At 60.1% G+C, this 226,162-nt stretch carries 223 protein-coding genes, 3 tRNA genes, 3 rRNA genes, 2 pseudogenes and 1 riboswitch (1 of these 232 cut by a window edge); of the genes and pseudogenes, 179 read left to right on the top strand and 52 right to left on the bottom strand.

Annotated elements, in window-relative coordinates; genetic code table 11:
• The 5 genes in view from AAGF34_RS02135 to AAGF34_RS02115 are tightly spaced (at most 1 nt apart) and all read left to right on the top strand, a layout consistent with a single transcriptional unit that may run on beyond the window.
• Positions 1–218: the end of a hypothetical protein gene (locus AAGF34_RS02135; protein WP_342618986.1), read on the top strand. 1,333 nt of this gene lie to the left of the window's left edge; only the last 218 of its 1,551 coding nucleotides appear in the window; the start codon falls outside the window, past its left edge; the stop codon is at positions 216–218.
• Between the two features lies 1 nt (position 219).
• Positions 220–855, top strand: coding sequence for a hypothetical protein (locus AAGF34_RS02130; protein ID WP_342618985.1), 636 nt, complete (start codon positions 220–222; stop codon positions 853–855).
• On the top strand, positions 852–1,562 hold the full coding sequence (locus tag AAGF34_RS02125; protein ID WP_342618984.1) for a glycosyltransferase family A protein: 711 nt from the start codon (positions 852–854) through the stop codon (positions 1,560–1,562). The genes AAGF34_RS02130 and AAGF34_RS02125 overlap by 4 nt, the downstream gene beginning before the upstream one ends.
• The gene (locus AAGF34_RS02120) at positions 1,550–2,581 is read left to right on the top strand and encodes a hypothetical protein (protein ID WP_342618983.1); all 1,032 of its coding nucleotides are present in this window, start codon (positions 1,550–1,552) and stop codon (positions 2,579–2,581) included. The genes AAGF34_RS02125 and AAGF34_RS02120 overlap by 13 nt, the downstream gene beginning before the upstream one ends.
• Entirely contained in the window at positions 2,578–4,188 is a 1,611-nt protein-coding gene (locus tag AAGF34_RS02115) for a glycosyltransferase family 10 (RefSeq protein WP_342618982.1), read from the top strand. Before AAGF34_RS02120 ends, AAGF34_RS02115 begins: the two co-directional genes overlap by 4 nt.
• 12 nt (positions 4,189–4,200) lie before the next feature.
• Here AAGF34_RS02115 and AAGF34_RS02110 read toward each other — a convergent pair whose 3' ends face one another.
• Genes AAGF34_RS02110 through fliE form a run of 11 tightly spaced genes read right to left on the bottom strand, consistent with a single transcriptional unit; the run spans position 4,201 to position 14,678 of the window.
• Positions 4,201–4,524: an HAD hydrolase-like protein gene (locus tag AAGF34_RS02110; protein WP_342618981.1), complete on the bottom strand. Its 324-nt coding sequence runs from the start codon at positions 4,522–4,524 to the stop codon at positions 4,201–4,203.
• Positions 4,419–4,865: an HAD hydrolase-like protein gene (locus tag AAGF34_RS02105; RefSeq protein WP_342618980.1), complete on the bottom strand. Its 447-nt coding sequence runs from the start codon at positions 4,863–4,865 to the stop codon at positions 4,419–4,421. The genes AAGF34_RS02110 and AAGF34_RS02105 overlap by 106 nt, the downstream gene beginning before the upstream one ends.
• Positions 4,862–5,848: an NAD(P)-dependent oxidoreductase gene (locus tag AAGF34_RS02100; RefSeq protein ID WP_342618979.1), complete on the bottom strand. Its 987-nt coding sequence runs from the start codon at positions 5,846–5,848 to the stop codon at positions 4,862–4,864. The genes AAGF34_RS02105 and AAGF34_RS02100 overlap by 4 nt, the downstream gene beginning before the upstream one ends.
• A gap of 13 nt (positions 5,849–5,861) precedes the next feature.
• Positions 5,862–7,016 carry a methyltransferase domain-containing protein gene (locus AAGF34_RS02095; protein WP_342618978.1) on the bottom strand — a complete coding sequence of 385 codons (1,155 nt, stop codon included), beginning with the start codon at positions 7,014–7,016 and terminating at the stop codon, positions 5,862–5,864.
• A gap of 21 nt (positions 7,017–7,037) precedes the next feature.
• Entirely contained in the window at positions 7,038–8,159 is a 1,122-nt protein-coding gene (locus tag AAGF34_RS02090; RefSeq protein WP_342618977.1) for an FkbM family methyltransferase, read from the bottom strand.
• A gap of 23 nt (positions 8,160–8,182) precedes the next feature.
• Positions 8,183–9,991 (bottom strand): thiamine pyrophosphate-binding protein, encoded by a 1,809-nt coding sequence (locus AAGF34_RS02085; RefSeq protein ID WP_342618976.1) that lies wholly within the window; start codon positions 9,989–9,991, stop codon positions 8,183–8,185.
• On the bottom strand, positions 9,992–11,101 hold the full coding sequence (locus AAGF34_RS02080) for an N-acetylneuraminate synthase family protein (protein WP_342618975.1): 1,110 nt from the start codon (positions 11,099–11,101) through the stop codon (positions 9,992–9,994). It abuts the gene before it with no gap.
• Between the two features lie 20 nt (positions 11,102–11,121).
• Positions 11,122–12,444 carry a lipopolysaccharide biosynthesis protein RfbH gene (gene rfbH, locus AAGF34_RS02075; RefSeq protein WP_342618974.1) on the bottom strand — a complete coding sequence of 441 codons (1,323 nt, stop codon included), beginning with the start codon at positions 12,442–12,444 and terminating at the stop codon, positions 11,122–11,124.
• Between the two features lie 2 nt (positions 12,445–12,446).
• Positions 12,447–13,565 carry a CDP-glucose 4,6-dehydratase gene (rfbG, locus tag AAGF34_RS02070; RefSeq protein ID WP_342618973.1) on the bottom strand — a complete coding sequence of 373 codons (1,119 nt, stop codon included), beginning with the start codon at positions 13,563–13,565 and terminating at the stop codon, positions 12,447–12,449.
• Entirely contained in the window at positions 13,526–14,299 is a 774-nt protein-coding gene (gene rfbF, locus AAGF34_RS02065; RefSeq protein ID WP_342618972.1) for a glucose-1-phosphate cytidylyltransferase, read from the bottom strand. The genes rfbG and rfbF overlap by 40 nt, the downstream gene beginning before the upstream one ends.
• A 58-nt stretch (positions 14,300–14,357) precedes the next feature.
• A complete protein-coding gene (fliE, locus tag AAGF34_RS02060) occupies positions 14,358–14,678 on the bottom strand; it encodes a flagellar hook-basal body complex protein FliE (protein WP_342618971.1) in 321 nt (106 codons plus the stop codon).
• A gap of 172 nt (positions 14,679–14,850) precedes the next feature.
• Between fliE and fliF the strand changes: the two genes are divergently transcribed.
• From fliF to fliR, 13 genes are all read left to right on the top strand, one after another.
• Positions 14,851–16,530 carry a flagellar basal-body MS-ring/collar protein FliF gene (gene fliF / locus AAGF34_RS02055; protein WP_342618970.1) on the top strand — a complete coding sequence of 560 codons (1,680 nt, stop codon included), beginning with the start codon at positions 14,851–14,853 and terminating at the stop codon, positions 16,528–16,530.
• A gap of 21 nt (positions 16,531–16,551) precedes the next feature.
• Entirely contained in the window at positions 16,552–17,556 is a 1,005-nt protein-coding gene (gene fliG, locus AAGF34_RS02050; RefSeq protein WP_342618969.1) for a flagellar motor switch protein FliG, read from the top strand.
• On the top strand, positions 17,556–18,242 hold the full coding sequence (locus AAGF34_RS02045) for a flagellar assembly protein FliH (RefSeq protein ID WP_342618968.1): 687 nt from the start codon (positions 17,556–17,558) through the stop codon (positions 18,240–18,242). Before fliG ends, AAGF34_RS02045 begins: the two co-directional genes overlap by 1 nt.
• Complete coding sequence (gene fliI / locus AAGF34_RS02040) at positions 18,232–19,668, top strand: flagellar protein export ATPase FliI (RefSeq protein ID WP_342621018.1); 1,437 nt, start codon at positions 18,232–18,234, stop codon at positions 19,666–19,668. Before AAGF34_RS02045 ends, fliI begins: the two co-directional genes overlap by 11 nt.
• A gap of 25 nt (positions 19,669–19,693) precedes the next feature.
• A complete protein-coding gene (gene fliJ / locus AAGF34_RS02035; protein WP_342618967.1) occupies positions 19,694–20,161 on the top strand; it encodes a flagellar export protein FliJ in 468 nt (155 codons plus the stop codon).
• Positions 20,158–21,393: a flagellar hook-length control protein FliK gene (locus tag AAGF34_RS02030; protein WP_342618966.1), complete on the top strand. Its 1,236-nt coding sequence runs from the start codon at positions 20,158–20,160 to the stop codon at positions 21,391–21,393. Before fliJ ends, AAGF34_RS02030 begins: the two co-directional genes overlap by 4 nt.
• 121 nt (positions 21,394–21,514) lie before the next feature.
• Positions 21,515–22,090 carry a flagellar basal body-associated FliL family protein gene (locus AAGF34_RS02025; RefSeq protein WP_342618965.1) on the top strand — a complete coding sequence of 192 codons (576 nt, stop codon included), beginning with the start codon at positions 21,515–21,517 and terminating at the stop codon, positions 22,088–22,090.
• A gap of 21 nt (positions 22,091–22,111) precedes the next feature.
• Entirely contained in the window at positions 22,112–23,116 is a 1,005-nt protein-coding gene (gene fliM, locus AAGF34_RS02020; RefSeq protein ID WP_342618964.1) for a flagellar motor switch protein FliM, read from the top strand.
• Positions 23,106–23,540: a flagellar motor switch protein FliN gene (gene fliN / locus AAGF34_RS02015; RefSeq protein ID WP_342618963.1), complete on the top strand. Its 435-nt coding sequence runs from the start codon at positions 23,106–23,108 to the stop codon at positions 23,538–23,540. The genes fliM and fliN overlap by 11 nt, the downstream gene beginning before the upstream one ends.
• Positions 23,541–23,553: 13 nt before the next feature.
• Positions 23,554–23,880, top strand: coding sequence for a flagellar biosynthetic protein FliO (locus AAGF34_RS02010; RefSeq protein ID WP_342618962.1), 327 nt, complete (start codon positions 23,554–23,556; stop codon positions 23,878–23,880).
• Between the two features lie 11 nt (positions 23,881–23,891).
• Positions 23,892–24,650, top strand: a complete 759-nt coding sequence (fliP, locus tag AAGF34_RS02005) for a flagellar type III secretion system pore protein FliP (RefSeq protein ID WP_342618961.1) — start codon at positions 23,892–23,894, stop codon at positions 24,648–24,650.
• 11 nt (positions 24,651–24,661) lie between these two features.
• A complete protein-coding gene (gene fliQ, locus AAGF34_RS02000; protein ID WP_342618960.1) occupies positions 24,662–24,931 on the top strand; it encodes a flagellar biosynthesis protein FliQ in 270 nt (89 codons plus the stop codon).
• A 14-nt stretch (positions 24,932–24,945) separates the two neighbouring features.
• Positions 24,946–25,707, top strand: a complete 762-nt coding sequence (gene fliR, locus AAGF34_RS01995; RefSeq protein WP_342618959.1) for a flagellar biosynthetic protein FliR — start codon at positions 24,946–24,948, stop codon at positions 25,705–25,707.
• A 7-nt stretch (positions 25,708–25,714) separates the two neighbouring features.
• Here the strand turns inward: fliR and AAGF34_RS01990 are convergent, their stop codons facing one another.
• Together AAGF34_RS01990 and AAGF34_RS01985 are read right to left on the bottom strand one after the other, a co-directional pair.
• Positions 25,715–26,344: a response regulator transcription factor gene (locus AAGF34_RS01990; protein ID WP_342618958.1), complete on the bottom strand. Its 630-nt coding sequence runs from the start codon at positions 26,342–26,344 to the stop codon at positions 25,715–25,717.
• On the bottom strand, positions 26,341–27,462 hold the full coding sequence (locus AAGF34_RS01985) for a histidine kinase (RefSeq protein WP_342618957.1): 1,122 nt from the start codon (positions 27,460–27,462) through the stop codon (positions 26,341–26,343). Before AAGF34_RS01985 ends, AAGF34_RS01990 begins: the two co-directional genes overlap by 4 nt.
• A 180-nt stretch (positions 27,463–27,642) precedes the next feature.
• On the opposite strand from AAGF34_RS01985, the gene AAGF34_RS01980 reads away from it, so the two are divergent.
• The 19 genes from AAGF34_RS01980 to AAGF34_RS01890 all read left to right on the top strand — a co-directional run bounded on the left by AAGF34_RS01980 (position 27,643) and on the right by AAGF34_RS01890 (position 47,614).
• Complete coding sequence (locus AAGF34_RS01980) at positions 27,643–28,086, top strand: hypothetical protein (RefSeq protein WP_342618956.1); 444 nt, start codon at positions 27,643–27,645, stop codon at positions 28,084–28,086.
• A gap of 37 nt (positions 28,087–28,123) precedes the next feature.
• Positions 28,124–28,486, top strand: coding sequence for a response regulator (locus AAGF34_RS01975; RefSeq protein WP_342618955.1), 363 nt, complete (start codon positions 28,124–28,126; stop codon positions 28,484–28,486).
• 45 nt (positions 28,487–28,531) lie between these two features.
• Complete coding sequence (locus AAGF34_RS01970) at positions 28,532–30,694, top strand: chemotaxis protein CheW (RefSeq protein WP_342618954.1); 2,163 nt, start codon at positions 28,532–28,534, stop codon at positions 30,692–30,694.
• A 9-nt stretch (positions 30,695–30,703) separates the two neighbouring features.
• The gene (locus AAGF34_RS01965) at positions 30,704–31,192 is read left to right on the top strand and encodes a chemotaxis protein CheW (protein ID WP_342618953.1); all 489 of its coding nucleotides are present in this window, start codon (positions 30,704–30,706) and stop codon (positions 31,190–31,192) included.
• Positions 31,193–31,241: 49 nt separating this feature from the next.
• Positions 31,242–32,096 carry a CheR family methyltransferase gene (locus AAGF34_RS01960; protein WP_342618952.1) on the top strand — a complete coding sequence of 285 codons (855 nt, stop codon included), beginning with the start codon at positions 31,242–31,244 and terminating at the stop codon, positions 32,094–32,096.
• An 87-nt stretch (positions 32,097–32,183) separates the two neighbouring features.
• A complete protein-coding gene (gene cheD / locus AAGF34_RS01955) occupies positions 32,184–32,834 on the top strand; it encodes a chemoreceptor glutamine deamidase CheD (RefSeq protein ID WP_342621017.1) in 651 nt (216 codons plus the stop codon).
• A 9-nt stretch (positions 32,835–32,843) separates the two neighbouring features.
• Positions 32,844–33,923 (top strand): chemotaxis response regulator protein-glutamate methylesterase, encoded by a 1,080-nt coding sequence (locus AAGF34_RS01950; RefSeq protein WP_342618951.1) that lies wholly within the window; start codon positions 32,844–32,846, stop codon positions 33,921–33,923.
• Positions 33,924–34,342: 419 nt separating this feature from the next.
• Positions 34,343–35,877: ribosomal RNA gene (locus tag AAGF34_RS01945) — 16S ribosomal RNA — on the top strand.
• Positions 35,878–35,976: 99 nt separating this feature from the next.
• Positions 35,977–36,053: transfer RNA gene (locus tag AAGF34_RS01940), tRNA-Ile, on the top strand.
• 32 nt (positions 36,054–36,085) lie between these two features.
• Positions 36,086–36,161: transfer RNA gene (locus AAGF34_RS01935), tRNA-Ala, on the top strand.
• A gap of 351 nt (positions 36,162–36,512) precedes the next feature.
• Positions 36,513–39,389: ribosomal RNA gene (locus tag AAGF34_RS01930) — 23S ribosomal RNA — on the top strand.
• A 146-nt stretch (positions 39,390–39,535) separates the two neighbouring features.
• A 5S ribosomal RNA gene (gene rrf, locus AAGF34_RS01925) occupies positions 39,536–39,648 on the top strand.
• The 16S, 23S and 5S rRNA genes sit together here with 2 tRNA genes alongside, the layout of an rRNA operon.
• Positions 39,649–39,785: 137 nt before the next feature.
• The gene (locus AAGF34_RS01920; RefSeq protein ID WP_342618950.1) at positions 39,786–40,442 is read left to right on the top strand and encodes a GNAT family N-acetyltransferase; all 657 of its coding nucleotides are present in this window, start codon (positions 39,786–39,788) and stop codon (positions 40,440–40,442) included.
• A gap of 116 nt (positions 40,443–40,558) precedes the next feature.
• Positions 40,559–41,428: a transporter associated domain-containing protein gene (locus tag AAGF34_RS01915; RefSeq protein WP_342621203.1), complete on the top strand. Its 870-nt coding sequence runs from the start codon at positions 40,559–40,561 to the stop codon at positions 41,426–41,428.
• A 5-nt stretch (positions 41,429–41,433) separates the two neighbouring features.
• Positions 41,434–43,002 (top strand): apolipoprotein N-acyltransferase, encoded by a 1,569-nt coding sequence (gene lnt, locus AAGF34_RS01910; RefSeq protein ID WP_342621202.1) that lies wholly within the window; start codon positions 41,434–41,436, stop codon positions 43,000–43,002.
• A gap of 45 nt (positions 43,003–43,047) precedes the next feature.
• Positions 43,048–43,953 (top strand): glycine--tRNA ligase subunit alpha, encoded by a 906-nt coding sequence (glyQ, locus tag AAGF34_RS01905; RefSeq protein WP_342618949.1) that lies wholly within the window; start codon positions 43,048–43,050, stop codon positions 43,951–43,953.
• Position 43,954: 1 nt separating this feature from the next.
• Positions 43,955–46,099, top strand: coding sequence for a glycine--tRNA ligase subunit beta (gene glyS, locus AAGF34_RS01900; RefSeq protein WP_342618948.1), 2,145 nt, complete (start codon positions 43,955–43,957; stop codon positions 46,097–46,099).
• A 17-nt stretch (positions 46,100–46,116) separates the two neighbouring features.
• Positions 46,117–46,662 carry a D-glycero-beta-D-manno-heptose 1,7-bisphosphate 7-phosphatase gene (gmhB, locus tag AAGF34_RS01895; protein ID WP_342618947.1) on the top strand — a complete coding sequence of 182 codons (546 nt, stop codon included), beginning with the start codon at positions 46,117–46,119 and terminating at the stop codon, positions 46,660–46,662.
• Between the two features lie 46 nt (positions 46,663–46,708).
• On the top strand, positions 46,709–47,614 hold the full coding sequence (locus AAGF34_RS01890) for a SprT family zinc-dependent metalloprotease (RefSeq protein ID WP_342618946.1): 906 nt from the start codon (positions 46,709–46,711) through the stop codon (positions 47,612–47,614).
• Here the strand turns inward: AAGF34_RS01890 and AAGF34_RS01885 are convergent.
• Positions 47,586–48,656 (bottom strand): MBL fold metallo-hydrolase, encoded by a 1,071-nt coding sequence (locus AAGF34_RS01885; protein ID WP_342618945.1) that lies wholly within the window; start codon positions 48,654–48,656, stop codon positions 47,586–47,588. The two genes, AAGF34_RS01890 and AAGF34_RS01885, sit on opposite strands and share 29 nt — an antisense overlap.
• Before the next feature lie 109 nt (positions 48,657–48,765).
• Here AAGF34_RS01885 and AAGF34_RS01880 point away from each other — a divergent pair, with 109 nt between their 5' ends.
• The 22 genes from AAGF34_RS01880 (at position 48,766) to AAGF34_RS01775 (ending at position 69,854) form a co-directional block, all read left to right on the top strand.
• On the top strand, positions 48,766–49,212 hold the full coding sequence (locus AAGF34_RS01880) for a MerR family DNA-binding transcriptional regulator (RefSeq protein WP_342618944.1): 447 nt from the start codon (positions 48,766–48,768) through the stop codon (positions 49,210–49,212).
• Entirely contained in the window at positions 49,202–49,633 is a 432-nt protein-coding gene (locus tag AAGF34_RS01875; protein WP_342618943.1) for a PaaI family thioesterase, read from the top strand. Before AAGF34_RS01880 ends, AAGF34_RS01875 begins: the two co-directional genes overlap by 11 nt.
• Before the next feature lie 46 nt (positions 49,634–49,679).
• Positions 49,680–50,858: an isovaleryl-CoA dehydrogenase gene (locus AAGF34_RS01870; protein ID WP_342618942.1), complete on the top strand. Its 1,179-nt coding sequence runs from the start codon at positions 49,680–49,682 to the stop codon at positions 50,856–50,858.
• The gene (locus tag AAGF34_RS01865) at positions 50,859–52,859 is read left to right on the top strand and encodes a sulfatase-like hydrolase/transferase (RefSeq protein ID WP_342618941.1); all 2,001 of its coding nucleotides are present in this window, start codon (positions 50,859–50,861) and stop codon (positions 52,857–52,859) included.
• Between the two features lie 6 nt (positions 52,860–52,865).
• On the top strand, positions 52,866–53,528 hold the full coding sequence (gene can / locus AAGF34_RS01860) for a carbonate dehydratase (protein ID WP_342618940.1): 663 nt from the start codon (positions 52,866–52,868) through the stop codon (positions 53,526–53,528).
• Between the two features lie 22 nt (positions 53,529–53,550).
• Positions 53,551–55,389, top strand: coding sequence for a bifunctional isocitrate dehydrogenase kinase/phosphatase (aceK, locus tag AAGF34_RS01855; protein WP_342618939.1), 1,839 nt, complete (start codon positions 53,551–53,553; stop codon positions 55,387–55,389).
• Positions 55,390–55,422: 33 nt separating this feature from the next.
• Positions 55,423–56,604 carry an acetyl-CoA C-acyltransferase gene (locus tag AAGF34_RS01850; protein ID WP_342618938.1) on the top strand — a complete coding sequence of 394 codons (1,182 nt, stop codon included), beginning with the start codon at positions 55,423–55,425 and terminating at the stop codon, positions 56,602–56,604.
• A 283-nt stretch (positions 56,605–56,887) separates the two neighbouring features.
• A complete protein-coding gene (locus AAGF34_RS01845) occupies positions 56,888–57,553 on the top strand; it encodes an SDR family oxidoreductase (protein WP_342618937.1) in 666 nt (221 codons plus the stop codon).
• 23 nt (positions 57,554–57,576) lie between these two features.
• A complete protein-coding gene (locus AAGF34_RS01840) occupies positions 57,577–58,707 on the top strand; it encodes an acyl-CoA dehydrogenase family protein (protein WP_342618936.1) in 1,131 nt (376 codons plus the stop codon).
• A gap of 4 nt (positions 58,708–58,711) precedes the next feature.
• A complete protein-coding gene (locus tag AAGF34_RS01835; RefSeq protein ID WP_342618935.1) occupies positions 58,712–59,644 on the top strand; it encodes an MBL fold metallo-hydrolase in 933 nt (310 codons plus the stop codon).
• 39 nt (positions 59,645–59,683) lie between these two features.
• Complete coding sequence (locus tag AAGF34_RS01830) at positions 59,684–60,106, top strand: rhodanese-like domain-containing protein (protein WP_342618934.1); 423 nt, start codon at positions 59,684–59,686, stop codon at positions 60,104–60,106.
• Positions 60,103–60,528: a YchJ family metal-binding protein gene (locus AAGF34_RS01825; protein ID WP_342618933.1), complete on the top strand. Its 426-nt coding sequence runs from the start codon at positions 60,103–60,105 to the stop codon at positions 60,526–60,528. Before AAGF34_RS01830 ends, AAGF34_RS01825 begins: the two co-directional genes overlap by 4 nt.
• Positions 60,525–61,175, top strand: coding sequence for an HAD family phosphatase (locus AAGF34_RS01820; protein WP_342618932.1), 651 nt, complete (start codon positions 60,525–60,527; stop codon positions 61,173–61,175). The genes AAGF34_RS01825 and AAGF34_RS01820 overlap by 4 nt, the downstream gene beginning before the upstream one ends.
• Positions 61,176–61,350: 175 nt before the next feature.
• Positions 61,351–62,112, top strand: a complete 762-nt coding sequence (locus AAGF34_RS01815; RefSeq protein WP_342618931.1) for a GntR family transcriptional regulator — start codon at positions 61,351–61,353, stop codon at positions 62,110–62,112.
• Positions 62,113–62,257: 145 nt separating this feature from the next.
• Positions 62,258–62,602, top strand: coding sequence for a TIGR04076 family protein (locus tag AAGF34_RS01810; protein ID WP_342618930.1), 345 nt, complete (start codon positions 62,258–62,260; stop codon positions 62,600–62,602).
• Positions 62,599–63,651: an aldo/keto reductase gene (locus AAGF34_RS01805; RefSeq protein ID WP_342618929.1), complete on the top strand. Its 1,053-nt coding sequence runs from the start codon at positions 62,599–62,601 to the stop codon at positions 63,649–63,651. The genes AAGF34_RS01810 and AAGF34_RS01805 overlap by 4 nt, the downstream gene beginning before the upstream one ends.
• Before the next feature lie 26 nt (positions 63,652–63,677).
• Positions 63,678–64,958: an ABC transporter substrate-binding protein gene (locus tag AAGF34_RS01800; protein WP_342618928.1), complete on the top strand. Its 1,281-nt coding sequence runs from the start codon at positions 63,678–63,680 to the stop codon at positions 64,956–64,958.
• Positions 64,955–66,475, top strand: coding sequence for an aldo/keto reductase (locus tag AAGF34_RS01795; RefSeq protein ID WP_342618927.1), 1,521 nt, complete (start codon positions 64,955–64,957; stop codon positions 66,473–66,475). The genes AAGF34_RS01800 and AAGF34_RS01795 overlap by 4 nt, the downstream gene beginning before the upstream one ends.
• Entirely contained in the window at positions 66,468–67,241 is a 774-nt protein-coding gene (locus tag AAGF34_RS01790; protein ID WP_342618926.1) for an ABC transporter ATP-binding protein, read from the top strand. The genes AAGF34_RS01795 and AAGF34_RS01790 overlap by 8 nt, the downstream gene beginning before the upstream one ends.
• Positions 67,238–67,987, top strand: coding sequence for an ABC transporter ATP-binding protein (locus tag AAGF34_RS01785; protein ID WP_342618925.1), 750 nt, complete (start codon positions 67,238–67,240; stop codon positions 67,985–67,987). The genes AAGF34_RS01790 and AAGF34_RS01785 overlap by 4 nt, the downstream gene beginning before the upstream one ends.
• Positions 67,987–68,904, top strand: coding sequence for a branched-chain amino acid ABC transporter permease (locus AAGF34_RS01780; RefSeq protein WP_342618924.1), 918 nt, complete (start codon positions 67,987–67,989; stop codon positions 68,902–68,904). Before AAGF34_RS01785 ends, AAGF34_RS01780 begins: the two co-directional genes overlap by 1 nt.
• On the top strand, positions 68,904–69,854 hold the full coding sequence (locus AAGF34_RS01775; RefSeq protein WP_342618923.1) for a branched-chain amino acid ABC transporter permease: 951 nt from the start codon (positions 68,904–68,906) through the stop codon (positions 69,852–69,854). Before AAGF34_RS01780 ends, AAGF34_RS01775 begins: the two co-directional genes overlap by 1 nt.
• 71 nt (positions 69,855–69,925) lie before the next feature.
• Here the strand turns inward: AAGF34_RS01775 and AAGF34_RS01770 are convergent, their stop codons facing one another.
• From AAGF34_RS01770 to AAGF34_RS01760, 3 genes are read right to left on the bottom strand one after another with little or no spacing between them, the layout of a single operon-like run.
• Positions 69,926–71,473 (bottom strand): acyl-CoA synthetase, encoded by a 1,548-nt coding sequence (locus AAGF34_RS01770; protein WP_342618922.1) that lies wholly within the window; start codon positions 71,471–71,473, stop codon positions 69,926–69,928.
• A gap of 53 nt (positions 71,474–71,526) precedes the next feature.
• Positions 71,527–72,717, bottom strand: coding sequence for a thiolase family protein (locus tag AAGF34_RS01765; RefSeq protein ID WP_342618921.1), 1,191 nt, complete (start codon positions 72,715–72,717; stop codon positions 71,527–71,529).
• A gap of 17 nt (positions 72,718–72,734) precedes the next feature.
• A complete protein-coding gene (locus AAGF34_RS01760) occupies positions 72,735–73,871 on the bottom strand; it encodes an acyl-CoA dehydrogenase family protein (RefSeq protein ID WP_342618920.1) in 1,137 nt (378 codons plus the stop codon).
• Positions 73,872–73,994: 123 nt separating this feature from the next.
• On the opposite strand from AAGF34_RS01760, the gene AAGF34_RS01755 reads away from it, so the two are divergent.
• Positions 73,995–75,104 (top strand): AraC family transcriptional regulator, encoded by a 1,110-nt coding sequence (locus AAGF34_RS01755; protein ID WP_342618919.1) that lies wholly within the window; start codon positions 73,995–73,997, stop codon positions 75,102–75,104.
• A 24-nt stretch (positions 75,105–75,128) separates the two neighbouring features.
• Here the strand turns inward: AAGF34_RS01755 and AAGF34_RS01750 are convergent, their stop codons facing one another.
• Positions 75,129–75,872: an SDR family oxidoreductase gene (locus AAGF34_RS01750; RefSeq protein ID WP_342618918.1), complete on the bottom strand. Its 744-nt coding sequence runs from the start codon at positions 75,870–75,872 to the stop codon at positions 75,129–75,131.
• Between the two features lie 102 nt (positions 75,873–75,974).
• Between AAGF34_RS01750 and AAGF34_RS01745 the strand changes: the two genes are divergently transcribed.
• Complete coding sequence (locus AAGF34_RS01745) at positions 75,975–76,889, top strand: AraC family transcriptional regulator (protein WP_342618917.1); 915 nt, start codon at positions 75,975–75,977, stop codon at positions 76,887–76,889.
• On the opposite strand, the gene AAGF34_RS01740 is transcribed toward AAGF34_RS01745, so the two are convergent.
• A complete protein-coding gene (locus AAGF34_RS01740) occupies positions 76,882–77,472 on the bottom strand; it encodes an ATP-dependent Clp protease proteolytic subunit (protein ID WP_342618916.1) in 591 nt (196 codons plus the stop codon). The genes AAGF34_RS01745 and AAGF34_RS01740 overlap by 8 nt on opposite strands.
• Before the next feature lie 45 nt (positions 77,473–77,517).
• Between AAGF34_RS01740 and AAGF34_RS01735 the strand changes: the two genes are divergently transcribed.
• Positions 77,518–78,357 (top strand): sigma-70 family RNA polymerase sigma factor, encoded by an 840-nt coding sequence (locus tag AAGF34_RS01735; RefSeq protein WP_342618915.1) that lies wholly within the window; start codon positions 77,518–77,520, stop codon positions 78,355–78,357.
• Here AAGF34_RS01735 and AAGF34_RS01730 read toward each other — a convergent pair.
• Positions 78,293–79,405 (bottom strand): AraC family transcriptional regulator, encoded by a 1,113-nt coding sequence (locus tag AAGF34_RS01730; RefSeq protein WP_342618914.1) that lies wholly within the window; start codon positions 79,403–79,405, stop codon positions 78,293–78,295. The genes AAGF34_RS01735 and AAGF34_RS01730 overlap by 65 nt on opposite strands.
• A 91-nt stretch (positions 79,406–79,496) precedes the next feature.
• On the opposite strand from AAGF34_RS01730, the gene AAGF34_RS01725 reads away from it, so the two are divergent.
• The 11 genes from AAGF34_RS01725 (at position 79,497) to AAGF34_RS01675 (ending at position 92,392) form a co-directional block, all read left to right on the top strand.
• Complete coding sequence (locus AAGF34_RS01725) at positions 79,497–81,119, top strand: carboxyl transferase domain-containing protein (protein WP_342618913.1); 1,623 nt, start codon at positions 79,497–79,499, stop codon at positions 81,117–81,119.
• Between the two features lie 132 nt (positions 81,120–81,251).
• Entirely contained in the window at positions 81,252–83,303 is a 2,052-nt protein-coding gene (locus AAGF34_RS01720) for an acetyl/propionyl/methylcrotonyl-CoA carboxylase subunit alpha (protein WP_342618912.1), read from the top strand.
• A gap of 56 nt (positions 83,304–83,359) precedes the next feature.
• Positions 83,360–84,280, top strand: a complete 921-nt coding sequence (locus AAGF34_RS01715) for a glyoxylate/hydroxypyruvate reductase A (protein ID WP_342618911.1) — start codon at positions 83,360–83,362, stop codon at positions 84,278–84,280.
• 42 nt (positions 84,281–84,322) lie between these two features.
• Complete coding sequence (locus tag AAGF34_RS01710) at positions 84,323–85,231, top strand: hydroxymethylglutaryl-CoA lyase (RefSeq protein WP_342618910.1); 909 nt, start codon at positions 84,323–84,325, stop codon at positions 85,229–85,231.
• A gap of 44 nt (positions 85,232–85,275) precedes the next feature.
• On the top strand, positions 85,276–86,013 hold the full coding sequence (locus tag AAGF34_RS01705; RefSeq protein WP_342618909.1) for a YbaK/EbsC family protein: 738 nt from the start codon (positions 85,276–85,278) through the stop codon (positions 86,011–86,013).
• A complete protein-coding gene (locus AAGF34_RS01700; protein ID WP_342618908.1) occupies positions 86,010–86,654 on the top strand; it encodes a 2-hydroxychromene-2-carboxylate isomerase in 645 nt (214 codons plus the stop codon). The genes AAGF34_RS01705 and AAGF34_RS01700 overlap by 4 nt, the downstream gene beginning before the upstream one ends.
• Positions 86,655–86,671: 17 nt before the next feature.
• Positions 86,672–88,498, top strand: a complete 1,827-nt coding sequence (locus AAGF34_RS01695) for a DUF294 nucleotidyltransferase-like domain-containing protein (protein WP_342618907.1) — start codon at positions 86,672–86,674, stop codon at positions 88,496–88,498.
• Entirely contained in the window at positions 88,498–89,151 is a 654-nt protein-coding gene (locus AAGF34_RS01690) for a 3'-5' exonuclease (protein WP_342618906.1), read from the top strand. Before AAGF34_RS01695 ends, AAGF34_RS01690 begins: the two co-directional genes overlap by 1 nt.
• A 209-nt stretch (positions 89,152–89,360) precedes the next feature.
• Positions 89,361–91,268: a methyl-accepting chemotaxis protein gene (locus AAGF34_RS01685; RefSeq protein ID WP_342618905.1), complete on the top strand. Its 1,908-nt coding sequence runs from the start codon at positions 89,361–89,363 to the stop codon at positions 91,266–91,268.
• A 1-nt stretch (position 91,269) separates the two neighbouring features.
• Positions 91,270–91,896: a LysE family translocator gene (locus AAGF34_RS01680; RefSeq protein ID WP_342618904.1), complete on the top strand. Its 627-nt coding sequence runs from the start codon at positions 91,270–91,272 to the stop codon at positions 91,894–91,896.
• 73 nt (positions 91,897–91,969) lie between these two features.
• The gene (locus AAGF34_RS01675; RefSeq protein WP_342618903.1) at positions 91,970–92,392 is read left to right on the top strand and encodes a cupin domain-containing protein; all 423 of its coding nucleotides are present in this window, start codon (positions 91,970–91,972) and stop codon (positions 92,390–92,392) included.
• A gap of 9 nt (positions 92,393–92,401) precedes the next feature.
• Here AAGF34_RS01675 and AAGF34_RS01670 read toward each other — a convergent pair whose 3' ends face one another.
• Entirely contained in the window at positions 92,402–93,058 is a 657-nt protein-coding gene (locus AAGF34_RS01670; protein ID WP_342618902.1) for a glutathione S-transferase, read from the bottom strand.
• Between the two features lie 131 nt (positions 93,059–93,189).
• On the opposite strand from AAGF34_RS01670, the gene phaZ reads away from it, so the two are divergent.
• Positions 93,190–94,410, top strand: a complete 1,221-nt coding sequence (gene phaZ, locus AAGF34_RS01665; protein WP_342618901.1) for a polyhydroxyalkanoate depolymerase — start codon at positions 93,190–93,192, stop codon at positions 94,408–94,410.
• 7 nt (positions 94,411–94,417) lie between these two features.
• On the opposite strand, the gene AAGF34_RS01660 is transcribed toward phaZ, so the two are convergent.
• From AAGF34_RS01660 to AAGF34_RS01640, 5 genes are all read right to left on the bottom strand, one after another.
• On the bottom strand, positions 94,418–94,777 hold the full coding sequence (locus AAGF34_RS01660) for a FlxA-like family protein (RefSeq protein WP_342618900.1): 360 nt from the start codon (positions 94,775–94,777) through the stop codon (positions 94,418–94,420).
• A gap of 69 nt (positions 94,778–94,846) precedes the next feature.
• Positions 94,847–96,271: a trypsin-like peptidase domain-containing protein gene (locus AAGF34_RS01655; protein WP_342618899.1), complete on the bottom strand. Its 1,425-nt coding sequence runs from the start codon at positions 96,269–96,271 to the stop codon at positions 94,847–94,849.
• A 31-nt stretch (positions 96,272–96,302) separates the two neighbouring features.
• A complete protein-coding gene (locus AAGF34_RS01650; RefSeq protein WP_342618898.1) occupies positions 96,303–97,037 on the bottom strand; it encodes a tetratricopeptide repeat protein in 735 nt (244 codons plus the stop codon).
• A 204-nt stretch (positions 97,038–97,241) separates the two neighbouring features.
• On the bottom strand, positions 97,242–99,056 hold the full coding sequence (locus AAGF34_RS01645; RefSeq protein ID WP_342618897.1) for a cation acetate symporter: 1,815 nt from the start codon (positions 99,054–99,056) through the stop codon (positions 97,242–97,244).
• A complete protein-coding gene (locus tag AAGF34_RS01640) occupies positions 99,053–99,361 on the bottom strand; it encodes a DUF485 domain-containing protein (protein ID WP_342618896.1) in 309 nt (102 codons plus the stop codon). The genes AAGF34_RS01645 and AAGF34_RS01640 overlap by 4 nt, the downstream gene beginning before the upstream one ends.
• A 272-nt stretch (positions 99,362–99,633) precedes the next feature.
• Here AAGF34_RS01640 and AAGF34_RS01635 point away from each other — a divergent pair, with 272 nt between their 5' ends.
• The 10 genes from AAGF34_RS01635 to AAGF34_RS01590 all read left to right on the top strand — a co-directional run bounded on the left by AAGF34_RS01635 (position 99,634) and on the right by AAGF34_RS01590 (position 114,885).
• Positions 99,634–101,394 carry an MFS transporter gene (locus AAGF34_RS01635; RefSeq protein WP_342618895.1) on the top strand — a complete coding sequence of 587 codons (1,761 nt, stop codon included), beginning with the start codon at positions 99,634–99,636 and terminating at the stop codon, positions 101,392–101,394.
• A 277-nt stretch (positions 101,395–101,671) separates the two neighbouring features.
• Entirely contained in the window at positions 101,672–103,033 is a 1,362-nt protein-coding gene (locus tag AAGF34_RS01630) for a DUF6402 family protein (RefSeq protein ID WP_342618894.1), read from the top strand.
• 31 nt (positions 103,034–103,064) lie between these two features.
• A complete protein-coding gene (locus tag AAGF34_RS01625) occupies positions 103,065–103,457 on the top strand; it encodes a thioesterase domain-containing protein (protein ID WP_342618893.1) in 393 nt (130 codons plus the stop codon).
• The gene (locus AAGF34_RS01620) at positions 103,454–103,780 is read left to right on the top strand and encodes a hypothetical protein (RefSeq protein ID WP_342618892.1); all 327 of its coding nucleotides are present in this window, start codon (positions 103,454–103,456) and stop codon (positions 103,778–103,780) included. The genes AAGF34_RS01625 and AAGF34_RS01620 overlap by 4 nt, the downstream gene beginning before the upstream one ends.
• A 102-nt stretch (positions 103,781–103,882) precedes the next feature.
• Positions 103,883–110,485 carry an excinuclease ABC subunit A gene (locus AAGF34_RS01615; protein WP_342618891.1) on the top strand — a complete coding sequence of 2,201 codons (6,603 nt, stop codon included), beginning with the start codon at positions 103,883–103,885 and terminating at the stop codon, positions 110,483–110,485.
• 104 nt (positions 110,486–110,589) lie between these two features.
• Complete coding sequence (locus tag AAGF34_RS01610) at positions 110,590–111,072, top strand: Spy/CpxP family protein refolding chaperone (RefSeq protein ID WP_342618890.1); 483 nt, start codon at positions 110,590–110,592, stop codon at positions 111,070–111,072.
• A 51-nt stretch (positions 111,073–111,123) separates the two neighbouring features.
• Positions 111,124–111,819 (top strand): response regulator transcription factor, encoded by a 696-nt coding sequence (locus AAGF34_RS01605; protein ID WP_342618889.1) that lies wholly within the window; start codon positions 111,124–111,126, stop codon positions 111,817–111,819.
• On the top strand, positions 111,816–113,138 hold the full coding sequence (locus AAGF34_RS01600; protein ID WP_342618888.1) for a HAMP domain-containing sensor histidine kinase: 1,323 nt from the start codon (positions 111,816–111,818) through the stop codon (positions 113,136–113,138). The genes AAGF34_RS01605 and AAGF34_RS01600 overlap by 4 nt, the downstream gene beginning before the upstream one ends.
• Entirely contained in the window at positions 113,138–113,854 is a 717-nt protein-coding gene (locus AAGF34_RS01595; RefSeq protein WP_342618887.1) for an alpha/beta fold hydrolase, read from the top strand. Before AAGF34_RS01600 ends, AAGF34_RS01595 begins: the two co-directional genes overlap by 1 nt.
• Entirely contained in the window at positions 113,851–114,885 is a 1,035-nt protein-coding gene (locus AAGF34_RS01590; protein ID WP_342618886.1) for a histone deacetylase family protein, read from the top strand. Before AAGF34_RS01595 ends, AAGF34_RS01590 begins: the two co-directional genes overlap by 4 nt.
• A gap of 12 nt (positions 114,886–114,897) precedes the next feature.
• On the opposite strand, the gene AAGF34_RS01585 is transcribed toward AAGF34_RS01590, so the two are convergent.
• Positions 114,898–115,995 carry a PA0069 family radical SAM protein gene (locus AAGF34_RS01585; RefSeq protein WP_342618885.1) on the bottom strand — a complete coding sequence of 366 codons (1,098 nt, stop codon included), beginning with the start codon at positions 115,993–115,995 and terminating at the stop codon, positions 114,898–114,900.
• A 159-nt stretch (positions 115,996–116,154) separates the two neighbouring features.
• On the opposite strand from AAGF34_RS01585, the gene AAGF34_RS01580 reads away from it, so the two are divergent.
• The 8 genes from AAGF34_RS01580 (at position 116,155) to AAGF34_RS01545 (ending at position 120,862) form a co-directional block, all read left to right on the top strand.
• Complete coding sequence (locus AAGF34_RS01580) at positions 116,155–116,823, top strand: glutathione S-transferase family protein (protein ID WP_342618884.1); 669 nt, start codon at positions 116,155–116,157, stop codon at positions 116,821–116,823.
• A gap of 224 nt (positions 116,824–117,047) precedes the next feature.
• Positions 117,048–117,260, top strand: a complete 213-nt coding sequence (locus AAGF34_RS01575) for a DUF4287 domain-containing protein (RefSeq protein WP_342618883.1) — start codon at positions 117,048–117,050, stop codon at positions 117,258–117,260.
• A gap of 5 nt (positions 117,261–117,265) precedes the next feature.
• On the top strand, positions 117,266–117,799 hold the full coding sequence (locus AAGF34_RS01570) for a DUF1993 domain-containing protein (RefSeq protein WP_342618882.1): 534 nt from the start codon (positions 117,266–117,268) through the stop codon (positions 117,797–117,799).
• Positions 117,800–118,523: 724 nt separating this feature from the next.
• Complete coding sequence (locus tag AAGF34_RS01565; protein ID WP_342618881.1) at positions 118,524–118,865, top strand: zinc ribbon domain-containing protein YjdM; 342 nt, start codon at positions 118,524–118,526, stop codon at positions 118,863–118,865.
• A 123-nt stretch (positions 118,866–118,988) separates the two neighbouring features.
• Complete coding sequence (locus AAGF34_RS01560) at positions 118,989–119,429, top strand: YiiD C-terminal domain-containing protein (protein WP_342618880.1); 441 nt, start codon at positions 118,989–118,991, stop codon at positions 119,427–119,429.
• Between the two features lie 77 nt (positions 119,430–119,506).
• Positions 119,507–119,782, top strand: coding sequence for a cupin domain-containing protein (locus AAGF34_RS01555; protein WP_342618879.1), 276 nt, complete (start codon positions 119,507–119,509; stop codon positions 119,780–119,782).
• Between the two features lie 40 nt (positions 119,783–119,822).
• Complete coding sequence (locus AAGF34_RS01550) at positions 119,823–120,230, top strand: SRPBCC family protein (protein ID WP_342618878.1); 408 nt, start codon at positions 119,823–119,825, stop codon at positions 120,228–120,230.
• 11 nt (positions 120,231–120,241) lie between these two features.
• Complete coding sequence (locus AAGF34_RS01545) at positions 120,242–120,862, top strand: LysE family translocator (protein WP_342618877.1); 621 nt, start codon at positions 120,242–120,244, stop codon at positions 120,860–120,862.
• Positions 120,863–120,895: 33 nt separating this feature from the next.
• Here AAGF34_RS01545 and AAGF34_RS01540 read toward each other — a convergent pair whose 3' ends face one another.
• Together AAGF34_RS01540 and AAGF34_RS01535 are read right to left on the bottom strand one after the other, a co-directional pair.
• Positions 120,896–121,429 (bottom strand): SRPBCC family protein, encoded by a 534-nt coding sequence (locus tag AAGF34_RS01540; protein ID WP_342618876.1) that lies wholly within the window; start codon positions 121,427–121,429, stop codon positions 120,896–120,898.
• Positions 121,426–121,797 (bottom strand): metalloregulator ArsR/SmtB family transcription factor, encoded by a 372-nt coding sequence (locus tag AAGF34_RS01535; protein ID WP_342618875.1) that lies wholly within the window; start codon positions 121,795–121,797, stop codon positions 121,426–121,428. The genes AAGF34_RS01540 and AAGF34_RS01535 overlap by 4 nt, the downstream gene beginning before the upstream one ends.
• Before the next feature lie 130 nt (positions 121,798–121,927).
• Between AAGF34_RS01535 and AAGF34_RS01530 the strand changes: the two genes are divergently transcribed.
• Genes AAGF34_RS01530 through AAGF34_RS01515 form a run of 4 tightly spaced genes read left to right on the top strand, consistent with a single transcriptional unit; the run spans position 121,928 to position 123,416 of the window.
• Positions 121,928–122,281, top strand: a complete 354-nt coding sequence (locus AAGF34_RS01530; protein WP_342618874.1) for a DUF1304 domain-containing protein — start codon at positions 121,928–121,930, stop codon at positions 122,279–122,281.
• Positions 122,281–122,775 (top strand): GNAT family N-acetyltransferase, encoded by a 495-nt coding sequence (locus AAGF34_RS01525; RefSeq protein ID WP_342618873.1) that lies wholly within the window; start codon positions 122,281–122,283, stop codon positions 122,773–122,775. Before AAGF34_RS01530 ends, AAGF34_RS01525 begins: the two co-directional genes overlap by 1 nt.
• Before the next feature lie 35 nt (positions 122,776–122,810).
• On the top strand, positions 122,811–123,194 hold the full coding sequence (locus AAGF34_RS01520) for a VOC family protein (protein WP_342618872.1): 384 nt from the start codon (positions 122,811–122,813) through the stop codon (positions 123,192–123,194).
• Positions 123,195–123,197: 3 nt separating this feature from the next.
• A complete protein-coding gene (locus AAGF34_RS01515) occupies positions 123,198–123,416 on the top strand; it encodes a hypothetical protein (protein WP_342618871.1) in 219 nt (72 codons plus the stop codon).
• Positions 123,417–123,445: 29 nt separating this feature from the next.
• Here the strand turns inward: AAGF34_RS01515 and AAGF34_RS01510 are convergent, their stop codons facing one another.
• From AAGF34_RS01510 to AAGF34_RS01500, 3 genes are read right to left on the bottom strand one after another with little or no spacing between them, the layout of a single operon-like run.
• On the bottom strand, positions 123,446–124,621 hold the full coding sequence (locus AAGF34_RS01510; RefSeq protein ID WP_342618870.1) for an MFS transporter: 1,176 nt from the start codon (positions 124,619–124,621) through the stop codon (positions 123,446–123,448).
• On the bottom strand, positions 124,618–125,442 hold the full coding sequence (locus AAGF34_RS01505) for an HAD family hydrolase (RefSeq protein ID WP_342618869.1): 825 nt from the start codon (positions 125,440–125,442) through the stop codon (positions 124,618–124,620). Before AAGF34_RS01505 ends, AAGF34_RS01510 begins: the two co-directional genes overlap by 4 nt.
• Positions 125,442–127,073: a peptide chain release factor 3 gene (locus AAGF34_RS01500; RefSeq protein WP_342618868.1), complete on the bottom strand. Its 1,632-nt coding sequence runs from the start codon at positions 127,071–127,073 to the stop codon at positions 125,442–125,444. The genes AAGF34_RS01505 and AAGF34_RS01500 overlap by 1 nt, the downstream gene beginning before the upstream one ends.
• 105 nt (positions 127,074–127,178) lie before the next feature.
• Between AAGF34_RS01500 and malQ the strand changes: the two genes are divergently transcribed.
• The 5 genes from malQ to AAGF34_RS01475 all read left to right on the top strand — a co-directional run bounded on the left by malQ (position 127,179) and on the right by AAGF34_RS01475 (position 133,392).
• Positions 127,179–128,699, top strand: a complete 1,521-nt coding sequence (gene malQ, locus AAGF34_RS01495; RefSeq protein WP_342618867.1) for a 4-alpha-glucanotransferase — start codon at positions 127,179–127,181, stop codon at positions 128,697–128,699.
• A gap of 129 nt (positions 128,700–128,828) precedes the next feature.
• The gene (locus AAGF34_RS01490) at positions 128,829–129,830 is read left to right on the top strand and encodes an ABC transporter ATP-binding protein (protein ID WP_342618866.1); all 1,002 of its coding nucleotides are present in this window, start codon (positions 128,829–128,831) and stop codon (positions 129,828–129,830) included.
• Between the two features lie 50 nt (positions 129,831–129,880).
• Positions 129,881–131,185, top strand: a complete 1,305-nt coding sequence (locus tag AAGF34_RS01485; RefSeq protein ID WP_342618865.1) for an ABC transporter substrate-binding protein — start codon at positions 129,881–129,883, stop codon at positions 131,183–131,185.
• Positions 131,186–131,212: 27 nt separating this feature from the next.
• Positions 131,213–132,217: a sugar ABC transporter permease gene (locus tag AAGF34_RS01480; RefSeq protein ID WP_342618864.1), complete on the top strand. Its 1,005-nt coding sequence runs from the start codon at positions 131,213–131,215 to the stop codon at positions 132,215–132,217.
• A complete protein-coding gene (locus tag AAGF34_RS01475; RefSeq protein WP_342618863.1) occupies positions 132,214–133,392 on the top strand; it encodes a carbohydrate ABC transporter permease in 1,179 nt (392 codons plus the stop codon). The genes AAGF34_RS01480 and AAGF34_RS01475 overlap by 4 nt, the downstream gene beginning before the upstream one ends.
• 22 nt (positions 133,393–133,414) lie before the next feature.
• Here the strand turns inward: AAGF34_RS01475 and AAGF34_RS01470 are convergent, their stop codons facing one another.
• Entirely contained in the window at positions 133,415–134,746 is a 1,332-nt protein-coding gene (locus tag AAGF34_RS01470) for a GH1 family beta-glucosidase (RefSeq protein ID WP_342618862.1), read from the bottom strand.
• A gap of 83 nt (positions 134,747–134,829) precedes the next feature.
• Between AAGF34_RS01470 and AAGF34_RS01465 the strand changes: the two genes are divergently transcribed.
• From AAGF34_RS01465 to AAGF34_RS01445, 5 genes are all read left to right on the top strand, one after another.
• Positions 134,830–136,485 carry an alpha-glucosidase family protein gene (locus AAGF34_RS01465; RefSeq protein WP_342618861.1) on the top strand — a complete coding sequence of 552 codons (1,656 nt, stop codon included), beginning with the start codon at positions 134,830–134,832 and terminating at the stop codon, positions 136,483–136,485.
• A 24-nt stretch (positions 136,486–136,509) separates the two neighbouring features.
• Positions 136,510–137,523 (top strand): substrate-binding domain-containing protein, encoded by a 1,014-nt coding sequence (locus tag AAGF34_RS01460; RefSeq protein ID WP_342618860.1) that lies wholly within the window; start codon positions 136,510–136,512, stop codon positions 137,521–137,523.
• A gap of 46 nt (positions 137,524–137,569) precedes the next feature.
• Positions 137,570–137,659, top strand: a riboswitch (S-adenosyl-L-homocysteine riboswitch).
• 75 nt (positions 137,660–137,734) lie between these two features.
• On the top strand, positions 137,735–139,189 hold the full coding sequence (ahcY, locus tag AAGF34_RS01455; protein ID WP_342618859.1) for an adenosylhomocysteinase: 1,455 nt from the start codon (positions 137,735–137,737) through the stop codon (positions 139,187–139,189).
• Positions 139,190–139,213: 24 nt separating this feature from the next.
• Positions 139,214–140,053, top strand: coding sequence for a TlyA family RNA methyltransferase (locus AAGF34_RS01450; RefSeq protein WP_342618858.1), 840 nt, complete (start codon positions 139,214–139,216; stop codon positions 140,051–140,053).
• Positions 140,054–140,093: 40 nt separating this feature from the next.
• A complete protein-coding gene (locus AAGF34_RS01445; RefSeq protein ID WP_342618857.1) occupies positions 140,094–140,975 on the top strand; it encodes a methylenetetrahydrofolate reductase in 882 nt (293 codons plus the stop codon).
• A gap of 11 nt (positions 140,976–140,986) precedes the next feature.
• Here the strand turns inward: AAGF34_RS01445 and rlmJ are convergent, their stop codons facing one another.
• Positions 140,987–141,877, bottom strand: coding sequence for a 23S rRNA (adenine(2030)-N(6))-methyltransferase RlmJ (rlmJ, locus tag AAGF34_RS01440; protein WP_342618856.1), 891 nt, complete (start codon positions 141,875–141,877; stop codon positions 140,987–140,989).
• Positions 141,878–142,118: 241 nt separating this feature from the next.
• Here rlmJ and rplM point away from each other — a divergent pair, with 241 nt between their 5' ends.
• From rplM to erpA, 5 genes are all read left to right on the top strand, one after another.
• Complete coding sequence (gene rplM / locus AAGF34_RS01435) at positions 142,119–142,589, top strand: 50S ribosomal protein L13 (RefSeq protein WP_342618855.1); 471 nt, start codon at positions 142,119–142,121, stop codon at positions 142,587–142,589.
• Entirely contained in the window at positions 142,586–142,978 is a 393-nt protein-coding gene (gene rpsI, locus AAGF34_RS01430; RefSeq protein WP_094477218.1) for a 30S ribosomal protein S9, read from the top strand. Before rplM ends, rpsI begins: the two co-directional genes overlap by 4 nt.
• Positions 142,979–143,066: 88 nt before the next feature.
• Positions 143,067–143,795 (top strand): DUF6776 family protein, encoded by a 729-nt coding sequence (locus AAGF34_RS01425; protein ID WP_342618854.1) that lies wholly within the window; start codon positions 143,067–143,069, stop codon positions 143,793–143,795.
• A 19-nt stretch (positions 143,796–143,814) separates the two neighbouring features.
• Positions 143,815–144,210, top strand: a complete 396-nt coding sequence (locus AAGF34_RS01420; RefSeq protein ID WP_342618853.1) for a polymer-forming cytoskeletal protein — start codon at positions 143,815–143,817, stop codon at positions 144,208–144,210.
• Positions 144,211–144,270: 60 nt separating this feature from the next.
• Complete coding sequence (gene erpA, locus AAGF34_RS01415) at positions 144,271–144,636, top strand: iron-sulfur cluster insertion protein ErpA (protein ID WP_342618852.1); 366 nt, start codon at positions 144,271–144,273, stop codon at positions 144,634–144,636.
• 17 nt (positions 144,637–144,653) lie between these two features.
• Here erpA and AAGF34_RS01410 read toward each other — a convergent pair whose 3' ends face one another.
• Positions 144,654–145,769: an anhydro-N-acetylmuramic acid kinase gene (locus AAGF34_RS01410; RefSeq protein ID WP_342618851.1), complete on the bottom strand. Its 1,116-nt coding sequence runs from the start codon at positions 145,767–145,769 to the stop codon at positions 144,654–144,656.
• A 23-nt stretch (positions 145,770–145,792) separates the two neighbouring features.
• Positions 145,793–147,163, bottom strand: coding sequence for a M23 family metallopeptidase (locus tag AAGF34_RS01405; RefSeq protein ID WP_342618850.1), 1,371 nt, complete (start codon positions 147,161–147,163; stop codon positions 145,793–145,795).
• 122 nt (positions 147,164–147,285) lie between these two features.
• Between AAGF34_RS01405 and tyrS the strand changes: the two genes are divergently transcribed.
• A complete protein-coding gene (gene tyrS, locus AAGF34_RS01400; protein ID WP_342618849.1) occupies positions 147,286–148,530 on the top strand; it encodes a tyrosine--tRNA ligase in 1,245 nt (414 codons plus the stop codon).
• Positions 148,531–148,538: 8 nt separating this feature from the next.
• The gene (gene dtd / locus AAGF34_RS01395; RefSeq protein ID WP_342618848.1) at positions 148,539–149,012 is read left to right on the top strand and encodes a D-aminoacyl-tRNA deacylase; all 474 of its coding nucleotides are present in this window, start codon (positions 148,539–148,541) and stop codon (positions 149,010–149,012) included.
• On the opposite strand, the gene AAGF34_RS01390 is transcribed toward dtd, so the two are convergent.
• The 3 genes from AAGF34_RS01390 to AAGF34_RS01380 are packed head-to-tail and all read right to left on the bottom strand — an operon-like array spanning position 149,006 to position 151,396.
• Entirely contained in the window at positions 149,006–149,929 is a 924-nt protein-coding gene (locus AAGF34_RS01390) for a transglycosylase SLT domain-containing protein (protein WP_342618847.1), read from the bottom strand. The two genes, dtd and AAGF34_RS01390, sit on opposite strands and share 7 nt — an antisense overlap.
• Before the next feature lie 4 nt (positions 149,930–149,933).
• Positions 149,934–150,386: an rRNA maturation RNase YbeY gene (ybeY, locus tag AAGF34_RS01385; RefSeq protein ID WP_342618846.1), complete on the bottom strand. Its 453-nt coding sequence runs from the start codon at positions 150,384–150,386 to the stop codon at positions 149,934–149,936.
• A complete protein-coding gene (locus AAGF34_RS01380) occupies positions 150,383–151,396 on the bottom strand; it encodes a PhoH family protein (RefSeq protein ID WP_342618845.1) in 1,014 nt (337 codons plus the stop codon). The genes ybeY and AAGF34_RS01380 overlap by 4 nt, the downstream gene beginning before the upstream one ends.
• Positions 151,397–151,448: 52 nt before the next feature.
• On the opposite strand from AAGF34_RS01380, the gene ruvA reads away from it, so the two are divergent.
• On the top strand, positions 151,449–152,021 hold the full coding sequence (gene ruvA, locus AAGF34_RS01375) for a Holliday junction branch migration protein RuvA (RefSeq protein ID WP_342618844.1): 573 nt from the start codon (positions 151,449–151,451) through the stop codon (positions 152,019–152,021).
• A gap of 1 nt (position 152,022) precedes the next feature.
• Here ruvA and AAGF34_RS01370 read toward each other — a convergent pair whose 3' ends face one another.
• On the bottom strand, positions 152,023–153,243 hold the full coding sequence (locus AAGF34_RS01370) for a carbonic anhydrase family protein (RefSeq protein ID WP_342618843.1): 1,221 nt from the start codon (positions 153,241–153,243) through the stop codon (positions 152,023–152,025).
• 168 nt (positions 153,244–153,411) lie between these two features.
• Between AAGF34_RS01370 and ruvB the strand changes: the two genes are divergently transcribed.
• Together ruvB and AAGF34_RS01360 are read left to right on the top strand one after the other, a co-directional pair.
• Positions 153,412–154,470: a Holliday junction branch migration DNA helicase RuvB gene (gene ruvB, locus AAGF34_RS01365; protein WP_342618842.1), complete on the top strand. Its 1,059-nt coding sequence runs from the start codon at positions 153,412–153,414 to the stop codon at positions 154,468–154,470.
• A gap of 2 nt (positions 154,471–154,472) precedes the next feature.
• Complete coding sequence (locus tag AAGF34_RS01360; protein WP_342618841.1) at positions 154,473–155,063, top strand: 5-formyltetrahydrofolate cyclo-ligase; 591 nt, start codon at positions 154,473–154,475, stop codon at positions 155,061–155,063.
• Here AAGF34_RS01360 and AAGF34_RS01355 read toward each other — a convergent pair.
• Positions 155,042–155,683, bottom strand: a complete 642-nt coding sequence (locus AAGF34_RS01355) for an MBL fold metallo-hydrolase (RefSeq protein WP_342618840.1) — start codon at positions 155,681–155,683, stop codon at positions 155,042–155,044. The two genes, AAGF34_RS01360 and AAGF34_RS01355, sit on opposite strands and share 22 nt — an antisense overlap.
• Positions 155,684–156,272: 589 nt before the next feature.
• Here AAGF34_RS01355 and AAGF34_RS01350 point away from each other — a divergent pair.
• The gene (locus AAGF34_RS01350) at positions 156,273–157,421 is read left to right on the top strand and encodes an HD domain-containing phosphohydrolase (protein WP_342618839.1); all 1,149 of its coding nucleotides are present in this window, start codon (positions 156,273–156,275) and stop codon (positions 157,419–157,421) included.
• Between the two features lie 13 nt (positions 157,422–157,434).
• Here AAGF34_RS01350 and AAGF34_RS01345 read toward each other — a convergent pair whose 3' ends face one another.
• Complete coding sequence (locus tag AAGF34_RS01345; RefSeq protein WP_342618838.1) at positions 157,435–157,986, bottom strand: PaaI family thioesterase; 552 nt, start codon at positions 157,984–157,986, stop codon at positions 157,435–157,437.
• A gap of 72 nt (positions 157,987–158,058) precedes the next feature.
• Here AAGF34_RS01345 and AAGF34_RS01340 point away from each other — a divergent pair, with 72 nt between their 5' ends.
• The 7 genes and pseudogenes from AAGF34_RS01340 (at position 158,059) to AAGF34_RS01310 (ending at position 168,951) form a co-directional block, all read left to right on the top strand.
• Positions 158,059–158,520 (top strand): MarR family winged helix-turn-helix transcriptional regulator, encoded by a 462-nt coding sequence (locus AAGF34_RS01340; protein WP_342618837.1) that lies wholly within the window; start codon positions 158,059–158,061, stop codon positions 158,518–158,520.
• 520 nt (positions 158,521–159,040) lie between these two features.
• Positions 159,041–161,740: pseudogene (tssH, locus tag AAGF34_RS01335) on the top strand (type VI secretion system ATPase TssH).
• Between the two features lie 132 nt (positions 161,741–161,872).
• On the top strand, positions 161,873–162,385 hold the full coding sequence (gene tssB, locus AAGF34_RS01330; protein ID WP_342618836.1) for a type VI secretion system contractile sheath small subunit: 513 nt from the start codon (positions 161,873–161,875) through the stop codon (positions 162,383–162,385).
• Positions 162,386–162,426: 41 nt separating this feature from the next.
• Positions 162,427–163,098 (top strand): annotated as a pseudogene (locus AAGF34_RS01325) (type VI secretion system contractile sheath large subunit); the annotation flags it as partial.
• Between the two features lie 200 nt (positions 163,099–163,298).
• Complete coding sequence (locus tag AAGF34_RS01320; RefSeq protein ID WP_342618835.1) at positions 163,299–167,018, top strand: DUF748 domain-containing protein; 3,720 nt, start codon at positions 163,299–163,301, stop codon at positions 167,016–167,018.
• Between the two features lie 53 nt (positions 167,019–167,071).
• Entirely contained in the window at positions 167,072–168,253 is a 1,182-nt protein-coding gene (locus AAGF34_RS01315) for a sialidase family protein (protein WP_342618834.1), read from the top strand.
• Positions 168,254–168,261: 8 nt separating this feature from the next.
• Complete coding sequence (locus AAGF34_RS01310) at positions 168,262–168,951, top strand: hypothetical protein (protein WP_342618833.1); 690 nt, start codon at positions 168,262–168,264, stop codon at positions 168,949–168,951.
• Here AAGF34_RS01310 and AAGF34_RS01305 read toward each other — a convergent pair.
• The 4 genes from AAGF34_RS01305 to metK are packed head-to-tail and all read right to left on the bottom strand — an operon-like array spanning position 168,914 to position 173,619.
• Positions 168,914–170,686 carry a phospholipid carrier-dependent glycosyltransferase gene (locus AAGF34_RS01305; RefSeq protein ID WP_342618832.1) on the bottom strand — a complete coding sequence of 591 codons (1,773 nt, stop codon included), beginning with the start codon at positions 170,684–170,686 and terminating at the stop codon, positions 168,914–168,916. The two genes, AAGF34_RS01310 and AAGF34_RS01305, sit on opposite strands and share 38 nt — an antisense overlap.
• Positions 170,687–170,704: 18 nt before the next feature.
• Entirely contained in the window at positions 170,705–171,199 is a 495-nt protein-coding gene (locus AAGF34_RS01300) for a GtrA family protein (RefSeq protein WP_342618831.1), read from the bottom strand.
• Positions 171,196–172,431: a glycosyltransferase family 9 protein gene (locus AAGF34_RS01295; RefSeq protein WP_342618830.1), complete on the bottom strand. Its 1,236-nt coding sequence runs from the start codon at positions 172,429–172,431 to the stop codon at positions 171,196–171,198. The genes AAGF34_RS01300 and AAGF34_RS01295 overlap by 4 nt, the downstream gene beginning before the upstream one ends.
• Positions 172,432–172,437: 6 nt before the next feature.
• Positions 172,438–173,619: a methionine adenosyltransferase gene (gene metK, locus AAGF34_RS01290; protein WP_342618829.1), complete on the bottom strand. Its 1,182-nt coding sequence runs from the start codon at positions 173,617–173,619 to the stop codon at positions 172,438–172,440.
• 215 nt (positions 173,620–173,834) lie between these two features.
• On the opposite strand from metK, the gene AAGF34_RS01285 reads away from it, so the two are divergent.
• Together AAGF34_RS01285 and AAGF34_RS01280 are read left to right on the top strand one after the other, a co-directional pair.
• Positions 173,835–174,632 (top strand): lysophospholipid acyltransferase family protein, encoded by a 798-nt coding sequence (locus tag AAGF34_RS01285; RefSeq protein ID WP_342618828.1) that lies wholly within the window; start codon positions 173,835–173,837, stop codon positions 174,630–174,632.
• On the top strand, positions 174,629–175,492 hold the full coding sequence (locus AAGF34_RS01280; protein ID WP_342618827.1) for a lipid A biosynthesis acyltransferase: 864 nt from the start codon (positions 174,629–174,631) through the stop codon (positions 175,490–175,492). Before AAGF34_RS01285 ends, AAGF34_RS01280 begins: the two co-directional genes overlap by 4 nt.
• Here AAGF34_RS01280 and yihA read toward each other — a convergent pair.
• Positions 175,455–176,099 carry a ribosome biogenesis GTP-binding protein YihA/YsxC gene (gene yihA / locus AAGF34_RS01275; protein ID WP_342621201.1) on the bottom strand — a complete coding sequence of 215 codons (645 nt, stop codon included), beginning with the start codon at positions 176,097–176,099 and terminating at the stop codon, positions 175,455–175,457. The genes AAGF34_RS01280 and yihA overlap by 38 nt on opposite strands.
• A 155-nt stretch (positions 176,100–176,254) precedes the next feature.
• Here yihA and AAGF34_RS01270 point away from each other — a divergent pair, with 155 nt between their 5' ends.
• The 3 genes from AAGF34_RS01270 (at position 176,255) to AAGF34_RS01260 (ending at position 178,735) form a co-directional block, all read left to right on the top strand.
• Positions 176,255–176,884, top strand: coding sequence for a c-type cytochrome (locus AAGF34_RS01270; protein ID WP_342618826.1), 630 nt, complete (start codon positions 176,255–176,257; stop codon positions 176,882–176,884).
• 226 nt (positions 176,885–177,110) lie between these two features.
• The gene (msrP, locus tag AAGF34_RS01265) at positions 177,111–178,115 is read left to right on the top strand and encodes a protein-methionine-sulfoxide reductase catalytic subunit MsrP (protein ID WP_342618825.1); all 1,005 of its coding nucleotides are present in this window, start codon (positions 177,111–177,113) and stop codon (positions 178,113–178,115) included.
• A gap of 8 nt (positions 178,116–178,123) precedes the next feature.
• Positions 178,124–178,735, top strand: coding sequence for a protein-methionine-sulfoxide reductase heme-binding subunit MsrQ (locus AAGF34_RS01260; protein WP_342618824.1), 612 nt, complete (start codon positions 178,124–178,126; stop codon positions 178,733–178,735).
• Positions 178,736–178,742: 7 nt separating this feature from the next.
• Here AAGF34_RS01260 and AAGF34_RS01255 read toward each other — a convergent pair whose 3' ends face one another.
• The gene (locus tag AAGF34_RS01255) at positions 178,743–178,820 is read right to left on the bottom strand and encodes a lipoprotein (protein WP_342621200.1); all 78 of its coding nucleotides are present in this window, start codon (positions 178,818–178,820) and stop codon (positions 178,743–178,745) included.
• Between the two features lie 63 nt (positions 178,821–178,883).
• On the opposite strand from AAGF34_RS01255, the gene cyaY reads away from it, so the two are divergent.
• Positions 178,884–179,213, top strand: a complete 330-nt coding sequence (cyaY, locus tag AAGF34_RS01250; RefSeq protein ID WP_342618823.1) for an iron donor protein CyaY — start codon at positions 178,884–178,886, stop codon at positions 179,211–179,213.
• Here cyaY and AAGF34_RS01245 read toward each other — a convergent pair whose 3' ends face one another.
• Positions 179,214–181,583 carry a penicillin-binding protein 1A gene (locus AAGF34_RS01245; RefSeq protein ID WP_342618822.1) on the bottom strand — a complete coding sequence of 790 codons (2,370 nt, stop codon included), beginning with the start codon at positions 181,581–181,583 and terminating at the stop codon, positions 179,214–179,216. It abuts the gene before it with no gap.
• A 265-nt stretch (positions 181,584–181,848) separates the two neighbouring features.
• Here AAGF34_RS01245 and AAGF34_RS01240 point away from each other — a divergent pair, with 265 nt between their 5' ends.
• The 40 genes from AAGF34_RS01240 to tatC all read left to right on the top strand — a co-directional run bounded on the left by AAGF34_RS01240 (position 181,849) and on the right by tatC (position 216,983).
• Complete coding sequence (locus tag AAGF34_RS01240) at positions 181,849–182,928, top strand: pilus assembly protein PilM (RefSeq protein ID WP_342618821.1); 1,080 nt, start codon at positions 181,849–181,851, stop codon at positions 182,926–182,928.
• On the top strand, positions 182,925–183,563 hold the full coding sequence (locus AAGF34_RS01235) for a PilN domain-containing protein (RefSeq protein ID WP_342618820.1): 639 nt from the start codon (positions 182,925–182,927) through the stop codon (positions 183,561–183,563). The genes AAGF34_RS01240 and AAGF34_RS01235 overlap by 4 nt, the downstream gene beginning before the upstream one ends.
• Positions 183,564–183,572: 9 nt before the next feature.
• Positions 183,573–184,241 carry a type 4a pilus biogenesis protein PilO gene (locus tag AAGF34_RS01230; protein ID WP_342618819.1) on the top strand — a complete coding sequence of 223 codons (669 nt, stop codon included), beginning with the start codon at positions 183,573–183,575 and terminating at the stop codon, positions 184,239–184,241.
• Positions 184,238–184,780: a pilus assembly protein PilP gene (locus AAGF34_RS01225; RefSeq protein WP_342618818.1), complete on the top strand. Its 543-nt coding sequence runs from the start codon at positions 184,238–184,240 to the stop codon at positions 184,778–184,780. The genes AAGF34_RS01230 and AAGF34_RS01225 overlap by 4 nt, the downstream gene beginning before the upstream one ends.
• A gap of 29 nt (positions 184,781–184,809) precedes the next feature.
• On the top strand, positions 184,810–186,882 hold the full coding sequence (locus tag AAGF34_RS01220; protein WP_342621199.1) for a type IV pilus secretin PilQ: 2,073 nt from the start codon (positions 184,810–184,812) through the stop codon (positions 186,880–186,882).
• A 220-nt stretch (positions 186,883–187,102) separates the two neighbouring features.
• Positions 187,103–187,624: a shikimate kinase gene (locus AAGF34_RS01215; protein ID WP_342618817.1), complete on the top strand. Its 522-nt coding sequence runs from the start codon at positions 187,103–187,105 to the stop codon at positions 187,622–187,624.
• Positions 187,625–187,668: 44 nt separating this feature from the next.
• The gene (gene aroB, locus AAGF34_RS01210) at positions 187,669–188,778 is read left to right on the top strand and encodes a 3-dehydroquinate synthase (RefSeq protein ID WP_342618816.1); all 1,110 of its coding nucleotides are present in this window, start codon (positions 187,669–187,671) and stop codon (positions 188,776–188,778) included.
• Complete coding sequence (locus tag AAGF34_RS01205) at positions 188,763–190,004, top strand: deoxyguanosinetriphosphate triphosphohydrolase (protein WP_342618815.1); 1,242 nt, start codon at positions 188,763–188,765, stop codon at positions 190,002–190,004. Before aroB ends, AAGF34_RS01205 begins: the two co-directional genes overlap by 16 nt.
• A gap of 37 nt (positions 190,005–190,041) precedes the next feature.
• Positions 190,042–190,689, top strand: coding sequence for a hypothetical protein (locus tag AAGF34_RS01200; RefSeq protein ID WP_342618814.1), 648 nt, complete (start codon positions 190,042–190,044; stop codon positions 190,687–190,689).
• Positions 190,689–191,270 (top strand): DUF1415 domain-containing protein, encoded by a 582-nt coding sequence (locus AAGF34_RS01195; RefSeq protein WP_342618813.1) that lies wholly within the window; start codon positions 190,689–190,691, stop codon positions 191,268–191,270. Before AAGF34_RS01200 ends, AAGF34_RS01195 begins: the two co-directional genes overlap by 1 nt.
• Positions 191,267–192,199, top strand: coding sequence for an SAM-dependent methyltransferase (locus tag AAGF34_RS01190; RefSeq protein ID WP_342618812.1), 933 nt, complete (start codon positions 191,267–191,269; stop codon positions 192,197–192,199). The genes AAGF34_RS01195 and AAGF34_RS01190 overlap by 4 nt, the downstream gene beginning before the upstream one ends.
• 44 nt (positions 192,200–192,243) lie before the next feature.
• Positions 192,244–192,711, top strand: a complete 468-nt coding sequence (locus tag AAGF34_RS01185) for a hypothetical protein (RefSeq protein WP_342618811.1) — start codon at positions 192,244–192,246, stop codon at positions 192,709–192,711.
• Between the two features lie 48 nt (positions 192,712–192,759).
• Positions 192,760–193,458, top strand: coding sequence for a transposase (locus AAGF34_RS01180; RefSeq protein WP_342618810.1), 699 nt, complete (start codon positions 192,760–192,762; stop codon positions 193,456–193,458).
• A 153-nt stretch (positions 193,459–193,611) separates the two neighbouring features.
• Entirely contained in the window at positions 193,612–198,384 is a 4,773-nt protein-coding gene (locus AAGF34_RS01175; protein ID WP_342618809.1) for a glutamate synthase-related protein, read from the top strand.
• Between the two features lie 69 nt (positions 198,385–198,453).
• The gene (locus tag AAGF34_RS01170) at positions 198,454–199,920 is read left to right on the top strand and encodes a glutamate synthase subunit beta (protein WP_342618808.1); all 1,467 of its coding nucleotides are present in this window, start codon (positions 198,454–198,456) and stop codon (positions 199,918–199,920) included.
• Positions 199,921–199,975: 55 nt separating this feature from the next.
• Entirely contained in the window at positions 199,976–200,815 is an 840-nt protein-coding gene (locus tag AAGF34_RS01165) for an ABC transporter ATP-binding protein (protein ID WP_342618807.1), read from the top strand.
• Positions 200,812–201,594, top strand: a complete 783-nt coding sequence (gene mlaE, locus AAGF34_RS01160) for a lipid asymmetry maintenance ABC transporter permease subunit MlaE (protein WP_342618806.1) — start codon at positions 200,812–200,814, stop codon at positions 201,592–201,594. The genes AAGF34_RS01165 and mlaE overlap by 4 nt, the downstream gene beginning before the upstream one ends.
• A gap of 17 nt (positions 201,595–201,611) precedes the next feature.
• Positions 201,612–202,091 (top strand): outer membrane lipid asymmetry maintenance protein MlaD, encoded by a 480-nt coding sequence (mlaD, locus tag AAGF34_RS01155; RefSeq protein ID WP_342618805.1) that lies wholly within the window; start codon positions 201,612–201,614, stop codon positions 202,089–202,091.
• Positions 202,088–202,804: a VacJ family lipoprotein gene (locus tag AAGF34_RS01150; protein WP_342618804.1), complete on the top strand. Its 717-nt coding sequence runs from the start codon at positions 202,088–202,090 to the stop codon at positions 202,802–202,804. Before mlaD ends, AAGF34_RS01150 begins: the two co-directional genes overlap by 4 nt.
• Before the next feature lie 80 nt (positions 202,805–202,884).
• Positions 202,885–203,529 carry an ABC transporter substrate-binding protein gene (locus tag AAGF34_RS01145; protein WP_342621198.1) on the top strand — a complete coding sequence of 215 codons (645 nt, stop codon included), beginning with the start codon at positions 202,885–202,887 and terminating at the stop codon, positions 203,527–203,529.
• 1 nt (position 203,530) lies between these two features.
• Positions 203,531–203,800 (top strand): STAS domain-containing protein, encoded by a 270-nt coding sequence (locus AAGF34_RS01140; protein ID WP_342618803.1) that lies wholly within the window; start codon positions 203,531–203,533, stop codon positions 203,798–203,800.
• Between the two features lie 28 nt (positions 203,801–203,828).
• Positions 203,829–204,788 (top strand): ABC transporter ATP-binding protein, encoded by a 960-nt coding sequence (locus AAGF34_RS01135; protein ID WP_342618802.1) that lies wholly within the window; start codon positions 203,829–203,831, stop codon positions 204,786–204,788.
• Positions 204,789–204,870: 82 nt separating this feature from the next.
• A complete protein-coding gene (locus AAGF34_RS01130; protein ID WP_342618801.1) occupies positions 204,871–205,626 on the top strand; it encodes an ABC transporter permease in 756 nt (251 codons plus the stop codon).
• A 38-nt stretch (positions 205,627–205,664) separates the two neighbouring features.
• On the top strand, positions 205,665–205,904 hold the full coding sequence (locus tag AAGF34_RS01125; RefSeq protein ID WP_342618800.1) for a BolA family protein: 240 nt from the start codon (positions 205,665–205,667) through the stop codon (positions 205,902–205,904).
• Positions 205,904–207,169, top strand: a complete 1,266-nt coding sequence (murA, locus tag AAGF34_RS01120; protein ID WP_342618799.1) for a UDP-N-acetylglucosamine 1-carboxyvinyltransferase — start codon at positions 205,904–205,906, stop codon at positions 207,167–207,169. Before AAGF34_RS01125 ends, murA begins: the two co-directional genes overlap by 1 nt.
• Positions 207,166–207,804 carry an ATP phosphoribosyltransferase gene (gene hisG / locus AAGF34_RS01115; protein WP_342618798.1) on the top strand — a complete coding sequence of 213 codons (639 nt, stop codon included), beginning with the start codon at positions 207,166–207,168 and terminating at the stop codon, positions 207,802–207,804. Before murA ends, hisG begins: the two co-directional genes overlap by 4 nt.
• A 30-nt stretch (positions 207,805–207,834) precedes the next feature.
• Positions 207,835–209,199: a histidinol dehydrogenase gene (hisD, locus tag AAGF34_RS01110; RefSeq protein WP_342618797.1), complete on the top strand. Its 1,365-nt coding sequence runs from the start codon at positions 207,835–207,837 to the stop codon at positions 209,197–209,199.
• 29 nt (positions 209,200–209,228) lie between these two features.
• Entirely contained in the window at positions 209,229–209,615 is a 387-nt protein-coding gene (locus tag AAGF34_RS01105) for a hypothetical protein (RefSeq protein ID WP_342618796.1), read from the top strand.
• Positions 209,616–209,627: 12 nt separating this feature from the next.
• Positions 209,628–210,770 (top strand): histidinol-phosphate transaminase, encoded by a 1,143-nt coding sequence (hisC, locus tag AAGF34_RS01100; protein ID WP_342618795.1) that lies wholly within the window; start codon positions 209,628–209,630, stop codon positions 210,768–210,770.
• On the top strand, positions 210,767–211,396 hold the full coding sequence (hisB, locus tag AAGF34_RS01095; protein ID WP_342618794.1) for an imidazoleglycerol-phosphate dehydratase HisB: 630 nt from the start codon (positions 210,767–210,769) through the stop codon (positions 211,394–211,396). Before hisC ends, hisB begins: the two co-directional genes overlap by 4 nt.
• Positions 211,397–211,411: 15 nt before the next feature.
• Positions 211,412–212,068 (top strand): imidazole glycerol phosphate synthase subunit HisH, encoded by a 657-nt coding sequence (gene hisH / locus AAGF34_RS01090; protein ID WP_342618793.1) that lies wholly within the window; start codon positions 211,412–211,414, stop codon positions 212,066–212,068.
• Positions 212,069–212,095: 27 nt separating this feature from the next.
• Positions 212,096–212,836 (top strand): 1-(5-phosphoribosyl)-5-[(5-phosphoribosylamino)methylideneamino]imidazole-4-carboxamide isomerase, encoded by a 741-nt coding sequence (gene hisA, locus AAGF34_RS01085; protein WP_342618792.1) that lies wholly within the window; start codon positions 212,096–212,098, stop codon positions 212,834–212,836.
• Positions 212,837–212,922: 86 nt separating this feature from the next.
• Positions 212,923–213,720 carry an imidazole glycerol phosphate synthase subunit HisF gene (gene hisF / locus AAGF34_RS01080; protein WP_342618791.1) on the top strand — a complete coding sequence of 266 codons (798 nt, stop codon included), beginning with the start codon at positions 212,923–212,925 and terminating at the stop codon, positions 213,718–213,720.
• Between the two features lie 142 nt (positions 213,721–213,862).
• Positions 213,863–214,261, top strand: coding sequence for a phosphoribosyl-AMP cyclohydrolase (gene hisI / locus AAGF34_RS01075; protein WP_342621197.1), 399 nt, complete (start codon positions 213,863–213,865; stop codon positions 214,259–214,261).
• Between the two features lie 4 nt (positions 214,262–214,265).
• Positions 214,266–214,643 (top strand): phosphoribosyl-ATP diphosphatase, encoded by a 378-nt coding sequence (locus tag AAGF34_RS01070; RefSeq protein ID WP_342618790.1) that lies wholly within the window; start codon positions 214,266–214,268, stop codon positions 214,641–214,643.
• A complete protein-coding gene (locus AAGF34_RS01065) occupies positions 214,640–215,047 on the top strand; it encodes a hypothetical protein (protein ID WP_342618789.1) in 408 nt (135 codons plus the stop codon). Before AAGF34_RS01070 ends, AAGF34_RS01065 begins: the two co-directional genes overlap by 4 nt.
• Positions 215,044–215,418, top strand: coding sequence for a histidine triad nucleotide-binding protein (locus AAGF34_RS01060; protein ID WP_342618788.1), 375 nt, complete (start codon positions 215,044–215,046; stop codon positions 215,416–215,418). Before AAGF34_RS01065 ends, AAGF34_RS01060 begins: the two co-directional genes overlap by 4 nt.
• A gap of 38 nt (positions 215,419–215,456) precedes the next feature.
• Positions 215,457–215,693: a Sec-independent protein translocase subunit TatA gene (gene tatA / locus AAGF34_RS01055; RefSeq protein WP_342618787.1), complete on the top strand. Its 237-nt coding sequence runs from the start codon at positions 215,457–215,459 to the stop codon at positions 215,691–215,693.
• Positions 215,694–215,736: 43 nt separating this feature from the next.
• Positions 215,737–216,183 carry a Sec-independent protein translocase protein TatB gene (gene tatB / locus AAGF34_RS01050; RefSeq protein WP_342618786.1) on the top strand — a complete coding sequence of 149 codons (447 nt, stop codon included), beginning with the start codon at positions 215,737–215,739 and terminating at the stop codon, positions 216,181–216,183.
• 20 nt (positions 216,184–216,203) lie between these two features.
• Positions 216,204–216,983: a twin-arginine translocase subunit TatC gene (gene tatC, locus AAGF34_RS01045; RefSeq protein WP_342618785.1), complete on the top strand. Its 780-nt coding sequence runs from the start codon at positions 216,204–216,206 to the stop codon at positions 216,981–216,983.
• Between the two features lie 13 nt (positions 216,984–216,996).
• Here tatC and AAGF34_RS01040 read toward each other — a convergent pair whose 3' ends face one another.
• Complete coding sequence (locus AAGF34_RS01040) at positions 216,997–218,142, bottom strand: trypsin-like peptidase domain-containing protein (protein ID WP_342618784.1); 1,146 nt, start codon at positions 218,140–218,142, stop codon at positions 216,997–216,999.
• 94 nt (positions 218,143–218,236) lie between these two features.
• On the opposite strand from AAGF34_RS01040, the gene AAGF34_RS01035 reads away from it, so the two are divergent.
• The 3 genes from AAGF34_RS01035 to pdxA are packed head-to-tail and all read left to right on the top strand — an operon-like array spanning position 218,237 to position 220,432.
• On the top strand, positions 218,237–218,620 hold the full coding sequence (locus AAGF34_RS01035) for a hypothetical protein (protein WP_342618783.1): 384 nt from the start codon (positions 218,237–218,239) through the stop codon (positions 218,618–218,620).
• Positions 218,621–218,624: 4 nt separating this feature from the next.
• On the top strand, positions 218,625–219,380 hold the full coding sequence (locus AAGF34_RS01030; RefSeq protein WP_342618782.1) for a Nif3-like dinuclear metal center hexameric protein: 756 nt from the start codon (positions 218,625–218,627) through the stop codon (positions 219,378–219,380).
• Complete coding sequence (gene pdxA, locus AAGF34_RS01025) at positions 219,377–220,432, top strand: 4-hydroxythreonine-4-phosphate dehydrogenase PdxA (protein ID WP_342618781.1); 1,056 nt, start codon at positions 219,377–219,379, stop codon at positions 220,430–220,432. The genes AAGF34_RS01030 and pdxA overlap by 4 nt, the downstream gene beginning before the upstream one ends.
• Here pdxA and mscL read toward each other — a convergent pair.
• On the bottom strand, positions 220,422–220,850 hold the full coding sequence (gene mscL, locus AAGF34_RS01020; RefSeq protein WP_342618780.1) for a large conductance mechanosensitive channel protein MscL: 429 nt from the start codon (positions 220,848–220,850) through the stop codon (positions 220,422–220,424). The genes pdxA and mscL overlap by 11 nt on opposite strands.
• Positions 220,851–221,001: 151 nt before the next feature.
• Here mscL and petA point away from each other — a divergent pair, with 151 nt between their 5' ends.
• The 6 genes from petA (at position 221,002) to AAGF34_RS00990 (ending at position 225,139) form a co-directional block, all read left to right on the top strand.
• A complete protein-coding gene (gene petA / locus AAGF34_RS01015) occupies positions 221,002–221,616 on the top strand; it encodes a ubiquinol-cytochrome c reductase iron-sulfur subunit (protein ID WP_342618779.1) in 615 nt (204 codons plus the stop codon).
• 11 nt (positions 221,617–221,627) lie between these two features.
• Positions 221,628–223,040 (top strand): cytochrome bc complex cytochrome b subunit, encoded by a 1,413-nt coding sequence (locus tag AAGF34_RS01010; RefSeq protein WP_342618778.1) that lies wholly within the window; start codon positions 221,628–221,630, stop codon positions 223,038–223,040.
• 16 nt (positions 223,041–223,056) lie between these two features.
• Complete coding sequence (locus tag AAGF34_RS01005) at positions 223,057–223,815, top strand: cytochrome c1 (protein WP_342618777.1); 759 nt, start codon at positions 223,057–223,059, stop codon at positions 223,813–223,815.
• A gap of 96 nt (positions 223,816–223,911) precedes the next feature.
• Positions 223,912–224,523, top strand: a complete 612-nt coding sequence (locus AAGF34_RS01000; RefSeq protein ID WP_342618776.1) for a glutathione S-transferase N-terminal domain-containing protein — start codon at positions 223,912–223,914, stop codon at positions 224,521–224,523.
• A 13-nt stretch (positions 224,524–224,536) separates the two neighbouring features.
• Positions 224,537–225,007, top strand: a complete 471-nt coding sequence (locus AAGF34_RS00995) for a ClpXP protease specificity-enhancing factor (RefSeq protein WP_342618775.1) — start codon at positions 224,537–224,539, stop codon at positions 225,005–225,007.
• A gap of 56 nt (positions 225,008–225,063) precedes the next feature.
• Positions 225,064–225,139, top strand: a tRNA-Thr gene (locus AAGF34_RS00990).
• 119 nt (positions 225,140–225,258) lie between these two features.
• On the opposite strand, the gene xdp1 is transcribed toward AAGF34_RS00990, so the two are convergent.
• Entirely contained in the window at positions 225,259–226,086 is an 828-nt protein-coding gene (gene xdp1, locus AAGF34_RS00985) for an exosortase-dependent surface protein XDP1 (RefSeq protein ID WP_342618774.1), read from the bottom strand.
• Positions 226,087–226,162: the final 76 nt, after the last annotated feature.

The raw sequence follows: 226,162 nt of genomic DNA, 5'->3' as shown, positions 1-226,162 counted from the left end.
CCCGCAGACAGTTGGCAGATCTGTTGCAGACGGTGAGCACGCTCTACACCTACGACGATTTCACCATGCTGGCGCATGAAGCGAAACTTTGCGGGTGTAATGTCACGCTTATCGATGCCTCAGGCCAGATGCGGCCATTGCAAACTTCCTATATGCCAACGCTCGACGAATTTCGGGCCCAGTTGCACCACTTCATCCACATCACCCAGCAGTTGTAGCATGCCCGAAATGATTGACTACTCGCAACACTTCAAGAAATTCCACCTGGGTTGTGGAACCATCTTCATCAAGAATTATCTGAACATCGGCTACTGGAGTCAGTTGCAGAGTGACGTGCTCTATGTGAACCCCAATGGCGTGGAGGGCACCTACATGCTCAACCACGATCTGGTCAAGGGCATACCCTGTTCGGACGGCAGCCTGGAAGTCATCTACCACTCGCATCTGCTGGAGCATCTGTCCTACAAGGACGGTATGGTCTTCATCGAGAACTGCTTCAAGGCGCTGCAGCCCGGCGGCATCATGCGCGTGCTGGTGCCGGACCTGGAGCTGTGGATCAACAACTATGTGCAGGGCAACACCTTCTTCTTCGACGAGTACCGCAAGGCATTGGCGCCGGAGGAACATCTGTACCCGACCAAGGGTGCGGTCTTCATGGGCATGCTGCACAACCACGAGCACAAATGCGGCTACGACTTCGACACCCTGAAGTGGGTGCTCGAGCGCGCCGGCTTCGAGCGCATACGCCGCACGCTGGTCCAGAGCAGCGACCTGCCCGACATCGTGGAAGTGGAGCCCTATGTGTCGATCAAGGCCATGGAAAGCCTGTGCGTTGAATGCTACAAACCCGCATGAAGAAGCTCTCGATCATCAGCCACTTCTACAACCATCCGGACATGGTGCTGCGGCAGATCCGCTACTGGGAAACGCTGCCCGAATCATTCCTGAGCCAGGTCGAGTTCATTCTGGTGGACGACTGCTCCGAAGAGCGACCGGAGTTTTTTGCAACCAACATCGACCTCAAGGTATTCCGCATCACTACCGACATCCCCTGGAACCAGGCCGGTGCGCGCAATCTGGGCATCTTCAATGCCAGCGGCGAATGGGCGCTGTATTTCGACATCGATCAGCACTTCTACGCAGAGCCCATGCACATGGTTCTGAACCAGCTGCATATCCTGAACAAGAACACCCTGTACTACTTCAAGATCAAGGAGCTGGTGGATACCACCAACAACACTACACTTACCTCGCACCCCAGCACCTTCCTGGTGGACGTGGCGACCTTCAAGCGCCAAGGCATGTACGACGAGGACTTCGCCGGGCATTACGGCTATGAAGACCTGTACATGCCGCGGGTCTGGGAGCGCAACGGGGGCGTGCGCACGCTCTTCAGCACGCCGGACTTTTTCGAGGACACCAATTTTGGTACGTCCAGCCTCAGCCGTGACTTGAGCCGCAACGCGGCACTGGGTCTGGAGAAGATCCGCAACGGCACGCGCAACTCGGTGGGCATTCTGCGCTTTGAGTGGGAACAGGTTCCAGTTCCATGTCTGGCCTGAGGGAGTCCCTGGAGCGGGTGGATCGCCCCGACGTCATCGTCGTGCTGGGGTATGGTTTTGAGTTGCCCGTCTTCAGCCGCGCACGTGCGTTGTGGGACTTCTATCTGTCGCATTTTCCGAACCTCACCTATTTCGTGTGCCGCGCAACGAATGAACTGGGGCATGGTGAAGTGGTCCACGATGGGCACGATCTGCTGATTGGCAGTGACCCCCGCACCCATCGCAAAGGCAGTGGAGAGGCGGGTTACGCGTCCTCGGGCGTATGGTCCAGTGCCGAGAATCTTTCGCAGGTCTCCTTCCAGTTTGCCATCTACGACTACCTGCTGCGGCGGTACGACAAGCCGTTTTACGTCTGCCACTCCACCATCACCTCGGTGGTGGATTTCCGCCTGCTGTTTGCCCTGGTGGACTCGCTGTCCAGTGCGGGTGTCTTTGCCGGCATGCCTGCGCGCATCACGACCCCGGGTGATTACGAGAACCTGTCGGTGGTATGTGGCACCAACTGTCTGTTCACCCGCGATATGGTGGAGCTGATGCTGGAGCGTTTCGATCCGCACAGCCCCCACAACGGCATTCCGCAGGATGTGAACGTGTCCTACATGTTGCGCGACATCGCGCGCACACCCCTGCCGTTCTTCTCCTTCATCAAGCCGCGCGACCCTGCCACGGGCCTTGGCAATGTGGGCGCCATCACCCGCAGGATGCTGGACACCGGCCACTACCAGTTCCGGGTCAAGACCACCAGCGAACAGGCGCAGCTGGGCCGCAGGGAAGATGTGGACCCGTGGATCATGCTGGAAATCATGCGGGCCATCTTGGGATACGAGCCCAATCCGGCTGCGGCGGTGGACCTGCGGGCGCGCCTGCTCAAGAGCCTGGGCACGCGCAGCGGTGTCAGCATGGCAGCCTATGAGGACCACTTCTTCAGCGGTCCGCGGGACTTCCCGCTCACGGACGAAGAAGCCGAGGCGATCCATCCCGACCTGCGGGCCGGAGCATCCCCACAGGTGCATCCGTGAACGACGTGCAACCCCTCCCCGGGCGCTCCCATGCCAGTGGCGCGCGCACCCTGCGCATTGCGCTGTGGTGCCTGTACGAGGGCATCGTCAAGGACGGCTACCTGTTCAAGCACCGCGATGCGGGCTTGGGCGCCGACCTGCTCAAGGCCTGGTGCGACCTCTACGACTATGGCCGCACGCAAGGCTTCGAATTCCTCACCTTCGACCAGGTGCAGGACTGGGACAGCGTGGATGCCATCCTCTTGTGCGACCGGCCCCTGCCCGGCAACCCGCTGGTGGAGGCTGCCATGCAATCGCGCGCGGCGAAGTACCTCATCACATCCGAGTGCCCCATCATCTACCAGCCCAGCTGGGACCCGCAGTACCACCGCCAGTTCCGCCGCGTCTGGACCTGGGACGACTCTTTGGTGGATGGCAGCTTCTACCTCAAGAGCAACTCGGTCACCGACCCGGTGCTGGCCTGCGACTTTGAGCAGCAGAAGGCCCGTTTCCACGAGCGCAAGCTGGTGACGCTGATTGCCGGCGCCAAGTCTTCGCAGCATCCCAACGAGCTGTACTCGCACCGTGTGCGCGCCATCCGCTGGTTCGAGTCCGAAGCACCGGAACATTTCGACCTGTATGGCATGGGCTGGAACCAGGAGCAGTTCCCCAGCTACCGGGGTGCGGTCGAAGACAAGCTGGCCACACTGGCCAACTACCGCTTCTGCATCTGCTACGAGAACGCCCAGGGCCTGAGCGGCTACATCACCGAAAAGTTGCTGGACTGCCTGCGCGTGGGCACCATCCCCGTGTACGGCGGTGCACCCAATGTGACGCGCTGGATTCCGCAGGACTGCTTCATCTCCATCAACCAGTTCAGCGACTACTTTGCGTTGTTCGACTTTCTGCGCAACATGGACGCGCAGACCTATGCAGGCTATCTGGACCGCATTGCGCAGTTCATCACCGGCCCAGGCTACCGGCCGTTTTCCATAGCCTGCATGATCGAAGGGCTGACGCGTACCCTGGACTGGGACCTGCGCCAACCCCGTTTGCCCGGTGCCATGTTGGAGCAGAACCCGGTCAGCCTGGCCATGGAGGTCAGACCGGTTGATGTGCCTCTCATCGTCTGGTTTCCCTACGACCCGCAGGACCCTGCACAGCAAAAGCTGCGTGGCCTCTGGCAGTTCTTCGCCGGCTACTTTCCCACGGTGCAGTTCTACTTCGTGCGCCACACGGCAGGCCTGGGCCAGGGCGAGATACGGGACAACGGGAGCGACCTGCTGGTGGGCCAAGGCACGGACCTGGAGCGTGCCGTGCATGACATGCTGTTGCGTCGCAATCCCGACCATTTCCTGCTGTTCAGGGCCTCCCTGGAAGATGTGTTCGATCCCGATGCACTGCGGGCCCACTGCATGAGTCTGCCGGCGGATGCCTGGCTGCAATCTGCTGGTTGCAGCCTGATGGGGCGTGGTGCCCTGGAATCATTGCGACATGCCCATCCGTCGCTGCCCCGGCCGCAGCCTCAGGCATGGAGCGCTGGTGTATGGCTGGCGCATGCGCGCAGCGGCGACCCACTGCAGGCGATGGAGCACATGGGGCACATCGTGCGCAAGCTCGCCGCCTGAGCGGCAGTGCTGCTAGCCCAGGCTGCTGTGGTTTACCAGCTGATAGAGCGCACTGGTGTCGGGTAGCCGCGCACAGGCTGGGGGCACCAGTGCGTTGGCTTCGCTGAAACCCCAGGTGGCCAGGGCAAAGGGCAGACCGGCAGTGGAAGCGGCGTCATAGTCCTCGAAGCGGTCGCCCACGTACAGGCTGCGCGTGGCCTGCAGTCCGAATTCCCGCGTGATGTGGGCAATCACCTGGCCTTTGGGTGTCTGGCCGGCCGCGAGGGAGTCCACCCCAAACACGCCTTCGAAGAATCCGCTCCACCCCAGGTGCTCCAGGATGCGCAGGGTGGGCACGATGCGCTTGTTGGTGGCGATGAACAGCCGCAGGCCATCCCGCGCAAGGCCTGCAACACGGCATGGATGCCGTCGTAGGCGGTGCTCATGCGGTAGCCCTCGGTGTCGTAGCAGGTCATGAACGCCTGGCGCAGGCTTTCCAGCAGCACAGGGTCTTGCGACGCACATTGCATGGCAATGGTCTGCAGCAGGGGCGGCCCTATCAGTGCCGGCGTCCAGGGCTGGCGTGGCGTGACTGCGCAACGGGAAAAGGCGAGTTCAAACCCCTGCAGGATGCCGGGTGCGCTGTCGATGAGGGTGCCGTCCAGGTCGAACACGACAGCATCGAATGCTGCCTTCATGAAGTGCCGGTGCGGCGCACATGGGCCTGTGCCGTGAAGCGAATGGCATCTTCCAGACTGATGGTGATGTCCAGTCCCAGCTCCTGCCGAGCCTTGGCAATGCTGGGAATGTAGCGGTTGCGTGCGGCCGCCGGATTGGGCGCGCCCAGCACATGGACCTGCTTGTGGGGAGCCAGCAGATCGCGCACGGTATGCGCCAGCTCCCGGATGCTGACGGCGTGGTCGGATCCTACGTTGTAGGCCTGGCCTGCGCGGCCTCGGGTCAGGAGCGCCAACAGCCACTGCGCCAGGTCGCGCTGGTCCATGTAGGAGCGCAGCGGACTGCCATCGCCCTGTACGGTGATGCTGTCGGCCTGCAGGGCATCGCGGATGAAGTTGCCAATGGCGAAGTGCACGTCCAGCGGCAGGTCCGGGCCCACGAAGGCAAAGCAGCGCGCCACCACGATGGGAAGGCCATGGGCCTGCATGGTCAGCGCGCACAGGTGCTCGGCCATGCGCTTGCCGATGCTGTAGGCCTGGGCCGGGTTGAGCGGGTCGGGCAGGGTGTGGCAATGTTCGGGAATCTGCTCCATGTCCGGCGGCTGTGCGCCGTACACACCGCCCGAGCTGGTCAGCAGGAAGCGGCTGGCGCCGCAGGCCACGGCCAGGTTCAGCATGTGCCGCGTGCCATCCACAATCTGGTCAAAGCGCTGCTGGGGCGTCAGTTGCGGTCCGGTGGTGGAGTCGGTGGCCGCATGCAGCACATGGGTGAAGGCCTGGCCTTGTGGCAGGCTGGCGGCATCGCACACATCGCCGCGGACGAGCTGCAGCCAGTGGTGCTCCACCAGTGCCGGATGCTGGGTCGCAAACCGGTCCGGGTCGCGTGAGAGCAGCGTCACCCGGGTAGGCGCCTGGCCCTTGCGTTCCCTGTCGATCCAGTGGCGCAGCAGGGCCTTGCCGAAAAAACCGGTGCCGCCGGTCAGCAGGATGTGGCTGTGGGTCATGGCGGATGCGCGCTCAGTGGTAGAGCAACACCAGGGGGTTGGGTGCGGTCTTGCGCAGATGCGCGGCTATGGCTTGCTGGGAGCGGAACGAGGACACCAGCACCGCAGTGTCCGGGGTTTCGTGGATGCTGGACGGTGCGCGCACGGTCCAGCGGCCCATGCGCTTGCCTTCCAGGTTGGGGTTGCTGTCGACAATGCCGCGCACCTCGCAACCCGGTATTTTTTCCAGATGGGCCAGCAGGCGCGCCGTGTGCGAGCCCGCGCCGTAGACGATCACTGGCCCGGCGGGAACCCGCTGCAAGGCACGGTCCAACTGGCGCTGTGACTCCTCGATGTAGGCCTGCAGGGCGCCTGTTTCGGAACGTTGGAAGGTGGGCTCTTGGGGAATGCTGCCGCTCCATTCGAACAGCCCCAGCATGGAGCCGGATGCGACCATGGGCAAGTCCAGCAATTCCAGCGCCAGTTGCTTGGCACCCAGGGATTGCATGAGGTTTGCCAAAGAGGCCATGTCAAAAAACTGGATGTGTTCGAGCGAGAACTCGCCAAAGGGCTCGCAGTCGGGATGGAGGAAACACTCGATGGCAGGCACTTCCAGCAGGATCTTGCAGCCAGGACGCAGGCGTGACACCAGCTTGGCCATGTCCTGGCGCAGCTGGGGCAGGTGTTCCAGCACACACATGATGCACACCAGATCGACCGACTGCAGGTCCAGCACCGTGTGGGCCTCGGACATCAGGCCGCGGTGGATATTGCGCACGCCAAACATCTTCAGTGCGCACTGCGCTGCGTTGGGTGCCGGGTCCAGTCCCTCTAGGTGTTGCCAGCCCGCTGCCTGCAGGCCACCAAGCAGCGCACCGTAGCCGCAGCCCAGGTCGGCAATGCGTTCGGACTTGCCGACGCGGCCTTCCAGGAAGCGCACCGTGGCGTCGATGCGGGCCCTGTCCACGGGTGCCACCGAATCCGGCGCGTCGTACTTGGACACCGACTGGTAGTAGGCGCTGAAGGTGTCGGCGTCGGGCAACTCCTGGGCGTAATGGAAGCCGCAGTGGCTGCAACGCACCACCTTGTAGCTCATGTCGAAACCGCCCACCGCGGCCATGGGGTTGTCCAGGCAGGGTTGTGCTTCCGTGCTGGAGCAGATGGGGCAGGGGCGGGTCGTCAGGCTCATGGGCAGGCTCTGGTGTTTGGGCTAGCGGTGCCGCGGCACCGCGTACAGCACGCTGTCAAAGCTGTTGAAGTAATGCTGGCGCACGTGAAAGCGGTAGTCCTCGCACAGGCTGGAGAGCGCCAGCGGCAACTCCCACAGATCTTGCGGGCAGTGATAGAGCGACAAGGCCAGCACCGGGCGTGAACGCTGGATCAGCTTGCGAGCCCCTTGCAGGGCTTGGAGTTCAGCGCCTTCCACATCCAGCTTGATGAAATCTACGGTGCAGCCTGCGAGAACGTCGTCCAGTGCGGCAACCGCAATGTGGGCGGTGCCGTTCTCGGAGATGGCGGCACCCTCGCCGCTACCGGCGTTGAAACTCAAGATGCGGTAGGAATCCGACAGCCCCAGGGGCAGGCATTGCGCCGCGCGTCCGGTCTGGACAACATTCTTTGTCAGTTGGGCGAAGTTGGCTGTGTCGGGCTCGAACAGGTAAGCCGTCTGTACGTCGGCCAGACTGCACAGTTCCAGATAGGTGTCGCCGTTGTAGGCACCACCATCGACAAAGCGCAGTGCCTTGCCCTGCTGGTCATTCAGGGTCAGCGGATTGAAGTACTGGTTTTCGTCATGCTGGAAGCTACCGTACGCAGTCTTGAGGCCCAGGCGGAATGCGGCGATGTCCAACATGCAACGCTGGCTGACCTCGTCGTCCATGCAGTCCAGTGCCGCAGCGATGGCATCGGTCTGGTCCAGGATGCGTTCGGGCTCGCTGAGCCAGAAGCGCCAGTCCAGTTGCTGCTTGAGAGAGTGGTACAGATCCCAGGGAAGATAGACGTCCTGTGCACCCGATTGCCGCGCCAGGGCTTCAAGCTGGTCCAGTGGCATGCCACGGTTGAAGATGCCTACGCACAAGGGTTCAGCGGTATGCGCAGGTGACCATTGCTGCCATCCGAGCACGGGCAGGCCTAGCACTTGCGCGGCCGATGGTTTGGTCTCCACAAAGCCGGCCACCGGGTGGCCGGTCTTTTGCAGTGCGCCACACAGATCGCGCCCAAACTGACCGGTGCCGAAGATCCAGACGGGCTTGCCGGCGGGCAAGTCCCTGGACTGCCGGCTGGCATATCGCTGAGGCAGGGCGTGCAGTTCTTCCAGCACTGATGGGGTCATGTTCGGGCTACTCCAGCGTGATGTCAGGCGACAGCCCGGATGGCACGGGCCGACTCGGCCACCGACTGGAGCTCGGCACGTTCCAGGAACGGGTGCATGTCGTCCAGCTCGGGGGTGACGAACTTGCCGTTCTCATCTACCCGCGACTTGATGCGCGGCACAAACTCCTGGCGCGGGTCCACTATCACGTTGAGCAGCAACGGGCCGTCTTCCTGCAGCAGACTGTCCATGCGGGCCAGGTCGGCTTCGGTGCGGATGGTGGCGGCCTTGATGCCATAGGCGGTGGCTACGGCTTCAAAGTCGGGGAACTCCACGCCCGATGCGGGGGTGGCACCGATCACGCGGCCGAAGAAGTTCTCATGGGTCTGCCAGATGGACAGGTAGCCCGCGTTGTTGAGTACCACGATCACGACGTTGCGGCCGGTGGTCTTGAGGGTTTGCAATTCCTGGATGTTCATCTGCAGGCTGCCGTCGCCGGCAAAGCAGATCACGCGTCGGCGGTTGTCGGGCGTGCCGGCAAAGGAGGCGCCAATGGCCGAAGGCAGGTCAAAGCCCATCGAGGCAGAGCCCGAGTTGCTGAACAGGCGCTGGTTAGAGGTGAGGTGGGCCATCTGGAACGGCAGGATGCAGGCCGAGGCGTTGCCACAGGCGGCCACGTCGTCATCGCGCATCTGGCGGAAGATGCGGTCCACGATCACGTAGGGGTTCAGTGTGGCGCCGGGCTTTTGCGTGTGCTCGCGGCGGGCGTGGTAGCGCTCGCCAATGTCGCGGCACCAGGCGCCCCACTGGGCGTAGCTGGGCAAGGTCTGGCGCGCCAGCACTGAGAGAAGCTTGCTGATGAATGCCTTGGCATCGGCCTGCACGCGCAGGTCGGCCTGTACACCGGGCTTGGCCAGTTCGGCAGGGTCCACATCGACCTGCACGATCCAGGCATTCTTGCCGAAGGAGTCCCAGTTGTAGCTGGTCTGGCGAATGTTCAGGCGCGAACCGATGACGAGGACCAGGTCCGCGTTTTGCAGGCAGAAGTTGCCGGAGCGGGTGCCGATGGTGCCGGGGCGTCCGGCAAACAGCGGATGGTCGGAGGCAATCAGATCATGGGTCCAGGCCGTGGCCAGGGGAATGCCGGTCTGCTCCACCAACTGGCGCAACAGCTCAGTGGCACCTGCCAGACGCACACCGGTGCCGCCCAGAAGCAGCGGACGGTTGGACTGCTTGAGCCGTTCGACAATGGCCATGCAGGCAGCTTCCAGCCCGTTGTCCTGTGGCGGAGCCATCGGGGCGGGGTCTGGAATGGTCAGGGTCTCTTTGGAAGATTGCACGTCCAGCGGAATGTCAATCCACACCGGTCCGGGCCGGCCGGTGATGGCCAGCGAATAGGCTGCGGGCAGCACCGTCTGCACATGGGCGGCGTCGCGTATCAGCGTGGCGCTCTTGCAGATGGGCGCGGCCATGGCCACGGTGGGCCCCTCCTGGTCGCCCAGCTGGCGCAATCCGGGCAGATCGTGGAAGGACAGGCAGGTTTCGCGCTTGACCTGTCCGGAAATCACGATCATGGGGATGGAGTCGGTGAAGGCGCCATACACGCCGTTGAAGGCGTTGATGGAACCGGGGCCGGTGGTGAGCATCACCACCGCCGGTTTGCCGGCAATGCGCGCGTAGCCTTCTGCCGCCATGGCACAGGCTTGCTCGTGGTGCATGAAGGTGCAACGCAGGCCCGGGTGGGCCCCCAGTGCCTGGTTCAAAAACATGGAGCCGCCGCCGGTGACGGTGAAGACCTGTTCGATTCCCCGCCGTACCAGCCAGTCGGCAATCTGTTCTGCAACCGTCTTCATTTACAGGCCGCGATTCAGAATCAGGCTCTTGAGGCCTTCGTTCTGGCTGTAGGGGCCACTGACGTGGTTGATGGTGAGCGGTTCGTCGGCCTTGATGCCGTTGGAAAGCAGTTCACCGTTCATGACTTCGCGGCAGGACAGCTGACCTTTGCGCAGCGGAATGGCGAGGTAAAAGTCGCGTTCGAAGCTTTCCTTGGTGAACACGTAGCCAGGTTCCAGATCTTTCTTGGCATAGGCGCCGCGCACCAGGGCGTCCAGGTATTCGATTTCCTTCTTGGAGATGATGCGCTTGGACTGGCTGCGGCCTCCGCACATTTCGGCGGCCTTGTGGAAGGCCTTGAACCAGGTGTCGCACTGCTCCGGCTTGGAGCAATAGGTGGAAACCGGAACGCCTTCGTAATCGATATCGATGTGGCGCTCCCAGCTGCGCGCACCCTTGCCGTAGGAAATCAGCATGGACGAGTGCCAGTCGTGGTACTCGTGGGTGGACAGGCCGATCACGTGATTGGGGTAGCGGTTCTTCAGGTAATCAATCTGGTCCAGTTCCAGCTCGCCGTCTTCGGAAGGGTACAGGGACACGCAGTGGTTGATGGCCAGAGGGATGTCACGTTTTTCGTAGAAGCGCACCAGGTCGTCCAGGTCCTTTTCCGATGCGCCGCCGGTGGACACGATGGTGGGACGGCGGGTGGAGGCAATCTTCTCGATCAGCACCCAGTCGTTCATGTCCGAGCTGGCGATCTTGATGATGGGCATGTCGAACTCGACGCACAGGTCCACCGATGCCTCGTCAAACGGCGTGGCCATGGGGATGCAGCTGAGGTAGCGGATCTCCTCCACCATGCGGGCAAAGTCCGCGCGGCTGAGCTTGGTGTCTTCCGTCTTCTTGATGTAGCGGTTCTCGGTGTTGCCCTTGAATTCAGGGTGGATGAATTCGTCCACGTCGCGGAACTGCAGCTTGATGGCGGCCTTGACGTTGTTGTAGCGCACGATGGCAGCGTGGTCCCGGATGATCTTGAGGCCGCGGTCCAGCTTGCCCCAGTGGTTGTTGGCAAGCTCCAGAACGAAGAAGTTCTCGAACAGATCGCGGTCTCTTTGCGTTACGTATCCCATGAATGTTCTCCTGAATTCAATTAAAAGTTGACGCCAAGATAGCTCTCTATCTTGCGTGCCGCGAATTCCAGCATTTCCGGTGTGAGCGAGGGCTGTACCCCGATCCAGAAGGTGTTGTTCATCACGTTGTCGGTGTTCTTCAAATCGCCGCTGATGCGGTACTTGGCCCCAACCATATAGGGTTGGCGGGTCAGGTTTCCTGCGAAAAGCAGGCGTGTTCCCACCTTGTTCTCATCCAGGTAGGTCAGCAGCTCCAGCCGGGACACTGGGGCATTGGGCTTTAGCGTCATGGGGAAGCCAAACCAGGACGGGTCCGAGTGCTCGGTGGCCTGGGGCAGGTTGAGGAACTCCTCACAGTCCTTGAGCCGCTCCTTGAGAAAGGCAAAGTTCTTGCGGCGCTCGGCAATGAAGCGCGGCGCCTTCTCCAGCTGGGCCAGACCGCAGGCGGCCTGCATGTCGGTGATCTTGAGGTTGTAGCCCAGGTGGCTGTAGGTGTACTTGTGGTCGTAACCCTCGGGCAGGTCGCCCAGCTTCTGGCAGAAGCGCTTGCCGCAGGTGTTGTCCTTGCCTGGGTTGCAATAGCAGTCCCGGCCCCAGTCGCGAAAGCTCTCGGCAATGGTCTTGAGCTCGTCGCTGTTGGTGAAGACAGCGCCACCTTCACCCATGGTGATGTGGTGCGCCGGATAGAAGCTCAGGGTCGCAATGTCGCCAAATGTGCCCACCATCTGGCCGCGGTAGGTGGAGCCCAGCGCGTCGCAGCAGTCTTCCACCAGCCACAGGCCGTGCTTCTTGCACAGGGCGGTGATGACATCCAGGTTGAAGGGGTTGCCCAGCGAGTGCGCCAGCATGATGGCCTTGGTCTTGGGGCCGATGGCGGCTTCGACCTTGGGCGCGTCGATGTTGTGGGTGAGCGGGTCCACGTCCACAAACACGGGCACGGCACCGAACTGCAGGATGGGGTTCACCGTGGTCGGAAAGCCCGCGGCCACGCCGATGACTTCGTCACCCTGCTGGATGGCACGCTTGCCCAGCTTGGGCGAGGTCAGGGTGCTGAAGGCCACCAGGTTGGCGGAGGAGCCCGAGTTGACGGTGATCAGGTGCTTCACGCCAATGAAGGCGGCCAGCTTCTTTTCGAACTCGGCATTGAACCGGCCGGTAGTGAGCCAGCCGTCCAGCGAGGCTTCCACCATCAGTTGCAGTTCGCGCGCATCCAGTTGCTTGCCGGATGGCGGAACGGCCGACGCGCCCGGCAGGAAAGGCTGCGGTGCCAGGGCAATGGCAGCGTACGCATCTACCAGGTGGGCAATCTGTTCACGGATTGCCAGGGTCTTGTTGTTTTCCATAGTCAGCGGGTGTGGGGCAGGGTATTTTGATAGGACTGGATCTGTTTCAGGGTGAGTTCGCGCACGTCCTGACCGGTAGCGCGGTCTTTGTACCAGCTGACCACTTTTTCCAGGGCCTGGGAAAGGCCCAGCGCAGGTTGCCAGCCCAGCAGGGTCTGGGCTTTGGAGATGTCTAGACGCAGGTGGTTGGCCTCGTGGGGGCGCGGGCCTTTGTCGATGGTCCAAGTGGCGCCTTCGCCCCAGAGTTGCGCCAGGTTCTGCACGATCCATCCGACGGGTTGTTCATCGTGCGGCATGGGGCCGAAATTCCAGCCTTCGGCAAATGCCGGACCCTGCTCGAACAGGCACTCCGCCAGCGTCATGTAGCCGCGCAAAGGCTCCAGCACATGTTGCCAGGGGCGAATGGCGCCCGGGTTGCGGATCTGCACCGGTTTGCCCTGCTCGAAGGCCTGCACCATGTCCGGAATCAGGCGGTCGCGTGCCCAGTCGCCGCCGCCGATGACGTTGCCGGCACGGGCCGTGGCCAGCGCCACGCCATGGCGTGCATAGGCGTCGGGGTGAAAGAAGGAGTTGCGGTACGCCGAGCTGACCAGTTCGGCGCAGCCCTTGCTGTTGCTGTAGGGGTCAAAGCCCCCCATGGGCTCGTTCTCACGGTAGCCCCAGACCCACTCACGGTTTTCGTAGCACTTGTCGGTGGTGACATTGACCACGGCCTTTACGCCAGGCGTTTGGCGGATAGCTTCCAGCAGATGCACCGTGCCCATGACATTGGTGGCATAGGTGGTGACCGGATCCTCGTAGGACAGCCGTACCAGGGGTTGCGCGGCCATGTGGATGACGATCTCGGGCCGGGCGGTTTGCAGCGCCGACTGGACTGCTCCAAGGTCCCTGATATCGCCCAGGACCGACTGCATGCCTTGCTCCAGGCGGGCCTCGGTGAACAGATTGGGCGTAGTGGGCGGTGCCAGGGCAAAGCCGGTGACCTCTGCACCCAGGCTTTGCAGCCAGAGCGACAGCCAGCTTCCCTTGAAGCCGGTATGGCCGGTGAGGAATACGCGCTTGCCAGCCCAGAACGCGGGATTCACGCCCAAACCTTCCAGGGCGCCTTGCCCGATGCCCACAGCTCGTCCAGATAGGTCTTGTCGCGCAAGGTGTCCATGGGTTGCCAAAAGCCGTCGTGCTCGAAGGCAGCAAGCTGGCCTTCTTCTGCCAGACGCTCCAGCGGACCGCGTTCCCAGATGGTGTCGTCGCTGTCAATATAGGAAAGCACCTGGGGCGACAGCACGAAGAAACCCCCGTTGATGCGCCCGCCATCTCCCTTGGGTTTTTCCTTGAAGGATGCAACCCTGTGACCCTGCAGGTCCAGGGCGCCAAAGCGGCCCGGCGGGAAGGTAGCCGATATGGTGGCTTTGAGGCCGTGTTCCTTGTGGAAAGCGATGCTTTGCGCAATGTTGATGTCGGACACGCCATCGCCATAGGTCAGGCAGAAGGCTTCTTCACCGTCCAGGTGTTGCGCTACCCGCTTGAGGCGGCCACCCGTCATGGTCTCGGCGCCGGTGTCTATCAAGGTCACCTTCCAGGGTTCGGCCTTGCGCTGGTGCACCGTCATGCTGTTGTTCTGCATGTCAAAAGTGATATCCGACATGTGCAGGAAGTAGTTCGCAAAGTACTCCTTGATCAGGTAGCCCTTGTAGCCGCAGCAGATGACGAAGTCATTGATGCCGTGGTGGGAGTAGATCTTCAGGATGTGCCACAGGATCGGCATGCCGCCAACCTCGATCATGGGTTTGGGCTTGAGGTGGGTCTCCTCCGAAATCCGGGTGCCCAGCCCGCCAGCAAGAATGACAGCTTTCATAGGGTGAAGTGTACTTATAGTGGGAGGGTAGATTGGGGCGGGCATTTTGCCCGCTCGCTTAAACCTGCATGTTCATGATGTCAGTGTAAGCCTGCACCATGCGGTTTCTGACGTGCAGGGTGGCGGTAAAGCCGATCTGGGCCTTCTGAATGGCCACCATGGTCTCTTCCAGGCTGACCTTGGGGTTTTCCATCTGCACTTCCTGCTGCAAGCGGGTTGCTTCGTTCTGGGCGGAGCTGACCGAATTCAGGGCGCTCTTGAGAGCCCCGGAAAACCCGCCGCCCGTGCCCTGGGTATCGGCCGTAGCGTTGGGCCGCACGCCTGCGCCGGGGCGTACCGTGGTCGGCATCGTGAGTGGCGAGAGTTTGAGGTGGTCCATGGCGGCTTCCGGTGAAACTTGATTGGGGGTAATACTAGGTCGCACGGCCAAGGGGCATTATTTTCAATTGGACGGTAAATCCGGTGCTTTTCCCCCTAATGTTTTGCGGATCGGCTCGAATAATCAGTCCCAATCGAAAGGCAAAGAGCGCCTTGCTTCTATGGAATCCAACATGCCCGCCACCGCCGCCATACCTGTCAACCCCAGCATCGTCCAGCGTTTCAACGGTCTGGACCAAGGGCAGCGTCTGCGTCTGGTGCTGGGTGTGGTGCTGTTTGTGGCGATTGCAGCAGTGGGTCTGGTCATGGGGCGCCAGGCCGAATGGCGTGTGCTGTATTCCAACCTTCCAGACAAGGATGGTGGCGCCGTCATTGCCCAGTTGGGCACCATGAACATTCCCTACAAGTACTCCGACGGCGGCGGCGCCATCCTGGTGCCCGCAGATCGGGTGCACGATGCCCGCCTGAAGCTGGCCTCGCTGGGTTTGCCCAAAGGCGCAGTCGCTGGCTTCGAGATGATGGAATCCAACCGTTTCGGCATGACCCAGTTCCAGGAGCGGCTGACCTTTCAGCGCGGGCTGGAAGGCGAGCTGACCCGCTCCATCCAGTCGATTGCCTCGGTAGCCAATGCGCGCGTGCACCTGGCCCTGCCCAACCAGAATGGTTTTTTCCGGGACCAGCAGAAACCTTCTGCCTCCGTGCTGCTCAGCCTGCACCCCGGCCATTCACTGGACAAGACCCAGCTCGCCGGCATCGTGCATCTGGTGGCGGCCAGTGTTCCCGAGATGGATGCCAGCGCTGTGAGCGTGCTGGACGATACCGGCAAGTTGCTGTCCAAACCCCCGGAATCCGCCAACGGCATGAACGTGGATGCCGAGCAGCTGCAGTACGTGCAACAGCTTGAGCAACTCTACAGCCGCCGCATCCTGGACATCCTGGAGCCGCTGGTGGGGCCGCAGAACGTCAAGGCACAGGTGACGGCCGAGCTGGACTTTTCGCAAACCGAGTCCACCACCGAGTCCCACAAACCCAATCTGACACCGGAAAACAGTGCCGTGCGCAGCCAGCAGACGGTGGAAAGCATCAACGGCGGCAGCAGTTCCGGTCCGACCGGTGTGCCGGGCGCGACCTCGAACCAGCCTCCTGCAGCGTCTGCCGCACCTATCAACGGGCAGACCCAGCCGCTCACCGCAGCGGGCCAGAGCGCAGCTGGCGGCAGCAGCAAGAAGGAATCCATCGTTAACTACGAGGTGGACAAGACAGTGCAGGTGGTGAAGGGGGCGACCGGCGTGCTCAAGCGCATCAACGCCGCCGTGGTGATCAACAACATCGTCAAGACCGATGACAAGGGCAAGGTCACCAGCACCCCGTTGACGGATGCCCAGATCGAGAAAATGACCGCCCTGGTGCGTGAGGCCGTGGGCTTCAAGCAGGATCGCGGTGACTCGGTCAATCTGATGAATGCACCGTTTGTCGTCGAAAAGCCCGAGCAGTTGGACATACCGATCTGGCGTCAGCCCGAGGTGACCAGCCTTGCGCAGAGTCTGGCCTGGCCGCTGGGTACCTTGGCACTTGCCACGCTGGTGCTGCTGGGCTTTGTCAAGCCCGCCATGAAGGCCTTGACCGAGAGCCGTCCGCGTGCGGCCCATGCGCAGGGCCACGAGAACCAGCTTGACGCGCTGGAGTCCGAACAACCCGAGCGCCCCCAACTGGTCGCCCCGAGCGCGCACGCCGATGGCGTCATGACACCGTCCGAGCTGCGCATGGAAGAGGCACGCAAGCTGACCCGTGACAATCCTGCGGCAGTCGCTAATATTGTGAAATCGTGGATCAACGGGGAAGCTCCCGCCTAACACACGGGAGTAACCAAAACCATGGCAAATGACGACGACGGTCTGCAAAATGCGGCGATTCTGATGATGTCCCTCGGTGAGGCCGAGGCGTCTGAAGTTTTCAAGCACCTGTCTCCCAAAGAGGTGCAAAAGCTGGGCGAGGCGATTGCCAAGACCTCCCAGATCACCCGTGACAAGGTGGACGCGGTCATCGACAAGTTCCACGGAGTGGCGGCATCGCAAAGCCTGCTGGTCTCCAATTCGGGTGACTATGTGCGTTCGGTGCTGAAGTTGGCCCTGGGTGACGACAAGGCGGCCCTGCTGATCGACCGCATTCTGCAGGGGGGTGACGTCTCCGGAATCGAGAGTCTGAAGTGGATGGATCCGCTGTCCGTGGCCGAGCTGCTGCGCAACGAACATCCGCAAATCGTGGCCGCCATACTGGTCCACCTGGAATTTGATCAGGCCGCCGATGTGCTCAAGTGCCTGAACGAACGCCAGCGCAACGAAGTCATGCTGCGTGTGGCCACCATGGAAGGTATTCAGCCCACGGCCCTGAAGGACCTCAATGAAGTTCTGTTCAATGTGCTGGCCGGTGGCGACAAGATCCGCAAGGCCTCCATGGGCGGTATCAAGACCGCCGCGGAAATGATCAACCTGATGGGTACCGCCATTGAGGGTACGGTGATCGAGTCCATCCGCAGCCACGATGCGGATCTGGCACAGAAGATCATGGACAAGATGTTTGTGTTCGACGACGTCATCAAGCTCGACGACAAGGCCATCCAGATGGTGCTCAAGGAAGTGTCTACCGATGTGCTCATCGTGGCGCTCAAGGGTGCACAGCCCGAGCTCAAGGACAAGATCCTGGCCAATATGTCGACCCGTGCTGCGGCCACGCTCAAGGAAGACCTGGAGTCGCGCGGGCCCATGCGCCTATCCGAAGTGGAAGCGCAACAGAAGGAAATTCTCAAGACCGTGCGCCGCTTGGCGGACGAAGGGCAGATTGTCATCGGCGGTGGAGGTGGCGACGACGCCATGGTCTGATGTCACGCGCCCACTCAACCTTCATCCCCGCAGAAAAGGTCGCAGAAGCCAGCAATTGGAACTTCGATCCCGTCGATCAGGCCTCGCTGCGGTTCGCCGCCAAGGTCAAGGCACAGGCCGAAGCGCAGGACCGTGCGCGCGATGAGCTGGCGCGCCAGTCCGGTTACGCCGAAGGCTATGCCCAGGGCCATGCACAGGCCACGCTGGAAGGCCAGCGCCTGATCAACGAATACATTGCCAATGAAGGTCAGCAGGCGGCCCAACATTTCGCCAGCCTCTTCCGGTCCGCGCAGGAGCAGATTGAGCAGTCCCAGCAGACCCTGGCCAAGGGTGTGCTGGAACTGGCCTGCGAGCTCGCGCGCCAGGTGCTGCGCCGCGAACTGACAGTCAACCCCAATGCCTTGCAGCCCGTGGTGCGCGAAGCGCTGGGCATGCTGACAGTGGATACCAAGATGGCGGCTGTGCGCATGAATCCGGTGGATCTCGACGTGTTTGCAGAAGATCTGCAGAGTGAATTTTCCAACCTGCAGCTCACGCTGGTGCCCGACGTCAACGTCCTCGCAGGCGGCTGTCTGGTGGAGGCCGCAGGTACCGTGATCGATGGCACGGTGCAGCGCCGGTGGAACAAGGCGGTTGCCAGCCTGGGATTGGATTCAAGCTGGGAGCAAGAAGATGATGCCCCCTGAGGCGCCCGCTGCTCTGCCTGGCAGCCCTGTCCAGTGGGAGGACTTCTTTGCCCGCTCGCAGGGACGCCTGGCACGCAGCTCGCCGCTGGAAGTGCGCGGCACCCTGACCAAGCTGGCCGGGCTGGTGCTGGAAGCCAGCGGGCTGCGTGCTCCGGTCGGCTCCCAGTGCATCGTCACAGCGCGTACGCGTGAAACCATCCTGGCCGAAGTCGTGGGCTTTTCCAACGACCGGGCCTTTCTCATGCCTGCGGGGGACGTGCAGGGCCTCTCGAGCGGCGCCAGCGTCGCGCCCGCGGCGCACTATGTTCCGGTGCCGCAACTGCATAAGCCGTCCGCTGCCGATTTCACATCTGAAACCGGCATGTTGCGTCTGCCTTTGGGCGAGGGGCTGCTGGGTCGGGTAGTGGATTCGCAAGGTATGCCGCTGGATCGCATGGGCCCCATTGCGGACGTGGCCGCCAAGCCATTGGACCGCGCACCCATCAACGCCATGGACCGTGACCCGGTGCGCCAGGTTCTGGACACCGGTATACGCGCCATCAATGCCTTGCTGACCGTGGGACGCGGCCAGCGCATCGGCCTGTTCGCCGGTTCCGGCGTGGGCAAGAGTGTGCTGCTTGGGATGATGGCGCGCTATACCCAGGCCGATGTCATCGTGGTGGGGCTGATCGGCGAGCGGGGCCGGGAAGTCAAGGAATTCATCGAAGACATTCTGGGCGCCGAAGGCCGCGCGCGCTCGGTGGTGGTTGCGGCGCCCGCCGACGCGCCCCCGCTGCTGCGCATGCAGGGCGCGGCCTATGCCACTGCCATTGCCGAGAGTTTTCGGGACCAGGGCAAGCACGTGCTGCTGTTAATGGATTCGCTGACCCGCTATGCCATGGCCCAGCGCGAAATTGCACTCGCCATCGGTGAGCCACCAGCCACCAAGGGCTACCCGCCATCGTGTTTTGCCAAGCTGCCCCAGCTGGTGGAGCGCAGCGGCAACGGCCTGCATGGCGTGGGCTCCATCACCGCTTTCTACACCGTGCTGACCGAGGGCGATGACCAGCAGGACCCGATTGCCGATGCGGCGCGTGCCATTCTGGACGGCCATATCGTGCTGTCACGCTCTCTGGCCGAATTTGGACACTACCCGGCCATTGACGTGGAGCAGTCGGCCTCGCGTGTGATGCACAACGTGGTGAGCAGGGACCATTTCGAGGTGGCGCGACGTTTCCGCTCGCTCTATTCCAAGTACGAGAAGAGCCGCGATCTGATCCAGATTGGGGCCTATGCGCAGGGTTCGGACCCGGCGTTGGACGAGGCCATTTCCCTGCACGATGGCATGGCGCACTTCCTGCAGCAGGACATGTTTGAGGCAGCGCCCATGGAGCAGGTGCTGCCCCAGATGGCACAGGTCTGCAATGTCTCGCTGGATGCTTCCTGAGGACGCCGCATGAAAGCAATGCACCATGCCTAAATTCAGAGCGCTGGAACTTGCCATCGACCAGGCCTCGCGGCAGCGCGATGAGCAGGCGCGTCTGTATGCGCAGGCGCAGCGTGCACTTAGCTATGCGCGCAACCAGCTCGACCAGTTGCAGAACTATTCGGCAGATACCGATGCGCGCTGGGTTGCCGGCCGCGCCGTCAATCTGTCGGTGGAAATGGTCAAACACCATTACCAGTTCATGGACCGATTGCAAAACGCCGTGCATCTGCAGCAGGGTGTCTTGCAGAATCTGGAGCGCCAGCTGGAGGCCGCCCACCAGCGCGTGCTGCAGGCCGAGTTTCGCCTGGCCGGATTCAAGCAAGTGCTCAAGGCCCGGCGCGCAGCCCATAGCCAACTCCTGCACCGGCGCGAACAGCTCGCCACCGACGAATTTGCCGCTCAGCGCCACATCCGTGGCCGTGCCGATCAATCCCTGGAAGACGTTTCATGACCATCGAACTCAGCCCCCCTGCCACAACACCTGCCAAGCCGAGCGAAGCGCAGGCTGCCAAATCCAAATCCAAGTCTGGAACGTCTGACGGCAAACCGGATGCCGGTGCCAATGGATTCATGGCGATACTGGGTTCCATCGACGGCACAGCCGCCGCGACAGATACGGGTGATGCGACGACCCCGGATACCTCCACCCCATCTGCTGGTGCGATGGATCCCAATACCCTGCTGTTGCAGAACCCCCAGATTGCCGCCGCGATGCAAGGCGTCGCCATCGATGCGGCCGGAAAGGGTGTTGATGCAAATGCGTTGGCAGCCAGCCTGGCTTCCAGTGGTTCGCAAAAGGGTGGTGGTTCGCAAAAGGGGCAGGACGCTTCCTTGCCACAAGACGGCAAGGGCGGTGTGCGTCCGGTGCGCCTTGGTGTGGGTGACGTTCAGGAATCCGTCCCCCGGGACGTGACGATCAGCCAGGAGTCGGCAACCGTGGGCCTGCAGCATGCGGGTGCGCACGCCAAGGGCGGCAAGGACAGCCTGCCCACGCTTTCGGATTCCACCAGTTCCACCGCCGCCAATGCCACCGCGGCCACGCCTGCAAGTGACCACAAGGAGGCTGTGGATGCGAAATTCCTGGCCGCGCTGGAACAGGCCAAAGCCGCACCTGCCAGCAAAGTTGCGGAGCCCGCTCTGGTGGCGTTGAACAACCGGCCCGAAAAGTCGCAGTCCGAGCGCGCCATAGGCGGTGCGAAGAATGCCGACCCCACCTACACGGGCACCGCAATTGGCGTCACTGGTCCGGATTTCTCGCAGACCGCAGCGCAGCCCACGGCCATGGCGCCGGACATGCAGGTTGCTGAGCAGGTAACGTACTGGGTATCGCAAAACGTGCAGAACGCCGAGATGAAACTCGACGGTCTGGGCCACTCCCCCGTGGAAGTGAGCATCAGCGTCCAGGGCAATGAGGCGCAGATTGCGTTCCGCAGCGACGAGGCAATGACACGCGGCGTGCTGGAGAGCGCAGGCGCCCACCTGAAAGACATGCTGCAACGTGAGGGCATGGTGTTGACCGGAGTGTCCGTAGGTACTTCGGGCAGCGGCGACTCCGGAGCGGGTGACCGACGGGGACGCCAGTCGGCAAGGCAGGTGGCCATTGCTCCGCTGCAGCCGGTGGTGGCCTCTGGCGCGGCGCGCGCGGGAGCCGCAACAGGACGTTCGGTGGATCTTTTTGTGTAGCGATGTCCAATTGGGCAAAAATAGGGATTGCGTATTGGAAATACAGGCCTTTTTCAGCCTTTAATAGGTACTGACGGCCCAATAATCCGTTCTACATAGACATAGTGAGCGAGGAATAACAGTGGCTACTGCAGCACCCGAAGCGACCGAAGCGGCCGCCCCCAAGAAGAGCAAGAAGTTGCTGATCATTGTTGGCGCGGTGGTGCTCGTCCTGCTTTTGGGCGGAGGTGGTGCGTTCTGGTACATATCCAAGCAGCGTGCCGCTGCCGCCGCAGAAGATGGCGAAGAGCCGGCCAAGGCGGCAGCGCATGACGCGCATCCGGTGCCGCCAGCCTATCTGCCCATGGACAACATGGTGGTCAATTTGGCCGATGTCGGTGGTGATCGGGTCGCCCAGATCGGCGTGACGCTGGTGGTCACGGATGCACATGCATCCGACCAGGTCAAAGCCTTTTTGCCGACCATTCGCAGTGGTGTCCTGCTGCTGATATCGCAAAAGACGGCGGTGGAGTTGCTGACGCCGGAAGGAAAGACCAAGCTGGCCAAGGAAATCCTGCACCAGGCGCTGATTCCCTTTGGTGGCGGTGATGAAGAAGAGGCCGCGCCCGAGGATGGCAAAAAGAAGAAGAAGGCTGCGGCCCCCCACGCAGACCTGCCGGTGACTGGCGTGCTGTTTTCCAGTTTCATTGTTCAATAGACGCGACACGGAAATTGCCCCATGAGCGAATCGTTCCTTTCCCAAGAAGAAGTTGATGCACTTCTGGAGGGTGTAACGGGCGAAAGTCAGAAGTCGGTCGAGGAAGCGGCCGAACATGGCGAGGTTCGCCCCTACAACATCTCCAGCCAGGAGCGCATCGTGCGTGGGCGTATGCCCACGATGGAGATCGTCAATGAGCGCTTTGCCCGCAATTTGCGCCAGGGACTTTTCAACTTCATTCGCCGCAGCCCGGAAGTTTCCGTAGGGCCGGTAAGCGTGCAGCGCTACAGCGCCTTTTTGCGCGAGCTGGCGGTGCCGACCAATTTCAATATCGTGGCCATCCGGCCTTTGCGTGGTAGCGGGATGATTGTGTGCGAACCCAGTCTGGTGTTCGGTGTGATCGACACCCTGTTTGGCGGCATAGGCAAATTCCAGACGCGTATCGAGGGTCGCGATTTCTCCGCCACCGAACAGCGGGTGATCAACCGCCTGGTAGAGGTGATCTCGGAAGAGTACAGGAAGGCGTGGAAGGGCATCTATCCGCTGGAGCTGGACTACCAGCGCTCGGAAATGCAGCCTCAGTTCGTCACCATCGCGACGCCCAGCGAGATCGTGATTTCCACTTCGTTCCAGCTGGAAATCGGTGACATTGCGGGCGCCATCCACTTCTGCTTTCCGTATTCCACGCTGGAGCCCATTCGTGATGTGCTGTATTCGTCCACCCAGGGCGACTCCATGGAAGTGGACAAACGCTGGGTCAATGTGCTCACGCGGGAAATCCAGGCGGCGGAGGTGACCCTGGTAGCCAACCTGGCCAAGGCGGACGCCACGGTGGAGCGCCTGCTTTCCTTGAAGAAGGGGGACTTTATCGAGCTTGAGCGGCAACCCCGCATCCAGGCGACCGTGGATGGTGTCCCGATCTTCGAGTGCAACTACGGAACACACAACGCCAAATATGCAATTCGCATCGAAAAGGCGTTGCGCAACAATGACCACAACTGGTTAGGGGATAGACATGGCCACTGAAGACAAGCCCGACGAAGCAGCCGACGACGGCATGGCCGATTGGGCCGAAGCGCTCATGGAGCAAAAGGCCGCCGACAGCACGGAGGCGCAACCCGGTTCGGTGCTGTCCGGCAACGAGGCGCCGCGTCCGTTTTCCTCGACAGGTCCAGACGGAACCACCCAGGACATCAACATGGTGCTGGACATCCCGGTGCAACTGTCGGTGGAACTGGGCCGCACCAAGGTGCCAATCAAACACATTCTGCAATTGGGCCAGGGCTCGGTTGTGGAGCTGGATGCATTGGCTGGTGAACCCATGGACGTGCTGGTCAATGGCTACCTGATCGCGCAAGGTGAGGTGGTGGTGGTGAACGACAAGTTCGGCATCCGGCTGACCGATGTGGTGACTCCGTCCGAGCGCCTGCGCCGCGTCAGCAAGAACTGACAGCGGCTGAGGAATGACGCAGTCCCTGATTCTGATCGGCCTGTTTCTGTGTGTATTGGTGAGCCTTCCGTTCCTCATTGAGCGCGTCAAGAAGCACTATGGCCTGAGCAATCTGGGGCCGATGGGATCGGCCAGACTGGTGTCGATGCTGGCTTTGGGGCCGCAGCAAAAGGTGGTGACCGTAGAAGTGGGGCCTGCGCATGCCCGTGTCTGGCTGGTGTTGGGTGTGACGCAACAGTCCATACAGTGCCTGCACACCATGCCTGCCGATTCCGCAGGAGCGGCCGATGGCCAAGCTCAAGCGGCTGAGGTTATGCTCAAGGCCACCCCCCAACCTTAGCCCTTGCACGCATGAAATCCCTTGCCCGTTTTGCCAAGATCGCGCTGCCTTTGCTGGCATTGCTGCTGCACGGGTTGGCCCAAGCGCAGACTGCGCCGGGCCAATTGCCCCTGATCATCGGCAGTGGCCAGGGGGGCACGAATTATTCGGTTCCCATCCAGACGTTGCTGTTCTTTACGGCACTGTCCTTTTTGCCAGCCGTGCTGCTGATGATGACGGGGTTCACCCGCATCGTGATTGTGCTGTCACTGCTGCGCCAGGCGCTGGGCACCCAGTCGGCGCCTCCCAATCAGGTCATTGTGGGATTGTCCCTGTTCCTCACCTTTTTCGTCATGGGGCCGACGCTGGACAAGGTCTATGAAGACGCCTACTTGCCCTATTCCACCAGCTCCATTACGTTTGACGTGGCTCTGACTCGGGCTGAGGCGCCCTTGCGCAGTTTCATGTCAAAGCAGACCCGACAGTCCGACTTTGCCTTGTTCGTCAAACTGGCCAAGCTGCCGCCGGATACCAAGGTCGATGTCGCTCCCATGCGCGTGCTGGTACCGGCCTTTGTCATCAGTGAGCTGAAATCGGCATTCCAGATCGGCTTCATGATCTTCATTCCGTTTTTGGTCATCGACATTGTGGTGGCCAGCGTGTTGATGTCGCTGGGCATGATGATGTTGTCGCCGGTGCTGGTTGCCCTGCCATTCAAACTGATGCTTTTTGTATTGGCTGACGGTTGGAACCTCTTGGTAGGCTCGCTGGCAGCGAGCTTCGTGAGTTAGAAGGGGCGCACATGAATTCCCAGATGGTGTTGACCATGGGCCAGGAGGCCCTGCTGATGTTGTTGATGGTATCGTCGCCCGTGTTGGGGGCGGCGTTGGTGGTGGGTCTGCTGGTAAGCCTTTTTCAGGCGGTTACCCAGATTCATGAAGCCACGCTGGCCTTTGTGCCCAAGCTGATTGCCGTGGTGGCTGTGTTCGCCATTGCCGGTCCTTGGATGCTCACGATGCTGGTCGAGTACATACGCCGTACCCTGGAAGCCATTCCCGGCTCCGTGGTCTAGGCGGAGTCCATGCCGTGATCAGTCTTTCCGAGGCGCAGCTTGCTGCCTGGATATCGCCGATCTTTTGGCCGTTCATCCGTGTGCTGGCTGTGTTTACCTCGGCACCCGTACTTTCTTCCAAGGCCTTTACCACCCGAGGCCGGGTGGCCCTTGCTTTTCTGGTGGCCCTGGCATCTCAGGCCAGTTTGCCACCTGCTGCCATCGTCGGCTTCAATGATCCTGGCGCCCTTGGTGTAGTGGTGCAGGAGGTGGGGGTGGGGCTATGCATTGGCTTTGCCGTACGCGTGGTGTTCTCGGCCGTGGAGCTGGCTGGAGAGGTGGTGGGTTTTCAGATGGGGCTGAACTTCGCGTCTTTCTTTGACCCCAGTCTGAACTCCCAGTCCAGTGCTGTGGCACGCTTCTTTACCCAGATGACGTCGCTGCTGTTCATCGTGATGAACGGACACCTGATGGTGCTGATGGCAATCAACCGAAGCTTCGTGGCATTCCCGGTTGGACAGAACTTTCTGAAGACTTTGTCGCAGATGCAGTTGCACAAGCTGGGTTCCGAAATCTTCTCCAGCGCACTGTGGATTGCCATGCCCATGGTAGGACTCTTGATGTTCAGCAATTTGGCCATGGGCATCATTTCGCGGGTTGCGCCGCAAATGAACATTTTTGCCATTGGCTTTCCGGTCACCTTGCTGGTGGGGTTGGTGGGGATTGCCTTTACCCTCCCCATGCTGGACCAGCCCTTCATCAATCTGATGACACGGGTCATCGAGATCTTTGGCTAACCAGCGTTCAGACCAGCTCGTTGCGAATGGCGTAGACAGTCAACTCGGCGTTGTTGTTGAGTTTGAGCTTTTCCAGTAGCCGGGCGCGGTAGACGCTTACGGTCTTGGGACTGAGCATCAGCTCTTCGGCAATTTCCGAGAGTTTCTTGCCGGAGGCAATCTTCAGCAGGGTTTGCAGCTCCCGCTCGGACAAGGTGGAGTGCAATGTCTCGGCGCTGGGTTCGGCCAGGTTGTTGACCAACATGTCGGACACCGCAGCCGTCACGTATTTGCGTCCTTGCGCAATCGTGCGCACTGCAGCGATCAGTTCGGCCGGGTCTCCCGCCTTGTTGAGGTATCCATGGGCGCCGGCGCGCAGGCAGCGAATGGCGTATTGGTCCTCGGCGAACATGGAAACAATCAGCACACGCACGGCGGAGCCCGATTCGCGCAGGGAAGAAAGCACTTCCAGGCCGCCTCGGCCCGGCAGATTCAGGTCAAGAATCAGCACATCACAGGCCGCTGATCGCAGAACTTCGCGCACTTCAGAATAACTGCCCGACTCGCCTACGACCTGGATGTCCACGGCTTCACTGAGCGTGTCGCGAATGCCTCTGCGCACCATGGCGTGGTCATCACACAGTACTACTTTGATCACAGAAAATCCGCCTCGTCGTGGGAACTGGTCTTTTCATCCAGCGGGATATTGAGTATGAGGGTGGTGCCCTGGCCTGGGCGTGTACTGATGTCCAGCCATCCGCCCACAACTTTGGCCCGCTCCTTCAGCCCCCGGATCCCGAAAGCCGCGGGATTGTCCAGGGCCTCTTGCGAGATGCCCTGGCCATTGTCAGAGATCTCAAGCGTCAGCACGCCTTCCGCATCGGACAAGTCTATCTTGACCAGAGTGCACTGCGCGTATTTGGAAATATTCGTAAGGGCTTCCTGCGCCGTGCGGTATGCCGTCAGCTGAAGGTGCTTTTCAGGGTTGATGGCCGGATTGTTGGTCAAGAGCGAGGTCTTGACGCCGCTTCTGCGTTGGAAACTTTCGGCGAGCCATTGGATGGCGGGGTACAGGCCCTGGTCCAGGATGGCAGGACGCAGGTTCATCATGATGCGCTGGCTCGCTCCAATGGCGTGTTGCAGCATGTCATTGGCCGCTGTCACATGGTCTTGTGCCTCCGTGCTTGGCGCGTGGCGCGCCAACCAGGACAGGTCCAGCCGCACTGCAGCGAGCGATCCGCCAATGTCATCATGTATTTCCCGCGCAATCGAGGCGCGTTCATTTTCAATGGCGGTTTGCAGGTGTTGGGCAAAGTGGGCCAGACGCTTTTCGGAGGCTGCGAGCTCCGCCACGGCGCGTGCTTCTGCAGCCTTGGCCTTGTGCACTTCGATGGCGCTGGCAATCACGCGGGTCAGTTTGTCCAAGCCTTCTTTGGGGAGGTAGTCGCTGATGCCCAATTGGATGGCGGCAACCGCCGCCGGCTCCCCGATGGCGCCGGACAGGAGCAAAAAAGGGATCTTGCTCCCGATCTCCTTCAGTACAGTCCATGCGTCCAGGGCAGTGAAACCAGGCAAACGATAGTCTGCCAGAACGATATCGAAATCGCGGTTCCGCAGTTGGTGGTCAAATTCAGCAAGCGAATCGACCCGGGTGACAGTGAAGTCCAGCTTGTCTTTCTTCAGAGCCCTGCAAACCAACTGATGGTCCAGCTCCGAATCTTCCAGGTGAAGAATGCGAAGTGGCTGGGTAGGTGTGGGGGATACAAGGGGAGCCATGCGCATTGGGGCAGATTATCTGTTTACGTTCTGCGCGGGCGCAAGTTTTTTCGCTTCGAAAGAGCGGCGAGCCAAGTCAAAATTTCCACAATCACGGAGTTTCCTGATAACCTCCAAGATAGAAAGTGGGAGGCATGCCAAAATGAATAAATTGCCGAGTGGCTTTGAGGGTTAATAACGATGCCAGCATCACTGACAACACCGAGTGCGCCATCTGTTCAAATGCCGCTGATGCTTGTGGCGGAAGTGCAGGACTCTCTGTTGGTGGTGGTCCATGATCTCAACCGGCTGGATGGCCTGTTGGCGCACACCATGGAAAACCTGATGGAGCGCTTCACCGCGGCAAGCGCCAATCTGGCCAACCCCGATCTGGTCGCCTCCAAGGAGCTCGATGTGGTGCGCAGCACATTGCGTGCGGCAGTAACCGAGCTTCAGTTTCAGGACATGGCCTCCCAGCTGATTACCCACACTTCCAAGATATTGCAAGGCTGCGCCTACCGTCTGGCTTCCGAGTCCATGGGGGTGGAGGACGGGGAGGCAGTACCCTTTGTGGAAGAAGTACCGGAGCGGCCCAACCCTGTCACTCAGGACGAAATGGACGCCGGTTCCATTGAACTTTTCTGATCCACCCCATTTCAAGATTGATTAGCTGGAGCATTTGATGCCTGTAATTCTCGCCGTCGACGACTCACCTTCCATGCGGAAGATGGTCTCTTTTACGCTCACCGGAGCGGGTTATCAGGTTGTGGAGGCCGTGGATGGCCAGGACGCCTACGAAAAGGCGCAGACGCAATCATTCGATCTGGTCCTTACCGATCAAAACATGCCGCGCCTGGACGGCTTGGGGCTTACCCGTAAATTGCGTGACCATCCCCAGTTTAAGACAACGCCCATTTTGATGCTCACGACAGAATCCAGCGATCTGATGAAGCAGGCCGGACGCGCCGCGGGGGCTACCGGCTGGCTGGTGAAGCCGTTTGACCCAGCCAAGTTGCTCGACGTCATTAAAAAAGTCATTCGCTAACAAGTCGGTTGGGGCACCCCAGGACGCCAAACAGGAGAATAAATAATGTCAGAAACGCATCAAGAAAGCGGCGCAGGCGGCGATATTGATTTAAGTCAGTTCTATCAGATCTTCTTTGAGGAAGCAGGCGAAAACCTGGACCTGATGGAGACCATGCTGCTGAATCTGAACCTGGAAACAGCGGATGACGAAGAGCTCAATGGCATCTTCCGTTGCGCCCACTCCGTCAAGGGCGGTGCCGCGACTTTTGGTTTTGCGGACGTTGCCGAGCTGACGCACAAGATGGAGTCTCTTCTGGATCGCCTGCGCCGGCACGAGTTGCAGCCAACTTCTGTGATGGTTGATGTTCTCTTGGAGTCGGCGGACGCATCGCGCAGCCTGTTGGCACGCCACCAGTCTGGTGACACCAGTGAGGCCCCACCGACTGCAGACTTGGTGCGCCGTATTGCGGATCTGGCGGCTGGCAATGTTCCGGCACCGGCCAAAGTGGCGGCGCCCGCGCCGGCACCTGCGCCCAAACCGGCTGCGGTGGCTAAACCAGCGGAGCCCGTTGCTGCTGGAGGCGTTCGGCAATTGGAAATTAAGGTTGGCCCGCTGACCCATCCCGAGCAGGCAGATGCCATTTCTGAGCTGTTCCGGGATATCCCGGGGCTGGGCACCATCAAGGCGTTGAGTTCAGACCGCAAGGACTTTCGTGTGTTTGCCGTTGAAACGGCCTCCACCGATGAAGACCTGCTGGACCTGTTTACCTTCCATGTGGCGCGCGAGCAGATCGAAATTCGGCCTGTGGCCGCCCCTACGCCCGCCGAGGCGGATGCCAGCCATGGTTTCTTCGACGATGCGCCCGGAGCGCCTGCAGCAGCCGGTCCGTCGCCCGCGCAGCCCGAGGCACCTGCTGGCTACGGGTTCTTTGACGGTTCACCGGGCGCGCCTGTGGCGGGTCACGAAGCCAGTGCCGGTGTTACGGACAATCATGTAGCGGAAGTCAAGACCGGGGCCAAGGCTGTGGCAAAGACCGCGGCGGCACCGGCTGCGCAGCAGCCTGAAGCCGCCACCATCCGTGTTGCCATCAGCAAAGTGGATCAACTCATCAATCTGGTGGGCGAGCTGGTGATCACGCAGGCCATGTTGGCGCAAAACAGTCGGGCGCTGGATCCGGCGGTGTACCAGCAACTGTTGACGGGGTTGGCCGACCTGGACCGCAATACCCGCGATTTGCAGGAATCGGTCATGTCGATCCGCATGATCCCCATGTCCATTGTGTTCAGCCGATTCCCTCGCATGTTGCGCGATCTGGCCGGCAAACTGGGCAAGAAGGTGGATTTTGTGACGCAAGGCGAAGCCACTGAGCTTGACAAGGGGCTGGTTGAGAAGATCACAGACCCGTTGACGCATTTGGTTCGCAACAGTTGCGACCATGGCATTGAGTCGCCGGCCGAGCGTTTGGCGGCTGGAAAGCCTGAAACCGGAACGATCACCTTGTCTGCTTCACACCAAGGCGGCTCCATCGTGATTGAAGTCCGGGATGACGGCAAGGGCCTGTCGCGGGAAAAGATTCTCAAGAAAGCGCGAGACCGCGGTATGGACGTATCAGATCAGATGTCCGATGCGGACGTCTGGGGGCTGATCTTTGCCCCCGGCTTCTCGACGGCCGAGGTGGTTACCGATGTTTCAGGCCGCGGCGTTGGCATGGACGTGGTGAAGCGCAATATCGCCGCCTTGAATGGCACCGTGGAGATTGACTCCGCAGAGGGTTTTGGCATGCGGGTGGCGGTGCGCCTGCCGCTGACGCTGGCCATCATGGATGGCATGTCCGTTGGCGTGGGCGAGGAGGTGTACATCTTGCCGTTGTCCTCCGTAGTGGAGTCCTTCCAGGTCAAGGCCGATGCGGTCAGCACAGTCGGACAGGGCTCTCAACTGGTCAAGGTGCGTGACGAGTACATGCCGGTGATCGAGCTTGAAAAAGTATTCCAGGTGCCGCGTTTTGACTTTGAGAAGAACAGCGACATCATGGTCGTGGTGGAAGCTGACGGAAGTCGCGTGGTTCTGTTGGTGGACGAGCTGTTGGGCCAGCAGCAGGTGGTGGTCAAGAACCTGGAATCCAACTATCGCAAGGTGCCCAACGTGTCCGGCGCCACGATATTGGGGGATGGCAAAGTTGCATTGATTCTGGATACGGCCGCGTTGGTGCGTCGATCCAGGCACTAGGAGCAAGTTATGGGAATGATGGAAAAAATGGAAGAGCTCACATCGACGGGCGCACGCGAGTACCTGACGTTCCGGCTGGATACCGAAGAGTACGGCATCGACATTCTCAAGGTGCAGGAAATCCGGGGCTATGAGCCTCCCACGCGGGTTGCCAATGCGCCCAGTTTCATCAAGGGTGTGGTGAACTTGCGGGGCACGATTGTTCCTATCGTGGATATGCGCCTGAAATTCAATTGCGAAAAGGCGGAGTACAACAGCTTTACGGTTGTGATCATCCTGAACCTGCGCAACCGTATCGTGGGGATTGTGGTCGACTCCGTGAGTGACGTGATGGAGCTTCCCCCCGAGGCGTTGAAGGCCGCACCGGACATTGACAGCGTGATTGACAGCAGTGCGGTCATGGGCCTGGGCTCTCTTGGCGAACGCATGCTGATTCTGTTGGACATCGAGCGACTTATGTCTGCACCCGATATGGGGCTGGTCAGTTCCGAAGAGTAACCGCTTCCCGGGAGCGTTCGATTACAACTAGAAGAACGATTGAAATACGATGAATGCACGCGCTTCCATGGACAGTCTGGGTGACGCAGGAATCCAAGGGCGAGAATTTGCATGGACCAGCGCAGATTTTGACCGCGTACAGGACCTGATTTACCGCCGTGCCGGAATCAGCCTGCATGATGGCAAGCATGCCATGGTGTATAGCCGCTTGTCTCGGCGTTTGCGTGAAACCGGGCACCAGAGCTTCAAGGAGTATCTGTCCTGGTTGGAGTCCACCGATGGTGATGAGTGGCAGGAGTTCGTGAACGCACTCACGACCAATCTCACGTCCTTCTTTCGTGAGCATCACCACTTCCAGATTTTTGCTGAGCACCTGAAGTCAAAACCGGCGTCGCACCACTGGAAGGTCTGGTGCAGCGCAGCCTCCACGGGGGAGGAGCCTTACTCGATCGTGATGACCGCGCTGGAGGCTTTGGGTAGCCGCCCCCAGTTTTCCTTGGCTGCCAGCGATATCGACTCCAAAGTGCTGGCTACGGCGGCCAACGGTGTCTACAAGGCGGAGTCGCTCAAGGGGGTCAGCCAGGCGCAGATGCAGGCCTTTTTCATGCGTGGCAAGGGCGCCAATCAGGGAATGGTGCGGGTCAAGCCGGAGTTAAGGCAATACATAGAGTTCCTGATCATCAATCTGATCAAGGACGACTGGCCCTTCAGGGAGCCCTTTGACGTCGTCTTCTGTCGCAACGTGATGATCTACTTTGACGCGGAAACGCAGCGCCGGGTGCTGGAGCGGATTCACCGTGTCATGAAGCCGGGCGGAATTCTATTTGTCGGACATGCAGAAAATTTCAGTGACTCGCGCGATTTGTTTGTATTGAAGGGGAAAACCGCCTATGAGCGCCGCTAGTGCAATGCGTTATTGCGTGGACCTGATGGCAACAACCCTATGAGTTCAAATTTCCCCACCCCGAATGCCTCGCGCTTGGGCGCGGCCATGCCCGCGGCCAAGACGCTGCCTAATGGACGGGTCTCGCGGGTCGACCAGCTCAAGGCGCAGGCACGCAAACCGGGTGAAGCCTCCTTTTTCTATGCAGATCACCACTTTCAGTACGACGCTGTCAAAGTGTTGCCGGGCGAGTACTTCGTCTCCGGCGAGGAAATTGTGATCATGACCGTTCTGGGTTCGTGCATCGCAGCCTGTCTGTGGGATGGAAGGTCACGCGTAGGTGGCATGAACCACTTCATGCTCCCGGACGGTGATACCGGTGACGGGTCCGGTCGCTATGGCTCGTTTGCCATGGAGTTGTTGATCAACGAAATGCTCAAGCTGGGAGCCAGGCGAGAGACCATGCAGGCCAAGATCTTTGGCGGCGGCCAGGTGATGGCCGGATTTACGACCATGAATGTGGGGGAGCGCAATACGCAGTTTGTTCAGGATTACCTGGCTACAGAGCGTATTCCCATCGTCTCACAGGATGTGCTGGATATCCATCCGCGCAAGGTGTGTTTTTTCCCGGTTACGGGCAAGGCGCTGGTCAAACGGCTCGCTCACTCGCACCCTGAAACACTGGCGGTGGAGGAGCGTCGCGGAAATGCGGCCACGGTTGCCAAGTCAAACGCCGGTGGCTCTGTTGATTTGTTTTGAGGATGTGGTTTGAGCAAGAAGATTACCGTAGTTGTTGTGGACGATTCCGCGCTGGTGCGCAGCTTGTTGTCTGAGATCATCAACCGCCAGTCGGACATGGAGTGCATTGGCACAGCCAACGATCCACTGATCGCACGTGAAATGATTCGTGAACTCAATCCGGACGTGATCACGCTGGATATCGAGATGCCCAAGATGGATGGAATCGAGTTTCTGGGAAGGTTGATGCGCCTGCGTCCCATGCCGGTTCTCATGATCTCTACCCTGACGGAACGCGGCGCCGAGATCACCATGCGCGCTCTGGAGCTGGGCGCGGTGGATTTCGTGGCAAAACCACGGATTGGCTTGGTAGATGGCATTAACGAGCTTGCCGGACTGATCGTCGAAAAGGTACGGGTTGCGGCCCAGGCGCACGTTCGACGTACCGTTACACCGGCGGCCGTGCCCGCTTCTACGCCGGCGGCCAAACCCCAAAACGCGTCCATCGGACGTATTTCCACTGAAAAACTGATCTGTATCGGTGCTTCTACGGGAGGTACGGAGGCCATCAAGGAAATCTTGGTACGGATGCCAGCAGATTCGCCTGGAATTGTCATCACGCAGCACATGCCGCCCGGCTTCACCACCAGTTTTGCAGCCCGGCTCAATGGCTTGTGTCAAATTTCCGTGAAAGAGGCGGTAAATGGTGAGCGGATTCTTCCGGGGCACGCCTACATTGCGCCGGGGGGCAAGCAGTTCCGAATTGACAGAAGCGGGGCCAATTACCAATGTGTCGTGGAAGACGGCGAACTGGTGAATCGCCACAAACCATCTGTCGAGGTGTTATTCAAGTCGGCTGCCCGGGTAGTGGGCCGCAACGCCTTTGGAATCATGCTCACAGGCATGGGTAATGACGGTGCCAAGGCCATGAAAGAGATGCGGGATGCCGGAAGCTACAACTTCGTGCAGGATGAAGCCAGCTGCGTCGTCTTTGGAATGCCGCGCGAAGCCATCTTGCACGGCGCTGCGGACGAGGTATTGCCCTTGACCTCCATAGCGCCGGCATTACTTGCCAAGCTCTCTGGAAGTACTGATCGCTACCGGGTGTGACCTCGTACCTTGGGATGTGCGTCAAGGCGTTCAGGGCAACTTTTTTTGAAGTTGTTTTGAAATCCCAAAAAACAGTGCTATAGTCGAGGGCTTCGCTAATGACGGCGAAGACAAATTTCTAAGTAAAGCAAATAAAAAAACTTTAAAAGAAATTTGACCAGCAGCTAAAAACTGTGTCATAATTCAAGGCTTCGCTGATCACAGTGAAGCAAGCAAAGAGAAGTGAAAAGTTCTTTGTGATCTTTAAAAATTTACAGCCGATAAGCGTGGGCGTTTGAAGGCGATTGCCAAGTTCTTCGGAACTAGGTCTTAACTGGCCTACAAACGCTCATGAAGTAAAAAAGATGTGAAAGTCAGAGATGATATTCACGTCGATTCCAATTTATGAGTTGCTCGAAAGAGCGAAAAAATTCAAGATCGAACTATAGAGTTTGATCCTGGCTCAGATTGAACGCTGGCGGCATGCCTTACACATGCAAGTCGAACGGCAGCACGGGAGCAATCCTGGTGGCGAGTGGCGAACGGGTGAGTAATATATCGGAACGTGCCCAGTCGTGGGGGATAACGCAGCGAAAGCTGTGCTAATACCGCATACGATCTATGGATGAAAGCGGGGGATCGCAAGACCTCGCGCGATTGGAGCGGCCGATATCAGATTAGCTAGTTGGTGAGGTAAAGGCTCACCAAGGCGACGATCTGTAGCTGGTCTGAGAGGACGACCAGCCACACTGGAACTGAGACACGGTCCAGACTCCTACGGGAGGCAGCAGTGGGGAATTTTGGACAATGGGCGCAAGCCTGATCCAGCAATGCCGCGTGCAGGATGAAGGCCTTCGGGTTGTAAACTGCTTTTGTACGGAACGAAACGGTCCTTTCTAATACAAGGGGCTAATGACGGTACCGTAAGAATAAGCACCGGCTAACTACGTGCCAGCAGCCGCGGTAATACGTAGGGTGCGAGCGTTAATCGGAATTACTGGGCGTAAAGCGTGCGCAGGCGGTTATATAAGACAGATGTGAAATCCCCGGGCTCAACCTGGGACCTGCATTTGTGACTGTATAGCTAGAGTACGGTAGAGGGGGATGGAATTCCGCGTGTAGCAGTGAAATGCGTAGATATGCGGAGGAACACCGATGGCGAAGGCAATCCCCTGGACCTGTACTGACGCTCATGCACGAAAGCGTGGGGAGCAAACAGGATTAGATACCCTGGTAGTCCACGCCCTAAACGATGTCAACTGGTTGTTGGGTCTTCACTGACTCAGTAACGAAGCTAACGCGTGAAGTTGACCGCCTGGGGAGTACGGCCGCAAGGTTGAAACTCAAAGGAATTGACGGGGACCCGCACAAGCGGTGGATGATGTGGTTTAATTCGATGCAACGCGAAAAACCTTACCCACCTTTGACATGTACGGAATTTGCCAGAGATGGCTTAGTGCTCGAAAGAGAACCGTAACACAGGTGCTGCATGGCTGTCGTCAGCTCGTGTCGTGAGATGTTGGGTTAAGTCCCGCAACGAGCGCAACCCTTGTCATTAGTTGCTACATTTAGTTGGGCACTCTAATGAGACTGCCGGTGACAAACCGGAGGAAGGTGGGGATGACGTCAAGTCCTCATGGCCCTTATAGGTGGGGCTACACACGTCATACAATGGCTGGTACAAAGGGTTGCCAACCCGCGAGGGGGAGCTAATCCCATAAAGCCAGTCGTAGTCCGGATCGCAGTCTGCAACTCGACTGCGTGAAGTCGGAATCGCTAGTAATCGTGGATCAGAATGTCACGGTGAATACGTTCCCGGGTCTTGTACACACCGCCCGTCACACCATGGGAGCGGGTTCTGCCAGAAGTAGTTAGCCTAACCGCAAGGAGGGCGATTACCACGGCAGGGTTCGTGACTGGGGTGAAGTCGTAACAAGGTAGCCGTATCGGAAGGTGCGGCTGGATCACCTCCTTTCTGGAAACTGCAATTTAATTTGAACGCTCACACTTATCGGTTGTTGGAAGGTTGTCGCTGACGACTCTGGCTTATGGCCTGGTCACAAGTGACCGGCTTGGGTCTGTAGCTCAGTTGGTTAGAGCACCGTCTTGATAAGGCGGGGGTCGTTGGTTCGAGACCAACCAGACCCACCATCGTCGTCCAATATACAGATATTCGGGTACACGGGGGATTAGCTCAGCTGGGAGAGCACCTGCTTTGCAAGCAGGGGGTCGTCGGTTCGATCCCGTCATCCTCCACCAACCTTTCAAAACTTATCCTTTGGTAGTTATTCAACACCAAAGTTGCTTTAGATTTATTATGATTTAAGGCTACTTTGTTGTTGATCGAGATTACTTGATCAATCGGCTGTTCTTTAACAATTTATAGAGTTTAATCAGCGTTGCTAGCGGAAACTGCACATTCGTAAAGGTTTAGTGCAGACCGTGCCGCTAGCGACATAATTTTGATTGCGTCAAAATGAATATCAAACTTCACGTTTGAAATTCGAGTTATTCAAGTTAATTGAATACGGCATAACGCGACAGGTGAGAGACCTGTCAAACATTCCTTGAAGATAACTGGTTGATTCGCAAGAATCATCAAAGTTATAGGGTCAAGTGAATAAGAGCATATGGTGGATGCCTTGGCAATGATAGGCGACGAAGGACGTGATAGCCTGCGATAAGCTTCGGGGAGCTGGCAAATTAGCTTTGATCCGGAGATTTCCGAATGGGGAAACCCACCTGCAAAGGTATCGCATGATGAATACATAGTCATGCGAGGCGAACCGGGTGAACTGAAACATCTCAGTAGCTCGAGGAAAAGACATCAACCGAGATTCCGAAAGTAGTGGCGAGCGAAATCGGAGAAGCCTGCAAGTGATAGCACAAGACATAACGGAACGATCTGGAAAGGTCGACTATAGAGGGTGATAGTCCCGTACGTGAAATGACCTGTGTGGTACTGAGCTTGCGACAAGTAGGGCGGGACACGAGAAATCCTGTCTGAATATGGGGGGACCATCCTCCAAGGCTAAATACTCATCATTGACCGATAGTGAACTAGTACCGTGAGGGAAAGGCGAAAAGAACCCCGGGAGGGGAGTGAAATAGATCCTGAAACCGTATGCTTACAAAAAGTAGGAGCCCGCAAGGGTGACTGCGTACCTTTTGTATAATGGGTCAGCGACTTACATTCAGTGGCAAGGTTAACCGAATAGGGAAGCCGTAGAGAAATCGAGTCCGAATAGGGCGTCAAGTCGCTGGGTGTAGACCCGAAACCAAGTGATCTATCCATGGCCAGGATGAAGGTGCCGTAACAGGTACTGGAGGTCCGAACCGACTAGTGTTGCAAAACTAGCGGATGAGCTGTGGATAGGGGTGAAAGGCTAAACAAACTTGGAAATAGCTGGTTCTCTCCGAAAACTATTTAGGTAGTGCCTCAAGTATTACCTGCGGGGGTAGAGCACTGTTTTGGCTAGGGGGTCATGGCGACTTACCAAACCAATGCAAACTCCGAATACCGCAGAGTACAGCTTGGGAGACAGAGCACCGGGTGCTAACGTCCGGACTCAAGAGGGAAACAACCCAGACCGCCAGCTAAGGTCCCTAAAATTGGCTAAGTGGGAAACGAAGTGGGAAGGCTAAAACAGTCAGGATGTTGGCTTAGAAGCAGCCATCATTTAAAGAAAGCGTAATAGCTCACTGATCGAGTCGTCCTGCGCGGAAGATGTAACGGGGCTAAGCCAGTTACCGAAGCTGCGGATTTGCAATTTATTGCAAGTGGTAGGAGAGCGTTCTGTAAGCCTGTGAAGGTGCGTTGTAAAGCGTGCTGGAGGTATCAGAAGTGCGAATGCTGACATGAGTAGCGTTAAAGGGGGTGAAAAGCCCCCTCGCCGTAAGCGCAAGGTTTTCTACGCAACGTTCATCGGCGTAGAGTGAGTCGGCCCCTAAGGCGAGGCAGAGATGCGTAGCTGATGGGAAACAGGTCAATATTCCTGTACCGATGTGTAGTGCGATGTGGGGACGGAGAAGGTTAGCTCAGCCAACTGTTGGATATGTTGGTTCAAGCCTGTAGTCGTGCCTGGTAGGTAAATCCGCCGGGCTTAGATGAGGGGTGATAACGAGGCTGCTTGCAGCCGAAGTGAGTGATACCCTGCTTCCAGGAAAAGCCACTAAGCTTCAGCTACACACGACCGTACCGCAAACCGACACTGGTGCGCGAGATGAGTATTCTAAGGCGCTTGAGAGAACTCGGGAGAAGGAACTCGGCAAATTGACACCGTAACTTCGGAAGAAGGTGTGCCTTTAGTAGGTGAACCATTTACTTTGGGAGCCCAATGAGGTTGCAAAAAATCGGTGGCTGCGACTGTTTATTAAAAACACAGCACTCTGCAAACACGAAAGTGGACGTATAGGGTGTGACGCCTGCCCGGTGCTGGAAGATTAAATGATGGGGTGCAAGCTCTTGATTGAAGTCCCAGTAAACGGCGGCCGTAACTATAACGGTCCTAAGGTAGCGAAATTCCTTGTCGGGTAAGTTCCGACCTGCACGAATGGCGTAACGATGGCCACACTGTCTCCTCCCGAGACTCAGCGAAGTTGAAATGTTTGTGATGATGCAATCTCCCCGCGGAAAGACGGAAAGACCCCATGAACCTTTACTGTAGCTTTGTATTGGACTTTGAACAGATCTGTGTAGGATAGGTGGGAGGCTTTGAAGCAGGGTCGCTAGATCTTGTGGAGCCAACGTTGAAATACCACCCTGGTGTGTTTGAGGTTCTAACCTAGGTCCATTATCTGGATCGGGGACAGTGCATGGTAGGCAGTTTGACTGGGGCGGTCTCCTCCCAAAGCGTAACGGAGGAGTTCGAAGGTACGCTAGGTACGGTCGGACATCGTGCTAATAGTGCAATGGCATAAGCGTGCTTAACTGCGAGACTGACAAGTCGAGCAGATGCGAAAGCAGGACATAGTGATCCGGTGGTTCTGTATGGAAGGGCCATCGCTCAACGGATAAAAGGTACTCTGGGGATAACAGGCTGATACCGCCCAAGAGTTCATATCGACGGCGGTGTTTGGCACCTCGATGTCGGCTCATCTCATCCTGGGGCTGTAGCCGGTCCCAAGGGTATGGCTGTTCGCCATTTAAAGAGGTACGTGAGCTGGGTTTAAAACGTCGTGAGACAGTTTGGTCCCTATCTTCCGTGGGCGCTGCAGATTTGAGGAAGCCTGCTCCTAGTACGAGAGGACCGGAGTGGACACACCTCTGGTGTATCGGTTGTCACGCCAGTGGCATTGCCGAGTAGCTAAGTGTGGAAGAGATAACCGCTGAAAGCATCTAAGCGGGAAACTCGTTTCAAGATGAGATCTGCCGGGGCCTTGAGCCCCCTGAAGAGTCGTTCAAGACCAGGACGTTGATAGGTCGGGTGTGGAAGCGCAGTAATGCGTTAAGCTAACCGATACTAATTGCTCGTGCGGCTTGACCCTATAACTTTGATGTACACCATGTACTCAAGGAAGTTATGCCAAGTTGACGCATTCAAAATCCACCACAAGTGGTGTCGTAACAGACAAGCTGATTAGCTCTATAAATTGGTCCGGTTGACTTCAGTCAATCAGACAAAAAAGTTATGCCTGACGACCATAGCGACTTGGTACCACTCCTTCCCATCCCGAACAGGACAGTGAAACGAGTCAGCGCCGATGATAGTGCGGGTTCCCGTGTGAAAGTAGGTCATCGTCAGGCTATTTACAGCCAAAAACGCCTCAGGTATCCCTGGGGCGTTTTTTTTGCCCAGCGAAATCGGCTCACATGGCTGATACGTAGCAGGGTCTTTCTCCTGTGAAGTGCAGAATCTAGGGTAAACCCTTATAGTTGCATTCATGATTCAACTTGCCTACAAATTCAGCGCGATTGCCAAAGTGGCTTTTTCTTGGCTTCGTCGGTTGATGCCGAGTGGCACTCCCATACGTACGCTGGGAGCACATCACAGGGAGCGTATTGCCGCCCACTTGCTGGCACTGAGCGCACAGGATCGCTATCTGCGCTTTGGGTATCCGGCGCAAGACGCACAGATATTGCGCTACGTACAAGGACTGGATTTTCTGCACGACGAAGTGCTTGGGATCTATGATCGACAGCTGAAACTCGTTGCGGTCGCGCATCTCGCTTACGGAGAAGAGGCTTCAGAACAATGCGTTGAATTTGGCGTGTCCGTTTTGAAGGAAGTTCGCGGCCTGGGATATGGGGCAAGACTGTTCGCTAGGGCCGCCACGCATGCGAGCAATCTAGGCGTGCGGACCATGTTCATACACGCCTTGAGTGAAAACGCCGCTATGCTGAAGATAGCACGGGCTGCAGGCGCCCATGTGCAGAGAGACGGATCCGAATCGCAGGCCTATCTTCAACTGCCATCATCCACTGTGTACAGCCGCTTTGGCGAATTGCTACAAGAGCGAATTGCAAAAGCAGACTTCCGGCTCAAAGTGCGCGCGTATCAGATCCGCTCATTGATTAATTCGCCGAGTGAAGTAAGCTGAATTTCGCAGTAGCTTCGACGGCCTCAATACGGGCCAAGATGCGCGGCGAATTCGCCCGTCTTACAAATCCGCTATCCTTGCGACAACGCAACAACGGCTTTACTGCCCTTTCCGAAGTGTCAGACCCCCATCCCGCGCGGACCAATGAAAAGGAAGATAAACGCACCTTTCTCCAAAAGCTGGCTGAGTTCATTCACCCTGGACCCGATTCCACGGATGAACTGATTGAAACGCTGGCCGAAGCACAGGACAACAACATCATTGGCGCAGACTCGCGTCTGATGCTTGAAGGGGTCATTCGCATGGCGGACATGACAGCAGGTGACGTCATGGTGCCCGCGACGCGGATGGATTTTCTGGACATAGGCTCAACGATGGATGAGCTGCTGCACCAGGTGATAGATACCGGCCACTCACGCTTTCCGGTCTTTGAAAATGAACGCGAAAACATCCTGGGCATACTGATGGCCAAGGATCTACTCAAGCTGCAACGCGCGCCGGAACTCAACATCCGCGCACTTATACGACCCGCGGTCTTTGTACCGGAGTCCAAGGGACTCAACGATCTGTTGCGCGACTTTCGGGGTAATCGGAATCACCTCGCCATCGTCATCGACGAATTCGGACGCGTAGCTGGTCTCATCACTATTGAAGATGTGCTGGAGCAAATCGTGGGCGAAATCGAAGACGAATTCGACATGCCCGATGATGAAGGTGACATCTTTGGCCTGCCGGATAGAAGCTATAGAGTGAGTGGAGATACACCGATTGAACGTGTGAATGATGCTTTCGACGTCACTTTGACCAGCAGCGATCCGGACGACCACTTTGAGACCATCGGCGGTCTGATTGCGCATGAAATGGGCCATGTGCCCAAACGCGGCGAACGGCACTCCATGGGTGGGCTTGACTTTGCAGTGCTGCATACCAAAGGTGGAGCAGTGAAGTGGTTCAAAGTCGCACCCTCCAAGACGCCGCTGTCTTGAGCCGGATGGTAGATTCACCCGGCGTAGCCCAACGTTCGGCATACGCCTTGCAGGCCGCACTGCTGGTATTGGCTGCCGCTGCTGCTTCCCTGGCGGTTTGCTGGCCGTTTGCAAACGTGGGCCAAGTTGGCGAAACCATATGGTGGCTGCAGTTGCTCTCCCTAGCCTGCCTGTCATGGGTTGTGGGGCGTTGCACCACAGCCAAACAAGCGTTTGGATGGAGCTTCCTCTACACCGTCGCCTGGCTTTGTGCCACGTTCTGGTGGCTTTTTGTGGCCATGCACACCTACGGAGGGTTGCCATCGGCGCTGGCGCTTGTCGCGGTACTGGCATTAGCAGGGGCGCTAAGTCTGTACTACGGTGCAGCTATGGCGCTGTGCTGGAAGCTGGGGCAAGGACGCCCCGCCGTGATGGCCCTGCTATTCGCCGCCCTCTGGACCATGGCCGAAATGGCTCGCGGAACGTGGCTGACCGGCTTCGGCTGGGGAGCCATGGCCTATGCCCATACCAGCGGTCCGCTGTCCCGCTGGATACCGGTGGTGGGTGCATACGGTGTCGGTGCGCTGGCCGCCTGGGTGGCAGCTTCACTTGCGCTGCTGAGAGAAGCAGGCTGGTGGCAACGCGTCGCCATGGTGCTATTGCTGGCAGCCGGCTGGCTTCCCATTCAAGCGGATCACACCTCCTCCACAGGACCTATCCGGGTCGCCTTGCTGCAAGGCAATATTCCCCAGGATGAAAAATTCGACGCCGGCACCGGAGTTCCGTTGGCCCTGCGTTGGTATGCAGACCACATGCAACAACGCCAGGCGGACTTGGTACTGGCACCCGAAACTGCCATCCCCTTGCTACCTCAGGAGCTGCCCGAGGGCTACTGGGATGCGTTGCGTAGGCAGGTCGACCAGGGACAAAGTGCGCTGCTGACCGGCATACCGCTGGGTGACTACCAGCGCGGCTACACCAACTCGGTCATTGCGCTGCAACCGGGAGCGCCAAAGGCCTGGCGCTACGACAAACACCATCTGGTTCCATTCGGAGAATTCATCCCGCCGCTGTTCAAGTGGTTCACCCGCATGATGAACATACCGCTGGGCGACTTCCAGCGCGGAGGCATAGGACAACCTTCCTTTGCCTGGAAAGGGCAGCGCATCGCGCCCAACATCTGTTACGAAGATTTATTTGGTGAGGAGCTGGGCGCGCGCTTTATCGATCCGGCGCTGGCACCCACCGTATTCGCCAATGTCAGCAACCTGGGCTGGTTTGGCGACACCGTCGCGATAGACCAGCATTTGCAGATATCCCGCATGCGGGCACTGGAATTTCAGCGGCCCTTCTTGCGAGCTACCAACACAGGCGCGACTGTCATCATGGACTATCGCGGCCATGTCATCAACAGCCTGACACGCCTCACTTCGGGTGTGCTTGAAGGTACCGTGGAAGGCCGCACCGGAACCACACCGTTTGCCTGGTGGGTATCGCGCTGGGGCCTGTGGCCGCTGTGGATCGTGGCGATGGTCGTGCTGTTGCTGGCGTGGCGCACGGCACCTCCTGCCAGATTGCTAAGCCCCGCCCCGTAGAATTGGGGGTTTACACGAGGGCCGTCCGGTTTGGCCCCCACACCTATGCTTACCTTTCAGCAAATCATCCTTAGACTGCAGGACTATTGGGACCGCCAGGGTTGCGCACTGCTGCAACCCTATGACATGGAAGTCGGCGCGGGCACCTCACACACCGCTACGTTCTTGAGAGCCATTGGTCCCGAGCCTTGGAAGGCGGCCTACGTGCAGCCCAGCCGCCGCCCCAAAGATGGCCGCTACGGCGAAAACCCCAACCGTTTGCAGCACTACTACCAGTATCAGGTGGTGCTCAAGCCTGCGCCTGCCAACATCCTGGAGCTGTATCTGGGTTCACTCGAAGCCCTGGGCTTTGATCTGAAGAAAAACGACATTCGCTTTGTGGAAGACGATTGGGAAAACCCCACGCTGGGTGCCTGGGGCCTGGGCTGGGAAGTTTGGCTCAACGGCATGGAAGTCACCCAGTTCACCTACTTCCAGCAAGTGGGCGGCATTGATTGCAAACCGGCAACCGGTGAGATCACCTATGGGCTGGAGCGCCTGGCCATGTACCTGCAGGGCGTGGACAACGTTTACAACCTGAAGTGGACTGAAGGCATGTCGTACGGCGATGTCTACAAGCAAAACGAAGTGGAGCAATCCACCTACAACTTCGAGCACAGCGACGCCGACTTCCTGTTCACCGCATTCACTGCGCATGAGAAGCAGGCCAAGCATCTGATCGAAGTCCAGCTCGCCCTGCCGGCCTATGAACAGGTTCTCAAGGCGGCGCACAGCTTCAACCTGCTGGATGCGCGCGGTGCGATCAGCGTGACCGAGCGCGCCGCCTATATCGGCCGCATCCGCAACCTGGCACGTGCCGTTGCCCAGAGTTACTACGAGAGCCGTGAGCGCCTGGGATTCCCCATGGCCCCACGCGAATGGATTGAGCAAATTGCCAAGAAGGCTGCATGAGATGACGACAAAAAACCTTCTGGTTGAACTGTTTGTGGAAGAGCTGCCGCCCAAGGCGCTCAAGAAACTGGGCGAAGCGTTTGCTTCCGTACTGGCGGATTCCCTCAAGTCCCAAGGATTGGCCGCAACAGATGCTGTGGTGACACACTTTGCCTCGCCGCGCCGCCTGGGCGTGCACGTGACAACGGTTGCGGCACAGGCGGCAGACAAGGCGGTCTCTGCCAAGCTCATGCCCGTAACCGTGGGCCTGAATGCGCAAGGCGAGGCAACCCCCGCCTTGCTGAAGAAGCTGGCGTCCCTGGGGGCCGATGCCTCTGCGGTCGCAGGCCTGAAGCGCGCCATGGATGGCAAGGCCGAAGCGTTGTTCTTCGAGAGCATGGTGACCGGCATCACACTGCGTGACGGCTTGCAGAAAGCGCTGGAAGAGTCGCTGGCCAAGCTGCCCATCCCTAAGGTCATGACCTACCAGCTGGACGCATCCAGCGGTTGCGAGTTGCCCGGATGGAGCAGCGTGAGCTTTGTGCGCCCCGCCCATGGGCTGGTCGCCCTGCACGGTGCGGATGTGGTTCCCATCCAGATACTGGGCCTCAAGGCCGGCAACGCCACAACAGGCCACCGCTTTGAATCCAAGGTCTCGCCGGTCGTGATTGCCGATGCCGACAGCTACGCCAACACCTTGCGCGAACAAGGTGCCGTGATTGCCAGCTTTGCCGAGCGCCGTGCCGACATCGTGCGACAGCTCGCCGCGGCAGCTGCCAAGGTGGGCAATGGCGCGCATGCCATTGAAGATGAAGCCTTGCTGGACGAAGTCACCGCTCTGGTCGAGCGCCCCAATGTGCTGGTGTGCAGCTTTGAGTACCAGTTCCTGGAAGTGCCCCAGGAGTGCCTGATCCTCACCATGAAGGCGAATCAGAAGTACTTCCCGCTGCTGGACGCCGCAGGCAGGCTCACCAACCAGTTTCTGGTGGTGAGCAACATCAGCCCGGAGGACACCAGTGCCGTCATCGGCGGCAACGAACGCGTAGTTCGTCCGCGACTGGCGGATGCCAAGTTCTTCTTTGACCAGGACCGCAAGAAAACGCTTGAGTCGCGTGTCGAAGGTCTGGGCAAGGTCGTGTACCACAACAAGCTCGGGACTCAGGGTGAGCGCAGCGAGCGGGTGCGCGCCATTGCCACCGCCATTGCCGCACTGCTGGGGCAAGGCGGGTATGCCAACACGGGTGCACTCTCTGCACAGGCTGATACCGCAGCGCGTCTGGCCAAGACCGATCTGGTCACCGACATGGTGGGTGAATTCCCCGAGCTGCAAGGCATCATGGGCGGCTACTACGCACGCCACGATGGATTGGGCGATGACATCGCATTTGCCATCGAAGACCACTACAAGCCCCGCTTTGCCGGCGACGATTTGCCCCGCAATGACGCGGGTCTGGTGGTTGCACTGGCCGACAAGCTGGAGACCCTGGTCGGCATGTTCGGCATCGGCAACCTGCCCACGGGCGACAAGGACCCCTTTGCCCTGCGCCGCCACGCGCTGGGTGTGATCCGCATGCTGGTTGAAAAAGACCTGCCGCTGGACTTGCTGACGCTGCTGCAAAGCGCCGTTCCTGCTTTTGGCGATCGCATCACCGATGCCACGCCCGCACTGGCCGACTTCATCTACGACCGCCTGGCCGGCTCCTTGCGTGAGCAAGGTTACAGCGCGCAGGAAGTGGATGCCGTGCTGGCCCTGCGGCCCCAGCGTCTGGGCGACATTCCCAAGCGTCTGCTTGCGGTGCGCGCTTTTGCCGAACTGCCGGAGAGCGCCGCGCTGGCTGCTGCGAACAAGCGCATCGGAAATATCCTCAAGAAGGCCGACGACGTGGATGCCCACGTCAGCCCGGTGCTGCTGGTGGAGTCCGCCGAGAAGAATCTGTTTGACGCCATGAAGACGGTGTTGCCGGTGGCACAGGCGCGCTGGGAGGCGGGTGACTACACCGCCTCGCTGCAATCGCTGGCCGAGTTGCGCACGCCGGTGGACGTATTCTTTGAAGACGTCATGGTCAACGCCGAGCAGCTTGATCTGCGCTTGAACCGCCTGGGCCTGCTCAAGAGTCTGCACGTGGCGATGAACCGCGTTGCCGACCTCTCCAAGCTGGCCAGCTGAAAACTGGGGACCACACCATGAAGCTCTGCATTCTCGACCGCGACGGCACCATCAACGAAGACAGTGCAGACTACGTCAAATCGCCCGCTGAGTGGTTGCCGCTGCCGGGGGCTCTGGAGGCCATCGCCCGCATCAACCACGCTGGCTGGCATGTGGTGGTAGTGACCAACCAGTCGGGTCTGGGGCGTGGCCTATTTGATGTGAGCGCGCTCAACGCCATGCACGCCAAGATGCACGACATGCTGTCAGCAGTGGGGGGGCGCGTGGATGCGATCTTCTACTGCCCCCACGCACCAGAAGACAACTGCCACTGCCGCAAGCCAGCACCAGGCTTGTACGAGCAGATTGCCGATCGCTATGGCGTGGATCTCAAGGGCATGCCGACCGTGGGTGACTCGGTGCGTGATCTGGTGGCTGGAACCACCGTAGGCTGCGCACCACACCTGGTGCTGACCGGCAAGTCGGCCGGGTACAGAGGGCGTGCGCTGCCCGAAGGGCTGCCCCAGGGCACCATGGTGCATGAAGACCTGCCTGCGTTTGCCCACTATCTGGTGAATCGGTAGCCACCACCATGACGTGCTGCACGGCCCCGCGCTGACGGTACCCACCATGCTCCCCCTGCTGCGCTACACACTGGACCTGTTTTCCACCGAGCCTGTGGTCAAGCCGCAGGAGCCTCCTGTATCTGCAGCGCCCCCCAGGCGGCGCGAAGGCGCTCACATTCCCGGCGTGCCCCTGCAAGGTGTCATCGCGCCAGCCCAATTTGCACATCCGCAGGCCAACCGCGAAGTACGCATACAGGATGCCGTCATTGCCTACGCCTTTGCCCGGGCCAAGCGCAGAACCATTGGTTTTGTTGTGGGCCCTGATGGATTGGTGGTGCGTGCGCCGCGCTGGACGCCTTTGCATGAAGTGGATGCCGCGTTACAGGAGAAGGGCAGTTGGATTCTGCGCAAGCTACAGGAGTCGCGGGAGCGCCAGCAGCGTGCGCACAGTGCGCGCGTGCAGTGGCGCGACGGTGTCGCCATCCCGTTCATGGGGGAAGACATCACCGTGCTGCTGGACCCTGCGCACGGCTTCAGCGGCAGAGGCGCGCAACTCAAGCCGGGGGGAGAAGGCGGTGCATCGCAAACCCTGCATGTGGGCCTGCCCAAGGCCGCCACGGCCGACCAGATCCGCGATGCGGTGCAGGCCTGGCTGATGCGCCAGGCCCAGGCCAACTTCAAGGAACGCATGGACCACTTTGCGCCGCTACTGGGCGTGCAGTGGAAGAAACTGCGGCTGAGCAGCGCTGGCACCCGCTGGGGCAGTGCCAGTGCGGACGGCTCCATCCGGCTCAACTGGCGCCTGATTCATTACCGTCAGCCGGTGATCGACTACGTGGTGGCGCATGAACTCAGCCACCTGCGGGTCATGGACCACAGCGCCCAATTCTGGAACACCGTAGCCACCGTAGTCCCCGACTACCAGCAGCTGCGCTCGCAGCTCAAGGACGACGCGATTCCGAAGTGGTGAAGCGGTACACCCCGTCCGGGGAACGCTGGCGAACCAGATCACCGCGGTGCCACAACGTATGCAGGTGGGCCACCGCCTCGCCAATGGCAAATGTGGTCTGGTGAAAATCCAATGGCCGTTTGAACAGCACCGGCAGCACGTCGGCTGCGCTGCAGGGCGTGCGGGTGCAGGCTTCCATGACTTCCTGCAGTCGTTCATCATGGTGGTCGTGCAGTTGCTGGATGCGGATATGCAGACCGGTGAACGGCTTGCCATGCGAGGGCAGCACCAGCGTGGACGCGGGCAGCGCCTTGAAGCGGTCTATGGAATGCAGGAACAGCTTGAGTGCATCGGCCTCGGGCTCCTGCTCGTACACGCTCACATTGGTGGAGATGCGCGGCAACATCATGTCGCCACCAATCAGCAAACCGAGTTCCTGGCAATACAGCGCCATGTGTTCCGGGGCATGGCCATAGCCGCTGATGCAGGTCCAGGCATGCGCGCCGATGCGCAGCGTGAGCCCGTCCAGCAGCCGGTGGTGCTGGTCAGGTACCGAGGGCACCAGGGACGAGAAATACGAGGTGCGATCCATCACCTTGGCGCGCGTCTGTGCGTCATTGAGCCCATGCGCGGCATAGAAAGCTGCAGTGCGCTCGCCGCTGAAGGTGTCCTGGCCCGAGCAGGCCATGTGCGCCACCAGAAAGTCGGTGGCGCTGATATACAGGGGGGCATCCCAGCGTTCGCACAGCCAATGGGCCAGGCCGATATGGTCCGGGTGCATGTGGGTCACGATCACCCGCAGCACTGGCAGGCCATCCAGTTCATTGGAAAACAGCGACTCCCACTGCGCCTTGGCGTCTTCGCGGTGGATGCAGCAGTCCACAATGCTCCAGCCCTCTACGCCATCGATCGCGTCGCGCAGCAGCCACAGGTTGATGTGGTTGAGCACAAAGGGCAGCGACATGCGAATCCATTTCACACCGGGCGCCACGGTGCTGCAGTGGCCCGGTTCAGGCAAGGCCTCGCCCAGGGGATAGTGGAGTTGTTTTTCGAGTTCGTTCATGGGTGGTTTTATGCTTCATAATTGACGTTTACGTAAACGTCAACTGCGGCAACTATTGTATGCAGTGCACGTGAAGCGTGCTGTCTCCCACGTTGCGGCCCTATTACACATGACGACAACCTACACCATCAGCGATCTTGCACGTGAGTTTGACCTCACTACCCGGGCCATCCGGTTTTACGAGGATCTGGGTTTGCTGCAGCCCGAGCGCAGCGGCCCGGGCGGGCGCAACCGGGTCTACAGCCACCGTGATCGTACCCGCCTGAAGCTCACGCTGCGTGCCAAGCGGCTGGGCCTGAGCCTGACCGAGGCCAAGGAGATCATTGACATGTACGACAGCCCGCGCGACACCGGCGCGCAGTTGGTCAAGTTTCTGGACGTGCTGGCTGTGCACCGCAGCCAGGTGGAAGAGCAGATGGCTGACCTGCAGGCCAATCTCGACGAGATCAAGGAGCACCAGCGCGAGGCCCGTGCGCTGTTGGCCAAGCAGAACGCCAAGGCCGAGGCCAAGTCCGCCACAAAAGCTGCAGGGAAGGGGAAAAGCAATGCCCAATAACGCACTCTGGCAACGCGTGCAGGACAGCCTGGACCGCCAGGGCATGATGCGCCACCTGGGCGCTCGCCTGCTGCGGGTGGAGCCCGGTCTGGTGGAAATTGCCCTGCCGTATTCCGACAAGGTGTCGCAGCAGCAGGATGGCTTCCATGGTGGTGCCATGGGCGCGCTGGCCGATATTGCCGGTGGCTATGCAGGCCTCACGGTGGCGGCCGAAGGCATGGAAGTCACAACGGCCGAGTACAAGATCAATTTCCTGGCGGGCTTCAAGGCGGGCGAGCTGCGCGCCACCGGGCGCGTCATCAAGGGCGGCAAGCGCCTGATCGTCACCAGCGCCGAAGTCATGCATGCGGACCCGGCCGGCAAGCAGAGCGCCTGCGCCGTGATGCAGCAAACCCTGGTGCCGGTACCCAAGACTTACTGATTTCACACCCCGTTCATACACAGACATTACAAAGAAGGAGACCACCATGAACATGCCCGGACTGAATTTCCAACTCGGTGAGGACATTGATGCCTTGCGCGATGCGGTGCGCGCATTTGCTGAGGAAGAAATCGCACCCCGTGCCGCCGAGATCGACCGCAACGACCAGTTCCCCATGGACCTGTGGCAGAAGATGGGCTCTTTAGGCGTGCTGGGCATCACCGTGGGCGAAGAGTACGGCGGTGCCAACATGGGCTACCTGGCGCACATGATTGCCATGGAGGAAATCTCGCGCGCTTCCGCTTCGGTCGGCCTGTCGTACGGCGCGCACAGCAACTTGTGCGTCAACCAGATCAAGCGCAACGGCACGCCCGAGCAGCGCGCCAAGTACCTGCCCAAGCTCATCAGTGGCGAGCATGTGGGCGCACTGGCCATGAGTGAGCCCGGCGCCGGCAGCGACGTCATCAGCATGAAGCTCAAGGCCGAGGACAAGGGAGGCTACTACCTGCTCAACGGCAACAAGATGTGGATCACCAATGGCCCGGACGCCGATACGCTGGTGGTCTATGCCAAGAGCGAGCCTGAGCTGGGGGCGCGCGGCGTCACGGCTTTCCTGATCGAGAAGGGCATGAAGGGCTTCAGCATTGCGCAAAAGCTCGACAAGCTGGGCATGCGCGGCAGCCACACCGGCGAGCTGGTGTTCAACAACGTGGAAGTGCCGGCGCAGAACATTCTGGGCGGCCTGAACCAGGGCGCCAAGGTGCTGATGAGCGGCCTGGACTATGAACGCGCCGTGCTGACCGGTGGGCCGCTGGGCATCATGCAATCGGTGATGGACAACGTGGTGCCCTACATCCATGACCGCAAGCAGTTCGGGCAGAGCATCGGCGAGTTCCAGCTCATCCAGGGCAAGGTGGCCGACATGTACACCGTGCTGCAGGCCGGGCGCTCGTTTGCCTACACCGTGGCCAAGAACCTGGACATGCTGGGCACCGAACATGTGCGCCAGGTGCGCAAGGACTGCGCCTCGGTGATTCTGTGGTGTGCCGAGAAGGCCACCTGGATGGCGGGCGAGGGCGTGCAGATTTTCGGTGGTAACGGCTACATCAATGAGTACCCCCTGGGAAGACTATGGCGCGATGCCAAGCTTTACGAAATCGGCGCAGGTACCAGCGAAATCCGCCGTATGCTTATCGGCCGCGAATTGTTCGCCGAAACCATGTAAATGCTCACCACACTGAAACGCATCCTCTCCGTCTTCTTCAACGGCTTCATGCGCGGTCTGATCCGCGCCTGGCTGTTGGTCATTCCCCTGGTGCTGGCCCTGTCCCTGATCCGTTGGGTACAGATCTGGCACTTCTGGCCTGCGGGCTTCACCGCACCGCCGTCCGAGGTGATGACGGTGGCGTTTCAGGGTTTCCGCTTCGACCTGAAGGTCAGCGCCATTGCCGGCATCTTGCTGCTGGTGCTGCTGCCCTGGGTCCACGCCCGGGCGTATCGCGCCATTGCGGCGGTGCTGCCGCTGGTGTTTGTGTTGCTCTCCATGATCAACTTGCACTACTTCGGCTTCTACAAGACACCGATCGACTCGCTGGTGTTCGGGCTGGTGGAGGATGACACCTCCGCCGTACTCAAAACCGTGTGGCACGACTTCCCGGTGGTCACCTCGCTGTTGGCCGTCGTGCTGCTGAGCTGGGCCGCTGTATGGCTGCACCAGCGCATCGTGGTGCGTGCCGTGCCCGATACCGCGTTGCGCGGGCGCAGTGCCTGGCTGCGTGGCGTGTTCATCTTCGTGGCGTTCTGGGCGCTGGTGTTTGCCGGCAAGGGCACGCTGCGTGAGATGGCATTGCAGCGCCAGCACCTCACGGTCACCACCTCGCAGTTCCTCAACGACATGGTGCCCAATGGCGTCATTGCGTTGAAGTACGCCTGGGACAGCCGCGGCCAATCGCAAAACCTGCAGGACCCTCTGGTGGGCCTCAGGGCCATGGGCTTTGATTCCGCGCGCGCCGCAGCCGAGGTGCTGGGCCTGCCCCATGACAGCGATGCCGAGGTCAAGGCCGCGCTCACGGCACATCCACCCCTGCCACCCGGAACGCCCAAGAAGAACCTGTTGTTCTTCCTGATGGAATCCTGGAGTGCCGAGCCCATGCTCTACAACAGTCCCAAGTTCGATGTGCTGGGCCGCTTGGCGCCCACACTGGACAAGGCCTGTCACTTCAGCAATTTCGACTCGGCCCACGCCGGCACCCATCCCAGCATGGAAGCCATTCTGTTTTCCACGCCCATCACACCACTGACGCTGGGCGACGTGGGGCGCAAACCTATTCCGTGGGCGACGGCCAAGATCGCGCGCGACGCGGGTTACCGCACGCTGTTCGTGTCCTCGGTGCGCGCCGGCTGGCGCAGTCTGGACCGCGTGCTGCAGGCGCAGGGGTTTGATGAAATCATCGATGCCAACTCCCTCAAGGAAGCCTACCCCGAAGCCACCTTGGGTCTGTGGGGCGTGTGGGACGACTACGTCTTCAAATACCTCAAGAAGCGCATGTCCCAGCCCTCCGATAAACCCCTGTTCGTGTTCGTGCTGACCTCCACCAACCACCCACCCTACGATCTGCCGCCCGAGTACAAGCGCGTGCCGCGCGACATGTCGTTGTGGAAGGGTGAGACCAGTGCCGACACGCTGCTGCTCAACCTGGACACCTACCATTACGCCGCCGATCTGCTGGGCGGCTTTGTGCAGGACATCCAGAACGGCCCGCACAAGTCCGACACCATCATTGGCGCCACCGGCGACCACAATGTGCGTTCTTTCGGTGTGTATGCGGAGAACAGCCGGCGCTACCTGATCCGTCAGGTGCCCTTCGTGATCTGGGGTGAAGGCCTGCAGTGCGGCAATCAGCTTGAGCAGCCCGCGAGCCACCGCGACATGTTCAACACCCTGTTCCCGCTGGCCGGCATCGAGGGGCCCTACATCAATGCGGGCCGCAACCTGCTGCAGCCTTTGAAAGAGCCGACGGACCCGATCAATGCGCCGCGCGCCATGTTCTTTACCGGCGAAGCGCGCAACGCCCAGGGCATGTGGCAACTGGGCAATCCCGGCAGCTTCGTGTGCACCTCGGCCAAGCCTGATCCCCAATGCGCATTCAATGCCAAGGACGACCAACAGGAGCGCGCGCGTTACGGTCTGCTGGACTGGAATGTGCGCATCTCCCTGAGAAAGTAACAAGACATGAAGAACCTCTCACACCTGTTTGACAACAACCGGTCCTGGGCGAGCGACATGGAGCGCAAGCGCCCCGGTTTTTTTACCGGCCTGGCCAACCAGCAGCGCCCCAAGTACATGTGGATCGGCTGCTCCGACAGCCGCGTGCCGGCCAATGAAATCACGGGCCTGGACCCCGGTGAAGTGTTTGTGCACCGGAACATCGCCAATGTGGTGGTGCATTCCGATTTGAATGCCCTGTCCACCATCCAGTTCGCTGTGGAGCGGATCAACGTGGAGCACGTGATGGTGGTGGGCCACTATGGCTGCTCGGGCGTGCAGGCTGCGCTGGAAGGCGCACGCATCGGTCTGGCCGACAACTGGCTGCGCCACATCCAGGATGTGCGCGACCGCCACCGCGACGTGCTGGACGTGCTGCCCGAACATGGTCGGGCCCAGGCGCTGTGCGAGCTCAATGTGATCGAGCAGGTGGTCAACGTGGCGCAGAGCACGGTGCTGCAGGACGCCTGGGCGCGCAAGCAGAACGTCACCCTGCACGGCTGGGTCTATGGCGTTACCGACGGCCTGCTGCACGACCTGCACATAACGGTCACCGGTGAAGATGATCTGGATGCGCTCTACCGCGAAGCCGTCTCCGGTGTGCGCCTGATGCCGCGCCTGCCGAAGTAAGACCAAGCACGCGGCGACCGGCATGTTTCCCACGCGTCTGGATTCGCCGCTGGCCTATGACATCGCCAAGGCCATGCTCGACGGGTTCAACCGCCACTACCTGCTGTTCCGCAAGGAGTCGGCGCGTGCCAAGCATCGCTTTGAGACCTCCGATTGGCACGGCCAGCAGCGTGCCCAGCGCGAGCGCATCGAGTTCTACGCGCTGCGGGTGAAGGAAGCGACCAAGCGGTTGGAGCGCGAGTTCAAGGCCAGCGAGCAGCCCATGGAAGTCTGGCAGCAGATCAAGCTGCACTACATCGGGTTGCTGGTGGATCACCACCAGCCCGAACTGGCCGAGACGTTTTTCAACTCGGTCACCACCAAGATCCTGCACCGCAGCTACTTCCAGAACGACTTCATCTTCGTGCGGCCCGCCGTCAGCACCGAGTACATCGAAAGCAGCGACCCGCACGACGCGCCTACCTATCACGCCTACTACCCCGGCACGGCGGGCCTGCACAACAGCCTGCGCCAGTTGGTGGAGGACTACGCCTTTCGCACACCGTTTGATGACCTGGAGCGCGACATCGCCTGGGTGGCACAGGCCATGCACGCGCGTCAGGGTGAAACCACCCTGCGCGCCAACTTCCAGATCCAGGCGCTCTCCGGCCTGTTCTTTCGCAACAAGGGCTGCTACATCATCGGCAAGCTGATCAACGGCTTCAATGCCTTTGGATTCGCCCTGCCGGTGCTGCACAACAAGGCGGGCAAGCTGATCATCGACACCGCGCTGTTCGGCGAAGACGACCTGCTCATGCTGTTCAGTTTTGCGCGGGCTTACTTCATGGTCGACATGGAGATTCCCTCGGCCTATGTGCAGTTCCTGCGCAGCATGATGCCGCGCAAACCCAGCAACGAAATCTACAACGCGCTGGGGCTGGCCAAGCAGGGCAAGACCCTGTTCTATCGCGACCTGCTGCACCACCAGCGCCACAGCACCGACAAGTTCCGCATCGCGCCCGGCATCAAGGGCATGGTGATGCTGGTGTTCGACCAGCCCAGCTACCCCTATGTGTTCAAGATCATCAAGGATTACTTTCCGCCGCAGAAGGACACCACGCGCGAGCAGGTCAAGGCCAAGTACCAGCTGGTCAAGCAGCACGACCGCGTGGGCCGCATGGCCGATACGCTGGAGTACAGCGACGTAGGCTTTCCGCACGACCGCTTTGAAGACGACCTGATTGCCGAGCTGCAGAAGTTCGCCCCCAGCCAGATCGAGATCAGCGACCGTGATGGCGACGGCACGCTGGAGGTGGTGCTCAAGCACGTCTACATCGAGCGGCGCATGATCCCGCTCAACATCTATCTGCAGGAAGCTTTCGATGCCGGTGGTGCTCGCGCCGATGACACCAGCCCTGCGGCCCGTCGCGCGCGCGAGCAGATCACGCGCGCCGTCATTGAATACGGCAACGCCATCAAGGACCTGGTGGCCGCCAACATCTTCCCTGGCGACATGCTGTGGAAGAACTTCGGCATCACCCGCAGCAGCAAGGTGGTGTTCTACGACTACGACGAGATTGAATACATCACCGACTGCAACTTCCGCCGCGTGCCCGAGCCGCGCACCGAAGAGGAGGAGATGTCCAGCGAGATCTGGTACGCCGTAGGGCCGCACGATGTGTTTCCCGAAACCTTTGCCCCGTTTCTGCTGGGCAATCCGGCCGTGCGCGAAGTGTTCATGCAACACCATGCAGACCTGCTGGATGTGGAGTTCTGGCAGAGCTGCAAGGACCGCATTGCTGCGGGCCATGTGCACGACGTATTTCCCTACGAGCGCAGCAAGCGCTTTGTCCACCAGTACCGCGGCACCCTTGCCGCTTGAGTTTCATCTTTTTACCAACTACAGGAGATCCCTATGTCTGAATCCGTTGTCATCGTCAGTGCAGCCCGCACACCCATGGGCGCCTTCCAGGGCGACTTTGCGTCGCTTGCCGCGCACGACCTGGGCGGCGCAGCCATCGCGGCTGCAGTGCAGCGTGCCGGCATTGCACCAGAGCTGGTGACCGAAGTCATCTTCGGCAACTGCCTCATGGCCGGCCAGGGCCAGGCCCCTGCACGCCAGGCCGCATTCAAGGGCGGGCTGCCCAAGAGCGCAGGCGCGGTCACGCTGTCCAAGATGTGCGGCTCCGGCATGCGCGCGGCCATGTTCGCGCACGACATGCTGGTGGCCGGCAGCCATGACGTGCTGGTGGCGGGCGGCATGGAGAGCATGACCAACGCACCCTACCTCATGCTCAAGGGCCGCAGCGGCTACCGCATGGGCCACGACCGCATCTTCGACCACATGATGCTCGACGGTCTGGAAGACGCTTACGAGGCAGGCCGTTCCATGGGCACCTTCGGCGAAGACTGCGCCGCCAAGTACAGCTTCACCCGCGAACAGCAGGACGCCTTTGCAACTGCCAGCGTGCAACGCGCGCAGAACGCCATCCAGTCCGGCGCATTCGCCACCGAGATCACGCCCGTCACGGTGAAGACTCGCACTGGCGAGGTGGTGGTGTCGGTGGACGAAGGCCCGGGCAAGATCAAGCTCGACAAGATTCCCACGCTGCGCACCGCCTTCAAGAAAGACGGCACCATCACCGCCGCCAGCAGCAGCTCTATCAACGATGGCGCTGCTGCCATGGTGATGATGCGCGCCGGTACTGCCTCCAGCCTGGGCTGCAAACCGCTGGCACGCGTGGTGGCCCACTCCGTGCATGCACAGGAGCCCAACTGGTTTGCCACAGCACCTGTGGGCGCGGTACAGAAGGTGCTGACCAAGGCCGGCTGGTCGGTGGCCGATGTGGATCTGTGGGAAGTGAACGAGGCCTTTGCCGTGGTGCCCATGGCTTTGATGACGGAGCTGAACATCCCGCATGAGAAGGTCAATGTGAATGGCGGCGCTTGCGCGTTGGGTCACCCCATTGGCGCATCGGGTGCGCGCATCATCGTGACGTTGATCCATGCTTTGAAGGCACGTGGGTTGAAGCGTGGTGTGGCGACTTTGTGTATTGGGGGCGGGGAGGCTACGGCGGTGGCTTTGGAGCTGCTCTGAGTTTTATGCCTGCATTGGTGATGTTCTCACGCGCGGCGACCGGGTATGCCGGTGGCCTCATCTGCCCTGCGGTCAGAAAATCGGCTACCGGCATACCCGGTCACCGCGCTGGGCGCGTGCATGCCGCCAATGCATTGGGGCTTCAATTTGTGCGTGCGGAAACTTCGTCCAAGCGGGAAGGGGCAGAGCGGCTAGCCGATTTTCTGGCCGAAGGACAGATGAGGCCAGTCGCTCTGCCCCTTCCCGCGTACCCCCGAAGTAGGCCAACCCACAGGACAAGCACATGACCATCCTCATCCTAGGCGCCTCCAGAGGCATAGGCCTGGAGTTCACCCGCCAGTACCTGGAAGCCGGCGAGCGCGTCATCGCCACCGCACGCGATGCGGCAGGCATGCAGCGCCTCACCGACATGGGCGCACAGGCCCTCAAGCTCGACGTCAGCAACCCCGCCAGCATCAGCGGCCTAAGCTGGCAGCTCGACGGCGAGAAGATCGACATCGCCCTGTACGTGGCCGGCATCTACACCACCGAGGGCGCACTCAGCCCGCCCACGCAACAACAGTTCGACCAGGTCATGCACACCAATGTGCTGGGCGCCATGCAGGCCATACCGCAGGTCGCACCCTGGGTGGAAGAGGCCAAGGGGATCTTCGCCTTCATCACCAGCGGCATGGGCCAGATCAGCACGGTGGAGTCCAGCTTCGGCTGGACCTACCGCGTGAGCAAGGCCGCGCTCAACATGGCGGTGGTTGCGGCGCAGCCCGACTATCCCAAGGCCACCTTCATCGCGCTGTGCCCCGGCTGGGTACAGACCGACATGGGCGGAACGGGCGCACCGCTGACGGTGGAAGCCAGCGTGGGCGCCATGCGCCACACGCTTTCGCGCGTCACCCCCAAAGACAAAGCCAAATTTCTACACCATGACGGACGCCCCTACGCGTCCTGGTAAAACAAAGACGGAGACAAGAAAACATGCTGCTGACACAAGACCAGGAAATGATCCGCGACGCGGTGCGCGACTTTGCCCAAGCCGAGCTCTGGCCCAATGCCGCACAGTGGGACAAGGAGCACACCTTTCCCAAGGAAGTGCACAAGGGCCTGGCGGCGCTGGGTGCCTATGGCATCTGCGTACCCGAGGAACTGGGCGGGGCTGGACTGGACTACCTGACCCTGGCGCTGGTGCTGGAAGAAATTGCCGCCGGCGATGGCGGCACCAGCACCGTCATCAGCGTGACCAACTGCCCGGTCAATGCCATCCTCATGAAGTTTGGCAACGCGCAGCAGAAGAAACAGTGGCTGGAGCCGCTGGCCCAGGGCCAGATGCTGGGCGCATTCTGCCTGACCGAGCCGCATGTGGGCTCCGACGCTTCGTCGCTGCGCACCACCGCCACGCGCGAAGGTGACAGCTACATCATCAATGGAGTGAAGCAATTCATCACCAGCGGCAAGAACGGCGACGTGGCCATCGTCATTGCGGTGACCGACAAGGGCGCGGGCAAGAAGGGCATGAGCGCTTTCCTGGTGCCCACCAACACGCCAGGCTATGTGGTGGCGCGTCTGGAAGACAAGCTCGGTCAGCACTCCAGTGACACGGCCCAGATCAACTTCGACAACTGCCGCATCCCCGCCGAGAACTTGATCGGCAAGGAAGGCGAGGGCTATGGCATTGCGCTGGGCGGGCTCGAAGGTGGACGCATCGGCATTGCGGCGCAGAGCGTGGGCATGGCGCGTTCCGCACTGGAGGTGGCCGTGGCCTATGCCAAGGACCGCCAGAGTTTTGGCACCAGCATCTTCAACCACCAGGCGGTAGGCTTTCGTCTGGCCGACTGCGCCACCCAGATCGAGGCCGCGCGCCAGTTGATCTGGCATGCCGCATCCCTGCGCGATGCCGGGCGCCCCTGCCTGAAGGAGGCCGCCATGGCCAAGCTGTTTGCCAGCGAGATGGCCGAGCGCGTGTGCAGCGCCGCCATCCAGACCCTGGGCGGCTACGGCTATGTGAGCGACTTTCCGCTGGAGCGCATCTACCGCGACGTGCGGGTCTGCCAGATCTATGAAGGCACCAGCGACGTGCAGAAGATCATCATCCAGCGTGCGCTGGCCTGAGCCCATGTCGGCAAGCCTGGACCGCACGCACATGCTGCGCGACATCCACATCTTCGAGCGGGGTTGGCTGTCGAGCAACAACATCCTCATCACGGGCAAGGACAGCAGCGCCCTCATCGACAGCGGCTACTGCATCCATGCCGAGCAGACGCTCGCGCTGGTGGACGCGGTACTGCAGGGCAAGGCGCTGGATGTGCTGGTCAACACGCATCTGCACAGCGACCACTGCGGTGGCAACGCAGCACTGCAGGCACGCTACCCGCAGCTGCAGACGCTGGTGCCGCCCGGCCATGCGCCGTTTGTGGCGCAGTGGGACCCGCAGGCACTGAGCTACACACCCACCGGGCAGAACTGCCCGCAGTTCACGCTCAGCGGCACCTTGCAGCCCGGCACCGAACTGCGCCTGGGCGACATGCAGTGGCAGGTGCATGCAGCGCCAGGGCATGACCCGCATTCGGTCATCCTGTTTGCGCCTGAGCGCCGCGTGCTGGTGTCGGCGGATGCGCTGTGGGAGCGCGGCTTTGGCGTGATCTTTCCCGAGCTCGATGGCGTGCGCGCCTTTGACGAAGTGGCCGACACGCTGGACCTGATCGAACGCCTGCAGCCGTTGCTGGTGATACCTGGCCACGGTTCCCTATTCAGCGATGTGGCCGAGGCGTTGGCGCGCGCGCGCCAGCGGCTGGAAGGTTTTCAGAACGACCCGGTGCGCCACTTGCAGCATGCTGCCAAGGTGCTGCTGAAATTCAAGTTGCTGGAGTTGCAGAGCGCCACCATGCACGCCCTGGTGGCGTGGGCCGATGCGACGCCGTATTTCCGTTCGCTGTTTACGCAACTCTTCCCCGACACCGAAAGCGCCCAAGCCGTCGCATCGCTGGTGCATGATCTGGTGCGCGCTGGCGCTGCCCGCGTGCAAGGCGAGTGGGTGCACAACGCCTGATCGCAGCAATCCATACCCACAACCCATAAGGACACACCCATGCCCATTACCAAAGGATTCCGTGCACTGGTGGATGAAGCCATGGCCCAGGTCACCACCTATTCGGTGCCAGACGTGCGCGCGCGCCTGGACGACCCCCAAGTGCAGATCGTCGACATCCGCGACGTACGCGAGCTGGCAGACGGCACCGTGGTGGGCGCCTTCCATGCGCCGCGCTGCATGCTGGAGTTCTGGGTGGATCCGGACTCGCCCTACCACAAGAAGATTTTTGCCGACGAGGGGCGTGAGTTCATCCTGTTCTGTGGCGCCGGCTGGCGCAGTGCATTGGCGGCCAAGACGCTGCAGGACATGGGCATGACCAACGTGGCCCATATCGATGGCGGCTACGCCGAGTGGGTCAAGCAGGGCGCACCCACCGAGACGCTGGAGCAGCAAAAGGCACGGCGCGCAGCCAAGGCATGAAGACGCTGGACGCACACCAGCCTTGCCCCTGCGGGCGGCTTGCCGCAGGCAAGGGCGGCAAGCCGCTCACCTATGGCAGCTGTTGCGGCCGCTGGCTGGAGCCGCAAACCGCAAGCGCATTTCCGCCCGACGCCGAGAGCCTGATGCGCTCGCGTTACAGCGCCTTTGTGCTGGAGCGAGAGGCCTATCTGCTGCAGAGTTGGGCCGCGCAACACCGCCCTGCCAACATTGACTTTGATGCGGGTGTCAAATGGCTGGGGCTGGAGGTGCGTGCGCACCGCCAGACCGGGGCGGATACTGCCGAGGTGGAATTCGTGGCCCGGCAAAAGCCCATGGGCGGGCCCGCGGTTCGGCTGCACGAGCGCAGCCGGTTTGTGCGCCGGGACGGGCGCTGGTTGTATGTGGATGGAGATGCCTTGTGAGATTTGATGCTGTGCTGTTTGATTGCGATGGTGTGTTGGTGGATTCCGAGTCCATCACCTGCGGCGTGCTGCGCGACATGCTGCAGGACCTGGGCTGGACCCTGACGCTGCAGGAATGCATGGACATCTTCATCGGCAAGATGGTGGCCGACGAGCGCGTGCGCATCGAGGCCGAGACGGGCAAGCCGTTCACCCAGGAGTGGCTGGCGGCGTTCCGCCAGCGCCGCAACGAGACGCTGGACGCCCACATCGTGGCGATACCGAATGTGCACGCCGCCGTGCAGCATCTGCATGCCGCCACACAAGGGCGCATCGCCTGCGCCTCGGGTGCGGACCGTCCCAAGATCGAACTCATGCTGTCCCGCGTTGGGCTGCTGCCGCATTTTGAAGGGCGCATCTTCAGCGGACATGAAATGCCGCGCTCCAAACCTTTCCCCGACGTCTATCTGGCTGCGGCTGCGCACCTGGGTGTGGCATCAGAGCGCTGCGCCGTCGTGGAAGACACCACCGTAGGCGTGCGCGCCGGAGTGGCCGCTGGTGCCACCGTATTTGCCTATGCGCCTCTGGGTGACGGGCGTGCGCTGTTGGACGTCGGAGCGCACGCGGTGTTCACGGATATGAAGCAGCTGGTCGGCGTGCTGTCATAGGCTGCTGAAGCATGGCATGCGGCTTGAAAAGCCAAGCCTGTGCCACTGCAGTTGATCGGGAACTTTGCAAAATTCGAATGCGCTAGGATGCGCTCCAGAAGGAGCAACTGTGACGCGCATAAAGCCCACCCGATTCGTATTCCCGCCTGTTCAACTGGTTCGTCCCTGTGAGGTAGTGGCCTACCGCATCACGGAGGCGATACGTGCGGGGGATGTCAAAGTCGGTGAAAGACTCCCTTCTGAGCAGAATCTCTCCGAGCAACTTGGAGTCAGTCGTCCCACTTTGCGGGAGGCTATCAAGCTCTTGCAGCAGGCCGGCATTGTGCAGGTGCTGCCCGGTTCTTCCGGAGGTATTTTCATCACCAGCGAATCCATCCCAGCTGAACTGTGCGGCTTTCCACTACCAGAGCTTCCGCTGGAGGATATTGACGGCGTGCTGGAGGCGCGGCGGCTGTTTGAACCCCATGTCGCACGTCTGGCTGCTATCTATGCCACACCTGCCGATTTTGAACGTATGCGCGATGCGGTCCGGCTGAGTGAGGAAATCAGTGCCCGTTTCAAAAAGAAAAAAATATCAAACGAGGGTGCGCAACTGATGACCATAGCCAGCACGCGATTCAATATTGCAGTGGCCCGGGCGACGCAAAACAGCATGATTGTGCGGATGATGGAAGTCATGCTGCGACGCATGGACTTGGTGCGAACCATGGCGGTGCGCGAGCTGGGTGATACCTCACAAAGCACGGAGACATTGCGCAACAGCTTGCTGGCCATAGAGAGCGGCAAGCCCGAGCAGATTGATGCCGCGACCTCACAGCGGATCGATGTACTGGAGTCGGCCTGGGAAAAGGCCTCGGGAAAACGGCTGCGCCGCCGCGCGCTGACGCAACCATCCGAGCAAATGGCTGCGCAAAAAACTACAACAAAGAGGCGCTAACACGTTTAAATGAAATCTGCTTGACAACGCAAATAGATGGTCAAATAATATTTGCACGTCGGTATATATTTATACCGAATTCGGTTTCTAAAAGAATCGAAGTGGGCTAGGCAATGCTACGTGACTCTTTGAAAGGCGTATCGGCATGCAGGCAGATGAATTTGAACTCTATGACCTGAGGGTGGAGGTCGTCGTCCATGACGATCGCAAAATCCAGTGCAATGCCAAAGTGGGGGACTACTTTGAAGTGCAAGGCGAATTGTTGCGCTTCCCGGCAGGCCAGGGGTTTTCCATGTATTCCTTGGCGGCGCTGCTGCCACTGTTGCCCGCCAAGCAGCGTGTTACGCAGGCCGCGGACTGGATGAGCACAGATGCCGAGGTGGCCTGTCCCGATCCGCATTGCCCTACGCGTTTTCGGATCACACGCCTGGGCAAGCGCACTTTCAAGCATGCGCAAACTACGGCAGTTCCATTGGGGGATGCGGCATGAAGCGTGTCGACAATGGCGTAACGTACAAAGAGATCGCGCCGGGCTACAAGGTCCCGCGCATCATTCGGGGCGGGTGGCAGCTGGCGGGTGACCATGGTCCGGTTGAGCGGGAGCGGGCCATAGCGGACATGGGGGCGTTTTTGCGCGCCGGGCTCAACACGGTAGATGGTGCAGATATCTATACCGGCGTGGAAGACATGTACGGCGATTTCAACGCCAAGCAGAAAGCGGCACACCAGCCCACCATGCAAGTACATACCAAACTGGTGCCCGACTATGGCGACCTGGCCACCGTGGATGCTGCCCAGGTGCGTCGCATCGTTACCCGTTCCCTGCAGCGCCTGCGTACCGACCGGTTGGACTTGGTGCAGTTCCATTGGTGGGACTACAGCGTGCCGCGCTATGTCGAAACGGCTGTTGCCCTGTATGGATTGCAGAAGGAAGGATTGATTGCGCATATCGGTGGAACCAACTTCGATGCGGCCCATACCCAGGAAATGCTTGCTGCAGGTGTTCCCTTGGTCAGCATGCAGACCCAGTACTCATTGCTGGACCGCCGTCCCCAGGGCAGCCTTGCTGCGTTGTGCGAAAAGCAGAACATGCATCTGCTGTGCTACGGGTCGCTGGCTGGCGGTTTCTTGACCGAGCAGTGGCTGGGGCAGCCGGAGCCGGCTTTCCCCATGGCAAACCGCTCGCTTGTGAAGTACAAGCTGATCATCGATGAGTTTGGCGGTTGGCCTGCGTTCCAGACCCTGTTGCAGGTGCTCAAGGCCATCGCCCAACGCCACGCCGTCAGCCTGTCGAGCGTGGCGGTACGCTGGGTGCTGGAGCAGCCCGGGGTAGCGGCTGCCATCGTGGGCGCGCGCTATGCGGACCGGCTTGCCTCCACGCTCGAAGTATTTTCCTTTCAGCTGGATGCTGCGGATCGCGCGCTGCTGGAACCTGTACTTGCCGCACACCCGGGTCCTGCCGGGGAGCCCTACAGTCTGGAGCGCGACAAGACGGGCCCTCACGGCCGCATCATGAAGTACGACCTCAACAAATCCTGATTTCAACCCACCTGGAGAATCCCACCATGCGTCTCATGCTCACTTCTACCGCTCTTGCCGTGCTCGCTACCATGGGAGCTCCGGCTGCCATGGCACAAACCCCCTCCTGTACCCATACGGTGGGCATGGTGGTCTCGCTCACTGGCGCAGCAGGACGCTATGGCCAAGCCGCCAGCAAGTCCGTTGAGCTGGCCTTCAATGACATCAATAAGGCTGCAGGTGCACAGGGCGTAGCGGGCTGCAAACTGGGCTTTGATGTGCGTGACGCACAAAGCCAGGGTTCGGTGGCAGTGGACCAGGCACGGCAGTTGGTTGACTTGAAGAAGGTGCCAGCCATCATTGGCGGCATCATCAGTTCGGTTTCCATCCCCATGGTGACTTCGGTTACGGCGCCTGCAGGTGTCGTGCAGATATCGCCGGCCTCTTCCTCGCCATCCCTTACCAAGCTCGCGATCGAGGGCAAAACCGGCGGTTGGTTCTTTCGCACCATCACCAGCGATGCACTGCAAGGAACGGCTGCAGCCAAGTATGCGCTGGACCAGGGCATGAAGTCCTTGACGATCATCCATGTGAACAATGACTTTGGCGTCAATATGCTGGCCGAATTCCGTCGCGCCTACGAGGCACTGGGCGGCAAGATTGTGGATGTCACGCCCTACAACCCTGACCAATCATCCTACAACGCGGAAGTCACCAAGGCGCTCAAGACCGATCCAGCTGCCTTGTATTTCATTGGTTATCCCGGCGACGGCACAACCATCATCCGTACCTGGATTCAGCAAGGCGGACCCCAGAAGTTCCTCTTCAACGATGGCATGAATTCGTCCGACTTCATCAAGGGCGTAGGGGCGCAATACCTGAACAGCGCCTACGGCACATCGTCCGGCACAACCAAGACCGAATCTACCGAATACTTCAACAAGACCTATCCAGCCATGAGTGGAGGATTTGATGCAGAAGCACCTGCAGCGGTGCAGGGCTATGACGCGGCCGCCATCCTGGGCCTGGCCGTGGCACAGGCGGGAAAATTTGAAGCAGCTGCGATTCGCGATGCCATCCGCAAAGTCACCAACCCGGGCGGCGAAGTCATCCATGCAGGCCCGGCCGGATTTGCCCGCGCCATCGAGCTGATCCGGCAGAAGAAGCCCATCCGCTATGTGGGTGTCATTGGCCCGGTGCAGTTTGACAAATACGGCGATATCGCCGGACCGTTCCGTGCCTGGAAATTTACCAACGGTGAAGTGGTGACTGTGAGTCAGATGACTACCGAAGACGTGGCAGCCATTCAGGCCAAGATCAACAAATGAGCGCCATCCCGTCCGACACGGTGTCTTTGTATGGCGCAGCGGCTGTGACCACGCACAAGAGACGACCAGACCGTACCGAGCTTGCCAGCGGTCTGGAGATTTCCCGTCTCGTGACGGGATTGTGGCAAGTTGCCGATATGGAGCGTAATGGAACACTGCTGGACCCGGTGAAGGGCGCAGCCGACATGGCCGTGTATGCACAACAAGGGTTTGATACCTTTGATATGGCGGATCACTATGGCTCGGCCGAGGTCATCACAGGTACGCTGCTCGCGTCGGAGGCGCGACCCGGCGTGCGGGCATTCACCAAATGGTGCCCGCCACCCGGCCCCATGACAGCCGCCGTGGTGCGCGAAGGTGTGCAGCGTTCCCTCGATCGCATGCAAACCTCGTGCATTGACTTGCTGCAATTCCATTGGTGGACCTATGAGCATCCGGCGTACATCGATGCCATGTTGGAGCTGGCCAAATTGCGGCAAGAGGGTTTGATTGCCCATATTGGACTCGCCAATTTCGATACGGCGCATTTGCGCCTGCTGTTGAATGAAGGCATACCCATCGCCAGCAACCAGGTGTGCATGTCACTGCTGGATCGGCGCGGTACCGAAGAGATGTCTGCGTTGTGCCTGGAGCGTGATGTCAAGCTCTTGGCATACGGTGTGCTGGGCGGTGGCTTCCTGAGTGACCGATGGGTCGGCGTGGATGCGCCTGCAGAAGTGGGTGATTGGAGCAAGATGAAGTACCAACGCTTCATCAACGCCATCGGAGGCTGGGACGCACTGCAGGCGGTGTTGACGGCGGCCCGGAAGATCGCGCTCAAGCATGGCGTATCCGTTTCGAATGTGGCGACCCGCTGGGTGCTGGAGCAACCTGCAGTCGCTGCGGTCATCGTGGGTGCACGATTGGGCGAGTCCGAGCACCGGGCAGACAACCTGAAGCTGTTCGAATTTGCACTGGACGCGCAGGACCATGACGCGCTGAATCTGGCATTTTCCAGCACGACACGCTTGCCTGGTGACTGCGGCGACGAATACCGCAAGCCCCCGTTTCTGACGGCGTCGGGTGACCTGAGTCACCACCTCGATTCCCTGGCACCCCTGTGGGAGCGCAAGCCCGTGGCGGGGCGTGCCAACCGCTGGACCATCGATAGCGGCAGCCATTGGGAACCACTGGCGGGCTACTCACGCGCAGTGCGTGTGGGAGAACGCATCCTGGTTTCGGGCACCACGGCAACCCATGGTGCGGGGCAACTGGTGGGACGTGGCGATGCGGCAGTGCAGGCCACCTACATCCTGGACAAGATCGCAGCCAGCATCAAGGCATTGGGTGGCCAGATGCAGGACGTGGTTCGGACACGCATCTATCTGCAAAATGCCGCCGATTGTGAAATGGTCAGCCGTGTCCACGGAAAGTATTTCGGCGATGTGCGCCCAGCCAACACGCTGGTCGAAGTGGCCGCATTGGTAGGCGACGGCTACCTTGTGGAAATGGAAGCCGAGGCAATTGTCGATGCCTGAGTCGCAAGCCCTTTTGACGGTGGAAGCCCTGTCCAAGAATTTTGGCGGGCATCAGGCGGTCGACCAGGTTTCCTTCACCTTGCGGGCGGGAGCCATCGGGGGCTTGATAGGGCCCAATGGTGCAGGCAAGACAACCCTGTTCAACTGCCTGACCGGTTTCATGCAGGCAGCGTCGGGCCGGGTGTTGCTGGATGGCGTGTTGCTGTCGGGCCGGCCTTCCTGTGATGTGTTTGCTGCGGGACTGGCGCGTACCTTCCAGATCCCACGCCCCTTTCCTGAAATGACCGTGCTGGAAAACGTCATGGTGGCGCCGCGCGGCCAACTGGGCGAGGTGTTCTGGGCCAATTGGCTGCGGCGTGGGCGCGTCGCCGCGCAAGAACGCGAAACGCGGGAGGCCGCACGGTACTGGCTGCAATTTGTCGGGCTGTCGGCACTGGAGCATCAGCCCGCACGCGTACTGTCCGGTGGTCAGCGCAAGCTGTTGGAGCTGGCCCGCGTGATGGTGTCCCAGCCCAAGATCGTGCTGTTGGACGAGCCCGCCGCCGGTGTCAACCCGGCACTGTTGGACCAGATCACCGACAAGGTGCTATCACTCAACGCCCAGGGCGTCACGTTCCTGATCATTGAGCACAACATGGACCTGGTTGCCTCCCTGTGCAATCCGGTGATGGTGATGGCACAGGGCCAGATGCTGATGCAGGGACACGCGGACTCCGTACTGAACGATCCCCGTGTGGTGGAAGCCTATCTCGGGAGTCCGGCATGAGTACCCCATTCGCGCTCGTTGTGGAGTCGCTGGAAGCCGGTTACGAGCCGGGTCTGCCCATTGTCCGGGACGCCTGCCTGAGCGTTCTGCAGGGTGAAATCATGGCCATCCTTGGGCCCAATGGCGCGGGCAAGTCTTCATTTGTCAAAGCCATTGCAGGCTTGGTGCCCATCAGCAAGGGGCGCTGCCTGCTGGGTTCAAACGATATTACGCGCACGCCAGCACATCGCATGGTGTTTGAGGGGCTGGCCTTTGTTCCGCAAACCGAGAATGTATTCATCAACCTCAGCGTTGCTGAAAACCTGGAGTTGGCCGCAGCCATCGTCAAGGCGCGCGTGCGCGAAAGCCTGGAGCCGGTCTACGCCATGTTTCCGGACCTGTACCGCCAGCGTGCCTTGCCGGCCGGACAACTCAGTGGCGGGCAACGGCAAATGCTGGCGGTAGCCCGAGCGCTGATCAGCAAGCCCAAGCTGTTGATACTGGACGAACCGTCGGCGGGATTGAGTCCTTTGCTGGTGCAGCAGGTGTTTGCCAAGTTGCGGGAAGTGCGTGATGCCGGTATCACGGTGCTTCTGGTGGAGCAAAACGTCAAGGCAGCGCTTGCGCTGGCCGACCGCGCTGCCGTGTTGGTGGAGGGCAAGGAGCGCATTGTGGGCAAGAGCCACGACCTGCTGAACGATGAACGCATCGCAGAGCTGTATCTGGGCCGCTATACCGGCAAGCAACGTGCAAAGGAGACGGTCTGATGCTACAGATTCTTGCCGACGGACTCATCATCGGCTCGGTAGTGGCCCTGGGGGCCATTGGCCTGAGCATGACCTTGTCCATCGTGCGTTTCTCCAATTTCAGCCACGGCGAGCTGTTGGGGTGGGGTGCCTACCTTGCACTGGTTGCTTCTACTGCGCTCAACACCACCAGCGGGGCCTGGGCCACTCCCATTGGTCCTTTCTCTTTTGGTTGGGGCCTGCTGGTGGCGCTGGTGTTGGCATGTGGCCTGACGGCGCTGCTGGCACTGGGGCTGGATGCGGTTTTGTTCAAGCGATTGCGCAAGCAGGGTTCCATCACCCTGGTGATCGCGAGCTTTGGTGCAGCGCTGGCACTGCGTAACCTGTTGCTGTTCTGGCAGGGGGGCATTCCTCGCTATTACTCCGAGAACCTGCAGATCGCAATCGCTTTCCTGCCACGCAGCACCTGGGGCGGCTTGCGCGCGACACCCGACCAGTTGTTTGTTCTGGTCCTGGCGCTGGTCACCGTGACCGGGCTGCATCTGTTCCTGCAGCGCAGTACGCTGGGGCGGGCCATGCGGGCTACCGCACTCAACCCCGGTCTGGCCCGTGTCACGGGCATTGACCCGGAGCGTGTGCTGCGTGCCACCTGGTTGATGGGCGGCGTGCTCGCGGCCATTGCGGGCGTGTTTGCCGGCCTTACCGTGCAGATGCGCCCGACCATGGGGGTGGATTTGTTGTTGCCGCTCTTCGCCGCAGTCATTCTGGGGGGCATAGGATCCATCTGGGGCGCTGTGCTGGGCGGATTTGTCGTGGGCATGGCAGAGAGCATCTCCATTACCTGGGTGGGCGCCGAGTACCGCTCTGCAGCGGCCTTTGTCGTATTGATTGCCATTCTGATGGTGCGCCCCAGAGGCCTGTTCGGAGAGAAATACTGATGATCGACTTCAACGGCCTGCTGTCCTACGTCAGCTTCTTTCTGGTGTTCGCGACGGCCTACGCGATCATCACCCTGGGACTCAACCTGCAGTGGGGTTTCACCGGTTTGTTCAATGTGGGCGTGGCAGGGTTTGTGGCCATTGGAGCCTACACCTCGGCACTGCTGACGACGCCGCACCAGGAGGGCCATCTTGCGGGACTGGGCTGGCCCGTCGCAGCGGGCATGCTGGCGGCCATGTTGGTGACCGGACTGGTGGGGGCCATCGTCGGTGTCCTTGCATTGCGGCTGCGTCAGGACTATCTGGCCATTACCACCTTCGGAATTGCGGTGACCATTCAGCTGGTGGCCAACAACGCGACATCCCTGACGGGTGGGCCGTTCGGTGTGCAATTCATTCCCAGACCTTTGCAGGCATGGCTGGGTACCGGTCTACCCTGGACTTTGGCTTATCTGGCCCTTGCCGTGGGGCTGCTGGTGCTGGCGTATCTGGCGATCGAATCTCTGGTCAAAAGTCCCTGGGGGCGGGTGCTGCGTGCGATCCGTGAAGACGAGGACGCAGCCAACGCTTTGGGCAAGAAGTCGTTCAACTACCGTCTCCAGAGTTTTGTCATTGGCAGCATGCTGATGGGTCTTGGTGGCGCGGTGTATGCCCACTTTGTCGGGTTCATTGCACCGGAAGACTTTCTTCCCATACTGACGTTTCAGCTCTGGGCCATGCTGATTGTTGGGGGTGCAGGCAACAACCGGGGCGCCATACTGGGCGCCTATGTGGTGTGGGCCTTTTGGACTGCCGCTGGAGGCCTGATGCGCGACTTTGTTCCGCAGGCAGAGCAAGCCCGCGCTGCCGCACTTCAGGTGGTGCTTATCGGTTGCCTGATTGCAATGATGCTGGTGCTCCGTCCACGGGGAATTTACGGCGAAAAACTGGTGGTTCACGGGCAATCGTAGCCAATTGCCCGGAGTGCGGATATTCGCGCGAAACGCGTTGCACTAGCGACGGCGATACGCCTTGCTAGTACTCAGCCGTGCATCTGCCGCAGTTCGCGCTTGAGCAATTTGCCGGTGGGGTTCTTGGGCAGGGCATCGACAAACACCACCCGCTTGGGCGCCTTGAAGCTGGCCATGTGCTCGCGGCAGAACGCCATCACGGCGTCCTCGGTCAGAGTCTTGCCAGCCTTGAGCACGATCACCGCCGTCACCGCTTCCACCCATTGCGGATCGGGCAGACCGACCACCGCCACTTCGCTGACTTCTGGCAGACGGTAGATCATTTCCTCCACCTCACGGCTGGCCACGTTTTCGCCGCCGGTCTTGATCATGTCCTTCTTGCGGTCCACCACGCTGATGTAGCCCTCGTCATCGATGACGCCCAGGTCGCCGCTGTGGAACCAGTCGCCCTCGAACGCAGCGCGGGTGCGCTCTTCGTCGTTCAGATAGCCGAGCATCAGATGCGGTGAGCGGTGCACGATCTCGCCTACCTCACCCGGCGCCACGTCCTGCATGGCATCGTTCACGACACGCGTTTCCACATTCAGCACCGGGCGGCCGCAGGAGCCGGGTTTGCGCAGCTGGTCTTCCGGCGGCAGCATGGTGGCCAGCGGGGCGATCTCGGTCTGGCCATACATGTTCCACAGGCGCACCTGGGGCAGGCGGGTGGTGAGTTCGCGCAGCACTTCCACCGGCATGATGGACGCACCGTAGTAACCCTTGGCCAGGCTGGTGAGCTTGTCCACGTCCAGCCGGGGTGAGCGCAGCAGTGCAATCCACACCGTGGGTGCGGCAAAGAAGCTGGTGATGCTGAACTTCTCCATCAGTGCCAACAGGTTGTCGGGCACCGGCTTGGACGTGATGATGTTGGTGGTGCCCATGAAGATGCCGGGCCCGAAGAACACGTCGAGCTGCGCGCAGTGGTAGAGCGGTAGCGCATGCAGCATGACGTCCTGCTCGGCCATGCCAGCACTGCCCACGCAGCTCACGTATTGCCACAGAACCGCGTCATGCGAGAGCATGGCGCCCTTGGGTGAGGACTCGGTGCCGCTGGTGTAGACGATCTGCAGCAGGTCGTTGCTGCCCAGGGTGCCCTCGGCCAATTCCGAATCACATGCGGCCAGGTCGCGGAAGCTGTGCATGCCGGGCACGGGCGCGCTGTCCTCCTCGGCGGGAATCCAGACGAACTCGCGCACCTGCGTGTCCAGCGCGGCGCCGGCGCGGGCCAGCTCGGCCAGACCGCTATCGGTGGCCAGCACACGGGCTCCGGCGTGGCGCAGGATGTAGGCTACCTCTTCGGCTTTCAGCATGAAGTTGATGGGCACCAGTACAGCACCCAGGCGCGCCAGTGCAAAGCGTATGGCGGCAAAGCCGTGCGAGTTGCGCGCCAGCATGGCCACGCGTTCGCCCTGCTTCACGCCGAGCTGCTGCAGGCCGGCGGCCAGGCGCGTGACCAGCGCGTCAAATTCCGCATAGGTCCATTGCGTGTTGCCGCAGATGATGGCGGTCTTGTTGGGCAGGCGCCTGGCGGTGCGGCGCAGCACGTCGGCCAGGGTTTGTCGGCGGATTGCGGGGTTCATGGGTGTCTCCTCTTTATTGATTTCAAATATGCGGGCAGGTTGGAGTCAACCTTTTAGTTCAAGCGTTCCAGCACCGTGGCGGTGGCCATGCCGTGGCCTATGCACATGACCTGCAGGCCGAACTGGCCGCCGGTCTGCTCCAGACCGGCCAGCATCTTGGCCATCAGCGCCGCACCGGTGCCGCCCAGCGGGTGGCCGTGCGCAATGGCGCCGCCCCAGGGGTTGAGCTTGTCCATGTCCGGCTGGAACTCGCGCGCCCAGCACAGTGCGACCGAGGCGAAGGCCTCGTTGACCTCAATCCAGTCCAGGTCGGCGATGGACAGGCCCGCCTTCTTCAGCGCCATGTGGGTAGCGGGGATCACGCCGGTGAGCTGCATCACCGGGTCCGATCCGGTGACTACGCGGGCGCGGAAACGCGCCCTGGCTTGTAGGCCATGGCGCTCTGCTGCCGCGCGGCTGCCCACCACCACGGCACTGGCACCGTCGGAAATCTGGCTGGAGTTGGCAGCAGTCACCACGCCGGTTTCGGGTGTGCGGAACACGGGTGGCATGGACTGCATCTTGTCGTGGTCGATGACTGCGCGCACGCCTTCGTCGTGGTCCAGCAGGAAGCTGGCGCCGTCCTTGTCCACGCCCGTCATGGGTGCGATTTCGGTGTGCTGGCCCGCCAGACGTGCGGCATGGGCACGGCGGTGGCTTTCCACGGCGAAGCTGTCCACGTCGCTACGCGAGAGCTTCCATTGCTCGGCAACGCGTTCGGCGCTCTCCACCTGGTGCGGTATGGGGTAGCGCGCCAGGGTCTCGGGGTGCAGCATGTCAAAGCCGGTAAAGGCGCGCTGGCCCAGGGTCAGGTCCAGGAACATGGGCACACGGCTCATGCTCTCCACTCCGCAGCCGATGGCAAAGTCCAGGTCGCCTGCGGCCACCGCCTGTGCTGCAGCGTGCACCGCAAACTGGCTGGAGCCGCACATGCGGTTCAGGCTGACACCCGGCACTTCCTGCGGCAGGCGCGCCAGCAGGGCGGCCTGGCGCGCGATGTTGGCGCCCTGTTCGCCCGCCTGGCTGACGCAGCCGGCAATCACGTCGCCAACCGCTTCGCCGGGGAGCTTGGCGCGCTCCAGTGCCGCCGTGATGGCGCTGGAAAGCAGCACGTCAGGCCGGGTGTCGCGCAAAGCGCCGTTGCGGCGGCCAAAGGGCGTGCGCACGGCAGACAGGATCAAGGGTTCGTTGGCTGGGTTGGTCATGGTCTGGTGTTCCTGGGTTAGATGCGTGCCATTTCGCGGGCGATGATGTTGCGCTGGATCTCGCTGGTGCCTTCGTAGATCTGCAGCACCTTGGCGTCGCGGAAGAGTTTCTCCACCGGGTATTCGGTGCTGTAGCCCATGCCGCCAAAGATCTGGATGGCTTCGGTGGCGCACCACATGGCCGCGTCCGCCGCAAACGCCTTGGCAATGGATGCCTGCATGGTGCCGCGTTGGCCTTGGTCCACCAGCCAGGCGGCCTGGTAGGTGAGCAGGCGGGCGGCTTCCAGTCGCATCTGCATTTCGGCCAGCTTGTGGGCCACAGCCTGGTGTTCGATCAAGGGCTTGCCCATGCTGCTGCGGCTGCGGGCATAGGCCAGCGACTCGTCCACGCAGCGCTGGATCAGCCCCACGCCAAACGCCGCCACCATGGGGCGTGAATGGTCGAACACGGCCATGGCCAGGGCAAAGCCGCTGCCCTCTGCGCCCAGGCGACGGTCCTCCGGCACAAAGGCGTCGTCCAGAAAGATCTCGGCAGTGGGCGCCGCGCGCTGGCCCAGCTTGCCCATGGCCGGACCCACGGTCACGCCCGGGGTGCCCGCTTCCACGATAAAGGCGGTCATTCCCTTGTGGCTGGCGGCCATGTCGGTCTTGGCAAACACCACAAAGTAGTCGGCAAGCGGGGCGTTGGAAATCCAGATCTTGCTGCCCTGCAGCCGGTAACCGCCCTCGGTGCGGGTGGCACGGGTGCGAATGCCTGCCACGTCGGAGCCCGCACCTGGTTCGGTCATGCCGAAGCTGGCAAAGCGGCCCTGGGCCAGCGGCGCGAGGTAGCGTTGCTGCTGTGCCTCGCTACCGCCCAGCAGGATGGGCTCATAGGCCAATGCGTTGACGCACAGGGCCGTGCCTATGCCCAGGCAGGCACGGCAGAACTCCTCGGTCACCAGCACCAGCTCCACGCAACCCAACCCGGCGCCACCCACGCTCTCGGGCAGGGTCAGGTTCACCAGGCCCAGCTCGACCGCCTTGGCCTGCACCTGCATGGGAAACTCCCTTTTGACATCCGCTTCGGCTGCCAGCGGCAGGATCTCCCGGTCGGCAAACTGGCGCGCCAGTTCCTTGATCTGCAGTTGCTCACTGGTGAGCTGAAAGTGCATGCATGTCTCCTGCGTTGCAGCGCCTGCGGTGGCGCATTTTTGTGGGTTGGGGTTGCAAATGTCGCCATCCAAGCTGGCTGCAACTTCCAAGGTCGTCGTCGATTCTAGGATTGGCATAGGGAGATGGATAGGACAAAATCAGCCTTTGAATTTGCATATCTCGCCAAAATCCATTCGTTTTCCATGCTGCCCAGCTCCATCCACACCCTCTCGCCCACCGTCTCCATGGCCATGGTCACGGAACTGCTGGCCGATCTGGGGCTGGACCCGTCCTGGGTAGACAAGGCGATAGACCGCGCCGGCATTGCGCCCGAGCTGTTGCAGGAGGCCGGGGCGCGCATTTCGGTGGAGCAGTTCTCGCGCATCTACCGCCAGTTGGTCGCCCTGCTGGATGATGAGACGCCGGGCTTCTTCTCGCGCCCGCTACGCCAGGGCACGCTGAAGTTCCTGTGCCTGGGCATGTATGGCGCGCCCAGTCTGGAGATTGCGCTGCACCGGTTTCGCAGCTACTTTCGTCTGCTGCTGGACGACATGGGCTTCGAGGTGACGATCAATGGAGCGCTCACCCGCATCGCGCTCATCGAGCATGTGCCGCCCCGGCGCTCCCGCGTGCTGGTGCACGAGATCATGCTCAAGCTGGTGCACGGCGTTGCGTCATGGATGATTGACCGCAAGATCGCGCTGGCGCGGGTGGACTTTGCCTACCCGCGGCCACAACGGGCCGCTGACTATGTGTACCTGTTTCCCGGGCCGGTGCAGTTCGACCAGGCGCAGACCGCGCTGTATGTGGACTCGGAGTACCTGCAGTCGCCCATGCGCCAGGACATGAAGGCTCTCGGCACCTTCTTGCGCAACGCGCCGGCCGACTGGCTCTTCGTCTCGTTCAGCGAAAAAATGCAGACGCACCGGGTGCGCGACTATCTGGAGGCGCAGCTGGCCCACAAGCCCACGCTGGAATCGACCGCCAGTGCGCTGCATTTTTCCGAACGCTCGCTGTCGCGCCGCCTGGCCGACGAGGGCACGACGTTCCAGGCCATCAAGGACGAGCTGCGCCGGGACATGGCCATCCAGAAGCTGCTGAAGACCCGCATGCCCATCACCGCTGTTGCCGCCGCCATCGGCATCGACAACCTCAGCGTCTTCAACCGCGCCTTCAAGCTCTGGACTGGCAGCACTCCCGGGACCTACCGGCGCCTTGGGGCGGGGCGCAAGTCCAGAGACGCCGGGGGCTGATGGCGTCGCATCCCGACTGCACCTTCAGCTGGAGGCCGCCAGTGCCACGGCGTCTGCGCCGGCGGGTATGCATACCGGTGCGGTCGGATCGGTTGCCGCTCGCCACACTGCTTCCGCGACGTCCTGTGCCTGCGTCACCTCAGAGGATTGGCCCCATTGCGCAAAAATGGTTTGTGCGAGTGCGGCATAGGGCTGTGGAATGGAGCCTTCCATGCGCGAAAGCGCGTTTTCACCAAAGCGGGTCTCCGGTGCGCGGCCAGGCAGCACCAGTCGGACCCGCACCTGGAAGGGTTGCAGTTCCAACGCCAGCGACTCGGTGAATGCGTTGACTGCGGCCTTGCTCGCGGTGTACACCGACAGCAATGCAAGTGACTTCAGGGTCACACTGGAAGTGACGTTCACAACGACACCGGCTTGGCGCTGGCGAAACTGCGGCAGCACGGCCTGGGTCATCGCCATCGTGCCCAGGGTGTTGGTCTCAAACACTGCGCGGGCAGTTTCCATCGGAGTGCCCTCCAATGCACCCAGCAAGCCTATGCCTGCATTGTTAACCAGCACGTCAATGGGGCCAGCCGCTTCCAGAGCGTGCTGGATGCTGTGTGCATCGGTGACGTCCAGCGCAAGCACGCGCAGATGGTCGGAGCGGGGCAGTACGTCTTCACGCGGTGTGCGCATGGTGGCAATGACTTTCCAGCCGCGTTCCAGAAAGTAGCGAGCGGTTGCCAGGCCGAAGCCGGATGAACATCCGGTAATCAAAACAGTTTGCATGGTGTGAATTCCTGTCAGTTGTTGAAAGAGCCGCAACTTTAGGGGTTGAGTGCAAGACTTACTACAATCAGAAGTCCTTAAAACATTTGCAATAGTCCAAGCATGGTCGATCCATTGGCCGAAGTGGTTACCTTGCTGCAACCCAGCGCCCGGTTCTCGAAGGTCGTCAGCGGTGCGGGTGCCTGGCGCGTGCGCCGATCGGATGCGGGGCAACCCTTTTACTGTGTGGTCCTTGAGGGCAGCTGCGTGCTGGAGGTACAAGGGAGTGAGCCGCTCACGCTCTTGTCTGGCGACTTTGTCCTGATTCCCGAGGCCGATGGTTTTGCCATGAGCAGCCTGGTGCCCCTCGCTTCCGAGGAGCTTGAAACCACACCAGTGGCCCTGCTCCACGGCGAATTTCGGCTCGGCCTGCAGGACGGGCCTGCGGACGTCCGGCTGCTGGTCGGTCACTGCACTTTGGGTTCTCCGGACGCAGCCATGCTGGTCGCGCTTTTGCCGCGGCTGGTGCACGTGCGTGGCGATGCGCGGCTGGCCACCCTGGTGCAACTGGTGGGAGAGGAGTCGCGGGCAGAACGACCAGCGCGCGAAGTGGTTCTGGCTCGCCTGCTGGAAGTCCTGTTCATTGAGGCTCTGCGGTCTGCTGCGGGTACAGAGGCACCGCCCGGCTTGCTCCGCGGGCTAGCCGACGCACGACTGGCTGCCGCACTGCGGCAGATGCACGAAAGCCCCACCCAGGCCTGGACGGTTGCGCTGTTGGCAAAGGCGGCGGCCCTTTCCCGCTCGGCCTTCTTTGTTCGGTTCAACCACGCCGTGGGTATGGCGCCCATGGAGTACCTGCTGGCGTGGCGCATGGCGCTGGCCAAGCGCCTGCTGCGCGGCAAGGCCGTCGGCATTGCCGAAGTCGCTCAACGTGTGGGTTACAGCTCTGCCAGCACGTTCAGCGTTGCATTCACCCGCCACGTGGGGCAACCGCCTTCGCTGTACGCACGGCAGCAATGGGAGGTGCAGGCTAGCTGAGTTCGGTCTTGCGCTCGATGATGCGCGAGACCAGCCCGTATTCAACCGCCTCCTCGGCCGACAGCCAATGGTCGCGCTCGATGTCGGCCAGCACGACTTCCAGCGGCTTGCCGGTTTCGCGCGCGATCGTGCGTGCAATGCGCTCGCGGGCCTTGACCATCTCGCGCGCCTGGATGGCGATATCACTGGCCGGTCCGCCCGCGCCGCCACTGGGCTGGTGGATCAGGAAACGGGTGTTGGGCAGGCAGTAGCGCCGCTCGCGCGGCGCTGCCAGATAGAGGTGGGTGGCGGCGCTGCCGACCCAGCCGGTACCAATCATGTTCACCGGCGCGGCAATGAAGCGAACGATGTCGTGGATGGCATCGCCGGACTCCAGGTGGCCGCCTGGGGAGCTGACCAGAATGTCGATGGCGTCCGTGCTGTCGGCATCCAGTGCGATCAGGCGGCGCGTCACGTCAGCGGCCGTCACGTCGGTGACGGTGCCAAAGATCAGCAGGGTGCGCGCCTTGAATGCCTTCTCTTCCAGGTAGGAGGTGCGCGGTTCGGTGGCGCTGGATGGCGCGGCGGTGTATGGGGTTTCCATGCAAAAGTCCTTGTAGTTGAACTGCCTTGACGAACAAGCGGCCGCTTGTGTGACACCACGGTCTGTGGCGCGCTGTGGCAACATGCCGCCATGCACGACGATCACCTTTTGACCCTGCTCGATTCCGATCGCCGCCGCCTGGTGCGTGCGGCCACCCGGTTGCTGGGGCCGGCAGACGCCGAAGACGCGGTGCAGGACGCCTATGTCCGTGCGCTGGAGGCCGACACATTGGCGCTCAACGCGGCACAGGCATGGCTGCTGACCGTGGTGCGCAATCTGTCCATTGACCGCCTGCGGCGACGCAGCTGGATGCAGCAATGGCTGGCGGAGATGAGCGCGGACGTACCCCGGCAGGCAGCGCCTTCTGCCGAAAGCGATGCGGTGCTGGCGCAGGAGGTCGCGCATGCGCTGCACCTGCTAGCGGTCCACCTGGCTCCGGAGGATGGCGCGGCGGTGTTGCTGCTCGAGGTGTTTGACGTCGGCCATGCGGAGATTGCCAGGGCCGGCGGCCGCTCCGAGGCCAGCAGCCGACAACAGTTGCGTCGGGCACTGTTGCGCCTGCGGCAGGCTGGCAATGCGTCAGCATCTTCGGGGCACGGCGAACGTGAGGCGGGCGAGGAAACCGTGTTTCGCCTGTATTTGCAGGCCCTGCAACTGCGCGACCCGAAAACCCTGTGGGCAATACTGCGTCAGCCGCCCATCCAGGCGCTGGCGGGTGTAGCGCCCAGAACAAGGGGCACCAGCTGCGCGGCCCCCGCTGCCACCTGTGGCGTCGTGCAGGTGGGCGGGCAGTTGGGGCTGGTGCTGACGCTGGACGGCGTCACGCTGTGCGTGGTGCCCTTGGGCGCGCAATCCGAGCGCGATCCTGAGACGTTGCCGGGCTGAGCGATTGCATCGCGGTCTGGCGCACCGCGTCGGCCGTCTGCCCGGTCCAGCTCTTGAAAGCGCGCAGGAAACTCTTCTCGTTCTGAAACCCCACGCGTTCGGCGATCTGCTTGATCGGGCGCTGGCTGCGCAGCAGCAGTTCCAGCGCCAGCTCGCGGCGTACCGCGTCCTTGATGGCCTGCAGGCTGCTGTCTTCCTCGTGCAGTTGGCGGTGCAGGCTGCGTACCGACAGGTTCAGCCGCTCGGCCAGGGCGTCGGCGCTGCGCAGGACGGCGGCATCCTGCCGCAGCAGTTGACGGGTCTTTTCCACGAGCAAGCGGTCGCGCCGGTAGGGACGCACGGTCAGCAGCAGGGCGCGCTCCAGCATGCGCTGCAGGGCGGCTTCGTCGCGGCGCACCGGCAGTCCAAGGTAGAGCGCGTCGAACTGCAGGCTGTTGGCTTCGGCGTCGAAGCTGCAGGGGCCATCAAACAGCACGCGGTAGCTGTCCTTGTGCAGAGGGGGCGCATAGCGCAGCGTGGTGCGTTGCAGGGCTATGCGCGAGTCGCTCAGCCAGCAGGCCACGCCCAGCGCGTTGCGCAGAACCGAAACAATGCAGAACTCGCGCAGTACGCCCAGATCGGTCAGCTCCTCCAGGTTCAGGCTGGCCACGCCGTCTTTCTCGCTGACGCTGAGCTGGATGCTGCCTGTCAGCAGATTGTGGTGGCGGCACCAGCGCTTGAGTGCCACGCCCAAGGTGGGGGCGGTGAGCGAGGCGCGCACCAGCATGCCGTAGCTGCCCCAAGGCAGGCGGCGCTCGAACCAGCCCAGGGCCTCGTCGTCGAGTTCGCGCATGGCAGCGGCAGAGGCCAGCTCGAACTGCAGGGCGGTTACGCGCGCTTGCGGCTTTTCCAAAATGGTTGGCGTGATTTGTGCCTGCTTCAGCATGCCGGCCGGGTTCAGCTCGCGGCGGGCGTAGGCGTGCACGATGGCATTCACAAAAGCCACGGGTGTTTCGGCATGCCCAAGGTTGGGGCCGGGGGCAGCATTGCTTGCGGGGTGCTCAGACATCCAGGGCATTGTGGCAGGATTTGCAACCGTACTGGCAAGCTTTTGGTCGGCCACAGCCCTATGCTGTGGGACCGATTTGAAAGGCTGCCCTATGCCCGTACTGGAATCCAAACTCAACCCGCGTTCGGCCGACTTCCAGGCCAACGCTGCCGCGATGCGCGCCCTGGTGGAGGACCTCAACCGCCAGATCGACAAGGCTGCCATGGGCGGCGGCGAAGCGGCCCGCGCCAAGCACACGGCGCGCGGCAAGCTGCTGCCGCGCGACCGCGTGGCCATGCTGCTGGACCCCGGCACCCCGTTTCTGGAACTCTCGCCCCTGGCGGCGCTGGGCATGTACCCCGACCGCGATGGCACAGACAGTGCGCCCAGTGCGGGTGTGATTGCCGGCATTGGCCGCATCAGCGGCGTGGACTGCATGATCGTCTGCAACGACGCCACGGTGAAGGGCGGAACCTACTACCCACTGACGGTGAAGAAGCACCTGCGCGCGCAGGAAGTGGCGGCGCAAAACAACCTCACCTGCGTGTACCTGGTGGACTCGGGCGGCGCCAACCTGCCCAACCAGGACGAGGTGTTTCCCGACCGCGACCACTTCGGCCGCATCTTCTTCAACCAGGCCAATATGAGTGCCCAGGGCATTGCCCAGATCGCGGTGGTGATGGGCAGCTGCACTGCGGGCGGCGCCTATGTGCCGGCCATGAGCGACGAGACCATCATCGTCAAGAACCAGGGCACCATCTTCCTGGGTGGCCCGCCGCTGGTGAAGGCGGCCACCGGCGAGGTGGTGAGTGCCGAGGACCTGGGCGGCGGCGATGTGCATACCCGCCTCTCCGGTGTGGCCGACCACCTGGCGCAGAACGACCTGCATGCGCTCTCGCTGGCACGCGAAGCCATTGCCAACCTCAACAAAAACAAGGCCGTGCCCGCCAGCACCCAACCGTCCGTTGCACCGCGCTTTGCCGCCGAGGAGCTGTACGGCGTGATCCCCACTGACACGCGCAAACCGTTTGATGTGCGCGAGATCATTGCCCGCATCGTCGATGGCTCGGAGCTGCACGAATTCAAGCCGCGCTTTGGCACCACGCTGGTCTGCGGCTTTGCCCACATCGAAGGCATGCCCGTGGGCATCATTGCCAACAACGGCATTCTGTTCAGCGAATCGGCCCTCAAGGGCGCGCATTTCATCGAGCTGTGCTGCCAGCGCAAGATCCCGCTGGTGTTCCTGCAGAACATCACCGGCTTCATGGTGGGGCGCAAGTACGAGAACGAGGGCATCGCCCGCAATGGCGCCAAGATGGTGACGGCTGTGGCCACCGCCGCGGTGCCGAAGTTCACTATCATCATCGGCGGCAGCTTTGGCGCTGGCAACTACGGCATGTGCGGCCGTGCCTACAGCCCACGCTTTCTGTGGATGTGGCCGAACGCGCGCATCAGCGTCATGGGCGGCGAGCAGGCGGCCAGCGTGCTGGCCACGGTCAAGCGTGACGGCATCGAAGCCAAGGGTGGCAGCTGGAGCGCGGAAGAAGAGAACGCCTTCAAGGCCCCCATTCGCCAGCAGTACGAGGTGCAGGGCCACCCCTACTACGCCACCGCGCGTCTGTGGGACGACGGCATCATCGACCCCGCCGACTCGCGCCGCGTGCTGGCGCTGGGCCTCTCGGCCGCGCTGAATGCACCCATACCCGACACCAAGTTCGGTGTCTTTCGCATGTGACCGGGAGCCGCACCATGTTTACCAAGATACTCATTGCCAACCGGGGCGACCAGCGACAAAGTCGCGCAGTGGCGAAGCCACATTGCATGGCACGCGCAGCGTGCGCAGGCGATTTCACCCCGGGAGCCCACCATGTTTAAGAAGATCCTGATTGCCAACCGCGGCGAAATCGCCGGCCGCGTGGCGGCCACCGCAGCCCGCATGGCCATACAGACCGTGGCGGTGTATTCCGATGCCGACGCGGGCGCCAAGCATGTGCAGGCCTGTGACGAGGCGGTGCACATAGGCGGCAGCGCGCCCAAGGACAGCTACCTGCGCTGGGAAAAGATCATCGAGGTGGCCAAGGCCATTGGTGCACAGGCGATCCACCCCGGCTACGGCTTTCTGAGCGAGAACGAAGCCTTTGCCCAGGCCTGCGCCGATGCCGGGCTGGTTTTCATCGGCCCGCCGCCCTCGGCCATCCAGGCCATGGGTCTCAAGGCCGAATCCAAGCAGCTGATGGAAAAGGCCGGTGTGCCGCTGGTGCCGGGCTACCATGCAGCCGACCAGGACCCGGCGCTGCTGCAGCGCGAGGCGGACCGCATCGGCTACCCGGTGCTGATCAAGGCCAGCGCAGGCGGCGGCGGCAAGGGCATGCGTGCGGTAGACCGGAGCGAGGACTTTGCCGACGCGCTGGCCAGCTGCAAGCGCGAAGCCATCAACAGCTTTGGCGATGACGCGGTGCTGATCGAGAAATACGTGCAGCGCCCGCGCCATATCGAGATCCAGGTGTTTGGCGACACGCTGGGCAACTATGTGTACCTGTTCGAGCGCGACTGCTCGGTGCAGCGGCGCCACCAGAAAGTGTTGGAAGAGGCGCCTGCGCCCGGCATGACGCCGGAGCTGCGCGCGCGCATGGGCCAGGCTGCGGTGGAAGCCGCGCGTGCCGTGGGTTATGTGGGAGCGGGTACGGTGGAGTTCATCGTGGAGCAACCGCTGGGCTACGAGCATCCTGAGGCCATGAAGTTCTATTTCATGGAAATGAACACGCGGCTGCAGGTGGAGCATCCGGTGACCGAGGCCATCACCGGGCTGGACCTGGTGGAGTGGCAACTGCGCGTGGCCAGTGGCGAGGCATTGCCGCTGCAGCAAAGCGATCTGCAGATTCACGGTCATGCCATCGAAGCACGCATCTGCGCCGAGACGCCGGACAACAACTTTCTGCCCGCCACCGGCACCTTGCATGTATATGGCCTGCCGGCCTGCAGCAACTTTGCCCGCGCGGACCTGGGCGTGCGGGTGGACTCTGGCGTGCGTGCGGGCGACACCATCAGCCCGTTCTACGACTCCATGGTGGCCAAGCTGATCGTGCACGGCAACACGCGCGAAGAGGCATTGGCGCGGCTGGATACGGCGCTCATGCAGACCCATATCGTGGGGCTGGCCACCAATGTGCAGTTCCTGCGCCATGTGGCGCGCAGTGCGGCGTTTGCCGAAGCGAAGCTGGATACCGCGCTGATACCGCGTGAAGCTGCCGTGCTGTTCAACCAGGAGAAGGTGGGCCTGTCACTGGCCGCGGCCGCGCTCGTGGCCCACACCCTGGACCAGGAGGCACAAGCCGTGCGCGTGGCCGATGTGAACGGCTGGATAGACCCCTGGGCCCAGCGCGACGGCTGGCGTTCGCACGGGCCTTCGCTACGCCGCTTTGCAGCCGTCTTTCATGATGAACCACAGCAGATCCTGTTTACCCGCTTGCATGGCGGTGCGCTGCAGATCGAGGTGGCCGGTGTCTGCGAGAACCTGCAGTACCAGCGCCTGTCCAATGGCGCGCTGGACATCATGCTGGGTGCGCAGCGCATCAAGGCGCAGGTGTTTGACCATGGCGAGGTGCTGCACGTGTTCACCCCGCTGGGTGCCACCACCATCACCCGCGTGGATGCGTTGGCCCACGCGGGCGACACGCAGTCCGAAGGTGGGCGTCTGACTGCACCCATGCCGGGCAAGGTGGTGTCCTTCGCCGTCAAGGCCGGAGATCGGGTCAAGAAAGGCCAGGCTTTGGCGGTGATGGAGGCCATGAAGATGGAACACACCATTGCCGCGCCCGCCGATGGCACGGTGGCCGAACTTTTGTTTGCACCGGGTGATCAGGTGGCCGAAGGGGCGGAGTTGCTGCGCCTGGAGGTTCCAGAGACCGTGGCCGCGTAGCGCACGGGGCGGCCAAGTCCGGCCACAATGCAGGCCGGACACTGTAAGGAGAACCCATGCGCATCAGTTTTTGTTGTACCGATACCCCGGCCGAACCCTGGCTGAACGACCTGGGCGCGGCGTTGCCGGGCGCGGAAGTCAGCCTGTGGCAGCCCGGTGCCGCAGCAGCAGACTACGGCGTGGTGTGGATGCCACCGCAGGCCTTCTTCGATGAGCAGCCGCAGCTGCGTGCAGCCTTCAATATCGGCGCCGGTGTGGATGCGCTGTTGCGTCTGAACGTTGCGCCCTCCACCCGCCTGGTGCGGCTGGACGATGCCGGCATGGGCGCGCAGATGGCCGAATACGTCTGCCATGCGCTGATCCGCCACTACCGCGGCTTTGACCGCTACGACCAGCAAAAGAGTCAAGCGGTGTGGGAGCAACACGAAGTGCTGCCGCGTTCCGCCATGCCGGTGGGCATCATGGGGCTGGGCGTGCTGGGTGAGCGCGTGGCGCGCGCCGTGGCGCAGTTCGACTTCCCCGTCAACGGCTGGAGCCGCAGCGCCAAGGACATTCCCTGCGTGCGCTGCTTCCATGGCGAGCAGGGCCTGAGCGACTTTCTGGCGGCCAGCAAGGTGCTGGTGTCGGTGCTGCCCTCCACACCACAGACACGCGACCTGCTCAACCGCGGCACGCTGTCCCGGCTGCAAAAGGGTGGCTACCTGATCAACGTGGCGCGCGGTGTGCAGGTGGTGGAAGAAGACCTGCTGGCGCTGATCGACGAAGGCCATTTGGCCGGTGCCGCGCTCGATGTGTTCCGCACCGAGCCGCTGCCGCCCATGCACCCGTTCTGGAACCATCCGCGCATCCGCATCACGCCGCATATTGCGGCGCTGACCTTGCGGTCCGAATCGATTGCGCAGATCAGCGCCAAGATTGCCGCCCTGGAAGCTGGAAGACCTGTTGCCGGTCTGGTTGATCGCCAGCGCGGATACTAGGTGCCTGTTGTAACAACGCCATTGGAAAAGTGAGTGCGCAGTATGGACTACCCCTCCCGTGTGAAGCTGGTGGACGTCGGCCCCCGCGACGGCCTGCAAAATGAAAAGCAGGCGGTGCCAGCGGCGGTCAAGATCGAGCTGGTGCATCGGCTGCAGGCTGCCGGGTTGACCGAGATCGAGGTCACCAGTTTCGTGTCGCCCAAATGGGTGCCGCAGATGGCAGACAACGCCGAGGTGATGGCGGGCATACAGCGCAAGCCGGGTGTGCGCTACTCGGTGCTCACACCCAATATGCAGGGCTATGAAGCCGCGGCCAAGACCGGGCCCGACGAGATCGTGGTGTTTGCCGCCGCCAGCGAGGCCTTCAGCCAGAAGAACATCAACTGCTCGATTGCCGAGAGCATCGAGCGCTTCCGCCCGGTGACGCAGGCCGCTCGCGCCGCAGGCATCCATGTGCGCGGCGCCATCTCCTGCACCGTGGGTTGCCCATATGAGGGCGAGATCGCGCCCGAGCGGGTGGAGCTGGTGGCGCGACTGATGAAGGAGATTGGTGTGCAGCACGTGGGCGTGGCTGACACCATCGGCGTGGGTACGCCGCGCAAGGTACAGCGGGCGCTGGACGCTGCGCTCAAGTACTACGACATCAACGATGTCTCCGGCCACTTCCACGACACCTACGGGCAGGCGCTGGCCAACACCCTGGCGAGCCTGGAAATGGGCATCTGGCAGTTCGACGCCTCGGTGGCGGGGCTGGGCGGTTGCCCGTATGCCAAGGGTGCCACCGGCAATGTGGCCACGGAAGACGTGGTCTATATGCTGCACGGCATGGGCATAGAGACCGGTATCGATCTGGACTTGCTTATCGATGCGGGCAAGTTCATCAGCGATGCGCTGGGCCGCAAGCCCCATTCACGCGCGGCCAACGCGCTGCTCACCAAGCGCCTGGGCTGATGCCCGGCTGCTCCTTTTTTTCCTATTTGTAGTTGGACAAGTTCATGTGTGGTTCTGAATTGCTGAGTCTTCCCGAGGGTGTTCAACGCGTGGCTGCGGTATTGCAGTCGCATGAGCACCCGCATATGCCGGTCATGCTGGACCAGGCTGCGCGCACCGCGCAGCAGGCCGCAGACGGTCTGGGTGTGGCGCTCGGCCAGATTGCCAAGAGCATCATCTTCCGGCGCTTGTCGGACGATGCGGCTGTGCTGGTGATCACTTCGGGCGACCGCCGGGTCGACCAGAAGAAGGTGGAGGCCATCGTGGGGCCGCTGGGGCGCGCTGATGCGGCCTTCGTCAAGGCCAGCACCGGCTTCAGCATTGGCGGCGTGGCGCCCATTGCGCATGCCAAGCCCTGCGTCACACTGATGGATGAGGACTTGTTCCGCTTTGACGACATCTGGGCCGCGGCCGGTCACCCGCATGCGGTGTTCCAACTGACTCCCAACCAGCTGTGCGACATGACCGGCGTCATGGAGTCGGACGTGGTGGAGTGGCCGTTTGCCGATATGCCAGCCGGTGCGCGCAAGGTATTGTCTGACCGATCTGCTTCGGTGCAAGCTGCGGGAAAGAGTTCTATGTCACCCTGCGTGTCGGTGTGTCGCATGGAAGAGGTTAAGGACATGTGTCTGGGCTGCCTGCGCACACGGGACGAACTGCGGGCCTGGTCTACTTTGGATGAGGACGGCAAGTTCGTGGTGTGGACTGCGATTGCGCAGCGTTTGCAAGGTCGAATCACGTGAAACAGATCCGTTTTTTTCTTGACTTCGTATCGCCCTACGCCTACTTGGCGTTCGAGGAGCTGCCTCGGGCATTGCAAGGGCTGAGCTATGCAGTGCACTATGTGCCGGTGGGCCTGGGTTTTGTGCTGCGCCACCACGGCAGCCTGGGGCCGGCCGAGATACCGGCCAAGCGCGACTGGACCTATCGCCATGTGATGTGGCTGGCGCACAACCGAGGCGTCGCGCTGGACATGCCGCTGCTGCACCCCTTCAACCCCATGGCCCTGTTGCGCCTGGCGGTAGCCACCGACCCACGGGGTGAGCCCAACCGCTATGTGTGCGAGACCCTGTTCCGCCACGTCTGGGTGGGCGGTGCCGACCCCACGGATCTGGCCCGTCTGAAAGAAGTGGCCGATACGTTGGTGCCGCAACGCGACGCGGCGGACGAATCGGTCAAGGCCCAGCTCAAGCAACACACCGATCAGGCCATCGCGCTGGATGTGTTTGGTGTGCCTGCTTTCGAGGTCGATGGCAAGGTGTTCTGGGGACTGGACGCTCTACCCATGCTGCGCAGCTATCTGGAAGGCGATGCCTGGTTCAGTGACGTGAACTGGAATGCCTCCCACGCCGTGCCTTCTGCCTTGCCGCCACGCAAGCCCTGACGCGCAGCAGGTGTCCTATGCCCAATGCTTTCAACTTCAATGCGTCGCCCTTTGATTGCCTGACGCAGGAAGAGCAGCGCCTGGTGCGCGACAGTGTGGACGTGGTGTACTTCCCCAAAGGGGCCGCCATTCTGGACGTGGGCATTGCGCCCACCCATCTGTTTGTCATCATCAAGGGTTATGTGAGCCAGATGGATGGCAGCGAGGTCATGACCAGCTACGGGCCGGAAGACTGCTTCGACGGGCGCGGACTGGTTGCCGGCAAGGTCAGCAGCCGGTTTGTGGCGGCAGAAGAAGTGGTGGCCTACCAGCTGGCCAAGCAGGCCGTCAGCGATCTGATTGCGGCCAACGCCACCTTTGGCGCGCTGCTGTTTTCCGACCTCAGCAACAAGCTCAGCGCGCTCTCCGCCCGGCAAAGCCAGCATGAGTTGCAAAGCCTCACCATGTCGCGCGTGGACGAGGCCTTTTTGCGCCCCGCACATTTTGTGGATGTGGATACCGACATCCTGTCCATCGTGCGGCACTTTCATGAGCACCGTACCTCCAACGTGCTGGTGCGTGACAGTCGCAGCCAGCCCGAGCGGCTGGGCATTTTTACCGCCACGGCCATACAGCGCGCGATTCTGGATGGGCGGCCGCTGGACAAATTGCCGGTGGGGGATCTGGCCAACTTCAGGCTGATCGAGGTCAAGGCATCCGACCAGTTGGGCGACGCCATGGCCGTGATGCTGCGCAACCGGGTGCACCGCGTGGTGGTGGTGAATGACAGCGGTGCGATTGTCGGAATCCTGGAAGCGCTGGACCTGTTCAGTTTTCTCTCCAACCAGTCGCACCTGATCACCGAAAAGATCGAAGAGGCCAAGGACCTGCAAGGCCTGAGTCTGGCCGCCGCGCAGATCACCCGCATGATCACCTTGCTGCACCGTAGCGGCTCGCGTGTGAACCTGATTGCCAAGCTGGTGCAGCAGCTCAACGCGCGCCTGTTTGAGCGTGCCTGGCAATTGATAGCGCCGCCAGAGCTGGTCAGCAACAGCTGTCTGTTTGTCATGGGCAGCGAAGGCCGTGGCGAGCAGTTGCTCAAGACCGACCAGGACAATGGTCTGGTGCTGCGCGACGGTTACGTGGCGCCGGACAATCTGGCCGCCTTGTGCGAGCAGTTCTCGCAGGCGCTGGCCAGCTTTGGCTATCCGCCATGCCCGGGCAACATCATGGTGAGCAATGCGGACTGGCGCCACACCGTAGCCGACTTTTCACGTTTGGCACGCCAGTGGCTGATCATGCCCGATGGCGACAGCCTGATGAAGCTGGCCATCTTCATGGATGCCCACGCCGTCTGTGGCGATGCCCATCTGCTGGATGCCGTGCAGGAGGCGCTGAGCGCGCTGGCCACCGACAACGACGCCATGTTGAACCGCTTTGCCTCGGCCATCGATGCCTTTGGTAGCGGCACCGGTTGGTGGAACCGACTGCTGGGCCTGGGCGATGGGGCGAACCATCTCAACATCAAGAAGGAAGGTATCTTCCCGCTGGTGCACGGCGTGCGCAGCCTGGCCATGGCGCAGCGCGTCAAGGAAACCGGCACCACGGCACGCATTGCCGTGCTGGTGTCGCAGGAAGTGCTCACCGCCGAAATGGGGGCGGACCTGACAGACAGTCTGCACTTCTTCATGGGCCTCAAGCTCAAGGCCGGTCTGGCAGAGCTGGATACCGGCAGACCGGTGACCGGTGCCATCCAGGTAGATCAGTTGAGTAGCCTGGATCGTGACCTGCTCAAGGACACGCTGGGTGTGGTCAAGCGCTTCAAGAGTCTGCTGCGTTTGCGCTTTCATCTGGAAGCCGTGTGATGAATCTCCTGTTGCAGCCGCAACGCTGGTGGCCGGCGCTCAAGCGCGAGTGGCTGATCTACCACCTGGGGCATCCGGAGTTTCGCTTCATGTTCGATCCGCCGCCCGAAAACGAATGGGTGTCGCTGGACTGCGAGACCACCGGGCTGAACGTGGGCAAGGACGAGATCATTTCCATCGGTGCGGTGCGCATCGTGGGCAACCGCATCATGACCAGCGAGCGGCTGGAGTTGCTGGTGCGGCCCGAGCGTGGCGTGTCGGCCGAGAGCGTGAAGATCCACCGCCTGCGCGAGCAGGACGTGGCCCAGGGGCTGTCGATTGACGAGGCCATGAAGCAGCTGCTGCGCTTCATCGGCAGCCGCCCCCTGGTGGGCTACTTTCTGGAATTTGACGTGGCCATGATCAACAAGGCCTTGTTCCCCATGCTGGGCCAGGGTTTGCCACAACCCAAAATCGAGGTGTCGGGCCTGTACTACGACTACAAGTTCCGCCAGCAGCCAGCCCATACACGACAGGACATGCCGCAGATCGACCTGCGCTTTGACACCATGATGTGTGACCTGGGGCTTCCGGTGCGTGAAGCCCACGATGCGCTCAACGATGCGGTCATGGCGGCACTGGCTTTTGTGAAGTTGCGGCAGCTCAAGGGGTAGCAAGAATTTCGCAGTGGCTACACGGGACAAAGCCGGTGCCGTGGAGGAAAGCCGCTACGATCCGAGGTTGACTGGCGTCAAAGAGCGCCGTACAAGCATTCAGGGAAGACGGCATTTTTTTGCGCAGGGCACCAATGGAAGAGTTGACATACAACAATAAATCACAATCGGCAGGTTATTTCACATACCACGGTTGGCTAGCCCCAGGGGTGCGCCTGTTTCGCCGGCTGACTTTCCCCGCCAAGGCCGCGTGGCTACTGGCTACCCTGATCATTCCGATCAGCGGGCTTCTGTTTCTGCTCTATCGTGCCAACGTCGACAACGTGGATGTTGCCAAATCCGAACTACAGGGTATGGCGTACGTCAATGCGGTCAACCTCCTGGCGCAGGATTTGTCCGACATGCGAACCGAGGCCGTACTCAAGGGCACGGATCTCAGCGGCAAGCAAAACCGCGTGAAAGCATCTTTGGACAAGGTCAAGGCGGCGCATAGTGAGTCGGGTGCTGTGGTGGGTGAAGAGACCAAAGGTTCCTACGACAAGGTCGACAAGGCGCTCCAGCCGCTGCTGCGAAAGCCCACATTGGATACGGCGGACGCTACATTCCTGGCCTACACCGCTGCGCTGGATGCGTGTCTGGATCTGCTGGTAAGCGTGGGCGATGATTCGCAACTGGCGTTGGACCCGCAACTGGACACCTATCACGCGATGAATCTGGCGGTGGTCGTGGGGCCGCAGTACCTGGAATATCTGACCCGACTCAAGGTGATGGGATCTCTGGCTCTGTCGCAGGATGCAGGCAAGCCGTTGTCACCTGAGCGTCGCCGGATGATGGAGCGCTACCTGACTTTGATCGACTACGTGGACCCCATCTACGAGAACTCATACCACAAAGGCATAGAGACCTATCCGGAAGTGGCAAGCACCATGGACATGAAGGGGGTGGACAGTACCCGTGAGGCCTTCATGGCAGCAGTCAACAAGCAGATCATGGGTGAAACGGTGCAGGGTGAGGTGCAGGCCTTTCAAGCGGTTTCGGCGCCCCCGCTGGACAAACAGCTGGTGTTGAACCAGCAAGTCGCAAAACGCCTGGAATCTCGCCTGCAGGAGCGCATAGACGGCACCTGGAGGACCATGCGGCTGGAGCTGGCTTTCCCGGCGCTGTTCCTATTTCTGACGTTCTACCTGATGCTCTCTTTCTACAAGGTGATGCAAGGTGGTCTGACCCTGGTGGGCGAGCACCTGAGTGATCTGGCCAGTGGCGATTTGCGCAACCGCCCCATCAACCCGCTGGGCCGGGACGAGCCCGCCGAGTTGATCCACGGTTTGCACCAGGTGTATGACTCCATGCGTGAGCTGATCCGCCGGGTGCGCCATTCGGCGCGCGAGCTGGCCATCACCAGTGCCGAAGTGTCGCGCGCCAGCCTGGACCTGTCCCAGCGTACCGAGGCCGCCGCATCCAACCTGGGGCAGCAGGCGGGTGCCGTGGCGCTGATCGGAGAACAGACCAGGCACTCGGCTCAGCGCACGCAGGAAGCCGCCAGCATGGCCCAGGAAAATGCCCAGGTGGCGGAGAATGGCGGCAAGATCATCACCTCGGTGAACGCCACCATGCACGACATTCAGGAGTCTTCCAAGCGTATTGCGGACATCATCAGCGTCATCGATGGCATCGCCTTCCAGACCAATATCCTGGCGCTCAATGCGGCAGTGGAGGCCGCGCGCGCGGGTGAGTCGGGCCGTGGCTTTGCGGTGGTGGCGTCAGAGGTGCGGGCCCTGGCTGGCCGTAGCGCTACGGCAGCGCAGGAAATCAAGGATCTCATCACCAACAGCGTGGACAAGGTGACTGCCGGTGCCGAGGTCGTCGAAGGGGCAGGACGCAACATGTCCCAGATGATGGCCAATGCCAAGCAGATCAATCTGTTGTTGAGCGAAATCGCAGTGGCCACACGGACCCAGACTGCCAAGGTGGACGAAGTGGTCGGTGCCATTACCGAGCTGGACTCGCATACCCAGCAAAATGCAGCCTTGGTCGAAGAGACCAGTGCTTCTGCCGAATCCCTGAAAAACCAGGCCGACAAACTGACTGAGGAAATCGCCCGATTCCGGGTGGCGTGAAATGACTTTGCATACTTGGTGGCTGTTTGTGGCCATGACTTTTGTGGTGTCTGCCACGCCCGGCCCCAACATGTTGCTGGTGATGAGCCACAGTGCACGGTTCGGGCTGCGCGCCGCAGTGGCCACCATGTGTGGCTGCATGACTTCGTTGCTGGCGATGATGAGCATCTCGGCTGCCGGCATGGGCGTGCTGCTGCATGCCTTTCCGGCCGTGTTTGATGCCATGCGTCTGGCCGGTGCGGCCTATCTCGCCTATCTGGGCGTGCAGGGTTGGCGCGCACCGGTTGCGGATGCGGCAGAGCCAGGAGCCACCGCGGCGCCGGCGCAACCCCCGGCACACCTGTATCGCCAGGGCGTACTGGTGGCTGCCAGCAATCCAAAGGCCATTCTGTTCGCAGCGGCGTTCTTCCCCCAGTTTCTCAACCCGGCGCTGCCACAGCTCGGCCAGTTTGCGATCCTGCTGAGTACCTTTGCTGTGGTGGAAGTGGCCTGGTATCTGGTCTACGCCGTCAGCGGGCACAAGCTCTCGCACTACCTGCGCCAGGCCCGGGTGATGCGCGTGTTCAACCGGGTGACCGGAGGTATCTTTGTCGGCTTTGCTGCGGTGATGGCGACAGTGCGCGAATAAGCTCCCGGCGGGTGGAACACATTGTGCTTGGTGCGACGCAGCATTTTTGCTGTTGTCACCCAAGGAGCTCACCATGCTGGACAAGACCGCTACCAAGTTTTCCCATGTGCACCCGACGGACACGGAGTTTGTGTCGGGTGGTCTGCGCGACTTCTTTCTGTATCGGGACCTGGGCATTGCCGACGCAACCAACGGCAAAGTGATTGCGCACTTGGTAAAAGCCAATCTGGCACCAGAAGTGGGCACCGGCTGGCACCGCCATGAAGCAGATTTTCAGATCGTCATCATGACCAAGGGCTGGGCCCGCTTCATGTACGAGGACAAGGAAACGCTGGTCAAAGCCGGTGACGTGGTGCACCAGCGCCCGGGCATACGCCACTTTCTGTTCGACTATTCACCCGACATGGAGTACCTGGAGATCGTGTCGCCAGCAGACTTCAAGACGGTGGATGTGGAACCGGTCTGTGAGATCCCTGCGCCCACACCCTGGAAGTAGGCGCGCGGTTCAGAACTCGGCATCGAGCTCGTCGATTTCGTCGGGCTCGGCCAATGCCGCAGTCACCCACTCCTGCATGGCGGGCAGCGCCATGATGTGCTTGGCGTACGCCGCGCACACCTTGTCCATGGGAATGTCATAGCTCAGGAAGCGGGCCACCACGGGCGCGTACATGGCGTCGGCTAGTGTGGGCTGCTTGCCAAACAGAAAGGGGCCTTTATAGGTGGACAGACACTCGGTCCAGATTTCCTTGACCCGGTCGATATCGGCCTGCGCGCGTGACCAGACCTTGAAGTTCGGAAACTTGCCCTTGATGTTCATCGGCAAGGAGCCTCGCAGCGAAGCAAAGCCGGAATGCATCTCGCCGCAGATGGCGCGGCAGTGCGCGCGCGCCTTGGCATCTGCGGGGAGCAACTGGGCCTTGGGCTTGATCTCGTTGAGGTACTCGCCAATGGCCAGGGTGTCCCAGACCTTGATGCCGTCGTGCAGTAGTGATGGCACCAGCATGCTGGAGGACAGCAGCAGCATCTCCGCCTTCATGGCCGGATCGTCCGGCGAGATGACCTTCTCGGTAAATTCCAGCCCGGCCAGCTTGGCCATCAGCCAGCCGCGCAGCGCCCAGGCGCCGTAATTCTTGCTGCTGATGGTTAACACTGCCTTGGCCATGACGTCTCCTTGCAACTTGCGACGGTTGCCCACCCGCAAGCCTTATGCCAGCCTGGCGGCAATTCTGGCCCGCAACTTGCCTGTCCATCTCCAGATGCACCTTTTGTGTTGGAAAAGAGACCAGGATATTCATGCTGTACCAGGCTTATCAGTTCCAGACCGATGCAACCTCGCCGTTGCGCCTGATGTCGCAGATCGGAAGCTCATTCATTGGTTTCGCGGGCGCAGGCTCCGGACTGGCGCGCCGTGTCTCCGCAGCCCTGGAGGTGTATTCGCGCATGCGGCTCACCCACAGCCGCCCGGACTACGGCATATCCACCGTCTGGATCAAGGAAGAGGCCGTTGCGGTGCAGGAGGAAGCGGTGCTGGAAATGCCCTTCGGCCGCTTGCTGCACTTCCGTAAAGAAGCAGGTGCCCAGCCAGACGACCAGCCCAAGGTGCTGCTGGTAGCGCCCTTGTCCGGTCACTTTGCGACCCTGCTGCGGGAGACGGTGCGCACCCTGCTGCAGGACCATGATGTGTTCATTACCGACTGGAACAATGCGCGCGACGTGCCGCTATCCCAAGGCGGTTTCGGTCTGGACGATTACATCGACCACATGATCCGCTTCATAGAGGAAGTGGGCGTCGGAACCCACGTGGTGGCCGTGTGCCAGCCCTGCGTAGCCGCACTGGCCGCCACCGCCATCATGGCGGAGGATGACAACCCCAAACAGCCGCGTAGCCTGACGCTGATGGCCGGCCCGGTGGATTGCCGCGTTAACCCCACCGGCGTGAACACCCTGGCCACCAGCAAACCCATCGAGTGGTTTGAGAAGAACCTCATCAGCCATGTGCCGCTGCCGCATGCCGGTTTCATGCGCCGCGTGTATCCCGGTTTTGTGCAGCTCAGCGCTTTCATGAGCATGAACCTGGAGCGCCACAAGCAGGCCTTCATCGACATGTACAAGCACACGGTGGACGGGGACCATGACAAGGCGCTGTCCATCAAGACCTTCTATGACGAATACCTGGCGGTCAACGATTTGCCTGCCGAGTTCTATCTGGAGACCATCGAAAAGGTGTTCCAGACCTATGACCTGGCATTGGGCAAGCTGATCTACCGTGGTCGCCTGGTCAATACGCGGGCGATACGGCGCACGGCGCTCATGACGGTGGAGGGCGAACGCGATGACATCTGCTCCGTCGGGCAGACCGTGGCCGCCCAGGACCTGTGCAGCAGCATCCGGCCGTATTTGAAAAACCACCATGTGCAGACCGGCGTGGGGCATTACGGGGTGTTCAGCGGCAAGAAGTGGAACCAGCAGATCTATCCCCGCGTCAGGGACTCCATACACGCCAGCAACGGTTAGGTCACTGTCAGACAAATACGTCGATGTGGGAGCCGGAAGTGGCTGTGGCGGCAGCGCCGGTGTTTTTTGACTTGGACTTGTCATTGTCCTTGTCTTTTTCGGCCTTTGCCTTGTTGGCCTTTTCAATCTGCACTTGCTGCTTCTGGTTCTGGATGGCCGTAATCTGGGCTTGGATCGCCTCGATCTGTGCCTGCAACAGCTCCGCCTTCTTCTGCTTGGCTTTGGCGTCCATGTTGGACGTCGCAAGGTCTTTGAGCTGCTGGGTCAGATCTTTCAGCTTCCTCTGTAGCTGAGCGATCTGGCTGTTGCTGGCACTCGAGCCAGAAGCAGTGGACGTCGTGGAGGAGGTTGAACTGGTGACTTGCATGCCTGATGTATCGGCATGCAAGTCAGATTGTTAAGTAAAAAATCTCCTTCTTGGTACAGAAGCCTTGATTCAAATCAGGTGCATGGCCAGGAACATCCTGGTTCCCGCGCGCGAAATCAGCAGTGCAACCGGTTTGCTTCCGTCCTGTGCGGAGGCCTTCATCTGCTCCGCCGAGGGGACCGGTCGGCCTCCGATGGCGAGCAGCAGATCACCAACCAGGAATCCGGCCCTGGAGGCCGACGCATCGACCTTTTCGATCACCCATCCGAAGTCCGCACTGTCTTTTTCTTTTTCGTCTGGACGTTGCGGTCTGACGGTCAGACCCAGACGGGGCAGTGTGACCATTGCAAGCGTGTTTTCCACTGGCTTGGGTGCGGGTTTGGCGCCTGCCAGATTGGCGAAGCCTTTCTTGGTCTGTCCGTCCCGCCAGTACGCGATTTCCACGCGATCCCCGGGCTTGGCAAGCTCCAGTGCCTCCAGCAGGTCTACCGAGGCCTCAATCGGTCTGCCATTGACGTTCAGGACAATGTCGCCTGTGCGCAGCCCGGCTGTGAATGCAGGCGCGCCAAACTCAATGTCATCCACCAGCACGCCCATGGGTCGGGGCAGGTGGAAGGCTTCCGCCAGCAGCTGGTTGACCTCCTGCACGCCCATGCCCAGACGGGCGTGCTGGGCCGTGCCGGTGCTGATGATCTGTTGGGCAATGTTGCGCACCACATCAATGGGTATGGCGAAGGACAGGCCCTGGAAGCCGCCGGTTCTGGAGTAGATCATGGCGTTCATGCCGATCACCTCACCACTCATGTTGATGAGCGGTCCACCGGAGTTGCCAGGGTTGATGGCCACATCTGTCTGGATATAGGGCGCATTGCTCTCGCTGCGGACCTGCCTCTTGGTGGCGCTGACCACGCCTGCGGTCACGGTGTTCTCAAAGCCAAAGGGTGATCCTATGGCCATGACCCAGTCGCCCACATTGGTGGGGCGGGTGTTCTGGGCATTGATGGTGGGGAGATCGTGTGCCGGTATCTTCAGCACGGCCACGTCGGATACCGCGTCGGCACCCACCACGGTCGCAATGAATTCGCGCCGGTCGGTGAGCTTGACCGTGACTTCCTGCGCATTCTTGACCACGTGTGCGTTGGTCAAAATGAGGCCATCGGAAGACATGATGAAGCCCGAACCTGCGCTTTGAACCGGTACGGGAATCTGCGCCGGCAGGTTGCCGTACTGCTGCTGGAACTGCCTGAAGAACTCCTGCGCCGCGGCGGTGTCATCGGATTCGCCCTTGCTGTCTTCGCCGGGCGATGGGGGTGAGGTGGAGATCTGGCGCGTGCCGCTCACACTGATGTTGACCACGGCCGGACCGTATTTGGCGGCGATGCCGGCAACGTCGGGAAGTCCGTCCCGGACTTGTGCAATGGCTGGAATGGTTTGCAGCGCCATGGCTGCAAACAGTGCCCGTGCGATGACGGGCAGAGAAAAGGTTCTATGCAAGGGTGTTGGTCTTTTTGGAAAATGAAGTCGCCTAAGCCTGCTTGGGCTGGCTTTCCAGGAGCATCAGCTCCAGGACTATGCTTTTGTTGTACGTGGCCTCAATGAGCATCGGGTCCTGCGCTTTTGCCAGGTCGTAGGCGTGCACCGCAGCCTCGAACTGCTGTAGACGCACCAGCGCGTTGCCCTTGCCCAGGTAGGCGTTGGCCAAGCCGGGGTTGAGAATGGCCGCCGCATTGAAACTCTCGACGGCCTCTTCAAAGCGCTGGGCTTCATACAGGCAGTTGCCGCGGTTGGCATAGGCCACCGCATAGTCGGGGCGCAGAGCAATTGCCAGGTCGTAGCACAGGATGGCTTGCGAATAGCTTTGCGTCTTGGCCAGTGCATTGCCCTTGTTGAAGTGGAACTCCGGGATGGATGGGTTCTGCTCTATGGCTGCGTCGTAGCTGCCGATGGCGTCTGCGTATTCCTGGCACTCCATATGGTGGTTGCCGCTGTAAAAATGTTCCATCGCCGAGCGGGAGCCACGGAATACATAGTCCTTGAAGGAGTGCGACTCCGGCTTGTGGCTGGCGTCGTGGTGCGCGGGGTGCTTTTCGGCACGATGCTGTGCCGCCATGGCGGAGGCATATTCAATCAACACACCCTGTGCCTTGATGCAGGACAGGCCATCTTCCAGGGCGCGCGCCGAAGCGTTCTGTTGGACAGCAATCGCCCGCGATACCTCACCCAGGACACGGATGCATTTTTCGACGTGGCTGATATCCATGGTCTTACGGTGATGGTGGAACTTTTTTCACTGTTCCATTATTCGTCTGCAATGTTGCCCCCGTATATCGTTCTTGTAAGGCGCTTGTTACAAATGGCGGTTCTAAGCGAAGAAATGGCGGGTAAATCACGCCCATAAAAAACCGGGCATGAAGCCCGGCTTTTTCATGCGGGGCGCAACCCGCAGGTCGCGCCAGACAACGGCTTAGTGACCGGAAGCTCCGGATGCACCCAGTCCGGTTTCGGAGCGCACTTGCTGCGCGGGGAACGCAGCGCGTTCCTTGGCGGCGTTGGCGCTGCGGTCCATGATGGAGAACAGCCAGATACCTACGAACGCGATGGCCATGGAGAACAGCGCAGGCGAGGTGTAGGGGAACCAGGCCGAGCCCTTTGGGTTGCCCAGGGTGGCTTCCCACACGGAAGGGGAAACCACGGTCAGTGCGACCGAGGAGATCAGTCCCATGAAGCCGCCGATCACTGCGCCCTTGGTAGTGCAGTCTTTCCACAGCACAGCCATGAACAGCACCGGGAAGTTGGCCGATGCGGCGATGGCGAAGGCCAGCGACACCATGAACGCGATGTTCTGCTTCTCGAAGGCAATGCCCAGAGCCACCGCCACAATGCCCAGCACCACGGTGGTGACGCGGGACACGCGTAGCTCGGAGGCGCTGTCGGCCTTGCCCTTCTTGATCAGCGTGGCGTAGATGTCGTGGGACACCGCCGATGCGCCGGACAAGGTCAGGCCGGCCACCACGGCCAGAATGGTCGCAAAGGCCACGGCGGAGATGAATCCGAAGAACACATTGCCGCCCACCGCCTTAGCCACCAGCACCGCAGCCATGTTGGCCGAGCCGCCGCCGCCTTTGATGACACCGGTGACGACGTTGGAAAATTCAGGGTTGGTCAGCACCAGGGTGATGGCACCAAAGCCGATGATGAAGATCAGCACGTAGAAGTAACCGATCCAGGTGGTGGCCCACAACACGGACTTGCGTGCCTGCTTGGCATCGGGCACGGTGAAGAAGCGCATCAGGATGTGGGGCAGACCGGCGGTACCAAACATCAGCGCCATACCGAAGGAGATGGCGGAGATCGGGTCTTTCACAAAACCGCCTGGGCCCATGATGGCCAGACCGATCTTGGCGGGGTCCATGGCGACCGCCTTGGCAGCGGCTTCGCCGGCGGCCTTGACGGCTTCCGGTGTGGCCGCAGAGGCGGTTGCAGCTGCGGCGGCGGCCACAGCGGCGTCCTTGGCGTGTCCGGCAATCAGGGTACGCACTTCTACGCCCTTGGCAAACAGCGCTTCCGGGCTGAAGCCAAATTGCGCCATGACCATGAATGCCATGAAGGTCACACCGGCCAACAGCATGCAGGCCTTGATGATCTGCACCCACGTAGTGGCAGTCATGCCACCGAACAGCACGTAAATCATCATCAGCGCGCCGACGATCACCACCGCCATCCAGTACTCCAGACCAAACAACAGCTTGATCAGCGCACCTGCACCCACCATCTGGGCGATCAGGTAGAAGGCCACCACCACCAGCGTGCCCGAGGCGGCAAAGGCGCGGATGGGTGTTGCCTGAAAGCGGTAACCGGCCACGTCGGCAAAGGTGAACTTGCCCAGGTTGCGCAGGCGCTCTGCCATCAGGAAGGTGACCACAGGCCAGCCCACCAGGAAGCCGATGGAGTAGATCAGGCCGTCATAGCCGGTGGCCATCACGGCAGCGGAAATACCCAGGAAGGAAGCGGCAGACATGTAGTCGCCTGCAATCGCCAAACCATTCTGGAAGCCGGTGATGCCACCGCCACCGGTATAGAAGTCAGCGGCGGACTTGGTCTTGGCTGCTGCCCATTTGGTGATGAAGAGCGTGCCCACGACGAACACGGCAAACATGGTGATCGCAACCCAGTTGGTGGGCTGTTTGTCGACCTGACCGAGATCGCCACCGGCTGCAAACGCCGAACCGGCAACTGCCAGCATCAGCAGCGAGGCGAGAGTTTTTTGGACCTTGCTCATTTGGATGCGTCTTTCAGAATTTCTGCGGTCAGTGCGTCGAACTCGCTGTTCGCACGGCGTACGTAGATGGCGGTAATCAAGACCGTGAACACAATCACGCCCATGCCAATCGGGATGCCCAGGGTGGTGACACCAGCGCCAATGGGTTGTGCCAGGAAGGGCTTGTTGAACGCGATCAGCGCGATGTAGCCGTAGTACACCACCATCATCAGCAAGGTGAGTGTCCAGCCGAAGCCGGAACGTTTGCGTCGAAGCTCTTGGTACTTCGGATTCTTTTGAATTTTGTCGACCACCGGATCACTCATGTGGGTCTCCTCTTGGTTAATGGAAATGGGTTGGAATGAATGTGTCTTGTCAACACACGGCGCGATTCTGTTGAGGGGGCCTGACCAAGTGCTTACGTATCAGAGCTATTCATCCGCGCCTAGGGTAAGTACGGGGTCGTAAGCCTGCGCTCAGTACCGCGTAAGGTTTTGAAAGACCGTTGTCAGATTGCCGTCAGTCAATCACTTGATAGTGCCCCCCATTGCCTGGAGCATGGGCAATGGTGAACTTAAATAAACGAGGAGACATATATATGGCGACAACAGTGGCACGGCCCATGTCAGCAGAGGAAAAGAAGGTCATCTTCGCCTCCTCGCTGGGCACGGTTTTTGAGTGGTACGACTTTTATCTATACGGTTCGCTGGCAGCCATCATTGCCAAGCAATTCTTCAGCGGACTCGATGAAGGCTCGGCCTTCATCTTTGCCTTGCTGGCGTTTGCCGCGGGCTTCATCGTGCGACCGTTCGGCGCACTGGTGTTTGGCCGTCTGGGCGACATGATCGGCCGCAAGTACACCTTCCTGGTGACCATCCTCATCATGGGCTTGTCCACGTTTATCGTGGGTATCCTGCCCAGCTATGCGTCCATCGGCGCGGCAGCTCCCGTCATCTTGATCGGCTTGCGTCTGTTGCAAGGTCTGGCATTGGGTGGTGAGTATGGCGGTGCCGCTACCTATGTGGCAGAACATGCGCCCAACGGCAAGCGTGGTGCCTACACCTCGTGGATCCAGACCACAGCGACCCTGGGCCTGTTCCTGTCGTTGATCGTGATCCTGGTCACCCGTACCAGCATTGGAGAAGCAGCCTTTGCCGACTGGGGCTGGCGTGTTCCCTTTGTGGTCTCCATCTTGCTCCTGGGCGTTTCGGTGTACATCCGCCTGTCCATGAACGAGTCGCCCGCCTTCGCCAAAATGAAGGCCGAAGGCAAGACCTCCAAGGCACCGTTGTCAGAGTCCTTCGGTCAGTGGAAGAACCTCAAGATCGTGATCCTGGCACTGGTCGGTCTGACCGCCGGCCAAGCCGTGGTGTGGTACACGGGCCAGTTCTATGCGCTGTTTTTCCTGACCCAGTCGCTCAAGGTGGATGGGGCTACGGCCAACATCATGATTGCGGTTTCGCTCATCATCGGCACGCCGTTCTTCATTGTGTTCGGTGCACTGTCTGACAAGATTGGACGCAAGCCCATCATCCTGGCGGGCTGTCTGCTGGCTGTGGTGACCTACTTCCCTGTGTTCAAGGCGCTGACCAAGGCCGCCAACCCCGATCTGGCCGTCGCCCAGGCCGCTGCCAAGGTGACGGTGATTGCCGACCCGGCAGAGTGCTCCTTCCAGTTCAACCCCACGGGCACCAAGAAGTTCACTTCCAGTTGCGACATCGCCAAGCAACGCTTGGCTGGCGCTTCGGTGAGCTATGACAACGTGGCAGCACCTGCGGGCACGCCGGCAGTCATCAAGGTGGGTGAGCTTGAGGTGAAGGTCAAGTACACACCGGAGGACGTCGCAGCTGCCAAGGCCAAGGCCGACGCCAAGCTGGCTGAGCTGCAGGCTGTGCAACCACCTGACGCCAAGGCCATTGAAGCCGCCACCAAGGCCGCAGCGGAACTGGGTAACGAGAAGAACGCCGGTGCCACCTTGCTGAGCGCCAACCTGGGTGCGGCACTGAAGGCTGAAGGCTACCCCGCCAAGGCCGACATGGCCAAGTTTGACAAGGTCACAGTAGCCCTGCTGCTGACCTACCTGGTCATTCTGGTGACCATGGTGTACGGCCCCATTGCTGCCATGCTGGTGGAAATGTTCCCCACGCGCATCCGCTACACGTCCATGAGCCTGCCGTACCACATCGGCAATGGCTGGTTCGGCGGCCTGCTGCCCACCACGGCGTTTGCCATCGTGGCCCAGACCGGCAATATGTACAACGGCCTCTGGTACCCCATCATCATCGCGGGTGCTACCGTGCTCATTGGCGGCATCTTCATCAAGGAAACCAAGGACGTGGATATCTACGCCAACGACTGATTTGTTCTAAGTGAGCTAACGACACTCGGCAGTTCCTTGCCGGGCTAGTTTTCAAGGCCCTCCAATGGAGGGCCTTTTTTTGCTTTGTGATTGGATGAATTCCTTTCCTTTAGAATCATTTGCCACGGGAAGGCGAAGGGTTGAACGTACTCACAACGATTCAATGTCCTCCGACGCATAACAAGAAATCTTCCAAAGGCTCTCAGTCTGCTTTAGCCAGCTGTGGGCCTTTGCTCAAAGATCGTCCGCGAGGACACCCAGTAGGTAAGCCCCGCAAATGCGCTACTACTTTCCCGAGTCTCCCAATCTCCGTTGGTTTCGCCAAAAAGGCGATTGCCGCAAAGTAACCCAAGCCGCAGCCGTTGATATCAGTAAAGACGCGCCCCTCTCCAAACAAGAGAGGCAAGTGGCCGCAGCCCAGCAAAGGCGTGCAGAACAAGCCGCCGCCCCACGTCCTGGCGATGGCCTATTGCGCTTCATGGACCAAATGGACGCAGTACACAGGTGGTGGAATGCACCCCCTGCATCCAAGCAAGCCGCTGAGGCCAAATCGGCAACTACCACTGGCGCAAAGACCAATCAGAAACCCATAGACAAGTTTGACTTGCAAGACGTCGCGGACACACTGGACCGTTTGGGCTTCACGCTGGCGGCAACCTTGCTGCGCAAATGGTTCACCAGCCGCGCCTTTCGTGCCCAGTGGAAAGACTCCTTGAGCGGAACCGTGCCGGACTATCCGGCTGACATGGTGGATATCACCACACTTAAACATTCCGAACTGGTCCAGCTCCAATACATCAAAAATGCCTTTGACCGCATCACTGCGCCCGAGTTCCTGCGCAGCCAACCGGTTCAGGACGCATTGCTCAAAGTGCTCAGAAGAATCCCGCAAGGCGTGTCGGGTGTCATTGTCAGTAGCCAGTATGGTGAAGACGCCATGCTGGCTATGCACCGCAAATATGCGTTTACCTCTGTCACGGTAGGAAGGCGCTTTCCGGGCTACTACAGTGACATCCGCACGGAAGATTTGTTCAGATCACGCGACACCGCCGACGATGTGGAACTGGCGATTGGTGAGTTTCGTTGGTTTCTGGCGCTAGAGCGCGTGAGCATCTACCCCAACCGCACGACCCGCCTCATGCAGGTGAAGTCCGTTGCCGTCTATGCCATGGCGTCCTATGGATTTGAAACTCCAGAGGGTGGCACAGCATACAGAGGCCACTGGAACAAGAAGTATGTGTCACTGGTGACCAACGGCGATTGGGTGGACGCCCCCGTGTACATCGGCAATGATGTGTACGCAAGGAATGCGGTGCTGATGGCCCATCACCGATATGCTATTTCAGCAGTGGCGAGAGAAGCACAACAAGGGCGGCGACATGCTGCTGTTCACCAAGCCGCTGCATCCTTGGATGCAGATGTTGGAATTTACGGTGCCGCTGGAACCCACTCCTACGGGTACGCTGTTTTGGGGTGGAGCTGGATTGGATGGTCCGTACATACCACTGACACTTCAAGCCCTGCAAAGCGTTGGCATCTCCAATGTCTACGTTGGTCAAACAAATACCGCTACTGCGGCTATTGGTTTGCCTGGTACTTTTGTCGATGCATTTCGTGCTGCTTTACCCTTGCGGTATGAGGACAAAGGTGACTGGAGGCTAACTACTAGCATGGTCAATGGAAAAGGGCAATTCAACCTAATCGGTTATTCCTACGGGTCTTTGCTTGCAGCACAAACAGCAAATTGCTATGCAAACAAAGGGCATACGATTGATCATTTGGTCCTAATTGGTTCGCCAATCGATGGGGATTTTTTAACAAAGCTCAGAAATCATCCGAGTATTGCCCATGTCGTTGTTATCAACCTAACAGCAGAAGGGGACGACATTTATGCTGGTATGCCACAGGCAACATTTGCAAACCCGATGTTCATAGAGAAGTTGGCATCGGACATGTTGAGTGGAAAAGGGGAGGGCCACTTTTACTATGGGCATGCTGTGCCTGTACTGGACACACGTTTAAAAGAGCTGGCGAAATATATTTACTCCAAGGGGTTGAGGTGAACAAGTTCGACAAGATCGTGATGTGGTGTTTGACGGTTGTCGCTTGTTCATTTTGGATAGTGCTCGCATGGGTATACGCGACAAATCAACCTGAATCTTCTTTCTTCGTTGGGCCAGCGGTGGCTGTTGGAGGGGCAGTCATCGTGATCGATGCAGCACTCTTGTGCATTGCCTTGTTGTGTGGCGGATACGCCATCATCACTAAAAAAGTCGCAATTTCTGAAGTTTCACAGAAATGGCTTCTGATGGTTTTCTTAACTGCTCTTTCATTCTATTTGGAAGTGCAGATCGATCTGCATTTACATCCCTTTTTTAGGAGATAGGACGAGAGTAATCCTTTTTTTTGTTTCTCGTCAAACACACCGGCATACGAAGGTCATATCGAACTCCTAGAATGTGTGTCCTCATTCGAAAGAGCATCGACTATGTCCCAGGGCACCATCCGCATCCGCGGCGCACGACAACACAACCTCAAGAACCTCGACCTGGATATACGCACGGGTGAATTGACGGTGGTGACCGGCCCCAGCGGATCAGGCAAATCCAGCCTGGTGTTCGACACGCTGTACGCCGAAGGTCAGCGCCGCTATGTGGAGACCTTCTCCGCCTATGCGCGCCAGTTTCTGGACCGCATGGACAAGCCCGCCGTGGACCGCGTCGAAGGCGTGCCCCCGGCCATTGCCATCGACCAGACCAACCCGGTGCGCTCCAGCCGATCCACGGTCGGCACCATGACCGAGCTCAACGACCACCTCAAGCTGCTGTTTTCACGCGCGGGCAACCTGTTTGACAAGCAGACCGCATTGCCGGTGCAGCACGACACGCCCGAGACCATTTATGCCGAGCTGATGCGCCGCGCAGCCGAGGCGGCCAATCCCAGGCTGGTGCTGACGTTTCCGGTGGAGCTGCCTGCCGACACTTCGGCAGAAGAAGTCACGCAGTGGCTTAGCGCCAGCGGTTTTACCCGCGTGCAGGCCGAGCGTGAGGTAAACACCATCAGCGGCTCGCGCAAGATTCTGGACGTCGTGGCCGACCGCTTCCGTATTGAAGGTGCCGAAAAGGCCCGAGCCCTGGAAGCCATAGAAACCGCCCTCAAACGCGGCAGCGGCCGCCTGAACGTGTATGTGCTGGACGATGCCGCCGCGGCCGAAGGCGCAACGCCCGCACCCACCTGGCGCTTCTCCACCGGCCTGCATTGCCCGCAAAGCGATCTGCGCTACACCGACCCGATTGCCTCCATGTTCTCGTTCAACTCGGCCGTGGGCGCCTGCGAGAAGTGCCGGGGCTTTGGCCGGGTGGTGGGCGTGGACTACGGCTTGGTCATCCCCAACGACAAGCTCACTTTGCGTGCCGGCGCCATCAAGCCGATGCAGACACCCGCCTGGCAAGAGTGCCAGGATGACCTGATGCGCCACGCCGAAGCCGCAGGCATCCCACGCGACACGCCCTGGTACAAGCTCACCGCAGAGCAGCAGCACTGGGTGCTCAAGGGCTCACCCAACTGGAACGGCAAGTGGAACCAGCATTGGTTTGGTGTGGACCGGTTCTTTGAATACCTGGAGTCCAAGGCCTACAAGATGCACATCCGGGTGCTGCTGTCCAAGTACCGCAGCTACACGCCGTGTGGCACCTGTGGCGGCGCGCGCCTCAAGACCGAAAGTCTGCTTTGGCGCATTGGCACCAAGGAGCAGACGGACGCGGTGTTGCCGCCTTCCAAGCGGTTCATGCCGCAAGGTGTGTCCTGGACCCGTGCGCAGCTGGAAGCGCTGCCGGGGCTGTGTTTGCACGACATGATGTTGATGCCGCTGGATCGGTTGCGGCGATTCTTTGATTCGTTGCAGTTGCAGTTGGACGCTTCTTCTGTTTCTTTGCGGGGTGGGGCGGAGGAAGAGTCTTCGCCGGAAGCGCGGTTGGATACTGCGTCGCTGTCGGCGCGCAATGCTTCGAACAGGGAAGCGGTGGCAGGGGGTATGGCGGGCGCCGATTTGGGCTCGCCGTATGAGGCGCCCGCCATACCCCCTGCCACCGCCGAGTCGGCGAAGAACAGGACTCTCGCAACAGGCTCCGAAGCCGAAGCCAAAACACTCAAGCTCCTGTTTGAAGAAGTAGGAACCAGACTGAAATACCTGTGCGACGTAGGCATCGGCTACCTTACCCTGGACCGCCAGAGCCGCACACTCAGCGGCGGCGAGGTGCAGCGGATCAACCTCACCACCGCACTGGGAACTTCGCTGGTCAACACACTGTTCGTGCTGGACGAGCCCAGCATCGGTCTGCACCCGCGTGACATGCACCGCATCATCGTGGCCATGCAGCGCCTGCGCGATGCGGGCAACACGCTGGTGGTGGTGGAGCACGACCCTGCCGTCATGCTCGCTGCCGACCGCATGATCGACATGGGCCCCGGCCCCGGTGAACGTGGCGGGCAGATCGTGTTTGACGGCAGTACCGACGCACTGCGCAGCGCCGACACATTGACCGGCGCCTACCTGGGCGGCCGCAAGCAGGTGGGCATGGGCTTCAAGCGCATGGTGGCGCCCAACACGCCGCGCCTGATCCTGGAAGGCGTGACTGAACACAACCTCAAGAACATCGACGTCGAGATTCCGCTGCAGCGCCTGGTGTGCGTCACCGGCGTCAGCGGCTCGGGCAAGTCCACGTTGATCCAGGACGTGCTGGCACCGGCATTGCTGCGCCACTTCGGCAAGTCCACCGAAACCCCGGGTGCCCATGCGCGGCTGCTGGGCGCCGAGCTGCTGGGTGAAGTGGTGTTCGTGGACCAGTCGCCCATCGGCAAGACGGCGCGTTCCAACCCGGTCAGCTACGTGGGCGCGTGGGACGCCATCCGCGAGCTGTTCGCCATCGCGCCGCTGTCGCGCGAGCGCAGCTACACCGGCTCCAAGTTCAGCTTTAACAGCGGCGATGGCCGTTGCCCCACCTGCGGCGGTTCCGGCTTCGAGCACATCGAGATGCAGTTCCTCAGCGACGTGTATCTGCGCTGCCCAGATTGTGACGGCAAGCGCTACCGCCCCGAGATTCTGGAAGTCACCATCGAACGCAAGGGGCGCGCACTGAACGTGGCCGATGTGCTGGACCTGACGGTGAGCGAGGCTGCCGATCTGTTCAGCGCAGACCGCGACGTGATCCGCGTGCTACAACCCATCGTCGACGTGGGCCTGGAATACGTGAAGCTGGGCCAGCCCGTGCCCACGCTGTCCGGCGGCGAGGCGCAACGCCTCAAGCTCGCAGGTTTTCTGGCCGAGGCCGCCAAGAGCAACACCGCCAGTCGCCAAGCCATGGCGCGGCGCGGTTCGCTGTTCATGCTGGACGAGCCGACCACCGGCCTGCACTTTGACGACATCGCCAAGCTGATGCGCGCCTTGCGCAAGCTGCTGGATGCGGGACATTCGCTGCTGGTGATTGAGCACAACCTGGACGTGATCCGCGCCGCAGATTGGGTCATCGACCTGGGGCCGGAAGGCGGCGAGGGCGGTGGTGAGGTGGTGGGTGTGGGCACGCCGGAAGACATGCTGCTGCACGCCACCTCGCACACCGGCAAGGCGCTGCGGGAATACGCGGCGGCCATGGGGGTGGTGCACGAGGTTCGGGAGTTTTCTGCTGCGGATGCTTATGTGGCAGCTGCTCGCTCTCCGGAGGCCGGGGGTACGCCGGTCACCTCATACGGCAAGCCCAAATCGGCGACCGGCGCACCCCCTGCCTCCTCCGGGTTGTCGCGATCGACTGCACACAATCGCGCTTCCGGCGTGGCAGGGGGCAGGGCGGGTGACGATTTGGGCTTGCCGTATGAGGAGCCCGCCCTGCTCCCTGTCACGCCCGCCAACCATGTGAGCAATCAAGGCGACCACTCCAATGCCATCCGCATCGTCAACGCCAAGGAACACAACCTCAAGTCCCTGAGCGTCGACATCCCGCGTGGCAAGTTCAGCGTGGTCACCGGTGTCTCGGGCTCGGGCAAATCCACACTCGCGTTCGACATACTCTTCAACGAAGGCCAGCGCCGCTACCTCGAATCCCTCAACGCCTACGCGCGCTCCATCGTGCAGCCGGCTGGGCGTCCTGAAGTGGACGCGGTGTACGGCATCCCGCCCACCGTCGCCATTGAGCAGCGCCTCAGCCGCGGCGGCCGCAAGTCCACCGTGGGCACCACCACCGAAGTCTGGCACTACCTGCGCCTGCTCTACGTCAAGCTGGGTACCCAGCATTGCTACAAGGACGGTGCCGCGGTGCAGCCACAGTCGGCGGACAGCATTGCCGCGCAACTGCTCAAGACCTACCGTGGTCAGCACATCGGCCTGTTGGCGCCACTGGTGTCGGGCCGCAAGGGCGTATACACCGAGCTGGCCGATTGGGCGCGGCCACGTGGCTATACGCACCTGCGGGTGGACGGCAACTTTCTGCCAACCACCCACTTCCCGCGCATCGACCGCTTCAAGGAACACAACATCGAACTGCCCGTGGCCAGTCTGGATGTGAACCCCGCCAACGAGACGGCGCTGCGCAAGGCGCTGGCCGATGCGCTCACGCATGGCAAGGGCGTGGTGCAGGTGCTCAGCGACCTGCACGGTCTGCGTGAGGCCATGCTGGCGGGTACGCCGGCTGCCGGCATAGGCACCTTGCATGCGTTCTCCACCAAGCGCGCCTGCCCGGTATGCTCCACGTCCTACGCGGAGCTGGACCCGCGTCTGTTCAGCTACAACAGCAAGCACGGCTGGTGCCCCGACTGCGTGGGCACCGGCGTTGCGCTCACCAAGGAGCAGCGCAAGGTGTTCGACGATTCGGTCAAGGCCGATGACAACCAGGGCCGCGAGCAGACTTTTGCCGAAGCCGATGTGGAAGACCTGCACGACACCGCCTGCCCCACCTGCCAGGGCACGCGCCTGAACGCCACCGCCCGCGCGGTGAAGTTCGCCGGCGTCGGAATTGCCGATGTGGCCCGCCTGTCGGTCACCGATGTGCGCAAATGGGTGGAGACATTGCAGCAACTGGGCGGCCTGACCCAGCGCGAGACCGACATCGCGCGCGACCTGATCCCCGAAATCAAGAGCCGCCTGGAGTTCATGGAAGAAGTGGGCCTGGGCTATCTGACGCTGGACCGCGGCGCGCCCACACTCAGCGGCGGTGAGGCGCAGCGTATCCGTCTGGCGGCGCAACTGGGCAGCAACTTGCAGGGCGTGTGCTACGTGCTCGACGAGCCCACCATCGGTCTACATGCGCGTGACAACAAGATCCTGCTGGGCGCATTGCAGCAGCTCAGCGACAAGGGCAACACCCTGGTGGTGGTGGAGCACGACGAAGACACCATCCGCCATGCTGACCACATCATCGACATCGGACCCAGCGCAGGCAAACGCGGTGGTCGGTTGGTGGCGCAGGGGTCGGTTGCGGATGTGCAGGCTGTGGCGGAGTCTCAGACGGGGCGGTATCTGTTGCATGCGATTCGGCATCCCTTGGTGGATAGGCGCTACGTGGTTTCTTATCTGGACTCGTTGACGTTGGATGCCTCTCTTGTGGCGCTCTCGGAGGTGGGAGCCGGTGTGCCGGGCGCCTCATACGGCAAGCCCAAATCGGCGCCCGGCACACCGGCTCCCGCCTCCGGGTTCGTGGACGCTAACGGGAAGAAGTTGCGGGGTAAAGCCGCCAAGGCTGCTGCCGTCGCTGCCACGCAAGCTGCGGCGAGTGTGGCGGTGAATGCAGAGTTTGCCGCCCGTGAAAAGGAAACGGCGGATTACTTGGCAAGCAACGCTGCCGCACAAGCAGCAGCAACGTCCGCCCAAAGCGCTGCAGCATTTGCTGCAGCCGCTGGAGCCATGGGTGCGCCAACAGTCTTAGCCGCAGCAGCGCCAAGGCTGGGGGTGGAAGCCGATTTTGCGCTCGCGCATGAGGCGCCCACCTCCAGCCTTGGCGATGCGAGCTCAGATGCAAAACCAAAACAGCCACACGAAAAAATCAACTGGCTAACCGTCCACAACGCCACCCTGCACAACCTGCAGAACGTCACCGCCCACATCCCGCTCAAACGCCTAGTCGCCATCACCGGCGTCAGCGGCTCCGGCAAGTCCACACTCGCCCGGGACGTGCTGCTCGCCAACGTGCAGACGGCAGTGCAAAAGCGCAGCACCAAAGCCGGCCGCGACGCACTGGACACCGGCGAAACAATCGACTGGATCGGCTGCACGGCAGTGTCCGGTTTTGAGTCCGTAGACCGCGTGCTCGAAGTCGACCAGACCCCCATCGGCAAGACACCGCGCAGCTGCCCCGCCACCTACATCGGCTTCTGGGACACCATCCGCAAACTCTTTGCCGACACACTGGAAGCCAAGGCCCGCGGCTACGCGGCCAACCGCTTCAGCTTCAACACCGGCGAAGGCCGCTGCCCCAGCTGCGAGGGCCAAGGCATACGCACCATCGGCATGAGCTTCCTGCCCGATGTGAAAGTGCTGTGCGAAACCTGCAAGGGCGCGCGCTTCAACCCCGAGACGCTGGCCGTCACCTGGCGCGGCAAAAGCATTGGCGACGTGCTGCAGATGGAAGTGGACGAGGCGGTGGACTTCTTTGCCGCCATGCCCAACATCAGCCATCCGCTGCAATTGCTGAAAGACGTGGGCCTGGGCTACCTCACGCTCGGCCAACCCTCACCCACGCTCAGCGGCGGCGAGGCGCAGCGCATCAAGCTGGTGACCGAACTCAGCAAGGTGCGGGACGACATTGGCAAGCGCGGCAACAAGGCGCCGCATACGCTGTATGTGCTGGACGAGCCCACTGTCGGCCTGCACATGGCCGACGTGGAAAAGCTCATCCACGTGCTGCACCGGCTGGTGCGCTCGGGCCACAGCGTGGTGGTCATCGAGCACGACCTGGACGTGATCGCCGAGGCCGACTGGGTGCTGGACCTGGGCCCCGAAGGCGGCAGCGGCGGCGGCTTTGTGGTGGCGGCTGCCACGCCGGAGGAAGTGGTGCGCCTGGGCACCCACACTGGAGTGGCCTTGCAGGCACTGCTGGCGCGTTGACATAAACCGAAACAAAGCGATACCGCAGCGACACCCGCTGCGCGCTTTGAACCGGCACCATTGCGGTCATGTTCAACCACTCCACAAGAGTCAGAAAGATCGCAATGCGCAGTTTCTTCAAACGCAATATCCGCCGCACCCTGTTTGGCATCTTTGGTGCCACACTGGTGGTCGGCAGCCTGTCGGCCTGCGGCCACCGTGGAGACCGTTGGGGCGCCGACGTGTCGCCCGAGCAATATGCCCAGCGCCGCGACAAGATGGTGGACCGTGCCGCCAGCAAGTTGGACCTCAACGACGAGCAGAAGAAGCTGCTGGCCGTGGTGGGCGACAAGCTGTTCGAGCAGCGCAAGGCCTTGATGGGCCAGGGCACCGACCCGCGTGCAGAAATCAAGTCGCTGGTAGCTAGCCCCAAATTTGATGCCGCCAAGGCCCAGGCCCTGATCAACGACAAGACGGCCGCACTGCAAAGCAAGAGCCCCGAGGTGGTGGCTGCACTGGCAGCGTTTTACGACAGCTTGAACCCCACCCAGCAGCAAAAGGTGCGGGACTTCATGGAAGGCCGCCACGGCTGGTTCCACCGCGGCTAAGGCAAGGTGCACCGGGCGACCCACTGGGCTGCCCGGTGTGACAATAGTCCCATGCCCCGCATCCTGTTGATCGACGATGACGCGCAATTGGGACCGCCCCTGACGGCCTACTTTGCGCGTTTTGATTTCAAGCTCGACTGCGCGCTCAAGCCCAGCGAGGGGCTGGCGCGCTTGCAGCGTGAGCGCTATGACGCCGCCATCCTGGATGTGATGCTGCCCGAGATGGATGGCTTCGCGCTGTGCCGCGCCATCCGCAAAGAGAGCGACATGCCCATCATCATGCTCACCGCCCGTGGCGAGGTGATGGACCGCGTGGTCGGGCTGGAGCTGGGCGCGGACGATTATGTGCCCAAACCCTTTGAGCCACGCGAGCTGGTGGCACGGCTGCAAACCGTGTTGCGCAGACGCGTGCAGCCACCCGCGCAGCCCACTGCCCGCGCCGACGGTGCCCTGGTGTTTGAAGGCCTGCGCATCGACCCGGTCACACGCACGGTGGTGCGCCAGGGCGAAGTGCTCAACCTCACCAGCACCGAATTTGACCTGCTGCATCTGCTGGCGCAGGAGCCGGGCAAGGTGTTCAGCCGTGACGACATCCTCAACCACCTGCGCGGTCACGAGGTGGACATGCTCACCCGTGCGGTGGACATTGTGATCAGCCGCCTGCGCAAGAAGCTCGAACCATTGGACTGCATCAAGACCTTGCGCAACGCCGGTTACACGCTGGCCGTCAGCCGGGCCCCGGCATGAGGTGGCACAAGCGGGCGCGCCACGCCTTTTCTCACTCGCTGCGCATACGCCTCATGGCCTTGTTTGTGGTGCTGGCGCTGGCCATGGCAGCGGTATTCATAGGTGGCATGCAGTACGCGCTGGGCATAGGCTGGCGCGATGCGGCCCGCCCGCTGCTCAGCGACTATGTGGATCGGCTGGCAGCAGACATCGGCAGCCCGCCCAGCGTAGAGCGCGCGCAGGCCATTGTCGACAGGCTGCCCTTGCACATCATCATCACCGGCCCGATGGTGAACTGGAACAGCCATCCCCAGTTGCCGGACCGCAGCGCGCGCTGGCGCGACAGCACCCGCTGGCAGATGCAGGAGCATTTGCTGGAGCGCAAGACCGCAGACGGGCACCGGTTGGAATTCGCCTTGAACATTGGCGCCTGGGAAGAGCGGCCCCGGCTGGTGGGCTGGTTCACGCTGGCCCTGCTGCTGTTCTTTACGGCGTTGGCGTACCGTCGCGTGCGTCGCCTGCTGCATCCACTGGACGATATCCGTGCCGGCGCCTTGCGCTATGGCGCGGGTGATTTTGCCAAGCCTATTCCCGTGCGCCGTGCCCGCAAACCCGACGAACTGGGCGAGTTGGCCACCACCATCAACACCATGGCCACCGACATCCAGCAGATGCTGGACGCCAAGCGCAGCCTGCTGCTGGCCATCAGCCACGAGCTGCGCAGCCCGCTCACCCGCGCACGGCTGAACACCGAGCTGCTGCCCGAAACCTCCGAACTTCAGGCAAGTCGTGAAGCCCTGCTGCGCGATCTGGCCTTGATGCGCGACCTGGTCACCGATCTGTTGGAAAGCGAACGCCTCTCCACCCGCCATGCGGCGTTGCATCTGGAGCCTGTGGACTTGCTGGCACTGTTGCAAGAAGTTGTGCAGGGTATGAGCCAGCCCGTGCAGCAGGACATCGCGCAGGAACTGCCCACATTGACGCTGGACCCGGCCCGCATCCGCCTGCTGGTGCGCAACCTGCTGGACAACGCCTTGCGCCACAGCGCAAATGCAGCGCAAGCGCCGTTTCTGCGGGCGCATGCATCAGAGCAGGGTGGAGTGGTGCTGAGCGTGCGTGACTTTGGCGCGGGCGTGCCGCCCGAACAATTGCCGCATCTGGCACAGGCTTTCTACCGGCCGGATGCCGCCCGCACACGTGAAGACGGCGGCGTGGGGCTGGGGCTGTATCTGTGCAAGCTGGTGGCTCTGGCCCATGGCGGTGAATTCCGCATTGCCAACGCAGAGCCGGGGCTGGAGATTACAGTAACGCTCCCGTCTTCTTCTGCAAACGCCTCTTGATGAAACCCACGCTCATTCTTCTGCCCGGCCTGGTATGCGACAGCGCTGTCTGGGCACCGCAGGTGCAAGCCCTGTCGCCCTATGTGCATTGCCATGTGGTGGATTACGGTCTGCTCGATTCCATAGGCGTTATGGCCCAGCATGTGCTCGATACCGCGCCCGCGCAGACCTTTGCGCTGGCGGGCCACTCCATGGGCGGCCGCGTGGCGCTGGAAGTGTTTCGCCGTGCGCCACACCGTGTGCACCACCTGGCCCTGCTGGATACGGGCACCCACCCATTGGCCGAGGGCGATGCCGGTGCCAAGGAACGTGCCGGCCGCATGGGCCTGCTGCAGACCGCCGAGCGCAAAGGCATGCGCGCCATGGCCGAGCTGTGGGCCAAACCCATGGTGCATCCCTCGCGCCACGACACACCGGTGTTTGCCGCCGTGCTCGACATGCTGGAGCGCAGCAGTGCCGAGCAGTACGCAGCCCAGATCAACGCACTGCTGACCCGCCCCGATGCTGCGCCCGTGCTGCCCACCATCACCTGCCCCACGCTGGTACTCACCGGCCGCGAAGACCTGTGGAGCCCGCCCGAAGCGCATGAGCGCATGGCTGCCGCCATTGCCCATGCGGAGCTGTGCATCGTGGAGCAGTGCGGTCATATGGCGACGCTGGAGCAACCGGATGCGGTGAGTGCGGCGTTCAAGCGCTGGTTAGGATTGGCAGCATGAAAACCTTTTACAACCACCTTCACGCCCAGCACCAGGGCCAGTACGAAATGTTCCGCGGTGCGCTGGTGCCATGTCACGAAGTGCCCGCGCGTGCCGACCATGTGCTGGCGGAACTGCAGCGGCGCAAGCTGGGTGAAGTGCTGGCGCCAACCGCCTTTGATGCCAGCGCGCTGGAGCGTGTACACAGTGCACGCTATCTCCACTTTCTGGAACACGCCTGGAGCGAGTGGGTGGCGCTGGACCCGGCCAACGCCACGCGTGATGCGTTGCCTTCGGTGTGGCCCACACGCACCTTGCGCAGCGATGTTCTGCCCGACAACTTTGCGGCCCGCATGGGTTTGTTCTCGTATGACGCGGGCACGCCTCTCACGGGTGGCACCTGGGTCGCCGCGCGTGCCGGTGCGGAGTGTGCGCTGAGTGCCGCGCAGGCAGTGGCGCAGGGCGAGCAGGCAGCGTTTGCGCTAAGCCGCCCCCCAGGCCACCACGCGGGCATGGACTTTTTCGGCGGCTACTGCTTTCTGAACAACGCGGCGCTTGCGGCAGAGCAGCTGCGTGCCTCAGGCCTGGAGCGCGTGGCGGTGCTGGATGTGGACTACCACCATGGCAATGGCACGCAGGCCATCTTCTATGAGCGCCCCGATGTGTTCTTTGCCAGCATCCACGGCGACCCGCGCACCGAGTACCCGTTCTTTCTGGGCTATGCCGATGAAAAGGGAGCGGGGGCCGGTGAGGGCAGCAACCTCAACCTGCCGCTGCCACGTGGCACTGGCTTTGCGGAGTGGTTTGTTGCGCTGGAAACGGCGCTGGCAGACATCCAGAAATTTGGCGCGCAGGCGCTGGTGGTATCGCTGGGTGTGGACACGTTTGCGGGTGACCCGATATCGGGCTTCAAGCTACAGAGCGATGACTACCTGCGCGTGGGCGAACGACTGCGCCGTGCGGGCCTGCCCACCGTGCTGGTGTTCGAGGGCGGCTATGCCGTGGCCGAGGTGGGTATCAACGCGGTCAACGTGGTGCAGGCCTTTGCCTGAACCTCGCATGCGCTAGAACAGGCTGCTTTGCGCGCTGGGCACCTGGGGCGGTGTGAACTGCGACACATCTGCCAAGGTGGGTGGCTTCTGCAGTCCGTAGCGCTTGAGCGCAATCTGAAAGCGCTGCGCCAGCAGGCTGGCAAACAGGCCGCTGCCCTTCATGCGGGTGGCAAAGTCGGGGTCGTAATCCTTGCCGCCGCGCATCTGCTGCACGCGGTGCATCACATGCTCGGCGCGCAGCGGGTAATGCTGCTGCAGCCACTGCACAAACAGGTCGCGCACTTCCAGCGGCAAACGCAGCAGCACATACGTGGCATAGCGCGCACCGGCCTCTGCTGCAGCCTGCATGATCTTCTCCAACTCCACATCGTTGATGGCAGGAATCATGGGCGAGCTGAACACCGCCACCGGAATGCCCGCACTTGCCAGCGTCTCTATCGCCTGCAGGCGGCTGGTGGGTGAGCTGGCACGCGGGTCCAGCTTGCGCGCCAGCGCGTGGTCCAGCGTGGTCACCGACACATTCACCTGCACCAGGCCCTTGCGCGCCATGCCGCTGAGAATGTCCAGGTCGCGCGTCACCAGCGCGTTCTTGGTGATGATGCCCACCGGCACTTGCGCCTCGGCCAGCACCTCCAGCACAGAGCGGGTGATGCCCAGCTTGCGTTCCGTGGGCTGGTACGGATCGGTATTGGACCCCACCACGATCAGCCCTGGCACATAGCCCGGCTTGCACAATTCGGCACGCAGCAGCGCGGCGGCGTTGACCTTGGCAAATATCTGCGTCTCAAAGTCCAGGCCCGGCGACAGCCCCAGATACGCATGCGTTGGCCGCGCATAGCAATACACACAGCCGTGCTCGCAGCCCTGGTAGGGGTTGATGCTCTGGTCAAAACCAATATCGGGCGACTGGTTGCGGCTGATGATGGAGCGCGCCTGCTGCTGCACGACGATGGTCTTGGCAGAAGGCGCGTCTTCCGCATCCGGCTCCTCGTCCCCCGGCCAGTGCTGCAACTCCGGCGCCAGCGCCTCGCGCTGAAACGCGTCAAAGCGCGAACCCGGGTTGGAGCCCGAGCCGCGGCCTTTGACGAAGTGCAGGGGGTGGGTGGACATGGGGTCTTGATATCTTTATGCTGTTTGTATATACAGTATAAAGAGCAGCCCCTTTCGGTGCAATAGGCGGCACAAGCAAGTTCAGCCTATTCGTCGCAGGGTTGAGAGAGACTAGGCCCTTAGTGAGTCTGGAAGTACGCACCCAATGGAGATTCATCCATGCATCCTGTAATTACTGCGTTTGCAGCATCGCCAGATAGAGGGCGTGGTTTGGCAAGGGATATGCCGGTTCGCTGGGCGTTCGAGGAGGTTGGGCAACCTTACGACGTTCGACTTCTATCGTTTGCGGAGATGAAGCAAACAGCCCATCGCACGCTACAGCCATTCGGACAAATTCCAACCTACGAGTGCGGCGGTCTTGCACTGTTCGAGTCAGGAGCCATCGTCCTTCATATTGCACAGAACCACACAGGGCTTCTGCCGGATGATCCCGACGCGCGTGCGCGTGCCATCACCTGGATGTTTGCTGCCGTGTCGACTGTGGAGCCGGTGATCACTCAGCTGGAAAACACCGTATACATGGAACGGGACAAACCTTGGTTTTTCGAGCGCCTGCCCCTCATGGAAGACCTGATTCGCATTCGGCTTGGGGAACTTTCTGAAAGGCTGGGGACCTTTGATTGGCTAGACGGCACATTCAGTGCAGGTGATTTACTCATGGTGCAGGTGTTGCGCAGGCTGGGGAGCTCGAACTTGCTTTCAGAGTACCCAAGCCTCTGCGCTTACATTGCGCGCGCCGAAGCTAGGCCTGCCTTCCAACGCGCGTTTGCGGCGCAGTTTGCTGTCTTCAACAGCGCCCGTACCCAACCCACTTTGCATGATGTGTAGGCATGTCGATCTCCGTTCGGTTGGTGAGGCGACAGTAGCGGCAGAAGTTGCGACCATGAGGATTCAGGCGATTGCCACCCTTTCAAGCGCCGTGTTCGCTCCTGTTGGGTTTGGCGCTTTCGGGGTGTGCGCCAGCAAGCGGAGCAAGCTGTAGAAACAATGCCGCATCCGTGGCATTCTTCCTGTCTCGTATTCCAAGTCACTACCCATAACCGGAGTCCCACATGGCAACTGAGAAGGTCAAAGGCCCTGCATCGTACTTTCCGTCTATCGAGCAAAAGTACGGAAAACCAATCGACCATTGGCTCGATCTGGTTCGCAAAAACAAAGACAAGAAGCACATGGAAATTGTTGCGCTTCTTAAGTCTGAGCATGGGTTGGGGCACGGTCATGCCAATGCCATCGTTGCCCACGTTATGGCGTCAAAGAAGCCTTGAATCCCATGTCCCTCTCGCTACACGACGCGTCCGTTCCCGTATTTCTCCGCTACCTCGCCCAACTGCGGGACCTCGTATCTAAAGCAGAACGCTTTGCTACGGAGCGAGGCGTTCGTCCGTCAGATCTACTCGCGGCCAAGCTGGCGCCCGATATGTTGTCCTTCGAGCGTCAGGTGGCGATTGCTGCCAACTTTACTTTGCGCGCCGCGTTTCCGCTTGCAGGTGAAGCGGTACCAACTGAAGGGACATTTCCCGAAACCTTTGAAGGTCTTCATGCTCGGATTGATCGGGCTGCGCTACTTCTGGGAGCTTTGGAGCCCAGTCAGTTCGTTACTGCTGGGACTCGCGTCACTGAGAGTCGGGCTGGCGAAGCGTTGGTCCGGTTGTCTGCCCCAGAGTTTTTGTTTCAGTACGCACTTCCCAATTTTTTCTTTCACTTCACAGCGGCTTACGCTGTGCTTCGCCACCAAGGCGTCCCGTTGGGTAAGCAGGATTTCGATGGGTTCCATCGCTACACCGTGCAGCCTTCTCCACGTTAACGAAACCACCCAATGCGCAGTCTGTCCAAGATTGACAACCTCGGGAACGAAGAGTTTTCAGTTGTCCTGTCTCGCCTGGAATCCATGGGGTGGAAGGTCTATGCCCGCTATGGTGGTGTCGATGTGGGTATCGACTACGACGGCGTCCGCCTGAAGCGAAACGGCGTCAAACTCAAGTGCGAATGGGATCCCTGGGACACTAGGAGCATTGAAGGCTCGGCGGTGGCGCAGATCAACCCTGATGCACACGCAGTCCAGTTCAATTTCGCTCGCTGCTCAGCGGTGGGGCCGAGACGCATGATTCCACGAACACGCAGGAGCTGTCTTCGCGGGAACCTGATCGACCACGGCACCTACCACTGCGGGGCCATAAGCCACGCGCTGGATCTGGCAGACTCGCACAGGAAGAGGCCGTTTGCACCTTGTAGCGTCCGCAGCTAGGGTGTCTCCTGCCTATTTCAAGTCGCCGCTCAGCTCAACGTTGGCGTCTATATCCCGATAATCACACGCTGACTAATGCAAAAATATTTATTGCATTACTCTCTTTGAATTTTTGCACTCTAGGAGCTGCAAAAAACTTGCCCGAGTCGGAAAAATAAGAAATTGAACAGTCGCTTGGCAGGTTGGAGTTTTCAAAATTTTGTATACTGACAAACCCGGTCACGAACCAACGCTCCGCGCTTTGTGGCTGGATATTATATTTTTGCTTTGACTGGTATACGCAATGAGCAATATTCCAAAATGCCCCCAATGTGGCTCCGAATACGGATATGAAGATGGCGGTATTTTTATTTGTCCAGAATGCGCTCACGAATGGACAACTGAATCTGTAGAGGAGAATTCCGAAAAAGAGAAAATCGTCCGCGATGCGAACGGAAATATTCTCGCTGACGGTGATACGGTAACTTTAATCAAAGACCTTAAAGTAAAAGGCTCATCGCTTGTAATCAAGGTTGGCACAAAAGCAAAGAATATACGAATCATTGAAGGTGATCATGATATTGATTGCAAAATAGACGGCGTTGGAGCCATGCAATTGAAATCAGAATTTGTTAAAAAAGCATAGCGCTAACTGGGCGTTGCACCCGACACCACGCAAAGCCTCCGCTCCGCTACGGTTTTGCGTGTCGTTGGTGAACTAATCGGTGAAGTCTCATATGCTGCTCTACGGTAGTACCAATTGACACACATGACGCCACCCGCACTACAGCAATACCTGCACGCACATATCCCGCTATCCAAGGCCATGTCGGTTTCCGTCGTCTCAGTGGAACCGGAGTCCGTAACCTTGAGCGCACCACTCCAACCCAATATCAATCATAGGGAGACGGTCTTCGGTGGCAGTGCTTCGGCGCTGGCGATATTGGCTGCGTGGTGTCTGATACAGACCCGTTTGAGCGCTGAGGGTATTGCCGCGCGGTTGGTGATTCAGGAGAACACCATGAGCTATGACAATCCCATAGCAGGTGAGTTCCTCGCCGTCTCGCAGCTTGACGATCCGCAAGGCTGGGAGAGGTTCAAAACCATGCTGCGTCGCAAGGGCAAAGGCCGTGTCTCCGTGCGTTCGGATCTTGTGTACGAGAGCCAAATAGCTGGTCGTTTCAAGGGCGAGTTTGTTGCCCTGGGGTAGCGATGGGCAAGAGCGTGGCGGCATAATATTTGCACCTTCCACCCAGGTGAACTTGTATCACCGCAACACAGAAAACCATGCACGCAATTCCCACACTTCAGGTAGAAAACGAACGCGTCATCGTGACCAAGTGGACTTTTCCCCCAGGCGCGGATACCGGTGACCACGTGCATGGGCACGATTACGTGGTGGTGCCGTTGACGACGGGAAAACTCCGATTGGTCGAGCCTGACGGTGTTCGTGATGTTGAGTTGGTGGCGGGTGGCTCTTACGCCAAGCTCACGGGCGTTGCCCACAATGTCATCAACATCAATGACTATGAGTTCTCGTTTGTGGAGATCGAACTCAAGTAACGTAGTGCGACCATCGGTTGATCAGAAAAGGAGACATGCCATGCAAATCACGGTTGAAACTTTTGTCAGAGCCCCGATCGCCAAGGTCTGGAGTGCCTACACCACACCAGATGACATCGTGCAATGGAACACGGCCTCTCCCGATTGGCACACGGTTCGGGCCACGGTCGACCTGCGCGCAGGCGGTGCATTCTCATCACGCATGGAGGCCAAGGACGGCAGTTTTGGTTTCGACTTTGCCGGAACCTATACCAAGGTCGTGCCGCATGCGCTGATTGCCTATGCGTTTGGAGAACGCGCTGGCCTCGTTGAGTTTGTGCCGGGCACCGATGGTGTCACCGTGCGTGTCACATTCGATGCAGAGACCGAGCATTCGCCGGATCAGCAACGCCAGGGCTGGCAAGCCATCCTGGACAACTTTGCCAGACACGTTGAATCCCGTTCGTGAAGTGAACAGCCATGTTTGATATCCAGAACTACACCAGTTTCGTACTCGCCATCCTGGTCTTCCAGCTCATTCCCGGCGCTGGCACCATCGCGATCCTGAACGCTACTGCGCGCAATGGTGCGCGTGCCGGCATGGCGGCGGTGGTTGGCACCTTGTGTGGCGACTTTGTGTTCATGGTGGCCGCTGCAGCCGGACTAGCGGCCATCATGCGCGCCAACCCTGTGCTGTTTCAGGCGTTGCAATGGTTTGGCGCGGCCTATCTGATCTGGATGGGAGTGGGGCTCATCCGTACCAAGATCAATACAGCAGAAGGAGCTCCGGAGCCGACACGTTCGCCCTGGTCGTATTTCCGCCAGGCGTTTACCGTGAGCCTGACCAACCCCAAGGTGATCCTGTTTTTTGTGTCTTTCTTCCCGTTGTTCCTCAAGCCCCAAGCGTCCACGGTGACGCTGACCGTGATGATGGTGCACGTCACCGTCATCAGCCTGCTGTATCAGTGGGCGCTGGTGCTGGTGGGTAACAAGGTGGCCAGTGCCTTGCGCAACATCCCGTCCGCGCGCCGGTTGGCCACCCGTCTGGCGGGTCTGGCACTTATCGGCTTTGGCATCAAGCTGGCGGCGAACAACCGCTAGTGCAAGGCACGCGGTGTGCGTGCCTTGTCTCCCTTACTGCGGCAGGCGCTGGTCATACTCCGCGCGCAGGCTGCGCCACATGTCCCATAGCGGCAGCGGCTTCTCGCCAGCCAGACGCGCCTGCAGGATATTGAGGTGGGTGTGCCAGCCCGCGCTGACGTTGAGCAGAACGCCGCGGTCCGGTGCGCGCAGGTGGGTGACGGTGAGGCGCACTTTTTCTCCCTGCGGTTCCAGCTCGAAGCGCACTTCGGAGTTCACGCCCCAGGTGAACACCAGCTTGCGCAAGGGGTCCAGCTCCAGGATGCGGCACTGCATGCGGTGCTCTTCACCAAATCCTTCGGGGCGCTCGCCGGGCGGGTCGGTCACTTCGTCGTTGCGCCAGACCAGCTCGAAAGGCGCCTGTACTTTCAACTCCATCAGACCCGATGCCAGCCACTGGCGGCGCAGGTCGCTGTCGGTCAGGTAGGCCCAGACGCGTTCGATGGGGCCGGGCAACAGCCTTTGCATCTTCAGCGTCACGGGATCGGTCAATACGCCATAGGCGTCGGGTGCAAGGGTGGCAGTCATTTGGCTTTTCCTTTCTTGGGTGCGGGTTTGGGTGAAGTGTTTGCCTCTTCAGTGAGCAGCCGCTCCAGCACATTGAGGCGGCTGTTCCAGAAGTCCTGGTAGTAGAGAAGCCATTGGTTGGCACTGGCCAGGGGGCCAGGGTCCAGACGGCAGAAGTGCGTGCGGCCATGCACTTCGCGCTGGATGAGCCCAGCGTTTTCCAGCGCCTTGATGTGCTTGGAGGCCGCGGCCAGCGATATGGAGAAGGGCTCCGCCAGTTGGCTCACGGTGCGCTCGCCCTGGGCCAGGCTGCGCAGCATGCTGCGGCGGGTGGCGTCTCCCAGTGCATGGAAGACGGCGTCGAGTTGAGGTGTTTCATATTCAACCATGAAGTTGAATATATGTGCCGCCCAAACAATTGTCAACCATTTGGTTGAATATTTTTGAGGAGGCAAAGCACCTCGGTTCTGGCCCCAGCGGTTACCATGCAACGCTTGTTGTTTTCGAACCCTTACCCCTATGGCCATTGCAGCAAACATCGTCACAGGTCTGGTCGGCCTGCTCCACGCCTATTTCCTCGTGCTCGAGATGTTCCTGTGGGACAAGCCCGCTGGCCGCAGAGCCTTCGGCCTCACGGCGGAACGGGCGCAGTCCACCAAGGTATTGGCAGCCAACCAGGGGCTGTACAACGGCTTTCTGGCGGCGGGCCTGTTCTGGGGCATCGTCTCTGCGGACAGTTCCATCAAGGTCTTCTTCCTGGCCTGCGTGCTGGTGGCGGGTGTGTTTGGTGCTGTTACGGTCAGCCGCAAGATACTGTTTGTGCAGGCCTTGCCTGCTGCCGTGGGGCTGGCCCTTGTGGGTCTGTCTGCCTGATGCAAGCCGAGTTGCATGAAGGCTACCGCCCTGGCTGCATAGGCCGCATTGCGCAACTGCACGCCACGTACTACGCAGCCACCCACGGTTTTGGTGTGGCCTTCGAGGCCAAGGTGGCGCGCGAGCTGGCGGATTTCTGCACCTATTACCAGCCGGGGCGCGATGGCCTGTGGCTGGTGGAGCAGGGCGGCAACGTGGAGGGCTCCGTCATCATCGACGGTTCGCACGCAGACACGGATCACGCCCACTTGCGCTGGTTCATCACGTCGGACGCCATCAAGGGCCAGGGCATGGGCCGACGCCTGTTGCAGCAGGCCATAGACTTCGTGGACGCCTGCGGCTATCGCAGCACGCAGCTATGGACCTTTGCCGGGTTGGATGCGGCGCGTCACCTGTACGAGTCGTATGGGTTTGAACTGGTGCACCAGAGTCCGGGTAACCAATGGGGTTCCGTGGTGACGGAGCAGCAGTTCGTGCGCTGCAACCCTCGCTAGCTGGGTTGCCGCCAGCACACCATCTTCATACGCACATGTTGCTGCGCATACACCACGCCGCCATCATCTGCTCTGACTACGCCACGTCCAAGCGCTTCTACACCGAGACGCTGGGCTTGCGCGTGCTGGCCGAGCACTACCGTGCGGAGCGTCAGTCCTACAAGCTGGATCTGGTCTTGCCCGACGGTTCGCAGATCGAGCTGTTCTCATTTCCTGCCGCACCACCGCGCCCGTCGTACCCGGAGGCGTGTGGTCTGCGGCATCTGGCTTTTGCCGTTGCGGATGTGGCGCAGTGCAAGGTGGAGCTGGAGTCCAAGGGATTGGTCGTGGAAGACATCCGGGTGGATGCGTACACGGGCAGGCGTTTTGTATTCTTTGCCGACCCGGATGGTCTGCCCTTGGAACTGTATGAGGAGTAGCTTATGAAGTCGATACAAACCATGGCTTGCATGGCGCTGGCGCTGGTGCTGGGCATGGGTGCCATCACCGGATGCACGGCACGTAGCTGGTACGAAGGCAACAAGATGAGTGCCGTGAATTACTGCAATCACCTGCCGCCGGGCGATGTGGACCAGTGCCTCAAAGGTGTGAACAAGCAGAGCTACGAGGAATACGAAAAGGAACGCGCAGGCCAGCAGTAGGCCTGGCTCGCGTACGCGATTGCTGGCAGTCAGTTTCTGTGTGAGCGGACCAGTGCCACCAGCCCGATGGCCGCTACCAGTACCAGCAACGCCGGAAAGCCCAGGGTGGGTGACCAGTCGATGAGCGCGCCCGACACGCCCGAGGCCACCAGACCACCCAGCGTATAGGTGAGCACCAGCACCGCCGTGCTATTGACCAGGGTGATGCCTTTCTCACGTGCGCCGATGTCGGTCATGGACATGGAATACAGCACGCCACCGGCGCCGCCCCAGACGAACACGATCGGCCAGGCCAGCGCGGGTGTGTGGGCCACCCAAGGTAGCGCCAGCGTGGCCAGCAGCATGATGGAGGCTGACCACACCATCAGTGTGCGACGGCCCCGTGCCTGATTGATAAAACGGTCGGAAATGTAGCCTGCGGGAATGGTCAGCGCCACACCACCTAGGCCGCTGATGGACACCATGACGGCAGCGGCAGCACCGCTCAGACCCAGGGCCAGACCGTACAGGGGCAGTATCGAGGTCACCCCCGTCTCAAAGAAGCCGCCCACGAAGCCGGCCAACATGATGATGGGGTGCTCCATCAGGGCGTGCCACAAGCCGCGCACGCCCACGTGGGCGATGCCGGCATCGGCTGCCGAGGGGACAGGGGGAATCAGCGCCGTCCACAGCAGGCCCAGCAGGTTGAGCCCGTTGACCGCCCACAGTGTGATGCTGCTCTGCGGGCCCAGCCAGACCAGGAGCGTGGGGCCGATGATGAAGGTCGCGCTGACCAGCGTCTGGAATAGCCCGACATAGCGTCCCCGCTTTTGCGGCGGGCAGAACTCGGCAATCAGAGCCTCTGCCAGCACCCAGCGCAAGGACATGGCGATGCCCGACAGCAGGTTGAGCGCAAACCACAGCACCAGTTGCTGTGTCAGGGTGAACAGCAGGGCGCACAGCATCAGCACCGCAGAGGCCAGCCACATGCATTGCCGCCGGCCCATGCGATTGGTCACGGTGGATGCAAACGGTGTCATCACGAAGATACCCAGCCACCCGGTGGCAACGAACAGCCCTGCCACGGTGCTGCTGACGTCTGCCCCTTTGAGCCGCAGCAACAAAAGAGGTGTGAGGATGAAGTAACCCACCAGCGCAAAAAAGGTAGAGCCGAAAATGGCTGCCAGCCCGAGGCGGCTGCCGGCGGGGGCTTCGGTGTTGTTCATGGCTGGCGCGCCTGCAGGATGGCTGCGGCCACCTCGGCAAAGCCAGCGCCACGCTCGGACGGAGCCACGTAGCGCGGCAGGTGCGACAGGCGATCGGCCACCGTGCGGATATTGGCAACCCCGGCGCTATGGACGAAGTGCTCGAACATGGCCACGTCGTTGCCGGAATCTCCGACGAAGACCCACTGCCCGATTTCATCTTCCAGACGGCGGCCCAGCAGTTGCTGAGCGATCCAGCAGGCACCACGCCACTTGTTGAAGACACCGTAGCAGCCGTGGATGTGGATGCTGCTGACGGTGGTGTGCAGGCCCTCAGCCTCCATGATCGCAACGACCTGGGCAATTTCCTGCGGGGTCAGCTGGGCGAATTCGGCTGCGTCTATGGCCAGGTCGGTCTCCCGGCCATCGCTGTCGCGCGTGATCTGCGCCGCCGGTACCTGGCTGGTGATGCGGCTTGCCACGGAGCGCATGCGCGCCCGGTTGCGCGCCCGCACTGCGGCTTCCTGCTGGTAGATCTTGCTGCGGTTGGACGCAGGTCCGACCCAGGCCACGGCACCGTTCTCGGCAACCACTGCATCCAGTGGCCAGGGCGCGTGTCCCGTGTCTGCGTCGCCGCGGGCGAGTCGCTCGCACCAACCAATGGGGCGGCCGGTGATGGCAATTACCTGCAGCCCGGCGGCCTTGAGCTGCTGGAGCGCCTGCAGGGCGTCCGGGGTGATGTGGCCGTGCGTGGTGAGCGTGTCGTCAATGTCGGTGAACACACCGACGACGGCTTGGCGCTCGGATACGGGCCAGTCGTGCAGGGGCCGCATGCGTTGCATCAGCCGGCGGACTGCAATGCCAGACCCGCGTGTTCGCGCAGCGGATGGAAGTGGATCTTGGGGAAGCGCTCCTGCGCCAGCCGCACGTCATACGGGCTGGTGCACAGGTAGGCCAGCGTGTCGGCCGCATCACGCGCCATGCGCTGCGGGTAGGCGTTGATGAACTCCTGCAGCTCTTTGGGCGTGTCGGCAGTGATCCAACGCGCGCCGGTGTACTGGCTACCCTCCAGGCGGATGTCTGCGTCGTACTCGCCCTTGAGGCGGTGCTGCACCACTTCAAACTGCAACTGCCCCACGGCGCCGAGCAGCATGTTGCCGCCCATCTCCGGGCGGAACACCTGGATCGCGCCTTCTTCACCCAACTGCGCCAGGCCTTGCTGGAGCTGCTTGGTGCGCAGCGGGTTCTTTAGCACCACGGTCATGAACATTTCGGGGGCGAAGAAGGGCAGACCGGTGTACATCAGGTTCACGCTGCCGTCGGTGATGGTGTCGCCCAGCTGCACGCCGCCATGGGTGGTGAAGCCCACGATGTCACCGGCATAGGCCTCTTCCACCGCCTCGCGGCGCTGGCTCATGAAGGTTACCACGCTGGTGGGGCGCAGCTCCTTGCCGGTGCGCATCACCTTGAGTTTCATCCCCGGTGTGTACTTGCCCGACGCCATGCGCACAAAGGCAATGCGGTCGCGGTGGTTGGCATCCATATTGGCCTGCACCTTGAACACCACGCCGCTGAAAGCCTCGTCTTCCGGCTGCACTTGCTTGATGACCGGCTGCTTGTTGACAACAAAGGAGCTGGTGCGCGGACCGGGTGCGGGCGCCAGGTCCACCAGCGCGTCCAGCACTTCCATCACACCGAAGTTGTTCACACCGGAACCGAAGAACACGGGTGTCTGCTTGCCGGCCAGAAAGGCTTCATGGTCCCATGCGGGCGATGCGCCCGTGGCCAGTTCCATGCTTTCGATGGCCGAGGTCCACTCATGGCCAAAACGCTGGGCCAGCGAGTCGGCGTTGTCCAGCGGCACTGTGTCAAAGTCCTGCGGGCGGCGTTCACTGCCGCTCTCGAACACGGTCATGGCCTTGGTGCGCAGGTTGATGATGCCGCCAAAGGCCTTGCCCTGGCCCACCGGCCAGGTCATGGGCACGCAGGGCATGCCCAGCTCGCGTTCGATTTCGTCCAGGATGTCCAACGGCTCACGCACTTCGCGGTCCATCTTGTTGACGAAGGTGATGATGGGTGTGTCGCGTTGGCGGCAGACCTCGATCAGGCGACGGGTTTGCGACTCCACGCCGTTGGCCGCGTCAATCACCATCAGCGCTGAGTCCACCGCGGTCAGCACGCGGTAGGTATCTTCACTGAAATCCTTGTGCCCGGGGGTGTCCAGCAGGTTGATGACGTGGTCGCGGTACATCATCTGCATCACGCTCGATGCCACCGAGATGCCGCGCTGCTTCTCGATTTCCATCCAGTCGGAGGTGGCGTGGCGGCTGGCCTTGCGCGCCTTCACCGAGCCGGCGATCTGGATTGCGCCGGAGAACAGTAGCAGCTTTTCCGTCAGCGTGGTTTTACCCGCATCCGGGTGGGAAATGATGGCAAAGGTGCGGCGACGCCGGGTTTCGTTGGCAAAAGACAAGGGGGTTCCAGATCGAGGGTGGGAGGCGGGATTTTACCGGCTGGGTGAGACAGGTCGGATTGGCGCTATTCTTGCTGCAGCCCCCAACCGGAAGGAGCTAACTTTTTGCACCACGATCTCTTGAACCAACGCAGTGCGGGCATTGTCTTGCATCCGACCAGTTTGCCGGGGCCCCATGGGAGCGGGGACCTGGGACCCAACGCCTATTACTTTGTGGATTGGCTGCACACGGCCGGCCAAACCCTGTGGCAGACCCTGCCGCTGGGCCCCATCGGCCTGGCCAATTCGCCGTATATGGGCCGTTCGGCCCTGGCGGGCAACCCGTATCTGGTGGCCCTGGAGCCCCTGGTGCAGCAGGGCTGGCTGGATGTCGCCGCGCTGCATAACACCTTCATCGCGGAACATGTTCGGTTCGAGGAAGTGCTGCCCTGGCGCATGGAGCGCTTGCGCCTGGCCTTTGCAGGCTTCTGCGAGAAGGCTGACGCGCCCACGCAAGCACAGTTTGCGCAATGGCAGCAGGACAACGCCGCCTGGCTGGACGACTACGTCCTGTTCATGGCGCTGGATGCGCACTACGCCACCGACCTCTGGACCGACTGGCCTGCGCCCTTGGCCCGGCGAAACGCCGCCGCACTGGCGCAAGCGCGCAACGTCCATGCGCAGGGAATAGCTTTCTGGGCCTTTGTGCAATGGCAGTTCGACGTGCAGCTGCAAGCCCTCAAGGCCTATGCCAATGCCAAGGGGGTCTACCTCGTGGGTGATCTGCCCATCTTCATTGCCCACCACTCCTGCGACTGCTGGGCCCGCCCGGACCTCTACCTGCTGGATGACGAAGGCCAGCCCAGCGTGGTGGCCGGTGTGCCGCCCGACTACTTTGCAGTGGAAGGCCAGCGCTGGGGCAACCCGCTGTACGACTGGGAGGCCATGGCGGCCGATGGCTACCAATGGTGGGTGGAGCGCATCCGGCGTCAGCTGCAGCTGGCCAACCTGATCCGCATCGACCACTTCCGGGGCTTTGAAGCCTGCTGGGAAATACCAGTCACCGAACCAACCGCTATCCATGGCCGCTGGGTCAAGGGGCCGGGCATTGCCCTGTTTGAGGCGGTGGAGCGCGCCCTGGGCAAGCCGCCCATCATTGCGGAGGATCTGGGGCTGATCACGCCCGAGGTGGATGCCTTGCGGCTGAGCACCGGGTTCCCGGGCATGCGGGTGCTGCAGTTTGGTTTTTCCGAGGACGCCACCAGCAGCCACTTGCCGCACAACTATGTGGCCAACACGGTGGTCTACTGCGGCACGCACGACAACGACATGGCACTGGGCTGGTGGGTATGTTGCAGCCCGCGTGAGCGGGCCTTTGCCGCCGAATACCTGGGTACCGACGGCCATGACGTGCACTGGGCCATGATCCGCGCCTGCGCCTTGTCGGTGGCCAACCACGCGCTGTGCCAGTTCCAGGATGTGCTGGGGCTGGACGGCTACCACCGGATGAACACACCCGGCACCATGGGCTGCTGGACCTGGCGCTTCCGTTGGGATTGGGTGCGTCCCGAGCACGCTGAGCGGCTCGCTCGCATCACGGCCGTCAGCGGCCGCACCCGCTTCGCGCGACTGCAACTTCCGGCGTAAACGCCGCCCACCGACCGATCTTTACAAAGGCCACTAGGGAAAGCACTAGCACCTTCCAAAAACGTTTTTGGCAAAATCAAAAACGTTTTTGGAGGCCACTCTCTGGCGTCCACTACAGGAGCGCCCTACATGAGTCAGTCAGACGTCCGCCTGCGCGGAATCCAGAAGAGCTACGGCAAAGTACACGTCATCCACGGTGTGGATCTGGACATTGAGCCGGGCGAATTCGCTGTATTCGTCGGCCCGTCGGGCTGCGGCAAGACCACCTTGCTGCGCATGATTGCCGGGCTGGAAGAAATCTCCAGCGGCACCCTGACCATAGGCGGCGAATCGGTCAACGACCTGCCACCCAGCGACCGCGGCGTGGCCATGGTGTTCCAGAGCTACGCGCTGTATCCGCACAAGACGGTGTTCGACAACATGGCCTTTGCACTCAAGATTGCCAAGGTGCCCAAGGAAGAGATTGCGAAGCGGGTGAACGCCGCGGCTGACATCCTGCAGTTGCGCGAGTACCTGCAGCGCCTGCCCAAGGCGCTCTCGGGCGGCCAGCGCCAGCGCGTGGCCATTGGGCGCGCCATCGTACGAAATCCCAAAGTGTTCCTGTTTGACGAGCCGCTGTCCAACCTGGATGCGGCCCTGCGCACCAAGATGCGGGTGGAGCTGGCCACGCTGCACCGCAGCCTGGGCGCCACCATGATCTATGTGACACATGACCAGGTCGAGGCCATGACCCTGGCCGACAAGATCGTGGTGCTCAACAAGGGCCGGGTGGAGCAGGTGGGCCGCCCACTGGAGCTCTACAACAAACCCGCGAGCCAGTTCGTAGCAGGCTTCATCGGTTCACCCCAGATGAACTTCATCAGCGGTGACTTCGCTGCGCGCCTGGGCGCCACCACCGTGGGCCTGCGCCCCGAACACCTCAAGGTGCAGGAGGGCGGACCGATCCAGGGCACGCTGCTGCATTCGGAAAAACTGGGCAATGAAACCTTTGCCTATATGCAGGCCGGTGCACTGGGGGAAATCACTGCGCGCATGGACGGCACGCTGGCGCATGAGCCGGGTCAGACCATTGCGCTGGCCTTTGCACCGGAACATCTCTACCGCTTTGGTGCGGACGGAAAAAGCATGTAATTTTTTTGCTTTGCGGATTGGCCGCCAAGCACTTTCAGGAGACGACAGGTATGTTCAAGAAAACCGCAATCGCCGCAGGCTCGCTGCTGGCACTGTGCTCCGTGGTCACGCCCTCTGTGGCGGCGGACTACAAGGGGCCGGACCTCAAGGGGGAAGTGATCACCATTACCTGTCCTTGGACCGGAGCCGAAGAGGGCATGTTCAAGAAAGTTGTTGCCAATTTCGAAAAGGCCACCGGCGCCACGGTAAAGCACTCCTGTTCGCAAAGCTCGGAGCAGCAGATCGTCATCGACATCAAGGCGGGCTCACCTACCAATATCTCGGTGTTCCCACAACCCGGGCTGGCCGCCAACATGGCTGCCATCGGTGGACTGACGCCGCTGGGTCCCAAGGTGCAGGAGTGGGTCAAGAAGAACTACGCCGCGGGTCAGTCCTGGGCCGATCTGGGTACCTACAAGAACAAGGCCGGCAAGCCGGAGTTCTATGGCTTTTTCTACAACGTGAACGTCAAGAGCCTGGTCTGGTACATCCCGGAAAACTTCAAGGAAAGGGGCTACAAAGTGCCCAAGACCATGGAGGAGTTGCAGGCCCTGACCAAGAAGATGGCTGCTGACGGCGGTGCCAAGCCCTGGTGTATCGGCCTGGGCAGCGACGCCGCTACCGGCTGGCCTGCCACCGACTGGGTGGAGGACATGATGCTGCGCCTGCACCCGCCAGAGGTCTATGACGACTGGGTCAGCAACAAGATGAAGTTCAACGACCCGCGCGTGATTGAGGCCATCGAGGCCTATGGCTGGTTCGCCAAGAACGATGCTTACGTGGACGGCGGTGCCAAGGCAGTGGCCACCGTCAGCTTCAAGGATAGCCCCAAGGGTCTGTTTGGCTCGCCACCCAAGTGCTATATGCACCGTCAGGCCAGCTTCATTCCGGCCTTCTTCCCCGATGGCAAGGCCGATGAGGCGGACTTCTTCTACTTCCCCTCGTTTGCTAGCAAGAAGTTGGGCAACCCGGTGGAAGGTGGCGGCACCATCATGACCATCACCAAGGACAGCAAGGGTGCGCGTGCCTTCATGGAATACCTGCAACATCCGCAGGCCCATGAAATCTGGATGGCCGAAGGCGGCTTCCTCACGCCGTTCAAGGGTGTGGACATGAACAAGTACAAGACCAAGGCGCTCAAGAAGCAGGGCGAGATCCTGCTGGGTGCCACGACGTTCCGCTTTGATGGCTCCGACCTGATGCCCGGCGCCGTGGGCGCAGGCAGCTTCTGGAAGGGCATGGTCAATTACTCCGGAGGTGCCTCCGCCAAGGAAGTGGCCGACGAAATCCAGAAGAGCTGGGACGCCATCAAGTAACGAGTCCGTCAACGCGAGCTGACTGCCATGAATGAATCCCTAGTTCAAACGCTTACCGCCGTGGTGGTCAGCATCGCGTTCTGCCTGCTGTACTTTGCAGGCAGCAACCTGTTGCTCGACAGGCTGGTGGACGCAACGTCCGCCAGCAGAAATCGCAAGGAAGGGCTCAAGTCCGGCATACGGCCCTGGCTGTTTCTGGCGCCTGCCTTGCTGCTCCTGGCTGTCTATCTTTTCTACCCGTTGTTCGAGACCTTCCGTCTGAGCTTTTTTGATGCCACGGGCGAGACCTTTGTGGGTCTGTCCAACTACCAGTGGGTGTTTGTGGACCAGAACTTCCTGATCACCATACGCAACAACTTCATGTGGCTTCTGGTGGTGCCAGCCACCGCCACGGCGTTGGGCCTGGTGGTGGCGGTGCTGGCGGACCGCGTGTGGTGGGGCAACTTTGCCAAGTCCATGGTGTTCATGCCCATGGCCATCAGCTTTGTGGGCGCCAGCGTGATCTGGAAGTTCGTGTTCGACTTCAAGGGGCCGGATGCCGAGCAGATCGGCATTCTCAACGCCATCGTCATGGGGCTGGGCATGAAGCCGCAAGCCTGGGTGACGCTGCCGTTCTGGAACAACTTCTTCCTCATGGCCATCCTGATCTGGATACAGACCGGCTTTGCCATGGTGATTCTGTCGGCTGCTCTGCGCGGTGTGCCCACCGACACCATAGAGGCCGCCCGCATCGACGGCGCCAGCGGACTGCAGATATTTTTTGAAATCATGGTGCCGCAGGTGATGTCCACCATCGTGGTGGTGTGGACCACCATCACCATCACGGTACTCAAGGTGTTTGATGTGGTGATGGCCATGACCGGCGGCCAGTGGGATACCAGTGTGCTGGCCAACCTCATGTACGACTGGATGTTCCGTGGCGGCGGTGACTACGGCCGCAGCTCCACTCTGGCCATGGTCCTGATGTTTGCGGTGATCCCGGTGATGGCCTTCAACATCCGGCGCTTTCGCACCGAGGAGGCGCAGCGATGAAAAAGTATTTCTCCCTGCCATCCATCATGGCGCAGCTGCTGTTGCTGGTGATCGTGGCGCTCTGGGTCATGCCCACCTTCGGCTTGCTGGTTTCCAGCTTTCGGGAAAAGGACCAGCTGATCTCCAGCGGCTGGTGGACGGCAATGTCCACACAGAAGCGCGCCGACATGCGACGCACTGGCGGTGCGCAGAGCGTGGTGCAGGATGGCGACAAGTACGTCATCACCGGCCGCCTGTTTGCGCAGGATGCGCATGTGCACATCCGCAAGTTCTCCCTGCAATCCTCCAAACCCGACCGCTACGATGCAGGCAGCACGGTCGAAGTGGCAGACGGCCAGATATTTGACGAGGAGGACGGCAAACCCGACGGCACGTTGACGGTGGCCGCAGACAGCAGCTACCGGCTGGAACTGACGGCACCGTATGACAAGGACAAGGGCGTTCGTATCTTCTACGTGGCCGAGACACCACCCACCTTCAGCACCCAGAACTACTCCCGCGTGGTGGCATCCGAGGGCGTAGGCCAGGCATTCCTGAACACGTTTGAAGTCACCATCCCAGCTACGTTCATTCCCATACTGATTGCAGCGTTTGCCGCGTACGCCTTCAGCTGGATGGAGTTTCCCGGTCGCAAATGGCTGTTCATCGTGGTGGTCGGTCTGCTGGTGGTGCCGCTGCAGATGTCGCTCATTCCCCTGCTGCGCCTGTATAACGAGCTGGGGGCGGCGTTGGGCATTGAGTCCAAGTCCTTCCTGGGTGTGTGGTTGGCGCACTCTGCCTTTGGCTTGCCGCTGGCCATCTACCTGCTGCGCAACTACATCGCAGCGCTGCCGCGCGACATCATCGAGAGCGCGCGCATGGATGGCGCTTCCCACTACCAGATATTCACCAGCATTGTGCTGCCCCTGTCGCTGCCCGCGCTGGCGAGCTTTGCCATCTTCCAGTTCCTGTGGGTGTGGAACGATTTCCTGGTGGCCCTGGTGTTTCTGGGCAAGTCACCCGACCATGTGGTGCTGACCATCAAGCTCAACGATTTGCTGGGTTCCCGTGGTGAGAGTTGGGAAATCCTGACTGCCAGCGCCTTCGTGTCCATCGCCGTGCCGGTGGCGGTGTTCTTCTCGTTGCAACGCTTCTTTGTGCGGGGCTTGTTGTCCGGTTCGGTGAAGGGCGGCTAGGGATTTGAGCAAGCAGGGAGAGTCAGGCCTGAAGCAGGCGCTGCAGCATCAGCGCGCTGCGTTTCGGTGTACGTTTTTGGGTTTGGAAGTCAACATGCACGATGCCAAAGCGCTGGCTGTAACCCTGCGCCCATTCGAAGTTGTCCAGCAGGCTCCATACGTAGTAGCCGCGGATATCGGCGCCGTTGCGGATCAGCCCGGCCACCTGCTCCAGGTGCGTCTGCAGATAGTCGCAGCGCATGGTGTCGTTCACAGCACCATCCGTCACACCGGTGTTGTCCGCTGCCCCGTTCTCGGTGATCCACAGTGCGGGCAACGGCCATTGGTGCAGCAGGTTCTGCACGACGCGGGTCAAACCCTCCGGATAGATTTCCCAGCCGATGTCGGTCAGTGGCTTGGGTGCGGTCGGCGTAACAAACGCGTAGCCGCGCTCGACATCGCGACCACCCGCTGGCGCCTGGGCAATGGTGCGGGTGTAGTAGTTCAGGCCCATGAAGTCCATGGGTTGCGCGCAGATGGCCAGATCGCCTTCCTTGCGCGTGGCATTCAGCGCGTCAATCTGCTGCAAGAGTTCTTGCGGCCATTCACGGCCAAAGAGCGGATTCAGAAAGCAGTCGTTGCGTTCCAGCTCGGCCAGGCGCGCGGCCTGTACGTCTTCGGGGCGGCTGCTGGCAGGGTCGCTCAACTCCGGGTTGAGCACGATGCCCAGCGAGGTGTCGGTGCGTACCGCGCGCCAGGCCTGCAGGCCCAGACCATGGGCCAGCATCAGATGGTGGGCTGCCACCAGCGACTGCGCCCGGTCTTGTACGCCCGGTGCAAACACGCCCAGGTCGTGTCCCAGAAAGGCGCTGCACCAGGGCTCGTTGAGCGTGGCCACGCGGGGCAGGCGGTCACCCAGGTGGCGTGCCACCAGGTCGGCATATTCGGCAAAGCGGTATGCCGTGTCGCGGTTCAGCCAGCCACCTTCCAAATGGGCCGGCAAGTCCCAATGGAACAGCGTGGCGTTGGGCGTGATCTGGTGCTTCTCCAGCGCATCGAGCAGACGTTTGTAGAAGTCCAGGCCGGCCGGGTTCAGGCTGTTGTCCTGGCGCGTGATGCGCGTCCATGCAATCGAAAAGCGGTAGTGCTTGAAACCCAGGTTGGCGATCAACTGCACGTCTTCGGCCAAGCGGTGGTAGTGGTCGCAGGCGACACTGCCGTCACTCGCGTCCAGGATGCGGCCGGGCTGCGCGCAGAAGGAATCCCAGATGCTGGGCACTTTGCCATCAACCGTGCTCGCCCCCTCGATCTGGAAGGCCGAGGTGGCGCAGCCCCATTCAAAACGTGCAGGCGACAGCAGCGGGTCCAAAGTCATTCGATTCGTCCTCAAGGTTTGCGGGCTTCATTGTCCTGTGAATTCTCCTCAATCAAATTTCATTTTTCAAAGGTGTAGTAACAATGCAGTTACAAAAAGCTCCCAACGACAACTGGTGGCGCGGTGGCGTGATTTACCAGATATACCCACGCAGCTTCGCGGACAGCAATGGCGACGGAATCGGTGACCTGCCGGGCATCACCGCGCATCTGGACTATGTGGCCAGTCTGGGTGTGGATGGCATCTGGCTGTCGCCATTCTTCAAAAGCCCCATGAAGGACTTTGGCTATGACATCAGCGACTACTGCGCGGTAGATCCCATGTTTGGTAGCCTGGCCGACTTCAAGGCGCTGGTGGATCGTGCCCATGCTCTGGGCCTGAAGGTCATGATCGACCAGGTGCTCTCGCACAGCTCGGACCAGCACCCCTGGTTTGTGGAAAGCCGCTCCAGCAAGACCAACTCCAAGGCCGACTGGTACATCTGGGCCGATGCCAAGGACGATGGCAACCCGCCCAACAACTGGCTGTCCATTTTCGGCGGCAGTGCATGGCAATGGGACACGCGCCGCTGCCAGTACTACATGCACAACTTCCTGACCAGCCAGCCGGACCTGAACTTCCACAACCCCGAGGTGCAGAGCGCGCTGTTGGAAACCGTGAAGTTCTGGCTGGATCTGGGTGTTGATGGTTACCGGCTGGATACCGTGAACTTCTATGTGCACGACGCCCAGTTGCGCAACAACCCGCCACGCGGTCGCCCGGTGAGTGAAGACGCTGCGGTGAGTGCTGTCAATCCCTACGGCTGGCAATGGCACAAGTATGACAAGAGCCAGCCCGAGAACCTGGAGTTCCTGCGCAAGTTGCGCACTCTGCTGGACCAATACCCCAACACCACCATGGTGGGTGAAATCGGCGACGACGATGGCCTGGCCCGTCTGGCCGAGTACACGCGTGGTGGCGACAAGTTGCATATGGCGTATTGCTTTGATCTCTTGGGAACGGAGCACTCCTCCAGCTTTCTCCATACCTTTCTCAGCCGCTTCGGACGCATCTCGGAAGGGGGCTGGCCCTGCTGGGCGCTGTCCAACCACGATGTGCCGCGTTACGCCACGCGCTGGGGTGGAGCCACGCCGGACGTGGCCCTGCTGAAACTCGCAGTGGCCATGCAGACCAGCTTGCGCGGATCATCCTGCATCTACCAGGGAGACGAGCTGGGATTGCCCGAGGCGCAGATTGCCTTCGAAGATCTGCAGGACCCCTATGGCATCACCATGTGGCCCGAGTTCAAGGGCCGTGACGGTTGCCGCACACCTATGCCCTGGAACAGCGCGGCAGCCGACCTGGGCTTTTCGCCCGCTGGCAAGGCCACCGCAAAGCCATGGCTCCCGGTGGCAGAGACCCATCGCAATCTGGCCGTGGACAAGCAGGATGCGGCCTCGGGTTCATTGCTGCATTTCTATCGCCACCTGCTGCGCTGGCGCAAGACCCAGCCGGCACTGTTGGATGGCGACATGCAGTTGCTGGACGTGCATCCGCAGGTGTTCGCCTTTGTGCGCTCCACCGACACACAGCGTCTGCTGTGCGTGTTCAACTTCAGCGACAGGCCCGCAAGCTATGCATTGCCCGAAGGCTGCAAAATTGCCCGGATACTGCAAGACAGCAAACTGGGCGGCGCAACATGGAATGCACCCAACCTGGAGTTGGCGCCGTGGGGTGGCCTGTTTGCGCAACTGGAATGAGCATTGGATAACCAACATACCCGCATGAACATCAAAAGCCTTGCCAAGGAACTGGGGCTTTCCACGTCCACCGTTAGCCGTGCCCTGAACGGCTACCAGGACGTCAACGCCCAGACCCGGCAACGCGTGGAAGAGGCCGCCAAGGCCATGGGCTACCGCGCCAATGCGGGCGCACGCAGGCTGGTGCGCGGTAGCACCGAGGCTGTGGGCATTGTGTATTCCGCCGGCGTGGAGTACCTGGGCAATCCGCAGTTTCTGGACATGGCCGGTGGTTTGGCCGAGCGGCTGCATACCGACCACTATGACCTGATGCTGGCGGTGGCCGGAGATGAGCAGGATCTGGATATTTACGATCGCCTGTTTCGCGGCGGGCGCGTAGATGCGGTGGTGTTGCCCAACACCCGCGTGCAGGACCCGCGGGTGACCTACCTGCGCAAGCAGGGTTATCCTTTTCTGGCCTATGGCCGTACGGGGGATTGCGGCGACTTTTCCTGGTTCGACTTCGACAATGAAGAAGGCAGCAGGCAGGCAGTGCAGCATCTGAACGGCCTGGGGCATACCGACATCGCCTATGTGCATTCGCCCTTGGAATTGAATTTTGCGATGCAGCGCCATACCGGCTTCATGCGGGGCATGGCACAAGCTGGCTTGTCTTTCGACCCCGCCTGGCTCTCAGGGCCTGCCGTGGATCGCCGCGGCGGACGGGCTGCTGTGCAGGCGCTGATGGGGCTGGCCCATCCGCCTACAGCCATCGTGGTGGACAACAACCTGGGCGGCATCGGCGTGATGCGGGGCCTGATGGACATGGGGGTCACTCTGGGCAAGGAAGTGTCTGTGGTGGTGCACGGCGTGATTCCTGCCGATTCGCTACTGGCTGGGCTGGACGCCACCATGGTGACCCAGCCTACCGCGCACAACACCGGAACCACCATGGCCGAAATGGTGCTGCAGGTGTTGCGTGACCCTCTCGCCGGGCCCTATCAGGTTCTGCGCCAGCCCGAGCTGGTGGCGGGTCAGACAACCGGCCCCAGAGACTGAAAACTGCTTACCGGGTCAAGCCCCGCCGCATGCGCCTATAATTGCGGCTTCCGAGGAGCGTTGCAGTTCACGCAAAGTGAATGAGGCTCGGACCCGGTGGCCCTTCTGGCTGCTGTCTCAACGGCGCTCACCCACTGCATTTGCCGGGTGAGCTCCCTCCCAGAGTTTTCCCTGCGTTCAGTGGCTTTCAAATTAACTTTTGGAGTGAACCATGAGCGTTACCAAGCCTGCCAAGACCGAAGATTTCAAGATTGCCGACCTGAGCCTGGCTCAGTGGGGTCGCAAAGAGCTGACCATTGCCGAGACCGAAATGCCTGGCCTGATGGCCATCCGTGAGGAGTTCTCCAAGTCGCAACCGCTCAAGGGCGCGCGCATCACGGGCTCCCTGCACATGACCATCCAGACCGGCGTGCTGGTGGAAACACTGCAAGCCCTGGGCGCCGAAGTGCGCTGGGCTTCCTGCAATATCTTCTCTACCCAAGACCACGCAGCTGCTGCACTGGTTGCCAAGGGAACGCCCGTGTTTGCCTACAAGGGCGAAACCCTGGTCGACTACTGGGACTACACCCACCGCATTTTTGAATTCGGCCCCAAGGGTTCCAAGACCGAAGGCCCGAACATGATTCTGGACGACGGCGGCGATGCAACCCTGCTGATGCACCTGGGCGCCAAGGCCGAGAAGGACATCAAGGTCCTGGCCAAGCCCGGCAGCGAAGAAGAGATCTGCCTGTTCAACGCCATCAAGGCCAAGCTGAAGGTAGACCCCACCTGGTACAGCCGTCGCCTGAAGAACATCATCGGTGTCACCGAAGAAACCACTACCGGCGTGATGCGCCTGGAAGAAATGGCCGCCAAGGGCTCCCTGGCATTCCGCGCCATCAACGTGAACGACTCGGTGACCAAGAGCAAGTTCGACAACCTGTACGGCTGCCGTGAATCGCTGGTGGATGCCATCAAGCGCGCGACCGACGTGATGATTGCCGGCAAGGTAGCCTGCGTCGTGGGATACGGTGACGTGGGCAAGGGCTCCGCCCAGGCCCTGCGCGCCTTGTCTGCCCAGGTGTGGGTGACCGAAATCGACCCCATCAACGCCCTGCAAGCCGCCATGGAAGGCTACAAGGTCGTGACCGTGGAATACGCTGCCGACAAGGCCGACATCTTTGTGACCTGCACCGGCAACAAGGACGTCATCACCTACAAGCACATGGCGGCCATGAAGGACCAGGCCATCGTCTGCAACATCGGTCACTTCGACAACGAAATCGACGTCGCCTCCCTGGAAAAGCTCAAGTGGGAAGAGATCAAGCCCCAGGTGGATCATGTGATTTTCCCTGCTACCAAGGGCAAGAACGGCAAGCCTGAAAAGCGCATCATCCTGTTGGCCAAGGGCCGCTTGGTGAACCTGGGCTGCGGCACCGGTCACCCCAGCTTCGTGATGTCGTCCAGCTTCGCCAACCAGACCATTGCGCAGATCGAACTCTTCACCAAGCCCAAGGAATACAAGGTTGGCAAGGTGTACGTATTGCCCAAGCATCTGGACGAGAAGGTCGCCCGTTTGCATCTGAAGAAGGTGGGCGCCATGCTGACCGAGCTGACCGACGCGCAAGCCGCCTATATTGGCGTGAGCAAGTCCGGTCCGTACAAGAAAGAAACCTACCGCTATTAAGCGCAGGTCTTCTTAGCAAACCTTATGCGAATAGACCAACTGCTGGTGCAGCGGGGGCTGGCCAGCACCCGCTCACAGGCACAACGGCTGATTGCCAATGGTGTCGAGTGGCGCCAGGGTGAGAGCTGGAAGCGTGTCGTCAAGAACGGTGACGAGTTGCCCGAAGGTGCCGAAGTGCGCCTGCTGGACGACTCCGAGGCGCGCTACGTGTCGCGTGGCGGGCTCAAGCTCGAAGCTGCGCTGAAAACAGTCGGTCTGTCGGTCAAAGGGTTTGCCTGCCTGGATGTCGGTCAATCGACCGGAGGGTTTACGGATTGTCTGCTGCAGCAGGGTGCCAAGTCGGTGGTTGGTGTGGATGTGGGCAGTGCCCAGTTGCATCCCGCACTGCGTACCGATCCGCGCGTGCTGTGCGTGGAAAAGGTGAATGCGCGTGCGCTCACGGCCGAGGATTTGATCCAGGCTTACGAAGACAGCACGGGCGAGGATGGCCAGTTTGAAGAGGACGAAGATGCTGACGCAGACGGCGTGGATGATGCCGTGTCGGAATTTGCGCCGGAGTTCGACCTGATCGTGGCCGATCTGTCCTTTATTTCCCAAACCCTGGTCCTGCCAGCCATCGTGCCTCTGCTCAAGCCCGGTGGTACTTTGTTGACCCTGGTGAAACCCCAGTTTGAGTTGCAGCCCGGCCAAGTCGGCAAGGGCGGCATTGTCAAAGATCCAGCCATGTACGTCATCGTGGAGCAGCGTTTGCGTGAAGCGTGCGCCGCTCTGGGTTTGACTGTTACCGCGTGGTTCGACTCGCCCATTGAAGGCGGCGACGGCAACCGCGAGTTTTTTATTTGCGCCACCCACGTGGCTGAATGAAACCCGGCATGGCAGCATGCTGTGCCCGGTGAGGTAGGAGATGGTTATGACCGCGAACAAGCGCGTTCCCCTGAGCCTGGAGTTCTTCCCGGCCAAGAGTCCCGAAGTGGCGGCCAAGATGGCCGGCATCCGCAAGGACTTGTATGTTTTGAATCCCGAGTTCTGCTCTGTGACCTTTGGTGCCGGTGGCACCACGCAGGAAGGCACGTTCAGCACGCTGCGCGAAATGGTGTCCGAAGGCATGGCCGCTGCTTCGCATCTGTCCTGCATTGGTGCCAGCAAGGCGTCCGTTCGCGAACAGCTGGCCCAGCTCAAGGCCATGGGCGTGAAGCGCATCGTGGCCTTGCGTGGCGACCTGCCCAGTGGTTACGGCATTGCCGGAGACTTTCGCCATGGCAGCGACCTGGTGCGCTTTATCCGCGAGGAAACGGGCGACTTCTTCTCGGTGGAGGTGGCAGCCTATCCGGAGGTGCATCCCCAGGCCAAATCACCCGCCGCCGACCTGGAAGCGTTCGTGATCAAGGCCCAGGCCGGTGCCAATTCGGCCATCACGCAGTACTTCTTCAATGCCGATGCGTACTTTCGTTTCCGCGACGAGGTCAGCGCCAGAGGCGTGGAAATTCCACTGATCCCGGGCATCATGCCGATCACCAATGCCACGCAGCTCATGCGTTTCTCGGATGGCTGTGGAGCAGAGATACCTCGCTGGATCCGCATGCGGCTGCAAAGCTACGGGGAGGATCTGGCATCCATACGCGCCTTCGGGCTGGATGTGGTGGCCGACCTGTGCAGTCGCCTGCTGGACGGTGGCGTGTCCGCACTGCACTTCTACACCATGAACCAGAGTGCGCCGGTGCTGGCCTTGTGTTCCTGCCTGGGATTGGTACCCGCCCAGGCTGCTTCAGTCCGCGCCGCAGCCTGAGAGGGGACTGCCTAGCCGCCGCTTTCCAGTGTGAAGGCGGCGTGCTGGTCCTGTCCCAGTGCCTTGACCAGTTGGGGCAGGGCGTCCTTGAGCAAGGCTTTGAGGGTGTGCGGCGGGTTGATCAGGAACATGCCACTGGCCGGCAGGCCTGGGCGTACCACTTCGCCTTCGGCATCCTGCGTCAGTTTGCTGTTCTTGACCGTCAGGGTGGCGCCCAGCCAGCTCTTGCCATATTTGTTGGCCAGGGTCTTGAGCTTCTTGGGAACGTCATGCGCTTCCGGGCGCGGAATGATGGGATACCAGACGGCATAGGTTCCCGTGGGGAAGCGCTGCATGGCATCCACTACCATGGCCTGCACCCGAGCGTAGTCGTTCTTGAGCTCGTAGCTGGGGTCGCACAGAACCAGAGCCCGGCGCGATGGTGGTGGCAGGAATTTCTTCAGGCCTTCAAAGCCATCTTCGCGCAGGATGGTGACCTGGCGTCCGGCCTCCAGCTGGGCGATATTGGCCGTCAACGTCTTGGTATCGGTGGGGTGCAGCTCAAACAGCTTGAGCTTGTCGCGCCCGTGCAACAGGCTTTGGATAATGAACGGTGAACCTGGATACACGCTCCAGGTGCCGCCTGCGTTGAAACCCGCCACCATCTCGATGTAATCCTGGATGGCGGGGGCAAAAGGTTGCTCCGCCTTGCTGGCAACCAGCTTCAGGAAGCCTTCGGCAGCCTCGGCGCTGGTCTTGGCAAAATCCCCGTCCAGACGGTACAAACCGGCCCCCGCATGGGTGTCGAACACATTGAGTGCCGTGTCTTTTTGGGTCATGTAACGCATGACGGCCAGCAAAACAATGTGTTTGAGCACATCGGCGTGGTTTCCTGCGTGGAAGGCGTGGCGGTAGCTGAACATGGCCTGATGGTAACGCTTCCCGCATAAAAGTTCCCCAAAAGCTGATCAACTTTCATATAATGGCGGGCTTCGCAGCGAATTTGTGGTTCCGCGGCGAAGGTGTCATGGCCCTGCTGCAAGGCTGATCCTGGCAAAACCCACCTAAGAGATTCCCCGCTGGATGCCGCAAGGCGGACGGTACAAGAAGGAACACCGACCGTGGAAAAGAGCCCGCCAAACCAACTTTTCTAAAGAGATTCTCATGTCAACTTTCAGCGCAAAACCCGCTGAGGTCGTGCACGAGTGGTTTGTGATTGACGCGACCGACAAGGTCCTCGGACGAGTAGCCAGCGAAGTTGCTCTCCGTTTGCGCGGCAAACACAAGGCCATTTACACGCCTCACGTAGATACCGGTGACTTCATCGTCATCATCAACGCATCCCAGTTGCGTGTCACCGGCGCCAAGCCGATCGACAAGGTGTACTACCGTCACTCTGGTTACCCCGGCGGCATCACTGCCACCAACTTCCGCGACATGCAAGCCAAGCACCCCGGCCGCGCTTTGGAAAAAGCCGTCAAGGGCATGCTGCCCAAGGGACCCCTGGGCTACGCCATGATCAAGAAGCTCAAGGTCTACGGTGGTGCAGAGCATCCCCATACCGCCCAGCAACCCAAGGTTCTGGAAATCCCCGGTATTTCTGCCAACGCAGTGAAGAGAGAGGCCGCCAAATGATCGGTGAATGGAACAATGGCACCGGCCGTCGCAAGTCCAGCGTCGCCCGCGTGTTTCTGAAAAAAGGCTCCGGCCAAATCGTGGTGAACGGCAAGGCCATCGAAAAATTCTTCGGTCGCGCTACTTCCATCATGATCTGCAAGCAGCCCCTGCTGTTGACCAACCACGCTGAAACCTTTGACATCATGGTCAATGTGGCTGGTGGTGGTGAGTCCGGTCAGGCTGGTGCAACTCGCCATGGCATTACCCGTGCTCTGATCGATTACGACGCTACCCTCAAGCCCGTCCTGAGCCAGGCTGGCTTCGTGACCCGCGATGCACGTGAAGTCGAACGTAAGAAGGTCGGTTTCCACGGCGCTCGCCGTCGCAAGCAGTTCTCCAAGCGCTAAGCACTCGCTTATTGCTGGCAATTGCCAAAGCCGCTGGAATGCAAGTTTCAGCGGCTTTTTTCATGGTGCCTGCTAGACTGCGGCCTCCATGAAACTGCGCCTGTTTCTTCGCCGACTCACCATCAGCGCGCCTCGCATGGCTGTGCGAAGCGCCTTGCCTTGGCCTTTCCGCTGGGCGGTGGCAGCGATTGTTCTGGGGTTCTGTGCTGCGATCGGGCTTTGGGCGTTCGAGTTTGGCAAGGACATTGCGGGACTGGACCATGGCGCCAAAGCGGAACTGGTCGTCCTGCGCTCTCAAATGGCGAGGTTGCGCGAAGAGCTGGCTAGGCTGCAGGAGGAGCGAGACAAAGCCCAACTGATTGCCAACACCGCGGGCACGCTGGTAAACGTGGGCAAAGCTTCCGAGGAGAAGCTGCTGGAGCAGGTCAAGCAGATGCAGACTGAAAACCAGTCTTTGCGCGACGACCTGGGTTTTTTCGAGAAACTCATTCCTTCCACCGGCGCGGAAGGCGTGGCCATCCGGGGGCTTCAGGCGGAAATCCAAAATGGCAAGGACCTGAAATGGCAGGCGCTGGTCATTCAGTCCGGCAAGAATGTTGCGGAGTTCAGTGGCCGTCTGGAGCTGACCTTTAGTGGCACCCTGGGTGGCAAGCCTTGGGTAACCAATCTGCCCGGTGGTTCGCAAAGCTTTACCGTCCGACAATACGGGCGCCTGCAGGGCGCTCTGGAAGTGCCTGCACAAGTCGTTGTCAAGAGTGTGGTGGCGCGGGTGCTGGAAGGCAATGCGCTGCGTGCCACGCAGACCCTGAAGATGTAGATACCCCACGAGGTGAACCATGTTCAACAAGAAGAAGCAGCCCCCTATCAAAAGCCTGATCGCCCAGGGAAGCCGCATTGCGGGCAATATTTTCTTCAGCGAAGGGCTTCGCATTGACGGCGAGGTCAGCGGAGACGTCCAGGCCGACACCGGCCAGCCCAGCCTGCTGGTGATATCGGAGATGGCCAGGATTGAAGGGGCCGTCACCGCCGACCACATCATCCTGAACGGCACGGTCCGCGGACCGGTCCATGCCCGCCAATTGCTTGAACTGCAGCCCAAATCCCGTATCGAAGGTGACGTGCACTATGCTGCGCTGGAAATGCATCTGGGCGCCCTGATCGCGGGTCAGCTGTGTCCGCTGCTCGAAGGCGAGGAAAAGCCCGCACTGAAACTAGCGGCAAATAACCCTTGAAAGAATTCCCGAGCTTTTTTGTGTAGTATTGCGGTATTGCAGAACTGACAGGAGTCCCCCATGAGCGCCGTTGCCGAAAATGTACAGACCGAAATGCCCGCCCCCATTCTCTTTACGGATAGCGCGGCGGCCAAGGTTGCTGACCTGATTGCCGAGGAGGGCAACCCCGAACTGAAATTGCGCGTATTCGTGCAGGGTGGTGGCTGTTCCGGCTTCCAGTACGGCTTCACCTTTGACGAAATCACCAACGAAGACGACACCACCATGACCAAGAATGGTGTGTCCTTGCTGATTGACGCCATGAGCTACCAGTACCTGGTAGGTGCCGAGATCGACTACAAGGAAGACTTGCAGGGTGCCCAGTTCGTCATCAAGAACCCCAATGCCACCACAACGTGTGGTTGCGGCTCTTCCTTCTCGACCTGAAAGTTACACCTCGCCTGTCAGGCGGGGTAGATTGCACCCAGGATGCGGGCGCCTCTGGCGCCCGTAACACTTTGGACGCTCCCAGTCTGGCGCTCCAAGCACTGGCGGGCCAACCAGGCAAAGGCGGTTGCCTCAACCTGCAACGGTGGCAGCCCGTGCACGGCAGAACTGGCTACGTCACAACCGGGAAGCAGAGCCCGCAGCCTGGACATGAGGTGGGTATTGAGGGCGCCGCCACCGCAAACAATCAGCCGCTTGCAGTCTGGTGCCTGCTTCAGCAGGCTGTCGGCACACGCCTGCGCGGTCAGTTCCGTCAGGGTTGCTTGTACATCCTGGGCAGACACGTGGGCAAATGACTGCAAATGCGCTTGCAGCCAAGGGCCGTTGAACAAATCGCGCCCCGTGCTCTTGGGCGCCGGCAATGCAAGAAAGGGCTCGCTCAACAGACTCTGCAGCAATCCGGCATGCACCGTACCGGCTGCCGCCCAGCGGCCCTCTGCGTCAAAAGCCTGTCTGGTGTGGGTTTGGCTCCAGGCGTCCATCAGCGCATTTCCGGGGCCGCAATCAAAACCGATGAGACTTCCGGCGCCGCTGGCATTGAGCAACGAGAGGTTGGAGATGCCGCCAATGTTGAGTACCGCCGTTACGCCTGGAAGCTGGCCAAATAGCGCTTGATGAAACGGCGGGACCAGCGGCGCACCCTGGCCACCGGCGGCCACGTCCCGGCTGCGGAAATCGGCGACCACATCCATGCCGCACAGTTCGGCCAAAAGACCGGGCTGGTTCAGTTGCAAGGTATAGCCGGTGCCATCGAACTGCTGTGGTCGGTGGCGCACGGTCTGCCCATGCGCACCTACGGCGCGCACCTGCGCAGGTTGGGTTCCGGTGGTTTCCAGAAGCCGTTTCACAACCAAGGCATAGACCCGAGCCAATTCGTTGGCGGCCAATGCGGCGCGGTGCAACTCATCCGGTCCGGAGGTGTTGAGCTGCAACAGTTCTGCCCGGAACCGGTCGTCAAAACCTTGGGTGGCGTGGCTCAGGACGCGCGGCTGCACCGAAGAAAAATCCACCAGAACACCGTCCACGCCATCCAGCGAAGTGCCCGACATCAGGCCGATGTAGAGGTCGGACATGACCACCTTGCGCTTGCGCAGACCTATTCGATGCTGGTCAGCTGCGTCTGACGGGCTGCTGCCAGAGCGTCACGCGCTTGGGCGGCCGCCTTGTCGAATAGCGGCCTCATGGCAGTGGCCAAGGGCTGTGTGTCGTTGCGTCGGGCGATGGTTTGCGGGTCTTGGTACACGCCGTTCACCCGGTACTCGAAGTGCAAATGAGGTCCAGTTGCCCAGCCCGTCATGCCCACCAGACCAATGGTCTGGCTCTGCGCAACGGACTGACCCACGCGCACATTGATGCGACTCAAATGGGCGTAGACCGTGCTGATCTGGCCCTGGTGCTTGATCTTCACCACATTGCCGTAACCGTTCTGCACGCCGGCAAACTCCACGACGCCGTCGCCGACGCTGCGCACCGGCGTACCAACGGCAGCGGCGTAGTCCACGCCCAGATGGGCCTTCCAGACCTGCAGAATGGGGTGAAAGCGCATCTTGAAACCGCTGGTAATGCGCGAGAACTCCATGGGCGAAGCCAGGAACGCGCGTTTCAGGCTTTCACCGGCCAAGGTGTAGTAGCCGCCTTTGTGCACGCCACGAACGGCGGATTCGGGGTCTTCAAACCACATGGCTTGGTAGGACTTGCCTCCGTTGACGAACTCGGTGCTGAGCACCCGTCCGGCGCGCAGCGGTTCGCCATCGCCTTCAAGCGTCTCGTACACGACGGAAAACCGGTCGCCCTTGCGCAGGGCGCGGTGGAAGTCGATGTCGCCGGAGAAGATGTCGGCCAGCTGGTTGGCCACGGAATCGGGGATCCGGGCTTCGTCCGTGGCTGCAAACAGGTTGGTAGAGATGACGCCGCTAGCCATGCGCGAAGAGGCGACCAGGGGCAGGGTTTCCAGGCGCGAGGTAAAGCCCGTGTCTGTCTTTTCCACCGTAAGGCGTTTGAAAGTGCCATCTTCATCCGGACTCCAGCGGGCTTGTAGCTTGAGCAGGCCGTTGCTTCCGCTCGCCTCTGCCGTCACCGCACGGCCTACGCGGCCCAACAGATTCTTTTGCACCAACGGATTGGTGCGCAAAAAGGCGGCCGCCTGGGGGTCAAAAATCCCCACACGCTTGAGCAGCGTTTCGGCCGTGTCGGTGGAGCGGGTGAAGTCCGAGCGGTACAGCTTCAGCGCCTGGTTCTGAATGGCGTCAATCTGCTGGTCCAGCAGCGGCGTAGCCAGCGATTCGGTGATGTTGTGAACGGGGAGGTCCGATGCGTCTGGAGCCAGATTGGCTACGGCATATGTCAATCCGGTTCCAGTCAGCAGAAAGGCGGTGAAGACGGCAGCGATTCGTTTGGGGTGGCGTGACAGCAGTGCAGCAGCGTCGGCCCACAGCTCTTTCACAGTGCGTTCGATGGCGCGTATCAAGTTAGGTGCTCCAGGGGGGCATGGCAAGGGCGACTAAAATCCAGTCGCAAGTCCCTTGCACGTTGCAGGACTGACTCCGCAGTATAGCGGCCACTGGCCGACCGGTCCGCCTGAAAACCCTTATGAATCAAGCCTCAAACTCCCATATTGTGATATCTGACGTTGTTCGAGCGGCCCTGGCGGTGACGCTGCGTGGTTGCGAAGAGCTCATTCCCCAGGATGATTGGGTCAAGAAGCTGATCAGATCCGAGTCGACGGGCAAGCCGCTGCGCATCAAGCTGGGGCTGGACCCCACTGCGCCGGACATCCACATCGGACACACGGTGGTGCTCAACAAGATGCGCCAGTTGCAGGATCTTGGCCACACGGTCATTTTCCTGATTGGTGACTTCACCAGCATGATTGGTGACCCTTCGGGCCGCAACAGCACGCGCCCGCCGCTCACAGCCGAACAGATCAAGGTCAACGCCGAGACCTACTACAAGCAGGCCAGTCTGGTGCTGGATCCGAGCAAGACCGAGATCCGCTACAACAGTGAGTGGAGCGATCCGCTGGGCGCCCGCGGCATGATCCAGCTGGCATCGCGCTACACCGTGGCGCGCATGATGGAACGCAATGACTTCCACCAGCGCTACACCGCCGGCACGCCCATCGCCGTGCACGAGTTCCTGTACCCGTTGATGCAAGGCAATGACAGCGTGGCGCTCAAGAGCGACCTGGAGCTGGGGGGCACCGACCAGAAGTTCAACCTGCTGATGGGTCGCCATCTGCAGGCCGAGTACGGTCAGGAGCCGCAGTGCATTCTGACCATGCCGCTGCTGGAGGGAACGGACGGCGTGGACAAGATGTCCAAGAGCAAGAACAACTACATCGGCATTTCCGAAGAGCCCAACACCATGTTTGCCAAGGTGCTGAGTATTTCCGATGTGCTGATGTGGAAGTGGTACACGCTGTTGAGCTTCCAGTCCGAGGCAGCCATTGCCAAGCTCAAGGCCGAGGTGGAAGCGGGCCGCAATCCCAAGGACGCCAAGGTGGCGCTGGCCAAGGAAATCACCGCGCGCTTTCACTCGGCAGCCGCGGCCGAAGCCGCCGAGCAGGACTTCATCAACCGCAGCAAGGGCGGCATTCCGGACGAGATTCAGGAAATCAGCCTGCCATTGGGCGAGGGCGGTGCTGCCGTGGGCATCGGTGCGCTGCTCAAGTCCGCGGGGCTTGCGGCCTCCAGCGGTGAAGGCAATCGCCTAATAGACGGCGGTGGTGTGCGTATCGACAGCAATGTGGTGAGCGACAAGGGCCTCAAGCTTTCTGCCGGCACCTATGTGCTGCAGGTGGGCAAGCGCAAGTTCGCCCGCGTCACGCTGTCGTAACACACTGCATGCTGGCTCTGGTACAGCGCGTCAGTCGCGCCAAGGTCACCGTGGAGGGCGAAATTGTCGGCGAGATCGGGCGTGGCTTTCTGGTGCTGGTGTGCGCCGAGCAGGGGGACACCACCACGGAGGCGGACAAGCTGCTGGCCAAGCTGCTGAAGCTGCGCGTGTTCGGCGACGCCCAAGGCAAGATGAACCTGAGCATCCAGAACATCGACGGCCAGGGCACCCAGGGCGGCTTGCTGATCGTGAGCCAGTTCACCCTGGCGGCCGACCTACGCGGCGGCAACCGTCCGAGTTTTACCAACGCAGCGGCTCCGGATCTGGGGCGCCAGCTGTTTGACCACTTTGTGGCTCAGGCACGGGCGGCGCATCCCATCGTGCAGACCGGCCGCTTTGCAACCGAGATGGCTGTCGAGCTGGTGAATGACGGCCCTATCACCATCCCCATGCGGATAGAGCCCGCAGCCACTCCTCAGTAACGGATGAGCTTGCCCAGAATGGGCGAGACCTTGCCAGCCTTGTCGTCGAATGGATGTGTGGCCTTGCCATACAGGGCGATCACCTTCTGCACATAGGCCCTGGTTTCCTTGAAGGGCGGAATGCCCTTGTACCGGTCCACCACACCTTCGCCGGAGTTGTAGGCCGCCAGTGCCAGCTTCAGGTCCCCCTGGTAGTACGACAGCAGCCAGCGCACATAGCTCAGGCCGGCCCGGATGTTCTGCGTCGCGTTGTAGGCGCTCTGCACATTGAAGCGCTCGGCCGTGGCCGGAATCAGCTGCATCAGACCCATGGCCGATTTGGGTGAGGTGGCCGTCGTCTCGAAGTTGGACTCGGCGGCGATGATGCTCAGGATCAGGCGCGGGTCCACCGCGTTCCAGCGCGCCTGGGTGCCCACCAGATCGATGATCCAGCGTCGGTTCCTGGGCAGATCGTCCAGGTGCTTGTCAATGCCAGCGACGAGTGCATCCGTGGCGCCAGGTCTGGAGCCCCTGGGCGGTGCAGAAGCCTGCATCACGCAGTCGGGCAGGGTGTTGCTGGTCATGCGGATGGTGTCGAGCATGGCGAGGGCCAGTGCATGCCCCTGATTGGCGGCTAGCGAGAACAGTGACGCAGCCAATTCCTGGCTCTCGGGTACGCCGCGACCGAAGGCGAACAGCATGCCCAGGCGGAACTGGGCCTCGGTGCTCCCCATCCGGGACGCCGTGCAATAGCGATTGGCTGCCTGCCACATGCCTTCATAGGTATCCGGGTTTTGCTCGTCCTCCTGCGCCTTTTGAAGGAGCAGGGCGACTGCAGGCGGCAATTGCGTGGCGTCGCTGTCTGGTGACGCTGCACACACGGCGCTGCCCCAGCCCAGAACCAAAAGCCACACGCAGGTGCGGGCCAGCATGTGCATGGCGTCAATAAGGGTTCTTGAAACCCAGGCCGCTCAGTATGTCGATTTCACGGGCTTCCATGGCTTCAGCATCGGCTTTGGAGGTTTCGTGGTCCCAGCCCTGGGCGTGCAGTGTGCCGTGCACGATCAGGTGGGCATAGTGGGCCTGCAATGTCTTGCCTTGCTCCTTGGCCTCCTTGGCGACCACCGGCGCGCACAGCACCAGATCGGCAGTGACCAGGGGCGCCTGGGTGTAGTCAAAGGTCAGCACGTTGGTGGCGTAGTCTTTCTTGCGAAAGTCACGGTTTAAGGCCTGGCCTTCTTCAGCATCGACGATGCGCACCGTGATCTCGGCGTCAGCATCCAGCGCATGGCGGATCCAGCGTATGACCTTGTGGCGCGGCAGTGCGGCGCGGTGGCGTGCGGCGTAGGCGATATCGCCGAACTGCAGCGAGAGTGAAAGCGAATGCAACATCAACGCACCTTGGGCGAACGGGTTTTGGGCAGGCCGACGCGAGGCGCCTCAGGCGCGGGCTCCGGCACGGCGATGGGCGGCAGGTCGCTCAGCCGCGCAGCGTCGTAGGCGTCCACGATGCGCGCAACCAGCGGGTGGCGCACGATGTCAGCACTGGTGAGACGGGTAATGGCAATGCCCGGCACACGGCGCAAGATGCGCTCCGCTTCCACCAACCCGCTCAGCTGCGCCTTGGGCAGATCGATCTGGGTCAGATCGCCGGTGATGACAGTCTTGGTGCCAAATCCTACCCGCGTCAGAAACATCTTCATCTGCTCGGGCGTGGTGTTCTGCGCCTCGTCCAGAATCACAAAGGCGTTGTTGAGCGTACGCCCGCGCATGAAGGCCAAGGGCGCAATTTCCAGCGCCTGGCGCTCAAACGCCTTGTGCACCTGGTCATAGCCCATGAGGTCATAGAGCGCGTCATAAAGCGGGCGCAGGTAGGGGTCTACCTTCTGATTCAAGTCGCCGGGCAGAAAACCCAGCCGCTCACCCGCCTCAACAGCCGGGCGCGTCAGCACAATGCGCTGCACTGCGCTGCGTTGCAGGGCGTCCACCGCGGCGGCCACGGCGAGATAGGTCTTGCCGGTGCCTGCCGGGCCGATGCCGAAGGTGATGTCGAACTCGGCAATGTTGTCCAGGTACAAGGCCTGGTTTTGCGTACGCGGCTTGAGGTCGGCACGGCGCGTGGACAGGGTAGGGCCTGCCGCCGCTTCCGCCGAACCGTCGCCCGCCAGCATGAGCTGCACCGTGGCCGGGGCAATCGGACGCGAGGCGATTTCGTAGAGCGCCTGCAGCATGTCCATGGCGCGCTGGGCTTTGGCCTTGGCGCCCTCCACCTTGAATTGCTCATGGCGGTGCGCAATGCGCACGTCCAGGGCAATCTCAATGGTGCGCAGGTGTTCGTCGGTGGGGCCGCACAAGTGCGACAGGCGGGTGTTGTTCAGCGGGGTGAACAGGTGTCTGAGAATCAAGCTGATAATTCCTGAAGGCAATAGAACCAAGTAACCCCATGATAGGCACAAAATGATTGGCAAGCTCACCGGCATCCTCAGCGACAAGAATCCGCCCCAGGTCATCGTGGACTGCGGCGGCGTGGGCTACGAGGTGCAAGTACCCATGAGCACGTTCTACAACCTGCCCGCAGCTGGCGAAAAAGTCAGCTTGCTGACCCACTTCGTGGTGCGCGAGGATGCGCAAATCCTGTACGGCTTTGGCTCCAGCGCCGAGCGCGAAGCGTTTCGTGAACTCATCAAGATTTCCGGTGTCGGCCCGCGCACGGCGCTGTCGGTGCTTTCGGGCATGGGCGTGGCCGATCTGGCACAGGCCGTGACCTTGCAAGAGGTGGGGCGCCTGATCAAGGTGCCCGGCATCGGCAAGAAGACCGCAGAGCGCCTGTTGCTGGAACTCAAGGGCAAGCTGGGCGCCGACATCGGTGCACCGGCGGGCGGCTCCAGCGGCGCGCAGGGCGACATCCTGCAGGCATTGCTGGCACTGGGCTACAGCGACAAGGAAGCAGCAGCGGCCCTCAAGGCACTGCCGGCCGATGTGGGCGTGAGCGACGGCATCAAGCTGGCGCTGCGCGCGCTGGCCAAATAGACTATTTGGCTTCGCGCACCGGGCGACCGTTGAGCGGTTGCACCGGCCGGGCATTGAGCGGGAACAGCTGGCTGAACACCCGGAACTGCGCCGGGCTCAGGCGCAGCGGCTGCTTCAAAACCATCCACAGCACGCCCTCGGTGCAGGGTGGCGTAGTCAGTGAGCCGATGAACTGGTAGTAGCGCTGGTCGGTGGGCAGCAGCTTGTTCATGTCGATCAGACCCTCTGGAACGCCCACCCGGTCATTGGTGTCCAGCGGCAAATAGGTCCAGACGGTGTCGATCAGCGGGTTGGGTTCGCCTTGCTCCAGCAGTACGGCAACCACGGCCAATTGCCCAGCGTCATTCTTATGCACCAGGTGCGCCACCATGGCATAGCGCTTGGCGTTGATCATCTCTTCCGACGGCGTGTGGAAGTGGAACTGCAGCAGCTTGTAGGTGGAGCCGCGCACGGTGATGGAGTTTTCGCCCTCCACATCCACTTGGATGGTGTGTCCGTTGTTGACCACGGTACCGCGGCTGGGTGTGTAGATGAAGCGGATGGGCTCGGCCGGGCCGAGCAGGGTGGCGTCATCGCGAATGGCGATGGGGGATTGGCGCTTTCCAATGGCACACAGGTTGAACTCGGGCTTGAGCTTGCCCCAGTTCTGCGGGCCGTTTTCGCCTTCGTAGGACCAGTGCACCTCGCCGCCATGGCCTTCTGCCGCTGCGCCGTGGGCAACTGGCTGTTCGCCATTGGCCAGCGCCATGGCCCGCGCCCGGATGTACTGGCGGCTGTCGCCGCTGGGTTCTGCCGCTGATTTTGTGGAGGAGCTTCGCTTGGTGCCGGTGTTGGTCAGGGTGATGCGCTTGTTGGCATCCTCGGGCTTCTTGCTGGGCGTGCCAATGGCTGAGAGCGCCTGCTTGAGCTGGCGGACCGACTCGCTTCCGGCGGGCGCTTCGGGTTCGGCTGGGGCCGCATGCTCTGTGGTCGGTGCGGCCGGCGTGAGTTTGCCGCTGACCGCTGGGGCAGAGGATGCTGCTGCCGCTTCCTTGGCTACCGGCTTTTCGACCTTCCGGTTCTTGTTGAGCGGCAGCTCGATCAGCTCAATCTTTTCTATCTTCTCAACCTTCTCCTCGGCGTGGACAAGGCCAGCAGACCACAGGCCCAGCAACAACCCACTGGCGAACAGCAGGTTCAGCGCAAGACGTTGGGCAATGGCAGGACGGGTCTTTGTATTCATTGTGGTCTTTGGAGCCGCATGGACATGTACCGTACAGGTCCAACTTCTGGAGGCGTTTGTCCACAGTATCGGCGCAAATCCTGTCCAACTTGAGTTTGCCTACCGGGTAGGGCGCCACGCGCTATAGTGGGTCCCGACGCCCGTCCCCCCTTTTTTGCGAATGATCCTGTGAGTATCCAGACCGACGATTTTTCTGCCGCACCGCCTTTGCGCATGGTGTCGGCCGCCCCGACTTCGCCCCAGGAAGAGGCGATTGAACGCGCCCTGCGCCCCAAGCTGCTGGACGAGTACGTGGGGCAAGCCAAGGTGCGCGAACAGTTGGAAATCTTCATAGGCGCGGCCAAGATGCGCTCCGAGGCGCTGGACCATGTGCTGCTGTTCGGCCCACCGGGCCTGGGCAAGACCACGCTGTCGCACATCATTGCCCACGAGCTGGGCGTCAACCTGCGCCAGACCAGTGGGCCTGTGCTGGAAAAGCCCAAGGACCTGGCCGCGCTGCTGACCAACCTGGAAAAGAACGACGTACTGTTCATCGATGAAATCCACCGCCTCTCGCCCGTGGTGGAGGAAATCCTCTACCCCGCGCTGGAGGACTACAAGATCGACATCATGATCGGCGAAGGGCCAGCTGCCCGCTCCATCAAGCTCGATTTGCAACCCTTCACCTTGGTGGGCGCCACCACCCGTGCCGGCATGCTGACCAATCCGCTGCGTGACCGCTTCGGCATCGTGGCGCGGCTGGAGTTCTACACCTCGCAGGAGCTGCAGCGCATCGTGACGCGCAGCGCCGGTTTGCTGAACGTGCCCATGGACGAAGAGGGCGGCTTCGAAATTGCCCGCCGCTCGCGCGGCACGCCGCGCATTGCCAACCGCCTGCTGCGCCGCGTGCGCGACTATGCCGACGTCAAGGGCAAGGGCACCATCACGCTGGACATTGCCAACCGCGCACTCGCCATGCTGGACGTGGACCCGCAGGGCTTTGACCTGATGGACCGCAAACTGTTGGAGGCGGTGATCCACCGCTTTGATGGCGGCCCGGTGGGGCTGGACAACATTGCCGCCAGCATCGGTGAAGAGCGCGAAACCATTGAAGACGTGATCGAGCCTTACCTGATCCAGCAAGGCTTTTTGCAGCGCACGCCGCGTGGACGCATTGCCACGCTGGCAGCCTACCGCCATCTGGGCGTGGCCGCACCTCAGCGCGATGGCGAACTGCCTCTGCTGTGACCATGGCGCCCGAAGACATCAAGGCTTGGAAGGCCGCCACGCGCAAGGAGCTGATTGCCAGGCGCATGGCCGTGTCGGACGCGGATCGCAAGGCCTGGAACGCCGCCATCACCCAGCTTCTGATCGACGGCTTCCCCCAGCTCACCGGCATGACCATAGGCCTGTATTGGCCCTACCAGGGGGAGTTTGACCCGCGGTTTGCGGTACACCACTTCCGCGACCTTGGCGCCACTGCCGCGCTGCCCGAGGTGGTGCGCAAGGCCGAGCCGCTGCGCTTTCGCGCCTGGTGGCCCGGTGTGGCCATGACTACTGGTGTGTACGACATTCCCGTGCCCGATGGCACCGACGTGGTGACCCCGCAGGCGCTCATCATGCCGCCGGTGGGCTTTGATGCGGCGGGCTACCGCCTGGGTTACGGCGGTGGTTTTTATGACCGCACGCTGGCCAGCATCCAACCCAGGCCGCTCACCATCGGCGTGGCCTACGAGCTCTCACGCCTGGACACCATCCACCCGCAGGACTTTGACCTGCCCATGGACTACGTGGTGACCGAGCGCGGCATCTTCCCGACTCAAACCCCGTCAGCAACATAAGGGTTGCTGCGTCGCTCGCGGCCAAAGGTGCTCTCCGGGCCGTGGCCGGGGACGAACACCGTGTCGCTGCCCATGGGCCAGAGGCGCTCGCGGATGCTGGCAATCAGCGCATCGTGATCGCCTTGCGGAAAGTCGGTACGGCCAATCGAGCCAGCAAACAGCACGTCACCCACAAACGCGCGCTTGGCCTCGGCTGAGTAGAACACCACATGCCCCGGCGTGTGGCCCGGACAGTGCCGCACCTGCAGCGTGCTGTTGCCAATGGTGACCGTGTCGCCATCCACCAGCCAGCGCGTGGGCGTGAATACCTCGGCATGCGGAAAGCCGAACATCTTGCCCTGCTGCGCCAGCCCGTCAATCCAGAACTGGTCGCCCTTGTGCGGCCCGATGATGGGCAGGGACAACTGACGCGCCAGCTCTGCCGTGCCACCGGCATGGTCGATGTGGGCGTGCGTGAGCCAGATCTGCTCCAGCTTAAGGTCCAGGCGCTTTACCTCGGCCAGGATGCGTGGCAAATCGCCTCCGGGGTCTATGACCGCTGCAGAGCGGGTCTGGTCGCACCAGACCAGCGAGCAGTTCTGTTGAAAGGGCGTGACGGGAATCGTTTGGTATTGCAGCATGGAGAAACCTGCGAAACCAATAGCAACGCAAGGAAGTGGGTGGAATCAAAGGTATCTTAAGACAAGAGCGTGGCAGGGTATTCAAGGCACGTGCGTCTGCGCACGCAGTGCGCTGGCAAACAGACTCCTTGTGTCCTTCGGTCCAAAGTTCAAGCAGCGAATCAATGTGACCGCTTGTAACTGAAGGACCTTTTTTATGAAATACGCAATTCCATCGGCAGCTCTCATTTTGCTGCTGGGCTTAGGAGCATGTAATGGCCCCCCGGGACCTCGAGGTGCGACCGGCAATACCGGGAATACAGGCAACACGGGCAATGCTGGCGGGCAGGGAGCAACGGGTAACACGGGCAATACCGGCAGTGTTGGCAGTACCGGGAGCACAGGGGACAAAGGCAATACGGGAAATACAGGAGCCAGTGGCAGTACCGTCATCATTGTTCCGCCAGAAAAATAGCTTCTTGCCCTGGGCAACGACGCTCCAGTCTGAAGCGCAAGGCTTACGTGAAAACCCTAGTGGCATTTGAGGGAAAGGTGGTAATAGTTCACATTAAAGGGTGGCATCATTGGCCACCCCGACATGTGACACCAAATGAAGCTATTGAGACTGCCTGCTGCAAAAGTCAAGTTGGGCGTCCCGTTGCCTTGGAATGTCCGGGATGCCGATGAACGCCTTCTTCTATCCAAGGGGCAGGTAGTTGATAGCCAAGTGCAGCTCGACGCCCTGCTGGAGCGCGGCGCCTTCGTCGACTTTGAAGAGGCAAAGGCCGCAGAGAGTCTGCTTGTCTCGCAATCAGCAATAAGCAGTCCCAAGCGCCCGGTCAATCTGTTTTCCATTTGGGACGATCTGCCCAACGAGATGCGCCTTCTGGTTGAGGCATTGAGAGAGCCAATCGATGCCGTCGAGCGCATTCAGGGCTTTGTCCGGTCGTTGGTTGACCTGGTCGACAAGGACGTAGATATCGCGCTGTATCACGCTGTTCGGCAAGAAAACGCGGACCTCTATTTCTACGGTTTCAGCCACTCCATTCAGACGGCTGTGTTGTGCCTGCTCATCGCCCGTCGCATGAACTGGCCGCAACCGCGCGTGAACAGCCTGATGTGCGCTGCCATTTCCATGAACATCCCGGTGCTGACACTGCAAGGCCAAATGGCCAAGCAGGACGTGCCCATGCGTGAGAGCCAGAAGAACCAGATCCGCCGCCATCCAGGCGAGGCGCATGAGTGGCTGCAAAAGGCCGGAGTCACTGACCCCGAGTGGCTGACCGCCGTGTTGCAACACCACGAGCGCACCGACGGCAGTGGCTATCCCCAGGGCCTGAAAGAGGTGGCCGAGATAGCTGTGGCGCTGCGTGTGGCGGACGTCTTCATGGCAAAGATCAGCCCCCGCATTCTTCGCTCGGCCCTGTCCATACGGGAAGCTGCCAAACAGCTGTATGAAGAAGACAAAGGCGGCCCCCTATCCAGCGCCGTCATCAAGGAGTTTGGAATCTATCCGCCGGGCGAGGTTGTCAAGCTGGTGTCCGGCGAAACCGCGCTGGTCATGCGCAGGGCTGAGAACCCCCGTTGCCCCAAAGTGGCTTGCATCATTGACGCCAAGGGCGCGTCCATTACCCACACCCTGCATTACGACACCGCGCTGCCCGAGCACGCTATTGCTGGCAAGGCACCTCTGCCGCCGAATATTGCACGCATCCCGCCTGAAAGAATCTACGGCTACGCCACCGTGGCGCCGAAATAGATAGCGCCGGCGCTCAAGCGGCTTTCTGCGGGCGCATCTCAAATACTAGGCAGGTTGTGGTGCCATGCGCATACAGCGTGCCGTCGGGCCCGACGATGCGTGCATCGGCAGTGGCCAACTGGCGGCCGCAGTGGATGATGCGCCCCTCGGCCCGCACGCGCTGCACGTTCGGCCCAATGGCGCGCACCAGGTTGACGCTCAGCTCCGCCGTGGTGTAGCCACGCCCCACCGGCATCATGGTGTGCACCGCGCAGCCCAGGGCCGAGTCCAGCAGCGTGGCATACCAGCCGCCGTGGATGGTGCCCATGGGGTTGAGGTGCTTTTCGCCCGGCGTGCCCTGAAAGACGGCGCGGCCTTCTTCCACCTCCAACAGGGTGAAGTCCAGCGTCTGCGCGATGGGCGGGTAGGGCACTTCGCCAAGCAACATGGCCTGCATCATCTCCAGACCGTTCTTGCCGCTCACATGCTCCGCCTGCAGTGCGCCCGGCCCGGCGCCCGCGTGCATGCGGGCCAAGACTTCCTGCTCCTGCGCGAGCCATGCGTCAATGGTGGATGAATGCGCCATGCTGTGTGTTTCCTCTTGGTGTTTGTTGACGAATATGTTGCATATGCAACAGATGTATATACAATAAATGCTATGCGAACCACTGTCAAACCGGCAGAACCAAAACCCCAGGGTTGCACCAACCTCAAGCTGCGCCAGCTCATGCGCCGCATCGCGCAGCACTACGACGATGAAATGGGCAAGGTAGGCCTCAAGGGCACGCAATATTCCCTGCTGTCGTACGTGGTCAAGCTCGGCCCCATACGCGCAGTGGACCTGGCCGCCGAGATGAAGGTCAGCACCTCCACACTCTCACGCAACCTCAAGCCACTGGTGGACGCGGGCTGGCTCACCACAAGCCCGGGCGCAGACGCCCGCAGCCTGCTGCTATCCGCCACGCCCGAAGGCCAAGCCAAGCGCACGGAGGCACAGTGCAGATGGAAGGTTGCGCAGGAGGGCATCAATCAGGTGCTGGGTGCGCAGCGGGTCAACGCGTTGCATCGGTTGATTGATGAATCGTTGGAGTTGTTGGCGGATACAACACACAATCCGTAGCAGCGGTCGGACGCGCGGACAGTCGGCTGCGTCACTTCCAAAATCAATTTTCAAAATTTGTTCGCCAAAAGACAAAGTTGGTCGAGCATTTCCTCAAAACAAGCAATAGTCGCTGCGCAACAAGAAATTTCAGCGCATAAAAGGCTCGATTGTTTGCTCCCGCAAGACTGCGTGTCGAATGATGTTACGTAAATAGAACTCGCGATAGCGTCAAGAGCACCTGGGTGATCCGATCGTCGCATGTATTCGGTTTCTGAAGACGATATCGTTGGATCTCGATCAAGTGCTAGGGTGTTTTCCTGAAGCCGAAATTTCTCGTTGCTCACATTTGCTCCGCGCATAGGCAAGTGCCTGCCGGTCAAGTTAAAAAATGTCTAGCAATAGGGAAGTTTGCAGGTATGAGTGCAAGTATTAGAGTTATTTCCCGTTGGCTGGGGAGCGTTCAAGAGAAGCGAAAGAAGCTCAGGTTTTACTTTCAAAGTGAGTGCTCGCATGTAGCGAAGTATCTGAGAGCGCACGCATGAACATTCCTCGTCGTGCGTTATTTGGGAAGTTGAGCGTAGAGTTGTTCCGCGCTATTGAATCCGCTACTGCTTTTGCGAAATTGCGGGGCAACCCGTATGTGGAAGTGGTGCACTGGCTGCACCAGATATGGCAGACACCTGGTGGAGATTTCCAGCGACTGACCATCCATTATGGAATCGACGCCGCTCAGTTGGAGAAAGATCTCACAGTTGCTCTGACGCAGCTTCCAAATGGGGCGTCTGGCCTCAACGACTTTAGCCATACGATTGAATCGGCGATTGAACGTGCATGGGTATTCGCAAGTCTGACCATTGGTGATAACCGCATACGGTCTGGATGGCTGATCGCTGCCATGCTCCAAACGCCTGAACTGCGGCGGTTGATGATAGGAATATCGCCTACTTTCCAGCAAATTCCGGTTGCACAAATTACAGCGGACTTCCCGAGCATTATTTCGGGTTCCCGTGAAGACCAGCAAGAGGCATACGACGCTACAAACCTGAAGAGCGCCGTTCCGGGAGATGCAAGCAACGCTTGGGGGCATGCGGTGGACAGCAAATCACCACTCTCCCTTTATTGCACTGACCTCACTGCGCTGGCCAGGGAAGGCGCCATTGACCCGGTTGTAGGGCGCGAACAAGAGATTCGCACGATGACCGACATTCTCCTACGTCGCAGACAGAACAACCCCTTGCTCACTGGCGAGGCGGGTGTAGGCAAGACGGCGGTTGTGGAGGGGCTGGCTTTGGCTATTGCCTCCAAGAAGGTTCCTCCCAGTCTTCAGTCGGTGCGAATCCTCAGTTTGGACGTGGGCGCCTTGCTGGCGGGAGCCAGCATGCGGGGAGAGTTCGAGTCCCGCCTGAAGTCGGTGATCAAGGAGGCCAGCGATGCTCCGGTTCCCATCATCCTGTTTGTGGATGAAGTACACACTCTTGTGGGGGCCGGAGGGCAGTCAGGAACGGGTGATGCTGCCAACCTGCTCAAGCCAGCACTGGCTCGAGGCGTTTTACGCGTCATCGGTGCAACTACTTGGTCCGAATACAAAAAGCACATCGAAAAGGATCCTGCACTTACGCGCCGCTTTCAAGTGTTGCAAGTCCTGGAGCCGCAAGAGGTGGCTGCCATCAACATGGTGCGTGGTCTGGCTCCAGTCTTTTCCAGACACCACGGTGTAACGATTCTGGAAGAGGCAGTAAGGGCTGCGGTTACGTTATCGCATCGATACATACCCGCGCGGCAGCTACCAGACAAGGCCATCAGTCTGTTGGATACAGCCTGTGCTCGCGTTGCCATGTCCCTCCATACGCCTTCGCAGGCGCTGCAGCAGGTAGATGCCGAGTTGGATGCACTCAAGGGTGAGCAATGTTTGTTGCTGCAAGAGGCTTCTATAGGCAAGTCGCGCGAGCGAGCGTTGGATGAATTGCAAACGCGCGTAGCAGCGCTGGAGGGGCAACGCGATTGGCATCTTGCTCAGAGTGAACGCATTCGTTCCCTGACTACTGCCATCCTGTCAATACGTGGGCTATTGCAATCGCCTTAGGGTATGGACAACAAGCTGGAGCAGACGCAGGAGGTACAACGTCTGGAGCTTGAGCTGCAATGTCTGCAAGGTGACAAACCTTCGATTCACGTGGAAGTCAATGAAGGTGTCGTGGCATCCATCGTCGCTGATTGGACAGGCATACCCGTGGGACGCATGGTTGAAGATGATATGGCTGCAGTCATGTCCCTGGAAACACAACTGCAAAAACGTGTAGTGGGACAAGACACCGCTATCCGGGCTTTAGTCGAACGCGTCAAGACGTCCAAGGCCGGACTTAGTGATCCGGGCAAACCGATTGCTACCTTTTTACTGGTTGGTCCTTCGGGGGTCGGTAAGACCGAAACAGCGCTGGCACTAGCCCACACGATGTACGGTGGCGAGCACAACCTTATCGCTATCAACATGAGTGAGTACCAGGAGGCACATACAGTCTCCAGTCTCAAAGGGGCTCCCCCGGGGTATGTGGGCTATGGTGAAGGCGGCGTACTCACGGAGGCCGTACGTCGTAGGCCTTACAGCGTCATTTTGTTGGATGAGGTAGAGAAGGCGCACCCTGATGTGCACGAATTGTTCTACCAGGTCTTCGACAAAGGTTGGATGGAAGACGGTGAAGGGCGTGTCATTGATTTCAAGAACACGTTGATTCTGATGACAAGCAACACTGGATCTGAACTCATCAGCACCTTGTGTGAAGACAGTTCCTTGGCTCCCGATGCAAAAGCGTTGAGTGATGCATTGCAACCGGAACTGCGCAAGGTATTTCCCGCAGCGCTCCTGGGACGCATGTCTGTGATCCCGTACTTCCCCCTGTCAAGCGAGTTGCTTGCATCCATTGTTATTCTGAAGATGCAGAAAGTCGTGTCCCGCATGCAGGAGCAGCACGCCATCGCTATGGAGTGCACCGACCTGGCAATCACCCACATCGTTGCACAGTGCGGTGCGCACGAAACCGGTGCCAGACGCATCAGCCAATTCATCGAACACAACGTACTTACTCAATTGGCTCAAGTCTGGCTGCAAGCTATGCAAGACCGACTACAAATCCGAAAAGTGGTTTTGCAAACGGAATTAGAAGCTGGACTGCAGAGTCAGCAAATACCGTATGTTGAACCCAAGGCCGGTTTGACCTTGCAAATCGAAGCGACGGCATGAGAGCGAATCCATGAGCGTCTCTCTAAACCCAATTCACCTTCGCAAGTGGCATGTATTTGTGCACGGCGGTACCCAACCGGTCGGTATAGGTGGACCGACCAATCCATTTTTCATCAACCTGAAGGGATCTCTATGAGTGCCAGCAACAGCAGTCAAAAATTCATTGCGCGCAACCGTGCTCCGCGTGTGCAAATCGAATATGACGTGGAAATTTACGGTAGCGAGAAAAAGATCGAACTGCCCTTTGTCATGGGCGTTCTAGCCGACTTATCGGGCAAGCCTGTAGAGCCTTTGCTAGGTGTCGAAGAGCGCAAATTCCTTGAGATCGACATCGACAACTTTGACGAACGCATGAAAGCCATCGCGCCTCGCGTGGCTTTCAGCGTGCCAAACACGCTCACGGGCGAAGGTCATGTCATGGTTGACATCACTTTCGAAAGCATGGATGACTTCTCCCCGGCTGCGGTGGCCAACAAAGTCGACGCGCTCAAGCAGTTACTGGACGCGAGAACCCAGCTCTCCAACCTGCAAACCTATATGGACGGCAAAGCGGGTGCAGAAGACCTCGTGCGCAAACTCTTGGGTGACCCCGCGCTGATGAAGTCACTTGCCGCGGCGCCCAAACCAACGGCGCTGAACTCCTGAAGAACTACCTCTGCTAATCAACAAGAAAAGGACTCATATCCATGGAATCCCAAACTGCAACTGCATCTGGCGCTACCCAGTTTTCTGATCCCGGCGTCTTCAGTGGACTACTGGACCGCGAATTCAAACCCAAAGGCGAGCAACAGCGTGAAGCCGTCGAGGCCGCGGTCCGTACCTTGGCCGAGCAGGCGCTAGGTAACACCGTCACCATGAGTGACGATGCCTACGCCAGCATCGAAGCCATCATTTCCGAAATTGACCAAAAGCTCACAGCGCAGATCAATCTCATCCTGCACCACGAAGACTTTCAACGTCTGGAGGCAGCTTGGCGTGGTCTGGACCATCTGGTATCGAACACGGAAACAGATGAGATGCTGAAGATTCGCTTCATGGACATCAGCAAGACCGAGCTGCGGCGCACCATGCGTCGATTCAAAGGTATCGCATGGGATCAAAGCCCGCTATTCAAACGTCTGTATGAAGAGGAATATGGTCAATTGGGTGGTGAGCCCTATGGCTGTTTGGTTGCCGATTACTACTTTGATCACACCCCGCCGGATGTTGAGCTACTGGGTGCCATGGCCAAGATTGCCTCAGCTGCACACGCTCCGTTCATCGCCGGTGCGGCCCCATCCAACTTGCAGATGGATTCGTGGCAAGAGCTGGCCAATCCGCGTGACCTGGCCAAAATCACTGGCAACCTTGAGCATGCTGGCTCACCAGCGCAGTTTTTGGATATTTGGACAAAGTATCGGAGTGGACCTGATGGCGTCCAATGGGGGCCTCCTGTTCTGGCTGGTTCGCAGCAAGGGGCAGATGCTTCGATGCGTTGAACTTGTTGTTTCAACTTTGCATTGCGTCAAGCCATTCGATGCGAACGCCTCAGCAATAATGCGCTATGGAGTCAGTCAGCATGCTAAAAAATAAGTGGTTGCAACGTTTTCTGTGGGTTATAGGCGTATGGATCGCTGTGTGGTTGCTGGCGTGGCTGGCCTTGCCGCCGCTGGTCAAGCATTTGGCTGAGTCCCGAGGTTCACAGGCGCTGGGGCGCACGCTCACGATTGGCGCCGTGGATTTCAAGCCTTGGACACTGGAGTTCACGGTCTCGGACATCAAAATCGCCAGCGCTGACGGCAAGAGCACCCAGTTCGCCGTGGCGGGTGTGTACGTGGATGCGGAAATCCAATCCCTGTTCCGTCTGGCGCCCGTGATGGATGCCATCCGCATCAGCCAACCCGAGTTGCACCTGACCCATCTGGGTGACGGCCACTATGACGTGGATGACCTGCTGGAACGCTTCAAGCCCGACCCGGTCGCGCCTGCTTCGGCGCCGGCCCGCTTTGCGCTGCACAACATCGAGCTGACCGACGGTTCTGTGGATTTCACCGACCATGTGGCGGGCGCCCAGCAGGAGCACCATCTGCGCAAGCTGCAACTGGCGCTGCCGTTTGTGAGCAACTTTGATTCGCAGCGCAACGTGACTGTGCAACCCCGTCTGGCGTTTGAACTCAATGGCAGCACGTTTGACACAGCTGCGCAGGCCACTCCCTTTGCCCAGACGCGCAAGGGGGAAGTGGAGCTGCATGTGGCGCATCTGGACGTGGCGCCGTATCTGCCCTATCTGCCTGCCAGTCTGCCGGTGCGCGTCCAGGGCGCGGTGCTGGACAGCGACCTCAAGCTGGCCTTCGAGCAGTCCCCCACTACCAAGGTGACACTGTCGGGAGACATGGCAGTCTCCAAGCTGCGCGTGGCGGACAAGGCGGGAGGTGAACTGCTGGCCATCGATGCTGTGCGGGCCAAGCTCAAGGACTTGCGTCCGCTGGAGCAGTCGCTGGTGCTGGAGTCGCTGGATATTGAAGGCCCCCATGTCGTGCTCGCACGCAACCATGCCGGGGAGCTGGTATTGCCTGGCGTTGGCGACAGCAAGCCCGCTGCCAAGGCCGCACCGGATAAGGCTGCCACCAGCACCGCCAATCCGTGGAAGGTGGCACTGGACAAGCTGGAGTTGAAGGGCGGGCAGGTGCGCTTCACGGACGAAAGCACGGTGCCGGTGGCCAAGCTGGCACTCACCGACACGCACATCACGGTGCGCGATGTGCACTGGCCTTTTGAGGCCCCGGCAAAGTTTGACGCATCGGCGCAATTGCAGGCGCCGGATGCCAAGAAGGGCAAGCCTGCCGGGATTGCACTGCAGGGCGAAGCCACGGACGCAACCGGCAGTGTCAAGGCCCGTGTGTCCGACTTGGCGCTCACGCTGGCGGCACCTTACCTGAATCCCTACCTGGTGCCTCAGGTGCAAGGCATGCTGGAAGGCGAATTGCTGGCGAACTGGAAGGGCGGTGAGGTGCAGTTTTCCGCACCCCGCCTGGCCGCCCATGACTTTGCACTGCTGCCGCCTGCAGGCAACACCGACATGCGTGCCAAGGACCTGCCGTCCTTCAAACTGTTGCAGCTGACCCAGGTGGCGGCGGATCTGGGCAAGCACAGTGTGACCTTGGGTAGCCTGGCTCTGAGCAGCCCCAAGCTGCGTGTGCAGCGCGACGATGACGGGCAATGGATGTTCAGTCACTGGCTCAAGCCACCGGTCACCCCCAAGACACCGCCAACCCAGAAGACGGTTGCCACCAAGGCCGGACCGGCCTGGATGCTGCGGCTCAATGACTTCGCGCTGGACGACGGCACGCTAACTTATGTGGACAAGGTACCGCAAAAAACGGTTTTCCTGGAGCTGTCCGCCTTGCAGTCGCACGCCAAAAATCTCTCGCCCGACGGCAAGAAGCCAGTGCCGCTGACGCTGTCGGCCAAGGTCCGCTCCGCACGCACCGAGCCGGGCACTCTGCGCTTTGACGGTAGCGTGATGTGGGATCCACTGGTAGCACAGGGTGCGCTGCAAGCCTCGCAATTGCCATTGCAGGCGGTGGCGCCTTATGTGATGAGCCAGTTGCGGCTGGATCTGCTGCGGGCCGATACCAGTTTCAAGGGCCAGGTGCGCTATGCCAGTCTGCCCGCTGGGCCGCAGGTGCAGGTGAGTGGCGATGCGGCGGTGGAAGAGCTTGTGCTCAACAGCCTGTATCCCACCGTGGCGCCCGCCGCAGCCAGCGCTGCCCAGAGCGGAGCCAGCACGGCCAAGGCGCAGCCCCTATCTGCGACGTCTGAAGAGCTGCTGAACTGGAAGGCCTTGTCCGTTCCCGGCATTGAATTCACTATGGCGCCCGGTGTGCCGCTGCGACTGAAAGTGCGTGAGGTCTCCCTGTCTGACTTCTATGCGCGATTGATCATCAGCCCGGAAGGGCGTCTGGTGCTGCAGGACATTGTTCGTCCCGAAGATGTAGGCCCTCCGGTACCCGCGCAAGGTGCGGCACCCCAGGCAAGCGCCGCTGCGTCGTCGCCAGCAGCTGTCGCGTCCGCTCCCAGGGCTTCTCCAATGGACCCGGTCATTGACATCGGCACCATCAAACTTGTCAATGGTCGGGTTGCGTTCTCCGACCGTTTCATCAAGCCCAATTACTCTGCCAGCCTGACCGAGCTGGGTGGCAGTCTGAGCCGCTTCAGTTCACAGACACCGCAGGGCGGTGTGCAGATGGCGGACCTGGAACTGCGGGGGCGTGCAGAAGGAACCGCCAGCCTGGAGATCACGGGCAAGGTCAATCCACTGGCCAAGCCGTTGGCGCTGGACATCACCGGCAAAGTGCGCGACCTGGAGCTCTCGCCACTTTCTTCCTACGCCATCAAGTACGCAGGCTACGGCATCGAGCGCGGCAAGCTCAGCGTGGACGTGAAGTACAGCGTGGCACCGGATGGGCAATTGCAGGCCAGCAACAACATCATCCTGAACCAGTTGGTTTTTGGTGATGAAGTCGAAGGCGCGACCAACCGCCTGCCGGTCAAGCTGGCGGTGGCGCTGCTGGCGGACCGCAATGGAGTGATTGACCTGAACGTGCCGTTGAGCGGCTCGCTCAACGACCCGCAGTTCCGCGTCTGGCCCATCGTCTGGAAGATCGTGGGCAACATCATTGCCAAGGCCATTACGTCACCGTTCAATCTCATCAGTGGAATCTTTAGTGGCGATGGTGGCGCGGACGAGCTCAGCACCGTTGCGTTTGACGCTGGCACCACACACATCAGCACCGCCGCGCAGGCCAACCTCGACAAGGTAGCCAAGGCACTGGCAGACAAGCCCAGCTTGCGTCTGACCGTGGTGGGCACTGCCAGTCTGGAGCGTGAGGCAGAAGCCATCCAGCGCGAGCGCTTGTCTGGTCTGCTATTGGCCGAGAAGCGGCGTGTTGCTGCCAGCGCGGGCAAGGATGTGACCGCCGTGACTGCCGTCACGCCCGAGGAATACCCAGCCCTGCTCAAGGAGGTGTACCGCCGCTCGGACATCAAGAAGCCGCGCAATCTGGTGGGCTTTGCCAAGGATCTGCCGCAGTCGGAGATGGAGGCTTTGCTGCTGGGCAGTTTTGTGGTCAACGACGATACGGTACGTGAACTGGCCCTGAACCGCAGCATCGCGGTGCGGGACTATCTGGTTGCCCGACAATTGCCGTCTGACCGTCTGTTCATGGGCGCTGCCAAGACCTCGGCAACCGAGGCCGACTGGCAGCCACGAGCAGAGCTGAACATCGAGCATCACTAAGCCATGCACTTGCCGCCACACCTTGCAGAACTCCGTCTGGGCCAGACGCAAGCATGACCTCCCGCGCCCCACTTCCGCTGGCCGCCCGGTGCGTGCTGGCCTTGCTGGTGCTGGGCCTTGCCTGGGGGCTGGACACTTGGCGGCGGCCCGCTGAACCGGGCGCAGCGCAGGCCGTGTTCGCGACTGCGTCGGACAAACAGGCCGTAGACGTGCATGCGCTCAAGCCGGTAGCGTCCGGAAAAATTCCCATGCCCGAGGGCGCTCTGGCGGCCCATGCCAGCAATCTGCTGGCCATGCCTGCGGGCAGCAAGGCCGTGTTGACGGCCTTCTGGTTTGCCGGCGACCGTGAGAGTGCACCCAATGTGCAGATAGCCGCTTCCCAATTCGACCGGGACACGCAGCAATGGCTTGCGGCCCGTTACGTGGTGGATCGCCATGTCATGGGCGAGCAGCTCGGCTTTGGCCTGCGCCGACTGGGCAATCCGGTGGCCTGGCTGGACGCGTCAGGCCGCATGCACCTGTTTGTGGTGGCCACTGGTTGGGGCGGCTGGGCCGCCGGGCGCATCCTGCATCTGGTGCAGCGTAGTGCGGACAACCAGCTGGCTGCAATGGAGTTTGAGCCGGTGCGCGTTTTGCCCTTGTCCTGGTTGTGGAACACCAGTTTTCTAGTGCGCAACAACCCGCTGCCTCTGAAGGATGGCGGCATGCTGCTGCCCGCCCATTTTGAAATCGGCATCAAGTACCCGGTGGCCTTGCGCTTTGACCGCGATGGTGAGTTCCTGGGTATGGTGCGCATGTCGCAAAGGCCGTATCTGTTGCAGCCCACGCTGCTACCCCAGTCCGAAACGGCCTGGGTGGCCCTGATGCGAGATCACCGCCCCGACGGCCACGTCACGGCGGTACAGACCCTGGATGCGGGGCAGACTTGGCGTGACCTACCTGACCTGTCCTTGGTGAACCCGGACGCAGCCATTGCCGGATTGGCGTTGGCACCCGGGCAGATGGTGTTGACCCACAACAGCTCGGCCCATTCACGGCAAGTGCTGGACTTGAGCAGCTCTGCCGATGGCATGCAATGGTTATCTCAAGCCACATTGGCGCGCGGCACTGAAGGGGATGAGTATTCCTACCCAGCCGTGGCCTGGGCCGACGGATCCCTGTGGCTGAGCTATACCGATCACCGTCGCAGCATTGCGTGGCAGCGCTTTGCCGCTGCGGGGCAGGGAACGCCGTGAGTACCGCAATGTCCTGGCTGTCTCCGCTGCTGTCCACCAGCACTCCGTCCCTGCCGGTGGCCTGGGCCATGCACGCTGGCTTGGCGCTTGGCTGGGCTCTGGTACTTGCCGCCTTGGGCGTCGGGTTGACCTGTCGCCTATCGCTGCGAACCCGTCGAGTGGTTGCCGCCGTTCTGGTGGCTTGGACGCTGTTGCCTGGACCTCTCACGCCAGACTATTGGTTGGGGCTGGCGTTTCATGCACCCAGCCTGTCCGCCATGTTGTTGTGCGGCTGGTGGCTGTGGCGCAGTCTGTTCCCGCCTTCGCACCAATCGAGCACGCCAGCTGCGGGCCCTGGCTTGCTGCTGCTGGTGCCGTTGGCACTGGGGTATGTGCTGTTGCTGGACACGTTTGCGGTGCTTCCATGGCAGGTCTATGCCTGGGGTTTCAGCCCCTTGCTGTTGCTGGTTCTGCTGCTGATGGCGCTGCTGCCGTGGGTGTTTTCAGGCGCGTCGCGCGCGCAAGCGGGGTTGACCCGGTGGCTGACGCCTGCGGCCTTGCTGCTGTATGCCGCCACGCGGCTGCCGACCGGCAATCTGTGGGATGCATTGCTGGACCCGTTGCTGTGGCTGTTCCTGCACGGTCTGCTGGTCCGCGCCCTCTACAGGCGTTACAAAGGGCTCAAGCGCCCGACTTCACCAGCAGCCACTCGCGACTGAACAGCCACTCCTGCGGGTACCAGATGTTGTCCCAGGTGATGTCGCCCGACTTGTGGCGACTCAGGACATGCCAGCGCTGTGCCACCAAGGTGCAATGTGGCATGCAGGTGGGCTCTTCCTGGTCATCGTCGTCCTGCAGCCAGACCACAGCATCAAACTCGTTGAGCAGGCGCTCCAGCCGCTGTGGTGCGGGCATGTCCGGGTACAACTCGCCGGTGTTGCGCCCTTCTGCATCGTAGGGAATGGTGCGGGCGCGGCCCAGTACAAAGTGGTAGTTCTCGTACTGGCCGGTAAACCCGTTGGGCACGGCCACGCGCTTGTCTTGCAATGAGGCAATCACCGCGCTGGGGTAGTCGGCATCCGGATGGGACAGCGGGGCCACCATCAGGTTGAAGCAGGCGTAGGTTGTGGCACAGGCCACCAGACTGGCATTGCGTGTCCAGCGTGCGTTGAACAGACCCAGAAATACCGCCAGCAGGCCCAGTCCCGCCACGGCCAAGGTGGAGTCACTGAGCCATTCAGAGCCTGCGCCCATGTCGTCAATCACCCATGCGATGCGCGCCAGCATGACCAGCGCAGGCGCAATCAGCAGCAAGGTGGCAATCGACCAGATGCGCCCGATGTGCTGCCACAGCAGGGCCATGGCAATGGCCAATGCAGGCATGGCGGGGATGACATAGCGTTCGGAACGCTGGCTGGGAATGGTGAACACGATCAGCCATACGACGAGCCACACGACCAGTACCCGTTGTGAAGCCGTCAGTGGTGCAAGCCGGCCGGGTCGTACCAGGCACTTGAAGATGAGCCAGCAAAAGCCCAGACCTGTGAGTGCCAGCAGTCCGGCATTCACAGGGTAGGCCAGAAGTTGTTGCCACATGGGATAGGGGCCATTGATGGCGGCCTGCCAGTAGCCCATCTGGTTGGACATCTTGCCGACGTTCTCTGCCAGAACAAATTCGTTCCACACCGCGGATGGATCCGGGTCCAGCACGAACCATAGGCAGAAAATGCCCAGGCCCAGCAAGGCGCTCCAGCACACGCCAGCCGTAGCGCGCACGACGTTGCGCCATTGCCATGGCGTACCCCAGAGTGTTGCGCACCACAGCGCCGCACTGGCCGGTGCCAACAGGGCAAAGGATTTGTAGGCTGCGCCCAGCCCGAAAGCCACCCCTATCAATGAGTAAGCAATCCAACCCAAGGCGGCCGGTACATCTGGGCCTTTGGCTCCGGGACTGCGCTGCTTTGCCTGCAGCCACATCAGCCACCACATCGGCAGCGCTAGCCAGAAGGTCTCCGGCGCGGACGTCAAATAGACGCGGCCATAGCGGAAGGTAGAGAAGTACAACAGGTACAACACGGCAGCCAGGCAGGCGGTGCGACGCTTGCCACTCATGCGCCAGGTGAAGAAGCCCAGTAAAGCCGTGGTGGCAAACGTGTAGAAGATGCTGGGTAGCCGCAGAGCCACCAGATTCCAGTGCTGGCCCCAGCCGCTGGCTGCGATGCCTTGCCAGATCAGTAGCGGCGGCTTGGTATTGCGCGTGCCCAGCAACTCACTTTGCAGTGGCAACCAGTGGCCGCTTTCGGCCGTCATGCGCGCAATGTGGATGTACACCATTTCGTCGCCGTTGGTGGGCGCAAACGGGCCGCCGAGTCCGAAAAGATAGGTGACCACTACCAGCAGCAACAAAGCGGCCCACAGCACGGCGGGGTGGAGCAGGGTGCGCAGATGGGGCATGATTGCCTTCAGTGTGCTTCAGCGACGCTTGAACGTCCAATAGTCATTGGCCAGGAAGTTGCTCACACTGGCCACCACGATGGCAATGACGTTGGCCAGGCGGTAATCCATGTAGCCGGTCAGCACCAGGGTCAGCACGTATTGCAGTGCACTGCCAAAAGCGGAGGCGGCTGCGTATTTGCCGAATTCCCGGGTCAACTGGTTGACGTGCAACTGTTCGGTGTCTTCCAGGTGGGCCAGTTCTGCAGCCTTGACGCGATCAGACCATGTCCACAGCCGGTTCCAGGTGAAGTTGTTGAGCGTCGCAACCGCAATGGCAAAGGCCAGCGAGGCATAGGGTTTGCTGCCGGGCGGCTCCATGGCCGTGAACAGGTACTCGTGGCCGAAATGCAGCACCAGCAGATTGACCACCGTGCCACTGGCACCGACGATGCCGAATTTGATGTAGCGGAATTTTTCCAGCCAGCGCAGCAGAGCGAGTGCGCCCCGCCGCAAGGGAGATGCATCGCTCATGAAGAAAGGGCGGTGCCCTGTAGAAATTGCAAAGCCTGGTCCAGTACCGGATCGGGCGCTATGCGTTTGAGGCACTGGTTATCGCCGTCGCAGAAGGTCAGGCGATGGTTGTAGGCGGTAAGGCAGGGGGAGCAGGCAATGCCACTCTCCAGTACCAGATTGCGGTTGCCCAACGGGCCGTACAGCTTACCGGTCTCCGGCCCGAAAAACACCATGGTCTGGATCGGGGTGAGGGTGGCGAAGTGGCCAGGACCGCCATCATTGGTGATGAGCAAACGGGCAGAGTGGAACAGCATCAGCAACTCGCGGATGCTGCGGGTGTAGCCGGTGAGGTCCAGGCAGGCGTCGCTCTGGATTTGCGCCAGCAGGTCCTTGGCCAATTGGGCATCGTCCTTCAGTCCGATCAGGCCCACGGCATAGCCCTTGCCACACAAGCCTTGTGCCACACGTGCGTAATGCGAGGCCGGCCAGGCGCGCTCGGGCAGGATGCCGCCACCGGCATACATCAGCACCAGAGGACGTTGCGTTGTGACCGGGTGGTCGCGGTGCACTTGTGCCTGGTAGGTCTGCAACTCCGCGGCGGAAAAATCGACGCTCAGCTCGGTTTCGGGGGGCAGGGCGCGTATCGCCGCAGCCTTGTTGCGCGGAACGCTACCGGCGGACTCCAGCGCGTCCACCAGCGACAGAAATTGCTTGCTGATGTGCTGGTAGGGGTTGTAGGGAATGGCGTGGTTGATGAAGCTGCCGCGGTACAGACCCTCTTGGGTATGCGGCGTAAAGCCGACCCGCACCGGCGCTCCGGTGGTGAAAGACAGCAGGGCGCTTACGCGCGAAAACAACTCACAGTCGATGACCGCATCCAGACCGAGGCTACGCATCTTGCCGCTGACGGACAGGATGTCGCTGATCAGGGAAGCACCGGAGCTGTCGTCCAGGCTGTGCAGGTACTGCGGTTCGGTCAGTTGCAGCAGCTTGGAGACTTCCTGATTCTTCTTGAGCTGCAGGATGTGGACGTTCACGCCCGGGTACTGACGGCGGATCTGCGCAAACATGGGGCCGGCCAGCACGATGCTCCCCATTTCGGAGAGCAGGATCACCAGAATGTTTTTTGGGCTCCGGACCGGTTTTACCGGACCGGAGAAAAATCCTGTGAAACACACCCAGGCAGACACAAGCCCGCACAGCAGCTGGCCAACCCAGCGGTCGATGAAGCGTTGTGTCTGCAGTTTCATGGCCGTTTACAGGCCCGCCGCTGCGCGCAGTGCCGCGGCCTTGTCAGTGCGTTCCCAGGTGAACTCGGGCTCTTCGCGACCAAAGTGGCCGTAGGCAGCCGTCTTTTCGTAGATGGGGCGCAGCAGGTCCAGCATCTGGATGATGCCCTTGGGACGCAGGTCGAAGTGTTCGTTGACCAGCTTGGCGATCTGCTCGTCGGGGATCACGCCCGTGCCTTCGGTGTAGACCGTCACGTTCATGGGGCGGGCCACGCCGATGGCGTAGGCCACCTGAACCTGGCACTGGCGCGCCAGTCCGGCTGCCACCACGTTTTTGGCGACATAGCGTGCAGCGTAGGCAGCAGAACGGTCCACCTTGGATGGGTCCTTGCCGGAGAACGCGCCACCGCCGTGCGGGCAGGCGCCGCCATAGGTGTCGACGATGATCTTGCGGCCAGTCAAGCCGCAGTCACCTTGCGGGCCGCCGATGACGAAACGGCCGGTGGGGTTGATCAGGTACTTGGTGTCCTTCAGCCATTCCTTGGGCAGAACCGGCTTGATGATTTCCTCGATGATGGCTTCGGTGAAGCTGGCCTTCATCTTGGTGGAGGTTTCGGACTGGTCCGGGCTGTGCTGGGTGGACAGCACCACGGTGTCGATGCTGTGGGGCTTGCCGTCCACGTAGCGCATGGTCACCTGGCTCTTGGCATCGGGACGCAGGAAAGGCAGGCGGCCATCCTTGCGCAACTGGGCCTGGCGCTCCATCAGGCGGTGGGCGTAGTGGATGGGCGCAGGCATCAGCTCGGGCGTTTCGTTGCAGGCGTAGCCAAACATCAGTCCCTGGTCGCCGGCGCCGATGTTGAGATGGTCGTCGGAGGCATGGTCCACACCTTGGGCGATGTCGTTGGACTGCTTGTCGTAGGCCACGAGCACGGCGCAACCCTTGTAGTCGATACCGTACTCGGTGTTGTCGTAGCCGATGCGCTTGATGGTGTCGCGCGCGACCTGGATGTAGTCGACGTGTGCATTGGTGGTGATTTCACCTGCCAGCACGACCAGACCGGTGTTGGTCAGCGTCTCGGCGGCCACACGGCTGCGCGGGTCCTGCTTGAAGATTGCGTCGAGAATCGCGTCGGAAATCTGGTCGGCAACCTTGTCGGGGTGGCCTTCGGATACGGATTCGGAAGTGAAGAGGAAGTCGTTCGCCATAAAAAGTTCTCCAAAAGTTCAACAAGTTGCGTTGCTTGGGCTTTTGGGCTTGCAGCGAACGCTTTAGCAGATTGGCCAAATTGGCAGGGCACAATGGCGATCCCGAAAGAAAAGCCACAGTGCATGTCGCCCTGCAAGTAGTTCTGTAACTCAGCGACACGCGCCATTTTATCTCAGCAATGACTTCAGTATTCAGACTCTTATCGCATGGGCCCTTGTGGCTGCTGCACGGCCTGGGCTGGGCCATGGGCTGGATCGCGTTTCTGGCATCGTCAACTTACCGTCGCCGTTTCCTGGAAAACGCTGCGCTGGCAAGGGTTCCGGGGGCTCAATGGCGAAAGGCGGTAGGCGAGTCCGGGAAGATGGTCGCCGAACTGCCACGGCTCTGGATGGGCTCCGATGTACCCATCTTCTGGGATGGTAAAGAGCATGTAAAAGCCGCGTTGGAGCTGCAGCGCGGTATCGTTTTTCTGACGCCGCACTTAGGTTGTTTTGAGGTGTCTGCCCAGGCTTACGCCGCAGCCTTTGGTATTCACGGCAAACCCATGACCGTGCTGTTCCGGCCCCCGCGCAAGGCCTGGCTGCAGGCCGTGGTGGGCGCGGCGCGCCAGCGCCCCGGTTTGCTCACTGCACCCACCACGCTGGCTGGCGTGAAGCAACTCATCAAGGCCTTGAAGTCCGGGCGCTGCATAGGGTTGTTGCCAGACCAAGTTCCTCCCGAAGGCATGGGCGTATGGGCACCATTTTTTGGCAAGAACGCGTACACCATGACGCTTTCGGCACGTTTGGCCCTGCAAACCGGAGCAACCGTGCTGGTCGCCTGGTGCGAGAGACTGTCTTGGGGCCGCGGTTTTGTGGTGCACGTCTCCCCGATGGCAGAGGTCCTCTCCAGTGACATGCAGATCGCGGCAGGGCAAATCAACCAGTCCATGGAGCGCTTGATTTGCCAACTTCCATCGCAGTACCTGTGGGGTTATGCACGGTACAAGACGCCCCGGAGCACCGAGTCGTGACGCAATGGACGTTGACGCTGCTGCAATGGATTGCGGTGCTTCCGCTGTCCTGGGTGCGCGCTTTGGGGGCGGGGTTGGGGTGGTTGTTGTATTGGACCGTGGGCTCACGCAGACGTGTGGTACAGACCAATCTGCGTCTGTGCTTTCCAGACTGGAGCGAGGTGCAGGTTCGTGCGTGCAGCCGCAGCACCTTCGTGTATTTCGCCCAGGCATGGTTGGACAGGGGCTGGCTCTGGCACGGTGAGGAGTCTCGGCTGGACAAGCGCCTGCGCATCATCGGCCACACCGAAGAACTGCTAGGCGAAATGCCCACGGTTATTTTTGCTCCGCACTTTGTCGGACTGGATGCTGGCTGGACAGCCATTACGCGGCAATTGCCTCGTCACTTCACCACCATCTATACCAATCAGGCCAATACAGTAGCGGATGCCTGGATATTGCAAGGGCGCAAACGCTTTGGGAACGCGCGTCTGTTTGGTCGCATCGATGGCGTCAAACCCATCGTGGCGGCGCTCAAGGCCGGTGACCCGCTCTATTTGCTGCCGGACATGAATTTCGGGCCAGAGGACTCGGTGTTTGTGCCTTTTTATGGCGTGCCGGCGGCAACCGTTCCATCCCTGTCGCGCTTTGCCAGGCTAAGCCGGGCCAAGGTGGTTCCGGTGTTGGCCCGAATGACACCGCAAGGCTATGACATCGAGATATTGCCGGCGTGGGTCGGTTTCCCAACGGCGGACGCAACGGCCGACACCGCGCTGATGAATCAGCGGTTGCAAGCCTATATAGACACCATGCCCGCCCAGTATTACTGGGTACACAAGCGGTTCAAGGATCGGCCGGCGGGGGAGCTGCCTCCGTACTAGGCGCCTTGGGGTGGGCCCATTGCCATAGCAGTTGTGCCACGTCTTCTATGCCCTGGCGCTTGGTGGCAGAGAACAGTTTGACTTCTCCTCCGCCCGCTTGCAGCTTGGTAATGGAGAGCACTTTGGCAGCCTCGGTGCGGGTCAGTTTGTCGGCCTTGGTCAGGACGATCAGGAACTTCAGTCCCTCTTCCACGCGCGGACGGATGACTTCCAGCAGCACTTCGTCCAGCTCGGTCATGCCATGGCGGGGGTCGCACATCAGCACGATACCCATCAGATTCTTGCGCGAAACCAGATAGTTGGCCATGACCTGCTGCCAACGGATCTTGTCCTGCTTGGGCACGGCTGCATAGCCATAGCCGGGGAGATCGGTCAGCACCGCATCCATCACACCTTGCTTGCCAAGCGAGAACAGGTTGATGTGCTGGGTGCGCCCCGGCTTTTTCGAAGCAAAGGCCAATTGTTTTTGCTGCGTCAGGGTATTGATGCAGGTGGACTTGCCTGCGTTGGATCGACCCACAAATGCGATTTCCGGCACATCCAGTGCGGGCAGGAAGTGCAATTGGGGCGCTGTCGTCAGGAATTTGGCGGTATGCAACCAGCCCATGGCTACCGCAGCCGCAGACTTTTCTGGAGGTGTTTGAGGGGGGACGGTGCCAGCGGAGCGGCTTGGGTTTGGAGGGGTGGTCATTGATCGATAAGGTAAACCCGAAGCCGCATTGTAGAATGCGAGCAGTTTTGCTTCTCAGAAACCACCCCACTATGAAGTTGATTGCCCATTTGCTCATCGCTGGCTTTGTTGCCGCATCCTCTTTCTCAGCTGTGGCCACTGAGGCTGCACCTGCCAAATTCAAGCCGGACTTGGCTAAGGGTGAAGCGAGCTTCGGCGCCGTTTGCGCCGCCTGCCACGGTGCTGATGGCAATTCCGGCACACCCACATATCCAAAGCTGGCGCAACAGCATCCTGAATACATCGTCAAGCAATTGACCGAATTCAAGTCCGACAAGCGTGCCAACGCCGTCATGAAGGGCATGGCATCGGCTCTGTCCGAAGAAGACATGAAGAACATTGCCTACTGGGTGACAACCAAGGCGTCCAAGCCTGGCTTCTCCAAGGAAAAGGACTTGGTCACGTTGGGCGAGCGCATCTACCGCGGTGGTATTGCCGATCGCCAGGTTCCTGCTTGTGCTGGCTGCCACAGCCCCAATGGCGCCGGTATTCCTGCACAGTTCCCACGTCTGGCCGGCCAGCATGCGGACTACGCCGTGGCTCAGCTGACTGCGTTCCGTGATGGTGTTCGCAAGAACAGCGCCCAGATGTCGGGCGTTGCAGCGAAGATGAATGACCGCGAAATCAAGGCCGTAAGCGACTACATCGCCGGACTGCGTTAATCCTGCTGCAGGTTATGCGCCTATGAGCGCTGACCTGCATAGATTGTCTGAAAAGGCGGGCTCCGAAAGGAGTCCGCCTTTTCTTTTGTGAAATAACCTGGGCGGAGGATGACTTTTTCCGCTTGTGTTAGCTTGGCGCACCGGTTTGCCTAGGGCCCATGAAATTGGGGAAAGCTGTAAGAAGCGACGCCATTGTCAGACCAACGCGAAACAAGGACTTTTCTCCATGCTCATCAAATCTCAAGACAATGGTTTCAATCACCTCGTAGCGAGTGAAATCACGCCCCAGGCAATCTATACACGTAGACGCGAACTGCTCAAGGGCGCTGCCGCGTGGGCTGCAGGCGCGGGGCTGGCGTCGTGGACCGCGCGTGAAGCGTTTGCGGATTCGGCCTGGGGCAGTCGCCTGGGCAAATTGGCTGCACTGAATACCCAGGCATCCAAGGTAGAAGGGGCTCTGACCATGGAAAAGGTTACGCCCTACAAGGACGCCAGCGGGTACAACAACTTTTACGAATTCGGCACGGACAAATCCGACCCCGCTGCCAATGCACACACGCTCAAGACCTCGCCCTGGACGGTGGAAGTGGAAGGCCTTATCAAGAAACCGGGCAAGTTTGCGCTGGAAGACTTGCTCAAGCTCAGCCCGCTGGAGGAGCGCATCTATCGTCTACGTTGCGTGGAGGGGTGGTCCATGGTCATCCCGTGGATTGGCTATTCCCTGTCGGAGTTGATTCGCAAGGTGGAGCCATTGGGGAGTGCCAAATACGTGGAATTCATCAGCCTGGCCGACCCCAAAACCATGCCGTTTGTGGGCTCACGGATTCTGGATTGGCCCTATGCGGAAGGACTGCGTCTGGACGAGGCCATGCATCCGCTAACGCTTCTCACCTTCGGTATGTACGGCGAAGTGCTGCCCAACCAGAGCGGTGCGCCGGTACGTGCGGTGGTGCCCTGGAAATACGGCTTCAAGAGCGGCAAGAGCATCGTGAAGATCCGTTTTGTTGAAAAGCAGCCCGGTACTGCCTGGAACAAGGCAGCGGCCAATGAATACGGCTTCTACTCCAACGTCAATCCGACTGTGGATCATCCGCGCTGGAGCCAAGCCACGGAGCGCCGTATCGGAGAAGACGGACTGTTTGCCAAGAAGCGCAAGACGTTGATGTTCAATGGTTATGAGGCACAAGTGGGTCAGCTGTATGCCGGCATGGACCTGAAGAAGTACTACTGAGTCTGTTCATGCGTGTCATGCTGAACCGCTGGCTTTCCAGCGCTGTGGCCAAGCCTGTTTGGTTTGTGGTGTCCGTCCTGCCTGTTGCGTGGCTGGTTTGGGGCGCCGTTGCAGACCAATTGGGAGCAAATCCTGCTGAGGCCTTGGTGCGGGCAACGGGAGACTGGACCTTGCGTGCCCTGTGCATTGTGCTGGCGGTCACGCCGTTGCGTACCGTTTCAGGCGTGACGGGCTTGGCCCGCATGCGACGCATGGCGGGGCTGTTTGTGTATTTCTACGCGTCGCTGCATCTGCTGGCCTACGCCTGGTTCGATATGGGCTTTGAGCTGCCCGATATTGCCAAGGACATAGCCAAGCGTCCCTTCATATTGGTGGGTTTCAGCGCATTTGTGTTGCTCACGCCATTGGCATTGACTTCCTTCAATCGCGCCATCAAGGCCATTGGGGCCAGGCGTTGGCAAGTGCTGCATCGTGCGGCCTATTGCGTGGCCGGATTGGCCATACTGCATTTCTTCTGGATGCGTGCGGGCAAAAACAACTTTGCCGAAGTGGCGGTATATGCGGCGGTACTGTCGGTGTTGCTCGGCTGGCGTTTGTTGCGCCGCTTGCAGCAGTCGTAGCCGCTGTTTATTTGGCCGTCGAGGCCGCTGGTGGTGTGGGCAAGTACAAAGGGCCGGTCTGCCCGCAACCCGCCAGATTCAACATGCACACACCAAGGACTATCAGGGTGGCTAGAATTTGCTTTGCTTTCAACATCGCCAAATTGTAATGACTGACCTCGAATTCCTGGATCAAGCCGAAGCCCTGCTCAAAGCCGTGGAGGAATGTTGTGATCGCATGAACGACGAAGGCGATGCAGATATCGACAACCAGCGCGTGGGTGACATGGTGACGATGACCTTTGCCAACAGGAGCCAGATTGTCATCAATTTGCAAAAGCCATTGCATGAAATATGGATGGCGGCAAAGGCGGGTGGCTACCACTACCGGTGGCTGGATGACCAATGGCAGGACACCAAGGGGCAAGGCGAGTTCTTCGCACAGTTGTCGCGTCAGGCCAGTGTCCAGTCTGGCCAGAAGCTGGAATTCACCGCCTGATCAGTTCTTGAACAGATCAATGATCTTCTTCTTTTCATCGGTAGGGACCTGAGCAGGCTCTGACTTCTCTCCTGCATTGAGGCCGGACACGCCATTGCCTTTGGCGAATTCTTCAAAGTACCACTCGCCGCCTACCCGTGTGATGCCTTCGGGCGCAGTCGGCTCCATCACGGGCACACCTTTGAGGGCGGTCTCCATGAAAGAGATCCACACGGGCAGGCTCAAGCCGCCGCCGGTTTCCCGGTCGCCCAACTTGCGTGGTGTGTCGTAGCCAATCCAGGTTACGGCCGTGATGGTGGCCTGGTAGCCGGCAAACCAAGCGTCCATGGAGTCGTTGGTGGTGCCGGTCTTTCCGTAGATATCGGGTCGTTTCAAGGTGGCCTGCGCGCGTGCTGCGGTACCGGAACGGGTGACTTCCTGCAGGAGACTGGTCATCAGGAACGCATTGCGCGCTTCTATGGTGCGCTGTGACTCATCCAGAACCACCGGGGGGGTGTTCACCAGAACCTTGCCGCGCTGCTCACTGATTTTGGTTACCAGCCAGGGGTTGACCCGGTAGCCACCGTTGGCAAAGACGGAATAGGCCCCAGCCATCTGCATGGGGGTGACCGAGCCCGCGCCCAGCGCCATGGTCAGGTAGGGCGGATGCTTGTCCGCATCAAAACCGAAGTTGGTGATCCACTCTTGCGCGTATTGGGTGCCAATGGACTGCAGAATCTGGATGGAGACCATGTTCTTGGACTTTGCCAGTGCACGGCGTAGCGTCATGGGCCCTTCAAAGGTCCCATCGTAGTTCTTGGGCTCCCAGGGTTGGCCGCCGGTTGTTCCTGCATCGAAAAACAACGGTGCATCGTTGATGACCGTGGAAGGCGTGAAACCCTTTTCCAGCGCCGCGGAGTAAATGAACGGTTTGAAGCTGGAGCCTGGCTGACGCCAAGCCTGGGTTACGTGGTTGAACTTGTTCTTGGCAAAGTCAAAGCCGCCTACAAGCGCACGGATAGAGCCGTCCCGGGGGTCTACGGCTACAAACGCACCTTCCACTTCGGGTAGTTGGGTGATTTCCCAGCCGCCTTTGGCAGTTTTCGCCACGCGGATCACAGCGCCGGGGCGCAACTTGATATTGGGCGGCGCCTTGTCGGAAAGGCCGGACTGCGCGGGTTTGAGGCCATCCCCCGTGATTTCCAGGGTTTCACCTGCCGTGCGCATGGCTTTGATGTGTTTGGGGTCCGCTTCAATGACTACGGCCGACATGACGTCGCCGTTGTCGGGATGTTCGTCCAGCGCGTCATCTACGGCGTCTTCGATGTCCTGCTGCGTTGTGGGAAGGGTGATGAACTTTTCCGGGCCACGATAGATCTGGCGACGCTCAAAGTCCATGATGCCTTTGCGTAGCGCCTTGTAGGCGGCGTCCTGCTCGTCGGAATGGATGGTCGTTTGAACGTTGAGGCCGCGGGTGTAGGTCTCATCGCCATACTGGTTGTACATGAGCTGGCGCACCATTTCGGCGATGTACTCGGCGTGGATCTTGTTGCTGTCGGCCCCGCTTTTGACCTTGATTTCCTGCGCTTTGGCGGCTTCGGCTTCCGCTTGCGTAATGAAGCCGTTCTCCAGCATCCGGTCAATGATGTAGAGCTGGCGTGAACGAGCACGCCGTGGATTGCTGATGGGGTTGTAGGCGGACGGTGCCTTAGGCAGTCCGGCCAGCATGGCTGCCTCGGCGATGGTTATGTCTTTCAGTGGCTTGCCAAAGTAGGTTTCCGACGCAGCCGCAAAGCCGTAGGCACGGTTCCCCAGGAAGATCTGGTTCATGTAGATTTCCAGAATCTGGTCCTTGCTGAGCATGTGTTCCAGCTTGAAGGTGAGCAGAATTTCGTAAATCTTGCGGGTGAAAGTCTTCTCCGAGGAAAGATAGACATTGCGCGCCACCTGCATGGTGATGGTTGACGCGCCTTGGCTCTTCGCCCGTCCGACGTTGGCCAAGCCAGCGCGGATCACGCCCATGTAATCGACACCGCCGTGTTGGTAGAAGCGGGCGTCTTCAATGGCCAGAACTGCGTTGGACATGACCTTGGGGATGTCCTTGATGGGGGCCAGATTGCGCCGTTCTTCTCCAAATTCCCCGAGCAGGTCACCTTCCGCCGAGTAGATTCGCAATGGCAGTTTGGGACGATAGTCCGACAGATCAGAAATGTCCGGCAGGTTGGGAAAAGCGACTGACAACGCAATGGCCAACACGATCAAACCGCTGAGCACGGCAGCGAGACCCAAGCCGGATGCCCACAGCAGCACCTTCAACCCCCAATGCATGGTTTTCTTTTTCGCAGGGGATGCCGCCTTGGACGGTTCGGAAGGTGGGGAGGTGGAGGGCATAAAAGAAGGTGGGTTGTCGCCGTCACATTATAAAAATGCATGTAAAGTTCAGGCGCGGGTCGACCGGTATCTTGGCATGGGCGCCGCAAAGCACCTGATGAATGTTCATTTTTTGGGAGATACCTGTATATATCGTCTGCTTTTGACAACGCTCGACCGGAGGTCAGAATTAAAAAACCTTTGCCGGACAACGGGCTTGCTGATAGCATTGAAGTGAATTCTTAAGTAGGACTGGCATGTAGCTGGTCTGTTTCAGGGGACAGTTTTGATCTCATTGGGGTCGCTTTTTAGTCGTCAACCTGCGCCTTTGATCGGGCTTGACGTAAGCACGTCTGGTGTGAAACTGGTCGAATTGGGTCGTGACAAGGCGGGCAACCTGGTATTGGAACGATGTGCCATTGAGCCTCTGGAGCGAGGCTGGATCGCCGACGGCAATATCGAAAAGTTCGACGAAGTTGCGGACGCCATCAGGCGACTGGTCAAGAAGAGCGGCACCAAGACCCGCAACGTGGCTATGGCATTGCCACCCTCTGCGGTAATTACCAAGAAGATCATTCTTCCTGGAGGCATGTCTGACTCTGACCTCGAATTGCAGGTTGAAACGGAAGCCAACCAGTACATTCCCTTTCCGCTGGATGAGGTCAGCCTGGACTTTTGCGTCATGGGGCCCAGTTCAACTTCAGCCGGCGATGTAGAGGTCCTCATTGCAGCATCTCGGCGCGAAAAGGTGCAGGACGTACAGGGGCTGGCAGAGGCAGCCGGATTGACTGCCGTCGTGGTTGATGTGGAATCCTATGCGTCACGGATGGCAACCAATCGACTGATTGAGAACCTTCCTGATCAAGGTAAGGGCCAGATCGTGGCATTGTTTGAGTTGGGGTCGCTTACCACCAGCATGCAAGTTATGCGTGATGAAGACGTGCTGTACGACCGAGACCAGGCCTTTGGTGGCGCGCAGCTCACGCAACAAATTGTGAGGCAGTATGGTTTTTCTGCGGAAGAGGCCGAGGCCAAGAAGCGCAGTGGCGAGCTACCCGAGGACTATGAGTCTGCTGTACTGAATCCGTTTATTGAGACGATGGTTCAAGAATTGGGGCGGGCATTGCAATTTTTCTTTACCAGCACGCCACACAACAAGGTGGACTACATCATGCTGGCGGGTGGCTCTGCGGCATTGCCTGGATTGACTGCAGCAGTGACCCAGCACACATCCTTTCCGTGCACACTTTTGAATCCATTTGATGGAATGGAAATAGGAAGTGGCGTGCGTCTCAAGAAAATGACCCGTGAGGCGCCGTCCTATCTGACCGCCTGTGGCCTGGCCTTGCGGAGGTTTACCCAGTGATTCTGATTAACCTGCTTCCGCACAGGGAGGCCGCGCGTAAACGGCGGCGCGACATATTCAATGTTTCATTGGCTGGATCAGCCTTGTTGGGTGGGCTGATTGCAGGTACCATTTTCCTTTGGTACGAGTCCGAGATATCTGCGCAGCAAAATTCAAATCAAATCATTGCGAGTGAAATTACCAAACTGGAAGGGCAGATCAAGGAGATCGCCGGCTTAGAGGGGGAAATCGCTGCGTTGAAGGCGCGCCAACAGGCGGTTGAGGATCTGCAGTCTGACCGCAATTTGCCGGTTCACTTGTTGACCGAGTTGGTAAAACAACTTCCTGACGGAATTTTTGTGTCCAAAATGGTTCAGGTGGACCAGTCGGTCACATTGACCGGTACGGCGCAGTCCAACGAACGCGTAGCGGAACTGTTACGCAATCTGGGAAGCAATACGCCTTGGTTCAGCAAGCCTGAATTGATTGAAATTGTGGCTGGAAGTATCACGCTTCCGACCAAAGAACAAAAGCGAGTGTCCAATTTTGTTATCAAGGTGCGCCTCATGCGTTCGAGCGAAGCAGAAAAGGCGGTAGCGCCTGCTGCCGGCGCATCTGCGCCAGCGGCGGCAGCTTCTTCTCCTGTGAAGAAATAGCATAAAGCCATGGCTACCAAATCATTACCTTCGATTGACTTTCAGGCGTTTCAGGACAATCTGAAGAGCCAGTTTTCCAATTTGGACCCTCGCGATCCGTCCGTTTGGCCTTCCATTCCGCGGTATGCGCTTTTTTGCGTAACAACATTGGTGGTGCTGGTTGTTTTGTGGTTCGTATGGCTGAGTGGCTCGCAAGATGCGTTGCAAGAAGAGCAAGCTAAAGAGGTCAAGCTTCGTGAAGATTACAAAGTCAAGTTGGCTAAGGCGGTCAATCTTGATGTGCTGAAGAAGCAGCGCGAACAGGTGCAGCAGTATGTGACGCAGCTCGAAAAGCAGTTGCCCAGCAAGGCGGAAATGGATGCTTTGCTGTCCGATATCAACCAGGCCGGGTTGGGCCGCAGCCTCCAGTTTGATCTGTTCCGCCCTGGTCAGGTGGCCGTGAAGGAGTATTACGCTGAGCTGCCGATTGCTCTGAAAGTGACGGGCAGGTACCACGATATAGGCGCATTCGCTTCGGATATTGCCAATTTGTCCCGCATTGTTACGCTGAACAATCTGACGATTTCCCCCAAGGCGGATGGGGCGCTTGCGATGGATTCCACGGCCAAAACCTTCCGATACCTTGATGATGATGAGGTTAAGGCGCAGAGAAACGCTTCAGGGCCCAAGAAAAAATGAAGCACGCTCATATTACTTTGTTGTTAATTGCCGGGTTTGCACTGGTAGGCTGTGGTTCGTCCAAAGAAGATGATGTTCGAGCCTGGATGGTGCAGGAGCACAATCAGACCAAGCCACACGTTCCCCCCATTCAGCCGCCTAAGCAGTTCATACCTGAACCATATGCCAATACGACGGCGGTGGATCCGTTCAGCAATCTGAAGCTCACGCAGGCACTCAAACGGGACTCATCGCAGTCTTCCACCAATGCGAGCCTTGTCGCACCTGAGCTGGCCCGGCGTAAAGAAGCGTTGGAGGCCTTTCCTTTGGACTCCATGGCATTGGTTGGAAGCATCATCAAGGCTGGGCAGCCGGTTGCCTTGGTTAAAGTCGACAACTTGCTGTATCAAGTCAAACTTGGAAACTATTTGGGACTGAATTTTGGTCGTGTTACAAAAATCACGGAAACAGAGGTCACTCTTCGGGAAATCGTGCAGGATGCGGTTGGCGAATGGATTGAACGCGTTGCAACGCTCCAGTTGCAGGAGAGGTCCAAATGAATATCAATAATTTTGGGTTAGGGTCTTACATGTGGCGTCGTATCTTCTTTGCACTGTCCTTGATGACGCTTGCTCCTTTGTGCTGGGCTCAGAATGCAATTGAATCGGTGACCGGCTCCATGCAAAGCGGGGTGGAGTATGTGCGAATCGACTTGTCAAAGGCGCTCGACTCAGTTCCTACAGGTTTTACCATTCAGTCGCCCGCTCGCATTGCGTTGGACTTTCCTGGGATCACCAATGCAATGGGTCGATCTTCCATTGAGGTCAATGAGGGCAATCTGAAGTCTGTCAGCGTTGTGCAGGCTGGTGAGAGAACCCGTGTGGTTCTGAATTTGAAACAGGCAACGACATACAAGGCGGAAATCAAGGGCAAATCTTTGTTGGTCGTGCTGGACCCCAGCAGTGCCAGCGCCAAGAGCGCTACAGCGACCTCTACATTTGCAGAAAACCGTACACGCGATGTACAGGCATTGAAGGATGTGGACTTCCGCCGCTCGGCAGATGGTTCCGGTCGCGTGGTTGTCACTTTGCCCAACAGCAATGTGGGTGTGGACATTCGTCAGCAAGGCAAGGCATTGGTTGTTGAATTCATGAAGACATCGCTCTCCGAAGGGCTGCGTCGTCGCATGGATGTTGGCGACTTTGGTACCCCCGTCAAAACGGTTACCACTACGCAAGTCGGGGACCGGGTGCGTATGGTCATTGAGCCGCAAGGGCTTTGGGAGCACTCGGCCTATCAAAACGATGAACAGTTCGTAGTTGAGGTCAAAGAGGTTAAGGTAGACCCCAAGAAGTTGACCCAAGGTATTGGTTATAACGGTCAGAAGCTGTCCCTGAATTTCCAGAGTATCGAAGTGCGTTCGCTGCTGCAGGTCATAGCCGACTTCACCAACTTCAATATTGTTACTTCGGACAGTGTGAACGGATCAGTGACGTTGCGTTTGCAGGACGTTCCTTGGGATCAGGCACTGGACATCATCTTGCAAGCCAAAAATTTGGGCATGCGCAAGAGTGGTAACGTGATCTGGGTTGCTCCAAAGGATGAAATTGCCGCCAAGGAAAAGCTGGATCTGGAGTCCATGACTGCAGTTCAGAATCTGGAACCGGTGAAGACGCAGTCGTTCCAAATCAACTTTGCTAAAGCGGCGGATATCGCTACGCAAATCAGCGGGGCTGGGGCCTCGGCGTCGGGTTCCGTTACAGCCCGTATTTTGAGCACCAGGGGAAGCGTAATAGCGGAGCCTCGTACGAACCAATTGTTCGTCACCGATATTCCCAGCCGCCTGGAACAAGTCCAGGACTTGCTTGCAAAGCTGGACGTTGCAGTTCGCCAAGTGGTGATTGAAGCGAGAATTGTGGAAGCTTCTGACACCTTCAGCAAAGCCCTTGGCGTTCGTCTGGGGGCGACTGGAGGTAGCTCTCAATTCAATGGCGCCGACAGTGTTGCCTTTGGAAATAATTACAGCAATGCAGTTGCGGCGAGCGGAGCCGGTGGAACTGTGGATGCAACGTCGAGCGCCGTGAATTTGCCAGTGGCAGGCACGGCTGCTGGAACTTTTGCGTTGTCAATATTCAATGCGTCTGCCAATCGATTCCTGAATTTGGAAATTTCAGCCATGGAGTCCGATGGCAAAGGCAAGGTCATCTCGAGCCCGCGCGTTGTAACGGCCGACCAGACAAAAGCGCTGATTGAGCAAGGTACTGAATTGCCGTATCAAGTTGCTTCTTCGAGTGGTGCCACAAGTATTCAATTCCGCAAGGCCAATCTGAAGCTGGAAGTGACTCCACAAATCACACCTGAAGGCAGCATTATTCTTACTTTGGATGTGAACAAGGATACGGTCGGGCAGCTTACAAGCGCTGGCTACGCCATTGACACCAAACATATACAGACGCAGGCACTTGTTGAAAATGGTGGAACCATCGTGATTGGTGGCATCTTTACGGAGGATCAGTCTGATGGCGTGGACAAGGTTCCATTCTTTGGCGACCTGCCTTTTGTGGGCGCTCTATTCAAAAGAACAACTAAGAGCACCAATAAAAAGGAAATGCTTGTATTCATTACCCCCAGAGTATTGGCTGACCGCAGTGCTTCTAACTAAGCATCTGTATTGCGAAAAAGTACTTTGGTCCTGAATTTTTCGAAAAGAGTATCTTCTACTACCTAGAGGTTTGCTTGCGTATTGTTCCCGCGCAATGCGTTTGTTTCCAGTTGGAACGGGGCAACAACATGGGTAAACCTATGGACCAAGTGCCGTTTTCATCGATCCGGGAAAAGTGCCTGCGTATACTCTACGGTTTTCCTACAGTGGATGATTTAGCGTGATTTCGTTAGTCGGTCTTCCCGGCTCTGGGAAGACCACCGTCGGGCGACAACTCGCCCGACGTCTCCAGCTCCCGTTTGTAGATTCGGACCAAGAGATAGAAGTCCGCATCGGCTGTTCCATTCGTGAATTCTTTGAGCGTGAAGGCGAGGCCCGCTTTCGTGACATCGAGCAGGAGGTCCTGGACACCTTGACCCAAGGTGCCAATAAAGTGCTGTCCACCGGTGGCGGAGCGGTACTTCGTCCTGAAAATCGGCAGCATTTGCGTGAACGCGGACAAGTGGTGTATCTCAAGTCAACGCCGGAAGAGCTTTTTCGCCGCTTGCGGCATGACTCCAACCGCCCCTTGCTACAGGTGGCAGATCCCATGCACAAACTCAAGACCCTGTATACCGAACGTGATCCGCTGTATCGGGAGGTGGCGCATTTCGTGTTGGAGACTGGTCGACCCTCTGTTTCTACGCTGGTCAACATGATCGTGATGCAATTGGAGCTATCTGGCGCGGGTCAACAGCCCTAAATCTGCGCCGGAGGGAGCTTTTGCAAAAGCTCTAAACTTGAGCTATGAGCAAGCCAAATTTCCAAACAGTCGCCATTGATTTGGCGGAGCGCAGTTACGACATCCATATTGGTTCCCATCTCATGGTTGAAAAAACCATGTGGGAGGCGCTTCCACGGGCCACCTCGGTACTGATCGTCTCCAACGAGACGGTTGCTCCGCTTTATGCAAGGCAATTGGAAGAGTTGCTGCGTGCGAAATTTCCCAAGGTCATTACCTTGTCGTTGCCCGATGGCGAAGCGCACAAGAGCTGGCAGACCTTGAACCTGATATTTGATGCGCTTTTAGAAAACGGCTGCGATCGCAAGTGCCTGCTTGTGGCACTTGGCGGTGGCGTCGTCGGCGACATGACCGGATTCGCAGCCGCAAGTTTCATGCGCGGCGTACCCTTTGTTCAAGTGCCAACCACCTTGCTCTCACAGGTGGATTCTTCGGTGGGTGGGAAAACCGGCATCAATCACCCCCTAGGCAAAAACATGATTGGAGCGTTCTACCAGCCGTTACGGGTGATTTGCGATCTGGACACCTTGAAGACACTTCCTGCCCGGGAAATGAGTGCGGGTCTGGCGGAGGTCATTAAATACGGTCCGATCTCGGATATGGGCTTCATGGAATGGCTGGAGCAGAACATGGATCTGCTGATGGCGCGCGATGTGGATGCGGTGACCCACGCTGTGCGGCGTAGTTGCGAAATCAAGGCATGGGTAGTTGCACAGGATGAGCGTGAGGGCGGTCTGCGTGCCATTCTGAATTTTGGACATACGTTTGGTCACGCCATTGAAGCCGGCATGGGTTATGGCGCGTGGCTGCACGGTGAGGCTGTCGGTTGCGGCATGGTTATGGCGGCGGAGCTATCCAGGCGGCTGGGATTGGTTGATGAGAGCTTTGTCGTGCGGCTGACGGCGCTGGTTGTTCGTGCCGGTTTACCAGTTGTGGGGCCAATATTGGATGCTGCGGACAACGCCGGGCGATATCTGCAGCTTATGCGTCTGGATAAAAAGTCGGATGCCGGCGAAATCAAGTTCGTGCTGATTGACGGGCCTTCAAGAGCCTGTGTGCGTGGTGCGCCAGATGCAATGGTGCGCGAAGTGATCGATGCATGCTGCACACACTAGATCAATCTTCTTCGGTGGCAACCGGTCTCGCGCCGTATGCGTGTGATCCATCACAGACCCGCGGACGGCGTATTCCTGAGACCAAGGCGCCAACGCGCACCGACTATCAACGCGATAGGGACCGCATTGTGCATTCCACGGCGTTCAGGCGACTGGTTTACAAGACACAAGTGTTTCTTAACCATGAAGGCGATCTTTTTCGAACACGGCTTACCCACTCGCTGGAGGTGGCGCAACTCGGTCGTAGCATTGCCCGCTCGCTTCATCTGAATGAAGATCTGGTGGAGGCCATAGCCCTGGCGCATGATTTAGGACATACACCTTTTGGTCATGCGGGCCAGGATGCGTTGCATGAGTGCATGACTGAATTCGGTGGCTTTGAACACAACCTGCAAAGCTTGCGCGTGGTGGACTTGCTGGAAGAAAGGTACCCGCAATTTGACGGACTAAACCTGACTTTTGAAACACGTGAAGGGATACTCAAGCATTGCTCGCGCGTCAACGCTACCTTGCTGGAAGCCGCTGATCACAGCTACCCCGATGGCCTGGGCGGGGTGGGGCAACGTTTTTTGACCGGTGCGCGCCCCAGTCTTGAGGCGCAGCTATGCAATCTGGCTGATGAAATTGCGTACAACGCCCATGACATAGATGATGGGATTCGCTCTGGATTGATCACTTTGGAGCAGTTACAAGACGTACCGCTTTTCCTGGAATATTGCGAACAGGCCCAGATTGCACATGCCCACTTGCGGCAACCCAATCAAAAGCGCCGTCTGGTATACGAGAGCATCCGCTTGATGTTGAGCGCCCAAGTGTTTGACGTGATTGATGCTACCTCAGAAGCCATTGAAAGGGCAGGCGTGCAACAGCTTGCAGATGTGCGGCAAAGTGGCTCCTTGGTGAAGTTTGACTTGGATATGCAAAGCCGGTCTTCACAACTCAAGCACTTCTTGTTTGCGCATCTATATCGGCACCCGCAAGTCGTGCAAACAATGGAGCAGGCCAAGACGGTGGTGCGTGAGTTGTTCGAGGCATATTGTGAGAGGCCTCAGGAGATGCAAGCAGGTTTCGCGCTGAGGTCCCAGTTGGAAACGGTCGCAACCTGGGATGCGGGACCCGCATTGCAGCGGAGCGTGGCAGACTACATCGCCGGCATGACAGATCGTTTTGCTTCCAGGGAACATCACCGCCTTACTGGGCGGCGTGTGCTTCCAACGGTGGCGTGACCGAAATCTAGAAAATGAAAAACGTAGTGGAGGCCCTGTGGGATTTTTGGATCAATTGAAGTCACAGGCGGCGGAGCTGACCAATCAGAATTCAGACAATGCGCGTGACCTTTCTGTCAACTTTGTCAAGACAGAAGCGGCATGCGAAATCGTGTCGCATTACTTGCGTGAATTGGCCAAGCAATTGAATGTTATTGAGCCAACAGGGCCTCGGTTTATTCTGAATGGCAATACGCCTTGGCCTGCCATGAAGTTAGTCAAGTTCAGCGCGGATGCCCGCAAGAAGAGTTTTCGGGATAAGGAAGCTTTTGACACGATCTCCATAGGTTGGACAATGATCCCGAAGATGGGCATTCCTGTCGGTGGAGCGGTGATTGTCAGCTTCTTGCCGGATGCGGACAATGTGCAAAGGATGTTGGATCTAGCCGGTGTTTCTTATGAGCGCAAAGAGCATAGACACCCCGAGCGAAGGAGTCTTCTATCCGTGCGGTTTGAATACACAACCCAGGCGAGAGGAGGCGTGATGGTCACCGCAGATCACGATGCTGCACAACTGGTGTTTCGGGTTGCCAATGCAGAGGGTTTTGGGGTTTTCACAATTCCCATTGAATCGGAGCGCGTCAACAGCAACCTGATGGACGAATTGGCGAAGCTCATAGTGGCGCAGCCAAGCAGGTTTCCATAATGTCTCAAATTTCAGAGAGAGATAAGACCGTGCAGGAGGACACGCGCCGCTGGGTTCAGCGGGCAGTGATTGGTCTCAACCTGTGCCCATTTGCCAAATCCGTCGAAGTAAAACGGCAGGTACGTTATGCCGTCAGCCACGCGTCGCGCGCGAAGGGCCTGCTGGCGGACTTGAAGCGGGAATTGCTGCATCTTGTTGACACCGACGCGGCGATTCTGGACACGACGTTGCTCATTGCGCCGGACGGATTTTCTGATTTCCTGGAGTTCAATGATCTCCTGCAACGTGCTGATCAATTGCTGGTCGATCTGGATCTGGACGGCGTATTGCAAATTGCCAGCTTGCACCCCAAGTACCAGTTTGCCGATACGGATCCGGAAGACATCACCAATTACACAAATCGGGCGCCATATCCCACGCTGCATTTGTTGCGTGAAGAAAGTGTGGATAGGGCGGTGGCGGCATTCCCGAATCCTGAAGCCATATTCGAAACCAATATGCAAACAATGCGACGCCTAGGCGCTGACGGTTGGGGCGCACTGGACTTGGCCGCGCGTGCGACCGACGAAGACCCCTCATGAAGCACACCAAACCACAATCCCGCAAGAGCTCATCCCAAGGGGCGTCCTTAGCTGGCCTGGAAGTCAATCCTTTGGCGGCGGAACTGCGGCCGGGGCAGTCGATTGAATTGCTCAAGGAATTGCACATCCTCACGCGTGAGGGCAAGCTCAATCAGGACTCGAGACGCAAACTCAAGCAGGTGTATCACCTGTTCCAGTTCATCGAAAAACTGCTCGATGAACTGCAGACGGAGAAGCACCAGACTTTCAGTCTGGCGGACCATGGTGCAGGAAAGTCCTATCTTGGATTCATTCTGTATGACCTGTATTTCAAGGTCCATGCGGCTGGACACATTTATGGAATAGAGACACGAGCGGAGCTGGTTGACAAGTCAGCCCAATTGGCAGCCAGACTGGGCTTTGACCGCATGTCGTTTCTCAATCTCACGGTGGCCGAATCGGGCCAGAGCAGCAAACTGCCCGACCGCGTCGATGTGGTTACCGCATTGCACGCATGTGACACGGCAACCGACGATGCCATTACCTTTGGGTTGCAGAAGCGAGCCCGGGCCATGGTCCTGGTGCCGTGCTGCCAGGCAGAGGTTGCCCGTCATCTGAACCAAAGCAAGGCTCTGTCACTGTCCCGAACGCCGTTGGCCGAACTGTGGCGCCATCCCTTGCATACGCGTGAGATCGGCAGCCAAATTACCAACGTGTTGCGCTGCCTGTATCTGGAGTCCTGTGGCTACCATGTGACGGTGACCGAGCTGGTGGGGTGGGAGCACAGCATGAAGAACGAACTCATTCTTGCCCGCTACACCGGCCAAAAGAAACGCAGCGCGGCGCAGAGATTGCGCGCAATCCTGCAGGAATTTGGGATTGAATCCCTGCTTGACACCCGCTTTACACACCTGCCAGACAATCAGGCAGACAACGAAATGGCCGTTTAAACCGTTATGGTGCGGTCCCCTCTAAATAGTTTGTGGAGTTCCAGATGAGAAAAGCAATTCGTATTGCTGTGGTTGTGGCCATTGCGGCGGTTTTGGGTGCCTGCGCTTCCAGCAGTCCGGATGTCGTTCAGCGTGGTGAGGCGCAGCGCATGGCGCAGGTGGAAGACGGTGTGATTCTTTCGGTTCGTTCCGTCACCATTGACGGCAGTCAATCTGGTGCTGGCGCCGTGGTTGGTGGCGTGGTGGGAGCCATTGGCGGCTACAGCGGAAGTGGTGTGCAGCGCGAGGGGCAAGTTCTGGGTGTGCTGGCTGGTGTGGCGGGAGCTGCGGCCGGTAACATGATTGAGCGCTATGCCACGCGCGATGAAGCGTTGGAAATTTTGGTGCAGCTCAAAGGGGGCGAGCGTCGCGCCATTGTGCAAGCCAAAGGTACGGAAAAGCTGGAGGCAGGGGACCCTGTAATCATTGTGACGACGGGCGGCAAAGTGCGCGTTACCAAAGCGCCCAAGTAACCGTGCGCTCCTGCGGCATGGCGCCACCGTACTGCGGGACCGTTTGATATGGCACGCTTGCCCCGTTTGAGCTTCCCGGGCTTGCCCCACCACGTGATCCAAAGAGGGCATAACGGTCAGCCCATATTCCTGCGACCTTCAGATTACCAGTACATGCTGAATCTTGTGCTGGAGTACGCGCGGGAGTTTGACGTGGCCGTGCACGGCTATGTGCTGATGCCCAATCACTTTCATTTGCTTGCGACACCGATCGCCGCCGACGGATTGCCACAAATGCTGCAGTCAATTGGTCGCCGCTATGTGCGCTATTTCAACGATGCACAGGCTAGGACCGGCACTTTGTGGGATGGGCGCTACCGCTGCACGGTTTTGCAACCGGAGAAATACGTTCTTCCTTGCATGGTCTATATGGATGCCAATCCGGTGAGAGCCGGAATTGCGGCCTCCGCCGCGGACTACGAGTGGTCCAGCCACGGCCATTACGTGGGAAGAAGGCAAGACCGGGTGATTACACCGCACGCACAGTTTTGGGGACTGGGTAATACCCCGTTTGCACGTGAAGCCGCTTACGGGGCGTTGGTGCAAGAGGGAATTGCCAGTAGTCTGCAGCAGACGCTGACGGACTCAACCTTGAAGGGCTGGGCATTGGGCGACGCCGTGTTTGTGGAGAAGCTCCAGAAGGAGACCTCCAGACGTCTCACCAAAGGGCAGCCAGGGCGGCCAGCAAGAGAAAAAAAGCAACAGTAGCATAGTCTGGCAATTGGGATTTTATATGTCCCCAATTAATCTAGAGGGGAAATTTGATTCTTAAAAATAGAATCTGACCCTATTTAATTCTTCTTGGCATCTTTGTTGCATTGCATTAAGCTTCACGTCCTCTGTCATTTTCAGGAGCGCGCCATGACAACGGCTGCAGAAGTTAAGCACCTTTCCGAACACGGTTTGTATTCCACTGACCAAGAGCACGATGCCTGCGGCGTGGGCTTTGTTGCCCATATCCGCGGCGAAAAAAGCCATGCCATCGTCAAGAACGCGCTCAAGATTCTTGAAAACCTGGACCACCGGGGTGCCGTTGGGGCAGACAAGCTGATGGGTGACGGCGCCGGCATTCTTATCCAGTTGCCCGACGCGCTGTACCGCGAAGAAATGCTGGCACAAGGCGTCACCTTGCCGCCTTTGGGAGAGTATGGCGTGGGCATGATCTTCCTGCCCAAGGAGCATGCATCCCGCCTGGCCTGCGAGCAGGAGATGGAGCGCGCAATCAAGGCCGAAGGCCAGGTGCTGCTGGGCTGGCGTGACGTGCCTGTGAACCGCGACATGCCCATGTCGCCAACGGTTCGCAAGAAGGAGCCAATCCTTCGGCAGGTCTTCATAGGGCGTGGCAATGATGTCATCGTCCAGGATGCACTGGAGCGCAAGCTGTATGTGATCCGCAAGACAGCCAGCGCCGCCATCCAGAACCTGCAGCTCAAGCACAGCAAAGAGTATTACGTGCCCAGCATGTCCAGCCGTACCGTGGTCTACAAGGGACTGTTGTTGGCTGACCAGGTCGGTGTGTACTTCAAGGATCTGGAAGACGAGCGCTGCGTTTCAGCTCTGGGACTGGTGCACCAGCGCTTCTCCACTAATACCTTCCCCGAGTGGCCGCTGGCCCATCCCTACCGTTATGTCGCGCACAACGGTGAAATCAACACCGTCAAGGGCAACTACAACTGGATGAAGGCGCGTGAAGGCGTGATGTCCTCCCCCGTCTTGGGACCTGATCTGCAAAAACTGTATCCGATCAGTTTTGCCGGTCAGTCGGATACTGCGACTTTCGACAACTGCCTGGAACTGCTGACCATGGCAGGTTATCCCATCAGCCAAGCCGTAATGATGATGATCCCGGAGCCCTGGGAGCAGCACACCACCATGGACCCACGTCGCCGGGCGTTCTACGAATACCACGCCGCGATGCTGGAGCCATGGGATGGCCCAGCATCCATCGTGTTCACCGACGGACGCCAGATCGGCGCCACCCTGGACCGCAACGGTCTGCGTCCTTCGCGCTACTGCATCACGGATGATGACTTGGTCATCATGGGTTCCGAGTCGGGGGTGTTGCCCGTGCCCGAAAACAAGATCGTGCGCAAATGGCGTTTGCAGCCAGGCAAGATGTTCCTGATCGATCTGGAGCAGGGCCGCATGATTGATGACGAAGAGCTCAAGGCCAACCTCGCCAACAGCAAGCCGTACAAGCAATGGATCGAAAACCTGCGCATCAAGCTGGATGACGTGGCCATTGCCGAGAAGCGCGCAGACGACAAGTTTGCAGATGTGGTTGCTGGCGTGGAGCCCAAGCGCGTCAGCGACACCGTGTCCTTGTTGGACCGCCAGCAGGCATTCGGCTTTACCCAGGAAGACTTGAAGTTCCTGATTGCCCCCATGGCCACGGCAGGTGAAGAAGCCATTGGTTCCATGGGCAATGACAGCCCGCTGGCTGTTCTGTCCGACAAGAACAAGCCGCTGTACAACTACTTCAAGCAGTTGTTCGCCCAGGTGACCAACCCGCCCATCGACCCGATCCGTGAGGCGATTGTGATGTCGCTGGTGTCCTTCATCGGACCCAAGCCCAATTTGCTGGATATCAACCAGGTCAACCCGCCCATGCGCCTTGAAGTCAGCCAGCCCGTGCTGGACTTCGAAGACATGGCCAAGCTGCGCGACATCGAAACCTACACCCAAGGCAAGTTCCGCAGCTACACACTGGACATCACTTACCCGCTGGCCTGGGGTCATGAAGGTGTAGAAGCCAAGCTGGCTTCGCTCTGTGCCGAGGCAGTCGATGCTATCAAGAGCGGCAAGAACATCCTGATCATCAGCGACCGTTTCATCTGTGCCACCCAGGTCGCCATTCCGGCGCTTCTCGCGCTGTCGGCGATTCACCAGCATCTGGTGCGCGAAGGACTGCGCACCACTGCCGGTCTGGTGGTGGAAACCGGCACTGCGCGCGAAGTGCATCACTTCGGCGTGCTGGCAGGTTACGGTGCCGAAGCGGTGCACCCCTACTTGGCCATGGAAACACTGGCCAGCATCCACAAGGATCTGCCGGGTGACCTGAGCGCCGAGAAGGCCATCTACAACTACGTCAAGGCAGTGGGCAAGGGTCTGTCCAAGATCATGTCCAAGATGGGCGTGAGCACCTACATGAGCTACTGTGGCGCGCAGTTGTTCGAAGCCATTGGCCTGTCGTCACAGACCATTGCCAAGTACTTCACCGGTACACCGAGCCGTGTGGAAGGTATTGGTGTGTTCGAAATTGCCGAAGAAGCCATTCGCATGCACAACGCCGCATTCGGTGACAGCCCGGTACTGGCCAACGCGCTGGAAACCGGCGGCGAATATGCATGGCGCGTGCGTGGTGAAGAGCACATGTGGACACCGGATGCAATCGCCAAATTGCAGCATAGTACCCGCGCCAACAACTGGAACACTTACAAGGAATACGCCCAGATCATCAACGACCAGAGCAAGCGCCACCTGACGCTGCGCGGTTTGTTCGAGTTCAAGATCGATCCTTCCAAGGCCATTCCGGTTGAGGAAGTTGAATCCGCGAAGGAAATCGTCAAGCGATTTGCCACTGGCGCCATGTCTCTGGGCTCCATCTCGACTGAAGCCCACGCCACTCTGGCCGTCGCCATGAACCGCATTGGCGGCAAGAGCAACACGGGCGAAGGCGGCGAGGATTCGGCGCGTTACCGCAACGAGCTCAAGGGTATCCCCATCAAGGTGGGAGATACGCTCAAGAGCGTGATTGGCGCAGAAAACGTGGAAGTAGACTTGCCACTGCAAGCCGGCGACTCTCTGCGCTCGCGCATCAAGCAGGTTGCGTCGGGCCGCTTTGGCGTGACGGCGGAGTACCTCTCCAGCGCTGACCAGATCCAGATCAAGATGGCCCAGGGCGCCAAGCCAGGCGAGGGCGGTCAGCTGCCTGGCGGCAAAGTGTCTGATTACATCGGCAAGCTGCGCCACTCCGTGCCTGGCGTTGGACTGATTTCTCCGCCGCCCCACCACGACATCTACTCCATCGAAGACTTGGCGCAGCTGATTCACGATCTGAAGAACGTGGCTCCGCACAGCTCTATATCGGTGAAGCTCGTGTCCGAAATCGGTGTGGGCACCATTGCAGCCGGCGTTGCCAAGTGCAAGAGCGATCACGTGGTGATCGCCGGTCACGACGGTGGTACCGGAGCATCGCCCTGGTCGTCCATCAAGCACGCAGGCAGCCCTTGGGAAATCGGCCTGGCCGAAACCCAGCAGACCCTGGTGCTCAACCGCCTGCGCAGCCGCATCCGCGTGCAGGCCGACGGTCAGATGAAAACCGGCCGCGACGTGGCCATCGGCGCCTTGCTAGGTGCCGACGAGTTCGGCTTTGCCACAGCACCGCTGGTGGTCGAAGGCTGCATCATGATGCGCAAGTGCCACCTCAACACCTGCCCGGTGGGCGTGGCCACGCAGGATCCGGTGCTGCGCCAGAAGTTCTCTGGCAAGCCCGAGCATGTGGTGAACTACTTCTTCTTCATTGCCGAGGAAGTGCGTCAGATCATGGCCCAGTTGGGCATTCGAAAGTTCGACGACATGATTGGTCGCTCCGACCTGCTGGACACCCGCAAGGGCATCGAGCACTGGAAGGCCAGTGGCCTGGACTTCAGCCGACTGTTTGCGCAGCCGCAAGTGCCTGCCGATGTGCCCCGCTACCAAGTGGAAGAGCAGGAGCATGGCCTGGAAAAAGCGCTGGACAACGTGCTGATCACCAAGTCCAAGCCTGCCATCGAAAAGGGTGAGCGCGTTCAGTTCATGGAAGTGGCCCGCAACGTCAACCGCTCGGTCGGCGCCATGCTGTCCGGTGCGGTGACCAAGGTGCACCCCGAAGGTTTGCCCGACGACACCATCCGTATCCAGTTGGAAGGAACCGGCGGACAGTCGTTTGGTGCGTTCCTGTGCAAGGGCATCACCATGTACCTGATTGGCGACGCCAATGACTACACCGGCAAGGGACTTTCCGGTGGCCGTGTGGTGGTGCGCCCGAGCATCGACTTCCGTGGCGAGGCCATCAAGAACACCATTGTGGGCAATACCGTGATGTATGGCGCCACTACGGGTGAAGCCTTCTTCAGCGGTGTGGCGGGCGAACGCTTTGCCGTGCGCCTGTCCGGCGCCACCGCGGTGGTTGAAGGTACCGGTGATCATGGTTGCGAGTACATGACGGGCGGCACGGTTGCGGTCCTGGGCAAGACGGGACGCAACTTTGCGGCAGGCATGAGCGGTGGCGTGGCCTACGTGTATGACGAGGATGGTCAGTTCGCCAGCCGCTGCAATACCGCCATGGTCAGCCTGGACAAGGTTCTGACAACAGCCGAACAACAAGCCTCCGTGGACAAGGCCGTGTGGCACCGTGGCGAAACCGACGAAGCCCAACTGAAGAAGCTGCTGGAAGACCACAACCGCTGGACGGGCAGCAAACGCGCTCGCGATCTGCTGGACAACTGGGAAGCTGCACGCGTGAAGTTCGTCAAGGTATTCCCCAACGAATACAAGCGCGCCCTGGGCGAAATCCATGCACGCAAGGAAGCCGCAGCAGCCACCCAAGCGGCATCTGCGTCTGCCAAGAAGCAAGCGGTTGCTGCCAAATAAGGCATCGTCGTACAGCAATTCAAGAGCTAATGGACCGGTACGCGTGTATCGGTCCGCCAAGGGGTGAACATGGGAAAGATCACGGGATTCATAGAGTTTGAGCGCATCGAGGAGGGCTACAAGCCCGTTGCCGAGCGGCTCAAGAATTACAAGGAATTTGTCATCGGGCTGGATGATGCGCAAGCCAACAAGCAGGCCGCGCGCTGCATGGATTGCGGCACCCCGTTTTGCAACAACGGATGCCCGGTCAACAACATCATTCCGGATTTCAACGATCTGGTGTACCGGGGTGACTGGAAGGCTGCCATCGACACCTTGCACAGCACCAACAACTTTCCCGAATTCACCGGGCGCATCTGTCCCGCACCTTGCGAGGCTGCTTGCACGCTGAATGTGAATGAGGAGGCCGTGGGTATCAAGTCGATTGAGCACGCCATCATCGACCGTGCTTGGCATGAAGGCTGGGTGGTCCCTCAGCCTGCCGCAGTCAAGACCGGAAAAAAGGTGGCAGTGGTCGGCTCCGGCCCCGCGGGGCTTGCCGCCGCACAGCAATTGGCACGCGCTGGTCATGACGTGACCTTGTTCGAAAAGAACGACCGCGTCGGTGGTCTGCTGCGCTATGGCATTCCCGACTTCAAGATGGAGAAGTCGCACATCGACCGACGTGTCGAACAGCTCAAGGCCGAAGGCGTGACCATCCGTACCAGCGTGCTGGTCGGTGCAATGCCCAAGGATTCCAAGGTCACCAACTGGGCCAAGGAAACCATTTCCGCCGAAGATCTGAAGAAAGACTTTGACGCCGTATTGTTGACCGGTGGCTCAGAGCAATCACGCGACCTGCCAGTGCCGGGCCGCGATCTGGACGGCATTCACTTCGCCATGGAATTCCTGCCGCAGCAAAACAAGGTCAACGCGGGCGACAAGCTCAAGGGCCAGCTGCGTGCTGATGGCAAGCACGTCATCGTCATCGGTGGTGGTGATACAGGTTCCGACTGTGTGGGCACCAGCAACCGCCATGGTGCGGTCAGCGTCACTCAGTTTGAAGTGATGCCACAGCCGCCTGAAGTGGAGAACCGCCCGATGACCTGGCCCTATTGGCCGCTGAAGCTGCGCACCAGCTCCAGCCACGAAGAAGGCTGCGAGCGCGTGTTTTCCATCTCCACCAAGGAGTTCATCGGTGAAAAGGGCAAGGTCACCGGCCTCAAGACGGTGCAAGTGGAGCTCAAGGACGGCAAGCTGGTCGAGGTTGCCGGGACCGAAAAGGTCATGAAGGCAGACCTAGTCCTGCTGGCCATGGGGTTCGTCAACCCCGTGGCCACTGTGCTGGAAGCTTTCGGCGTGGACAAGGACGCCCGTGGCAATGCCAAGGCCAGTACCGAAGCGGTTGGTGGTTACAGCACCAATGTGCCCAAGGTATTTGTGGCCGGAGACATGCGTCGCGGCCAGAGTCTGGTGGTGTGGGCTATTCGTGAAGGCCGTCAGGCTGCACGTTCGGTGGATGAGTTCTTGATGGGTGTTAGCGCACTGCCCCGCTGAGTTTTTCCATATCCTTTATGATCCAAAAGCCAGATACATGCTGGCTTTTGTTTTTATGGCAGTCTCATCCTCTACTACTCTCGTTGAATTCCAGAATGTGCGCTTTGGCTACGGCGATCGCGTAGTCCTGGATGACGTGTCTTTCACCATACCCCGCGGCAAGGTCACGACGCTCATGGGTGCGTCGGGCGGTGGCAAGACGACCGCCATGCGCCTTATTGGCGGGCAGTACACCGCCCAGCAGGGCAAGGTGCTGTTGCACGGTAAGCAGGTGTCTGATGGCGTGTTGGACGTAGGCTCCATGGACCGCAGCGCTCTGTACCTGGCGCGTCGCCGGATGGGCATGCTGTTCCAGTTTGGCGCGCTGTTTACGGATATCAGTGTGTTTGACAACGTCGCCTTTCCCCTGCGTGAGCACACCAGCCTGTCCGAGGACCTGATCCGGGACGTAGTGTTGATGAAGCTCAACGCAGTAGGTTTGCGTGGTGCGCGTGACCTGATGCCTTCTGAAGTGTCCGGTGGTATGGCGCGTCGTGTGGCCCTGGCGCGTGCCATTGCCCTGGATCCTGAACTGGTGATGTACGACGAACCCTTTGCGGGACTGGACCCCATTTCACTGGGGACCTCTGCGCGCTTGATCCGTCAGTTGAACGACGCCATGGGCCTGACCAGCATCATCGTGTCGCACGATCTGGAGGAGACCTTTCAGATATCAGACAAGGTCATCATCCTTGCCAACGGCAAGATCGCTGCCCAGGGCACACCCGACGAGGTGCGCCACAGCGACAATCCGCTGGTGCACCAGTTTGTCAATGCCCTTCCAGAGGGTCCTGTGCGCTTCCACTATCCGGCTGTCACTGTAGATGTGGACTTTTCTGCAGGAGGGAAAGCATGAGCTGGTATCGTCCCTCCGATGTGGGCTTTGCCCTGCGCGCCAAGCTGGGCGACATGGGCTACGCTGCGCGTTTGTTTCTGCGTCTGCTGGTGTCCATAGGAGCCACACTCAAGCGCCCCGCGCTGCTGCGTGACCAAGTGCATTTCATGGGCAATTATTCACTGGCAATCATTGCTGTGTCCGGTGTGTTCGTCGGCTTTGTGATGGGCTTGCAGTACTACTACGGGCTTCAACGCTTTGGTGCGGCAGAGTCGGTGGGCATGCTCATCAGCCTGAGTCTGGTGCGAGAGTTCGGTCCGGTACTCACGGCCCTGCTGTTTGCCGGTCGGGCTGGTACCTCGCTGACGGCGGAAATTGGCCTGATGAAGGCGGGTGAGCAGCTCAGCGCCATGGAGATGATGGCGGTTGACCCAGTTCAGCGCATTCTGGCACCACGCTTTTGGGGTGCCGTGATCGCCATGCCGTTGTTGGCCGCCGTGTTCAGCGCGGTTGGCGTGATCGGTGGCTGGGTTGTCTGCGTGGCCATGATCGGAATTGATTCCGGTGCCTTCTGGAGCCAGATGCAAGGCGGGGTGGAGGTTTGGAAGGACGTCGGCAACGGCGTCATTAAGAGCGTGGTGTTTGGTTTTGCGGTGAGCTTTATTGCGCTGTTGCAGGGCTTTGAGGCGCAACCGACACCCGAAGGCGTGGCCCATGCCACCACCCGCACGGTGGTCATGGCATCGCTCACCGTGCTCGGTCTGGACTTTGTTCTGACCGCCATGATGTTCAGTATTTAGGTTTAGGAGAAGAAAGCATGCAACGTTCTGGTACGGATGTATGGGTGGGCTTGTTCGTGTTGATCGGCGGTGCAGCCCTGGTATTCCTGGCATTGCAGGCGGCCAACTTGTTGACCTTCAACTTCGACAAGGGGTACGCGGTGACGGCCAAGTTTGACAATATTGGCGGACTCAAACCCAAGGCAGCGGTCAAAAGCGCAGGTGTGGTGGTCGGCCATGTGGAGGCCATCACGTTCGACGACAAGACCTTCCAGGCCCGGGTGCGCTTGTCCATGGATCAGCGCTACGCCTTTCCCAAGGACAGTTCGCTCAAGATTCTCACCAGTGGGTTGCTGGGCGAGCAGTATGTGGGCATTGAGGCGGGTGCGGATTCTGCCAACCTGGCAGCAGGCGACACCATCACCACCACACAGTCCGCCGTGGTTCTGGAAAACCTGATCAGTCAGTTCCTCTACAGCAAGGCAGCAGACGGACCGTCCGACAAGGCCAAGCCATGACGCGCTTGGCTGGTTGTGGACGTTGGTTGCTGGTGGCTGCACTGGTTGCCTTGCAGGGGTGTGCAACAGTGGCGCACCCGGATCCGCGCGACCCCATGGAATCGTTCAACCGTGCCATGTTCGGCTTCAACGACAAGGTCGATACTGTGGTGCTCAAGCCTGTGGCCAAGGGCTACCGTGCAGTGACGCCGGACTGGCTGCGCAAGGGTGTTGGAAACTTCTTCAACAACCTGGAGGACATGTGGTCAGTTGTCAATAGTGCATTGCAGGGCCGTGGTCAGGAATTCAGCGATAACGTGGGTCGGGTCATGATCAACACCACCTTCGGTTTGCTGGGTGTGATTGACGTCGCAAGCGACCTCAGCATTGACCGGCACACGGCCGATTTCGGCCAGACGCTGGGGCGCTGGGGTGTTCCGCCCGGGCCCTATGTGGTGCTGCCCATCATGGGTCCGCGCACCTTGCGCGAAGTGGCAGCCTTGCCGGTCGATTGGCAAGGTGAACCGCTCTACAACATTGGCGACCAGGACACCAGGACCTGGCTTCCCGTATTGGACGTCGTGGACCTGCGGGCCAAGTACCTCAATGCCAGTGATGTGCTCGAAGGCGCAGCGCTGGACAGTTACACCTTCCGGCGTGACGCCTATCTGCAGCGCCAGCGCAATATCCAGTATGACGGCAATCCACCGGAAGAGGAAGATACCGCACCTTGATACAGTCTTTACCGCAGGATTACTCGGGAAAATGTGACGAGGTACATAATGCAAAGCATGTTCAACTGCTGATCGAAATGATGAAAAGAGAATTCCTGCGCAAACTGTTGGTTGCTTGTTCCCTGATCCTGGGGCTGGGCGTGGCGATGCATGCGCGCGCTGAAGACGAAGCGCCCGATGCGCTCATCAAGCGTCTTTCGGTTGAGGTGCTGGACTCCATCAAGGCGGATAAGTCCATCCGTGCCGGAGACATGAACAAGGTGGTTGCGTTGGTGGATTCGCGCATCTTGCCCAACCTGGATTTTCAGCGCATGACGGCCTCTTCGGTCGGTCCCGCCTGGCGTCAGGCCACCCCTGAGCAGCAAAAGCGTCTGCAGGATGAGTTCAAGATCTTGCTGGTGCGTACCTATGCGGGTGCCCTGGCGCAGGTTACCGACCAGACCATATCCATGAAACCTCTGCGTGCCAGTCCGGATGACAAAGAGGTCGTGGTGCGGTCCGAAATCAAGGGCAGCGGAGACCCGATCCAGCTGGATTACCGCCTAGCCAAGACGCCTGGACAAGGTGCAGGTTGGAAGATTTACAACATCAACGTGCTGGGTGTCTGGCTCGTGGAGAACTACAAAAGCCAGTTTGCTGCAGAAATCAACGCCAAGGGTATTGACGGACTGATCACCTCGCTGGTAGAACGCAATAAAAGCAACGCCACTCCCAAGAAGTCCTGACATGCTGATCCTTCCCGCCATTTTGACCCAGACACAGGCCAACGACTGTTTGGCCAAGCTCACCCAGGATGTGCAGCGGGAAGCAGAAAAGCAGGTGGTGATAGACGCTGCGCCGTTGAACAATTTTGATTCCTCGGCGCTGGCGGTTTTGCTGGCCGTGCGCCGTGAGTGCGCGCGGGCAGGCAAGCTGTTTGCCGTCAAAGGCTTGCCCGACCGGCTGCGGGATCTGGCCGCCTTGTACGGGATTGAAGGCCTGCTCACAGCAGCTTGAGCCGACCCAGGTAAAATGACGGTCTCTCATGGCCGCCATCTCTTTTCAATCCGTCTCCAAAGCTTACCCGTCGCCCAAGTCTTCAAGAGCCAGCGCTGCCGGTAGCACGTTTCTGGCGCTGGACGACGTCAGTCTCAACATCGAAGAAGGTGAATTCTTCGGTCTGCTCGGCCCCAATGGGGCTGGCAAAACCACCATGATCAGTGTTCTGGCCGGCCTGACGCGCGCGACCAAGGGCAAAGTCAGCGTACTGGGCCACGACGTGCAGTCGGATTTCGCCCGAGCACGTCAAAGCCTGGGGGTGGTCCCGCAGGAACTGGTGTTTGATCCATTCTTCAATGTGCGGGAACTGCTGCGTATCCAGTCTGGGTACTTCGGCATCAAGAACAACGGCGCCTGGATCGACGAACTGTTGGAAAACCTGGGCCTGACCGACAAGGCCAATGCCAATATGCGTCAGCTTTCCGGCGGCATGAAGCGCCGCGTGCTGGTGGCCCAGGCGTTGGTGCACAAACCTCCCGTCATCGTGCTGGATGAGCCCACGGCAGGCGTGGACGTCGAGTTGCGCCAGACCCTCTGGCAATTCATCGCCAAGCTCAATCGCGAAGGCCATACCGTGCTGCTCACTACCCATTACCTGGAAGAAGCTGAGGCATTGTGCGGGCGTATCGCCATGCTCAAGACTGGCCGCATCGTGGCGCTGGACAAAACCAGCAACCTGCTCAAGGCCGCATCCAGCAATGTCCTGCGCTTCAAGATTGACAGTGAGCTGCCCAGGGCGCTGGCAGAAAAGGCCCGCATTACCGGCCGCATCGTCCAGTTCCCAGCGCATGACGCGCTGGAAGTGGAGCGCTATCTGGCAGCCGTGCGTGAGGCTGGTCTGGTGGCGCATGACGTGGAAATCCGCAAGGCTGACCTGGAGGACGTGTTCCTGGACGTGATGGCACAAAACAAGAACTCGGTTCAGGGTGTGGGGGTCGCAGCATGAGCGCCGCCGGGCCGTCCCAAGGCGCGAAGGCCCCCGTGGGGGGCGGCGCACCACGCGTAGCGGGAAGCGTGGGGGCCATTTTATGAACGGTTGGCAAACACTGCTGTACAAGGAGTCGCTGCGCTTCTGGAAGGTTGCTTTTCAGACCATCGCCGGCCCAGTGCTGACAGCCATGCTGTACTTGCTGATCTTCGGCCACGCGCTGGAAGACCACGTCAAGGTTTATGACACGGTCAGCTACACCGCCTTTCTCGTACCGGGGCTGGCCATGATGAGCCTGTTGCAGAACGCTTTTGCCAACAGCTCCTCGTCCCTCATCATGAGCAAGGTCATGGGCAATCTGGTGTTCCTTTTGCTCACGCCGCTTTCCTATGTGCACTGGTTTGTGGCCTACGTGGGCGCATCGGTGCTGCGCGGTATCGTGGTGGGTGTAGGGGTGCTGGTCGTCTCGGCTTTCTTCACGCACCTCAGTTTTGTGGCGCCCCTGTGGATACTGGTGTTTGCCGTGATGGGTGCCGCCCTGATGGGGACGTTGGGGTTGATTGCCGGCTTGTGGGCCGAGAAGTTTGACCAACTGGCGGCTTTTCAGAATTTCGTGGTGATGCCCATGACCTTTCTGAGTGGCGTCTTCTATTCCATCCATTCGCTGCCGTCTTTCTGGCAGGGGGTGAGCCATTTCAATCCGTTTTTCTACATGATTGACGGTTTCCGTTATGGCTTTTTTGGCGTGAGTGACGTGTCGCCATGGTTGAGCTTCTCCGTGGTGGGGGCGACCATGGTGGCAGTCAGCCTGGTGGCTTTGCACTTGTTGCGCACAGGTTACAAAATCCGTAGCTGAAGCGCCTCCTATTACCTTTGGGCTTGCCCGCACTTTCCATGACAGCTGAAGAACTCAAATCCCTTATCACCGCCGGTCTGTCCTGCGAGCGTTGCGAGCTCGAGGGGGATGGCCGCCACTGGTTTGCCACCATCGTTTCCAGTGCATTTGAGGGTAAGCGTCTGATCCAACGCCACCAACAGGTCTACGCCACACTGGGCGCACGCATCAAGACCGATGAGGTGCACGCGCTATCCATGAAAACCTACACACCGGCCGAGTGGGCCGCCCAAGCCTGATGGACAAGTTACTGATTCGCGGAGGACGCCAGCTGGCTGGCGAGGTGCTGATCTCTGGGGCCAAGAACGCCGCCTTGCCCGAGTTGTGCGCAGCCCTGTTGACTGCGGACAGCTTGACGCTGCAAAACGTTCCGCGCCTGCAAGATGTATCCACCATGCTCAAGCTGATCCGCAACATGGGTGTGCGTGCGGAAATGCGTGAGGACGGTTCGGTGGAGCTGAATGCGGCATCCCTCAACAACCCTGAGGCGCCCTACGAATTGGTCAAGACCATGCGCGCCTCGGTGCTGGCGTTGGGGCCTTTGGTTGCGCGCTTTGGTCATGCGAAGGTATCGCTGCCCGGCGGCTGCGCCATTGGTTCCCGGCCTGTGGACCAGCACCTCAAAGGTCTGGCTGCCATGGGGGCCGACATTGTGGTGGAGCACGGCTATATGGTGGCCAAGTTGGCCCACGGCCGCAAGCGTCTGAAAGGCGCGCGCATTGCCACCGACATGGTGACTGTGACTGGAACGGAGAACTTCCTCATGGCGGCTGCTCTGGCCGAAGGCGAAACCGTGCTGGAGAACGCTGCACAAGAGCCCGAGATTCCCGATCTGGCAGAGCTGCTGATCAAGATGGGCGCCAAGATCGAAGGCCATGGCACCAGCCGTATCCGGATTCAAGGGGTGGAGTCCCTGCACGGTTGTGCGCACCAGGTGGTGGCGGATCGCATCGAGACTGGCACCTTCCTCTGCGCCGTGGCGGCAACCGGTGGTGACGTAGTGCTCAAGCACGGGCGTGCCGACCATCTGGACGCGGTCATCGACAAGTTGCGTGAAGCTGGCGCCACGGTGACTGCTTTGGAGGACGGCATCCGCGTGCAGTCACAAGGACGCCTGAAAGCCCAGAGCTTCCGGACTACCGAATACCCCGGTTTTCCCACCGACATGCAGGCGCAGTTCATGGCGCTCAACGTGATCTCGCATGGTGCGTCCAAGGTGACCGAGACGATCTTTGAGAACCGCTTCATGCACGTCAACGAGTTGGTGCGCCTGGGTGCGCATATCCAGATTGATGGCAAAGTGGCTGTGATTGAAGGCGTTGAACGCCTGTCGGGCGCTACCGTGATGGCCACGGACTTGCGCGCTTCCGCCAGCCTGGTGATTGCCGGCTTGGTGGCAGATGGCGAAACGTTGGTTGATCGCATCTATCACCTGGATCGAGGCTACGACCAGATGGAAACCAAATTGCGCGGCATTGGCGCAGATATCGAGCGCGTGAAATGATTACCCTAGCCCTCTCCAAAGGCCGCATCTTCGAAGAAACCGTACCGTTGCTCAAGGCGGCGGGCATCGAGGTGCTGGACGACCCCGAGAAATCACGCAAGCTGATTCTGGATACCAACCAACCTGATGTGCGTGTGTTGGTGGTGCGTGCTACCGATGTACCCACCTATGTGCAGTATGGCGGTGCCGATATGGGCATTACCGGCAAGGACACCTTGCTGGAGCATGGCAGCCAGGGGTTGTACCAACCGCTGGACCTGCAGATTGCCAAGTGCCGCATCAGCGTGGCCGTGCGTGCGGACTTTGACTACGCTTCGGCTGTTAAACAGGGTTCGCGCCTCAAGGTGGCAACCAAGTATGTTTCCATCGCACGGGAATTCTTTGCTTCCAAGGGTGTGCACGTGGATTTGATCAAGCTGTACGGCAGCATGGAGCTGGCACCCTTGGTAGGGTTGTCTGACGCCATCGTGGATCTGGTCTCCACCGGCAACACGCTCAAGGCCAACCATCTGGTGGAAGTGGAACGCATCATGGACATCAGCTCGCGGCTGGTCGTCAACCAGGCCGCCCTCAAGCTCAAGCAGGAACCCATTCGCAAGATCATCAACGCCTTTGCGGGCGCTGTTGGCAAGTAGCACTTCCACCATCCGACCCATCTGCACCCCATGACTTTGCACGCCGCCCCCATCCGCCTGTCCACCACGGATACAGACTTTGAAGCCCGCTTCAAGGCCTTGCAGCATTGGTCCGCAGATACCGACGCGGCTATTGAGCAGCGCGTGGCCGACATACTGACTGACGTGCAGAAGCGGGGCGATGCCGCCGTGCTGGAGTACACCGCACGCTTCGACGGGCTGAACGCCTCCAACGTGTCCGAACTGGAGCTGTCGCAGGCGGACTTCAAGGCCGCATTTGACGCACTGCCCGAAGCACAGCGCAAGGCCTTGCAGAATGCAGAGCGCCGCGTGCGTAGCTACCACGAAGCGCAGAAAAAAGCTTGCGGCGGGAGCTGGAGTTATCGCGATGAAAACGGCAGTCTGCTGGGCCAGAAAGTGACGCCACTGGACCGCGTGGGTATTTACGTGCCGGGCGGCAAGGCGTCCTACCCGTCCAGCCTGATCATGAATGCGGTGCCGGCCCATGTAGCCGGTGTGCAGGAAATCATCATGGTGGTGCCCACGCCCGTGCGTGGCAGCGTGGCCACTGGCGGCAGTGGCAATTCCGGCGCTACCCGCGGCGAGCGCAACGAGCTCGTACTCGCAGCCGCCTATGTGGCGGGTGTGACGCGTGCATTCACCATTGGCGGGGCCCAGGCCGTGGCCGCACTGGCTTATGGGACCGCCACCATTCCTGCGGTTGACAAAATTACCGGTCCCGGCAATGCCTATGTGGCCGCGGCCAAACGCCGCGTGTTCGGTACCGTCGGTATTGACATGATTGCCGGCCCCAGCGAGATCTTGGTGCTGGCCGATGGCAGCACACCGCCCGAATGGGTGGCCATGGACCTGTTCAGCCAGGCTGAGCATGACGAGCTGGCCCAGAGCATCCTGCTATGCCCAAATGCCGCCTATCTGGACGCGGTGCAACGTGAAATCGACCGCCTGTTGCCCACCATGCCCCGTGCGGAAATCATCGCCAAGAGTCTGAACGACCGTGGTGCCCTGATCCTTACCCGCGACATGGAAGAAGCCTGCGCCATTTCCAACCGCATAGCGCCCGAGCATCTGGAAGTCTCCAGCAGCGAACCGCACCGCTGGGAGCCCTTGCTCAAGCACGCGGGTGCGATTTTCCTGGGTGCCTTTACCAGCGAATCGCTGGGCGACTACTGCGCTGGCCCCAACCACGTGCTGCCTACCAGCGGTACCGCACGTTTTTCCAGTCCTTTGGGTGTGTATGACTTCCAGAAGCGCAGCAGCCTGATCGAGGTCAGTGAAGCCGGGGCCCAGGTGCTGGGCCCCATCGCAGCCGAGTTGGCCTATGGCGAGGGTCTGCAAGCCCACGCGCGTGCTGCCGAATTGCGTCTCAAGTAAGAGTTTGAAGCCACTCCCGACTGACAGGCATGCGTCTACTCCTATCAGCTCCTTCTTCGGGTACCCGTCTGGTGCGCCTGATAGGGGCACTCGCGCTCCTGGCGATGTGTGCTTCGACTGTGCAAGCCATGTCCATTCGCGAGCTGCGCAAGCTGGAAAAATCCGACCCCAAGCAGGGTGCCAACTACATGCGCTATTACTTGGTGGGCACCATGGAAGGGGCGCTGGAGGCGCATGACCAGGCGGTTCGCAGTGGTGCCACCGCCAGCATCTGCTTGAATGGTCGGCGCCTCAGCCCGGACATGGCGGAGGGGCTGTATCGCACCGAACTCAAGCGCAATGCGGACCTGTACGAGGCCGATATGCCGGTGCAGTTGGTAGTCACCAATGCGCTGGCCAACGTATACCCCTGTTGAACCGCCATACGCATGCGCCAAGGCACTGACCCGCTCGCCGCCCTGATTGCCCGCCGCATCCGCCAGGATGTGCAATCCGTCCACGCCTATGCCATTCAGGACTCCAAAGGCATGGTCAAACTGGACGCTATGGAGAATCCGCACCGTTTGTCCGGGGCCTTGCAGGTGGAACTGGGCAAAAGACTGGGCGCGGTGGCGCTGAACCGGTATCCAGATGACCGGGTGAACGATTTGCGCCATGCACTGGCTGCGTACGCCGACATTCCGGAAGGTTACGACCTGATGCTGGGCAACGGTTCGGACGAGTTGATATCCCTGCTGGCGCAGGCTTGCGCTGTACCGCAGGATGCGGTCACAGGCAAAAGGCCGGTGGTGCTGGCGCCAGAACCCGGATTTGTGATGTATGCCATCAGCGCGCAGTTCCACGGGCTGACTTTTGTCGGTGTGCCCCTGCGAGCGGACTTTGCGCTGGATGCGCAGGCCATGGTCGATGCCATTGCCGTCCATCAGCCTGCCATCGTCTATCTGGCCTATCCGAACAATCCGACGGCCAATTTGTGGGACTCCGATTCCATGGCACGCGTTGTGGCCGCAGCTGGTGAAGTGGGCAGTCTGGTGGTGATTGATGAGGCCTACCAGCCGTTTTCCAGCAGAACCTACCGGGATGTGATCGCAGCCCAGCCGCAGCAGCATGCCCATGTGCTGCTGATGCGTACCATGAGCAAATTCGGGCTGGCTGGCGTGCGTATCGGCTATCTGTTTGGCCGTCGGGAATTGATCGCCCAGATCGACAAGGTGCGGCCACCCTACAACATCAGTGTGCTCAATACCGAATGCGCCCTGTTTGCGTTGGAGCACGCAGAAGTATTTGCGCAACAGGCTGCAGACATCAAGGCCCAGCGTGACCGCTTGCAGCAGGCTTTCAGCCGCTTGAACGGCGTACAGGCCTGCCCCAGTGATGCCAATATGATTCTTTTGCGCTTGACCGGTGAGGCTGATGAGGCCGGTGCCGTATTCGAGGCGCTCAAGTCGCGCGGCATATTGGTCAAGAACGTTTCTAAAATGCACCCATTGCTGCGCAACTGTTTGCGTGTCACCGTGGGCACTGCGCCCGAAAATGACCGCTTGCTGGCAGCCCTTCAGGAAATCCTATGAGCAACTATCCACTGACCGAAGTCCCGGCTACCCAGGCCCCGCGCACTGCTGAAGTCAGCCGCAATACTGCGGAAACGCGTATCCGTGTCATCGTCAATCTGGACGGTACCGGCAAGAGTCGCCTGTCCACGGGCATCGGTTTTTTTGACCATATGCTGGATCAGATCGCGCGCCACGGGTTGATCGATCTGGAGATCGAAGCCGATGGGGACCTGCATATCGATGGCCACCATACGGTGGAAGACGTGGGCATTACGCTGGGTCAGGCGGTGCACAAGGCCGTGGGGGACAAAAAGGGCATACGCCGATATGGCCATGCCTATGTGCCTCTGGATGAGGCACTGTCGCGCGTGGTGGTGGACTTCTCCGGGCGGCCTGGACTGGTGATGGATGTGCCGTTCAAAAGCGGCATGATCGGCGGCTTTGATACCCAGCTCACCCATGAGTTCTTCCAGGGTTTCGTGAACCACGCCTTTGTCACCCTGCATATCGACAACCTCAAGGGTGAAAACGCACACCACCAGGCTGAGACTGTGTTCAAGGCCTTTGCCCGTGCCTTGCGTTCAGCTCTGGAGTTGGATCCCCGCTCCGCAGGCGTCATTCCCTCCACCAAAGGTTCGCTCTAGCATGAAGGCTGTGGCATGAAAAAAGTCGCCGTTGTTGATTACGGCATGGGCAATTTGCGCTCCGTTACCCAGGCGGTGATGCATGTGGCCTCCGATGCCGGTGTGGAAGTGGTCTGGGCACGTACGGCGCATGAGGTGATGGACGCCGAGCGGGTGGTGCTGCCAGGGCAGGGCGGCATGCGCGATTGCATGCACGAACTGCACGCCAGCGGCATGTTTGACGCCGTCATGCATGCGGCAGCTAACAAACCCCTGATGGGGGTTTGCGTGGGAATGCAAATGCTGCTGGACCACAGCCAGGAGCTGGATACCCGATGCCTGGGACTCATCGGCGGCGAAGTTGTCAAATTTGAACTGGATGGTCAGTTCCAGCCCGACGGCAGCCGGTACAAGGTGCCGCAAATGGGTTGGAACCAGGTCTGGCAAACAGCGCATGACGTGCCGCGCCACCCGGTTTGGGGCGATGTGCCGGACGGCAGTTACTTCTATTTCGTGCATAGTTATTACGCCAGACCGTCTGATATGCGCCACAGCGTGGGTGAAACCGAGTATGGCCAGCGCTTTTCATCGGCGATTGCACGCGATAATATTTTCGCAACCCAATTTCACCCAGAAAAAAGCGCAGAGCACGGCCTCTCCCTCTATCGCAACTTCCTTCACTGGAACCCCTGATTCTTCCCCTCGGCAAAATCCGCCATCATGCTTCTCATCCCTGCGATTGACCTGAAAGACGGTCACTGTGTTCGCCTCAAACAAGGCGATATGGATCAATCCACTACTTTCGGAGAAGACCCGGTCGTCATGGCCCGCAGTTGGGTCGACAAGGGCGCCAGACGCCTGCACCTGGTGGATTTGAACGGAGCTTTTGCCGGTCATCCCAAGAACGAGCAGGCTATCCGCAAGATCCTCAAGGACGTGGGTAGCGAGGTCGACGTGCAACTGGGCGGCGGTATCCGTGACCTGGACACCATCGAGCGCTACCTGGACGCGGGCTTGCGCTACGTCATTATTGGAACTGCCGCAGTCAAGAACCCTGGCTTTCTGCAGGACGCCTGCACGGCCTTTGGTGGCCACATCATCGTCGGCCTGGATGCCCGTGATGGCAAGGTGGCAACGGACGGCTGGAGCAAGCTCACACGCCACGACGTGATCGATTTGGGCAAAAAGTTCGAAGACTACGGCGTCGAGTCCATCATTTATACCGACATTGGCCGCGACGGCATGCTCAGTGGCATCAACATCGAAGCCACCGTCAAGCTGGCACAGGCGCTCACCATCCCTGTGATTGCCTCGGGTGGCCTGTCCAATCTGGCCGATATCGAAGCACTTTGCGAAGTGGAAGACGAGGGCGTGGAAGGTGTCATCTGCGGCCGGGCCATCTACAGCGGCGACCTCGACTTTGAAAAAGCGCAAGAGCGTGCCGACGAGCTCAACGGCTGATATGGCCCCCACGCTTCTCACCGCGTGTAGTGCGCTGCCCCCCGTGGGGGCCAAGTCTCCTTGGCGCGGCCCGGCGGAGACTTCGCATGCTGGCTAAACGCATCATTCCCTGTCTGGATGTGACAGGCGGACGCGTCGTCAAGGGCGTCAATTTCGTTGAATTGCGCGATGCCGGCGATCCGGTGGAAATCGCGGCACGTTACAACGACCAGGGCGCGGACGAACTCACTTTTCTGGACATCACGGCTACCAGCGACGGCCGCGACCTGATCCTGCACATCATCGAAGCCGTGGCTTCGCAGGTTTTCATCCCGCTGACGGTGGGTGGCGGTGTGCGCACGGTGGAAGATGTGCGCCGCCTGCTCAACGCCGGTGCTGACAAGACCAGCTTCAATTCGGCTGCCATAGCCAATCCGCAGGTGATCGAGGACGCGTCGCACAAATACGGCGCCCAGTGCATCGTGGTTGCCATCGACGCCAAGCGCCGTAATGCGGATGACGCCGCGCGCCTGGTGGATGGCCGTGCCATTGGTCCCGGCTGGGATGTCTACAGCCATGGCGGTCGCAAGAACACCGGTCTGGACGCGGTGCAATGGGCCACGGAAATGGCGCGGCGCGGTGCGGGTGAAATCCTGTTGACCAGCATGGACCGCGACGGAACCAAGTCTGGCTTTGATCTGGCGCTTACCCGTGCAGTGGCAGATGCTGTCAGCGTGCCGGTCATTGCATCGGGCGGTGTGGGCAATCTGGACCATCTGGCCGACGGTGTGCAGCAGGGTGGGGCTGACGCGGTATTGGCAGCCAGCATCTTCCACTATGGTGAATTCACCGTCGCCCAGGCCAAGGCCCGCATGGCTGAGCGCGGGATACCCGTACGTTTGTAACCCCCATCGACCTTGCGCACTGCGTGTCGCAAGGCCTTTCCCCCTGCTGGGGCGACACCTACGGCCCGGCGAAGCCGGTTCCGCGGTGTGTCACTGAAGTTTCATCCAAGCTGCTTTATTGGCAATCTGCAAATCACCGACAATCCTGGGTATGAACTGGTTAGACGAAGTCAAATGGGATGCACAGGGGTTGGTACCCGTGATTGCGCAGGAACAGGGCACCAACGATGTCCTGATGTTTGCCTGGATGAACCGCGAAGCCTTGCAAAAGACGGCGGAGCTTGGGCGCGCGGTGTATTTCAGCCGCTCGCGTGCCAAGCTCTGGTACAAGGGCGAGGAGTCTGGCCATGTGCAGACCGTGCACGAAATCCGCCTGGATTGTGACAACGACGTAGTGTTGCTCAAGGTCACGCAGCTCGGCCACGAGCCGGGCATTGCCTGCCACACCGGTCGCCACAGCTGTTTTTTCAGTGTGCTGAAAGACGGTGCCTGGAAAAGTGTCGACCCGGTCTTGAAAGACCCTGCAACCATCTACAACTAAGCCCATGACAAGCACCACATCCCAAGACGCGCTGGCCCGGCTGGCGGCCGTTATCGAAAGCCGCAAGGCGGTCAACGGCGGTGACCCCAACGCCAGCTATGTGGCCAGGCTGCTGCACAAGGGGCCGGACGGCTTTCTCAAGAAGATTGGGGAAGAGGCCACCGAAGTGGTCATGGCTGCCAAGGATGCAGACCATGGCGGTGACAAGACCAAGATCGTGTACGAGGTGGCAGATCTGTGGTTCCACAGCATGATCGCCTTGGCGCATTACGGCTTGACGCCAGCCGACGTAATTGAAGAACTGCAACGCCGCGAGGGCACCAGTGGTATTGAGGAAAAGGCTCTGCGCAAGGCCATTGCGCGGGAGGAGGGCCAGACATGACCCAGAACTTCACCGTGCCGGAGAATCCGGACCAGGCATACCTGCAGCGCATGCAGTCGCTCAATACCGTGGGCACCATCAGCTATGTGCTGCATCTGCTGGTGGCCATCGGTGCGATCATTCCCGGCGGACAACTGGGGCCCGTGCTTTTGATCGCCGCTTTGGTGATCGATCTGGTGAACCGGGAGCGCGCGGTCGGTAGCTGGCATGCATCGCATTTCCGCTGGCGCATTCGCACCGTGCTGATCGCCGCAGGCCTTTACTTGGTGACGGCGCCACTGTGGTTCTTCTTGCTGGTACCCGGTTGGATCGCCTGGACGGCCATTTCCATCTGGTTTTTGTACCGCATCGTTACCGGCTTCATCGCCATGAACAAAGGACAGGAGATAGGACAGGATCTATGAGCGCGCTGATCAAACCCCATGACCCCGACTGCATCTTCTGCAAAATCGTTGCCAAGCAGATCCCTTCTCGCGCGGTTTACGAAGACGAGGAGTTGTACGCCTTCCACGACATCAATCCCTGGGCGCCAGTGCATTTCCTGCTGATTCCCAAGATGCACATTCCCTCCATGGCCCAGATTGGCACGGAGCATGCTGGCTTGTTGGGGCGCATGATGGCCCTTATTCCCGAACTGGCTTTGCAGCAGGGCTGCAACCCATATCCAGATGGCGGCTATCGTCTGCTGAGCAACACGGGTCGCGAGGGTGGGCAGGAGGTGCAGCATTTGCATTTCCATGTGATGGGCGGGCCGCGTCCCTGGTTGCGCGGGTAAGTGCAGACTAGAATCACATCAATCGTTAGGAGTAATTCATGGGCTCGTTTTCAATTTGGCATTGGCTGATCGTTCTGTTGATCGTGGTGATGGTGTTTGGCACCAAGAAGCTCAAGAACATCGGGCAGGATCTGGGTGGCGCCGTCAAGGGCTTCAAGGAAGGCATGCGCGATGGCACAGCCCCGGAGGAAAAGCCAGCTGCAACTGCCAACCAGGTGTCCAACGCTGCTACAGACAAAAACACCATTGACGTCGAAGCACGTCACAAGTCTTGATCGCGGCTTCGGCTGTTCCTGGTGTGTTTTGCGTTAGACCCGCGTGATTGATCTTGGCATTTCGAAGATGGCGCTGATTGGCGCCGTCGCTCTGGTGGTGATAGGCCCCGAGAAGCTGCCTCGGGTAGCGCGCACTGTAGGCACTCTGCTTGGCAAGGCGCAGCGGTATGTGTCTGACGTCAAGGCAGAGGTCAACCGCGCCATGGAGATGGAAGAACTCAAGAAGATGCGCGAGACGGTTGAAGGTGCCGCACGCGATGTCGAGAACACCATCCAGACCCATGCCAGCGATTTTGAAAAATCCTGGTCCAATGAAATGCCGGCCCCGTCGCAAGAACCGGAGCCTCCCGTTTACAAGCACCCCGGCAAGAACTGGCGCCTGAAGCAAGGCGCCACACCCAATTGGTACAAGGCGCGTAATGGTGTGCGTACCAAGGCGCTTTCCGGCGCGGCACGAGTTGCCCGTTTCCGCCCACGCCGCACTACCTGAGGCATTCTGCAAGACTGTTCATGGCCTCTGAAAATTCCAAAGAAGACGAGCTGTCCGGCACGGAGCAGCCTTTTGTTGCCCATCTGGTTGAGCTACGTGACCGCTTGATCAAGGCCGCTTTTGCCATTGGGGTGGCAATTGCCATTCTTGCTTTGTATCCAGGCCCGGCCGCGCTTTACGATATCCTGGCCCAGCCGCTGGTGCATTCCTTGCCCAAGGGTGCAACCATGATTGCCACGTCGGTCATTTCACCATTCATGGTGCCACTCAAGATCATGTTTGTATGCGCCTTTCTGCTGGCGCTACCGTTTGTGTTGTGGCAGGTGTGGGCCTTTGTGGCGCCTGGCCTGTACTCGCATGAAAAGAAGCTGGTGTTGCCCTTGGTGATCTCCAGCACTTTGCTGTTTTTCGTCGGGGTCGCCTTCTGTTACTTCTTTGTGTTCGGCAAGGTCTTTGCGTTTATCCAGAGCTTCGCCCCCAAGAGCATCACGGCGGCGCCTGACATAGAAGCTTATCTGGACTTTGTGCTGTCCATGTTCCTGGCCTTCGGCCTGGCTTTTGAAGTGCCGGTCGTGGTCGTGGTGCTGGCGCGCATGGGGCTGGTCAGCATTGAAAAGCTCAAGGCCTTTCGCAGCTATTTCATTGTGGTGGCCTTTGTCGCCGCAGCCATTGTGACGCCGCCTGATGTGGTTTCGCAGCTTTCGCTGGCGATCCCCATGTGCCTGCTGTATGAGATTGGCATTTGGGCTGCCCAGGTCTTTATACGGGTCACCAAGGCCCCGGAAGAGCCAGCAAGCTAAGCCGGGGTGGCCGTCAGCGCTGAGCGGCTTTGGGCTTGGGACGTACACCCGGTGTGACGGTCAGCACCAGTTCCTGGCTTTTGCGATTGACGGCAAAAGGGGTTGCGTTCCCCGGCTTCAAGGATGCGACCGCTGACAGCAATTGCGTCACGTCGTTGATCTTACGTTCTCCCACCCTCTCAATCACGTCACCAGGCTTGATCCCTGCCTTGGCTGCCGGGCCGTTTTGCAGCACGCCGGTGATGATCACACCTTCATTGACCTTGACGCCGAAGGTTTCGGCCAGTTCGGGCGACAGGTCATTGGGTTCCACGCCAATCCAGCCGCGCGTCACCTGACCATCCTTGACCAGGCCCTCGAGCACCTGCTTGGCGGTAGACACGGGAATGGCAAATCCAATGCCCATGCTGCCTCCGGAGCGTGAATAAATGGCCGTGTTGATGCCCAGCAGGTTGCCGTTGGTATCTACCAGAGCGCCGCCGGAGTTGCCGGGGTTGATGGCCGCGTCGGTCTGGATGAAGTTCTCGAAAGTATTGATGCCCAGCTGGTTTCGTCCCAACGCGCTGACGATGCCGCTGGTTACGGTTTGTCCTACGCCAAACGGATTGCCAATCGCCAGCACCTGATCGCCCACCTGCAGCGAGTCAGAATTGCCCAGAACGATGGTGGGGAGTTTGTCCAGCTCAATCTTGAGCACGGCCAGGTCGCTGTCCGGGTCGGTACCAATGACTTTGCCTTTGGCGTGCCGGCTGTCATTGAGAATGACTTCAATCTCGTCGGCTTCTTCCACCACATGGTTATTGGTCAGGATATAGCCGCTGGGGCTGACGATGACACCACTGCCCAATCCACCCTGGGGCTCGTCGCCCTGGTCGCCGTAGAAGAACTTGAACCACGGATCGTTGGAGTTGGAGCGTTTGCGTGCAGTTTGGCTGGTGCTGATGCTGACCACCGCGGCGGAGGCCCTCTGAGCCGCCACCCGCAGGCTACCCGGCGGAATTTCCCCGGGTGCGTTGCCGGGCGCTTCTATCAGCGCCACGGCGCCACCCACACTGCTAGGAGCACGGTTCAGCCACTGGGGTTTGAGGGTGGCCACCACAAAATAGGCGGCCAGCAGAACCGTCGCGGTTTGCGAAAAAATCAGCCAAAGTCTTTTCATAGTGTCAAATTGTAGGCCGCGCTATCGGTTGGAACTCATGAAGTTATCCAAGGAGCGCGTACATTGCGTATGGCGTCTCCACAAACACCACACTATGCTGCTTCACCAGGTGATACACATACAAACTGAGGCACCCCCTAAGCCAGCGCAGGGCATGGCCTGCAATGGCTGCGGTGTATGTTGTCTGGTCGAGCCGTGCCCATTGGGCGTGCTGCTGTCGCGTAGCCGCAAAGGGCCTTGCAAGGCACTGCAATGGACCGCTGATCTGAAGCAATACCGCTGCGGCGCGCTGGGAACATCTGTGCAATCGGGGGAACATGCGGTGGAAGGGCTGTCCGGCCTGCAGAGGTCAAGCTTTGCGCGTCTTCGTGCCCGAACGATCGCACGGTGGATTGCGGCAGGCTCTGGCTGTGATTGTGCGCTGGAGCCCGTGGCGTCCCCCACAATGGAGTCCCGTGCCGATAAGGACAGCGACTGACACCATGATTGAACGCCAACAGCTTCTGGATACCTTTGACACCTTGCTGCAGCCCGAGCGTTTCAAGGACTATTGCCCCAACGGCCTGCAGGTGGAGGGGAAACAGGAGATTCGCAAGATCGTGTCCGGCGTGACTGCCAGCCTGGCGCTGATCGAGGCCGCAGTCAATGAAGGTGCTGATGCTCTCTTTGTTCACCATGGATTGTTCTGGCGGGGGTATGACGGACGTGTGACAGGTTGGTTGCGCCATAGACTGGGCCTGCTTTTGCAGCACAACATCAATCTTTTTGCATACCACCTGCCATTGGATGCGCATCCGGAATGGGGCAACAACGCGCAGTTGGGCTTGAAACTCGGCTTTGCAGTACAGGAATGTTTTGGCGAGCAGCAACTGGGTTGCTTGGGTGAAGCATCCCCATCCATCATGGCCGGCCCCAAGGCGCTGGCCGAACATATCCAGTTGGTGCTGGGTCGAAGCGTCACGCTGGTGGATGGTAAAAGCGGGCCCATGCGACGCGTAGCCTGGTGCACGGGCGGCGCACAGGGCTATTTTGAGCCGGCCATTGCCGCCGGGGCCGATGTCTTCGTAACTGGAGAGATTTCCGAACCGCAGGCACATCTGGCGCGTGAATGCGGTGTGAGTTTCATCGCCTGCGGCCATCATGCCAGCGAACGCTATGGAGCTCCCGCACTGGCTGCCCATGTGGCCTATGGCCTGGGGTTGGAGCATGTATTCATTGACATAGACAACCCTGCATGACAACCCACGTAGAACACAAGCCCATTGCCATCACGATGGGAGATGCCGCCGGCATAGGTCCCGAAATCATCGCCAAAGCCTACTTGCAGCGCCCCGATCTTCTGCAGGACTGTTTTGTCTGGGGTGACGTTGGCAGCATGCGTCGCGCGTTTCGGCAGGTGCAGCCCGGCGGCGTGCCGTATCCGGTTGCGCAAATTGCCAGCCCGCAGGATTTGACGGAAGTTCCACCACACTGTGTACCGGTATTGCAGGCTGGGGATGCCTTGCCCGAGCTGCCTATGGGCAGAGTACACGCAGTTGCCGGGGCATTTGCAGGACGATGCGTGATGCAGGCCGCGGAAGCGGCAATTCGTGGCGACGTTGCGGCCCTGGTGACAGCGCCCTTGCACAAGGAAGCACTGCACGCCGCCGGCACCCCGTTTGACCAGTTTCCGGGGCATACGGAAATGCTGCAGGCCGTGGCGGCGGGGCATCTCGGTCGGCCTGTGTCGGAGGTCCCGGTGCGCATGATGCTGGCCAATGACGAGCTGCGCACCGTGCTGGTTTCCATCCACGTATCCTTGCGCGAGGCCATTGCGGCGGTGACGGTGGAAAACGTATTGCAGACCTTGCTCATCACGCATGCGTCACTCGGCCGCGTGCTGAGAAGGGCACCACGCATGGCGGTTGCAGGACTCAACCCCCATGCGGGAGAGGGTGGACTGTTCGGGCGCGAGGAACTGGATGTCATCGTGCCCGCCATGCAAATGGCACGCGCGCAGGGCTGTCTGCTCAGTGGTCCATGGGCGCCGGATACGGTGTTCATGCGGGCCCGCAAGAAGCTGGGACTGGATGCGGAGTTTGACGTCGTGGTGGCCATGTACCACGACCAGGGCCTGATTCCGGTCAAATACCTGGGTGTGGAGAAAGGGGTGAACGTGACGCTGGGCTTGCCGCTGGTGCGTACCAGCCCAGACCACGGTACCGCGTTCGATATTGCCGGACGCGGAATTGCCGACCCGTCCAGCCTGATCGAGGCGGTACGGATGGCGCGTGCGCTGCTTACTTCCTGAGGCTGTCGCGGATTTCGCGCAGGAGTAAAACGTCCTCTGCAACTGGCGGAGGGGCTGCCTCCGCAGCGGGTTCGGCCTTCTTCAGGCGGTTGAGCTGCTTGACCATCATGAAGACGATGAAAGCCAGGATGGCAAAGTTCACTGCGATGGTAATGAAACTGCCGTAAGCAAATACCGGTACCCCCGCCTTCTTGATGGCAGCCAGGGTCATGTCGATTCCGGCCGGCACGGTACCCAAGGTGACAAACAGGTTGGAAAAATCCACTTTGCCCACTACGGCGCTCACCAAAGGCATGATCAGGTCGCCCACAATGGAGTCCACGATTTTTCCGAATGCGCCGCCAATAATCACACCAACGGCCAGATCTACCGCGTTGCCCTTGATTGCAAACTCCTTGAATTCTTGCAACATTGCCATGAAAAACTCCTCATTCAATTAAGACAGAGCCGTAGTGTCGCAGAGACGTCGTGATTGGCAACAACCATTGATCCAGCCCAGGGTCGTTGGCCCTTTACGGTCAGCTACAATCGGAGTTTGCCCTTAGTTGTGAAGTTCATCGAGGATTCTCATGAGTGAAACCCTAGTCGACACCAAATCGATCGACGCCAGTAAGCGGACTTGGATGATTGCTTCCGGCTGTGCTGGTGCAGTGGGCGGTATTGCTACCGCGATACCGTTTGTCAGCACTTTCCAGCCATCAGAGCGCGCCAAAGCCGCTGGCGCAGCTGTCGAAGTGGACATTGCAGCCATCAAGCCTGGCGAAAAAATCACCGTGGAATGGCGCGGCAAGCCCGTGTGGATCATGCGTCGCACACCTGAGCAAATTGCCGAACTGCCCAAGCTCGATCCTCTGCTGGCAGACCCCAAATCCGAGCGCAAGCGCGGTGAACAGACCCCCGAATACGCACTCAACGAAGGCCGTTCCATCAAGCCGGACGTATTCGTCGCAGTCGGAATCTGCACCCATCTGGGCTGCTCTCCGTCTGACAAGTTCCAGCCCGGTGCCCAGCCTTCCCTGCCGGATGACTGGAAGGGTGGCTTCCTCTGCCCCTGCCATGGCTCCACCTTCGATCTGGCTGGCCGAGTCTTCAAGAACAAGCCCGCACCTGACAACCTGGAAGTGCCGCCGCACATGTACCTGTCCGACAGTAAGCTGCTGATCGGCGAAGACAAGAAAGCCTGAGGACTCAAAACATGGCGACATTCAAGGAAATTTCTCCCAACGCATCGGCGGGCGCCAAGCTCACCAACTGGTTTGAAAACCGCTTCCCGACCGCGTTTGATGCCTACAAGGTGCACATGTCGGAGTACTACGCTCCGAAGAATTTCAACTTCTGGTACATCTTCGGCTCGCTCTCGCTGCTGGTGCTGGTGATCCAAATCGTGACCGGTATTTTCCTGGTCATGCACTACAAGCCTGATGCCGCGCTGGCGTTCGGCTCCGTTGAGTACATCATGCGTGATGTGCCATGGGGCTGGTTGATCCGCTACATGCACTCCACAGGCGCTTCCGCGTTCTTCATTGTTGTCTACCTGCACATGTTCCGAGGCCTGATGTACGGCAGCTACCGCAAACCGCGTGAGTTGGTGTGGATCTTTGGTTGTGCGATCTTCCTGTGCCTGATGGCCGAAGCCTTCATGGGCTACTTGCTTCCCTGGGGACAAATGTCCTACTGGGGCGCTCAGGTGATCGTTAATCTGTTCTCCGCCGTGCCGTTTGTCGGCCCCGACCTAGCTCTGCTGATTCGTGGTGATTACGTAGTTGGCGATGCCACTTTGAACCGCTTCTTCAGCTTCCATGTGATCGCCGTGCCGCTGGTGCTGCTGGGCCTAGTGGTTGCTCACTTGCTGGCCTTGCACGACGTGGGCTCCAACAATCCCGACGGTATTGAAATCAAGGGCCCCGACGCACCGCGTGATGCCGCCGGTCACCCGTTGGATGGCATTCCATTCCATCCGTACTACACAGTGCATGACATCTTCGGTGTCAGCATGTTCCTGATGGTGTTCTCCGCCATCATCTTCTTTGCCCCCGAGTTTGGTGGTTACTTCCTCGAATACAACAACTTCATTCCGGCCGATCCGTTCAAGACGCCGCTGCACATTGCGCCGGTCTGGTACTTCACGCCGTTCTACTCGATGCTGCGTGCCATCACCAGCGAAATGATGTACGTCCTGATCGCTTGCGTGATCGGTGGCGCACTGTTTGGCATCTTCAAGGCCAAGCTGCCCAAGGTATTCAAGCCGGTTATCGCCGTGGCTGCTGCAGCTGTGGTTGCCATGATGCTCTCCACCGACGCCAAGTTCTGGGGCGTGGTGGTCATGGGCGGTGCCGTCGTGATTCTGTTCTTCCTGCCTTGGCTGGACCACAGCCCGGTCAAGTCCATCCGGTATCGCGCCAGCTGGCACAAGTATTTGTACGCTGTGTTCGTGGTGGTTTTCGTGATTCTGGCTTGGCTGGGTACCCAACCTCCATCCCCCGTGGGCGAGCGCGTTTCGCAAATCGGCACGCTGTTCTATTTCGGCTTCTTCATTCTGATGCCCTGGTGGAGTCGCATCGGTGAACCCAAACCGGTGCCAACACGTGTCAACTTTGTTGCCCACTGAGATGGAAACAAACACAATGAAAAAAGTACTCGTATCTCTGCTCATGGCCCTCGGCGTCAGCCTGGGTGTGCAAGCCAACACGGGCGGCATTGCCTGGGACAAGGCGCCCGTCAAGACCAATGACTTAGCCGCTCTGCAAAATGGTGCCAAGATCTTCGTGAACTATTGCCTGAACTGCCATTCGGCCGCCTTCATGCGCTACAACCGTCTGAGAGACATTGGACTGACGGAGCAACAGATCAAGGACAACCTGCTGTTCACCACCGACAAAGTGGGTGAAACCATGAAGTCGGCCATTGATCCCAAGCAGGCCAAGGAGTGGTTCGGTGCCAATCCGCCCGATCTGACGGTGCTGGCGCGTTCACGTTCTGCCCAAGGGCAAGGTACGGGTGCTGATTACCTCTATACCTACATGCGTACCTTCTATGCCGACGACGCCAAGCCCACAGGCTGGAACAATCTGGTTTTCCCCAATGTGGGTATGCCCCATGTGCTGTGGCAGCTCCAGGGCAAGCGTGTTCCAATCTATGAAACCGTTGAAGAGCATGGCAAGGAAGTGCACGTCTTCAAGGGCTGGGAACAGGTCACTCCTGGAACTATGACCCCGGAACAATACGACCAGACCGTGGGTGATCTGGTGAACTACCTGCAATGGATGGCAGAGCCTGCACAAAACACCCGTGTTCGAGTGGGAGTGTGGGTCTTGCTGTTCTTGTGTGTGCTGACGCTGTTTACCTGGCGCATGAATGCGGCCTTCTGGAAAGAAGTCAAGTAATTCACAGTCAAGTCCTGTCGTTCAAAGCGTCAGGACATTGGAGAGTGGGCTCGCATTTGGCAGCCCACTCTTTTTAATTTTTAGGAGTCTCTTGTCATGATGGTTCTGTATTCAGGAACAACCTGCCCCTTTTCCCACCGCTGCCGCTTTGTGTTGTTTGAAAAGGGCATGGACTTCGAGATCCGTGACGTGGACTTGTACAACAAGCCCGAAGACATCAGCGTCATGAACCCTTATGGGCAAGTGCCGATTCTGGTCGAGCGTGACCTGATTCTGTATGAGTCCAACATCATCAATGAGTACATTGACGAGCGCTTCCCGCATCCTCAGCTCATGCCCGGAGATCCAGTGGACCGCGCGCGTGTTCGCCTGTTCCTGCTGAACTTTGAAAAAGAATTGTTCGTGCATGTATCCACGCTGGAAGCCCGTGCGTCCAAAGGAAATGAGAAGGCCCTGGAAAAGGCCCGCGCCCATATCCGTGACCGCCTGACCCAGTTGGCCCCCGTGTTCATGAAGAACAAGTACATGCTGGGCGATAACTTCTCGATGCTGGACGTTGCCATTGCTCCGCTACTCTGGCGCCTGGATTACTACGGTATCGACCTCAGCAAGAACGCGGCACCGCTGCTCAAGTATGCAGAGCGCGTGTTCTCTCGTCCGGCCTACATTGAAGCGCTGACACCTTCTGAAAAAGTCATGCGCAAGTAATTGCAGTTCAGACATGATTGACGCCAAAGACTCGAACTCCACGCGCCCGTACCTGATTCGTGCTTTGTACGAATGGTGTACGGACAACGGCTTTACTCCGTTCATCGCGGTGTTGGTGGACGAGTCCGTGCGAGTTCCTACAGAGTACGTGCGTGATGGCGAAATTGTCCTGAACATCAGCTTTGATGCCACCAGTGCCTTGAAGTTGGGCAATGACTACATTGAGTTCAAGGGCCGCTTTGGTGGTGTGGCGCGCGACATTCTGGTGCCGGTGGATCATGTGCTGGCCATCTATGCGCGAGAGAATGGGCAGGGCATGGCGTTCCCATTGCTGGCAAGCACCTCGGCTACTGAATCCGGGACTTTGTCCGAGGCCCCGGTGGCAGTAGAAAAAGCGTCTGATACCAGCCAGTCCGACACGCCACCACCTGAGGCTCCACGCCCAGGTGGGAGTGGCAGGCCGTCACTCACGCGTGTGAAGTAAATTCATGTAGTGCATCGGCATTTCGCCGCTGCACGCTAGGGTAGAATACATCCCGTGCCGCTTTAGCTCAGTTGGTAGAGCAACCGCCTTGTAAGCGGTAGGTCGTCAGTTCGAATCCGACAAGCGGCACCAAGAGTTACTCCAGTAGCGCCCCAATAAAAAACCCACTTCCGTAATCGGACAGTGGGTTTTATTTTGCATGGTGCTGGGCACCCGGAGGTGCTGGCGGGGCTAGGCCCACAACCGGCTGATCAACGCTTTGAAAAACGGCGACGCGAGGCAATCAGGCCCAACAGACCGGCTCCCAACAGGGCCACTGAACCAGGCTCAGGAGTCTTGTTGGGGTTGCACTGGGATCCGCTCACCGTGCCGGCACAAGTATTTCCGGCTACCGACAGGAGCTTGAACGCGTCATTGCCCTGGTCCAGGGTTTGACCATTGGTGCTTGTTGGGCCATAGGAGGTACTGTAAGCGCTGATTAGCCAGTAGCTTGAGTAGGTGGAGGTGTTGCTGCTGGTTGCGGTATTGCCAGCCTGGGCGCCCACGTTACTGAAATTGCCAATCAGGCTCCAGCCAGAGGACAGCAATCCACTCAAGCTGGCGCCAGCCATGGTGGGAGGAGTTGTGCTGCCGGTCCATGCCAGGATGGACAAATCGGAATCGTTATAGGGTGAGGTGCCATTGTCAGTACCGTTCCATCCAATACTCACACTGGACAAGTTCACTGGACCATTGGTGAAGCTCAATAGCATGGCATCGATGCCATTGATGTTGTCCGTTGCATGGGGGCCAGTAGCGGATGCAGACTCATTGCTGGCAACCACGCCCAAGCCGTAGGAACTGCCATAGTTGTATACCGTTGCCGCAGCAAAGGAGCTGCCAGCCGTCGGGTTGGTAATGGTGCCCGAGCCTGTGGACCAGCCACTCAGCGACACAGCGGGGCTTCCGCTGCAGGCTTGGCTTGCAGCGCTCGATGTGCAATCAGCGACCAGATTTTGAGACCACGTTGAACTCGCCCATGCGGATGCGCCGCAGGTGCCGATCGCGATCGCAATTGCCAAGTAGATATTTCGCTTCATCATGTTCTCCGTGCAACTCAGGTCAGGCGTCAAATAGATTAACCTGCCACCCTATTCATGCAATTACAGCAATATT

This window comes from Rhodoferax sp. GW822-FHT02A01, assembly GCF_038784515.1.
Lineage (GTDB): Bacteria > Pseudomonadota > Gammaproteobacteria > Burkholderiales > Burkholderiaceae_C > Allorhodoferax.
Note: the sequence above shows the minus strand (reverse complement) of the source record. Positions and strands in the feature narration are given on the sequence as shown.

Bases quoted from the DNA above. Each gene is read 5' to 3' on its own strand.
- AAGF34_RS02130 (WP_342618985.1), top strand. From the start codon at position 220: ATGCCCGAAATGATTGACTACTCGCAACACTTCAAGAAATTCCACCTG.
- AAGF34_RS02125 (WP_342618984.1), top strand. From the start codon at position 852: ATGAAGAAGCTCTCGATCATCAGCCACTTCTACAACCATCCGGACATG.
- AAGF34_RS02120 (WP_342618983.1), top strand. From the start codon at position 1,550: ATGTCTGGCCTGAGGGAGTCCCTGGAGCGGGTGGATCGCCCCGACGTC.
- AAGF34_RS02105 (WP_342618980.1), bottom strand. From the start codon at position 4,865: ATGAAGGCAGCATTCGATGCTGTCGTGTTCGACCTGGACGGCACCCTC.
- AAGF34_RS02100 (WP_342618979.1), bottom strand. From the start codon at position 5,848: ATGACCCACAGCCACATCCTGCTGACCGGCGGCACCGGTTTTTTCGGC.
- AAGF34_RS02095 (WP_342618978.1), bottom strand. From the start codon at position 7,016: ATGAGCCTGACGACCCGCCCCTGCCCCATCTGCTCCAGCACGGAAGCA.
- AAGF34_RS02090 (WP_342618977.1), bottom strand. From the start codon at position 8,159: ATGACCCCATCAGTGCTGGAAGAACTGCACGCCCTGCCTCAGCGATAT.
- AAGF34_RS02085 (WP_342618976.1), bottom strand. From the start codon at position 9,991: ATGAAGACGGTTGCAGAACAGATTGCCGACTGGCTGGTACGGCGGGGA.
- AAGF34_RS02080 (WP_342618975.1), bottom strand. From the start codon at position 11,101: ATGGGATACGTAACGCAAAGAGACCGCGATCTGTTCGAGAACTTCTTC.
- rfbH (WP_342618974.1), bottom strand. From the start codon at position 12,444: ATGGAAAACAACAAGACCCTGGCAATCCGTGAACAGATTGCCCACCTG.
- rfbF (WP_342618972.1), bottom strand. From the start codon at position 14,299: ATGAAAGCTGTCATTCTTGCTGGCGGGCTGGGCACCCGGATTTCGGAG.
- fliE (WP_342618971.1), bottom strand. From the start codon at position 14,678: ATGGACCACCTCAAACTCTCGCCACTCACGATGCCGACCACGGTACGC.
- fliF (WP_342618970.1), top strand. From the start codon at position 14,851: ATGCCCGCCACCGCCGCCATACCTGTCAACCCCAGCATCGTCCAGCGT.
- fliG (WP_342618969.1), top strand. From the start codon at position 16,552: ATGGCAAATGACGACGACGGTCTGCAAAATGCGGCGATTCTGATGATG.
- AAGF34_RS02045 (WP_342618968.1), top strand. From the start codon at position 17,556: ATGTCACGCGCCCACTCAACCTTCATCCCCGCAGAAAAGGTCGCAGAA.
- fliI (WP_342621018.1), top strand. From the start codon at position 18,232: ATGCCCCCTGAGGCGCCCGCTGCTCTGCCTGGCAGCCCTGTCCAGTGG.
- fliJ (WP_342618967.1), top strand. From the start codon at position 19,694: ATGCCTAAATTCAGAGCGCTGGAACTTGCCATCGACCAGGCCTCGCGG.
- AAGF34_RS02030 (WP_342618966.1), top strand. From the start codon at position 20,158: ATGACCATCGAACTCAGCCCCCCTGCCACAACACCTGCCAAGCCGAGC.
- fliM (WP_342618964.1), top strand. From the start codon at position 22,112: ATGAGCGAATCGTTCCTTTCCCAAGAAGAAGTTGATGCACTTCTGGAG.
- fliN (WP_342618963.1), top strand. From the start codon at position 23,106: ATGGCCACTGAAGACAAGCCCGACGAAGCAGCCGACGACGGCATGGCC.
- AAGF34_RS02010 (WP_342618962.1), top strand. From the start codon at position 23,554: ATGACGCAGTCCCTGATTCTGATCGGCCTGTTTCTGTGTGTATTGGTG.
- fliP (WP_342618961.1), top strand. From the start codon at position 23,892: ATGAAATCCCTTGCCCGTTTTGCCAAGATCGCGCTGCCTTTGCTGGCA.
- fliQ (WP_342618960.1), top strand. From the start codon at position 24,662: ATGAATTCCCAGATGGTGTTGACCATGGGCCAGGAGGCCCTGCTGATG.
- AAGF34_RS01985 (WP_342618957.1), bottom strand. From the start codon at position 27,462: ATGGCTCCCCTTGTATCCCCCACACCTACCCAGCCACTTCGCATTCTT.
- AAGF34_RS01980 (WP_342618956.1), top strand. From the start codon at position 27,643: ATGCCAGCATCACTGACAACACCGAGTGCGCCATCTGTTCAAATGCCG.
- AAGF34_RS01975 (WP_342618955.1), top strand. From the start codon at position 28,124: ATGCCTGTAATTCTCGCCGTCGACGACTCACCTTCCATGCGGAAGATG.
- AAGF34_RS01970 (WP_342618954.1), top strand. From the start codon at position 28,532: ATGTCAGAAACGCATCAAGAAAGCGGCGCAGGCGGCGATATTGATTTA.
- AAGF34_RS01965 (WP_342618953.1), top strand. From the start codon at position 30,704: ATGGGAATGATGGAAAAAATGGAAGAGCTCACATCGACGGGCGCACGC.
- AAGF34_RS01960 (WP_342618952.1), top strand. From the start codon at position 31,242: ATGAATGCACGCGCTTCCATGGACAGTCTGGGTGACGCAGGAATCCAA.
- cheD (WP_342621017.1), top strand. From the start codon at position 32,184: ATGCCCGCGGCCAAGACGCTGCCTAATGGACGGGTCTCGCGGGTCGAC.
- AAGF34_RS01920 (WP_342618950.1), top strand. From the start codon at position 39,786: ATGATTCAACTTGCCTACAAATTCAGCGCGATTGCCAAAGTGGCTTTT.
- lnt (WP_342621202.1), top strand. From the start codon at position 41,434: ATGGTAGATTCACCCGGCGTAGCCCAACGTTCGGCATACGCCTTGCAG.
- glyQ (WP_342618949.1), top strand. From the start codon at position 43,048: ATGCTTACCTTTCAGCAAATCATCCTTAGACTGCAGGACTATTGGGAC.
- glyS (WP_342618948.1), top strand. From the start codon at position 43,955: ATGACGACAAAAAACCTTCTGGTTGAACTGTTTGTGGAAGAGCTGCCG.
- gmhB (WP_342618947.1), top strand. From the start codon at position 46,117: ATGAAGCTCTGCATTCTCGACCGCGACGGCACCATCAACGAAGACAGT.
- AAGF34_RS01890 (WP_342618946.1), top strand. From the start codon at position 46,709: ATGCTCCCCCTGCTGCGCTACACACTGGACCTGTTTTCCACCGAGCCT.
- AAGF34_RS01885 (WP_342618945.1), bottom strand. From the start codon at position 48,656: ATGAACGAACTCGAAAAACAACTCCACTATCCCCTGGGCGAGGCCTTG.
- AAGF34_RS01880 (WP_342618944.1), top strand. From the start codon at position 48,766: ATGACGACAACCTACACCATCAGCGATCTTGCACGTGAGTTTGACCTC.
- AAGF34_RS01875 (WP_342618943.1), top strand. From the start codon at position 49,202: ATGCCCAATAACGCACTCTGGCAACGCGTGCAGGACAGCCTGGACCGC.
- AAGF34_RS01870 (WP_342618942.1), top strand. From the start codon at position 49,680: ATGAACATGCCCGGACTGAATTTCCAACTCGGTGAGGACATTGATGCC.
- AAGF34_RS01865 (WP_342618941.1), top strand. From the start codon at position 50,859: ATGCTCACCACACTGAAACGCATCCTCTCCGTCTTCTTCAACGGCTTC.
- can (WP_342618940.1), top strand. From the start codon at position 52,866: ATGAAGAACCTCTCACACCTGTTTGACAACAACCGGTCCTGGGCGAGC.
- aceK (WP_342618939.1), top strand. From the start codon at position 53,551: ATGTTTCCCACGCGTCTGGATTCGCCGCTGGCCTATGACATCGCCAAG.
- AAGF34_RS01850 (WP_342618938.1), top strand. From the start codon at position 55,423: ATGTCTGAATCCGTTGTCATCGTCAGTGCAGCCCGCACACCCATGGGC.
- AAGF34_RS01845 (WP_342618937.1), top strand. From the start codon at position 56,888: ATGACCATCCTCATCCTAGGCGCCTCCAGAGGCATAGGCCTGGAGTTC.
- AAGF34_RS01840 (WP_342618936.1), top strand. From the start codon at position 57,577: ATGCTGCTGACACAAGACCAGGAAATGATCCGCGACGCGGTGCGCGAC.
- AAGF34_RS01835 (WP_342618935.1), top strand. From the start codon at position 58,712: ATGTCGGCAAGCCTGGACCGCACGCACATGCTGCGCGACATCCACATC.
- AAGF34_RS01830 (WP_342618934.1), top strand. From the start codon at position 59,684: ATGCCCATTACCAAAGGATTCCGTGCACTGGTGGATGAAGCCATGGCC.
- AAGF34_RS01825 (WP_342618933.1), top strand. From the start codon at position 60,103: ATGAAGACGCTGGACGCACACCAGCCTTGCCCCTGCGGGCGGCTTGCC.
- AAGF34_RS01810 (WP_342618930.1), top strand. From the start codon at position 62,258: ATGCAGGCAGATGAATTTGAACTCTATGACCTGAGGGTGGAGGTCGTC.
- AAGF34_RS01805 (WP_342618929.1), top strand. From the start codon at position 62,599: ATGAAGCGTGTCGACAATGGCGTAACGTACAAAGAGATCGCGCCGGGC.
- AAGF34_RS01800 (WP_342618928.1), top strand. From the start codon at position 63,678: ATGCGTCTCATGCTCACTTCTACCGCTCTTGCCGTGCTCGCTACCATG.
- AAGF34_RS01795 (WP_342618927.1), top strand. From the start codon at position 64,955: ATGAGCGCCATCCCGTCCGACACGGTGTCTTTGTATGGCGCAGCGGCT.
- AAGF34_RS01790 (WP_342618926.1), top strand. From the start codon at position 66,468: ATGCCTGAGTCGCAAGCCCTTTTGACGGTGGAAGCCCTGTCCAAGAAT.
- AAGF34_RS01785 (WP_342618925.1), top strand. From the start codon at position 67,238: ATGAGTACCCCATTCGCGCTCGTTGTGGAGTCGCTGGAAGCCGGTTAC.
- AAGF34_RS01780 (WP_342618924.1), top strand. From the start codon at position 67,987: ATGCTACAGATTCTTGCCGACGGACTCATCATCGGCTCGGTAGTGGCC.
- AAGF34_RS01775 (WP_342618923.1), top strand. From the start codon at position 68,904: ATGATCGACTTCAACGGCCTGCTGTCCTACGTCAGCTTCTTTCTGGTG.
- AAGF34_RS01770 (WP_342618922.1), bottom strand. From the start codon at position 71,473: ATGAACCCCGCAATCCGCCGACAAACCCTGGCCGACGTGCTGCGCCGC.
- AAGF34_RS01765 (WP_342618921.1), bottom strand. From the start codon at position 72,717: ATGACCAACCCAGCCAACGAACCCTTGATCCTGTCTGCCGTGCGCACG.
- AAGF34_RS01760 (WP_342618920.1), bottom strand. From the start codon at position 73,871: ATGCACTTTCAGCTCACCAGTGAGCAACTGCAGATCAAGGAACTGGCG.
- AAGF34_RS01755 (WP_342618919.1), top strand. From the start codon at position 73,995: ATGGATAGGACAAAATCAGCCTTTGAATTTGCATATCTCGCCAAAATC.
- AAGF34_RS01750 (WP_342618918.1), bottom strand. From the start codon at position 75,872: ATGCAAACTGTTTTGATTACCGGATGTTCATCCGGCTTCGGCCTGGCA.
- AAGF34_RS01745 (WP_342618917.1), top strand. From the start codon at position 75,975: ATGGTCGATCCATTGGCCGAAGTGGTTACCTTGCTGCAACCCAGCGCC.
- AAGF34_RS01740 (WP_342618916.1), bottom strand. From the start codon at position 77,472: ATGGAAACCCCATACACCGCCGCGCCATCCAGCGCCACCGAACCGCGC.
- AAGF34_RS01730 (WP_342618914.1), bottom strand. From the start codon at position 79,405: ATGTCTGAGCACCCCGCAAGCAATGCTGCCCCCGGCCCCAACCTTGGG.
- AAGF34_RS01725 (WP_342618913.1), top strand. From the start codon at position 79,497: ATGCCCGTACTGGAATCCAAACTCAACCCGCGTTCGGCCGACTTCCAG.
- AAGF34_RS01720 (WP_342618912.1), top strand. From the start codon at position 81,252: ATGTTTAAGAAGATCCTGATTGCCAACCGCGGCGAAATCGCCGGCCGC.
- AAGF34_RS01715 (WP_342618911.1), top strand. From the start codon at position 83,360: ATGCGCATCAGTTTTTGTTGTACCGATACCCCGGCCGAACCCTGGCTG.
- AAGF34_RS01710 (WP_342618910.1), top strand. From the start codon at position 84,323: ATGGACTACCCCTCCCGTGTGAAGCTGGTGGACGTCGGCCCCCGCGAC.
- AAGF34_RS01705 (WP_342618909.1), top strand. From the start codon at position 85,276: ATGTGTGGTTCTGAATTGCTGAGTCTTCCCGAGGGTGTTCAACGCGTG.
- AAGF34_RS01695 (WP_342618907.1), top strand. From the start codon at position 86,672: ATGCCCAATGCTTTCAACTTCAATGCGTCGCCCTTTGATTGCCTGACG.
- AAGF34_RS01690 (WP_342618906.1), top strand. From the start codon at position 88,498: ATGAATCTCCTGTTGCAGCCGCAACGCTGGTGGCCGGCGCTCAAGCGC.
- AAGF34_RS01680 (WP_342618904.1), top strand. From the start codon at position 91,270: ATGACTTTGCATACTTGGTGGCTGTTTGTGGCCATGACTTTTGTGGTG.
- AAGF34_RS01675 (WP_342618903.1), top strand. From the start codon at position 91,970: ATGCTGGACAAGACCGCTACCAAGTTTTCCCATGTGCACCCGACGGAC.
- AAGF34_RS01670 (WP_342618902.1), bottom strand. From the start codon at position 93,058: ATGGCCAAGGCAGTGTTAACCATCAGCAGCAAGAATTACGGCGCCTGG.
- phaZ (WP_342618901.1), top strand. From the start codon at position 93,190: ATGCTGTACCAGGCTTATCAGTTCCAGACCGATGCAACCTCGCCGTTG.
- AAGF34_RS01660 (WP_342618900.1), bottom strand. From the start codon at position 94,777: ATGCAAGTCACCAGTTCAACCTCCTCCACGACGTCCACTGCTTCTGGC.
- AAGF34_RS01650 (WP_342618898.1), bottom strand. From the start codon at position 97,037: ATGGATATCAGCCACGTCGAAAAATGCATCCGTGTCCTGGGTGAGGTA.
- AAGF34_RS01645 (WP_342618897.1), bottom strand. From the start codon at position 99,056: ATGAGCAAGGTCCAAAAAACTCTCGCCTCGCTGCTGATGCTGGCAGTT.
- AAGF34_RS01640 (WP_342618896.1), bottom strand. From the start codon at position 99,361: ATGAGTGATCCGGTGGTCGACAAAATTCAAAAGAATCCGAAGTACCAA.
- AAGF34_RS01635 (WP_342618895.1), top strand. From the start codon at position 99,634: ATGGCGACAACAGTGGCACGGCCCATGTCAGCAGAGGAAAAGAAGGTC.
- AAGF34_RS01630 (WP_342618894.1), top strand. From the start codon at position 101,672: ATGCGCTACTACTTTCCCGAGTCTCCCAATCTCCGTTGGTTTCGCCAA.
- AAGF34_RS01625 (WP_342618893.1), top strand. From the start codon at position 103,065: ATGGTCAATGGAAAAGGGCAATTCAACCTAATCGGTTATTCCTACGGG.
- AAGF34_RS01615 (WP_342618891.1), top strand. From the start codon at position 103,883: ATGTCCCAGGGCACCATCCGCATCCGCGGCGCACGACAACACAACCTC.
- AAGF34_RS01610 (WP_342618890.1), top strand. From the start codon at position 110,590: ATGCGCAGTTTCTTCAAACGCAATATCCGCCGCACCCTGTTTGGCATC.
- AAGF34_RS01605 (WP_342618889.1), top strand. From the start codon at position 111,124: ATGCCCCGCATCCTGTTGATCGACGATGACGCGCAATTGGGACCGCCC.
- AAGF34_RS01600 (WP_342618888.1), top strand. From the start codon at position 111,816: ATGAGGTGGCACAAGCGGGCGCGCCACGCCTTTTCTCACTCGCTGCGC.
- AAGF34_RS01595 (WP_342618887.1), top strand. From the start codon at position 113,138: ATGAAACCCACGCTCATTCTTCTGCCCGGCCTGGTATGCGACAGCGCT.
- AAGF34_RS01590 (WP_342618886.1), top strand. From the start codon at position 113,851: ATGAAAACCTTTTACAACCACCTTCACGCCCAGCACCAGGGCCAGTAC.
- AAGF34_RS01585 (WP_342618885.1), bottom strand. From the start codon at position 115,995: ATGTCCACCCACCCCCTGCACTTCGTCAAAGGCCGCGGCTCGGGCTCC.
- AAGF34_RS01580 (WP_342618884.1), top strand. From the start codon at position 116,155: ATGCATCCTGTAATTACTGCGTTTGCAGCATCGCCAGATAGAGGGCGT.
- AAGF34_RS01575 (WP_342618883.1), top strand. From the start codon at position 117,048: ATGGCAACTGAGAAGGTCAAAGGCCCTGCATCGTACTTTCCGTCTATC.
- AAGF34_RS01570 (WP_342618882.1), top strand. From the start codon at position 117,266: ATGTCCCTCTCGCTACACGACGCGTCCGTTCCCGTATTTCTCCGCTAC.
- AAGF34_RS01565 (WP_342618881.1), top strand. From the start codon at position 118,524: ATGAGCAATATTCCAAAATGCCCCCAATGTGGCTCCGAATACGGATAT.
- AAGF34_RS01560 (WP_342618880.1), top strand. From the start codon at position 118,989: ATGACGCCACCCGCACTACAGCAATACCTGCACGCACATATCCCGCTA.
- AAGF34_RS01555 (WP_342618879.1), top strand. From the start codon at position 119,507: ATGCACGCAATTCCCACACTTCAGGTAGAAAACGAACGCGTCATCGTG.
- AAGF34_RS01550 (WP_342618878.1), top strand. From the start codon at position 119,823: ATGCAAATCACGGTTGAAACTTTTGTCAGAGCCCCGATCGCCAAGGTC.
- AAGF34_RS01545 (WP_342618877.1), top strand. From the start codon at position 120,242: ATGTTTGATATCCAGAACTACACCAGTTTCGTACTCGCCATCCTGGTC.
- AAGF34_RS01540 (WP_342618876.1), bottom strand. From the start codon at position 121,429: ATGACTGCCACCCTTGCACCCGACGCCTATGGCGTATTGACCGATCCC.
- AAGF34_RS01535 (WP_342618875.1), bottom strand. From the start codon at position 121,797: ATGGTTGAATATGAAACACCTCAACTCGACGCCGTCTTCCATGCACTG.
- AAGF34_RS01530 (WP_342618874.1), top strand. From the start codon at position 121,928: ATGGCCATTGCAGCAAACATCGTCACAGGTCTGGTCGGCCTGCTCCAC.
- AAGF34_RS01525 (WP_342618873.1), top strand. From the start codon at position 122,281: ATGCAAGCCGAGTTGCATGAAGGCTACCGCCCTGGCTGCATAGGCCGC.
- AAGF34_RS01520 (WP_342618872.1), top strand. From the start codon at position 122,811: ATGTTGCTGCGCATACACCACGCCGCCATCATCTGCTCTGACTACGCC.
- AAGF34_RS01515 (WP_342618871.1), top strand. From the start codon at position 123,198: ATGAAGTCGATACAAACCATGGCTTGCATGGCGCTGGCGCTGGTGCTG.
- AAGF34_RS01510 (WP_342618870.1), bottom strand. From the start codon at position 124,621: ATGAACAACACCGAAGCCCCCGCCGGCAGCCGCCTCGGGCTGGCAGCC.
- AAGF34_RS01505 (WP_342618869.1), bottom strand. From the start codon at position 125,442: ATGCAACGCATGCGGCCCCTGCACGACTGGCCCGTATCCGAGCGCCAA.
- AAGF34_RS01490 (WP_342618866.1), top strand. From the start codon at position 128,829: ATGAGTCAGTCAGACGTCCGCCTGCGCGGAATCCAGAAGAGCTACGGC.
- AAGF34_RS01485 (WP_342618865.1), top strand. From the start codon at position 129,881: ATGTTCAAGAAAACCGCAATCGCCGCAGGCTCGCTGCTGGCACTGTGC.
- AAGF34_RS01480 (WP_342618864.1), top strand. From the start codon at position 131,213: ATGAATGAATCCCTAGTTCAAACGCTTACCGCCGTGGTGGTCAGCATC.
- AAGF34_RS01475 (WP_342618863.1), top strand. From the start codon at position 132,214: ATGAAAAAGTATTTCTCCCTGCCATCCATCATGGCGCAGCTGCTGTTG.
- AAGF34_RS01470 (WP_342618862.1), bottom strand. From the start codon at position 134,746: ATGACTTTGGACCCGCTGCTGTCGCCTGCACGTTTTGAATGGGGCTGC.
- AAGF34_RS01465 (WP_342618861.1), top strand. From the start codon at position 134,830: ATGCAGTTACAAAAAGCTCCCAACGACAACTGGTGGCGCGGTGGCGTG.
- AAGF34_RS01460 (WP_342618860.1), top strand. From the start codon at position 136,510: ATGAACATCAAAAGCCTTGCCAAGGAACTGGGGCTTTCCACGTCCACC.
- ahcY (WP_342618859.1), top strand. From the start codon at position 137,735: ATGAGCGTTACCAAGCCTGCCAAGACCGAAGATTTCAAGATTGCCGAC.
- AAGF34_RS01450 (WP_342618858.1), top strand. From the start codon at position 139,214: ATGCGAATAGACCAACTGCTGGTGCAGCGGGGGCTGGCCAGCACCCGC.
- AAGF34_RS01445 (WP_342618857.1), top strand. From the start codon at position 140,094: ATGGTTATGACCGCGAACAAGCGCGTTCCCCTGAGCCTGGAGTTCTTC.
- rlmJ (WP_342618856.1), bottom strand. From the start codon at position 141,877: ATGTTCAGCTACCGCCACGCCTTCCACGCAGGAAACCACGCCGATGTG.
- rplM (WP_342618855.1), top strand. From the start codon at position 142,119: ATGTCAACTTTCAGCGCAAAACCCGCTGAGGTCGTGCACGAGTGGTTT.
- rpsI (WP_094477218.1), top strand. From the start codon at position 142,586: ATGATCGGTGAATGGAACAATGGCACCGGCCGTCGCAAGTCCAGCGTC.
- AAGF34_RS01425 (WP_342618854.1), top strand. From the start codon at position 143,067: ATGAAACTGCGCCTGTTTCTTCGCCGACTCACCATCAGCGCGCCTCGC.
- AAGF34_RS01420 (WP_342618853.1), top strand. From the start codon at position 143,815: ATGTTCAACAAGAAGAAGCAGCCCCCTATCAAAAGCCTGATCGCCCAG.
- erpA (WP_342618852.1), top strand. From the start codon at position 144,271: ATGAGCGCCGTTGCCGAAAATGTACAGACCGAAATGCCCGCCCCCATT.
- AAGF34_RS01410 (WP_342618851.1), bottom strand. From the start codon at position 145,769: ATGTCCGACCTCTACATCGGCCTGATGTCGGGCACTTCGCTGGATGGC.
- tyrS (WP_342618849.1), top strand. From the start codon at position 147,286: ATGAATCAAGCCTCAAACTCCCATATTGTGATATCTGACGTTGTTCGA.
- dtd (WP_342618848.1), top strand. From the start codon at position 148,539: ATGCTGGCTCTGGTACAGCGCGTCAGTCGCGCCAAGGTCACCGTGGAG.
- AAGF34_RS01390 (WP_342618847.1), bottom strand. From the start codon at position 149,929: ATGCACATGCTGGCCCGCACCTGCGTGTGGCTTTTGGTTCTGGGCTGG.
- ruvA (WP_342618844.1), top strand. From the start codon at position 151,449: ATGATTGGCAAGCTCACCGGCATCCTCAGCGACAAGAATCCGCCCCAG.
- AAGF34_RS01370 (WP_342618843.1), bottom strand. From the start codon at position 153,243: ATGAATACAAAGACCCGTCCTGCCATTGCCCAACGTCTTGCGCTGAAC.
- AAGF34_RS01360 (WP_342618841.1), top strand. From the start codon at position 154,473: ATGGCGCCCGAAGACATCAAGGCTTGGAAGGCCGCCACGCGCAAGGAG.
- AAGF34_RS01355 (WP_342618840.1), bottom strand. From the start codon at position 155,683: ATGCTGCAATACCAAACGATTCCCGTCACGCCCTTTCAACAGAACTGC.
- AAGF34_RS01350 (WP_342618839.1), top strand. From the start codon at position 156,273: ATGAAGCTATTGAGACTGCCTGCTGCAAAAGTCAAGTTGGGCGTCCCG.
- AAGF34_RS01345 (WP_342618838.1), bottom strand. From the start codon at position 157,986: ATGGCGCATTCATCCACCATTGACGCATGGCTCGCGCAGGAGCAGGAA.
- AAGF34_RS01340 (WP_342618837.1), top strand. From the start codon at position 158,059: ATGCGAACCACTGTCAAACCGGCAGAACCAAAACCCCAGGGTTGCACC.
- tssB (WP_342618836.1), top strand. From the start codon at position 161,873: ATGAGTGCCAGCAACAGCAGTCAAAAATTCATTGCGCGCAACCGTGCT.
- AAGF34_RS01320 (WP_342618835.1), top strand. From the start codon at position 163,299: ATGCTAAAAAATAAGTGGTTGCAACGTTTTCTGTGGGTTATAGGCGTA.
- AAGF34_RS01315 (WP_342618834.1), top strand. From the start codon at position 167,072: ATGACCTCCCGCGCCCCACTTCCGCTGGCCGCCCGGTGCGTGCTGGCC.
- AAGF34_RS01310 (WP_342618833.1), top strand. From the start codon at position 168,262: ATGTCCTGGCTGTCTCCGCTGCTGTCCACCAGCACTCCGTCCCTGCCG.
- AAGF34_RS01305 (WP_342618832.1), bottom strand. From the start codon at position 170,686: ATGCCCCATCTGCGCACCCTGCTCCACCCCGCCGTGCTGTGGGCCGCT.
- AAGF34_RS01300 (WP_342618831.1), bottom strand. From the start codon at position 171,199: ATGAGCGATGCATCTCCCTTGCGGCGGGGCGCACTCGCTCTGCTGCGC.
- AAGF34_RS01295 (WP_342618830.1), bottom strand. From the start codon at position 172,431: ATGAAACTGCAGACACAACGCTTCATCGACCGCTGGGTTGGCCAGCTG.
- metK (WP_342618829.1), bottom strand. From the start codon at position 173,619: ATGGCGAACGACTTCCTCTTCACTTCCGAATCCGTATCCGAAGGCCAC.
- yihA (WP_342621201.1), bottom strand. From the start codon at position 176,099: ATGGGCTGGTTGCATACCGCCAAATTCCTGACGACAGCGCCCCAATTG.
- AAGF34_RS01270 (WP_342618826.1), top strand. From the start codon at position 176,255: ATGAAGTTGATTGCCCATTTGCTCATCGCTGGCTTTGTTGCCGCATCC.
- msrP (WP_342618825.1), top strand. From the start codon at position 177,111: ATGCTCATCAAATCTCAAGACAATGGTTTCAATCACCTCGTAGCGAGT.
- AAGF34_RS01260 (WP_342618824.1), top strand. From the start codon at position 178,124: ATGCGTGTCATGCTGAACCGCTGGCTTTCCAGCGCTGTGGCCAAGCCT.
- AAGF34_RS01255 (WP_342621200.1), bottom strand. From the start codon at position 178,820: ATGTTGAATCTGGCGGGTTGCGGGCAGACCGGCCCTTTGTACTTGCCC.
- cyaY (WP_342618823.1), top strand. From the start codon at position 178,884: ATGACTGACCTCGAATTCCTGGATCAAGCCGAAGCCCTGCTCAAAGCC.
- AAGF34_RS01245 (WP_342618822.1), bottom strand. From the start codon at position 181,583: ATGCCCTCCACCTCCCCACCTTCCGAACCGTCCAAGGCGGCATCCCCT.
- AAGF34_RS01230 (WP_342618819.1), top strand. From the start codon at position 183,573: ATGGCTACCAAATCATTACCTTCGATTGACTTTCAGGCGTTTCAGGAC.
- AAGF34_RS01225 (WP_342618818.1), top strand. From the start codon at position 184,238: ATGAAGCACGCTCATATTACTTTGTTGTTAATTGCCGGGTTTGCACTG.
- AAGF34_RS01220 (WP_342621199.1), top strand. From the start codon at position 184,810: ATGTGGCGTCGTATCTTCTTTGCACTGTCCTTGATGACGCTTGCTCCT.
- aroB (WP_342618816.1), top strand. From the start codon at position 187,669: ATGAGCAAGCCAAATTTCCAAACAGTCGCCATTGATTTGGCGGAGCGC.
- AAGF34_RS01205 (WP_342618815.1), top strand. From the start codon at position 188,763: ATGCTGCACACACTAGATCAATCTTCTTCGGTGGCAACCGGTCTCGCG.
- AAGF34_RS01195 (WP_342618813.1), top strand. From the start codon at position 190,689: ATGTCTCAAATTTCAGAGAGAGATAAGACCGTGCAGGAGGACACGCGC.
- AAGF34_RS01190 (WP_342618812.1), top strand. From the start codon at position 191,267: ATGAAGCACACCAAACCACAATCCCGCAAGAGCTCATCCCAAGGGGCG.
- AAGF34_RS01185 (WP_342618811.1), top strand. From the start codon at position 192,244: ATGAGAAAAGCAATTCGTATTGCTGTGGTTGTGGCCATTGCGGCGGTT.
- AAGF34_RS01180 (WP_342618810.1), top strand. From the start codon at position 192,760: ATGGCACGCTTGCCCCGTTTGAGCTTCCCGGGCTTGCCCCACCACGTG.
- AAGF34_RS01175 (WP_342618809.1), top strand. From the start codon at position 193,612: ATGACAACGGCTGCAGAAGTTAAGCACCTTTCCGAACACGGTTTGTAT.
- AAGF34_RS01170 (WP_342618808.1), top strand. From the start codon at position 198,454: ATGGGAAAGATCACGGGATTCATAGAGTTTGAGCGCATCGAGGAGGGC.
- AAGF34_RS01165 (WP_342618807.1), top strand. From the start codon at position 199,976: ATGGCAGTCTCATCCTCTACTACTCTCGTTGAATTCCAGAATGTGCGC.
- mlaE (WP_342618806.1), top strand. From the start codon at position 200,812: ATGAGCTGGTATCGTCCCTCCGATGTGGGCTTTGCCCTGCGCGCCAAG.
- mlaD (WP_342618805.1), top strand. From the start codon at position 201,612: ATGCAACGTTCTGGTACGGATGTATGGGTGGGCTTGTTCGTGTTGATC.
- AAGF34_RS01150 (WP_342618804.1), top strand. From the start codon at position 202,088: ATGACGCGCTTGGCTGGTTGTGGACGTTGGTTGCTGGTGGCTGCACTG.
- AAGF34_RS01145 (WP_342621198.1), top strand. From the start codon at position 202,885: ATGAAAAGAGAATTCCTGCGCAAACTGTTGGTTGCTTGTTCCCTGATC.
- AAGF34_RS01140 (WP_342618803.1), top strand. From the start codon at position 203,531: ATGCTGATCCTTCCCGCCATTTTGACCCAGACACAGGCCAACGACTGT.
- AAGF34_RS01135 (WP_342618802.1), top strand. From the start codon at position 203,829: ATGGCCGCCATCTCTTTTCAATCCGTCTCCAAAGCTTACCCGTCGCCC.
- AAGF34_RS01130 (WP_342618801.1), top strand. From the start codon at position 204,871: ATGAACGGTTGGCAAACACTGCTGTACAAGGAGTCGCTGCGCTTCTGG.
- AAGF34_RS01125 (WP_342618800.1), top strand. From the start codon at position 205,665: ATGACAGCTGAAGAACTCAAATCCCTTATCACCGCCGGTCTGTCCTGC.
- murA (WP_342618799.1), top strand. From the start codon at position 205,904: ATGGACAAGTTACTGATTCGCGGAGGACGCCAGCTGGCTGGCGAGGTG.
- hisG (WP_342618798.1), top strand. From the start codon at position 207,166: ATGATTACCCTAGCCCTCTCCAAAGGCCGCATCTTCGAAGAAACCGTA.
- hisD (WP_342618797.1), top strand. From the start codon at position 207,835: ATGACTTTGCACGCCGCCCCCATCCGCCTGTCCACCACGGATACAGAC.
- AAGF34_RS01105 (WP_342618796.1), top strand. From the start codon at position 209,229: ATGCGTCTACTCCTATCAGCTCCTTCTTCGGGTACCCGTCTGGTGCGC.
- hisC (WP_342618795.1), top strand. From the start codon at position 209,628: ATGCGCCAAGGCACTGACCCGCTCGCCGCCCTGATTGCCCGCCGCATC.
- hisB (WP_342618794.1), top strand. From the start codon at position 210,767: ATGAGCAACTATCCACTGACCGAAGTCCCGGCTACCCAGGCCCCGCGC.
- hisH (WP_342618793.1), top strand. From the start codon at position 211,412: ATGAAAAAAGTCGCCGTTGTTGATTACGGCATGGGCAATTTGCGCTCC.
- hisA (WP_342618792.1), top strand. From the start codon at position 212,096: ATGCTTCTCATCCCTGCGATTGACCTGAAAGACGGTCACTGTGTTCGC.
- hisF (WP_342618791.1), top strand. From the start codon at position 212,923: ATGCTGGCTAAACGCATCATTCCCTGTCTGGATGTGACAGGCGGACGC.
- AAGF34_RS01070 (WP_342618790.1), top strand. From the start codon at position 214,266: ATGACAAGCACCACATCCCAAGACGCGCTGGCCCGGCTGGCGGCCGTT.
- AAGF34_RS01065 (WP_342618789.1), top strand. From the start codon at position 214,640: ATGACCCAGAACTTCACCGTGCCGGAGAATCCGGACCAGGCATACCTG.
- AAGF34_RS01060 (WP_342618788.1), top strand. From the start codon at position 215,044: ATGAGCGCGCTGATCAAACCCCATGACCCCGACTGCATCTTCTGCAAA.
- tatA (WP_342618787.1), top strand. From the start codon at position 215,457: ATGGGCTCGTTTTCAATTTGGCATTGGCTGATCGTTCTGTTGATCGTG.
- tatC (WP_342618785.1), top strand. From the start codon at position 216,204: ATGGCCTCTGAAAATTCCAAAGAAGACGAGCTGTCCGGCACGGAGCAG.
- AAGF34_RS01040 (WP_342618784.1), bottom strand. From the start codon at position 218,142: ATGAAAAGACTTTGGCTGATTTTTTCGCAAACCGCGACGGTTCTGCTG.
- AAGF34_RS01035 (WP_342618783.1), top strand. From the start codon at position 218,237: ATGCTGCTTCACCAGGTGATACACATACAAACTGAGGCACCCCCTAAG.
- AAGF34_RS01030 (WP_342618782.1), top strand. From the start codon at position 218,625: ATGATTGAACGCCAACAGCTTCTGGATACCTTTGACACCTTGCTGCAG.
- pdxA (WP_342618781.1), top strand. From the start codon at position 219,377: ATGACAACCCACGTAGAACACAAGCCCATTGCCATCACGATGGGAGAT.
- mscL (WP_342618780.1), bottom strand. From the start codon at position 220,850: ATGGCAATGTTGCAAGAATTCAAGGAGTTTGCAATCAAGGGCAACGCG.
- petA (WP_342618779.1), top strand. From the start codon at position 221,002: ATGAGTGAAACCCTAGTCGACACCAAATCGATCGACGCCAGTAAGCGG.
- AAGF34_RS01010 (WP_342618778.1), top strand. From the start codon at position 221,628: ATGGCGACATTCAAGGAAATTTCTCCCAACGCATCGGCGGGCGCCAAG.
- AAGF34_RS01005 (WP_342618777.1), top strand. From the start codon at position 223,057: ATGAAAAAAGTACTCGTATCTCTGCTCATGGCCCTCGGCGTCAGCCTG.
- AAGF34_RS01000 (WP_342618776.1), top strand. From the start codon at position 223,912: ATGATGGTTCTGTATTCAGGAACAACCTGCCCCTTTTCCCACCGCTGC.
- AAGF34_RS00995 (WP_342618775.1), top strand. From the start codon at position 224,537: ATGATTGACGCCAAAGACTCGAACTCCACGCGCCCGTACCTGATTCGT.
- xdp1 (WP_342618774.1), bottom strand. From the start codon at position 226,086: ATGAAGCGAAATATCTACTTGGCAATTGCGATCGCGATCGGCACCTGC.